At 38.9% G+C, this 230686-nt stretch carries 202 protein-coding genes, 4 tRNA genes, 2 pseudogenes and 1 riboswitch (1 of these 209 cut by a window edge); of the genes and pseudogenes, 78 read left to right on the top strand and 130 right to left on the bottom strand.

The features are described from left to right. The 45 genes and pseudogenes from BVH02_RS10930 to BVH02_RS10715 form a co-directional block, all read right to left on the bottom strand. A protein-coding gene (locus BVH02_RS10930; RefSeq protein ID WP_086501479.1) for a hypothetical protein crosses the window boundary here: on the bottom strand, positions 1 to 43 show its beginning. The gene continues 173 nt to the left of window position 1, outside the view; 43 of the gene's 216 nt are visible here — the first part of the coding sequence; the start codon lies at positions 41 to 43; its stop codon lies off the left edge, out of view. Positions 44 to 415: 372 nt separating this feature from the next. Beyond that, a pseudogene (locus BVH02_RS21760) lies at positions 416 to 568 on the bottom strand (Fic family protein); the annotation flags it as partial. Between the two features lie 24 nt (positions 569 to 592). Next, complete coding sequence (locus tag BVH02_RS10925; protein ID WP_223271757.1) at positions 593 to 1246, bottom strand: virulence RhuM family protein; 654 nt, start codon at positions 1244 to 1246, stop codon at positions 593 to 595. Positions 1247 to 1308: 62 nt separating this feature from the next. After that, positions 1309 to 1497, bottom strand: a pseudogene (locus BVH02_RS10920) (helix-turn-helix domain-containing protein); the annotation flags it as partial. A 267-nt stretch (positions 1498 to 1764) separates the two neighbouring features. Continuing rightward, on the bottom strand, positions 1765 to 2220 hold the full coding sequence (locus BVH02_RS10915) for a preprotein translocase subunit SecB (protein ID WP_086501477.1): 456 nt from the start codon (positions 2218 to 2220) through the stop codon (positions 1765 to 1767). Next, on the bottom strand, positions 2217 to 2699 hold the full coding sequence (locus BVH02_RS10910; protein ID WP_086501476.1) for a helix-turn-helix transcriptional regulator: 483 nt from the start codon (positions 2697 to 2699) through the stop codon (positions 2217 to 2219). Before BVH02_RS10910 ends, BVH02_RS10915 begins: the two co-directional genes overlap by 4 nt. Then, positions 2696 to 3247 carry a hypothetical protein gene (locus BVH02_RS10905; protein WP_086501475.1) on the bottom strand — a complete coding sequence of 184 codons (552 nt, stop codon included), beginning with the start codon at positions 3245 to 3247 and terminating at the stop codon, positions 2696 to 2698. The genes BVH02_RS10910 and BVH02_RS10905 overlap by 4 nt, the downstream gene beginning before the upstream one ends. Positions 3248 to 3304: 57 nt before the next feature. After that, positions 3305 to 3631 (bottom strand): hypothetical protein, encoded by a 327-nt coding sequence (locus tag BVH02_RS10900; protein WP_086501474.1) that lies wholly within the window; start codon positions 3629 to 3631, stop codon positions 3305 to 3307. 68 nt (positions 3632 to 3699) lie between these two features. Beyond that, entirely contained in the window at positions 3700 to 4797 is a 1098-nt protein-coding gene (locus tag BVH02_RS10895) for an AbiH family protein (RefSeq protein WP_158093882.1), read from the bottom strand. Between the two features lie 17 nt (positions 4798 to 4814). After that, complete coding sequence (locus tag BVH02_RS10890; RefSeq protein ID WP_158093881.1) at positions 4815 to 6530, bottom strand: restriction endonuclease subunit S; 1716 nt, start codon at positions 6528 to 6530, stop codon at positions 4815 to 4817. An 81-nt stretch (positions 6531 to 6611) separates the two neighbouring features. Beyond that, positions 6612 to 8051 carry a class I SAM-dependent DNA methyltransferase gene (locus tag BVH02_RS10885; RefSeq protein ID WP_086501471.1) on the bottom strand — a complete coding sequence of 480 codons (1440 nt, stop codon included), beginning with the start codon at positions 8049 to 8051 and terminating at the stop codon, positions 6612 to 6614. Between the two features lie 11 nt (positions 8052 to 8062). Next, entirely contained in the window at positions 8063 to 8455 is a 393-nt protein-coding gene (locus BVH02_RS10880; RefSeq protein ID WP_086501470.1) for a hypothetical protein, read from the bottom strand. 13 nt (positions 8456 to 8468) lie between these two features. After that, positions 8469 to 10841, bottom strand: coding sequence for an EcoAI/FtnUII family type I restriction enzme subunit R (gene hsdR / locus BVH02_RS10875; protein ID WP_086501469.1), 2373 nt, complete (start codon positions 10839 to 10841; stop codon positions 8469 to 8471). Positions 10842 to 11772: 931 nt separating this feature from the next. Beyond that, positions 11773 to 12990 (bottom strand): primase-helicase family protein, encoded by a 1218-nt coding sequence (locus BVH02_RS10865; RefSeq protein WP_086501467.1) that lies wholly within the window; start codon positions 12988 to 12990, stop codon positions 11773 to 11775. Then, the gene (locus BVH02_RS10860; protein ID WP_086501466.1) at positions 12987 to 13346 is read right to left on the bottom strand and encodes a helix-turn-helix domain-containing protein; all 360 of its coding nucleotides are present in this window, start codon (positions 13344 to 13346) and stop codon (positions 12987 to 12989) included. The genes BVH02_RS10865 and BVH02_RS10860 overlap by 4 nt, the downstream gene beginning before the upstream one ends. Positions 13347 to 13929: 583 nt before the next feature. Then, entirely contained in the window at positions 13930 to 15060 is a 1131-nt protein-coding gene (locus BVH02_RS10855; protein WP_086501465.1) for a site-specific integrase, read from the bottom strand. Between the two features lie 10 nt (positions 15061 to 15070). Continuing rightward, a complete protein-coding gene (locus tag BVH02_RS10850) occupies positions 15071 to 15424 on the bottom strand; it encodes a helix-turn-helix transcriptional regulator (protein WP_086501464.1) in 354 nt (117 codons plus the stop codon). A 438-nt stretch (positions 15425 to 15862) separates the two neighbouring features. Next, positions 15863 to 16135, bottom strand: coding sequence for a type II toxin-antitoxin system RelE/ParE family toxin (locus BVH02_RS22035; RefSeq protein WP_086501463.1), 273 nt, complete (start codon positions 16133 to 16135; stop codon positions 15863 to 15865). Then, on the bottom strand, positions 16135 to 16377 hold the full coding sequence (locus BVH02_RS10840; protein ID WP_086501462.1) for a ribbon-helix-helix domain-containing protein: 243 nt from the start codon (positions 16375 to 16377) through the stop codon (positions 16135 to 16137). The genes BVH02_RS22035 and BVH02_RS10840 overlap by 1 nt, the downstream gene beginning before the upstream one ends. Before the next feature lie 212 nt (positions 16378 to 16589). Then, on the bottom strand, positions 16590 to 16718 hold the full coding sequence (locus tag BVH02_RS21900) for a hypothetical protein (protein WP_262481340.1): 129 nt from the start codon (positions 16716 to 16718) through the stop codon (positions 16590 to 16592). Between the two features lie 41 nt (positions 16719 to 16759). Further along, positions 16760 to 17716, bottom strand: coding sequence for a RhuM family protein (gene rhuM / locus BVH02_RS10835; RefSeq protein ID WP_086501461.1), 957 nt, complete (start codon positions 17714 to 17716; stop codon positions 16760 to 16762). Between the two features lie 562 nt (positions 17717 to 18278). Further along, positions 18279 to 18494, bottom strand: a complete 216-nt coding sequence (locus tag BVH02_RS10830; protein ID WP_262481341.1) for an efflux RND transporter permease subunit — start codon at positions 18492 to 18494, stop codon at positions 18279 to 18281. Positions 18495 to 18506: 12 nt separating this feature from the next. Then, positions 18507 to 19130: a hypothetical protein gene (locus tag BVH02_RS10825; RefSeq protein WP_205635726.1), complete on the bottom strand. Its 624-nt coding sequence runs from the start codon at positions 19128 to 19130 to the stop codon at positions 18507 to 18509. A 21-nt stretch (positions 19131 to 19151) separates the two neighbouring features. Next, positions 19152 to 19841 (bottom strand): HupE/UreJ family protein, encoded by a 690-nt coding sequence (locus BVH02_RS10820; protein WP_086501550.1) that lies wholly within the window; start codon positions 19839 to 19841, stop codon positions 19152 to 19154. A 53-nt stretch (positions 19842 to 19894) separates the two neighbouring features. Continuing rightward, on the bottom strand, positions 19895 to 20107 hold the full coding sequence (locus tag BVH02_RS10815; protein WP_086501459.1) for a hypothetical protein: 213 nt from the start codon (positions 20105 to 20107) through the stop codon (positions 19895 to 19897). A 34-nt stretch (positions 20108 to 20141) separates the two neighbouring features. Next, entirely contained in the window at positions 20142 to 21980 is a 1839-nt protein-coding gene (locus BVH02_RS10810; protein WP_086501458.1) for a heavy metal translocating P-type ATPase, read from the bottom strand. 18 nt (positions 21981 to 21998) lie between these two features. Further along, entirely contained in the window at positions 21999 to 23186 is a 1188-nt protein-coding gene (locus BVH02_RS10805; RefSeq protein WP_086501457.1) for an efflux RND transporter periplasmic adaptor subunit, read from the bottom strand. Positions 23187 to 23217: 31 nt separating this feature from the next. Then, positions 23218 to 27612, bottom strand: coding sequence for a CusA/CzcA family heavy metal efflux RND transporter (locus BVH02_RS10800; protein WP_086501456.1), 4395 nt, complete (start codon positions 27610 to 27612; stop codon positions 23218 to 23220). A gap of 259 nt (positions 27613 to 27871) precedes the next feature. After that, positions 27872 to 28246: a hypothetical protein gene (locus BVH02_RS10795; protein WP_143244205.1), complete on the bottom strand. Its 375-nt coding sequence runs from the start codon at positions 28244 to 28246 to the stop codon at positions 27872 to 27874. 387 nt (positions 28247 to 28633) lie between these two features. Continuing rightward, positions 28634 to 28771, bottom strand: a complete 138-nt coding sequence (locus BVH02_RS21395) for a hypothetical protein (RefSeq protein ID WP_158093880.1) — start codon at positions 28769 to 28771, stop codon at positions 28634 to 28636. A gap of 542 nt (positions 28772 to 29313) precedes the next feature. Next, complete coding sequence (locus BVH02_RS10785; protein WP_086501453.1) at positions 29314 to 30498, bottom strand: relaxase/mobilization nuclease domain-containing protein; 1185 nt, start codon at positions 30496 to 30498, stop codon at positions 29314 to 29316. After that, positions 30488 to 30832 carry a plasmid mobilization protein gene (locus tag BVH02_RS10780; protein WP_111357132.1) on the bottom strand — a complete coding sequence of 115 codons (345 nt, stop codon included), beginning with the start codon at positions 30830 to 30832 and terminating at the stop codon, positions 30488 to 30490. Before BVH02_RS10780 ends, BVH02_RS10785 begins: the two co-directional genes overlap by 11 nt. Positions 30833 to 30927: 95 nt before the next feature. Then, entirely contained in the window at positions 30928 to 31800 is an 873-nt protein-coding gene (locus tag BVH02_RS10775) for a toprim domain-containing protein (RefSeq protein ID WP_086501452.1), read from the bottom strand. Between the two features lie 222 nt (positions 31801 to 32022). After that, entirely contained in the window at positions 32023 to 33225 is a 1203-nt protein-coding gene (locus tag BVH02_RS10770) for a VapE domain-containing protein (RefSeq protein WP_086501451.1), read from the bottom strand. A 106-nt stretch (positions 33226 to 33331) separates the two neighbouring features. Beyond that, the gene (locus tag BVH02_RS10765; RefSeq protein ID WP_086501450.1) at positions 33332 to 33610 is read right to left on the bottom strand and encodes a helix-turn-helix transcriptional regulator; all 279 of its coding nucleotides are present in this window, start codon (positions 33608 to 33610) and stop codon (positions 33332 to 33334) included. Positions 33611 to 33705: 95 nt separating this feature from the next. Continuing rightward, the gene (locus tag BVH02_RS10760; protein ID WP_143244204.1) at positions 33706 to 34509 is read right to left on the bottom strand and encodes a hypothetical protein; all 804 of its coding nucleotides are present in this window, start codon (positions 34507 to 34509) and stop codon (positions 33706 to 33708) included. A gap of 41 nt (positions 34510 to 34550) precedes the next feature. Continuing rightward, positions 34551 to 35693 carry a site-specific integrase gene (locus BVH02_RS10755; protein WP_086501448.1) on the bottom strand — a complete coding sequence of 381 codons (1143 nt, stop codon included), beginning with the start codon at positions 35691 to 35693 and terminating at the stop codon, positions 34551 to 34553. 159 nt (positions 35694 to 35852) lie between these two features. Further along, positions 35853 to 37235 (bottom strand): tRNA uridine-5-carboxymethylaminomethyl(34) synthesis GTPase MnmE, encoded by a 1383-nt coding sequence (mnmE, locus tag BVH02_RS10750; protein ID WP_086501447.1) that lies wholly within the window; start codon positions 37233 to 37235, stop codon positions 35853 to 35855. Then, entirely contained in the window at positions 37232 to 37684 is a 453-nt protein-coding gene (locus BVH02_RS10745) for a thioredoxin family protein (RefSeq protein WP_086501446.1), read from the bottom strand. Before BVH02_RS10745 ends, mnmE begins: the two co-directional genes overlap by 4 nt. Before the next feature lie 267 nt (positions 37685 to 37951). Then, the gene (locus BVH02_RS10740; RefSeq protein ID WP_086501445.1) at positions 37952 to 38848 is read right to left on the bottom strand and encodes a metal ABC transporter permease; all 897 of its coding nucleotides are present in this window, start codon (positions 38846 to 38848) and stop codon (positions 37952 to 37954) included. Beyond that, positions 38838 to 40130 carry a metal ABC transporter permease gene (locus BVH02_RS10735; RefSeq protein WP_086501444.1) on the bottom strand — a complete coding sequence of 431 codons (1293 nt, stop codon included), beginning with the start codon at positions 40128 to 40130 and terminating at the stop codon, positions 38838 to 38840. The genes BVH02_RS10740 and BVH02_RS10735 overlap by 11 nt, the downstream gene beginning before the upstream one ends. Continuing rightward, on the bottom strand, positions 40130 to 40918 hold the full coding sequence (locus tag BVH02_RS10730; protein WP_086501443.1) for a metal ABC transporter ATP-binding protein: 789 nt from the start codon (positions 40916 to 40918) through the stop codon (positions 40130 to 40132). The genes BVH02_RS10735 and BVH02_RS10730 overlap by 1 nt, the downstream gene beginning before the upstream one ends. Further along, positions 40915 to 41829 carry a metal ABC transporter solute-binding protein, Zn/Mn family gene (locus BVH02_RS10725; RefSeq protein ID WP_086501442.1) on the bottom strand — a complete coding sequence of 305 codons (915 nt, stop codon included), beginning with the start codon at positions 41827 to 41829 and terminating at the stop codon, positions 40915 to 40917. The genes BVH02_RS10730 and BVH02_RS10725 overlap by 4 nt, the downstream gene beginning before the upstream one ends. Next, on the bottom strand, positions 41826 to 42488 hold the full coding sequence (locus BVH02_RS10720; RefSeq protein ID WP_086501441.1) for a metal-dependent transcriptional regulator: 663 nt from the start codon (positions 42486 to 42488) through the stop codon (positions 41826 to 41828). Before BVH02_RS10720 ends, BVH02_RS10725 begins: the two co-directional genes overlap by 4 nt. A 314-nt stretch (positions 42489 to 42802) precedes the next feature. Beyond that, entirely contained in the window at positions 42803 to 43924 is a 1122-nt protein-coding gene (locus BVH02_RS10715; RefSeq protein ID WP_086501440.1) for a glycosyltransferase, read from the bottom strand. Between the two features lie 21 nt (positions 43925 to 43945). Here BVH02_RS10715 and BVH02_RS10710 point away from each other — a divergent pair, with 21 nt between their 5' ends. Next, positions 43946 to 44761, top strand: a complete 816-nt coding sequence (locus BVH02_RS10710) for a 2,3,4,5-tetrahydropyridine-2,6-dicarboxylate N-succinyltransferase (protein WP_086501439.1) — start codon at positions 43946 to 43948, stop codon at positions 44759 to 44761. Between the two features lie 10 nt (positions 44762 to 44771). After that, positions 44772 to 45374, top strand: a complete 603-nt coding sequence (locus BVH02_RS10705; protein WP_086501438.1) for a tetratricopeptide repeat protein — start codon at positions 44772 to 44774, stop codon at positions 45372 to 45374. A gap of 358 nt (positions 45375 to 45732) precedes the next feature. Here BVH02_RS10705 and BVH02_RS10700 read toward each other — a convergent pair whose 3' ends face one another. After that, positions 45733 to 47784 carry a glutamine--tRNA ligase/YqeY domain fusion protein gene (locus BVH02_RS10700; protein WP_086501437.1) on the bottom strand — a complete coding sequence of 684 codons (2052 nt, stop codon included), beginning with the start codon at positions 47782 to 47784 and terminating at the stop codon, positions 45733 to 45735. A 232-nt stretch (positions 47785 to 48016) separates the two neighbouring features. On the opposite strand from BVH02_RS10700, the gene BVH02_RS10690 reads away from it, so the two are divergent. From BVH02_RS10690 to BVH02_RS10680, 3 genes are all read left to right on the top strand, one after another. Beyond that, the gene (locus tag BVH02_RS10690) at positions 48017 to 49375 is read left to right on the top strand and encodes an NAD-dependent succinate-semialdehyde dehydrogenase (RefSeq protein WP_086501435.1); all 1359 of its coding nucleotides are present in this window, start codon (positions 48017 to 48019) and stop codon (positions 49373 to 49375) included. Positions 49376 to 49509: 134 nt separating this feature from the next. Further along, positions 49510 to 50328, top strand: a complete 819-nt coding sequence (locus tag BVH02_RS10685; protein ID WP_086501434.1) for an SDR family oxidoreductase — start codon at positions 49510 to 49512, stop codon at positions 50326 to 50328. Between the two features lie 11 nt (positions 50329 to 50339). After that, complete coding sequence (locus tag BVH02_RS10680; protein WP_086501433.1) at positions 50340 to 52982, top strand: MGH1-like glycoside hydrolase domain-containing protein; 2643 nt, start codon at positions 50340 to 50342, stop codon at positions 52980 to 52982. A 200-nt stretch (positions 52983 to 53182) separates the two neighbouring features. Here the strand turns inward: BVH02_RS10680 and BVH02_RS10675 are convergent. After that, positions 53183 to 53256, bottom strand: a tRNA-Met gene (locus tag BVH02_RS10675). 350 nt (positions 53257 to 53606) lie between these two features. Here BVH02_RS10675 and BVH02_RS10670 point away from each other — a divergent pair. From BVH02_RS10670 to bshB1, 8 genes are all read left to right on the top strand, one after another. Beyond that, the gene (locus tag BVH02_RS10670; protein WP_086501432.1) at positions 53607 to 54002 is read left to right on the top strand and encodes an START-like domain-containing protein; all 396 of its coding nucleotides are present in this window, start codon (positions 53607 to 53609) and stop codon (positions 54000 to 54002) included. Positions 54003 to 54073: 71 nt separating this feature from the next. Then, complete coding sequence (locus tag BVH02_RS10665; RefSeq protein WP_086501431.1) at positions 54074 to 55852, top strand: LptF/LptG family permease; 1779 nt, start codon at positions 54074 to 54076, stop codon at positions 55850 to 55852. Positions 55853 to 55912: 60 nt separating this feature from the next. After that, positions 55913 to 56188 carry a 30S ribosomal protein S15 gene (gene rpsO, locus BVH02_RS10660; protein ID WP_057936311.1) on the top strand — a complete coding sequence of 92 codons (276 nt, stop codon included), beginning with the start codon at positions 55913 to 55915 and terminating at the stop codon, positions 56186 to 56188. Between the two features lie 98 nt (positions 56189 to 56286). Next, a complete protein-coding gene (pnp, locus tag BVH02_RS10655; protein WP_086501430.1) occupies positions 56287 to 58407 on the top strand; it encodes a polyribonucleotide nucleotidyltransferase in 2121 nt (706 codons plus the stop codon). An 88-nt stretch (positions 58408 to 58495) separates the two neighbouring features. After that, on the top strand, positions 58496 to 59359 hold the full coding sequence (locus BVH02_RS10650) for a sigma-70 family RNA polymerase sigma factor (protein ID WP_057936313.1): 864 nt from the start codon (positions 58496 to 58498) through the stop codon (positions 59357 to 59359). Positions 59360 to 59537: 178 nt separating this feature from the next. After that, entirely contained in the window at positions 59538 to 60482 is a 945-nt protein-coding gene (gene trxB / locus BVH02_RS10645; RefSeq protein WP_086501429.1) for a thioredoxin-disulfide reductase, read from the top strand. A gap of 9 nt (positions 60483 to 60491) precedes the next feature. After that, the gene (locus BVH02_RS10640; RefSeq protein WP_086501428.1) at positions 60492 to 61550 is read left to right on the top strand and encodes a peptidoglycan DD-metalloendopeptidase family protein; all 1059 of its coding nucleotides are present in this window, start codon (positions 60492 to 60494) and stop codon (positions 61548 to 61550) included. Positions 61551 to 61571: 21 nt separating this feature from the next. Continuing rightward, the gene (gene bshB1 / locus BVH02_RS10635) at positions 61572 to 62288 is read left to right on the top strand and encodes a bacillithiol biosynthesis deacetylase BshB1 (RefSeq protein WP_086501427.1); all 717 of its coding nucleotides are present in this window, start codon (positions 61572 to 61574) and stop codon (positions 62286 to 62288) included. Here the strand turns inward: bshB1 and pdxH are convergent, their stop codons facing one another. Continuing rightward, positions 62289 to 62921: a pyridoxamine 5'-phosphate oxidase gene (gene pdxH / locus BVH02_RS10630; protein ID WP_086501548.1), complete on the bottom strand. Its 633-nt coding sequence runs from the start codon at positions 62919 to 62921 to the stop codon at positions 62289 to 62291. A gap of 96 nt (positions 62922 to 63017) precedes the next feature. Here pdxH and BVH02_RS10625 point away from each other — a divergent pair, with 96 nt between their 5' ends. The 5 genes from BVH02_RS10625 to BVH02_RS10605 all read left to right on the top strand — a co-directional run bounded on the left by BVH02_RS10625 (position 63018) and on the right by BVH02_RS10605 (position 66813). Further along, positions 63018 to 63587, top strand: coding sequence for a YqgE/AlgH family protein (locus BVH02_RS10625; protein ID WP_086501426.1), 570 nt, complete (start codon positions 63018 to 63020; stop codon positions 63585 to 63587). 48 nt (positions 63588 to 63635) lie between these two features. Beyond that, positions 63636 to 65801 (top strand): DUF349 domain-containing protein, encoded by a 2166-nt coding sequence (locus tag BVH02_RS10620; protein WP_086501425.1) that lies wholly within the window; start codon positions 63636 to 63638, stop codon positions 65799 to 65801. A gap of 99 nt (positions 65802 to 65900) precedes the next feature. Then, positions 65901 to 65973, top strand: a tRNA-Thr gene (locus tag BVH02_RS10615). A 59-nt stretch (positions 65974 to 66032) separates the two neighbouring features. Beyond that, entirely contained in the window at positions 66033 to 66218 is a 186-nt protein-coding gene (locus BVH02_RS22030; protein WP_086501424.1) for a GIY-YIG nuclease family protein, read from the top strand. Between the two features lie 214 nt (positions 66219 to 66432). Further along, complete coding sequence (locus tag BVH02_RS10605) at positions 66433 to 66813, top strand: hypothetical protein (protein WP_086501423.1); 381 nt, start codon at positions 66433 to 66435, stop codon at positions 66811 to 66813. A gap of 152 nt (positions 66814 to 66965) precedes the next feature. On the opposite strand, the gene BVH02_RS10600 is transcribed toward BVH02_RS10605, so the two are convergent. The 4 genes from BVH02_RS10600 to BVH02_RS10585 form a co-directional block, all read right to left on the bottom strand. Next, positions 66966 to 67733, bottom strand: a complete 768-nt coding sequence (locus tag BVH02_RS10600; protein WP_086501422.1) for a CDP-alcohol phosphatidyltransferase family protein — start codon at positions 67731 to 67733, stop codon at positions 66966 to 66968. A gap of 297 nt (positions 67734 to 68030) precedes the next feature. Continuing rightward, positions 68031 to 69146 carry a Gfo/Idh/MocA family protein gene (locus BVH02_RS10595; protein ID WP_086501421.1) on the bottom strand — a complete coding sequence of 372 codons (1116 nt, stop codon included), beginning with the start codon at positions 69144 to 69146 and terminating at the stop codon, positions 68031 to 68033. Positions 69147 to 69309: 163 nt separating this feature from the next. Then, on the bottom strand, positions 69310 to 70170 hold the full coding sequence (locus BVH02_RS10590) for a sugar phosphate isomerase/epimerase family protein (RefSeq protein ID WP_086501420.1): 861 nt from the start codon (positions 70168 to 70170) through the stop codon (positions 69310 to 69312). Between the two features lie 2 nt (positions 70171 to 70172). Further along, on the bottom strand, positions 70173 to 73697 hold the full coding sequence (locus BVH02_RS10585) for a PVC-type heme-binding CxxCH protein (protein ID WP_086501419.1): 3525 nt from the start codon (positions 73695 to 73697) through the stop codon (positions 70173 to 70175). A gap of 142 nt (positions 73698 to 73839) precedes the next feature. On the opposite strand from BVH02_RS10585, the gene BVH02_RS10580 reads away from it, so the two are divergent. Next, the gene (locus tag BVH02_RS10580; protein ID WP_086501418.1) at positions 73840 to 74712 is read left to right on the top strand and encodes an AraC family transcriptional regulator; all 873 of its coding nucleotides are present in this window, start codon (positions 73840 to 73842) and stop codon (positions 74710 to 74712) included. A 75-nt stretch (positions 74713 to 74787) separates the two neighbouring features. Here the strand turns inward: BVH02_RS10580 and BVH02_RS10575 are convergent, their stop codons facing one another. The 4 genes from BVH02_RS10575 to BVH02_RS10560 all read right to left on the bottom strand — a co-directional run bounded on the left by BVH02_RS10575 (position 74788) and on the right by BVH02_RS10560 (position 80823). Beyond that, entirely contained in the window at positions 74788 to 75468 is a 681-nt protein-coding gene (locus BVH02_RS10575) for a LytR/AlgR family response regulator transcription factor (protein WP_086501417.1), read from the bottom strand. 1 nt (position 75469) lies between these two features. Continuing rightward, on the bottom strand, positions 75470 to 76870 hold the full coding sequence (locus BVH02_RS10570) for a histidine kinase (protein ID WP_086501416.1): 1401 nt from the start codon (positions 76868 to 76870) through the stop codon (positions 75470 to 75472). 749 nt (positions 76871 to 77619) lie between these two features. Beyond that, positions 77620 to 79086: an SLC13 family permease gene (locus BVH02_RS10565; protein ID WP_086501415.1), complete on the bottom strand. Its 1467-nt coding sequence runs from the start codon at positions 79084 to 79086 to the stop codon at positions 77620 to 77622. Between the two features lie 891 nt (positions 79087 to 79977). After that, positions 79978 to 80823 (bottom strand): prohibitin family protein, encoded by an 846-nt coding sequence (locus BVH02_RS10560; RefSeq protein WP_086501414.1) that lies wholly within the window; start codon positions 80821 to 80823, stop codon positions 79978 to 79980. 292 nt (positions 80824 to 81115) lie between these two features. On the opposite strand from BVH02_RS10560, the gene BVH02_RS10555 reads away from it, so the two are divergent. Then, positions 81116 to 81781 (top strand): M48 family metalloprotease, encoded by a 666-nt coding sequence (locus tag BVH02_RS10555; RefSeq protein ID WP_086501413.1) that lies wholly within the window; start codon positions 81116 to 81118, stop codon positions 81779 to 81781. Here BVH02_RS10555 and BVH02_RS10550 read toward each other — a convergent pair. From BVH02_RS10550 to BVH02_RS10525, 6 genes are all read right to left on the bottom strand, one after another. Further along, a complete protein-coding gene (locus BVH02_RS10550; protein ID WP_086501547.1) occupies positions 81771 to 83285 on the bottom strand; it encodes a GH3 family domain-containing protein in 1515 nt (504 codons plus the stop codon). The two genes, BVH02_RS10555 and BVH02_RS10550, sit on opposite strands and share 11 nt — an antisense overlap. Positions 83286 to 83403: 118 nt before the next feature. Continuing rightward, complete coding sequence (locus tag BVH02_RS10545) at positions 83404 to 84393, bottom strand: Gfo/Idh/MocA family protein (RefSeq protein WP_086501412.1); 990 nt, start codon at positions 84391 to 84393, stop codon at positions 83404 to 83406. Between the two features lie 61 nt (positions 84394 to 84454). Further along, positions 84455 to 85792: a Gfo/Idh/MocA family protein gene (locus BVH02_RS10540; protein WP_086501411.1), complete on the bottom strand. Its 1338-nt coding sequence runs from the start codon at positions 85790 to 85792 to the stop codon at positions 84455 to 84457. A 36-nt stretch (positions 85793 to 85828) separates the two neighbouring features. Next, a complete protein-coding gene (locus BVH02_RS10535) occupies positions 85829 to 86974 on the bottom strand; it encodes an N-acetylglucosamine-6-phosphate deacetylase (RefSeq protein ID WP_086501410.1) in 1146 nt (381 codons plus the stop codon). Continuing rightward, on the bottom strand, positions 86971 to 88299 hold the full coding sequence (locus tag BVH02_RS10530) for a sugar MFS transporter (protein ID WP_086501409.1): 1329 nt from the start codon (positions 88297 to 88299) through the stop codon (positions 86971 to 86973). The genes BVH02_RS10535 and BVH02_RS10530 overlap by 4 nt, the downstream gene beginning before the upstream one ends. 228 nt (positions 88300 to 88527) lie before the next feature. Then, positions 88528 to 89268 (bottom strand): glucosamine-6-phosphate deaminase, encoded by a 741-nt coding sequence (locus tag BVH02_RS10525; RefSeq protein ID WP_086501408.1) that lies wholly within the window; start codon positions 89266 to 89268, stop codon positions 88528 to 88530. Between the two features lie 229 nt (positions 89269 to 89497). Here BVH02_RS10525 and BVH02_RS10520 point away from each other — a divergent pair, with 229 nt between their 5' ends. After that, the gene (locus tag BVH02_RS10520; protein WP_086501407.1) at positions 89498 to 90814 is read left to right on the top strand and encodes an Nramp family divalent metal transporter; all 1317 of its coding nucleotides are present in this window, start codon (positions 89498 to 89500) and stop codon (positions 90812 to 90814) included. A 116-nt stretch (positions 90815 to 90930) separates the two neighbouring features. Here BVH02_RS10520 and rplT read toward each other — a convergent pair whose 3' ends face one another. The 6 genes from rplT to BVH02_RS10490 all read right to left on the bottom strand — a co-directional run bounded on the left by rplT (position 90931) and on the right by BVH02_RS10490 (position 98148). Further along, entirely contained in the window at positions 90931 to 91275 is a 345-nt protein-coding gene (gene rplT, locus BVH02_RS10515) for a 50S ribosomal protein L20 (protein WP_086501406.1), read from the bottom strand. A 111-nt stretch (positions 91276 to 91386) separates the two neighbouring features. Then, positions 91387 to 91581 carry a 50S ribosomal protein L35 gene (gene rpmI / locus BVH02_RS10510; RefSeq protein WP_086501405.1) on the bottom strand — a complete coding sequence of 65 codons (195 nt, stop codon included), beginning with the start codon at positions 91579 to 91581 and terminating at the stop codon, positions 91387 to 91389. A 26-nt stretch (positions 91582 to 91607) separates the two neighbouring features. Then, a complete protein-coding gene (infC, locus tag BVH02_RS10505; RefSeq protein ID WP_086501404.1) occupies positions 91608 to 92162 on the bottom strand; it encodes a translation initiation factor IF-3 in 555 nt (184 codons plus the stop codon). Between the two features lie 87 nt (positions 92163 to 92249). Further along, positions 92250 to 94196, bottom strand: a complete 1947-nt coding sequence (thrS, locus tag BVH02_RS10500; RefSeq protein ID WP_086501403.1) for a threonine--tRNA ligase — start codon at positions 94194 to 94196, stop codon at positions 92250 to 92252. A gap of 292 nt (positions 94197 to 94488) precedes the next feature. Then, positions 94489 to 95703 (bottom strand): 6-bladed beta-propeller, encoded by a 1215-nt coding sequence (locus BVH02_RS10495; protein ID WP_086501402.1) that lies wholly within the window; start codon positions 95701 to 95703, stop codon positions 94489 to 94491. A gap of 30 nt (positions 95704 to 95733) precedes the next feature. Continuing rightward, positions 95734 to 98148, bottom strand: coding sequence for a DUF5686 and carboxypeptidase-like regulatory domain-containing protein (locus BVH02_RS10490; protein WP_223271756.1), 2415 nt, complete (start codon positions 98146 to 98148; stop codon positions 95734 to 95736). A gap of 228 nt (positions 98149 to 98376) precedes the next feature. Here BVH02_RS10490 and lhgO point away from each other — a divergent pair, with 228 nt between their 5' ends. Beyond that, positions 98377 to 99579: an L-2-hydroxyglutarate oxidase gene (gene lhgO / locus BVH02_RS10485; protein ID WP_086501400.1), complete on the top strand. Its 1203-nt coding sequence runs from the start codon at positions 98377 to 98379 to the stop codon at positions 99577 to 99579. A gap of 98 nt (positions 99580 to 99677) precedes the next feature. Here lhgO and BVH02_RS10480 read toward each other — a convergent pair whose 3' ends face one another. The 6 genes from BVH02_RS10480 to BVH02_RS10455 all read right to left on the bottom strand — a co-directional run bounded on the left by BVH02_RS10480 (position 99678) and on the right by BVH02_RS10455 (position 106240). Beyond that, the gene (locus tag BVH02_RS10480) at positions 99678 to 101195 is read right to left on the bottom strand and encodes an FMN-binding glutamate synthase family protein (protein WP_086501399.1); all 1518 of its coding nucleotides are present in this window, start codon (positions 101193 to 101195) and stop codon (positions 99678 to 99680) included. A gap of 49 nt (positions 101196 to 101244) precedes the next feature. Continuing rightward, positions 101245 to 102210: a YheT family hydrolase gene (locus BVH02_RS10475; protein ID WP_086501398.1), complete on the bottom strand. Its 966-nt coding sequence runs from the start codon at positions 102208 to 102210 to the stop codon at positions 101245 to 101247. 134 nt (positions 102211 to 102344) lie between these two features. After that, positions 102345 to 102698, bottom strand: coding sequence for a hypothetical protein (locus tag BVH02_RS10470; RefSeq protein ID WP_086501397.1), 354 nt, complete (start codon positions 102696 to 102698; stop codon positions 102345 to 102347). Further along, entirely contained in the window at positions 102695 to 103906 is a 1212-nt protein-coding gene (locus tag BVH02_RS10465) for a BaiN/RdsA family NAD(P)/FAD-dependent oxidoreductase (protein WP_086501396.1), read from the bottom strand. Before BVH02_RS10465 ends, BVH02_RS10470 begins: the two co-directional genes overlap by 4 nt. Before the next feature lie 37 nt (positions 103907 to 103943). After that, positions 103944 to 105482, bottom strand: coding sequence for a helicase HerA-like domain-containing protein (locus BVH02_RS10460; RefSeq protein WP_086501395.1), 1539 nt, complete (start codon positions 105480 to 105482; stop codon positions 103944 to 103946). 350 nt (positions 105483 to 105832) lie between these two features. Then, positions 105833 to 106240, bottom strand: coding sequence for a DUF4332 domain-containing protein (locus tag BVH02_RS10455; protein WP_086501394.1), 408 nt, complete (start codon positions 106238 to 106240; stop codon positions 105833 to 105835). Between the two features lie 219 nt (positions 106241 to 106459). Here BVH02_RS10455 and BVH02_RS10450 point away from each other — a divergent pair, with 219 nt between their 5' ends. Further along, the gene (locus BVH02_RS10450; protein WP_223271755.1) at positions 106460 to 107167 is read left to right on the top strand and encodes an outer membrane protein assembly factor BamD; all 708 of its coding nucleotides are present in this window, start codon (positions 106460 to 106462) and stop codon (positions 107165 to 107167) included. A 135-nt stretch (positions 107168 to 107302) separates the two neighbouring features. Here the strand turns inward: BVH02_RS10450 and BVH02_RS10445 are convergent, their stop codons facing one another. The 3 genes from BVH02_RS10445 to BVH02_RS10435 all read right to left on the bottom strand — a co-directional run bounded on the left by BVH02_RS10445 (position 107303) and on the right by BVH02_RS10435 (position 112673). Continuing rightward, entirely contained in the window at positions 107303 to 110146 is a 2844-nt protein-coding gene (locus BVH02_RS10445) for a M16 family metallopeptidase (protein WP_086501393.1), read from the bottom strand. A gap of 139 nt (positions 110147 to 110285) precedes the next feature. Next, positions 110286 to 110543 (bottom strand): hypothetical protein, encoded by a 258-nt coding sequence (locus BVH02_RS10440; RefSeq protein ID WP_086501392.1) that lies wholly within the window; start codon positions 110541 to 110543, stop codon positions 110286 to 110288. Positions 110544 to 110648: 105 nt separating this feature from the next. Then, positions 110649 to 112673 (bottom strand): M13 family metallopeptidase, encoded by a 2025-nt coding sequence (locus BVH02_RS10435; protein ID WP_086501391.1) that lies wholly within the window; start codon positions 112671 to 112673, stop codon positions 110649 to 110651. A gap of 345 nt (positions 112674 to 113018) precedes the next feature. Here BVH02_RS10435 and BVH02_RS10430 point away from each other — a divergent pair, with 345 nt between their 5' ends. Next, the gene (locus BVH02_RS10430; protein WP_086501390.1) at positions 113019 to 113930 is read left to right on the top strand and encodes an oxidoreductase; all 912 of its coding nucleotides are present in this window, start codon (positions 113019 to 113021) and stop codon (positions 113928 to 113930) included. Positions 113931 to 113973: 43 nt separating this feature from the next. Here BVH02_RS10430 and BVH02_RS10425 read toward each other — a convergent pair whose 3' ends face one another. From BVH02_RS10425 to BVH02_RS10410, 4 genes are all read right to left on the bottom strand, one after another. Next, the gene (locus tag BVH02_RS10425) at positions 113974 to 114825 is read right to left on the bottom strand and encodes a sugar phosphate isomerase/epimerase family protein (RefSeq protein ID WP_086501389.1); all 852 of its coding nucleotides are present in this window, start codon (positions 114823 to 114825) and stop codon (positions 113974 to 113976) included. Between the two features lie 114 nt (positions 114826 to 114939). Continuing rightward, complete coding sequence (locus tag BVH02_RS10420; protein ID WP_086501388.1) at positions 114940 to 116157, bottom strand: ChbG/HpnK family deacetylase; 1218 nt, start codon at positions 116155 to 116157, stop codon at positions 114940 to 114942. Then, positions 116157 to 117308, bottom strand: a complete 1152-nt coding sequence (locus BVH02_RS10415) for a hypothetical protein (RefSeq protein WP_086501387.1) — start codon at positions 117306 to 117308, stop codon at positions 116157 to 116159. Before BVH02_RS10415 ends, BVH02_RS10420 begins: the two co-directional genes overlap by 1 nt. Before the next feature lie 200 nt (positions 117309 to 117508). Further along, entirely contained in the window at positions 117509 to 117985 is a 477-nt protein-coding gene (locus BVH02_RS10410) for a hypothetical protein (RefSeq protein ID WP_086501386.1), read from the bottom strand. Positions 117986 to 118093: 108 nt separating this feature from the next. On the opposite strand from BVH02_RS10410, the gene BVH02_RS10405 reads away from it, so the two are divergent. Both BVH02_RS10405 and BVH02_RS10400 read left to right on the top strand, forming a co-directional pair. After that, entirely contained in the window at positions 118094 to 119212 is a 1119-nt protein-coding gene (locus tag BVH02_RS10405; protein WP_086501385.1) for an XdhC family protein, read from the top strand. Between the two features lie 45 nt (positions 119213 to 119257). Beyond that, complete coding sequence (locus tag BVH02_RS10400) at positions 119258 to 119881, top strand: nucleotidyltransferase family protein (protein WP_205635725.1); 624 nt, start codon at positions 119258 to 119260, stop codon at positions 119879 to 119881. A gap of 277 nt (positions 119882 to 120158) precedes the next feature. On the opposite strand, the gene BVH02_RS10395 is transcribed toward BVH02_RS10400, so the two are convergent. After that, the gene (locus BVH02_RS10395; protein WP_086501384.1) at positions 120159 to 121298 is read right to left on the bottom strand and encodes a cysteine desulfurase family protein; all 1140 of its coding nucleotides are present in this window, start codon (positions 121296 to 121298) and stop codon (positions 120159 to 120161) included. Positions 121299 to 121488: 190 nt separating this feature from the next. Between BVH02_RS10395 and BVH02_RS10390 the strand changes: the two genes are divergently transcribed. Next, positions 121489 to 121833 carry a hypothetical protein gene (locus tag BVH02_RS10390; RefSeq protein WP_086501383.1) on the top strand — a complete coding sequence of 115 codons (345 nt, stop codon included), beginning with the start codon at positions 121489 to 121491 and terminating at the stop codon, positions 121831 to 121833. A gap of 220 nt (positions 121834 to 122053) precedes the next feature. On the opposite strand, the gene BVH02_RS10385 is transcribed toward BVH02_RS10390, so the two are convergent. Continuing rightward, positions 122054 to 124219, bottom strand: coding sequence for a xanthine dehydrogenase family protein molybdopterin-binding subunit (locus tag BVH02_RS10385; RefSeq protein WP_086501382.1), 2166 nt, complete (start codon positions 124217 to 124219; stop codon positions 122054 to 122056). A gap of 2 nt (positions 124220 to 124221) precedes the next feature. Next, the gene (locus tag BVH02_RS10380) at positions 124222 to 124680 is read right to left on the bottom strand and encodes a (2Fe-2S)-binding protein (RefSeq protein WP_086501381.1); all 459 of its coding nucleotides are present in this window, start codon (positions 124678 to 124680) and stop codon (positions 124222 to 124224) included. A gap of 347 nt (positions 124681 to 125027) precedes the next feature. Between BVH02_RS10380 and BVH02_RS10375 the strand changes: the two genes are divergently transcribed. From BVH02_RS10375 to BVH02_RS21230, 4 genes are all read left to right on the top strand, one after another. Then, a complete protein-coding gene (locus tag BVH02_RS10375; RefSeq protein WP_240507408.1) occupies positions 125028 to 126200 on the top strand; it encodes an MBL fold metallo-hydrolase in 1173 nt (390 codons plus the stop codon). Between the two features lie 144 nt (positions 126201 to 126344). After that, positions 126345 to 127493, top strand: a complete 1149-nt coding sequence (locus BVH02_RS10370; RefSeq protein WP_086501380.1) for a Gfo/Idh/MocA family protein — start codon at positions 126345 to 126347, stop codon at positions 127491 to 127493. 146 nt (positions 127494 to 127639) lie between these two features. Continuing rightward, positions 127640 to 128146 (top strand): DUF2911 domain-containing protein, encoded by a 507-nt coding sequence (locus BVH02_RS10365; RefSeq protein WP_086501379.1) that lies wholly within the window; start codon positions 127640 to 127642, stop codon positions 128144 to 128146. A gap of 253 nt (positions 128147 to 128399) precedes the next feature. Next, on the top strand, positions 128400 to 128555 hold the full coding sequence (locus BVH02_RS21230) for a lmo0937 family membrane protein (RefSeq protein WP_111357127.1): 156 nt from the start codon (positions 128400 to 128402) through the stop codon (positions 128553 to 128555). 61 nt (positions 128556 to 128616) lie between these two features. On the opposite strand, the gene BVH02_RS21895 is transcribed toward BVH02_RS21230, so the two are convergent. Beyond that, the gene (locus BVH02_RS21895; RefSeq protein WP_262481339.1) at positions 128617 to 128742 is read right to left on the bottom strand and encodes a hypothetical protein; all 126 of its coding nucleotides are present in this window, start codon (positions 128740 to 128742) and stop codon (positions 128617 to 128619) included. An 81-nt stretch (positions 128743 to 128823) separates the two neighbouring features. Here BVH02_RS21895 and hrpB point away from each other — a divergent pair, with 81 nt between their 5' ends. Then, positions 128824 to 131310 carry an ATP-dependent helicase HrpB gene (hrpB, locus tag BVH02_RS10360; protein ID WP_086501378.1) on the top strand — a complete coding sequence of 829 codons (2487 nt, stop codon included), beginning with the start codon at positions 128824 to 128826 and terminating at the stop codon, positions 131308 to 131310. Here hrpB and BVH02_RS10355 read toward each other — a convergent pair. Together BVH02_RS10355 and BVH02_RS10350 are read right to left on the bottom strand one after the other, a co-directional pair. After that, a complete protein-coding gene (locus BVH02_RS10355; protein ID WP_143244203.1) occupies positions 131307 to 131939 on the bottom strand; it encodes a hypothetical protein in 633 nt (210 codons plus the stop codon). The genes hrpB and BVH02_RS10355 overlap by 4 nt on opposite strands. Before the next feature lie 54 nt (positions 131940 to 131993). Continuing rightward, complete coding sequence (locus BVH02_RS10350) at positions 131994 to 132521, bottom strand: hypothetical protein (RefSeq protein WP_086501376.1); 528 nt, start codon at positions 132519 to 132521, stop codon at positions 131994 to 131996. Positions 132522 to 132569: 48 nt separating this feature from the next. On the opposite strand from BVH02_RS10350, the gene BVH02_RS10345 reads away from it, so the two are divergent. Both BVH02_RS10345 and BVH02_RS10340 read left to right on the top strand, forming a co-directional pair. Next, entirely contained in the window at positions 132570 to 133280 is a 711-nt protein-coding gene (locus tag BVH02_RS10345; RefSeq protein WP_086501375.1) for a hypothetical protein, read from the top strand. Positions 133281 to 133412: 132 nt separating this feature from the next. Beyond that, positions 133413 to 134264, top strand: a complete 852-nt coding sequence (locus BVH02_RS10340; RefSeq protein WP_205635724.1) for an alpha/beta hydrolase — start codon at positions 133413 to 133415, stop codon at positions 134262 to 134264. 192 nt (positions 134265 to 134456) lie between these two features. On the opposite strand, the gene BVH02_RS10335 is transcribed toward BVH02_RS10340, so the two are convergent. The 3 genes from BVH02_RS10335 to BVH02_RS10325 all read right to left on the bottom strand — a co-directional run bounded on the left by BVH02_RS10335 (position 134457) and on the right by BVH02_RS10325 (position 136323). Further along, positions 134457 to 134837: a TM2 domain-containing protein gene (locus BVH02_RS10335; protein WP_086501374.1), complete on the bottom strand. Its 381-nt coding sequence runs from the start codon at positions 134835 to 134837 to the stop codon at positions 134457 to 134459. Continuing rightward, positions 134830 to 135135, bottom strand: a complete 306-nt coding sequence (locus tag BVH02_RS10330) for a DUF2752 domain-containing protein (protein ID WP_086501373.1) — start codon at positions 135133 to 135135, stop codon at positions 134830 to 134832. The genes BVH02_RS10335 and BVH02_RS10330 overlap by 8 nt, the downstream gene beginning before the upstream one ends. Positions 135136 to 135243: 108 nt before the next feature. Next, positions 135244 to 136323, bottom strand: a complete 1080-nt coding sequence (locus tag BVH02_RS10325) for an oxygenase MpaB family protein (protein WP_086501372.1) — start codon at positions 136321 to 136323, stop codon at positions 135244 to 135246. 51 nt (positions 136324 to 136374) lie between these two features. Between BVH02_RS10325 and BVH02_RS10320 the strand changes: the two genes are divergently transcribed. Then, on the top strand, positions 136375 to 137253 hold the full coding sequence (locus BVH02_RS10320; protein ID WP_086501371.1) for a hypothetical protein: 879 nt from the start codon (positions 136375 to 136377) through the stop codon (positions 137251 to 137253). Between the two features lie 7 nt (positions 137254 to 137260). Further along, the gene (locus tag BVH02_RS10315) at positions 137261 to 138175 is read left to right on the top strand and encodes an SMP-30/gluconolactonase/LRE family protein (RefSeq protein WP_086501370.1); all 915 of its coding nucleotides are present in this window, start codon (positions 137261 to 137263) and stop codon (positions 138173 to 138175) included. A 146-nt stretch (positions 138176 to 138321) separates the two neighbouring features. Here the strand turns inward: BVH02_RS10315 and BVH02_RS10310 are convergent, their stop codons facing one another. The 3 genes from BVH02_RS10310 to BVH02_RS10300 form a co-directional block, all read right to left on the bottom strand. Beyond that, positions 138322 to 139656, bottom strand: a complete 1335-nt coding sequence (locus BVH02_RS10310) for a hypothetical protein (protein ID WP_086501369.1) — start codon at positions 139654 to 139656, stop codon at positions 138322 to 138324. Between the two features lie 34 nt (positions 139657 to 139690). Continuing rightward, on the bottom strand, positions 139691 to 142114 hold the full coding sequence (locus BVH02_RS10305; RefSeq protein WP_086501368.1) for a TonB-dependent receptor: 2424 nt from the start codon (positions 142112 to 142114) through the stop codon (positions 139691 to 139693). A 238-nt stretch (positions 142115 to 142352) separates the two neighbouring features. After that, a complete protein-coding gene (locus BVH02_RS10300) occupies positions 142353 to 143060 on the bottom strand; it encodes a DsbA family oxidoreductase (protein ID WP_086501367.1) in 708 nt (235 codons plus the stop codon). Positions 143061 to 143516: 456 nt separating this feature from the next. On the opposite strand from BVH02_RS10300, the gene BVH02_RS10295 reads away from it, so the two are divergent. The 13 genes from BVH02_RS10295 to BVH02_RS10235 all read left to right on the top strand — a co-directional run bounded on the left by BVH02_RS10295 (position 143517) and on the right by BVH02_RS10235 (position 158829). Continuing rightward, entirely contained in the window at positions 143517 to 144776 is a 1260-nt protein-coding gene (locus tag BVH02_RS10295) for an aminotransferase class V-fold PLP-dependent enzyme (RefSeq protein WP_086501366.1), read from the top strand. Between the two features lie 416 nt (positions 144777 to 145192). Further along, positions 145193 to 145876 (top strand): GNAT family N-acetyltransferase, encoded by a 684-nt coding sequence (locus tag BVH02_RS10290; protein WP_086501542.1) that lies wholly within the window; start codon positions 145193 to 145195, stop codon positions 145874 to 145876. Positions 145877 to 146012: 136 nt separating this feature from the next. After that, positions 146013 to 147206, top strand: coding sequence for an argininosuccinate synthase (locus tag BVH02_RS10285; protein WP_086501365.1), 1194 nt, complete (start codon positions 146013 to 146015; stop codon positions 147204 to 147206). Next, positions 147199 to 148167, top strand: coding sequence for an N-acetyl-gamma-glutamyl-phosphate reductase (argC, locus tag BVH02_RS10280; RefSeq protein ID WP_086501364.1), 969 nt, complete (start codon positions 147199 to 147201; stop codon positions 148165 to 148167). The genes BVH02_RS10285 and argC overlap by 8 nt, the downstream gene beginning before the upstream one ends. Before the next feature lie 157 nt (positions 148168 to 148324). Next, positions 148325 to 149470 (top strand): aspartate aminotransferase family protein, encoded by a 1146-nt coding sequence (locus BVH02_RS10275; RefSeq protein WP_086501363.1) that lies wholly within the window; start codon positions 148325 to 148327, stop codon positions 149468 to 149470. Positions 149471 to 149473: 3 nt separating this feature from the next. After that, positions 149474 to 150445 carry a Rossmann-fold NAD(P)-binding domain-containing protein gene (locus BVH02_RS10270; protein WP_086501362.1) on the top strand — a complete coding sequence of 324 codons (972 nt, stop codon included), beginning with the start codon at positions 149474 to 149476 and terminating at the stop codon, positions 150443 to 150445. A 133-nt stretch (positions 150446 to 150578) separates the two neighbouring features. Next, the gene (argB, locus tag BVH02_RS10265; RefSeq protein ID WP_086501361.1) at positions 150579 to 151379 is read left to right on the top strand and encodes an acetylglutamate kinase; all 801 of its coding nucleotides are present in this window, start codon (positions 150579 to 150581) and stop codon (positions 151377 to 151379) included. An 18-nt stretch (positions 151380 to 151397) separates the two neighbouring features. Continuing rightward, positions 151398 to 152474 (top strand): M20 family metallo-hydrolase, encoded by a 1077-nt coding sequence (locus BVH02_RS10260; protein ID WP_086501360.1) that lies wholly within the window; start codon positions 151398 to 151400, stop codon positions 152472 to 152474. After that, entirely contained in the window at positions 152471 to 153805 is a 1335-nt protein-coding gene (gene argH / locus BVH02_RS10255; protein ID WP_086501359.1) for an argininosuccinate lyase, read from the top strand. The genes BVH02_RS10260 and argH overlap by 4 nt, the downstream gene beginning before the upstream one ends. 97 nt (positions 153806 to 153902) lie before the next feature. After that, positions 153903 to 155444, top strand: coding sequence for a SulP family inorganic anion transporter (locus tag BVH02_RS10250; protein ID WP_086501358.1), 1542 nt, complete (start codon positions 153903 to 153905; stop codon positions 155442 to 155444). Then, entirely contained in the window at positions 155441 to 156088 is a 648-nt protein-coding gene (locus BVH02_RS10245) for a carbonic anhydrase (RefSeq protein ID WP_086501357.1), read from the top strand. Before BVH02_RS10250 ends, BVH02_RS10245 begins: the two co-directional genes overlap by 4 nt. A gap of 90 nt (positions 156089 to 156178) precedes the next feature. Continuing rightward, a riboswitch (SAM riboswitch) is annotated at positions 156179 to 156287 on the top strand. 173 nt (positions 156288 to 156460) lie between these two features. Beyond that, positions 156461 to 157765 carry an O-acetylhomoserine aminocarboxypropyltransferase/cysteine synthase family protein gene (locus tag BVH02_RS10240; protein WP_086501356.1) on the top strand — a complete coding sequence of 435 codons (1305 nt, stop codon included), beginning with the start codon at positions 156461 to 156463 and terminating at the stop codon, positions 157763 to 157765. Positions 157766 to 157773: 8 nt separating this feature from the next. Then, a complete protein-coding gene (locus BVH02_RS10235; protein WP_086501355.1) occupies positions 157774 to 158829 on the top strand; it encodes a homoserine O-acetyltransferase family protein in 1056 nt (351 codons plus the stop codon). A gap of 119 nt (positions 158830 to 158948) precedes the next feature. On the opposite strand, the gene BVH02_RS10230 is transcribed toward BVH02_RS10235, so the two are convergent. Further along, a complete protein-coding gene (locus BVH02_RS10230) occupies positions 158949 to 159392 on the bottom strand; it encodes a DUF2147 domain-containing protein (RefSeq protein ID WP_086501354.1) in 444 nt (147 codons plus the stop codon). A gap of 316 nt (positions 159393 to 159708) precedes the next feature. Here BVH02_RS10230 and BVH02_RS10225 point away from each other — a divergent pair, with 316 nt between their 5' ends. From BVH02_RS10225 to BVH02_RS10185, 9 genes are all read left to right on the top strand, one after another. Beyond that, a complete protein-coding gene (locus tag BVH02_RS10225) occupies positions 159709 to 160599 on the top strand; it encodes a cell division protein FtsX (protein WP_086501353.1) in 891 nt (296 codons plus the stop codon). Between the two features lie 4 nt (positions 160600 to 160603). Beyond that, complete coding sequence (locus tag BVH02_RS10220; RefSeq protein WP_086501352.1) at positions 160604 to 160813, top strand: DUF3098 domain-containing protein; 210 nt, start codon at positions 160604 to 160606, stop codon at positions 160811 to 160813. Between the two features lie 2 nt (positions 160814 to 160815). Continuing rightward, positions 160816 to 161610, top strand: coding sequence for an undecaprenyl-diphosphate phosphatase (locus BVH02_RS10215; RefSeq protein ID WP_086501351.1), 795 nt, complete (start codon positions 160816 to 160818; stop codon positions 161608 to 161610). A 1-nt stretch (position 161611) separates the two neighbouring features. Then, on the top strand, positions 161612 to 162292 hold the full coding sequence (truB, locus tag BVH02_RS10210; RefSeq protein WP_086501350.1) for a tRNA pseudouridine(55) synthase TruB: 681 nt from the start codon (positions 161612 to 161614) through the stop codon (positions 162290 to 162292). Continuing rightward, positions 162279 to 163202 carry a bifunctional riboflavin kinase/FAD synthetase gene (locus BVH02_RS10205; RefSeq protein WP_086501349.1) on the top strand — a complete coding sequence of 308 codons (924 nt, stop codon included), beginning with the start codon at positions 162279 to 162281 and terminating at the stop codon, positions 163200 to 163202. The genes truB and BVH02_RS10205 overlap by 14 nt, the downstream gene beginning before the upstream one ends. 11 nt (positions 163203 to 163213) lie before the next feature. Continuing rightward, positions 163214 to 163909 carry a CoA transferase subunit A gene (locus BVH02_RS10200; RefSeq protein ID WP_086501348.1) on the top strand — a complete coding sequence of 232 codons (696 nt, stop codon included), beginning with the start codon at positions 163214 to 163216 and terminating at the stop codon, positions 163907 to 163909. Positions 163910 to 163969: 60 nt separating this feature from the next. After that, complete coding sequence (locus BVH02_RS10195) at positions 163970 to 164629, top strand: 3-oxoacid CoA-transferase subunit B (RefSeq protein ID WP_086501347.1); 660 nt, start codon at positions 163970 to 163972, stop codon at positions 164627 to 164629. A gap of 197 nt (positions 164630 to 164826) precedes the next feature. After that, positions 164827 to 165165, top strand: a complete 339-nt coding sequence (gene gldC / locus BVH02_RS10190; protein ID WP_086501346.1) for a gliding motility protein GldC — start codon at positions 164827 to 164829, stop codon at positions 165163 to 165165. 317 nt (positions 165166 to 165482) lie between these two features. Beyond that, entirely contained in the window at positions 165483 to 168542 is a 3060-nt protein-coding gene (locus BVH02_RS10185; protein ID WP_086501345.1) for a TonB-dependent receptor, read from the top strand. Between the two features lie 383 nt (positions 168543 to 168925). Here BVH02_RS10185 and BVH02_RS10180 read toward each other — a convergent pair whose 3' ends face one another. From BVH02_RS10180 to BVH02_RS10170, 3 genes are all read right to left on the bottom strand, one after another. Next, positions 168926 to 172345, bottom strand: a complete 3420-nt coding sequence (locus BVH02_RS10180; RefSeq protein WP_086501344.1) for a HEAT repeat domain-containing protein — start codon at positions 172343 to 172345, stop codon at positions 168926 to 168928. Positions 172346 to 172527: 182 nt separating this feature from the next. Further along, positions 172528 to 172602, bottom strand: a tRNA-Glu gene (locus BVH02_RS10175). A 51-nt stretch (positions 172603 to 172653) separates the two neighbouring features. Next, positions 172654 to 172725: transfer RNA gene (locus BVH02_RS10170), tRNA-Glu, on the bottom strand. A 190-nt stretch (positions 172726 to 172915) separates the two neighbouring features. Here BVH02_RS10170 and gap point away from each other — a divergent pair. After that, positions 172916 to 173926: a type I glyceraldehyde-3-phosphate dehydrogenase gene (gene gap, locus BVH02_RS10165; protein ID WP_086501343.1), complete on the top strand. Its 1011-nt coding sequence runs from the start codon at positions 172916 to 172918 to the stop codon at positions 173924 to 173926. 8 nt (positions 173927 to 173934) lie between these two features. Here the strand turns inward: gap and BVH02_RS10160 are convergent, their stop codons facing one another. The 6 genes from BVH02_RS10160 to BVH02_RS10135 all read right to left on the bottom strand — a co-directional run bounded on the left by BVH02_RS10160 (position 173935) and on the right by BVH02_RS10135 (position 178433). After that, on the bottom strand, positions 173935 to 174996 hold the full coding sequence (locus tag BVH02_RS10160; protein WP_086501342.1) for a VOC family protein: 1062 nt from the start codon (positions 174994 to 174996) through the stop codon (positions 173935 to 173937). Continuing rightward, positions 174993 to 175721 (bottom strand): TIGR04283 family arsenosugar biosynthesis glycosyltransferase, encoded by a 729-nt coding sequence (locus tag BVH02_RS10155; protein ID WP_086501341.1) that lies wholly within the window; start codon positions 175719 to 175721, stop codon positions 174993 to 174995. Before BVH02_RS10155 ends, BVH02_RS10160 begins: the two co-directional genes overlap by 4 nt. Further along, a complete protein-coding gene (locus tag BVH02_RS10150; protein ID WP_086501340.1) occupies positions 175714 to 176337 on the bottom strand; it encodes a DUF6134 family protein in 624 nt (207 codons plus the stop codon). The genes BVH02_RS10155 and BVH02_RS10150 overlap by 8 nt, the downstream gene beginning before the upstream one ends. 112 nt (positions 176338 to 176449) lie before the next feature. Continuing rightward, positions 176450 to 177043 (bottom strand): TIGR04282 family arsenosugar biosynthesis glycosyltransferase, encoded by a 594-nt coding sequence (locus BVH02_RS10145; protein WP_086501339.1) that lies wholly within the window; start codon positions 177041 to 177043, stop codon positions 176450 to 176452. Position 177044: 1 nt separating this feature from the next. Beyond that, positions 177045 to 178097, bottom strand: a complete 1053-nt coding sequence (gene arsS / locus BVH02_RS10140) for an arsenosugar biosynthesis radical SAM (seleno)protein ArsS (RefSeq protein WP_086501338.1) — start codon at positions 178095 to 178097, stop codon at positions 177045 to 177047. Positions 178098 to 178100: 3 nt separating this feature from the next. Then, entirely contained in the window at positions 178101 to 178433 is a 333-nt protein-coding gene (locus BVH02_RS10135) for an arsenosugar biosynthesis-associated peroxidase-like protein (protein ID WP_086501337.1), read from the bottom strand. Positions 178434 to 178613: 180 nt separating this feature from the next. Between BVH02_RS10135 and BVH02_RS10130 the strand changes: the two genes are divergently transcribed. Continuing rightward, a complete protein-coding gene (locus tag BVH02_RS10130) occupies positions 178614 to 179249 on the top strand; it encodes a peroxiredoxin (protein ID WP_086501336.1) in 636 nt (211 codons plus the stop codon). 69 nt (positions 179250 to 179318) lie between these two features. On the opposite strand, the gene BVH02_RS10125 is transcribed toward BVH02_RS10130, so the two are convergent. From BVH02_RS10125 to BVH02_RS10100, 6 genes are all read right to left on the bottom strand, one after another. Then, positions 179319 to 179603: a DUF1330 domain-containing protein gene (locus tag BVH02_RS10125; RefSeq protein ID WP_086501335.1), complete on the bottom strand. Its 285-nt coding sequence runs from the start codon at positions 179601 to 179603 to the stop codon at positions 179319 to 179321. Positions 179604 to 179648: 45 nt separating this feature from the next. Further along, complete coding sequence (locus BVH02_RS10120) at positions 179649 to 181037, bottom strand: TolC family protein (RefSeq protein ID WP_086501334.1); 1389 nt, start codon at positions 181035 to 181037, stop codon at positions 179649 to 179651. Continuing rightward, positions 181034 to 182389: an HlyD family secretion protein gene (locus BVH02_RS10115; RefSeq protein WP_086501333.1), complete on the bottom strand. Its 1356-nt coding sequence runs from the start codon at positions 182387 to 182389 to the stop codon at positions 181034 to 181036. Before BVH02_RS10115 ends, BVH02_RS10120 begins: the two co-directional genes overlap by 4 nt. A 4-nt stretch (positions 182390 to 182393) precedes the next feature. After that, entirely contained in the window at positions 182394 to 184103 is a 1710-nt protein-coding gene (locus BVH02_RS10110; protein ID WP_223271754.1) for a peptidase domain-containing ABC transporter, read from the bottom strand. Beyond that, positions 184096 to 184773 carry a TetR/AcrR family transcriptional regulator gene (locus BVH02_RS10105; RefSeq protein ID WP_086501332.1) on the bottom strand — a complete coding sequence of 226 codons (678 nt, stop codon included), beginning with the start codon at positions 184771 to 184773 and terminating at the stop codon, positions 184096 to 184098. Before BVH02_RS10105 ends, BVH02_RS10110 begins: the two co-directional genes overlap by 8 nt. Before the next feature lie 126 nt (positions 184774 to 184899). After that, on the bottom strand, positions 184900 to 185280 hold the full coding sequence (locus BVH02_RS10100; protein ID WP_086501331.1) for a DoxX family protein: 381 nt from the start codon (positions 185278 to 185280) through the stop codon (positions 184900 to 184902). Positions 185281 to 185362: 82 nt separating this feature from the next. Between BVH02_RS10100 and BVH02_RS10095 the strand changes: the two genes are divergently transcribed. Next, positions 185363 to 186901, top strand: a complete 1539-nt coding sequence (locus BVH02_RS10095; protein WP_086501330.1) for a BCCT family transporter — start codon at positions 185363 to 185365, stop codon at positions 186899 to 186901. Here the strand turns inward: BVH02_RS10095 and BVH02_RS10090 are convergent. The 3 genes from BVH02_RS10090 to BVH02_RS10080 all read right to left on the bottom strand — a co-directional run bounded on the left by BVH02_RS10090 (position 186895) and on the right by BVH02_RS10080 (position 188070). After that, the gene (locus BVH02_RS10090; protein ID WP_086501329.1) at positions 186895 to 187269 is read right to left on the bottom strand and encodes a DUF983 domain-containing protein; all 375 of its coding nucleotides are present in this window, start codon (positions 187267 to 187269) and stop codon (positions 186895 to 186897) included. The two genes, BVH02_RS10095 and BVH02_RS10090, sit on opposite strands and share 7 nt — an antisense overlap. Before the next feature lie 74 nt (positions 187270 to 187343). Further along, positions 187344 to 187550: a hypothetical protein gene (locus tag BVH02_RS10085; protein WP_086501328.1), complete on the bottom strand. Its 207-nt coding sequence runs from the start codon at positions 187548 to 187550 to the stop codon at positions 187344 to 187346. Position 187551: 1 nt separating this feature from the next. Continuing rightward, a complete protein-coding gene (locus BVH02_RS10080; protein WP_086501327.1) occupies positions 187552 to 188070 on the bottom strand; it encodes a DUF4920 domain-containing protein in 519 nt (172 codons plus the stop codon). Positions 188071 to 188294: 224 nt separating this feature from the next. On the opposite strand from BVH02_RS10080, the gene serA reads away from it, so the two are divergent. Then, on the top strand, positions 188295 to 190187 hold the full coding sequence (gene serA, locus BVH02_RS10075; RefSeq protein WP_086501326.1) for a phosphoglycerate dehydrogenase: 1893 nt from the start codon (positions 188295 to 188297) through the stop codon (positions 190185 to 190187). Between the two features lie 69 nt (positions 190188 to 190256). Here serA and BVH02_RS10070 read toward each other — a convergent pair whose 3' ends face one another. The 3 genes from BVH02_RS10070 to BVH02_RS10060 form a co-directional block, all read right to left on the bottom strand. Continuing rightward, positions 190257 to 190703, bottom strand: a complete 447-nt coding sequence (locus tag BVH02_RS10070; protein ID WP_086501325.1) for a DUF1572 family protein — start codon at positions 190701 to 190703, stop codon at positions 190257 to 190259. 4 nt (positions 190704 to 190707) lie between these two features. Continuing rightward, a complete protein-coding gene (locus BVH02_RS10065; RefSeq protein ID WP_086501324.1) occupies positions 190708 to 191535 on the bottom strand; it encodes an N-acetylmuramidase domain-containing protein in 828 nt (275 codons plus the stop codon). Positions 191536 to 191612: 77 nt separating this feature from the next. Beyond that, a complete protein-coding gene (locus BVH02_RS10060; protein ID WP_086501323.1) occupies positions 191613 to 193007 on the bottom strand; it encodes a DEAD/DEAH box helicase in 1395 nt (464 codons plus the stop codon). Positions 193008 to 193206: 199 nt separating this feature from the next. Between BVH02_RS10060 and BVH02_RS10055 the strand changes: the two genes are divergently transcribed. The 5 genes from BVH02_RS10055 (at position 193207) to BVH02_RS10035 (ending at position 199099) form a co-directional block, all read left to right on the top strand. Beyond that, positions 193207 to 194277, top strand: coding sequence for a carboxypeptidase-like regulatory domain-containing protein (locus BVH02_RS10055; RefSeq protein WP_086501322.1), 1071 nt, complete (start codon positions 193207 to 193209; stop codon positions 194275 to 194277). Positions 194278 to 194293: 16 nt separating this feature from the next. Continuing rightward, a complete protein-coding gene (locus BVH02_RS10050; protein ID WP_086501321.1) occupies positions 194294 to 196162 on the top strand; it encodes a gamma-glutamyltransferase family protein in 1869 nt (622 codons plus the stop codon). Between the two features lie 54 nt (positions 196163 to 196216). Next, positions 196217 to 197671, top strand: coding sequence for an amidohydrolase (locus BVH02_RS10045; RefSeq protein WP_086501320.1), 1455 nt, complete (start codon positions 196217 to 196219; stop codon positions 197669 to 197671). A gap of 252 nt (positions 197672 to 197923) precedes the next feature. Continuing rightward, positions 197924 to 198577 carry an SGNH/GDSL hydrolase family protein gene (locus BVH02_RS10040; RefSeq protein WP_086501319.1) on the top strand — a complete coding sequence of 218 codons (654 nt, stop codon included), beginning with the start codon at positions 197924 to 197926 and terminating at the stop codon, positions 198575 to 198577. A 33-nt stretch (positions 198578 to 198610) separates the two neighbouring features. Continuing rightward, complete coding sequence (locus tag BVH02_RS10035; RefSeq protein WP_086501318.1) at positions 198611 to 199099, top strand: GyrI-like domain-containing protein; 489 nt, start codon at positions 198611 to 198613, stop codon at positions 199097 to 199099. Between the two features lie 83 nt (positions 199100 to 199182). On the opposite strand, the gene BVH02_RS10030 is transcribed toward BVH02_RS10035, so the two are convergent. The 5 genes from BVH02_RS10030 to BVH02_RS10010 all read right to left on the bottom strand — a co-directional run bounded on the left by BVH02_RS10030 (position 199183) and on the right by BVH02_RS10010 (position 202953). Beyond that, on the bottom strand, positions 199183 to 199527 hold the full coding sequence (locus BVH02_RS10030) for a hypothetical protein (protein WP_086501317.1): 345 nt from the start codon (positions 199525 to 199527) through the stop codon (positions 199183 to 199185). 218 nt (positions 199528 to 199745) lie between these two features. Next, the gene (locus BVH02_RS10025; protein WP_086501316.1) at positions 199746 to 201413 is read right to left on the bottom strand and encodes a DUF6909 family protein; all 1668 of its coding nucleotides are present in this window, start codon (positions 201411 to 201413) and stop codon (positions 199746 to 199748) included. Between the two features lie 140 nt (positions 201414 to 201553). Beyond that, positions 201554 to 202132 carry a peptide-methionine (S)-S-oxide reductase MsrA gene (msrA, locus tag BVH02_RS10020; protein ID WP_086501315.1) on the bottom strand — a complete coding sequence of 193 codons (579 nt, stop codon included), beginning with the start codon at positions 202130 to 202132 and terminating at the stop codon, positions 201554 to 201556. 41 nt (positions 202133 to 202173) lie between these two features. Then, a complete protein-coding gene (locus BVH02_RS10015; protein ID WP_086501314.1) occupies positions 202174 to 202401 on the bottom strand; it encodes a DUF3253 domain-containing protein in 228 nt (75 codons plus the stop codon). Positions 202402 to 202410: 9 nt separating this feature from the next. Continuing rightward, positions 202411 to 202953 (bottom strand): class I SAM-dependent methyltransferase, encoded by a 543-nt coding sequence (locus BVH02_RS10010; protein WP_086501313.1) that lies wholly within the window; start codon positions 202951 to 202953, stop codon positions 202411 to 202413. A gap of 364 nt (positions 202954 to 203317) precedes the next feature. Between BVH02_RS10010 and BVH02_RS10005 the strand changes: the two genes are divergently transcribed. Then, a complete protein-coding gene (locus tag BVH02_RS10005) occupies positions 203318 to 205036 on the top strand; it encodes an LTA synthase family protein (RefSeq protein WP_158093879.1) in 1719 nt (572 codons plus the stop codon). A 198-nt stretch (positions 205037 to 205234) separates the two neighbouring features. Here BVH02_RS10005 and BVH02_RS10000 read toward each other — a convergent pair whose 3' ends face one another. Genes BVH02_RS10000 through BVH02_RS09980 form a run of 5 tightly spaced genes read right to left on the bottom strand, consistent with a single transcriptional unit; the run spans position 205235 to position 211029 of the window. After that, positions 205235 to 206425: a hypothetical protein gene (locus tag BVH02_RS10000; RefSeq protein WP_086501311.1), complete on the bottom strand. Its 1191-nt coding sequence runs from the start codon at positions 206423 to 206425 to the stop codon at positions 205235 to 205237. Continuing rightward, the gene (locus tag BVH02_RS09995; RefSeq protein WP_086501540.1) at positions 206425 to 207654 is read right to left on the bottom strand and encodes a YaiO family outer membrane beta-barrel protein; all 1230 of its coding nucleotides are present in this window, start codon (positions 207652 to 207654) and stop codon (positions 206425 to 206427) included. Before BVH02_RS09995 ends, BVH02_RS10000 begins: the two co-directional genes overlap by 1 nt. Before the next feature lie 2 nt (positions 207655 to 207656). Continuing rightward, positions 207657 to 209093: a glycosyltransferase family 2 protein gene (locus BVH02_RS09990; protein ID WP_223271753.1), complete on the bottom strand. Its 1437-nt coding sequence runs from the start codon at positions 209091 to 209093 to the stop codon at positions 207657 to 207659. A 19-nt stretch (positions 209094 to 209112) separates the two neighbouring features. Then, the gene (locus tag BVH02_RS09985; protein WP_086501309.1) at positions 209113 to 210663 is read right to left on the bottom strand and encodes a hypothetical protein; all 1551 of its coding nucleotides are present in this window, start codon (positions 210661 to 210663) and stop codon (positions 209113 to 209115) included. A gap of 3 nt (positions 210664 to 210666) precedes the next feature. Beyond that, positions 210667 to 211029: a response regulator transcription factor gene (locus tag BVH02_RS09980; protein ID WP_086501539.1), complete on the bottom strand. Its 363-nt coding sequence runs from the start codon at positions 211027 to 211029 to the stop codon at positions 210667 to 210669. A gap of 320 nt (positions 211030 to 211349) precedes the next feature. On the opposite strand from BVH02_RS09980, the gene BVH02_RS09975 reads away from it, so the two are divergent. The 8 genes from BVH02_RS09975 to BVH02_RS09940 all read left to right on the top strand — a co-directional run bounded on the left by BVH02_RS09975 (position 211350) and on the right by BVH02_RS09940 (position 220743). Continuing rightward, complete coding sequence (locus tag BVH02_RS09975) at positions 211350 to 213047, top strand: amidohydrolase family protein (RefSeq protein WP_223271752.1); 1698 nt, start codon at positions 211350 to 211352, stop codon at positions 213045 to 213047. A gap of 4 nt (positions 213048 to 213051) precedes the next feature. Continuing rightward, positions 213052 to 214437 (top strand): amidohydrolase family protein, encoded by a 1386-nt coding sequence (locus tag BVH02_RS09970; RefSeq protein WP_086501308.1) that lies wholly within the window; start codon positions 213052 to 213054, stop codon positions 214435 to 214437. A 21-nt stretch (positions 214438 to 214458) separates the two neighbouring features. Continuing rightward, entirely contained in the window at positions 214459 to 215760 is a 1302-nt protein-coding gene (locus BVH02_RS09965; protein WP_086501307.1) for an amidohydrolase family protein, read from the top strand. Between the two features lie 188 nt (positions 215761 to 215948). Beyond that, positions 215949 to 217118, top strand: a complete 1170-nt coding sequence (locus tag BVH02_RS09960; RefSeq protein ID WP_086501306.1) for a C40 family peptidase — start codon at positions 215949 to 215951, stop codon at positions 217116 to 217118. Positions 217119 to 217120: 2 nt separating this feature from the next. Beyond that, positions 217121 to 219226, top strand: a complete 2106-nt coding sequence (locus BVH02_RS09955; RefSeq protein WP_086501305.1) for a M28 family peptidase — start codon at positions 217121 to 217123, stop codon at positions 219224 to 219226. Positions 219227 to 219411: 185 nt separating this feature from the next. Further along, on the top strand, positions 219412 to 219711 hold the full coding sequence (locus tag BVH02_RS09950) for a DUF3784 domain-containing protein (protein ID WP_086501537.1): 300 nt from the start codon (positions 219412 to 219414) through the stop codon (positions 219709 to 219711). 279 nt (positions 219712 to 219990) lie between these two features. Continuing rightward, positions 219991 to 220392, top strand: coding sequence for a nucleotidyltransferase substrate binding protein (locus tag BVH02_RS09945; RefSeq protein ID WP_086501304.1), 402 nt, complete (start codon positions 219991 to 219993; stop codon positions 220390 to 220392). Positions 220393 to 220407: 15 nt separating this feature from the next. Next, the gene (locus tag BVH02_RS09940; protein WP_086501303.1) at positions 220408 to 220743 is read left to right on the top strand and encodes a nucleotidyltransferase domain-containing protein; all 336 of its coding nucleotides are present in this window, start codon (positions 220408 to 220410) and stop codon (positions 220741 to 220743) included. A gap of 35 nt (positions 220744 to 220778) precedes the next feature. Here BVH02_RS09940 and BVH02_RS09935 read toward each other — a convergent pair whose 3' ends face one another. Next, positions 220779 to 221693 (bottom strand): helix-turn-helix transcriptional regulator, encoded by a 915-nt coding sequence (locus BVH02_RS09935; protein WP_086501302.1) that lies wholly within the window; start codon positions 221691 to 221693, stop codon positions 220779 to 220781. A gap of 132 nt (positions 221694 to 221825) precedes the next feature. Here BVH02_RS09935 and BVH02_RS09930 point away from each other — a divergent pair, with 132 nt between their 5' ends. Beyond that, complete coding sequence (locus BVH02_RS09930; RefSeq protein WP_086501301.1) at positions 221826 to 223409, top strand: hypothetical protein; 1584 nt, start codon at positions 221826 to 221828, stop codon at positions 223407 to 223409. Positions 223410 to 223553: 144 nt separating this feature from the next. On the opposite strand, the gene BVH02_RS09925 is transcribed toward BVH02_RS09930, so the two are convergent. From BVH02_RS09925 to BVH02_RS09910, 4 genes are all read right to left on the bottom strand, one after another. Continuing rightward, on the bottom strand, positions 223554 to 224423 hold the full coding sequence (locus BVH02_RS09925) for a DUF5777 family beta-barrel protein (protein ID WP_086501300.1): 870 nt from the start codon (positions 224421 to 224423) through the stop codon (positions 223554 to 223556). Between the two features lie 2 nt (positions 224424 to 224425). Next, the gene (locus BVH02_RS09920; RefSeq protein ID WP_086501299.1) at positions 224426 to 224962 is read right to left on the bottom strand and encodes a YceI family protein; all 537 of its coding nucleotides are present in this window, start codon (positions 224960 to 224962) and stop codon (positions 224426 to 224428) included. Further along, positions 224962 to 225462, bottom strand: coding sequence for a QcrA and Rieske domain-containing protein (locus BVH02_RS09915; RefSeq protein WP_086501298.1), 501 nt, complete (start codon positions 225460 to 225462; stop codon positions 224962 to 224964). The genes BVH02_RS09920 and BVH02_RS09915 overlap by 1 nt, the downstream gene beginning before the upstream one ends. A gap of 276 nt (positions 225463 to 225738) precedes the next feature. Then, the gene (locus BVH02_RS09910; protein ID WP_086501297.1) at positions 225739 to 226293 is read right to left on the bottom strand and encodes a hypothetical protein; all 555 of its coding nucleotides are present in this window, start codon (positions 226291 to 226293) and stop codon (positions 225739 to 225741) included. A gap of 496 nt (positions 226294 to 226789) precedes the next feature. On the opposite strand from BVH02_RS09910, the gene smc reads away from it, so the two are divergent. Next, entirely contained in the window at positions 226790 to 230329 is a 3540-nt protein-coding gene (gene smc / locus BVH02_RS09905; protein ID WP_086501296.1) for a chromosome segregation protein SMC, read from the top strand. Positions 230330 to 230686: the final 357 nt, after the last annotated feature.

Here is a 230686-nt window from a genome sequence, read left to right as displayed (position 1 = left end):
ATTCACCAGAAACTGTTAGATGCCCTTTATTCTTCTGTGCCATAATTTTGGGTTTTAAGATCCTTTTCTCTATTTCTTTCGCAATCAAGTGCGGTTCCTGTTCAGTACACTAATCACCAATTTTTTCATCGTGTCCATTTCGTCTGGCTTGCAAGACGCTATAAATAGGGTCAAACTGGCAAGGGCATCATTGCTGATGATCGAGATTCCCTCGCTATTATGAAGTAAATCATTCGACTGCAAAAAGAAAAGAAATGCCCATTATAGAGCTTCTCACTCAGAGAGGTGATAATATAGGGCATTCCATCTGACCATTTAAAAACAAATTACAATCAGATGAAATCGAGCATGACCCAAAGCGACACACAGAGGAATGATTATAATGCTTGCGAAGATTCCATGTGGCCATTAAAAATCAAATTATAAACACATGAAAGCAAGCTGCAGCAATTCGTTTGTTGCCATCTACAAAACCATGATTCTTGACGATCAAGTATAGGAGAGTAGCTGCTTTTTCTTCCAGGGTAGGATAGAAGTCTTCTTCACCGAATCTTTTACTGATTTGTGCTACTGCACTTTCAAAGCTTCCATCTTATTCTTTTGCAAATACACCAGATTCAAAATCTGATCTCATTGATTCTATTACCTTTTGATAATCAGATAATTCAGGGTAAGTTGCTTTTCTCTTGCTTAATCCCTTATTGTCCAGGTTTTCATGATCATAATCATCAAGCAACTCTAAACCTTTTGCAAAGTAATTCAGCCATTCAAAATCCAAGTTGTGGTCTTCTTCCTTTTGCTGTATTGCTCTGCTTAAAATTCGAATGCCATCTTTAAGAGTTTTGACTTCCTGCTGTTTCTGCGCTAGTCTATTTTCATTGATTGCGTAGCCTTGGATAAGGTAGTCCTTTAATCGTTTGGTTGCCCAGATTCTGAATTGGGTTCCCTGTTTGGAATTAACTCTGTAACCAACTGAAATAATTGCATCTAGGTTATAGAATTTCACATTCCGCTTAACATTTCGTTTGCCTTCCTGTTGAACTACCGAGGATTCCTCGGTAGTTGAAGTTTCATCCAACTCTTCATCCTTGTAAATATTCTTTAAGTGGAGACTAATAGTGTCTGTATCTTTATCGAAAAGAGCCCCCATTTGCTTTTGATTTAGCCACACCGTTTCCTGCTCAAACTTTACCTCAATTCGAGTCTGGCCGTCACTTCCTTGATATATTTCGATTTGGTTGTCCATTTTCAAACTCTAGAATTTTCTACTACAGGTATGTCGGAATTCCCGACTCATCATCATCTTTTTTATTTAACCAACATACTATCTTTTTCACTAATGGGTGTCAATACATGACCAAACATGCTTAAAACCTGGTTTACCTTTGATAAGTTTAAATTTTCTTTGCCTTGCTCGATCTTTCTGATCACTGTTAGTGCTACTCCAGCTTTGTCCGCAAATTCTTCTTGGGTTAAGCCCAATTGTTTTCGTCTGGCTTTTACAAATTCACTCTATAGCTCAAAAATATTGCAAATCTGAGTTATAGAAATAGGTTTGATAGCTCATAAGATAGATTTGGACTGTTACGTCCGGCTATGAACTTTAAAAAAGTCTGCAAAAATTGAAGTACACCCAAATCTTCCGATGGCTGAAATCTCCCGTTGTGATTTTTTATTTCGCGTAAATTTCGTTGGCCTTATGGCTGAATTTTCAGGAATACTTTGATAGTATTTAAGGTTGTTAAACAGCGGTCAAAATAATAATTATTCCGTCTCTTGTTCTTCCGCCTTATCGCTGAGTAACTGGGTTATATCAATAGGAGGGAGTAAATACCCTCCCATAGGTCCAAGATTGGTGATTTGATAGATAATATTCCGGAGATTGTTGATCATCATATTCAGAGTAGAAAATTTGAGAAGGTTATTTTTTAAGCCTTCCTGAATTTCTTCTGATTCATCGAGTTTGAAAGTTCCACCACCTTCAACCATAATTTTATATCCAGCTTCAATACTTTCCCCACCTAAGTTAACTTCAATCGTGGTAATCAATTGAAGTTCTCCATTCTCATCTAATGGCCCCATATCAAAGTCTATTTCTACATGATAGGACGCAAATAATTCTCTTGGTTCCAACTTATCATTCTCTGGAATAAGAAAGTCATAGTGTGATTCCAAAAGCTTGAAATCCAACAACTGTAAAGGTGAAAATTTTGCTTTCATCCTGCTAGAGCATATTCATCCTCGGAGTTTGGCTCCACAGCCATCACCGTAAAAGGATTTGATTTTTGATTCTTTAATTCAAAATATTGTTGGGTAAGTAGCAATTTTCTATGGTAATCTGTAACTCCTTGATTTACTCTTTCTTCAATCATTTCCTCTGACATTACAACTTCACCTTCAGCTAAAATAGCCTGTAACTGGATATCTAATACTTTTTCCAACTGCGATACAGTTGAAAACTTAAAGTCACTTTGTCCTTTTACCAATTTACTTACCTGCTGACGGGTAACTCCCAATTCTCTAGCAAGATCAGCTTGACTCCAGTCTTTGTCATCCAAAGCATCCAAAATGCGCAAAGCAACTCTGGTGGACTTTTTGAGCCAAGCCTTATTTTCTTTTCTAAAAGCAACTTTTTCCTTCCAGTTGGAAGTTGGATTCTTGGCCGCTAAATTCTTTAATTTTTGTTCTGTATTGCTCATTGTCTTAAAATGTCTAAGTAAACGAACTCTCCTTCTTCACCTTTATCTTGAAGGTAATCTCTAACCAAATTAAGTTTATAGAGCTCTTTCTTCGTGTGATCTCTGTCCTTCATCTGATCTGTCAACTTGATAGCCCCACCTGTAATTACATAAGATGTGCCATACCGAATAGCATAAACGCGCAAAATTGAATTGCTGAGCGTCCCATAAGCTTTAAGCTGTTGTAGTTCGTAAGATTTTCCAACTTCTTTCTTGTGTAGAGGTTTAAAAATTTCGCTCAGATGTTTTCCTGATTCATCTTCAGCCAATTCAAATAAGGTTTCAAATAGTGTGTCTGCATCTTCAATTGTTTTCTCAACGATAGAACTGGTTCTTACTTTACCATAATAGGCTTCATAATCCTTTTTGTATTGTATGAAAAACTTGCGCAATTCTTCTGGATCTTCCCAGTACTTTTGCAGTATTTCCAGCGCATCCAATTCACCCTCATCATACTTTACAGCATAAAGACAGTCCTTTGAGCGCTCAAATATACTAACAATATTCATAGTGTCAACCTACAGGTTTACATATTGGTTCAATTACATTCCCTAAATCATCAAAGATTACTTTTCTTTCGGTAAAACGATAATTGCATCTTTAAAAATAGTGACATCGAATGTCTCTTTATAATTTTGAATTGAGCCATTATTTGCTTTGGCTGAAAATTCATGTACAATTACCCCAGTTAACCTTATTAATTCGCCATTTCCTGGATCAACTAGATTTTGGATTGTATCTAATTCACTAAATGAAATTGGACTATATTCCTTTGCTTCAGCAATTGAATAAAATTCAGCAATTTTATTCTTTATTTCTTGTTCATAATCTGGAGAGGAATTGCAGGAAATCAAAAAGATAAAAAAGATCGTAAAGAGTTGATGAGGCTTCATGTTTTTTGTATTAAAATTTAAATGTTGTTTCGAATTTTGAAAATTTTAAAAATAGGTTAAACTAGTAATTACACTTTTCTTGACAATTGTCCCATAGCCTCAGAAAATTCTTTATTAACCACTTTAGCTCTTAAAGATGCTTTACTTTTAAAGTGCCTAGAAATCGCGTAAGTTTTCTTTTCAAAATCATTTCCATTATCCCATTTATGATAAAATAATTTAATGGAAATGCAATTCTCGTTTTCAAAAATAGTATTGAGTAAAGTTCGGTCTGACAATCCGAGGGAATGTCCATAAATATGAACTTGGAATGGTTTGCTCTCTACAAAATCCAATAGATTCCTATAATTCTGGAACTGTAAATACTTGAAGGATTTAATGTGTTCAAAAAGATCGTCATTTTCTAAGTTTTCAAATTTCAGGTACTCTTCATCCAATTCATCTCCAAAACCAAAAACCAATCCTTGCGAATTAATGTCGTCTCCTTCTAGGCTTCCATGGATTTGAATATGGCTATTACCTATACTTAATTCCTTTAAATATAATTCAGGAGTTTTCGTATAGTTGAAATTCAATACGCAAATGGAGCTAATGTCCTTATCGTCTATTAATGTTTTGGGTTGAGCTTCACTTTTCATAAATTTTTGCTTGAACTGAGTCTCAATCCTAGAAATGGATTTTAACTTGGAAGCTTTGAATTCTTTTTCTAGGTATTCCTTGAGTAATCTTTTTAAAAAATCCATTTCAAGATTTAACTCTTTTATCTTGTCTTGCTTTTCAGGAGAGTCCTTTAGCAGTTTGAAAAAAATCACTTCTATATCTACCCAAGTTTTAACTTCAATCTCATTGTAGATGGTTTTTAATAACTTTGATTCTTTTTCAATTTTTAAATTTGGATTATCCATTAAAGATCTTAATTCTAAAAAAGCTTGAGAAGGGGTAAAAATTTTATCCAAATGTCTAAAAGAAACCTCTGCTCTAATTGATAATAATAGGTCCTTATGATAAAAATTAAGTTTTATATTTTCTAAAATCTTAGTAAAATAGTCCTCAATAAAATCCCTAAAACTAGTCTTTAATCCATGGGCTAAATCAAAGCCATTTCCGATTAATATTAAGCGATTGACTTCTTTGTACTTTATTTCCCGAGCTCTTTGGGCTCTCATTTGATCTGTAGCTAACATCATCCAACCACCTCCTTTTCCTTCCCTTCAAAAACCTCCCTCAAACAACTCTGCATCAAGTCTTCCAACTGCTTGGTGTTTTGTTCTATTTCGTTTTCTAGGCTATCACAGAAGCCCATTAAGGCATTGACATTTTCTACAATGGCTTTTTGTTCCGCTTCTGGTGGCAACCCAATAATCAAGTTTCTGAAAAATTTAAGTGATACAAAAGGTTGTGCTCCTCCTGCGGCTTCTCCCTGTAAACTCATAGCAATGAATTGACTAAAGAGTTTTAGAAACCCTGGAACGGGTAAACCATATCGATAATGTTTGAAAAGTGCCACATTTTTTATTGCAAACTCTGTTACTATTCCAACCTCAACTTGGTTACCAATATTTCCTCCTATCATTGAAAACAAAATATCACCTGAGTGAACTTGTGACCTTTGAATCACCTTTAAATAATCTTCTAAAGAAATCCTTCTCGCTGTCTCAAAATCGATTTCACCGTTATTGAAATTCTTACTTGTTACGAGTGGATAAGTATTCGGACCCAGTGCATCTTTTGGCGAGTCATGTGTACCATCTCTAATATCAAATATCTCTTGAAACCTACACCAAACCCATCCCTCCGGCAATTCATAAGGAATTTCCTCATCTGTAATTTCTGGAAGTGGTTTTTCCTTTTTGATTTTTCCTGCTTTGATCAGTTGGGCTTTCTCTGCTCTGATGCGATCTAGTAGGATAGAGGCATGTTCCACTTCGACTCCCTGCCCGTCCGGCAGGCGGGCGCTCAGTGTGACAGAAGAACGCCAATCTCGGGTCAATTTCCCTTGCACAGCCAATTGCAAAATGCTTTCTCGGAATTTTTTGATGCTGCTTTTCTCAGTAAAGAAGATGTGGAAATGCGGTTGTAAATACGCCCATTCGGTTGCAGTATCACCGTTTGCGAGTTGATTCAAGGCAGAAGTCACAAAGTCCTCTTTCAGTTGGATACGGGCTTTGGTTTCCCGCTCCAGTTCTTCTACTTCTTTAAACAGCTGGTTGACAATGCTGACAATGGCTTTTTGTTCTTCGAGCGGAGGGAGAGGAACAACAATAAGGTTCATTCTTTTCTGCGGCATCTTCGGTTGAGCCATTCCAGTTATGTAATCCTCTAGATTTATAGCATTTATATATTTTTCAAGGTATTCAAGAATTTCAAATTCAATTGAATCTATAACATGAGCATGGTTATTTACCCAATATTTACCCCTTGCAAAAAATGCAATAGGAGTGGATCGAGCTATAAGATTTGCTCCATCTTCACCAATTAAAAGTAGATCCTTATCAAAAAGATAATCTTCTACTTTATCTATAATTCCAGACGCTCCATAATAATCATATTTGCCATGTAATCGATCTGATTTCGTTATTGGCTTTCTTTCTCCGTCTCTATTTACTACGATTTCATCAAATCTTACCCATAACCATGTACTCGGTATGGAATTAGAGATTTCATCGCTACTAATTTCTGGCAGAATATTTATTTTTTTAATTTTCTTCTCCGCTAGCAACTTTTTCTTTTCAGCTTGAATTCGATCAAATAATTTAGAAGCGGGTTCCACATCAGAATTTTCCTCACGCCACTTTTTTGTAAGTTTTCCCTGTACCGCCAATTGCAGGATCAAGCCTTTGAGCTCTTGGGCATTTTTGGGATGTATCGTAAGTTCCTTGAAATGTTCTAGTAGTTTCATAGTTGTGTTCGTCATTGCGAGGAGGTATGACGAAGCAATCTGTTCAAGTGATAAGATTGCTTCGTTCCTCGCAATGACGATTTATTTTAAGGCTTCGGTTAGTACGTTTATAATCTCATCCTGTATGCTACTGATCTTTTTAGAAGTTGCATTATATTTCTCCAGAATCACATCTGGTGAAGCCAGATTATCTGCTTCCTGATGCGGGTTTTTGATATCCAGGTTATATCCTCTGGCCTTGATCTCTTCGGTAGACACCTTCCAGGCATAGGCACTGTATTGTTCATCTTCCCGGTTATTCCACCAGGCTTTTTCCAAGTCAAACTCCTTGATATGGATCGGCTTGCCCTTGTTATAGCTCTTTACACCATCAGGGTAAGGATGCTCAAAGTACCACACGTCTTTGGTGGGAGTTCCTTTCTCAAAAAACAGCACATTGGTTTTGATCCCTGTGTAGGGGTTAAAGACGCCATTGGGAAGGCGCACGATGGTATGCAGATTACAGCGTTCCATCAGTTCTTCTTTGATTCGGGTTTTCACACCTTCCCCAAAGAGCGTTCCGTCAGGTAACACCACCGCACATCTTCCGCCATCTTTCAGCAATCGAATAATCAGCGCCAAGAAAAGATCGGCAGTTTCCTTGGTTCGGAACTTCTGTGGGAAATTGGTTTCGGTACCGTCTTCTTCCACTCCGCCAAAAGGAGGGTTGGTGAGGATGATATCCACCTTATCTGTTGAACCCCAATCTGCATAAGGCTTGCTCAGTAGATTATCTCTACGCACCGCAGGCACATCAAAGCCATGCAGCATCAAGTTGGTCGTACAGAGCAAATGCGGCAAGGGCTTTTTCTCGATTCCCCGAATCGTAGCCTGTAGGTCCCGCTCGTCCTTGTTGTTTTGAACCAGTGCTTTTTTATGATCTATGGAGCAGGTCAGGAAGCCACCTGTACCACAAGCAGGGTCAAGAATAGTTTCTTTGAGCTGAGGATTGATGATATCCACCATAAACTGCGTGACCGCACGTGGCGTGTAATACTCCCCGGAAGATCCCGCCGATTGCAGTTCCTTTAGAATGGTTTCGTAGAGGTCATTGAATACATGCCTTTCGGTAGAGCTGTTAAAATCAATGCGGTTGATCTGGTTAATTACCTGACGGAAAAGCGTTCCGTTTTTCATGTAATTATAGGTGTCTTCAAATACCGATCGGATAATCTTCGCTTGAGGGCTGATCGTAATGTCAAGCTCTTTCAGGGCAGGAAACAGTTTGTTGTTGATAAAGTCCATCAAGTCATCGCCCGTCAAGCCTTCTTCATTTGCTGCCCAGGTTTGCCATTTGAGGTTGTCGGGAATCGGGCTTTCGTAGCCGTCAATGGTGATTTCCCATTCTTCTTCCTTATCTGCAAAAATCTTCATAAAGAGCATCCACACCATTTGGGAGATACGCTGTGCATCTCCGTCTACTCCTGTGTCTTTCCGCATGATAGCGCGGATGCCTTTGATGTTTGTGGTAATTTGGGACATTTATATTTTTTTTACTTAATAACTACTTTTCCATTAAATCTTCGTGTACCATGAATAAAAACACTACCCGCAAAATCAATTTTTTGATTTAAAAATACTTCTTGGAAACCACTGTCATTAAGAATAAACGATTGAATTTGGGGAGATTTACCCATTCCATGTTCCTTAGCAAGGACAGTAATTGAATAACCTTCATTTTTTTTATTCCAATTTTGCTCTTCAAAATTATAGACAAATACAGATGGAATGAAGATTGAGACAGTGGAACCAAGAGTTCCACAAATCACACTTATAAACCCATATATTGAAGTTCTTTCTTCCCAATTAGTATTTGGGAAAAGTAAAAAAACTCCGATTAGGAGAAATATTATTGCAATTATTTGAATGATTTTTTTTCTATTCATTTAGTAAGCTCTCTTAAGCGATTTTATAAATTTCGTTTTCTAATTCTTTGATGGCCACATCAAAATCCTTTCGCTTCCCAAAAGCCCGTACCAGCTCAACTGGTGAACCTAGCAGATTAAGCGGCCGTACTTTAAGGATTAATCCTTGCTCGATGGTGGTGATTCCTTCTTTCTCATATTTATCCAATAGGGTAGTCAACACCTCCTGAGCTTTTTCACTGTACTTGGAAAAGTAATTGCGCTTACGCACATTTTCGGCTCTTTCTTTACGGGTGAGGGGAGGTTGATCAAATGCGACATGACAAATTAAATCAAAAGCATCCATGTCTTTGCCCACTTCCTCACGTAAAGCTTCCAATAAAATTCCCTGCTCCGCCAGTTCCGTAAAAAGTGCTTCTTTCTTTTCAGATTCAGACCAACGAAGGATAAATGCATCTAATGAGCTGAAGTTCTTATCGATGTTTTTTCGGGTATAATCCTTCAGAGACTCTGTGATTAATCTCCCATCGGCGCCAAAATACTGAATCCGTTCATTGATCACCGTCACTGTTACATCATTGACGTAGTACTTTCGAGGTTCTGCATCAGGGTCTTCTTCAGAGATATCGATATTCGGAGGAGTTAGCGTGAATTCAGCTCTCTGGACATCAGACATCATATCAAGCTCATCTATAGGGATTTCATCAGGTGGCACTGGTGATTCGTCTATTCCTGGTTCATAAATCTGCACTGGATCGCCATCAAATTCAGGATCGGCAAAAAGATTGGTTGCTTTACGGAAATCCATTATAGTGAAAAACAATTTTCCTTCAGCTTCCCGAATTCTGGTGCCTCTTCCCACAATCTGTTTGAATTCGGTCATGGAGGCAATATTGGCTTCCAGTACAATTAGCTTCACCATTTTAGTATCGATGCCAGTAGTTAGCATTTTTGATGTAGTGGCTATCACAGGGAAACGCTCTTCCACATCGGTGAAATTGTCCAGTTCTCTTTTGCCTACTTCATCGTCGCCGGTGATCTTTACCACATAATATGGATGTGCAGAAACTAGATCAGCATTAGCATTGATCAATGCTTGCCGCATTCTCTGGGCATGCTCTATGTCAATGCAAAAGACAATTGTTTTGGCAAATCTATCTGTGGCTTTTAGGAATTCGGTAATCTTATCCGCGATCAATTGCGTCCGCTGATCAATGACCATTTTCCTGTCGTAATCCTTCAGATTGTAGATTCTATCCTTGATTTCGTTTCCATACCTATCTAGCATTCCCGCTGACGGTCGCCAACCTTCGTCTAGGTTGGTGGTGATTCTTACTACTTTATAAGGAGCCAAGAAGCCATCCATAATTCCTTGTTTCAGGGAATAGGTATAGACAGGTTCTCCATAATAATCCATGTTGGAAATATCCTTGGTCTCCTTTGGAGTCGCAGTCATTCCTATTTGTGTAGCTCCTGAAAAATAGTCCAGGACTTCTCTCCAAGCCGAAGCTTCTGAAGCAGATCCTCTGTGGCACTCATCCACGACGATCAGGTCAAAGAAGTCTTTGCTAAACTCTTTGTATGCGTTTTTCTCTTCTTCGTTACTCGTTAATCCTTGATAAAGAGCGAAGTATATCTGATATGATTTGTCAATTTTTCGGTTCTTGATGATATGCATGATATCATTTCCAAAAGGGGAGAAGTCCCCATTTTTGGTTTGAGTCAGTAGTGCATTTCTATCGGCAAGAAAGAGAATACGTTTTTTTATTCCTGTTTTCCATAAATGCCAAATGATATTAAATGCAGTGTAGGTTTTCCCTGTACCAGTTGCCATAACTAGCAGAATCCGATCTTGTCCTTTTGCAATTGCTTCAACGGTTCGGTTGACAGCATTAGCTTGGTAATAGCGGGGACTCATGCCGCTTTCATCAAGATGATAATCCTGCTCGACGATTTTACGCTTTTCGGGATCTTCCAGGCCTTTGTGTTTTAAATACTTTATCCAAAGGTCCTCAGGTGAGGGAAAGGAGTCTAGTCTAATTTCCTGCTCTCTAACCTGCTCATTTGTTTTGTCATGGAATACAAAAGAATCACCGTTGGAAGTAAAGACAAATGGAAGTTGAAGGATTTCAGAATATTCAATTGCTTGCTGCATTCCCGATCCAACCGGTTTTTTATTGTCCTTTGCTTCAATGATAGCAATCGGGACATTGTTCTTATAGTAAAGGATATAATCAGCTCTTTTGCGCTGACCTCTGGTATGAAGACTACCTTGAACTATCACCCGTCCATCAGTAAAGGAGACCTCTTCTCGAACTTGCTTTTTGATATTCCATCCCGCTTTTTCAATAGCTGGTGTAATCAATTTCGTGCAAACGTCACGTTCAGATAGGGTCTTTTTGTCCATTGGAAAAAATCAGAATAAAAATTTCATAGCTAAAGATATTAGTTTGAACCAGAATGAAAAATCCTTTCATATAAAGAGATATGTAATAATTATAAAAGAACTGGTATTTCCTGCTGAACGGTCAAGGATTCCTCGACAGTTGGAACTTGATCGAGTTCACAGTCATTAAACAGTTGTTATTGATCAAACTGATGATTTCCTAAATCCCAACTAACATATATGGATATACATTTATATATATACGTATATAGAACTCTCCAATCTTCAAATTCTTAAAGTCAATTTTCAGGCAGAAAGTGAACCGAGTTGCGAGGTTTTAACTCCTTTGGATTTACCGTATGCAATAGGTGAAGCCTGAGGCAAGTAAGTTTTGGTGGGGCAAATTCGGGAGAATTTGTGTCACAAAAACACAACTTGCAAGGAACACGCAAACGGATTTGGTTCTACTTCTTTTAACAGTTTCACGGGAGAATTTCGCAAGGTTTGTTAGCAGTTGGAAAAGTTATTCTGGAATTTTCCGGCCTCCTCAAAGGCCTGGGAAAATTTCGGAAATAACTTTGTTGCATAAGGTTATCTGGAAAGCCTGATTTAAGCCCTTTTCTCCTTTTGCTGTTTTTCACTTTTTCTAGTTGCCTTAGTCTTACATAAAATGAAACTACAGCAAAAAGAAAAAGATGGAATTTTAGATTGTCTATCTCCATCAACTTTAAGTTTCGGTTGAGAACCTTTACAACGTCCCAGTAAAATGTTGATCTGTTGACTTTTACCAATAAGGGCTTGATATATAGTAAATTATATGGTAAACATTTGGTCAACTTTGAGGTCAACATTCCAATTGGTAAGTTGATCAGCAGTCAACATATATTTCAATTGTTTACCAAATGTTGACTGATTGTTGACTTGTTAATCTATTGTTATTCAATTAATTAACTCAATTAGTCAACATTTCAGAGAAAATCTGCTCCAATTCCTGCTGGAAAATTTTGTAGTACCTGCCTTTTTCATCTCTTTCGAAAATACTTCCAGTCGAATCATATTGATATGCGGTGAAATTTGAAGCATTTGGATATTGCTTCAGCTTCCATACTTCTTCTAATATTTTCCGGACATGAGATCTGGATACGTTTAGGCCGGATCTTTCAAGTAACTTCTTGGCGTGGGTATTGGTCAGACAAAATTCTTTTAACTCGCGACTTTCCATAATCTCTTTGATCGTTTCGAACAGCTCCAGCTCAACCTTATTTACTGAATAGGATTTTACCCGTCGAAGTGCAGCTGTGTAGATCTGCTCTGGAGTAAACCACATTCTGGAACTCTTGCTCGTTGAAAGCTGACGATGAAGTAAGAAATGAAGCAAATGGGGGAGTTCCTCTTCCAAAATGTAAAGAAAGTCTGGGTCCAGCTTTTCTAATGTTGGGACTTTTCGAACCCAGTATCTGGTTTCCTGAACTCCAATGACCATGAAATTATCCTCGTTGTTGGAGCAGAGAATAATCTTTCCAAAAAACTCTACTTCGAATCGATCTTTGCCTTTAGCTTCAGCTTTATATGATTTGGCCGTACTGAGGTTTTTGATTTTTTCGCTATCCTCCTTACGGTCTAAGAGAACTTCGTCAATGGCAATAATCAATTTTGAAACCCAGTCAGAATTGAAATTACTTCTGAAATCAGCATTTGTATTGAAGGTCATGTTATTTCCATAAATCATCTTCAAGAGATTTAGAAACGTGGTTTTGCCTGTATTTCCTTCACTGCTGACCAGGCAAAGTACTGGAAGTCTCTGGCTTGGTTTGATAAATAGGAGCTGTAGGTAATCTAGTCCGATCTCATACTGATCTCCGAATATGTGCCGAACGAAATTGAAGATATTGGGACAATCACCCGCTAATGGGCTTAATGCTATAGGTTCATAGAGATTATAGAATCCTTGGTAATTTCTCTTGTAATCTAGATGCTTAGGAATGGTGCAGAATCCATTATATCGCTCCAATCCTTTGACCACATCCCTCCAGTTGGCATAATCTTGCTTGATCGTGTCTAGATTCCAGGATATCATCATTTCCTCGTCCTTTCCACTCATCATGGGTTTTTTGACTCGTTTGAAAAGGGAAGTTCCTACTCTAATGTATTTGTCTGCAATACTTTTCATATTCTTGATTTTCTTGACGACCGATTTTTTTGATTTTGAAGATAGTCTTGGGCTTCTTCTTCGATTTCCGCATTGGTCTTGATCTTTGCTTTCCTTATCCAATTGATCAAATCAACTTTAAAGAAATGGAGCTTCCTGCCTGATTTGTGATAAGGGATCTCTTTTCTGGAAGTCTTGGCATAAATGGAATAAATGCTCAAGTTTAAAAATTCTGCTGCTTCCTTTACTGTCAGAATTTCTTCGGATTTAGTTTTCTCGGATGCACTATGATTTGACTTTTTAATTTCATCTAGTAATAGAGAAAATCCTTCTTTGAGTTCTAAACTTAAACTTTCAAATGGGTTGTCTGATTTCATGATATTGTTGTTTTTGGTTCTCGAAATTTATAGAAAAAAAGTAATGTTAACCAAATCTATAAGTCTGCTTATTGAATGTGTAATAGTATGTTGTAAATTCTGTGTGTACAGAGTTGTACAGAGTTGTACAGATATGTACAATTATGTGAACATATGTCTACATATATGGATATATACGGGTGTTTTTGCCATAATACAGGTCAAAAAAATAAACGTTAATCAATTGAAAAATAGATTTTTATCTAAATTGTAATAAAGCTATAGTATACCTAACTAAAAGTCTGTTATTCACTTCTAAGAAGTTCAATTTAAAATTATAATCTCGTTCAAAAAATAAACTTATTCTGTTGTTCTTTCTAAAAATCAGTTTACATGTTAAAAAGTGTGATTCATTATTTCCGTATATATGAGGTATATGTCTTGTGTATAATTATATATGTACAGATTTGACCAAATTTGATTGTTTAAAAAATATCTTAAAAAAAATTATTTATTTTCTATAGGCATTCAAAACTTCAAAAAAATAAGGATTATCTCTGATGTCTATCGGAAATATAGTAGGGGTAATGGTCAGGAAAGTTGGTCAATAAAGTTTGATTTTATCTGCCGCTTCGACCTTCTTTTCGTTGGTGATTTTGGTATAGATCTCAGTAGTTTTGAGTTGGCTGTGTCCCAAATTTCCAGAAATCACATAGATGTCTGTTCCACCTGCTAACTGGAGTGTGGCGTATGTGTGTCTAAAACAATGGAAGGTAATATTCTTCAAAATTCCTGCATTGTGGACCCAGTTTTTCAAGATTGTATTATTGGTGGCCGAGTATTTCAACTTAGGGAAAACTCTTTCCTTCTGATTTTGTCTTTCCCCCAGTATTTCACGTGCTTGGTTGGAAATAGGTAAATACTCAAATCTGCCCGTTTTCCGCTGGCGGTATTTCAGCAAGGAAATAGTTGATTGATCTGGATCTTCAATTTCCTCCCAGGTTAACTTTTCTATATCAGACCATCTTAGGCCAGTCATGCAGGAAAAAAGTGAAGCCAAACGAAGTTCGGGTAGCTGGTGGCAAGGAGTCAGGTAGAGTTTTTTCACTTCGGATTGAGTCAGATAGACTCTATTACTTCCCTCAGCTCTGACGTTGGTGATAGAAATGCATGGATCAGAAGTGATTATTTTTTCTTTGAGCGCATCTTTCAGTGAGGCTCTTAATTTGGCAAAATAACTGAGCTGGGTGTTGGCAGAAAGTTTTTGATTTCTTCCGATGGATTTTGTTCTAGAGAGATAGTCTTTAAATCCCTCACAGAATTCTGCTGTTACTTCGGAAAAAGTGCAGCTTCCTCCTGAATAAATATTCAAATGCTCATAAGCACTTTTCCAGTTTCCATAATTTCCCATTGAACTGGAGCGGGATCTTCCTTTGTCCAAAAAGTATTGAAGGAAATCTCTCTTTTGATTGAACTTGTCGTAAAACCCAAAATTGTTGCTCAGGAACTCAATCTCTTTTTGATTCCGAATACTCTCTGCTTTCAAAAGGCAAATTCGATTGAATTCTTTTTCAGTAGGAGTCTTAGGGCTGGCGAAAATGTGGAGCCCTAAATAATCCCTTCGCTTTTTCTTTCCGGTGGACGGATCTTGGATAGGAGGATAGAAATCCAGGTAGAGACTGACTTTGTTATTTTCTAAAGAGCGCTTTCTTAAGGTGACTTTGATCGCTTTCATAATTTTGAATTTACTGATTCATAAATGAGTCGATGTCCGTTTTTCGAAAAATCCTTTTTCTTCCAATTTCTTTCACGCCTAGTGATTCATTTTTCACCAACCTCCAAAGTGTGGTTCTGCTTACCCCCATCAAAATACATGTTTCTTTTACATTCAGAAAACCTTTTTGATTGGCATTGTGCCAGGACTGATTTATTGCAAGCGCAGTTTCATGATGACTGTGAAGCACTTTCTCTTCTTTCTTCCTCAGCTTGTAAGCTTTTTTTGCACAGTTGTCACCACAGAATTTTGTGACAGTGGTTTTCGCTGTGAACGAATCGCCGCAATACTGGCATACTCTGGTAATTCTAATATTGGAGCTCATAGTTTATTTGGATAGGTGAGTTTGTTTCTGGTTGTTTCCTGTTGTTTCCAGTTGTTTCCCATTGTTTCCGGCTGTTTCATAATCTCCCCCAATTTAGCAAAAAATTTGTACCGCCAAAAAACGGTACAAATACGGTACAAAAATTCTATAAACTAAGGAAAACAGTGAAAACCACTTAAAAATGAAAAAGCCTCTAATTGATTCAATTAGAGGCTTTTATTAATATTTACTTAGAGTTGTTTAGAGCTATATATAGGCGTTTACTTCCCGATACAGGAAGTGTTAACTGTTTGATTTTCAGTATTTTTAAAGGTAGTAAGTTGTACAGGAGTTGTACATTATAGAACCTTTAAAGACCAATTAAGTCAATTCTTTAAAATTCTAGATTGACTTTTTAATAATCTCTCTAATTTCTCCAGTGTTCTCCCTTTATTTTTATTAAAGAAATCTCTGTTTTCCAATTATCCTGATGATCCTAACTTGATCTTCAATTGAAAAATAAATTGTGTGTGCACTATGTACGCAAAATCGATAACCGGGTCTAATTTCGGTAGCAGATGGATACATTTCAGGCCTTTGCGCAATTCTCTCAAAAGCATTTTCCAATGAGGAGAAGTACTTTTCCGCCTGTGATTCTCCAAAATTTGCTAATCCATACAAATAAATATGTATGAGGTCTTCTTCTGCTTCACGGGTGAGTAAAAATGTCATTAGGCTTTTCGAGCGCGTCTTTTAGCTTCTTCTAAAATCTCTGCCATGGATTTTTGAGATAGCCCACTTTCTTCCCCTTTAATTAGCTCATTTCTTAGCCAGATACGCTCTGATTCCTGTTCTCGCTGATGCCGGATCAAATCATTTATCAATTCGCTTTTACTGGCATATTCATTTTCCTGAACCTTTTGCTTCATCCAGCGGTCATTTGGTTCATTTACTGTTATAGTTTGTCTGCCCATTATTAAGTGTAAATTTGGTGTAATAATACACCAAATTAATGTAATTTTTGAATATATAGTTCCTAAATAGTTATGATGAATTTCTTTTGTACACTATGAGCACTCTATTGAGCACTTGATCCAGCGGCCAACTGTTCTAGAAACCTATCGAGTGGTTGTTTCAAATACTGTGATAGGCACTTCTTTCACCTATTCTTCAGAGTAATCCTTTCTTAACTCAGTTCGTACAAGTTCTTTTCCCGCATTTCTTTCACCTTTCCAAAATAGGTTTCTCTTACGCTTTCGTAGATGTTTGGCCCATTCACTGGAAACAGATAGATGCCCTTTTTTCTTATGTCCATTATTTTGGGTTTTAATATCCTTTTCTCTATTTCTTTCGCAATCAAGTGCGGTTCCTGTTGAGTACACTAATCACCAATTTCTTCACCGTGTACATTTCGTCTGGCTTGCTGGATGCTATGAAAAGCGTTAAGCTGGCCAGAGCGTCATTACTTATGATTGAAACTCCTTCACTATCATGAAGTAGCTTATTCGACTGCAAAAAGAGAAGAAAGCAAGCTGCAGCAATTCGTTTGTTGCCATCTACAAAACCATGATTCTTGACAATCAAGTAGAGTAGGGTTGCTGCTTTTTCTTCCAGAGTAGGATAGAAGTCTTCTTCACCGAAACCTTTGCTGATCTGTGCTATTGCGCTTTCAAAGCTTCCGTCTTTTTCTTTACCGAATACACCAGACTCGAAATCTGACCTCATGGATCCTATTACCTCTTGATATTCATTTAACTTAGGGTAAGTTGCTTCTCTCTTGCTTAAACCTTTTTTGTCTAAATTTTCATGATCGTAATCATCAAGTAATTCTAGTCCTTTTGCGAATTGATTCAGCCAATCCAAGTTTTGATCTTGTGCTTTTTGTTCAATGGCACGGCTTAATATGCGAATGCCATCTTTAAGGGTTTGGACTTCCTGTTGCTTCTGTGCAAGTCTATTTTCATTGATAGCATAACCTTGCAACAAATAGTCTTTGAGTCTTTGAGTGGCCCAAATTCGGAATTGGGTGCCTTGGTGTGATTTCACCCGGTAGCCAACGGAGATAATGACGTCCAGGTTATAAAAAGCTACGCGTTTATCAGAATTAGCAATATGCATTTTTTGCATATTGCTTTTTTCATCTAACTCACCTTCCTTAAAAATTTTCTTAAGATGCCTTGAGATAACTGACTGATCTCGTTGGAAAAGTTCGACGAGCTGCTCCTGTGAGAGCCAAACAGTATCCTCCTCAAATTTCACCTCAATTTGAGTCTGACCGTCGGTTCCCTGGTATATTTCAATTTGGTTTTCCATTGATTGGTATTCTTTTTCTTATTCAAAAATGACTTTTTTTTCTATCCAGATCCAAAAGTTACAAGTTTATGAGCCTTTGACTAATTAGGAAGAAGTTAAAATTTGAAAGTTTCGGAAATCTAAAACAGATGAACTACAGAGAAATATTCGCTAGGTGAAAACTAATTGAATTAGGGTCAAATGAATTAGTAGCTCTATCATTTTTTTGGAGAATCAACTTATTCCAAATTGGAAACGGCGGATTTTCAGTCCGATCTTAAAAGTAGATCTAATTTTTCGCCAAAAAGTTCACGTGAGGGATAGATAGTTGTTATATAACTCATTTGTATTGTGTTATTAAGTTATAGAAGTGATCTTACAGGATAAGGTTTTAGACCCTTCCTCTCTACAGATTAAAACCCTAATTATTTGAAATATTGATAGTTAGGGTTTTTTATTTTGAATCAGTAGCGAAAGCAGTAGCGATTTCGAGTTTTTAATTAATTTCATAATTTGAAATCATTGAGTTCAACTCGAATTGTTTCATTTGAATGATTCGAGAATTAGTTAGATCGTATCTAACTTAAAAAATGCCCCGTTGCATTTCCAACGGGGCATTTATTTTAGTTATTAATTGCCTGTCTTCCCTTTTCAGAACCAGTTCGTAAACACATGGAATTACGATCAAGTTTAGCAAAGCTGCAGTTAGCAATCCACCAAGGATGACCACCGCCATAAGGCTTTGGATTTCATTACCTAGTTCTCCACCTTTCAATGCTAATGGGATAAGGCCTAGAATGAATATTTAAGATTATAACTCATATTGACCTTTCAGTCTCAAATTTACTACTACGTCCTCATTACTACTATTTCTAAAGAACCATCCATGTTTTCCTTCATAAGGTGCTAAAAAAGTACCTACCATATTATTGGAATTGGCAATAGTATAGCTTTCAAAATAAACATCTTTAACTTCTTCTTTTTGTTTTACCTCTCCGTGAAAATCAAAGTATAGTACTTCATTGTTAGCAGTTGTCCATTCATATTTCACTGTTCCATATTTGAGCATATTTATTTTAAACTCTATTCCTTTTCCCGCTGGAACTATCACTTGGGTTTCGTCCTCACGATTACTTAATTGTTCATCGGGTGCGGGGAAATCCGCTTCTACAGGTCTAGCAACATCGGGCCCTGACCCAGCTTTTTCGAGTTTAATTAAAGGAAGGTTAACTGTTGCTACTATCGTACCCAAATCATTATCCTGATCGCTTTCGGGAACATATAATCTATTAAAGCCTAAAAGGTCGCCTGCACCAGTAGGATCCATTCCATATTCTGCTGGCATAACAGCGACCACCAATAATACAGCGCCTAAAATAAAAGAAATAATAGAAGCTTTAATAATTTGACTTTTTTCCAAAACTGGATGATTCATTTCTGACATGGTTATATTTTTTTAAGAAGTAAAGTAGCCTGTTAATTGAAAGCCGAGCAGTAAAAATCCTGCGGCCATGAGAGCTGTATTTGTAATTGTTGAAAACTTCATAAAACTTGGTTGTCTTCTCCAAATTGTTATAAGGATAAGCACTACCGCAAGAGCTATAAATTGTCCTATCTCTACACCTATATTGAAACCAATCAGGTTGGTAAATAACCCTTCTTTATCAAATTTAAACTCTTGCAATTTACTGGCAAGACCAAATCCGTGGAAGAGGCCGAAAATCAATACTGCCGCTTTCGTATTAGGTTGTTTGCCAAAGAAGCGTTTAAAACCACCTAAATTATCAAATCCTTTATAAACAATAGATAGCGCTATAATTGCATCAATTAAGTACGCATTTATATTTATGTCAGCTAAAACGCCTAACAGCAGCGTAGTACTATGTCCAATAGTGAAAAAGCTAACATATATAAGAACCTCTTTAGGTTTATACAGGAAGAAAATAACACCTACCAAAAACAGTAAGTGATCATAGCCTGTTATCATATGTTTGGCGCCTATATATAAGAATGGTCCGAATGCAACACCACTATTTCCTAATAGAAATGTTTGCGTATCTTCATCTACTCCGTGCGCAAAAGCTATAGAGGAAAGCGCGCATATAACAGTTACTACTAATAAGGATATTATCTTTTTTAAATTCATAGTAAGATTGATTAAATCCCATTGAACCATATGGTTCAATGGGATTGAAATTATTAATGAGCGTGACCGTGAGATTTAACCTGTTCTAAACTATCCAGCACTTTCTTTTCATGTAGCTGTATGCTGTCCTGTTTTCTCATCATCTCTGCATTGTTATCTTCAATAACATTTTCCTGGTCATTAGAGGTAGCTTCCTCCTTTTTTGGTTCCTTGCAAGAGACGAATAGTGTCATCACAATTGCTGTAATAATAAATAGATTTTTCATAATTTTTTCGTTTTGTAATTTGTGAATATTGATTTTAAATTTTTATTTTTAATAGTTTTATTGAGTTTATAAAGACTAATGTATCTGGTAATAAGTGAATTATAGCAGCTTCGACAGGCCCTAATATTTTCAATAGAACTAGGGTTATTCCGATAACGTGGACGACCCCGACACCTGCAATAATATTTTCTTTAATGGTACGGTACGCTCTTTTACTAATTGCTCTAGCTCTATCAATTTTTTCTAATTTATCCTGCATCAATACAATGTCTGCTGCTTCCATTGCTGCTTCTGTGCCAATTGCACCCATAGCTATTCCAATGTTTGCTTGAACTAAAGCAGGCGCATCGTTTATTCCATCACCAACCATTGCAATTCTTTCACCATTGCTTTGTAATTCCCTTACAATTCTAATTTTGTCTTCAGGAAGTAAATTTGCTCTATAGTCAGTAATACCTATTTGATCTGAAACATGTTTTGCAGTTACTTCATTATCGCCTGTTAGCATAACGATATTAGTAACACCACTTTTTCTTAAACCAGCTATCATCTCTTTTGCTCCTGGTCTTATAGAATCAGATATATATATAATTCCTGCAAGTATGTTATCTATAGCTAGAAATATTGCGGTATTAGTTTCATTCGAGATTTTCTCGGAAACTGCAATATCATTTTCTAACATAAAAACTTTATTACCAAGTAATAATTTTTTGCTTTCAAATAACGCTGAAACACCTCTTCCTTTTATCACATCAAATTGAGATGGCTCTCCAAAGACAATATTTTTTTCTTTAGCAAAATCCAAAATCGCTTTAGCTAATGGATGACTAGACCTTCTATCTGCGACTGCTGCCATTTGAAGTACTTCTTCTTCGGTGTAGTCATCATTAATAACTGAAATTAGATTGACTGATGGACTTCCTATTGTCAGCGTTCCTGTTTTATCAAATACGATTGTAGTAACTTTTGCAAGTTCTTCTAAAAAACGTCCTCCTTTAACAAGAATACCTTCTCTAGCCGCTCTTGCAATAGCCGCAATAGTTACCAATGGTGTTGCTAAACCGAGTTCAGCCGGAGATGTAAAAATGAGCAGTGCAATAACTAATTTCACATCCCTTGTAAAGAAATAAACAGCTCCAACAAAAATAAAAACCACTGGAATTAAATATGATGCAACTTTATCTGTCAGTTTCTCAATAGGTGCTTGTTGACTTTCCGCTTCTTCAACCAACGTAATAATGCGAGAAAAAACAGTATCTGTCCCTGCTTTAGTCATTTGGATATCTAGAGCTCCTAGTTCAATTATGGTACCTGCAAAGACATCACTTCCTGCTTCTTTTTCCTGAGGCACACTTTCTCCTGTTATTGGGGCTTGATTTACTGATCCAGAACCTTCTATTACAATACCGTCAACAGGTATTTTTTCACCTGCCCTCACTAGAACAATATCGCCAACTTTGAGATCTTTAATGTTGACCGTTTGTTCTTTTCCATCTTTTTTCAGGATTGCGGTATTTGGTACTGAGCCTATTAGCTCTTTAATCGATTGTCTTGCACGTTCACCACTGGCGCTGGCAATATATTCAGCAATTAAAATAATCATCAGAACTACAGCTCCGGCTAAATATTCCTGACCTATTACCGAAATTACAACTGCAATAGATATAAAAAGCTCAGTACCAATTTTACGGTCTTTTACAATATCAAGGATTGCTATTTTTACCAGGGAATACAATCCGAAAGCCATTGCTGCAAGCAGAATTGGCAATGAAATAACTTCTAGATGATATAGTAAGCTAGCTATCCCAACCGTTACAATCCGAACAATCTCCCAAAGAAATTGCCGAGAGAAAAATGTTTTTACAAATTTCATAAATTTGAGTTATATATATTATTCTTCTTCTACAGAATTTCTCAGTGCGGACAAGATGGAATAGGCATTCTTGGTTACAGGTTTAAAATTTTGAACGTTAGCACCATCAGCAAAAGTTATTGCGGTGTATCCTTCCTGCTCAATTCCTTTTTTGACCTGTTCCAATTTAAACGTGTAGCCACCTTCCGTTTCTTCGGTTTGAAGGACTACGAAATCCTTTCCTTCGTATTGAACGATAGCCTCAGACAGGATTGCATTTTGCTTATCAGTACCGCTCTCAATCCATGCTTTTACATACATGCCCGGTAAAAGGCCTTTATCACTTTCTAGTTTGATATGACAATGAACCGGGGTTATCCGGTCACTGCCTGTGGCTTTCCCAATTAAAAATACTTCAGCAGTTCTTTTAAATGTATTATCATCGGAAAGAGCAAACTTAACGGTCTGACCGACTTCGATCCTCTCTAAATCTCTTTCAAACGCATTTAATGCCAAATGTAAATCATCTACATTGACCAGCTCAAAGAGAACATCTTGCGGTGATACATAATCGCCAATATTGGTATTGCTGACTTTTACATAACCAGTTATGGGTGCATAGAGATTAGCAGTGCGGGAAATATTGCCATCCTGTACAGAACTTTTACCTATTCCTACCAGTGCGAGTTGTTGTTCGAATGCCTTAACCTGTCCTTGGATTATTTTATAATCAGATGAAACCTGTTGAAACGTTTTGGCAGAATTGATGTCTTCATCTCTCAATTGTTTTTGTCGGTTGAATTCTTCTTCAAGAAATTGCATCTTTCCTAGACTCTCTAGATATCCTTGCTGAATACGGATAAATTCAGGGTTCTCTATGGTGGCCAAAACTTGTCCCTTTTTCACAGCTTGTCCCGGCAATAGACCTGCTGTTTTTATATATCCTCCTAATGGCGCTGATACCGTGGCCATACTTTCAGGCTCTACATCTATGACTCCATTTATCTTTATGATGTTACTAAGATTTCTCATTTCAATCTTTCCAGTTTCAATACCAGCAAGAATGTATTGGTCTTTGGTGAAAGTGATTTGATTATCCCCATTAGCAGGTAGTTGTTCTTCAATCATAGTAGATTCCAATTTCTCAGAATCCTTGGCGCCACAAGCCACTATCAATAAAGTGGATAAAATGAGCATCGGGATATTTTTATTAAATAGAATTTTCATCTTTATATATTTTAGTATGTAAGCACTTATTTTATAAGCCCAATAAGGCTTCTATTACTATTATTGACTTATTATGTTGATAAAGAGTAGTTAAATAATCTGTTTGGATGGTGTTAGCCAAAGAAATATTTTGTAAATACTGAGTATAAGATACGTCCCCACTTTTGAAGCTTGTTTCAGAATTATCAATAATAAGTTTAGCTTGTGGCAGCGCTTCATTTTGATAGTATTCCAAAGTGCCCTGAAGTTTGTAGTACTCTTGCAATAAATTTTGCAAATCCCCTTCTAGTTGTGTTTTATTTAACTCAAGTTGAGATTGGACGATATTCTCCTCAATTTTAGCAGCCTTAATCTTAGAACTATGCCCACCTGGGAAAATTGGGATTGCCAGGCCTAACTGAAAGAATGAAAACCGATCACCAAGATCATACTGTCTATTTTGACCAGCTATATTTTGATTTCCTACAAAGGATTGATTATTGTAACTGAACATAATGTCAGGCAAAATTTTGTTCCTTTCAACATTCGTTTCTTTTTTCTTTACTTCTAATTGCTGTTGTATATAGACGTAAATCGGGCTTTTCTCCACAGAATTACTTTCTAAATCTATCTCGTAAGGAACTAGATTAGAGGCTGCAATACTTATATCATCGTTTGTGTTCAAAACTACCTGTAATCGTTTTATTGCAATTAATAAATCCGCTTTGTTCTGTTTAAGCTTGTTTTTAATTTGCATCGATTGTGTTGCAGATGTTACACTTTCCAATTTTGTGGATTCTCCTGTTTTATATCGCAAGGAGCTCGATCTATTAAGATTACTGTATAGACTGTCCTGACGCTGTAATAAGAGTTTGCTTTCCAATAAAAACTCGTATTCTAGATAAGCTGATCTTACATCTGCAACTAAGTCATTTTTCTCTATCGCCTTAAGATACTCACTGCTGGTGACCCTTGCCTTCGCAAGATTGGACTGACTGGTATAAACAGTAGGAAAATTAATCCGTTGAGAAATCCCAAACAGATTATCGTTTATGGTAGGCGTATTAAATTGACCATTAGAATAGAAAAATTCTGTTCTTGGAATGGTTATGGCTCCATATTTCCCTGTTCTTTCAACATCTATTTCATATTGGGCGATCTTAATACGGTTGTTATTTTGAATTGCAATTTCAATAGCCTGCTCTAATGAAAGTTCTTGTTTTGGAAGCGGACTGGTTACTTGTGCTTGAAGTTGCGAAGCCGAAAATAATAGACCTACAATCAAGATTAAAGTGGTGACTATTTTTTTTCTTCCAAAATTGAATTTGAATTTTCCTTCAGTAAAATAGATATACAATACAGGTAGTACAATTAGTGTTAATGCAGTTGCTGTAATCAAACCGCCAATAACTACTGTAGCCAAAGGTCTTTGTACTTCGGCACCAGAGGAATTTGACAAAGCCATAGGCAAGAAACCTAAAGCAGCAACGGTAGCGGTCATTAAGACAGGTCTCAGCCTAACGCCAGTACCTTTAATAACACGTTCATAAATATCGGTTATACCTTCTTTAGCAAGTCTGTTGAATTCCGCCACTAATACGATACCGTTTAAAACGGCCACACCGAATAATGCAATAAATCCGATTCCAGCCGAAATACTAAATGGCAAGTCTCGAATTACTAGGGCAAAAACACCTCCAATGGCAGATAAAGGGATAGCCGAAAAAATGAGCAAGCTTTGTTTCATCGAACCAAATGCAAAATAGAGTAATATTAAAATCAGTAATAATGCTATTGGTAAAGCGATCATTAACCGTTGATTGGCCTCTTGCAGGTTCTGAAATTGTCCTCCATAGGTTACATAATAACCTGCTGGCATATCAACCTTCGAAGACATAATTTGCTTTATATCTTCAATGATACTTTGTACATCCCTGTCACGTACATTGAAACCAACAATAATTCTACGTTTTGCATTATCACGTTGGATTTGAACTGGTCCTGGTTCAAATGAAACATTTGCTACTTCACCAAGTGGAATTTGGCTTCCCTCTGGTGTGCTGACATACAGATTCTGTACATCGGTAATATCGGTTCTGTAATTTTTGTCTAACCTCACAACGAGGTCAAATCTACGTTCTCCTTCATAAACAAGACCTGCCGAAGTACCCGCAAAAGCAGTTTCGATAGCATTGTTTATGTCTTCGATATTCATTCCATATTGAGAAATTTTATCACGATTCATTTGAATATTAATCTGTGGTAATCCTGTAACTTCCTCTACATACAAATCTTCAACACCTTCTACTGACTTTATTTTATTCCCCACATTACTGGCCAGATCAGAAAGAATATTGAGGTCTTCACCATAAATTTTGATTACAACATCCTGTTTTGCACCTGTCAAAAGTTCATTGAAACGCATTTGTATTGGTTGTTGAAAACTAAAAGTAGCATTAGGTATTATTGAAAGAGATTCCTGCATTTCTTCGACCAGTTCTTCCCTTCCTCCAGCTTTCGTCCAATCGTCTTTGGGACTTAGGATCACCATCATATCACCGGCCTCTATTGGCATAGGATCTGTTGGTATTTCCCCAGAACCAATCTTGTTCACGACTTGAGTTACTTCATCTGGATACTCATCCAATAATATGGTTTGTGCCTTTTGAGAAACATCAATCATCTGGTCGATGGAACTTCCAACAGGCACTCGTGTTTCAACTGCGAAATCACCTTCGTCCAATTGGGGAATGAATTCACCACCCATGTTGGCAAATACTATCAGGGTTATGATAAATAATCCTATTGCCAATCCAACTACCAAGAGTTTTGCGTGAAGGGCAGCTTCTAAAATAGGTTGATACATACGCTGAAAGAATTCCATCATTTTATCGGAAAAATTTCGTTTATGTTCAGTCTTACGACCCAGTACAAGCGAGGACATCATCGGAACATAGGTAAGCGATAAAATCAATGCTCCTAGAATAGCAAACATTACAGTTTGTGCCATTGGGTGAAACATTTTCCCAGCTACCCCAGTCAATGCTAAAATAGGCAGGTACACAATAAGTATGATTATTTGACCAAATGCTGCCGAATTCATCATTTTTCCAGCAGAACTTTTCACTTCAATATCCATCTGTTCAGAAGATAATTTTTCAACTCCTGCATACTTCTTTTTACTGGTATGAATACCAAACATGACAGATTCGACAATGATTACAGCCCCATCTACTATCAGACCAAAATCAATTGCTCCCAGACTCATAAGGTTTCCGGAAACCCCAAAGAGGTTCATCATTGAGATGGCAAAAAGCATGGAGAGCGGTATTACCGAAGCCACTATCAATCCACCTCTTAAATTTCCAAGAAAAAGGATTAATACAAAAATCACGATCAATGCGCCTTCAGTAAGGTTAGTAGTTACGGTTCCTATTGCTCGATCCACCAATTTTTTTCTATCCAAATAAGGCTCAATGGTTACTCCTTCGGGTAAAGTTTCTTTTATCTGTTCAATTTTATCCTTTACATCATTGATAACTGCGGATGAGTTTGCACCTTTTAGCATCATTACTATCCCTGTAACCACTTCGCCTTCTCCATTTCGGGTAGCAGCTCCATATCGCACACCGTGACCAAATTGTACTTTGGCAACGTCTCTTATAAGTACTGGTGTGCCATTATTTACTTTAACAGCAATCTTCTCGAGCTCCTGTAGATTGTTCACAAGGCCTTCACTGCGTATAAAATAGGCATTAGGACCTTTGTCAATATAGGCCCCCCCCGTGTTCTGATTGTTTTTTTGCAACGCGGTAAAAATCTCTTCAATTGTAACATCCATACTTTGAAGTTTATCGGGGTCTATAGCAATTTCATATTGTTTGACCAAGCCCCCAAAACCACTTACTTCTGCAACACCAGGTGTTCCCAAGAGTTGTCGTTTAATGATCCAGTCTTGTATGGTTCTTAATTCAGTGGCATCGTATTGATCTTCATAGCCTTCTTTTGGGTGTATTACATATTGATATATTTCTCCCAATCCTGTGGTCACAGGAGCCATTTCAGGCCTCCCAACTCCTTGAGGGATTTGGTCAGCTGCAGATGATAATCGCTCCTGAACTTGCTGTCTAGCCCAATAAAGATCGGTTTCTTCTTCAAAAACTATAGTTACAATAGAAAGTCCAAAGCGGGAAAAAGACCGCATATCCTTTATTCCAGGAATACTTACCATTGTTTGTTCAACTGGGAATGTAACAAGCTGTTCCACCTCTTGCGCAGCGAGCGTAGGGGAAATGGTGATAACCATTACCTGATTATCTGTAATATCCGGCACGGCATCGATGGGCAATTGTGTAAGGGAATAAGATCCCCAGCCAATTAGGAACAAGGTTAATATTCCAACGACAAGCTTGTTGGTAATTGAGAATTGAATGATTTTATCTAACATGATTTATAGTTCATATTAATGGGTTTTAATTAATATTTTGCTCGAAAGGAAGGATTGTGAAAAGAGGAGTAATCAAATCCCTACAGGAAAGAACAAGATGTAATCATTCCCTTAGAAGTATTGACATAGCTCTTTAAATGAAAATACGCATACGCACAAGGCGAATACACTATTTTAAACATGTAGAGTGAGTTAGAATAAATAAAATTCTATGGACAGAAATCCATCTGACTTTGATGAAGAATACATCAAGAATTTATTATCCTAAAGTAGGGGGGCCTCGTAAGGCTAGCGAAAAAAAGTAGGTATTTTTATATATCCCTAAAGATTCGGGGATAGGTTGTTTTAATATTAGAAATACCTCATCAATTGTTACTTGAAAAAGTGTAACTATCGTTTTCAGCTCTCTATTTTTATTATTATGATTCTCAGAAAGCTGTACCTGCGAAGGAGAATTATTAAGCAATTGTTGATAATGAGCGTGATTTGCAAAAAGCTTAGAAAAAAAATCTAATGAGCTCTCTTCATCGGAATGATGATCATGTGAAATCCCTTCATGTTCATCGGCTTGATAATCAGAAAGTGCATTTATTTCATGTTGGTGATGAGCATGAGGCGCTAATTGGTGCAGCATGATCAAGCAGAACATGCTGAGTAAAAAACGAGCTGTATTTGTGGCAAAATTATGCACTATCACAAAGGAAATTAAAATATCCCATTAATCAAGTGATGGATAAAAAAGATTTCTTTAATCTACTCAGATTTATCAGAGTCCTTCTTGAAATCCAAAATGTTGCTTTAAAAACCTTAAGCCTCCCCAAAGAAGGATACTATTTTAAAGATAGGTGTCTCAAAAAACGACCGTTTTATGAGACTATTTCTGATAAGGATATCTCTACTGAAAAAACCCAATTTTAAGTCTCATAAACTCATCTATTTAATCAAAGTCTCAAATATCCATTTTCTCACCTTTTATGAGACGGCTAATGTGCATTTCGGATACGCTAGAGTTTATGACCTTTCATCGGTGATCTTTAAGATCATCACCTTTTTCTGACTCCAAATCAGTTTCCTTCTCACTCAATGAACTGAAGGTTTTGTGTTTTTTTTCAATTTGAATCTCTAATGCTTCTTTGTATCCTTGGGCTATTCGTTTCAAAATTTTTCTCGTTTTTTCATAGTTTCTATTTTATCACACCTCCTGCAATATTAGCTCTAAATCTGATTGCCCATTCTTTCCTGAGTTTATCTAAAGTTTATTGATCGAGTGGAAAACCCTTCCTAATTCGTTCAAATACCTATTTCTGCGTAAAGTTTATCTAAAAGATATTTTAATCAGTTAGTTAGATAAACTTTTGTCCAAACTGGTTTTCTGTGTGTTCCTGTATTTTCAATGAGGTGTTCCTTCTTAGATAGAGCGTTCATTAGATTTCTGATTTCTTCGCGAAGGTCTAGAAAAGTTATTCTGGAATTTTTCGGCCCATCCAAAGGCCTGGAAAAATTACGGAAATTACTTTTTAGGTTACCTTAATTGCAAAGTTCTGTAGTAGTTTTTCCTGAGTCTATCCGCTTACGATCTTTATCTGTGGGAAAGAAGGTGTCTGTAGTGTTTAGGTAATCTCATTAAAGCGGGTTAAATATATATGCGTATATATCTATGGCCATATATCTATATATACCGATATATCAAAAGCAGGCTGATTAGCGCCCTAAGCCTATATTTTCGTCTTTCTTCCTCTTTTTCTTTTTGCTGTCGTCATTCATATTCGCAGTAGTCGGAATAGCAGCAAGCAACTCACCAAGGCTAGCAATGGCACTAGGAGCGTTAGAAATGTGATTTTCACCACCTTGATCAGCTGTCGGTAGGTTTTCCGGTTCTCGGCCATGCCCGAAATCAGCTTCTCTATCCGTGGATCTTGTTTCGAAGCTAACCTTTGATGGTTCGAATGGATTTGATCTTGAAGTATTTTTTGATTCTTCAGGATTTGATGCTGCTTGTTTCGCAGTTCCAATAGACATTCGATCAGCTGTTGATGCTCCACTTTGATGTTTATTGTCTCCTGCCGGGTATGCTGATCTTGTTCGATTGTTTGCTTCGTCAATTGATTGAAAGTCTTTAGTTTGTTCATAGTGTAATGATTTGGATACCTGTCCCCATTTGAATTGATTTCCCAATGCCTGGCCTTTAGCGATAAATCCTCCATAGCAATAAGAAATCCCCGAAACCCTACCAGTGCTGGCTTGATTGAAAAGTAGATTAACCCCGTTATTTTCCAAGGATTTGATAAATGAAGGAATACTGTTTGTTTTAATTAAAGCATCGCCCACCAATTCCTGAAGCATCATCCTTTTAGAAGCTTTTCCTGTTCTCAACGACATTTCTATTTCGTCTTTATTGGGTGCCTTTACCTGTGATTCTAAGCTGGACTTCACCTGTTCCAAACCATGTTTAATTTCCAACTCTCTGGCAATCTTGTCGCTTCGCTGGTAATTATTGCTGTCAGTGACCACTGAGCCGTCAAATCGATTCCGAAGTGCCAGTATATGGCAATGTGGATGGTCGGTGTCATGGTGGCGAAATATGAAATAGGCGTTGTTGTCAAAGCCCATTTTCTTCATGTATTCTTCAGCAATGTTCAGCATCTTTTCGTTTGATACGGATTCATCCTTGCCAAAATTCAGACTGGTATGAAAGGTGTTCCGCTTCAGTCTGGGGTTTATGCTTTGAATCAAGCGCAGTTCATTTTTGATAGTCTGCTGTTTCAGGCTTGCAAAATTGGTCGCCAGCAATTCAGCTTTTTGTGATTCATCCTTTGAGTAGAGCTTTTTCAAGTTGTAATTCAATGCTCCCATGAATGAACTTCCAATGGATACCTTAGTGATCATTGACTAGAAGTTTGATTAGTAGATTTAGTTTTTCTTGTAAAGCCTTAAATGCAATTAGCTTGTCAGAAGGTACGGGTTTGTTAGAATTGTAGTGTTTGGCGATTTGATTGATATTGGTTCCGATTTTTCTCAGCTCTATATAGGTCTGCTTTTCCAGAATCGGAATACGTGCTTTCGGCAGCCTGTTTTTAAACACACAGGATCGGATTACTTCGGAAGCGCTGAGGTCTGAGTATTCACACAGTTTTGCCAATTGCTCAAATTCCCCTTCATCCATTTTAAAGGAGAACTTAATGCTCTTTTTTTCTTTTTGCGGTAGCTTAGGTCTGGCCATATCGGAAAATGAACGGAGTGAGTTTGTGGTTAATGAGTGGAGCGAAGCAAGCGTTTCGGTCTGACCGAAACATAGCTTGCTTCGCAAAGCGACCCTTATCTTGTGTAGCTCTGATTATTCTCACTCACGAGCATTTCATTCAGATCTTTGAAAGGAGAATAAAGCGAACTTTTGTCGATGAAATTTTTCCTCGTATTGAGAAGATCTGCGGTTAATTCCTTACCTGCCTTATCGGTATCTAGATATAAATTGACACTATCGTACTGTTGACAAAAGTCCTCGACCTGCTTGATATTCACCAGAGAATTGAGGACAAGAAATGCACTTGATTGATGACTAAATTGATCCAATTTTATGAAACTCATTAAATCAAATATTCCTTCAAAAACAGATAGGTTTGAAAATTCCCTAGTGGTAAAATAGACACTGCCACCTTGCCCTGTGCACCCCTTCCAATACTTGTTTCGTATTGACCAGCCATTTGAATTTTCATTTCCTACCCCAAAATATCTCTTGCCATCCACCGAGTAATAAACCTCTTTGCAATATTTTCCAGCTATTTCAGGCTGGATCTCTCTAGAGATTAAATAGTCAGTGATTGCCTGATTTGTCCCAATGGGTTTAGTGTTTAATACTTTGATTTTAGAGTTCTCATAATCTGAGATCTTATCTTTTTGCTGGTGAAAAGAAAAAGAGTCAAACCCCAAATTTTCCACATGAGCTAACGCATCCTGAATTGAATAGGAGGGATTCAATTTCATGACTAAATCAATCAAAGTTCCTCCTGCATGACCTTCCCCAAAATCCACCCATAAGTTTAAATTGTGATCCACCTTGAATGAAGGTGTTTTTTCTATCCTTAATGGCGAGAGAAAGAATGAACAATCTGGCTTTGTGCTTTTTGGTGATATGCCTATTTGTGAAAGATATGCTATGATGCTGATTTGATTAGCTTGTTTACAGTTCATGTTATCTATGGTTTGTTTGTTAAAATTGCGCTAGTTGCTTACTACGTTACTACGTTGATTTAAAGTCTTTGATAATCAATGATATAAGTGTAGTCACCTTGCTCTATTATCGGTTTTTTAGGGTTACTACGCTTACTACAAACTCGATAATGTAGTAAGCGTAGTAACCTTTATTATATTAACCTTACTACAGTTAACTATCAGTATATCAATTATATAAACTTATTGTAGTAAGGTAGTAAGTGGATTATCTATTTTTACATAATAGCCTTTGACGGGATAAGACTTGTCGCTGTAGCCTCTTTTTGCAATTCGCTCAAAGCCGAGTCGTTTCAAAGCTTTTCCGATTTCTTCTCTGCTAATCTTCAGGTTGGAACCCTCAGCTTTACTCAGGTATTGGATCATATCTGAAGGAGTCATGAAATCATCCTCCTTGTTCCCTGGCTCAAAGTGTTTCTGTACTAGCTCAAACTCCATGGTGATGGTGCTGAATTGGGCATTGGCTAGCTCGTTTTCGATGATCTCCTCAGCTGTCATGTTATATTCAAAACCGCTTTTGTATAGATAGTATGCTTGAGCCCATACAAGATTGATATCAATATCTTTTTTGTATTCCCAATTGATTCCGAAAAGTGTAAAGCAAAGCCATCGGACGCTACCAGTATCATCCGTGAGGAATTCGGCTTTATTGGTGGAGCCTATGATGGATGCTCTTCTGGGCTCCATTGTTGGCTTCCTGTCATAGGGATGTCGGACTTTGATATACGAGCGACTCATCAGACTTTTCTGAGCATTGATCTCCTGTTTGTTCAGCGTAGATAATTCATCCTGGATGATCAGGAAGTTCTGACATAGTGCAATCAGACTATCTTTATCTATGGAGATGTTTTCGGTCTGGTATTCGGAAAGATCCGGTGGTGTCAAAAACCTTGTCAGCGTTGACTTTCCACTGTTTTGTTTGTCTTGGACTAAGATCAGTGCCTGTTTATTGAAATATTGATCATCTAGACTACAGGCGACACATCGAACGAGCCATTTTTTGAACTGAACTTGAAACCTTGCTTGATCCAAAACCTCGATATAGTTTGCAAATCGCTCAATATAGTCCCCATGTTCATCAGCGCTCCACAGCTTTTTATGATGTTCAAAATAGATTTCCAAGGGATTTACCTTTGGAATAAAATCACTGCTCAGGAAAGAGTTGATATCAGCTAAGGAAGTATTATGACCTGCAGATTTCGCCTCTATTAATAAGGTATGGGGATTGACCCTTAGGTAGTTGTTTTTTTCTTTTTCACTGGCAAAGACTTCATAGACCACCACATTATTAATAAAGTCATATTTGCTTATCAAGTAGCGAATCATCTTGACCATGGGGGAATTGGAGTCATCATCCAGTCGTTTGAAAGGATTTCTGTTTTTCATGATACTGCATTAAGAGTTTGAAAATGAATGCAGAACCAGTATCTTTACGCTGTCAGACGGAGATTCTGTTTCCACAAGAAAAAAGGCGAATTCGAAAGGATTCGCTTTATTTTTTTCTGGTGTATTGGAATGCTTCCTTTCTTATTTCAGCTTCCGATTTACTTGGATTTTGCAATAGCCAATCATCAATCTTTTTGCGATCGAAAAATAGTGCGCCATTATTAGGCTTGGAATATGGGATTTTGGATTGGCTAACTAGCTTATAAATATAAGATACTTTGAACCCAGTGTAATCGCTTAATTCTTCAGGATTCAGAATGTCCTTGAGGCCAAACATAAATTTCTCAATGCGATTGAGTTTGTGAAGGATTTGTTCGTTTTCCATTGCTATATTTTATTTGATGTTGTCCAGCAAAGGAGAAAAAAGGAAAAAAGGACTGGCATTAAACATTGACAATCGTCAATAATTTACACCTATTGTCAATGAATTTCTGAAAATATAGCATCTAAATGATGCTCAGTTTCAGATTTACTTCTAGTTTTTTTTGCATTGTGTTTTGAACTCCGAAGAGATCCAGATTTTATGGGCTCTCCCTTGATAAGAAAAATTTTTGCTAGCCTAGTATTTGTTAGACTATCGATCTTAAAGTTGAGTTGTGTAAAAAAGTAGACAGCATCAATTACTTGAATGTTTAAGTCGAATTGAGGGGCGGGTGGAACGATACCCTTTCTAAAAATTTCTACAAACTGCTCTCTGTGGAATTTTTGTTTTTCAAGATCCATATACTCAATGAGACCAAGATCCACCAAACCATCAAATATCTTTGCTAACTGTGCTGATGAATAATGTGTTTTAAATTCCTTTTGCCCTTGCTTTAAAGTTTTCTTTACCAAAGGAATGTACCTATTTTCAAAACTGGACTTCCAAGTTAAATCTAGAAACAAAACCCCGAAAATGAATAGAAAAACAAACGGGGCAAATAGGAAAACATCTTTCCAAAGGTCTCCTTTGGGAGGTGTAGTTACAACCACATAAATACATAGACCCATTATTGGCCAGAAAATGGAGTAGAAAAATATCCTTGGCTTTTCCACCTTTTTTCTAAGGCCTACCATTTTTTCATCAAACATATAATCCGCAAACCAGACTGGGTATCTTTTAATTAGCTTCCAAGTGTAAAACAATTGGACGGAAATCATAGTAATTCCAGTAGCCCAAATGAAATAGGTGGTATTGAAATACTGGATAATGGCAGTAAAGAAGATAACTGCAATCAAAAGCAATAAAGTAGGAATAAGAAGTTTAGCGTTTGGTTTTTCCATTATTAAAGTTTCAAATCCAAGTTAAGTTGAGGAATAATTTGGGCTGACTCTCGCATCTTTTGGTCAACAATTTTGGCATAAATCGCAGTCGTTTTTATCTCCTTATGGCCAAGCCTTTTTTGAACGGTGTATAGATCTGCTCCATTTTCCAGTAGTAATACAGCATTTGTATGCCTTGCACTATGGAAGGTAATATGCTTGAACACTCCGGCACGATTACACCAGCGTACTATTTCGTTATTGTAAACTGCGCTGTATTTGAGACCGATGAAGACTCTATCCTTTGGAGATTTTCTATCTCCTAGGAGATCTCTCGCTTGTTTCGATATATAAAGATATTCTACTCCATCAGTTTTTTCCTGCCTGAAATTTACTCGAAATAGATTTTCTCCTTCATCTCTGACTTCTGACCATATGAGAGTATTGATGTCAGACCATCTTAATCCTACAAGACAGGAGAAAATAAAAGCCGTCTTCAAAACTTCATATTTGCAGTCAGTATTTACTAAGGTTTGAAGTTCTTTGAAGGTCAAGTATTCTCTCTGACTTTCTCCCTGCTCGAAAGCTTTTACTTTGGAAGCATAGTTGACGAAAATGTATCCATCGTCAAAAGCGCTCCTCAGGCAGGCCTTGAACTTATTGAAGTAGGAATATTTTGAGTTTTGGGATAGAGGTAGATTACTCTTGGTTCGAGCTTCAGCATCATAATAGTGCTTTACCCTTTTTACAAAGTTTTCGTCAACCTCATCGAAAAGTAAATTTGGACTAACACAATTCTTAAGGTGGGAGTAGGCAGATTGCCAAACTCCATAATTCTTAACTGAACTGGATTTTTCTTCCATCTTTTCAGTGAAAAAATCTAAGAATTGCCTTTTGGACTTAGATAGGTTTTTGATTTCAAATTTTCCCTGAATGTAATTGCTCTGCCGTATCGATAGAATATCCTCAGCAAGTTTCCGGTTTTCTTTATTTTCTTTTCTTTCACTAGCATCCTTAGGACTTTGGTGAAGGTATATTTTCAAAAATTCGAAATCTCGGATATGGCTTCGCTTGCCATTCATGTCAGTGTTAGAACCTTTATAGTACTCGATATAAAGGCTTATCATACCATTTGATAGCTTTTTCTCTTTTAAAGTAATTTTCATTCCCCTTCGTTAAGTTGTACATCTGTACATCTTTCTAAATTAAAGTTGTACACCAGTTGTAACAAATGTACTATTAAACTCAAGCAAAGGAAAATGAAAATAGTATAAATAACTGACTATCAAGTAAAATCAAACAAAGTCAACTAAAGGAAAGTGGATTTACTTACCGATACAAAAATTCCTAAAGATATTCTCCAACAGATCATCGGTTGTAATCTCACCTGTGATCTCACCGAGGAAATGTAGGGAGCGACGGATGTCCATGGCTACAAAGTCATTGGTGATTTGGTTGTCCAAACCTGAAAGAATATCCAGCAAAGACTCACGGGTTTTCACCAAGGAATCGTAATGTCGCACGTTGGTCACGATGGTATTTCCGGTTCGGAATTTGTCGAGATTCACTAGGACAAGGATTCTTGCTTTGAGTTCTTCTAGGTTGTCTTTCTGCCCGGCAGAGATAAAAATAGTATCAGGATGTTGCTCTTTCAATTCATTAATCAATAGTGAATTAGCTTTATCTATCTTATTGGCAACTTTAAGAAAAGGAACGCCTTGGTTTTCCAGTTTATTGATGTCTCGATTGATCTCGAATAGGTCTGTATCACCCAAATCGAAGAGGTACAAAATCAAGGAAGCTGTCTTCATTTTCTCCTGAGTTCGGCTTACTCCGATAGCTTCGATCACATCGGTTGTTTCGCGCAAACCTGCCGTATCTATGAAGCGGAAGATTACTCCGCCTATATTGATTTCATCTTCGATGAAGTCACGGGTAGTTCCTGCGATCTCAGAAACGATTGCTTTTTCCTCGTTGAGTAAGGCATTGAGTAGGGTGGATTTTCCGGCATTAGGCTTTCCAGCGATGACGGTTGGAACACCATTTTTGATCACATTTCCCAGGTCAAAACTCAGGATCAATTCTTCCACCACACGAAGTAAGCGCTCTACCAGCGTTCGTAATTCCTCTCGACTGGCAAATTCCACATCTTCCTCACCGAAGTCCAGCTCCAATTCTATCATGGAAGCAAAATGGATCAGTCGAGATCTAAGTTCTTGAATTTCAGAGCTGAATCCACCACGCATCTGACTCAATGCTGCCTGATGTGAAGTTTCAGAATCGGCATGAATCAAATCTGCTACAGCTTCAGCTTGCGCTAAATCGAACTGCCCGTTCAGGAATGCACGCTGCGTGAATTCTCCTGGCTTTGCTGGTCGGGCTCCTTTGCGGATGAAAAGCTTGAGTACTTGATTAATAATATAGGAAGAGCCGTGTGTGGAGATTTCCACCACGTTTTCTTTTGTAAATGATTTGGGCGCTATGAAAAGCGAAACCAGCACTTCGTCGATGATCTTCTCACCGTCGCGAATAGTCCCAAAGTGAATGGTATGGGATTCTTGATTCGCTAGATTTTTACCAAAAAACACCTCATTGGTCAATTGGATGGCATCTTTGCCAGAAAGGCGAATTACCGCAATAGCTCCAACGCCCTGTGGGGTCGCCAGTGCTATAATCGTATCATTTTGATCGGAAAGGGAGAAACTCATTTTTTACCAAATCCTTTATCCACTAGTTCAGTTAAACCTTTCAAAAATGGAGCTGGTTCTCTATAGCCAGGCATTTGAGTAATGTTTTTTAAGGTAGGGTCGATGATGACAAAGTTAGGATAGGATTGCACACGCATGGCTCCGGCCATTTGCGCCTCGGTGTATTCTTTCCCTTTGAAATCAAATGAGCGTTTATTGTCTTCCGCATTCATTTTAACTGCATAAAACGTCGAATTTATATACTTGATCACTGCTGGATCGGTGAACGTATCCTTGTCCATTTTCTTACACCAACCGCACCAATCGGTGTACACATCCACCAAAATCATTTTTGGATTTGCTTCAGTAGCAGCTACTGCTTCTTCAAATTTCAACCATTCTATTTTCTCCTGTGCATGCGCAAAATTGGCAATAAATAGAAGAAGACCTATGAATACTAATTTTTTCATGTATTAAGTGTATGTTTTTGAAGCCATCATACTAGGTATCCTTAGAACCTAGTATGGGCTGAAATATTTCTAATGAGTGTATTTCTTTAACATTCAGACTTTATGCTTAACTGCTCGCAAAAGTGCTAAAAGCAAATTAAGAAATAGTAAACTTACAAATTGATGTGACTTCGGCCACCGCTCACCGTTCTTCTGTCTTCTGTCTTGTCAATCAAAGAAAATTAAGCTACTGGCATTAAAATGAATAATTATGTAAGATTTTAAGTTTCAAATCTCCAACGGCTTGCTAGGGGTAGAAGTTCCGAACAGCGAATTTGGCTTAATGCTTTTATATAAAGCGCTCCCCAAAAATATCACACCGCCAACAGCAACCATCATTCCTGCAATCGAGCTATCCACTAAATATGCCATATAATAACCCGCTATAGAAATGAAAATTCCCAAGGCGCAGGTAAGCTTTATTAAGGAGGTTAATTTTTTAGTCCATAGAAATGCGGTAGCAGGAGGTACAACCAACAAGGCAACAACCAGAATAGCTCCTACGGCTTCGAAACTACTTACGGTTGTATAAGATACCATACTCATCAATGCTAGGTTAATTGCACCAGCTGGAAGACCTATCACAAGTCCAAAGTTTTCATCAAAACTAGTTAGTGTCAACTCCTTGTACAGTAAGATTATAAAGCCTATTACCAAAACTAAATTCAGAACTGCCAGGTACATAATTCTAGGCCCCATACTAAAGCCTGCATTTGTGATCCAGAGATCAATAGGAAGGTAAGCGATCTCCCCATACAGCACACATTCCTGATCCAGATCTACCTTGTAAGCCAGCATATTAATTAGAATAATGCCTATAGCAAATAAGAGCGTAAACGTAATTCCTATCGATGCATCAAGTTGAACTTTGGCTTTGTTTTTAAGCCAGTTGATAATCAGTGTAGCCAAAATACCCAATAAGCCCGCTCCGATAATTACTTCGAGTCCACGCTGGCTTCCTGACACAAAGAATCCTATGACAATTCCGGGAAGCACCGCATGCGAGATGGCATCACCAGTCATGGACATTTTGCGCAGCATCATAAAAACCCCTAGGAGTCCGCAGGAAATCGATATGATCGAAGCGGTGATAATTATTAGAAATGCGTTTTGGTCAAAGCTCATCGTTGTCGCGGGGGATAGTCTCCTGGTGAGGGTCGAGTTTAGGATAATTAAGCCTGTTCTCCAGCAAGGCTTCGAGTTCAGGAGTGAGGATGTGCTCCAGCTTTTCGGCGGAATCATGCACGTGATCCGGAGCAATATTCATATACTCATTGAGGTAAAGTTCCCAAAGTCTATGCAGTCTCACAATTCGTTTTGCTTCAGATTTCCCCTTAGCAGAAAAGTTTATAAGTCCCTGATTATTAATTAACAAATCCGATTTGACTAAATCATCGATTGTCTGCTTAGTTTCCTTCTTTTTATACGGAAAGGACTCATAGATTTCCTCTATAGGGAAAGTGCTTTGACCTTTTTCTAAACCATGGAAGATAGCTTTCAGCAAGTGATCTTGATGCGTCTTTTTCAAATAATACTTCCTAGCGATGAAGCGTGAAAGCACACCCTTTTTGGGAGCAAAAAGAAAGGAAGCAAATGCAAATAGAGAGAGGAAAACTACCACCCAAGGACCAGTAGGCATCTGCGGAATCACAAAGGAAACGTAGGTTCCTAAGATTCCTGACACTGCCGAGAATGCTCCAGCAATCAGTAAAAGCTTACTGAGTTTATCTGTCCAGAATCTAGCTGCAGCACCAGGTGCTATTAGCAAAGCCGCCATCAATACCACTCCTATGGCTTGGATTCCAATCACCACAGCCAATATCATCAGCACATTGAAGATCATTCGAATTGCCCCCATCGGATATCCTATAGATGTCCCAAAGTCCGCATTGAAAACCAACATGGAAAATTCCTTTCGTAAAACTGAGAGTGTGATAATGATTAGGATTGCAAGACCACCATAGATATACAGGTCTTCTTCTAGAATGGCGATGGCATTACCGAAGATAAACTGATTGAGACCGGCCATTTCTGGATTCCCAGATTTTTGAATGACTGTGAGTAGCACTATTCCAAATCCAAAAAATATAGAGAGTATGGAAGCAATTATTGCATCGTCACTGAGTCTTGTTTTGCTTTTCAGCCAAGAAGTAAGAAAAGTTGCCAGTGCGCCAGACAGAAATGCCCCAGTCACTATATATAATGGATTTTTTTCTCCAGCCAGCATAAAACCTAAGCAAATCCCTGGAAGTACCGCATGGGAAATTGCATCTCCTAGCAGAGCTTTCTTGTCCAGAAAACTATAGGTGCCAACATATGCGGATCCTATCCCCAAGAGCGTTATCCCAATTACCACATAGGCAATCGAAGCATCTTGAAAAGTGAAGAAATAAACAAAATCACTCATCAGCTTTTCAATGGGTTAAAGTCCTTTTGACGAATGATATCGCTGACTTTGGTAAGTAGATTGAGTTTCCCACCGTAAGTTTTTCGAAGTAAATCTTCTGTGACCACTTCAGTTTTTGGACCAGAGGCTACCAAATGGAGATTCAGCATGATGATCCAGTCGAAGTAATTCATCGCCGAATGAATGTCGTGATGTACTACGATTACTGTTTTTCCAGCAGCTGTCATCTCTTGAAGCAGCTGAAAAATCGCCGTTTCCGTGGCCATGTCAACTCCTGCAAAAGGCTCATCCATCAAATATAAGTCAGCTTCCTGTGCCAAAGCTCGAGCAATGAAAACCCGCTGCTGCTGACCTCCGCTAAGCTCAGAGATTTGGCGATCCACAAACGACTGCATCCCAACTTTATCCAAGCAATCCATAGCGATTTGCTTTTCCTTTTTTCCAGGTCTGCGAAAAAGCCCAAGTTTACCATAAGTACCCATCATTACCACGTCCAATACTGAAGCTGGGAAATTCCAATCCACTGATTCTCGTTGAGGGACATAGCTGATACGGCTTCTCACATCATTTAACTCTCGATCAAAAATCTTAACATAACCTCCAGTTACTGGGACTAAACCCATGACGGCTTTGATCAAGGTGGATTTTCCAGCGCCATTGGGCCCTAGAATTCCTATGAGTTTTCCTGCAGGCAAGCTCAAGTCCACATTCCAAAGGACAGGACTTTGATCGTAGCTGACTGTGAGATCATGTATTTCTAAAATAGGGGATTCTACGTGTGTGATCATTTCGTTAGGCTTTCAAAAATTACTTGAACATTGGTTTTGACCATTCCTATATAAGTGCCAGCTGGAGAGTCTGGCGCGCCAAGACTATCCGTATAAAGTGGACCTGCTAGTTTTATTTTGTGATTTTGATTCTCGCAACCTGCAACTACAGCTTCGATAGCTTTTGGTGAAATAGTCTGCTCTGCGAAAACCGCATGAATGTCCCGCTCCACTATGAAGCTCACTAAACCAGTCAAATCTCTCAGTCCAGGTTCGCTCAAAGTGGATAATCCCTGAAGTCCGAGAACCTCTAGATTATAGGCTTTGCCGAAATAGGAGAAAGCATCATGTGCAGTAATCAGTGCCTGATTTGTTTTGCGCAGCTCAGCCACTTTACTTAGGTTGTCCTGATGCAAATCTGCTAGTTCATTGAGGTAAGCTTCTGTGTTTCTTTCTACAGATGATTTCCATTTGGGTTGCCATTTGATTATTTCATCCGATGCATATTCCATGGCCATGGACCATAGTGATACGTCAAACCAGATGTGTGGATCTACGGAGTGGGCTTCAGGTCCGGATCTTATCAACAAGTCGTTTGACAGTGTTTCAGAAACATTAATCAGATCTTTGCTAAAGGCGAGTTTCTCAAATATCTCTGTCATTTTCCCTTCTAAGAAAAGACCGTGATAAATGACTAAGTCAGCATTCTGAAGCAAATCTAAATCCCGAACAGATGCCTTGTACAAATGTGGATCAACACCAGCAGGCATCAGTGAAACCACATCGGCATTCTCACCAACTAGGTTGCGAATTCCATCTGCAAGGATACTCGTAGTGACTACGATTTGCGGTCTTGTTCTTTCCTCTGGATTGTCAAATTTGCAAGCAAATGAGAGGAGTAAAATTGGGAGTATTAATAGGAGTTTCCTCATGACTGAATTGCTAAAATATTTGCTGCTACATCCTTTGACATAAAGAGCGTTTTTTTCTGATCCACGAGAATCTCCATGGATCCATCAAACTCTACTTTGTCCAGGACTTTGATACGAGCACCAATGTATGCACCTACTTTGTCGAGGTATTTTAAGAAGGCTGCAGAGCTATCTTTTACTGCCACGATTTGGCCAGTTTGATTGATGTCCATTTCTATCAAGGCCACTCTCGGCCGGGCTCGCACATCTCCAAATTCATCAGGGATAGGGTCGCCATGTGGATCGAATTTCGGGTAGTTCAAAAACTCATCTAAGCGTTGAATAAGTAGTGGTGATTGGATGTGTTCAAGCTCCTCAGCTACCTCGTGAACTTCGTCCCAAGCGAACTGTAATTTGTCCACCAAAAAGACTTCCCAGAGTCTGTGTTTACGAATAGTTTGAAGCGCTCTTTTTTTACCTTCTTCTGTAATATTGACACCATAATACTTTCGGTATTCTATCACCTCTTTTTCACCCAATTTTCTCAGCATGTCTGATACAGACGCGGCTTTGGTTTTTATCTCTGCAGCGACATCATTGGTTGATACGCTTTTCGTCCCGCCGTCCGATAAGTGATAGATCGCTTTCAGGTAATTCTCTTCCGCTGTTGTCAAGGTCATGCTATTCCAATTAGTACTGTGACAAAGGTAAATATTTATTTAGATATAGCTAAAAATATTTTTACTAGAGACTAAATCGCTTGTGGATAAGTCATTTTCAAATGTGTTTATAGTTTTAGGTGTGACTAAAAATATGATTAGTCTTGGGTAAAGATTGGTTTAAACAATTGAACAACTGAATGTTAAAAATGGGTTGATTGCAGTTAAAATACTGTTTTAACAAAATAAAGGCAGTTTCCATTTTGTCAAATCGAGTGTTTAAAATAGGGCATAGGTGGATAAGTGTGGATAGTAATCCACATACCGTTTATAACTTAAAGGGAGTTGATCGCGGAGATGAAATCAGAATGCTGAGATTTCCACAGGATGGATTCCTCAGGACTTTGAGTGAAATATGTCTGATTTAGTGCAGCATTGAATTGCAGTGATGCGTGCTCAAAGTCGAAAAAGTCTATTGGGAACCCTCCAGAAAATGGAGCTAAAAAGTCTAGCCATTTTGGATTACCACCAATCAAAACAGGAACTCCGAGAGCCGCTGATTCGAAAAGTTTGGTTGGCATTTTATCCTTAATTGCGTCTCTGTTTTGATAGGGTAAAATTGCAAAGTCTATCCCAGAATATGCAATAATAATCTCCTCGTGCGGTACAGGCAAATTGGAAGCTTTTAGCTTAATTTGTGCGATGTTTTCACAAGCTTTATGTAGCTCGATCTTGAAAGAATCTAGAGAACAATGTCCTATTATTTTGAGGGTAGATTCCGGGAATTCTTTCAGAATTTCTTTAAACCAATTGATTGCTTCTAGTGTCCCAAAAGCTGGAGTAAGTGTACCGGAAATCAAAAATCTATAGCCTTTTTTTTTCTCAAATTGTATAGTCTTAACCGGTCTAATTATTCCTGCAAACGTATTTTCCAAGATTAAAAAAGGAGTCTTTTCTGGCATCTCTTCAGCATAACATTTCTCAGCTAGAAGAAATAAATCAACTCCATTTGTCCTTTCAAGCCAGTTAATAAGTCGGCTTAATTTCGATTTTTTACTTGGGCTTAGAGTAGGATTTAGCTCTAGGTTTTTGACATAATTTTCCTGAACATCATAGACCAACTTGTACTCTAAAATCCCTTTAAATATTGAAGCAATTGCAAGGTATTCGTAGGTGCAACAAATCAGAATTTTTGGTTTGACGATCAGTAAAATTTTTAGAAATTTAATCTGTGAGTAGATCCTTCCCCAACCTGAGTGAGCCTTTGAAATTGAAGTATAATACTTTTCATCTTCGTAATTTTCCAAGGCTTTTGGTGAAAATCCCATAAAACTTAATTCGAATTGACCTGTTTCTCGCAATGAAAGGCCAAGCTTTCCCCAAGCTCTCGTATCTTTGACGGGCTTAAGGCTTGACGTAATCAAGACAGGAATTCGGGAAGCTGATTTTTCACTCATTAAACGAAACTAACCAAAATAATGGAACTGAAGACAATCATTGAAAAAGCCTGGGACAACCGGGAATTGTTAAAGGAAGAAGTAACGCAACAAGCCATTAGAGCTGTCATAGCTGACCTAGATGCTGGTGCAATCCGTGTAGCAGAACCAACTGAAGACGGTAACTGGAAGGTAAATGACTGGGTGAAAAAAGCTGTGATTCTATATTTCCCAATTCAGAAGATGGAAACCATTGAGGTCGGACCATTCGAGTTTCATGATAAAATGGCGCTTAAAACTAACTACGCTGAGAAAGGCGTGCGCGTAGTTCCTCATGCAGTAGCCCGTTATGGAGCCTATTTAGCTAGTGGAGTAGTGATGATGCCAAGTTATGTTAATATTGGTGCATATGTGGACGGTGGCACGATGGTTGACACTTGGGCTACTGTCGGTTCATGTGCTCAAATCGGAAAAAACGTTCATTTGAGTGGTGGAGTTGGAATTGGAGGAGTTTTAGAACCAATTCAAGCAGCGCCGGTAATTATAGAAGAAGGTGCTTTTATCGGTTCCAGAGCTATCATTGTAGAAGGAGTCAGAATTGGTAAAGAAGCAGTAATAGGAGCTGGTGTTACGTTGACGGCAAGTTCGAAAATCATAGACGTGACAGGATCTGAACCAGTGGAATATAAAGGGTATGTGCCTGAGCGTTCCGTGGTAATTCCAGGTTCTATTTCGAAAAAATTTAACGCAGGTACATTCCAAGTTCCTTGTGCTTTGATCATCGGTCAAAGAAAAGCCTCTACCGACCTCAAAACATCTCTAAATGAGGCGCTCAGAGATAATAGTGTACCAGTATAAACAAACTATAATGAAAACGAGTACTCAAGCTATTTTAGCTCTATTTATATCAGTATCACTTTGGTCTTGTTCAGAAGAAAAGACCAGTTCTGGAGATGTACATTTCAAAAAAGGAAATTACGAAGAAGCAGCTAGTGAATATTCTGAAGAGTTAAAGTTCAATCCTAACGATGTTCGAATGCTATATAACAGAGGCAGGGCAAATGAGGAGCAGGGGAATTATGAAGAGGCAAAATCGGATTTTGAAAAGGCCTTGACTGTAGAGCCAAATAATTTCCAAGTGTTACTTAGTTTGGCGAATGTACATTACAACCAGAAGAACTATACAAATGCATTGCTGTATTCTGATCAAGCAGCCGAGATCTCAGGAGCGCCAGCAATGGCTTCATTTATGAAAGCACGAGCGCTACATCAACTTGGCAAACCAGATGAGGCTTTAAAGGCTTATGGAAATGCAATAGCAGTTGATAAAGACTTTGGACAAGCTTATTATAATAGAGGCTTGTTGAAGATAGCTATGAAAAAAGTAGGTTCATCATGTGAGGATTTTCAGCTTGCAAGAGCATTGGAGTATCCCGGGGCAGATGAAGCCTTTACCAAATATTGTAAATAAAATTAAACCGGCTTAGGCCGGTTTTTTTTTGCCAATTTTTCCGTTCTCAATGCATTTGTAGTTTTCCTACTTCTCCGAAAACTGGACATGCAATTCTTCCTTTATGGTATTGCCGAACTATTGATGAAATTTTTACTTGGAGGCCATCAACCGATGAAGTTTAAATTATCATAAGCTTTGGATATTGAGCATGTGAGTAGCAGTACTAGTCAGTTAAAAAAAAATGCCCGTCGAGCTATCTCAACGAGCAATTTTTGTATTCTTAAAATTTCAGCTTTATAAAGACTTTAAGAATTTCGATGTTTATAAAAAACTCTATAAATCAAAGTCAGAACTAAAAACTCTGATAGGACAAGTTTTAATTTTTAATTCCCTTAGCTTCATTAACCAATTCTTCATTTTCATCTGCTAATCCAGCAGAGATGAAGGCTTCAATCTCAGAATTTCTGTCTTGACCCTTGTTCAGCAAGACGCTCAACGCGATCATTGCGCCGATTCGGGTCCCAACTTTTTTGGCGGCAGTCTGAAATAGAGGTTCCAATTCCTCATAGCTAACTTCCTCCGCTAATTTCGCAATGTCAGCTCTTGCCCCTGCAAGTTTTTCACCTGATAAGTTGGTGTATTTCTTAGCTATTTTCTGGATTTCATTCAGTGCAGAGCGTTGGCCTTGTGGCAGTCCACCGCCTTGATTATTCTGCGGCTTAGGCTGATTGGCTTGCGGAGAAGGAGCCGGGTTTTGCTTAGCCCATGAATCCCTTAATCCTACAGTCTTATTGAAAACAAGATTTTCTGAAGTGGAATCTTTGTCCAACGTGAAGTACCCCAAACGCTGAAATTGAAACTTATCGCTCAAGCTTGCATCTTTCAGGAATGGCTCCATGTAGGCTTCTTTGATCACTTTTAGAGATTCAGGATTGATAAATTGCATGAAACTCTTCTCCTCATGACTATCGGGAGCTTCATCTAAGAAAAGTCTATCGTACTCACGAACTTCCGCTTTAATAGCATGCTGAATAGAAACCCAATGAAGTGTTCCTTTTACTTTTCTGGTGCTGGCTTCAGTTCCGCTTCCGGATCTAGACTCTAAATCCGCAGTACAGTGAATCTCAGTTATATTTCCAGAAGCATCTTTCACCACAGATTCTCCTTTGATGATATAAGCGCTTTTCAATCGCACCTCATTTCCCAAAGTCAGACGGAAGAACTTATTTCCCGCATCTTCTTTGAAATCTTCCCGCTCGATATACAATTCACCAGAAAATGGCAATTCATGTGTTCCTGAATTCGGATCTTCTGGATTGTTTTCTGCTTCGAGCATCTCAGTTTTTCCCGAAGGGTAATTAGTAATCACCAACTTCACGGGATCCAATACCGCCATCACACGTGTAGCGGATTTGTTCAAATCCTCTCGGATACAGTATTCTAATAAGGATACATCCGTCACAGAATCACGTTTTGATATCCCCGAAAGATCAGAGAATTTTCGTATCGAATCTGGTGTATAGCCACGTCTTCTCAATCCAGAGATTGTAGGCATGCGAGGATCATCCCAACCTGTTACCGTTTTCCCTTCAACCAATTCTAGCAATTTGCGCTTGCTCATTACAGTGTAGCTTAGATTTCTACGAGCAAATTCCCGCTGCTTTGGTCTAAGTAAGGCTGGATCATAAAGTTGATCTAGAAACCAATCGTACAATTCCCGGTGCATTTTGAACTCAAGCGTACATAGTGAATGAGAAATCTGCTCTATATAATCTGACTCTCCATGCGTCCAGTCGTACATAGGATAGATGCACCAATCGTTACCAGTTCGGTGATGTGCGCGCTTGACGATTCTGTATAAAATCGGATCACGCATTAGCATATTCGGTGAAGCCATGTCAATTTTGGCACGAAGTACATAGCTTCCCTGCTCAAACTCGCCGGCTTTCATTCTTGCAAATAGCGCTAGATTTTCATCCACAGAAGCGCCACGAAAGGGCCCAGCAACTCCAGGAGTCGAAGGTGTTCCTTTTTGTGATGCCATGACATCTGCTGATTGCCCATCTACGTAAGCCTTGCCATCCTTGATTAATTGGATTGCCCAGTCGTATAACTGCTGAAAATAGTCTGAGGAATAACATTCTGTAGCCCATTGAAAGCCCAGCCATTGGATATCATTTTTTATAGCGTCTACGTATTCCTGTTCTTCCTTAGCAGGATTCGTGTCGTCAAAACGAAGATTAACTGGCGCATTGTACATTTCTCCCAAGCCAAAATTTAAGCAAATGGAAGCAGCATGACCAATGTGTAAGTAGCCATTTGGCTCCGGAGGAAAACGAAAACGAAGTTTATCCGAGGAAAAGCCAGCGGCTAAATCGTCTACAATGATTTGCTCTATGAAATTATGTGAGTCTCTTTCTTCTATCATGGGTAAAAATTGAATCCCAAAATTAAGTCAAATGGGGGTATTTGCAACTGAAAAGGGAAATTGCTTGTGCTAGGATGTTCTAAGTTTATCCTTTCCATAAGTTTATAAACCATTCTTTTTGAATTATAGTTAATATGATTGTTCAAAAGTCTACACTTGAATTTACGGAGCTCAATCATCTTTTACCGATTGCAGTAAATTCTCAAAAGTTATTAATAAAAGCATCATACTCATGGAATATACAAGCACCAATCCCTACAATGGAAAACTAGTGGCCAAACATCGTGGTCATACTTCAGACGAAATCAACTCTTTACTAGCACTGTCACAAGTTGCATTTAAAGAATGGCGAAAAGTATCAATCACTGAGCGAGCCAAGTTAATGCGTAGGGCAGGGGAAGAGCTTCGTGAGAATGTAGAAGTATATGCTGAAATGATCACTTTGGAAATGGGCAAACCGATCTCCGAATCTAGAAGTGAAATAAAGAAATGCGCCTCAGTTTGTGACTATTATGCGGATAATACACAAGATTTTTTGGCTGATGAAATTATCAGTACTGAAGCAAGCAAAAGCTTTGTGAAACACGAACCTATAGGTACTGTGCTGGCCGTCATGCCTTGGAATTTCCCTTTTTGGCAAGTATTTAGGTTTGCAGCGCCAACGCTTATGGCTGGGAATGTTGGAGTTTTAAAACATGCTAGCAATGTTTTGGGCTGCGCGAAAATGATTGAAGAAGTCTTTAGTAATGCAGGTTTTCCATCAGGAGTTTTTCAAAATCTAATCTTTGATCATGAGCAAACAGAAAATGTTATAAAGCATGAGGCGATCAAAGCGGTCACGCTTACCGGAAGTGAAGGTGCAGGTGCTGCAATAGCAGCTTTGGCTGGGAAGTATCTAAAAAAATCACTTATGGAATTGGGTGGAAACAATGCTTTTATCGTATGGAAAGATGCTAATATTGATCAAGCGGTAGAAATTGCGGTTAAAGCCCGTATGCTGAATTGCGGTCAAAGCTGCATCGCTGCCAAACGATTCATTCTTATAGATGAGATTTATGAGGAATTTGTATCAAAATTTCTCTCTGCAGTAGCTAAGCTAAAGTCTGGAGATACCTTGGATGATGCTACCCAAATCGGTCCCTTAGCACGAAAAGATCTTGCAGATGATCTTCATGAACAAGTAAAAAAATCCATTGAAGCGGGTGCGGAACTGTTGGCCGGGGGCAATCAAAACGGATGCTTTTATGAACCTACTGTTCTTGGAAATGTAAAACCAGGTATGCCAGCATTTGATGAAGAAACTTTTGGACCATTAGCTGCGATGATCCGAGCCAAAGATATTGACGAGGCTTTTGAGCTTGCCGAAAATTCGAAATATGGTCTAGGAGTTACCGTTTGCACTACCAATATTGATCTTGCATTAGAGATGTCTGCACGTGTAAGTGATGGAGCCTATTTTGTTAATGAATTAGTGAAATCTGATCCCAGATTACCATTTGGCGGAACCAAAAAATCTGGCTACGGACGTGAATTAGCCAAAGATGGGATGATGGAGTTTATAAATCGGAAGACTATATATGTAAAGAAATAGACTGATTCAAAATTGGTTTACTTATATCTCTTGCCATTTTACAAAATTTCCTAAACCCATAACCATTCCGATCAGAGTCATACTTAGTCTGTGATTTCTAGAAAGAATTACTTCATAAAATTGATTTTAAATTCATGCAAAAAATAAATAAAAGACTTTTAGGTCAGACTGCAATTGTGACTGGAGCCAATTCTGGAATAGGAGAGGCCATAGCGTATTCTTTAGGGCGTGAAGGAGCCAATGTGATCATAAATTATATTTCTCATCCAGAAAAAGCAGAAGAGATCGCACATAATATCAGCAACGAGGATTGTTGTGGAACTGCGATCGCCATCAAATGTGACGTGAGTAAAGAAGATCAAGTGATCAATATGTTCAAACGTGCAATTGATCACTTTGGCACGGTAGATATCTGCGTGCCAAATGCAGGTTTGCAGAGAGATGCAAGTTTACATGAAATGAAACTCGAAGATTGGCAATTAGTATTAGATGTAAATTTGACTGGACAGTTTTTATGTGCCAGGGAAGCTATTCGAGAATTTTTGAGGCGTGGGATGCGGCCTGAGGTTTCTAGTTCTTTGGGAAAAATTATTCATACAAGTTCTGTTCACCAGATCATACCCTGGGCCGGTCATGCTAACTATGCAGCTACCAAGGGAGGAATAGTGATGTTAATGGAAAGCATCTGTCAAGAATACGCTCCATATAAGATTCGCTGTAACAGTATCGCGCCAGGAGCGATCAAGACCCCAATTAATAAGGAAGCTTGGGATACACAAGAGGCTATAGATAAGTTGAATAAACTTATACCCTACAAAAGAATTGGTATCCCTGAGGATGTTGGAAGCACAGCAGCATGGCTTGCTTCAGATGAATCAGAGTATATTAATGGGACGACGATTTTTGTGGATGGTGGGATGACTTGCTATCCGGGATTTACAGAAAACGGTTAAATAATCTACTTATGTTGAAACAGTCTGCAGAGCAGCTTAGAATTGAGGAAAAAGATGCCGGTAAAAATAATTGGTTAAAGTGGGGTCCATACCTAAGTGAAAGGCAGTGGGGTACTGTGAGAGAAGACTATAGTTCTGATGGATCTGCTTGGGATTATTTTCCGCACGATCATGCTCGCTCTCGAACCTATAGATGGGGAGAAGATGGATTGGCTGGCATTTCAGATCAATACTGCAATATGTGTTTTGGAATTGCCCTTTGGAATGGGAAAGATCCAATTTTAAAGGAGCGACTTTTTGGATTGACTGGCAATGAGGGTAATCATGCGGAGGACGTGAAGGAACTCTATTATTATTTAGATAACACCCCCACGCATTCCTACATGAAGCATCTTTATAAGTATTCACAGGTTGAATATCCTTATGTAAAACTTCTTGAAGAAAATAAGAAAAGGGGAAGAAATGAGTTGGAATATGAGCTCTTGGATACAGGAGTATTTGAAAATAATGCATATTTCGATGTGTGCACTGAGTATGCTAAAGAGGATTCCGAAGATTTATTAATTCGGATTACTATAACCAATCGATTCCATGAAGCTGCTCCGATTAGTCTTCTTCCTACCCTTTGGATTCGAAACTATTGGAGCTTTAAAGAAATGAAATCCAAGCCTGCGATCCAGAGCAGGTATGAATCTGGTAACGCATTTGTTTCGATAGCTCATAAATATGTAGGCAATTACAATTTTTACTTTGACACAGCAGATCAGTTACTTTTTACTGAGAATGAAACGAATACCGAAAAGGTATTTAATCAGCCTAATGACCACCCATACAAAAAGGATTTATTTCATGATGCGGTAATTAATGCTGATTTTTCAATAGCTACAGAAAAGCAAGAGGGGACAAAGTTCTCTCCACTGTATCAGATCACTCTTGATGCTGGAGAATCTCGCACATTTCGTATGCGATTGACTAAAAAAGAGCTAACAATACCATTTGACAATAATTTTGAGAATACGTTTGAATTAAGAAGATCAGAGTGTGCTGAATTCTATTCAACTATTTCTGAAAGAAATTCTATTGATCACTTGAATATTCAGCGTCAAGCATTTGCAGGCTTATTGTGGTCAAAGAAGTATTATAATTATGATGTGGAGACTTGGCTTGAAGGCGATCCTAAACAACCGACCCCACCAGCTTCTAGGCTGACGGGAAGGAATAGCAGTTGGAAAACACTGAGAAATCACGACATCATGCTGATGCCTGATGCATGGGAATATCCATGGTATGCTGCATGGGATACTGCATTTCATTGTACTACCATGGCTTTGATTGATCCTCACTTTGCCAAAAAGCAATTGTTACTGTTCACTAAAGAATGGTATATGGCTCCAGACGGTCAGATTCCAGCTTATGAATGGGCATTCAGTGATGTCAACCCGCCTGTACAAGCTTGGGCTGCCATACGCATTTACAATATAGAAAAAAGCAAAACAGGCAAAGGAGATATAGATTTCCTTAAAAGAGTTTTCAATAAGCTCAATTTGAATTTTACCTGGTGGGTAAATCGACTTGACCGAAGAGCTAACAATGTATTTGAGGGTGGATTTTTGGGATTGGATAATATTGGGGTTTTTGATCGAAGTAATGGAATCCCTGGTGATGGGATTTTAGAGCAAGTAGATGGGACTTCATGGATGACCTTATATTGTCAAAATATGATGGAAATCAGTCTCGAACTTGCATTAGAGGACAAAACGTATGAGGATATGGCGACGAAATATTTTGGTCACTTTGTCTTTATTGCAGAAGCTCTGAATAAAATAAGTAAGGAATTTGATGGGATTTGGGATGAGGAAGATGGCTTCTTTTATGACCAACTTATCAATCCGAAAGAGGGAACTTACACACCTATTAAAGTACGATCAATAGCGGGAATGCTTTCACTAGTTGCTGTGCTCACCATTAAGAAAGAGACGCTTGATCAACTTCCTGAATTTAGGAAAAGTGTGATTTGGTTTGTGAAATATCGTAGAGACAAATTAAAGTATGAAGTAATCCAAGATTTTACCGATGGGGGAGACTTGCTTTTGTCTCTAGTACCAAAGGATAGAATGCAAAAGCTCTTTCGAGTATTACTATCCGAAAATGAGTTTTTGAGTCCATATGGCATTAGATCTCTATCAAAAGTCTACACAGAGCCATATAACATCAACCTCCATGGCGAAGATTATAGCATCAGTTATGAGCCTGGAGAATCTTCCATTTCAATTTTTGGAGGTAATTCTAATTGGCGAGGTCCGGTATGGTTCCCGTTAAATTATTTATTCATCGATGCTTTGAAAGAATACTACAAATTTTGTGGTGATGAATTGAAGTTTGAATTTCCTACAGGATCATCAAATCTGATGGATTTAAATCAGATTAGTTTAGAATTAAGTAAGCGTTTGGTAGCAATATTTGAAAAAGACCAAGATGGTAATCGGGTAGTCAATCAGCTTCATCATAAATATTATAACGATAAGAATTTCGAAGATTTAATTCTATTCTATGAATATTTCCACGGAGACAATGGTAGGGGTTTAGGGGCTTCACATCAAACAGGATGGACAGCCCTAGTTGCTAATCTTATCCATGAAACGAAAGGAGAGTAAGGAAACAGCTCATTTTATCCAGTTTAAAAAATAGCTGTCATTTCTGAAAGCCTTTGAGTGTCCCAATTGTTTATCGAGAGGAGATGTGAACTCCCGTGCGGTAAGCTAATGTGCCATGGGATAGAGATTAAAAGTCTTTAGAGTCAATTCGATAAACTCTTGATAAAAGAAAAAGGCTTCCATTTCTGAAAGCCTTAGAGTAGCGAGAGGGAGATTTGAACTCCCGACCTCAGGGTTATGAATCCTGCGCTCTAACCAACTGAGCTACCTCGCCATTTATATATTCATCAAATAGAAAGAGATTTGAACTCCCATCCGCCTTAACGGATATGAATCCTGCTCCCGATAGCAATCGGGATACCTCGCCATATTTTATTTACTATTGATTCAAAAACTCTTAAATGTCACTAATAAATTAGAAACATATTTTAAGCAGTTATTTTTGAAATTAATGCCTATATTAAAGCACAATCATCATTCAAAACTCATAGTTGATAATCGTATATTATCATCCCAGAACAGCTCCCCTTCAGTTGGGAATGCAAATATGAGGTCTTGTATTGTTAAAAACAAGTTGACGTTCTTTAAAAAATTGATTTTTTACATCCTGTAAAATTGATTATTATGGTTAAAAACAAGTTTGTGGCTGATTATCAAATCAATGCCTCCAAGAAAATAGTTTTTCATTATTTGAGTACTGCGAGCGGACTAGAGGAGTGGTTTGCTGACGAAGTTAAAATAAATGAGGATAAGAATTATATTTTCAATTTTGACGGTGAAGATCACTATGCGCGTCTTGCTTCACAGAGAAGTAATTCTCATGTCAAATTTGAGTTTTACGATCCAAAAAAGCCTGATGAGCGTGATCATGCCTTTATAGAATTCAAATTGGAAGAAAACGATTTAACTCAAACATTATTTCTAAAGGTGATAGATTACTCTGATAGTTACGAAGATGATGAGCTTGTCGCTATATGGGAAGGAATGATTGGAAGATTGAAAGATATTATTGGTGGGTAATCTCGATTGATTTTACCAAATTTGAACTTCGACTCCAAGGCATCGTATTTGCCTTGTGAGAAGTTTGAATAATGAAGAAACTAGATAAACTTATACTTGGGTCTTTTTTAGGCCCATTTTTATTGACTTTTATTGTCGTGGATTTCATCCTGTTGACTGTCAACATGCTGAAATACTTCGATGAGATTTTTGGGAAAGGTCTGAGTTTTTGGATCTACGTGGAGCTGATTGGCTATTTTGTCATCAGTATATCTCCAATGGCTTTGCCATTGGCTGTCTTACTTTCCAGCTTAATGACTTTTGGGAATCTGGGAGAACATTTTGAACTCACAGCAATTAAAAGCAGCGGAATCTCTTTACTACGTGCATTGAGACCAATTGGGGTTTTTGTGATCGTGCTGTCTTTTGCTGCTTATCTATCGAACAATTATCTAGTGCCAAAGGTAAATTTAAAGACTTTTAGTTTGCTCTATGATATCAGAATGAAATCGCCAGCATTAGAAATCAAAGCTGGTGTCTTCTATAATGGTATCCCGGGATATAGTATTAAGGTCGATGAAAAAGTGGGGGAGTATGGTCTCAAGGGTATCTTGATATATAATCATGCAAATGGACAATCAGGTAATTTGGATGTGACTCTAGCAGATTCAGGCAGTATGGAGCCGTTTTTCAATGAAAATTACATGAAGCTATCCTTGTACAATGGCAAAAAATACAAAGAGGATAGACAGACTAGAGGAATTCTTGAAAAACCGGTAGAATTTACTCGGACCTCTTTTGATGCAAATGAGGTAGTTTTTGACCTCAACAATACCTTCAAACTCAACCGAACTGCAGAAGAGGCTTGGTCAACAAATAGGTCAATTAAAAATATTCATGAAATTAAGTTGGGTCTGGACTCAATAAAAACTTTGGTCAACGACCAACGCTACAGCAGTTATCGAGAGGCAGAAAGTATCTATCCATTTTTCACCAGAGAAAGAAAATTAAAGCCCGCTTCGGACATAATGGAGCGAAAGGCCTTGGATGATTCAATTAGGACATATAAAATCAGTTTGCAAAAAGCGCTTACAGATTCCTTGGATCGCGTAAAGATGCTAGCTCAAAAAGACAGTTCGTCCATTTTAATCGATAATCCAGAATCAATTAAGCTATCTACTTCTAAAGAGTTAGAGCTTTTGAATAACAATTCTGTGGCAGCTTCTAGTGAAATTTCATCTAGCGACTCAATTTTCAGAAAACGTAAAAGCTTGGATAGATCCAAAAATTTATCCTCTGTATTGGACTCAATCAATAGTGCTATTGGTGTAAAACAACTACGAACTGCACCATTGACAGACTATGAACGATCCCAAATAGATTCTTTAGCTACAAATAGAGGATATTATCAGAACGCCATTACCATGGCATTGAACAATTCTAGAAGCTTGAAAAATCAATTCTCTGTCAAACAGACTCAAATTGACAATTATGAAAGGGATTTTAGAAGATTTGAAATAGCTTGGTATCAAAAATATACACAAGCATTTGCCTGTTTTGCCTTGTTTTTAATAGGCGCACCCCTTGGAGCAATCATTAAAAAGGGCGGGTTGGGAATGCCTGTATTGATTTCTATTATCTTCTTTATCGTTTATTATATGCTCACGATGACTGGAGAGAAATGGGCTAAAGAAGGGATTGTGGACCCTTTGTTCGGCACTTTCTTTTCAAATATTTGTATGCTACCATTTGGTTTGTTTTTTATAAGACAGGCGAGAAAGGACGCTAGATTGTTTGAACCAGACTTTTATATAGGTGTATGGAAAAGTATTCAGAGAGGCTTTAAGGTTCTTCGATCAAAAGCGAATTAGGCTTTCGTTTTCTTAAAATAAATCCTACCTTTGTGGTTGTTTTACAAAATTTAGCTAAACATGTATTTATCCTCAGAGATTAAAGAAGAGTTATTTAAGAATCATGGACGGTTAAAATCTGCTACTGACACAGGATCTCCTGAGTCTCAGATTGCCCTCTTTACACACAGAATCAAGCATTTGACCGAACATTTGAAGTCAAATAAGAAGGATCACTCCTCAAGACTTGGTCTATTGAAGCTAGTAGGTAAAAGAAGAAGCCTATTAGATTACCTTCATAAGAAAGAAATCGAGCGATACAGATCAATCATCGCCGAGCTAGGAATCAGAAAATAACCAAATTAGTAAGGTTCTCTTGAGTGAGAACCTTACTTTTTTATTTTTACGGTTATACGAAGACTTTTATCACTAACGACGCAAACTAACAATCATTTATGTTACCGAACTTAATCACCAAGACCATCACATTAGAAGATGGCAGAGAAATAACAATAGAAACAGGTGCATTGGCTAAACAAGCTGATGGGTCTGTGGTAGTGAAGATGGGTAAAGCTATGCTTTTGGCTACAGTAGTATCCAAAAAAGAAGCAGGAGAAGGAGTGGATTTTTTACCTATGTCTGTTGACTATCAGGAGAAATTTGCTTCATCAGGAAAAATTCCTGGAGGATTTTTGAAGCGTGAGGGAAGACTATCTGATTACGAAATTTTGATTAGCCGAATCGTAGATAGAGCTATTCGTCCTATATTCCCAGATGATTACCATGCAGATACTCAGATCGCTATTTCTTTAATTAGTGGTGATGAGGATGTGCTTCCAGATGCTTTGGCTGGTTTAGCTGCTTCTGCAGCTTTGGCAGTTTCTGATATTCCTTTCAATGGACCTATCTCTGAAGTTCGCGTAGTGAAAATCGATGGTAAATTGATCATCAATCCAACTCCGACTCAGTTGGCAAAAGCTTCTTTAGAGTTTATTGTTGCAGGTTCGCTTGACTTTATCTTAATGGTAGAAGGCGAAGCTAATGAGATCCAGGAAGAGGAAATGCTAGAAGCAATGCAATATGCTCATGAGGAAATCAAGAGACATTGCCAGGCTCAGATCGAGCTTACCAAGCTTGTAGGTAAAGAAGTAAAAAGAGAATATTCTCACGAAAAGTCTGATCCAGCCCTTTTCGATAAAATGAAAGCCGATGTTTACGACAAGCTTTATGCTTCAGTTGGTAAACTAATAGCTAACAAATCTGAGCGTTCTGCTTTGATAAAAGAGATCAAAGAAGAATTCGTAGCAAGTTTAGGTGATGATCACGGATTTGAATCAAGCCTAATAGGTCCATATTTCAGCAAAATCCATAAAGAAGCTGCTAGAAACCTGACTTTGAACGAAAAGAAAAGATTGGATGGTAGAAAATTGGACGAAGTAAGACCTATTTGGTCTGTTGTTGATTATTTGCCTTCAGCTCACGGTTCTGCAGTCTTTACCAGAGGTGAAACTCAATCTCTGACTACTTGTACTTTAGGTACAAAGATGGACGAGATGATGGTAGATGGAGCGACTATTTCTGGATACAACAAATTCTACTTACACTACAATTTCCCAGGTTTCTCTACAGGTGAGGTTAAAATAAACAGAGGACCAGCTAGAAGAGAAGTAGGACATGGTAACCTCGCGATGCGAGCTCTTAGAAAGGTTCTTCCTCCAGTAGAAGAGAATCCATATACTATCCGTATCGTTTCTGATATTTTAGAATCAAACGGTTCATCTTCTATGGCTACCGTTTGTGCAGGTTCATTAGCACTAATGGATGCAGGTATTCCTATCACATCTGCTGTGACGGGTATCGCAATGGGTATGATCTCTGATGCTACTACAGGGAAATATTCTATTCTTTCTGATATTTTGGGAGATGAAGATCATCTAGGTGATATGGATTTCAAAGTGACGGGTACTGCTAAAGGTATCACGGCTTGTCAGATGGATTTGAAAGTAGAAGGATTAGATTATTCAGTATTGAAGGAAGCATTGCTTCAGGCTAAAGACGGTCGACTTCATATATTGAATGAAATCACTAAAACACTTGCAGCTCCTAAGTCAGAATTGAAGCCTCATACCCCAAGATCCTTCATCATGATGATTCCTAAGGAATTGATCGGTGCAGTGATCGGGCCTGGAGGTAAAGTTATTCAGGAGATCCAGAAAGATACTGGAGCGACTATTGTGATCGAAGAAGTGGATAATCAGGGAAAAATCAACATCTTCTCTGCTAATCAAGATAAACTTAATGCTGCGCTTTCTCGTATCAAAGCAATCGTAGCTCAGCCTGAAATAGGAGAGGTTTATACTGGTAAAGTTAAAAATATTCAACCTTTTGGCGCCTTTGTGGAATTTATGCCGGGTAAGGATGGTTTACTTCATATCTCCGAGATCAAGCATGAGCGTTTAGAGACTATGGACGGTGTACTTGAGCCAGGAGAAGAAATACAGGTTAAGTTAATCGATGTCGATAAAAAAACTGGCAAATTTAAGCTTTCAAGAAAGGCTTTATTGCCAAAACCATAAAAACCAGCACTGAGTGCATAAGGTTAATCGAAACATTTGATTAATTTGATTTTCTTAAATAATTAAATTTCACAAATCATATTCCTGAATGAGGCAGCTAAAGATTAGCAAACAGATTACCAACAGAGAAAGTCAATCCCTGGATAAATATCTTCAAGAGATTGGAAAAGTTGACCTGTTGACAGCAGATGAAGAGGTAGTTCTGGCCAAACGAATTAGAGAAGGTGACCAATTGGCACTGGAGAAATTAACTAAAGCCAACCTTCGATTTGTAGTATCAGTTGCCAAGCAGTATCAAAACCAAGGACTTTCTTTGGGGGATTTGATCAATGAGGGTAACCTTGGATTGATCAAAGCTGCACAGCGATTTGATGAAACTCGTGGTTTTAAATTCATATCATATGCTGTATGGTGGATTAGACAATCCATCCTTCAAGCATTAGCTGAGCAATCTAGAATTGTTCGTCTTCCTTTGAACAGAGTAGGTTCATTGAATAAGATCAGCAAAACTTTCAGTGAGCTGGAGCAGAAATTTGAGCGTGAGCCATCTCCTGAGGAATTGGCAGAAGTGCTTGAAGTGACTGCAAATGAGGTAGTGGATACCATGAAAATTTCTGGTCGCCACGTATCTATGGATGCTCCTTTCGTCCAAGGTGAAGAAAACAGCCTCTTGGATGTATTAGAAAATGATGGTGATGAGAAGCCAGATGATGGTTTGATGAATGACTCACTTCGTAAAGAAGTTCAACGTGCACTTTCTACCCTAACACAAAGAGAAGCTGATGTGATCACGCTTTACTTTGGACTAAATGGTGAGCACGCAATGACTTTGGAAGAAATCGGAGAAAAATTCAATCTTACCAGAGAGCGAGTGAGACAAATAAAAGAGAAGGCTATCCGCCGACTCAGACATACTTCCCGTAGTAAGACACTAAAACCTTACCTCGGATAAGCAAGCACAGTACAAGAAGGGGGTTAGCCCCCTTTTTTTTTTCGTTATATTTCTAATCAGTATCTGAGTTCAGATATTAAATATTCCTTAGGTCAAAAGCTTAGGGAATTTTAACAATATGCAACTTTGTTACTAAAGCAGAATTCATAAAATTTGCCAGATTTAATATTTTCTATTAATGCAACCAGAAATTGAAAAAGTAAAAGTTTTGATCATTGGGTCAGGACCAGCAGGTTATACTGCCGCGATATACGCTGCTAGAGCAGGATTTACGCCTGTATTATATACTGGACCTCAGCCAGGTGGCCAGTTGACCATAACCAATGATGTGGAAAATTATCCTGGATATCCGGATGGGGTCGTAGGCCCCGAGATGATGGAAGACTTCAGAAAACAAGCTGAAAGATTTGGTACTCAGGTGAGATATGGCTTAGCTACAAGTGTTGATTTCTCTACCAAACCCCATACCGTAGTCATAGATGAGCAGATTACTATTCACGCCGATACAGTATTGATTTCTACAGGAGCCTCCGCAAAATGGTTAGGTATTGAAAGCGAAACTAGATTGAATGGACAAGGTGTTTCTGCCTGTGCTGTGTGTGATGGATTCTTTTTTAAAGGACAGGTAGTAGCGATAGTTGGAGCAGGCGACACCGCGTGTGAAGAAGCTTCCTATTTATCAAATATTTGTAGTAAAATATACATGCTGATCCGTAAGGATGAAATGCGAGCTTCGCAGATTATGCAAAAGCGCGTTATGAATAATCCTAAAATCGAGATTCTTTGGAATACAGAGACGGATGAAATTTTAGGTGATAAAGAGGTAAATGGAGTCAGAATCCTGAATAATAAAACCGGAGAAAAATCAGAAATCGCTATTTCTGGCTTCTTTGTTGCTATTGGTCATCAACCAAACACTGGCATATTCAAAGACTTTATTCACATGGATGATGCTGGGTATATCAAAACAATTCCTGGAAGCACAAAAACAAATGTAGAAGGCGTTTTTGCTTGTGGTGACGCACAAGATAACATCTACAGACAAGCTGTAACAGCAGCCGGTACTGGCTGTATGGCTGCACTGGATGCAGAAAGATATTTGGCTGAGTTCGAGAATGATTAAACCCGATAAATGAGGTATTCGATCCTATTTGTAGTCTTTTGTATAAATCTGAGCATTGGCGCTTTAAACGTCAATGCTCAAATTTTTCCAAAGATTATCAAGAAAAATAACACGACACATTCCCCTGCTGCAAACCAAGAGAGGAAAAACATAGAGCTTAGGACATTCGATCAAGATTCCTATCTAAGGACGCTGACTTCTGTAACAGATTCTATAATTTTTGAGAATAATGTAAACTTAGGTAGAGTCAGATCAATCATTAGTGAAGATCGGAATATCATGATTTGGGCTCCTACGAATCAACTGATTAAAGTTTCTGAGCAAATTCAAATTGACAGTATATGGGTAACTGCATTTGAATATTATTCTTCCTGGGACTCGAATAAAATAGACATTTACGATTTTGATCCAAAGACTTTTGTAGACACTGTAAACATTAAACTTTACGACGAGTTTTTTGGATACAATTGGAAAATGCCTTTAGAGACAACTCCTGTAACTTCTCCATATGGGTACAGATGGAGAAGGTGGCATTATGGTACTGATTTAGATTTGAATACTGGAGATCCTGTTTATAGTGGATTTGATGGAATTGTTAGAATTAAATCATTTGATCGCTATGGTTACGGATTTTATATTGTAGTGCGCCACAAAAACGGACTTGAAACTTTGTATGGTCATTTGTCCAAACAGCTGGTAGATATAGGTCAAGAGGTAAAAGCAGGAGAATTGATTGCGCTAGGTGGAAATACAGGCAAAAGCACTGGTTCACATTTACATTATGAACTGCGATACAGGGGTTTACCTTTTGATGCAGAGAAAGTTTATGATTTTTCTGACAATAAAATACTAAATCAAAATTATCAAATTACTCCCTCTTTATTTGGGAATATCATTCAGGCTAAATCAGCTCCAGCTAGAACAACTGCTACCCATAAAGTGAAAAAAGGGGAGAATTTAGGTTCTATCGCTCGAAAATACGGTGTATCCGTCAGTTCGCTCACCAGATTAAATGGTATTTCTACGCGAACTGTTTTGCGAATAGGTCAAAACCTTCGCATTAAATAATCGAAAAAAATAGAAATACTTATGAAGCTCGATATTTTAGTATTTGCCGCACATCCTGATGACGCGGAACTTGGCTGCTCTGGAACTATAGCATCACATGTAGCAAAAGGACACACGGTAGGAGTGGTAGACTTAACCCGAGGTGAAATGGGAACTCGCGGAACACCGGTGTTGCGCCTACAAGAAGCAAATGCTTCAAGTAAAATTCTACAACTTTCAGCGAGAGAAAATCTAGGTTTCAAGGATGTTTATTTCCAAAATGATGAAGTGCATCAGTCGAAGCTTATCGAAATGATTCGCAAATATAGACCTGAGATCGTGTTAGCTAACGCAGTTACTGACAGGCATCCAGATCATGGGAAGGGCTCCAGTTTAGCCACAACCGCCTGTTTTATGAGTGGACTTCGTAAGATTGAAACTCAGATAGACGGTATACCCCAAGAAGCTTGGAGGCCAAAATTTGTCTATCATTATATTCAAAACAATTACATAGAGCCAGATTTTGTTATGGATATTACTCCGTTTTGGCAAACAAAAATTGACAGCATTCTAGCTTTTCAATCTCAATTCTATGATGCTTCAAGCGAGGAGCCACAGAGTTTTATTTCAGATCCTGAATTTCTTCCTTTCATTGAAGCTAGAGCACGCGAATTTGGACATAAGATCATGGCCAAATATGGAGAAGGATTCACCGTAGAGCGTATGATTGGGGCAGAAGATCTTTTTAACCTAAAGTAATCATGGGGCAAGTCTTACCATAGTCCACTTGCCACCCTGAAATTCGTATTTGATTCTATCGTGCAGTCTACTTGGTCTTCCTTGCCAGAATTCAATAATTGATGGTTGTAATCGGTAGCCTCCCCAATGTCTTGGACGAACCAATTCTTTGGAAGCAAACTCATTAATAATTTGTTCCTTTCTCTCATTGATTTCTTCTCTAGAGTGAATTTCCTGACTTTGAGGTGATACCCATGCTCCAATTTGCGAATCTATAGGTCTGGAGAAGAAATAGCTGTCAGATTCTTCCGAAGTCACTTTTCCCACTTTTCCCCTTACACGTACCTGACGTTCCAACTCAGGCCAGAAAAAAGTCAACGAAGCAGAATTATTTATTTCAAGTTCTTTACCTTTTTCACTGTGATAATTGGTGAAAAACACAAAACCGCTGTCTACACCTTTTAAAAGGAGGATTCTGGCATTGGGTGCGCCATCTAAACCTACAGTGGAGACTGTCATAGCGTTAACTTCTAGCACTTCCGCTTGAATAGCCTCCTCAAACCAATTTTCAAATTGTTTGAGAGGATCAACACTTACATCATTGATATCCAATGATTTAATTGAGTAATCTTTACGTATTGCTGAGATGTCCATAGGAAATTGATATATTCTTGAAGATAAAATTACAATTGGCATTGCATTTAAAAAATTATGATTTATATTTTTCAAGAATTTAGATTTTAAAGCAGAATGAGTGAACAAAAACTACATAATCCTAAAGCTGGTGATCTATTAATATCAGAGCCATTTTTGCAAGATGAAAATTTTGTGCGTTCTGTGGTTCTTCTATGTGAGCATTCAGATGAGGGCAGTTTTGGCCTAATTATTAATAAGCCATCCATTCTTAAACTGGGTGAGCTGGTAGAAGCCTTAGATTTTTTAGACTCAGAACTGTTTGTAGGTGGGCCTGTAGAGCAAAATACCTTACATTTTATTTATGTAGGTGATAAAGTATTGGATGGAAGTCTTTCCTTGGGAGAGAAAGTGTGGTGGGGTGGAGATTATGATTCTTTAATTGAAAAATTGAAGTTAGGCTTGCTTGACCCTGATTCAGTAAGGTTTTTTATAGGTTATAGTGGCTGGGGTTCAGAGCAACTAGAGGATGAATTATCTGATGAGACATGGATCATTTGTAGTGAAAAACTAGACGAGCAAACATTCAGTTTCACACCTGAAGAACTGTGGAAAAGCTTACTTAAAAATATGGGAGGGGAGTTCAAAGTAATAGCAAATTATCCCCTAGATCCAAGATTAAATTAGGCAAAATCCCTACTTTTGCTCATATTGCGCCCTAATAGTACTGTTTTTATGACTGAGAAAAGTAATGATTTGTCCGACAAGGACAAGGTGACTCAAGCCTCCAATTCTGGAGAAGCCAAGGGTATCGATAAGAATAATAATTCTGAAGCTAATGAAGAGATTGCATCAGATCAGATCAGTGACGCTGAATCTGATAGTGACAATTCTTCAGATGAAGCTACTAAAGTAGATTCTTCAAAAGTAGAGGATGAAGTAGATACTACCGTAGCTAGTGAGGAATTAATTAAAGAGGATACCTCTAACGATGATGTAGCAGAAGTGGTCGAATCAACAGAAACCACTGAGCCTGTCGCTACTGACGATACAGGAACTAAAGCTAATAGTGCTGTAGATGAAGGATTAGAAGAAAAAATTGAGGATAAGTCAAATTCTAATAAGCCTGTTGAAGCCATTGCTAATGAAGATGATGAGTCGGAAGATGAAAGCGAAGAAGAGCATCATGAAGAAGAGGTTGATATCACTTCTCTTTCTAAAATTGAGCTAGTTGCTTTTTTGAAGAGTAAAGTTAAGCAAGATAATATCTATAGAGTTGATAAAATTGTTCATGAAATTAAAGCGGCCTTCGACGACTTCACTCTTAAAGAGAAGGAAGAAGCATTGGTTAATTTCAAAGCCGAAGGAGGAGTAGAGGACGATTTTGACTTTCGTCCAAGTGACGAGGAGAAAGAATTTAACACCTATTATTTCGAATATCGTCATCAACTTGGAGCGCTTCGTAAAGAAGCTGAAAAGCAAAAAGAGACAAATTTTACTGCTAAGACTGAGTTGCTAAACAAGCTGCGTGAGTTGGTCGATGGTGAGGAGACTACACTTAGTATGTCTACTATCAAAGGTTTACAGGAAGAATGGAAAAGTATTGGTCCAGTTCCACCTTCACAAAACAGAAATCTTTGGGCTAGCTATAATGCTTTGATGGATCGCTTCTATGATAATAGAAGTATCTATTTTGAACTGAAAGAACTTGATCGAAAAAAGAATCTAGAAAGCAAATTAGAGCTAGTAGAGAAAGCTACAGCTTTAAAGGACGTGAAAGATTTGAAAGATGCGATCAAAGCGTTAAATGACCTTCATGAAGAATTTAAACATATTGGTCCAGTCCCAAGAGACGAACAAGAGGCTTTATGGCAAAAATTCAAAGGTGCTTCTGATGCCGTGTATGATAGAAGAAAGGATTTTTATGAAGGCCAGAAAGAAGTATATAAGGTAAATCAAGATCAGAAAGAAGCTTTAATTGAGATATTAAAACCATTTGCTGAATTTAAAGCTGATAGAATTAGAGATTGGAATAGCAAGACCAAAGAGATCTTGGATATTCAGAAAAAGTGGGAGAAAATAGGTCCAGTACCTAGAGAAACAGGGAAAGATATCAATAAGTTATTCTGGGCAGCATTTAAGCAATTCTTTCACAATAAGAATTTATTCTTTAAAGAACTTGATGAGATCCGCGCTACTAATCAGGGAAGAGCAGAAGAGTTGATCACAAAAGCGGAAGAGCTGAAAGACAATACCGATTGGCAAAATACCTCCAATGCTTTGGTGAAGCTTCAGCAAGATTGGAAAAAGCTTGGTCCAACACCTGAGAAAAATAGAGATAGTCTTTACAAGCGCTTTAAATTAGCTTGTGACACATTCTTTGACAATAGAAGAGATTCAAATAAGCAGTCAACTGCTGAATTCGAAGAAAACTTGGTAAGTAAGCAGGCGATTTGTACTCAACTTACTGATGCTGCTACAAGTGGAGAGGTTTCTGAAGAAGCCTTGACCAAATTGGTTGGAGAATTTAATGATCTTGGCTTTGTGCCAAGAAAAGCCATGAAAGAAATCCAGGCGAAATTCAAAACTGCTGTTGATTTGTACTTAGAGAAGTTGAGTCCAGAAGGAGCAGGTAGGGAGGACTTCTTGTTTAGATTAAACCTGAACAGATTACAGTCTGATCCTAATGCTGTGAAAACGCTGAATAAGAAAGAGCATGGTATTAGAAAGCAAGTTTCTGAATTGGAGAATAACATAACCTTGTGGAAAAATAACCTGGAATTCTTTGCTGCCTCTAAAACTGCGGATAAATTGAAAGATCAGTTTGATCTTAAGATCCAAAAAGCAGAAGAAGAAATCGAAAAATTGAAGAGTAAGCTCTCAATTTTGAAAGAGTTTTAAATTTTTCTCACTCAGAATAAGGAAGATAGGATTTTTCTTTTCATAGGGTTTGGAGTGTAAAAAGTGAACATCTATATTTGCATCACCATAACGGAATAAGCCTCCTTAGCTCAGCTGGTAGAGCAACTGACTTGTAATCAGTAGGTCATTGGTTCGATCCCGATAGGAGGCTCAAAAAGGGAAACAGAAATGTTTCCCTTTTTGTATTTTAGGGCTTGAAACACTCTGATTATGTTCGTGGTCTTTATTCTTTATTCAGCAAATCTCGATCCTTATTACGTGGGTCAAACCGAAGATTTAGCAAGAAGTGTTGAAGAACATAATTCACATGTTTTTCAATTTTCATCTACAAAAATCACCCGAGACTGGGCTGTGTACTTTTTTATCACCTGTGAATCTAGAGCTCAAGCCGTATGAATCGAACTACAAATTAAAAGATCCAATTCTCGCGTCTAAAGGACTTTCAATAAATCTCTAATACTTAGTTTATGTAGATATATGGAGACCAATATAATGACAACTCTCAGTGCGATTCAGTCAGATTTTGTTTCCAAAAATAATAGGTCACAAAATTTGAGAATATCAAGATTTTCAAGTTATTGTATCAATTTAAAACAATAACCACAAAATTATGAAATCAAAAATTACATTATTCTGCAGCCTAGTACTGCTAATCACCTTGAGCTTTGCATTCACACCTTTCAATCCGACTCCAGAATACTTTGAAGGTAAATGGAGTGTATTGATTAAAGGAACTCCTAGCGGAGATGCAACCATCCCTATGAGGTTCGAAACTAAAGATGGCAAGACTACTGGTTACTTCATGGAAGAAGGAGTAGCAGAAGAAAAAAAGATGAGTTCTGCTTCCATCTCAGGAGATGTCATCAATACTTCTTTCAATATCACCGGCTATGATGTTACGCTTACTCTTAAAAAAGTAGATAGCGATCATGCAAAAGGAGACCTTATGGGGATGTTTGACGTAGAAGGTACCCGAGTAACAAAAAAATAACTTTTTACTAAAGCAGCTACAGAATAAAGACAGCAATTACGGTTGCTGTCTTTTTTTGTGTTTGTGAGAAAGAATAACTTTAGTTTGTCAATTTTTATAATGTTTTCTACGCTTAATTATAGGCTTGATATACATCATTACAAGTTTTATAGTCAAAGCAACTTTTTTCGGATTTGACTGAAAACAACGAGAAATATGGAATAGCCTATAAAGAATGGAATTATATATGCCATGTATCCTAGCGAAAGCATCACAGCGATGATCAGCAGCTGAAAACCCAAACCATAAACAGAAACTATCGTCATAAACCAAGCGGGAAAAGTTCTGACTTTTGTCGCTTCAGGGTCTAATAGATAGATTCCTTTATCAAAGACTGAATACAAGAAATAGAAGATTGTAAAATAAATGTTAACTCTCTTTTGGCTTTCGTTTGGAAATGCCCGAGGTGCTTTGTTTTCAAAAATACGGCTGGTACCATCTCCTCCTTTACGTTTATTTCTTAAGATGACGTAATAGTAATTGTAAAGTGTCCCCTGAAATTGAATACATATAAATGCAAGTAAAGCAAATCCATAATTGATTTCACTGCTGTATGAGATAGCGATGAATATCAATAGATTAAGGATAATATCAAATATGCTATCAAGGTATCTACCCGTGTGTGAAGGAGTCTCTTTTATTCTAGAGAGCTCACCATCAGCTGCATCTAAAACGGATTTCAATAAGAGGAGTAAAGCAGAAAAAATATACCACTCATTTAACAGAGAAAAAATTGCTAGTAAGCCACTTATTCCAAAAAGAACAGTTAGGTGAATGGGAGTTACGAAGGTAAACTGTACAGCTCTAGCAATGATTTTGGCAGGAGCTCTTCCATAATCAGACAGATCTAGAAACCTGTCGTCTTCGGCTAGTTTTGACATTCTTGAAATTAAAAAAAGAAAGGATAAACCCTCTTTGTTCTATATATTATTTTGAACAACTATTAGGTAACACCCATTATCTGAGAATAGTTAATTTAACTAGTAAATAGCTTTTTCATGTTTAGCCGATTACCTAGCAAACCTGAAAATAAATTCTATTTTGAAAATGGACTTATTTTAATGGTAAGATCATTCCAACTATTTTATCCAACAAAAAAGCTGATAGAAAATTCTGCCAGCTTTTTTGTCTTGTAACCCAATCTATATATTATTCATAGTCCTTTACATCCTTATTCTCTAGCTTTTAAAAGTAAATTCAGGAAGCGAAATGATTTTTCCGCCATCCATAGCTGACTCATGAGCCAAAATCCCGACACAGGTAATATTTGCTGATTCCTGAGCATCTGGGTAAGGTGCTCTTTTTTCTGATAGTGCATTTAAGAACTCATTGACCAAGTGTGGATGTGATCCACCGTGGCCAGATCCTTGGATAAAGGATAAATGCTGATTATCATCGCTGTCATATACACCAGCGGTAGTGAATGGAGCAATTTCTGCCGGCAGCAAATGTCCATAATCAGGAATTTTAACTTTCTCCGGGCTTTCACCCGTATGAATCACAGAGTCCTCGTGCTCAATCAAAGTCCACTCAAAGGACTTTTTAGAGCCATACACATCAAAACTCTCTCTGTACTGTCTAGCAGTATTGAAAAGCGACCTCGTGACCTCAGCGGATAAATCAGAATCTTTGAATTTGATATGACAAGTTTCGATGGCGAAAGGAGAACCGTACTTAGGAATCAAATCCTCATCTATACGTCCTGAACCAAAACAGGACACATATTCAGCCTGTGCCTTCGGCAAAGCCAAAACGGGTCCTACACAATGCGTCGCATAATGCATAGGAGGGAGGCCTTCCCAGTAACCTGGCCAGCCTGCCATTTCCTGCTGATGAGACGCTCTTAGGAACTGGATTTTTCCCAATTCACCTTTCTCATACATTTCCTTTACAAAGAGGAATTCACGGCTATAAATCACCGTCTCCATCATCATATAGGTCAAGCCAGTCCGCTGAACTTCTTCCACGATTTTCTTACAGTCTTCTACAGAAGTAGCCATAGGAACAGTACAAGCCACGTGCTTGCCAGCTCTAAGTGCTTTTAGGGATTGCTCCGCATGATTTTGAATGGGAGTATTGATATGAACTGCATCGATATCCGGATCTTTCAGCAGCTCATCGTAATCCGTATATACTTTCTCGATTCCGAATGCTTTGGCGATTTCTTCAGCCTTTTCCTTATTTCTTTGGCAGATAGCATACATATTCGCCAGTGTATGCTTTTGATAGATTGGAATAAACTCGGCTCCAAATCCAAGGCCTATGATTGCAATATTGAATTGTTTCTTACTCATTATTTTTTATTTCAAGGGTAAAAAGGAGGTTATTAGTTATTTGTTGTGGGTTGTGGGTTTTTTGTTACTGAAATACTGATACAAATGTCAGAATTACAAATCTCACCTAGATAATCTTCATAATACGGAATGAGCTCGTAATTCATAAATCTTAAATCGTAATTCATTCGGAGGCCCATTTTCTCAAAAACTCTAGCCCTTCTTTGGCGAAGCCATCCTGAGATGGTACCAAAGGTTTCCAGATACAAACTGCTCCTGCGAGCTCTTTGACGTCTGGAGTGAAGCTTTCTATAGAAACTACACCTTGGTAATTGATCGCCTCTAAACCTCGCTTATAAGCTGCCCAAGGAGCTGTACCAGTCCCGGGAGTTCCACGATAATTCTCAGACACCTGGAAGTGAATCAATTTATCACCTGCAAGCTTGATTGCAGCTTCAGGATTTGGCTCCTCGATATTCATGTGAAAACCATCCAAGATCACCTTAGCTTCCGGCTCGTTGATATCCTCAATCAATTGCATCAACTCCTCACAGGTATTGATTAGATCAGTCTCAAATCTATTGAGTGTTTCCAAAGCAATGTCCAAACCGAACTTACGGGCAGTTTGACAAACGATTCGAAGGTTGGTCACTGCTCTATTCCACTCTACTTTTTTCTGTTCAGGAGAAACCAATCTGGCTTTGCCCACAGCTGAGTACATAGGTCCAGCTACGAATTTGGCATCCAAGCCCGCAGCTATCTCAAAACACTGATCCAAATACTCAAAGCTGGTTTTATGAAAGGAAGCATCTTCATTGGTGAAGTCTCTGCTTGTACCAAAAGCCCCGCAGATAACGGCCTCAAGGCCATTATCGTGAAGCGCTTGCCTTACTACAGGAATATCTATCAAGGCTGGATCTTCGACAGGAATCTCCACTACATCATAGCCATACTCCTTTATTTTAGGCAAAAGAGAAAGTGTACTTGTGTTGAATGGGGAAGTCCATAACCAGGTACTTACCCCGAATTTCACGTCTAATGCCATCCTTATACTACTATTATGATTCCGTTCATCAGTCTCCAGTGACCTGGAACTGTACAAACAAATGGGTATTCTCCTGGCTCATTTGGCACTGTGAATACTAGGGATTCTTTTCCGTTTGGATCCACTAATCTAGAAGCAACAATCACTTCAGGGATTTTAGGAACGAAATTCTGCTCGGCGCCTTTTGGATCACGTGCAAGTTCATCTGCCGCTTTACCTATAGCTTCCAAAGAGCCTTTTTTACCGATCACCATATTATGTTGCATGAAGTCAGGGTTTTCGAAATCAATCGTCACCTGAGTACCAGCCTTCACTTTGATGGATGTCTTATTGAATTTCATCTCGTGAGGAACTACAGCAATTTTGATCACCGTGCCACCAGCAGGAGTGGTAGTTGGTTTAGCCTCAGCAGTAGCAGTTTGCTGTGCGACTCCAATACCTGGCTTACGCAAAGCCAAACTGGATTTGTTGCTTAAGCGACCGTTGAACCACCAATCTCCTTCGTATTTACCAATTCTATTTTTACTGTCGTCTTGACCCACACGTACCCGAGTAGGAGTAAGGGACTCTGTAAACAATCCTTTGGTTTTGCCTTTGGCTACTTCTTCACCGTCAATTCTCAAACTCATACGTCCATCTTCTTTCAGTGAAGCATCGATGGTAAATTGCTCATCCGGTATATTTTTGCGGGAACTGATGATCTCTACTTTTCCATCCTGAGCTACAGCAAAATGAACAGCATTCTTAAAGATGTAGAGCTCGTAACCATTTGTAGCATTTCCTTGAGCAGCAAGAATTCCTCTCATCTCATCATCACCTTTGGAAACAATTATTTTGATATCAATCTCTTTTCCAACTGGATCTGGAGGGAAAAGAATCGTGTTTCTCTGATCCAAATTGTATTGCTCTGCGACTAAACTTCTGGAGATTCTATCCGCAAGGCTCAATTCCTGACCTTCTACATCCTGCATAGCGCTAGCACTTTCTCTCTCTGCAAAAGCAGTTGGGTGTGAAAGCACAGCCGCGAAAATGGCCTGAGGTAAATAAGCATCTTCCTGATTGTCCTCATCATTGGTAGCTTCCAAAAGCTTTTTGGCTACATCTTCAGAGAATGGCATCTCCGAAGCTGCCAAGAATGCATACTTTCTAGTGTGCAGATCCTGATCTTGAAGCAGATTACCAGCTAAAATAGCTGACATGGCTGAAGGATTTTTAGGAAGTACACGAAGTGCATTCTTACGAACAGCGGCAGATGGATGGCTTAACGCTTTCTCCACTACCTGCTGTGCAGTCGCATTATTTCCGTCCAATACTCCTAGCCCATGAAGTGCCCAAAGTGCATTGACAGCAGGTCCATTGATACCGATGGCATCTACTTTTTGATTGTTGATGATATCATACAAGCCTTCTACTACGTCCAAGTCCTTGGATTCTACAATCAATCGCTGAGCAGTCAATCTCCAGAACATGTTCTCACTTTGAATAGCAGCCAAAAGCTCATCAGATTCAGCATCTTTCAAATTGAAGATTTTGGATGGCTCACCACCTTTATAACTGACGCGGTAGATTCTACCATGCTCTCTGTCACGCAAAGGATTGATGTAGGCGTTTCCCTCACCATTTTCTCGCCCTCTTGGAGTAGGATTATGTTGGATGATAAAGTTGTACCAATCAGCCACCCAAAGCGATCCGTCAGGACCAACTTCTGCATGCACAGGGGAAAACCATTCGTCAGAACTCGCCAAGATGTTGAAGTTATTTTTCTCAGTATACCCAGAGCCCTTAGTAAGGATTTTAGCATTGTGAAGTACACGTCCCGTAGGCTCAGCTACGAACGCAATAGAGTTCCAGTATTTCTCAGGAAAGCTTCTTGCAGTATAGAAGTTATGTCCAGCAGCAGCTGTATAGCTTCCATGCCAATCCACTTGTCTCAAGAAAGGTGTAATGTGAGGCATGTCATAGTGCGTGTCAATACCGTGTACAGTATTCGCAGATCCCTGATAGATTGGTCTCTTCAGGAAGTTGTTCGCCATAGAGAAATACACCGAGTGCTGTCCGTTGGCAGTAGAGATGAAAGTTTCAAAATCCTCTGTGAAACCCAGTCCCCAAGTATTATTACTAGTACGTCCCAAATATTCAAGGTTAGTGCCGTCTGGATTAAATCGGTAAACTCCCTGAGAAAACGAGTGAGATACCCCACTTACTTCACCTTTGAAGCCTGAATATCCCAGAACTCCCCATACCTTATTATCAAAACCGTATTTCAGGTTTGATGGGCCTGCATGTGTATCGCTTTTGCCCCAGCCTGTGATCAAAACTTCTCTTACATCCGCGACATCATCGCCGTCCGTATCTTTTAAGAAAATAAAATCCGGTGCCATGGAGATCAGTACTCCTCCATTAATCATGGTCATACTGGTTGGGATATTTAGTCCTTCGGCAAAAACAGTCACCTTATCGGCTTTACCATCTCCATCAGTATCTTCCAATATTTTGATTTTATCATCTCCACCTTCTTTGCTGATCTCGTTTGGATAATCAGTCGTCTCGAAGACAAATAACCTTCCTCGCTCATCCCAGGCCATAGCCATAGGATTGATGATCATAGGTTCAGAGGCAAAAAGCTCCAATTCAAAGCCTACTGGTACCTGGATCAGCTTCATTGATTCCTCAGGAGAAAGTGGCAACTGGTAACGAGGTGCCGGATCTCTTTTCTCATAATTAGGAATATCTGCATCCTCAAACTGTGGAGTAGGAATATTGTATTCAGTTAAAAGCTTATTCACTTTATCACCTATAGCCCAAAGGATACCGTTTGCTATTAGATTTTGGAATTCTTTTTTCTCCCAAGTCTTCTCATTGTGACCATAGGCTGTATAGAATACACGGCCTTTTCCCTGCTCACGAACCCAAGTATAAGGTTCTTTCTTATCGCCTTCTACACGCTCCATGAGCACATGCATATCAGGATTCACCTGGCTGTGTACATATGTTTCATCCCAAGTTTCAAACTCAGATATGCCTTGCATTACCGGATGAGCTGCATCTACGATGGTTGAGGTGAAATCACCGGTACCATGTGTGCTGAACTGTCCGCCAACTGCCTCTATAAACCATGGAGAATTTTGGAAACAAAAAGAAGCGCTGTGAATAGGAATCAATGCTTTACCGCCTTCAATATAAGACTTCAGGGCAGCTTCCTGCTCTGGCGTAATTTGCTCATGATTGGCATAGATCATCAAGCCATCATAATTATTCAGCGTCGTTTCATTCAGATCATTTACATCGGTAGTGTACGTGAGGTTAATTCCTTTTTGGAAAAGAGGAGTTTCTAAGTACATCATCAATTTCTCTGAATTGTGATGCTCACTGTCGTGTCCAAGGACTAGAATTTCTACGCGTCTGGAATCGGTGGCCGAAAGGAAGCTTTTGTTGCTTTGGCCCCCGCACCCAGCGAGGAAGGCAAGCATTAAAATCATCAGAGTTATAACTGGTGACTTTAGTGATTTTTGGGTTTTGATATACATGACAATAATTGATCATTATTTAGATCACTAAATTCATGTTTTATTAGTACCGTTTCTTCCTGTTTTAGCTTGATAAATGACTGAATTTTGACAAATTACTTGTCCAAATAATACTATTTATATAGTAAACCAGCTAAAACCTATGAAAGCCCCCTTACAAAAATCTAGAATTCCAGAAAATAAAGCCTTTGTAATTAGAGAGATGAATGATCCATATTTTGACAAACAATGGCATGCACATCCCGAATATCAATTGGTGGCGATCCTTCGAGGCAGTGGCACTCGCTACATTGGAGATCATATCAAACCCTTCAAAGGTGGAGATACTGTGCTGACAGGACCGGGACTTCCTCATGTTTGGCGTAGTGATAATGCCTATTTCGATCCGGAAAATGGTCTGGATATTCATGGAATTGTGATTTATTTCCCCGATAATTTTTTGGGTGCTGGATCTTTACAAAAGGAAGAGTTTGAGGAAATTACTAATCTCTTGATACATGCAGCTAGAGGTTTGGAAATCACTGGAAAAACCAATGAAAAAGTGACCAAAATGATGAAAGAAATGGTAAGTATGAAAAGAATACCAAGCATCATTATGCTCCTGCATATTCTACAGGTGTTGGCCGAATCCACTGAATTAGTTCCTATTACTCAGGTCAACTATTCGTATAATCATCCTACTACAGAAAAGGATAAAATGGGAGATATTCTTGATTTCATTTTAAAGAATTTCAAAGAGAAAATTACGCTACACGAAGTTGCGTCTCTAGCGAATATGTCAGAAAGTGCATTTAGCCGCTATTTTAAGTCAAGAGTGAATAAGTCATTTTCAGATTTTCTTGGAGATGTACGAATCTCAAATGCGAGAAAATTACTTCAGGATGAGGATTTGAATATTAGTCAGGTATGTTTCGAAAGTGGTTTTCCAACGCTCTCTAATTTCAATAAGCAGTTCAAGGACCGACTCGGTAAGACCCCACTTAATTATAAAAAGGAGTTTAATGAGCATTTTTGATTACCCTTTTAAACATCGAATGATGAATATCCAATGTCGAATAATGAATTAAGAGTATTATCTATTAGCATACAATCAACTATTCCCAAACTTTTCCATTACCAACTCCATATAAGTACTACTTACAGGAAATGTGTGCGAATCAATCAGCAGTTGATGACGCTCAGCCTTATCTACCAATTTCAGATTGACAATGTATGATCGATGTGTTCTTAAAAAGAAGGAGGGAAGTGACTTTTCTATTTCGGCTAAAGTTAAGCGACTCATTATTTTCTCATTTTTCAGGTGAAAAGTCACGTAGTTTCCAGTGGCTTCGCAGCACATAAGGTCAGAAAATTTCACTTTCAGCTGCCCATCTACTGTTTTGACATACAAAAACTGCGGCTCATTCGTAGGCTGAAGTTCCAGCCATTCTTGAGCTTTTTGACAGGCTTTGAGAAATCTCATCAAGTTGAATGGCTTCAATAAATAATCCAAAGCATCCAGCTCAAAACCCTGAACAGCATAGTCTGAATAAGCAGTGGTGAAGATGACAAGTGTTTCTTTTGGCAAAAGTGCAGCCAGCTCCACACCCGATATGTCCGGCATATTTATATCCAGAAAGACCAACTGCACTGGATTGCTTTTGAGATACTCCAAACCTTCCACCGCATTGGTAAAAGTGGAAGTCAACTCTAAAAAAGGAACTTTGAAAGCGTGGGCTTTGATTACTTCTAAAGCCATGTTCTCATCGTCTATTGCAATGGCTTGAATCATATCAGGTTAATTGTACAGACAAATGAACAAAATGCTCGGTGTCATTGGCTACGATGGTCAAGTTATGTTTTTGTGGGTAAAAATGAGCCAATCTGCTTTTCACATTTTCCAAACCTATTCCAGATTCATCGCGGGGATCTTCAGTTTGCTTTTTAGGGTGAATGCTGTTCACCACATCCAGGTGCACTGAGCCCTGAAGACATCTCAAGTTGATCTTGATCCAAGATTTACTTTTCGTGCTGATACCGTGTTTAAAAGCATTTTCCACATAAGGAATCAATAGCATAGGAGCAATACTACCCTCACAGATTTCGTCAGAAAGCTTGATTTCTACCTCTAGATTTGACTCATTTTTGAAGCGAAGCATCTGCAGATCCAGGTAATTTCTCAAGTAATCAATTTCTCGGGTTAGCGGGATTTTGTCCATCTGATTTTCGTGAAGCATAAAGCGCATCATATCCCCAAGTTTCTGAATACCATCGGAAGTCTTCTCAGCATTTTCCATTAATGCAGCTCCATAAAGTGTATTAAGTGCGTTAAAAAGAAAATGTGGATTGATTTGCGAGCGGAGAAAACTGAGGTTGGCTGTGCTTTGATTTACTTGACTTGAAAGCGAATCTATCTTATAGACGTAGGAATCGAATTTTCTAAATATAGAATTTGAAATAGGAAAAATCACAAAGAAAAGCAGCCCTAAAGCGCCTAAGCCAAAAAATAATATCTCCGGTACATTGTCGGCAATAGCAATAATGATGGTGATGATCGAAATAATAGAAACGATTATCCACGTGTTCCAGCGATAGGCTTTGATATTACCTGCTTGCTTGTTTTTATATAAGAGCTGGTAATTGTAAAGAACCAGTAACAATAGTGCAGGGATTATCAGCGAGTAAATAATTGCAACACCAATGTGGGCTGTGGGCTGTGCTATGATCACAAATAAACTCGTAAAGAGAAAGATCATCACTAACCGAATACCATTGTAGAATTGATAATCCTGAACTTTGGGAGGAAGCAACATGCTTCGAATCATCACCACCGTAATCGAGTAACCTAGATATAAGGCGAGTGTATTGAAATAAAATCTGACAAAATCCTGAATCGAAGAGTGGTTTCCTGCGACCAGAAGTGCTCCTAGAAATCCAGCGATGATGGCAATGATAAGACTGAATAATATCAGAAACTGCACCTTTCCGTCACGCAGGTAATTAGGAATTACTTTTAAATGAATCAGATAGAAAGCAATATATAATACAATGGGCATCAAAATACTCTCGAAGAATTTGAAAATAGAGTAATGCCCCCATATGCTTCCTAAAATATTAAAGAGTATTATCATCAAAAATAAAAAGGTGACAACCCACCATTCTATATCTCTAAATACAAACCTTTTTGATTTCATAAATAACTGTTATTAAATAAGTTAAACTATCTTGATTCAATTAGATTCGTATCGATATTCAAGGTAGTCTTTACCGATTTCCGGTGCTCTTTTTCATGCGTGTACATCAGCATAAGATTGTAAATAACCGCCAAAAGGATCAGCAAATAAAAGACTTTCTTGGTATTCATTAATTCTCTTTCTAATTGATAGATCAAGATTAGCGGAAGGAGAAAAGCTTTACAAAAGTATGGGACGAAATGGGAGGATTAAGTGACGAATAAGGAATTGTGCTTCACGATTTCAGATTTACGAGATCAGTGAAGAGTTGTGGCTCTTTCGAAATCCTTAGTTAAAATCGATTTTGATGATGAATGTTAGATGATGAATTTAGAATAATGAAGTGGCCTAATCTCACAAGCATATGATAATAAAATACACATATGCCTTATATAAAGCCCAGTAGAAAGACTACGAAGTAGTCAAGCCATCAATAACCGCGGGTGCAACCCGTGGAAAGCATAATGACTTTGTGATTATCTCCCGCGCACAAACATCTAATGGAAACGAATGTTGGTGCGGGAGGATGGAAATGATTTAAAGTAGAATGATGAATTCCGATTGATGAACAATGAAGTCAGGAAAACCCACAAGGGCAGAGGTACAAATTGACCCACCTACCTTCGAAACGCTCGTAAATCGTCATTCGTAAATCGAAAATAATAATGAATGATGAACTCTGAATATCGAATGGTAAAGTAAAGAAGGTACTAGAAAGGATTGCTCAACAAATCAATCCCCCACATCCAAGGCAGCACGAAATACACCATCACAGTAACCAGGAATATAGAAATCACATTTAACCAAAAGCCGGCTTTCACCATGTCTTTCATTTGCAAGTAGCCTGAACCAAAAACAATCGCATTTGGTGGGGTAGCAACCGGTAGCATAAAGGCACAACTCGCAGCCATAGTAGCTCCAACCATTAGACCGAAAGGATGTAAATCAAGTTTCAAAGCCACTGAAGCCAGTATGGGAAGTAGCATTGAAGCAGTTGCCACATTTGAAGTAATCTCTGTTAGGAAGTTGACAGAGGCAACGATGATCATCAGCAGCAGGAAGAAAGATATTCCATCGATTAGGGTAAATCGTGTTCCAATCCATTCTGCGAGACCAGTTTCCTTAAATCCTGCTGCTAATGCTAAACCACCTCCAAAAAGAATCAATATACCCCAAGGAATTTTTTCGGCAGTCTTCCAGTCCAAAATTCGCTCTTCCTTGTTTGTGGCGGGGATAAGGAATAAGGCTATAACTCCAATTAAAACGATAATTGTATCATCCAATTCAGGAAAGAATTGCTGTAAAAGAAATGATCTGGTAATCCAGGAAAAGCAAACTAGACCGAACACGATCACAACCATAATCTCCTCATAAGATATTCTCCCTAAGTTATTTAACTGGGCTTTAATAATGTGATTTCCATTACTTAAACTAAAGCGAGTGGGTAGGGGGTTTGCGTAATTGACTAGGTAGTACCAACAGATAAACAGCATTGCGGATGAAAGTGGTAATCCAAACATCATCCATTCATTAAAACTGATTTCGTAGGCATATAAATCTGAAACTACAGATGCAAAAATTATATTAGTTGGCGACCCGATCAAAGTTGCCACGCCACCGATGGATGCACCATAAGCAATACCGAGCATAATTGCTTTACCAAGATTATCAGAAATAGCTAATCTGGCCGTTCCAAGCTGATCTTTAAACTGATTTACCACAGCTAATCCAATCGGAAGCATCATCAAAGTAGTAGCTGAGTTTGATATCCACATCGAAAGAATGCCAGTTGCCAGAATAAAACCCAAAACAATTTTTCGGAGATCTGAACCTACCAGATATATTATGTTAAGTGCAATCCTTCGGTGTAGATTCCATTTCTCTATTCCTGTAGCCAAGAGAAAGCCACCCATATACAACATCACCGTGGGATGCATATAATTTGAGGAAACATCCGTAATAGGTAGAATCCCCAGCAAAGGCATAAAAATCAAAGGAAGAAATGCTGTGGCTGCGATTGGAATGGCTTCAGTGATCCACCAAATTGCCATCCAAGCCGCCAAGGCCAACATAGACTGAGCAGCAGAATTCAAATCTGGAGAACTCACAAAAAAATAAATCAGAAGGAAGGCAGCAGGTCCTAGAAAAAGCCCCAGTCGGGGAAGATGTTTTAGCATAAAGCTGTGAAATCAGGGTAGGTTTGATTCTAAGGCTTTAAGGTAATAATTTATTGCAAAAGGAGAAGATGGAATAATCTATTTAACATAATATAAATTATGTAACAATTGTAGTGATTCCTGTAATTCGGACTATTCAGTACGATAACTGGTTTTGTTGCCTGTCTCGACCTTTTCGGGATTAAGGGAATCACGGTATTGGAATTCAATGTTCGCTTAAGTGCTCTTAGGGCTCGATCTTATTATGTTGAAGCAAAACAAAACCTGTAAAGTTTATCGCTCTATTTTCCAGTATTCCGCACTAAGCTCCACAAATTTTCAAATATTCAATTCTCAGGGCTTACAGAATTTCCATTCTCAGATACTTCTTAAAATTCTCAACCTGAATAAAAATCTCCTTATGCACCTGGTTTTGGCGTACTCGCAATTCTCAATTGGTTTTATTTCGGCCAAAACCCTAGAAGAATTAATTTCTCTTCAACCCTAGGTTAAAACCTAGGTCAATTAAATGCTTCGCTTCTAAAAGCCTATCCGATGAAAAATATCCTTTGAATATGTTCTTAGCGGAGTTTTTAACTATACTTTAAATTCATCTTTGCGTAATCCTTAACGGTCTTTACGGATTAGTGTTAAAAAAATCACAGTAACCTCCCTGGTTTAGGCGTACTCGAAATTCTCAATTGGCAGCATTTCGGCAAAAACACAAGAAAAACAAATTTCTCTCCAACGCTAAGTTAAAACCTAGGTCTATTAATAGCTTCGCTATAGCGCTCTCGCTACTTTTTGGTATAAATCACGCATATACAAATTGCATAAAAAAACTACCGACTGAAAACAGCCGGTAGTTTTAAAAAGGGTAAAGCTCTTTTAAGTTATTAATCTTTCACCTGCTTAATTCTTTCCTACTTCCCCAACACCTATAAATGGAATTGCACCAGCACCTGTCACTTCAGGCAAAATACCATTCCATTTTTCTATGGCTTTTAGATTAGCTTCGATCTTTCTCAGCTCAATCAAATCAGGAGAAATATTCATCTTCTGTAATCTCAACGCTTCTGCTTCGGCCGTGGCTGCAGCGATCGTTTGCTCTGCTTCTACTTTGATTCTGTCTAGGTCTCTCTTTGCTTTTAGTGCATTTTGCTCGGCTGTTTGCTTGGCTTCGATGGCATCAGTAAAGGTCTGAGAAAAACTAAAACTGATAATAGAAAAAGCGTCAACTCCTATATTAGACTCAAGTAATCGAGCTGTCAATTCATCTTTCATTTCGGAACTTACTGCTGGTCTTTTGGTAATCAATTCTTCGGCAGTATAGCGTGCAGATACCGCTTTCATCACTTCCTGAATAGCTGGATCGATGATCCGCTCTTTGAATTGTAATCCAATTCTTTGATAAACCAGATTTGCTTCATTAGGCATAATATGGTAATTAAGCGCCACCGACATATCCACATCCTGAAGATCTGAAGATGATGAAGCAGCGTCAGTCATAGCTTTTTGAATTTTCACATCCATTAAAATCACCGTCTGAACAATTGGCAACTTGAAGTGAATTCCCTCACTCAAGACCTTATCTTGTACTGCACCAAAATTCTGCACTATTCCTCTTTCTCCTGCGCCTACCTGAACCCATGGTTTAAGTATAAAAAGGACGATCACTAGCACGCCTACAATAATCAAATTCCTCATGGGAGCATTATCCCATACACTTTTGATGTCACTCATGTTTTGATCATTCATAGTTATTAGATTTTGCGCCAAAAGCGGGCTTACCACATTTGGTCGCATTGAAATGTATCAAACCAATCTTCACCTGCTTAGTTACACGTGTCAAGAATTGGCTTGCATAAACCCAAAGTTACGATTTTGATTAGGTTCCTCTGCCCCATTGGTAATTGATTCGCAATTTGATGGTTATATAAATGACAGTAAATCATACTACTAAACTTATAACTACTCTTGGATCACTCTCCAATCTCAAATCTCTATCCTCCAATCCCACCATGGTATGTTCTTTGCATCTTATCACCCAATGCTACATAAAAATAAAGTTTTAGCGGGAGCAGTTATCCTAATCGTACTCGGAGTGATTACCTTAAAATCACTCCAAACTCCAGCCACTTCAACAGTTTCACTCAACTTTTCTCCTGGCATTCAGGCCAATATAAGGACAGCATTTTTAGATGTTTGGGAGGAATACAAGGAGCTTCATAGTTACGGATTTGATGTAGTTCAAAGCAGCTTGAGTTCCTCGACTATGCAGGCACAGCCAGTGATTGATATTGGTAATATATTTAATAAAAACAGAAAATACAGATTAGATGTAGCAGAAAAAGTCTTGGGCTCCGATGACTTATATATTGCAGATCTACCAGATGACGTCTTAAGGGGATGGTTTGCGCATGAGTTGGGTCATATTGTGGATTATGAAAATCATTCAAATGCCGGCATGATTGCGTTTGGTGTTCGATACATTTTTTCTGATAAGTACAAACGAGAGCGAGAACATGAAGCTGATAGCATCGCTATTCGACATGGCTTTAGAAGCGACATTATAGTGGCCAAAAAATACCTGCTTGAAAACGAATTTATTTCCCCTGCTTACCAGATCCAGATCAAGAAATACTACATGTCAGTAAGTGGAGCAGAGCTATGTCCTGATGGAATTGTTCCAGTAGTTCCCAAGCTTAACCTATAATCTCGAGAAGCTCTTTCATTTTTTCTTCTTTCATGACTTTGGGTGTCTTCGTCTGTCCACCTTTTTTATTTGTTTGTGCCAAAAAAGCCGTGTACTGCTCCTTAGATATTACTTTCACAGATATACCTTTAAGGGCTTTAGACCTTGCAACTGCATAGTTTTTATTTGATGATTTAAGAAGTTCGTCAAGTTCTGAAGCTAAATCCTCCGACTTTACATCCGAAACAAGCACCCATTGATGAATATATTCTGATTCTGCATTCTTTACAGCAGCCACCATATATTCATTGATAGTGGTTGCATTTGCTTCCGCAAGTTCCAAAATAGCTTTGTCCATTTTCTCTTCAGAAAGCTGAGAACCTACAACATTTAAAAAGAATTTGGTCCTTCCTGTAATTTTTATCTGAGGTGGCGATAGACTTTCAAATCTGATCACATCACCGATTGCATAGCGCCAAGCACCTGCACATGAACTCAATATCAATACATATTCCTGACCTACTTCAACTTCATCAATTCCCAATACCATTGGGTCACTCAGTAAGTCTCCAGTATCGCTGACCCCGCGTGAATCAAAAGGAATAAACTCGAAAAAATATCCATGGCTCAAAGCTAGTTTCATTGCCATTGTATCGGGTCTGCAGGTGTAAGCAATAAAGCCTTCAGAAGCCAAGTAAGTATCCAAAATTGTGATAGGAGTTTTGCAGATCTTTTCGAAATCTTCCCGGTAGGTTTCATAGGCTACACCTCCGGAAGCAAAGACCTGTAAATTCGGCCAAATCTCATGAATGTTGTTCAATTGATGTCGTTCCATAACACGCTGAAGCATCAAAAGTACCCAAGAAGGAATCCCTGCTATAGCTCCAATATTCCACTCTGGAGCCTGCTCTGCTATCGCATTTACTCGCTCATCCCAGTCGTTGATGGCAGCAATCTCTTTTCCCGGCCTGTAGAATACGTCGTACCAATTGGGGAAATTACTCACGTTGATTCCCGAAATCTCTCCTTCCTTAAACCCCTGCTCATTTATATCCAAATTTGCAGAACTGCTTAACATTAAAACTTCAGATTCGAAAAGCGTTTCGGGAAAATCAAACTCATGAAGTGAATTAATCAGTGACGTTCCTACAGATCTCATTGAGCTCATAAACTCATCTGTAATAGGAATTCTTTTGCTTGTTTTACCGGTGGTACCACTGCTTCTCGCAAAGAAATCTGGTCTGCCTGGCCATGTAATATCTTCGAAGCGCTCCTGCCTAGACCACCATTGCTCATGCATTTGCTCATAATTGAAAATTGGAACTTCCTTTCTGTAAGCTGAGACCACATCGGCAGATTTTAAAATCTCTTCAAAACCATGATACTTTCCAAAAGCTGTGTTTTTGGCTTGCTTTAAAAGTTCTTTCAACTGATTTTCTTGGGCAGTAGATGGATTGTCTTCTGCTGATTGGAGTTTTGCGGTGATGTCAATTCCCACCTTAACAAGCTTACCTAGAATAGCCATATTTTTCTTTTTGGCTTCTCCTTGACAAAGGCCATGCCTTGAGAGGTAAAAAGAACAAATTGTCATCTATATTCCCCAATCTCTATTCTCTTATTCTCCAATCTCTAAATCCCCACTCTCACAAAGCTACCGCTTCTCCTCCCCTTCTTTTGCTTTCATCTGCAGCTTCCATGAAGGCATAGATCTCTAAAGTTTCTGCCGGATCCACAGGTGATTTGCCGGACTTAAAGAATTCAGCAATTTTTACAGCCAAGGGTTCATAACCCTCATATTTCCCAAGATTCAGATTTCCTTCAGAACCGAAAGCAGTTCCACCATATTCATGCTTTCCTGTTCTCGTTCCTCTAAAAGTCCCTATTCTTCCGTCTTTCCACTTCCCAAGCACAACATCAGTATCCGCCGTAGTTACTCTGCTCACTGATTCACATCCAGTTCCCATCACAGTAAAAAGTATTTCCACCCCATGGATTCCGTACCAAAACAAATCTGGATGTCCAGCTTCTATGACAGCTGGACTGAAGGCATCACAACCGAGCACTTGCCCGATTTTCGCTTCATGTCTTACTGCTTGCGCATTGCTCATATATCGCAGCGAGGAAGCCGAGAAGATGGGAACTCCCGCAGCTTTCGCTTCTTGGTAGATCAACTGGGTATCTGCAAAACTAGCTGCCACAGGTTTATCGATGAAAAAAGGCTTTTTAGCCTGTATCACTTTTCTGGCTTGGGCAAGTCTAGGTTTTCCGTCATTAGTTTCAATAAGGACTACATCGACTTTTTCCAGCATCGCTTCAACAGAATCCGTAATCTCCACACCTAATTCTTCGACTTGCGCGATGTAATCGGGAATCCTATCCATAGAGGATTTGATATCTCGGCTACCATAAGGATAAGCTGCGGTCACTTTAAAGCCCGCCAGTTCTGGCTTTGGATTATCCGAGTTAAAAAGCTTGGTAAAAGCAGGAGAATGGGAAGTATCCAATCCGATGATACCTATTTTTAAAACATTGGTTTTCGGATTTGCGAAGAGCGAAAAGGGCAAGGTGCTGAGACTTGCAGCAGCTCCTAGTGCTGATGATTTTTGTATAAAAGATCTACGGGATGATTTCATATTTGATGCTTAGCAAAGTTTTTTGATTCCTATAAAGTTTGATTTCGCGGCTGTCCTAAGATTAAATCTTTGGCTCCCACCCTTTTTCGTATTCTCTTCCCCATAGCTTCATCGCTTTTTTGTCATGTAGAATCCTACCTGAACTCTGGTCAATCTCCAAAGCTCTTTCCGTTCTGTAAGAAATATTTGCCAAATGGCATAGCATCACACTTTTCACAATTTCCTGATATGGAGAAATTTGCTTCTCACCTTTGGTAATCGCGTTGGTGAAATTAGTGAAATGCGCAATATCCATATCAAAGCCAGCACCTTGCTGATTCACCACGGTATTGCTTGTGGGTTCAGCGCTTTTTACAAGTTTGTTCGAGTTATCGTAGATTTTGTAGGAATTGTCCAGCAATTCCAGTGTTCCATTCTCCCCATGAAAGGAAACGCCTGAACCCATATCATTGATTCCTCTCCGGTTGCAGCTTCTTCCCTCCCAAAGAATACTTTTGTCGGCTTCGAAATCAAACGACGCAATTTGCGTATCAGGAGTCTGCCAATCGTCCTTAAAGTGATAACGACCACCACTAGAATATACTTTTTTTGCATAATCCACATTCAATCCCCATCTCGCCAAGTCCAGAAAGTGAACCCCGTTATTGACGATTTCACCCGTGCCCCAGTTCCAGAACCAGTGCCAGTTGTAGTGAATCAGATTATCCCTGAATGCTTCTCTCGGAGCGGGCCCTTGCCAAAGTTCGAAGTCTAGCCAATCAGGAACTTGGGTTTCTTTGCCAAAACCTATAGACTGCCTGGAATTCGTGTACCAAGCGCGGGCGTAATAAGCTTTGCCGATTACTCCACCGTGGAGTTCGGCGATTGCTTCCTGAACACGTGGCCATGACCTTCGCTGATTACCCATTTGGACAATTTTTCCATAGGTTGACGTTGCCTTCGCTATCAATTCCCCTTCTGCTGGGTTATGACTTCCCGGCTTCTCTACATAGACATGTTTACCGGCTTGTAGTGCCATTAAGGCCATTGGAGTATGCCAGTGATCTGGCAAAGCGATGGATATTGCATCCACATTTTTATCATCCAAAGCTCTTCGGAAGTCAGCTATACCTTGAGGGTTGTTACTAACTCCAGACTTTTCTGCTAACGTCAAACCGCTGGTTACCGCTCGGGAATCTACATCACATATGTGGGATATTTCAGCATTAGGGACTTTTGCAAATGCCTGAATATGTTGGGATCCTCGTCCATTCAAGCCCATGATCGCTACACGTACCTTATCTTGAACAGGATATTGGGACAAAATATTGAATGAATGTGCCGAACTCATCACTCCCAATCCCAGACTTCCAGTGGCTACGGTTTTGATGAAATTTCTTCGTTTGACGTTCTTTTGCATAGGTTGATGGTTTATGGGTTAATGATTCAGAGATGATCAGGCGGAAAATACTTCCCTCCCATGTTTGATAGTTTTGAGTACTTCGAGATCGCCGTCTTCAAGTTTTTTGCAAAGAATCAAATCGGCGATAGATCCTTCTTTGAAAAGGCGATGACCAGGATTTACAAGCCTTTCAGGGCGAACAGAAGCCATGTCCCAAGCTTCGGAAAGCGATGCAAGCTTATTTTTGATTAGGAAAGAAACTCCACTACGGATATTGGAAGCCGAACCAGCAAGAATCGAAGGATTCGATTTGAGGTGTAGCTTGCCTGCTGGAGTCAAAGTAACCTCTCCACCGATGTGAAGTGAATAATCTCCTGCAGGCATACCAGACAACGAAACTGAGTCGCTGACAAGCATGAGATTTTCTTTTTTCACTTGCTTAAAAACCTGTATCACTTCCTCCGGAAGATGAAATCCATCGGCAATAATCGATGCGCTCAACTCATTCTGGGACAATTGTGACCAGATGTAATTGGGATGCCGCGCAAGGATTGGATGTGCTCCATTTCCAAGGTGGGTAGACAAACTAGCACCAGCCTTGACTGCATCCAGTATTTGTTGGTGAGTTGCATTTGTATGACCGATTGAGACCAAAATCCCGTGTTCCACACATCTTTCGATAAAGGGAACGGCATTTTCCCATTCCGGTGAAAGCGTGATTATTTTGATGAGTCCTTTCGCTTCAAGCTGCCATTTTTGAACCAAACTCCAATCAGGAGCGCAGACAAATTTCTTAGGATGCGCACCTCTAGGACCATCCATTGGAGAGATAAACGGCCCTTCAATATGCAGTCCTTCGATGCTCATTCTGGAAAACTCATCACTTTTCCGAAGGGAAACTAGCTGAAGAATCAATCGACTGATTTGCTCAGGGTCGTTGGTGATGAGGGTCGGGAAATGTGTCGTCACTCCCTCCTTATATAGGAGTCTGGAAATCTCAGCCAGCTTAATCGGATCAGAATGAATCTCATTGTAATCGATTCCTCCGTAGCCGTTGACCTGAATATCTGTAAAGCCCGGCCCCAGAATCAGGTCTTGGCCTAAAGGAGTTTGTACAGGTGCTATGCTGTCAATGATTCCTTCATAAAAGGAAATCTCTATTGCTGATCCGTCTTGGTATGAATTGCCTTGAATGTTCATACTGAAAAAGCCCATTTCCTAACTTTATGTCCATATACCGCATAATATACCAAGTAGAGATAACATGGGAAAAGCACCCAATAGGCAAAGCGTACATCGTACAAATCAGCCAGATAGCCGTAGATCAAGGGCATGATTGCGTTTCCACAAAGTCCCATAATCATAATCGAAGCACCAAGTTTGGTGAACCGGCCAAGTCCATCCAGGGCCAAAGGCCAAATTCCTGCCCAAACCAATGAATTCGCCAAGCCAAGCAAGACTACAAACCAAATAGAAACATCCGTAGTGATCCCAAACAGCGTAACGTCTCCGGAAGTGAATAATATCAGGAGGGTGAAAAGAGTACCTAAAAGCGTACAAATCCTCAAAATATTAACCTGAGAAATCACTTTGGGAATCAGTGAAATCCCGATCAAATATCCAATAATTGTGAAAGCAAGCGTATAGGAAGGAAAAACTTTGGCTTCCATCAACCCGATACCAAAGGAATCGGCATAGCCAATAACCGTATCAATAGCAATCACTTGGGTGCCCACATGAAGGAAAATAGCGAAGGCTCCCAAAATCAAATGAGGGAACTGTAAGATGGAGGTTTTACTGGAATTTGACGCGGCTAGCTCTACACTTTCATGCTCGGTATCAATCTCTGGAAGTGGTGAAAAACGCACCAGAATTCCCAAGCTTAATAACACAGTTCCTACTACAGCGTAAGGAGTAATTACCCGTTGAATCAGCTCATCCAGCACGGCATTTTTCTCCATCTCTCCCATGGTTTCCAATTGTTGGAAAAGCTCCGTATCCCCAACTCTAAGCACCACCGCAGCAAAGATGATGGGTGCGAGAATTCCTGCACCTTTATTGAAAATACCCATGACACTGATCCGCTGAACTGCTTTATCCTTTGGTCCCAAAATAGTCACATAAGGATTTGCGGCAGTTTGAAGTACTGCGAGGCCTGTTCCCAAGGTGAAAAGCCCCAGCAAAAAGACCTCGTAAGTTCTTCCTATCGCCGCTGGAATAAAGATGTATGCACCTACTGCCATAATGAAAAATCCAAACATCATCCCCTTCTTAAAACCTACAGCTTTGAGGAGGTAACCGGCAGGAACTGACATCACCAGATAGGATATGTAAAACGCGAAAGCAACGAGGTAGGAATCAAAATTACTTAGCGTGAAAGCTATTTTAAAATAGGGAATTAGGATAGCATTGATCCAGGATACGAAGCCAAAAACGAAGAATAAAACGCCAATAATCCCAATTGAGATCCAGGTATCTTTTTGGCTTAATGACTCCGCTTTTACGGCCACTGATTTTGAAGACATAGTTCTTTTGGGATGAAAGCGATTAGAATTTTGGAATTATGTGTTTTCGTGAGTAAAGGCCCAATTTCTTCATATCTGAAACAGACAACCGAAACGCTAAATAATATATGTGACCCGAAATATATTTTTGCTTTTCCTACTTATAGATAAACACATAATACTCAAAATGTTCATTTGATTATTCCTATAAATACAAAACTTTTCTTCAGCTACACAAGACTTTTCCGATCAATGGCCGGAAAGCAGTGACGAGGAACCTTCGTCTAAAAATAAGTGGTAATTCGAGTGGCTTTTAAGAATTGAAGCTGGATGATCTCGGCTGATTGAACCTTCTATGCAATTTTTTATAGCCAATGCTTTTCGAGTATCTGGCACGGAGCAGATGATAGCTTTGGATTTCATGATTTGCCTAATAGACATGCTGATTGCCTGTTGTGGAACTGCCTCCAAACTGGGAAACCAGCCTTCACCGAATTGCTGCATTCGGCAGGCTTGATCGAGATCAACCACGATATAGGGATGATCCGTCTCAAAATCTGCCGGCGGATCATTGAAAGCAAGGTGGCCGTTTTCACCGATTCCCACAAACGCTACATCGATTGGATTATTTCTGATTAATTCTCCTAAGCGTGCGCATTCGACTGCAGGATTGACTTCCCCATTAATTAAAAAGTAGGCTTTTATTTGGGGTAAATGAATAAAAAAACGTTCCAGTAAATATTTCCTAAAACTTGCCGGATGGGTAATCGGCAAGCCTAAATATTCATCTAAATGAAAAACAGTCACCTTGGACCAGTCGATGTCTATTTCAGCCAAAAGTTGTTCTAAAGTCTCAAATTGACTGGTGCCAGTGGCTAAGATGATATTGGCAAAGCCTTTCTTTTGAATTGCGGCTTTGATCAGGGCAGCCCCTTCTTTTCCAGCTAACTCTCCTAATTCTGCGGGCTTTTGACAAATCGATAAATTCATAGAAATAGCTTTTTTAGGGGTGGTTTTTAATTTGACTCAAATTATCAAAATTAAATTGATAAAAAGGTCTGCAAATAATCAATCTAATCTCTATTCTCCAATCTCTTAATCTCTACTCTTAACGTTCTGCTCTCTATTCTTACTTTCCACTCTTCCCCATTCAACCTAACAGCAAGCTTCAATACAATATCCAATTAACTTGCGATAGTATATTTTTCTATTTTAGTAAATGATATCACCCGAAATAAAGAATCCACCAACCTCATTATTTCAAAAACTCAAGTTTCTCGGACCTGGATTTATACTTTCAGCTTCCATTGTTGGATCAGGGGAATTGATCGCTACGACAGTACTCGGAGCAGAAGGTGGATTTATCACGTTTTGGGTCATCCTGGTCAGTTGTTTGGTCAAAGTCGCCATTCAGCTGGAGTTTGGAAAAAATGCTATTGTAACTGGTAAGCCGCTGATGGGTTCATTTTCTAAGTTGCCAGGTCCAAAAAACTGGGCAGTTTGGACTACGTTTCTCTTAACACTTTTCAAAATTCTTCAGCTAGGTGGAATGATCGGTGGAGCCGCCATTGCACTTAGTATGCTTTTGCCCCAACTCTCCCCTATTTTACTTGCTTTCATTTTGGGGGCAGTTACTAGCTTATTGATTTACAGAAATTACTACAGCATTGTAGAGAAGACTTCTATGGTAATGGTGGTGGGTTTTACTGTTTTTACGCTTGCATCGGTTATTGCTGTAAGCTATAGTCCGTATGCATTTACATTTTCGGACGTGCTGAGTGGCTTAGCTTTTGAGTTGCCTTCCAACTTGGTTTTTGTAGCCATAGGTGCTTTTGGTATCACTGGAGTCGCAAGCGACGAGATTATAGCTTATACCTATTGGTGTTTGGAAAAAGGCTATGCTAAATATACTGGCGAAAATGATGGTACTGAAGAATGGAAAAATCGGGCGAATGGCTGGATAAAAATCATGTATCTGGATGCAATTGTGGCCATGATGATTTACACTGTAGTCACTGCAGCGTTCTATTTACTGGGAGCTTCCATACTCTATGGCAATGCGGATATCCCATCTGGCAACCAACTCATAGAAACCCTTGCCAATATTTACACACAAACCTTGGGCGAAAACGCTCGCTTGGCCTATATCTCCGGGGCTTTCTTTGTGCTTTTCTCTAGTGTATTTGCTACACTTGCTTACTGGACAAGATTGTTTCCAGACATCTTCGGTGAATTTGGTTGGATAGATTGGCAAAATTTGAAAACCAGAAAAAGATGGGTGGCGATCTTGGCCTGGGTATTACCAATTCTTTGGGCAATTGCCTTTGCTTTTGTAAAACTCCCAGCTTTTATGGTTTTATCTGGAGGCGTGGTAGGTTCTGTATTGCTACTATTGGTTGTTTATGCAGCCATTCAGTTTCGCATAAAGAATAATGCTTTAAATCTAGCTTCAGGGCTTTTCTCAAGCATACTATTCTGGCTAAGCGTATTTTCTATTGGGTTGGTTTCTATCTATGGTATTGTGAAGCTTTTCTAGAAAATTTTACTTTCAATTAACTTACTGATTATTTGGGTATAATGGCAGTTAAAAAACGCCATAATCAAAAAAGCCTCCCCGAAGGAAGGCTTTTAATAAAATAAGGCAGTGCGTCCTTATTTTACAGTTTCAACTACAGCTTTAAATGCTTCAGGATGATTCATGGCTAGATCTGCCAAAACCTTACGGTTAAGTTCGATTTCACCTTTCTTCAATAAACCCATTAATTGAGAATAGGATACGCCGTGCATTCTAGCACCTGCGTTGATACGCTGAATCCATAAAGCTCTGAATTCTCTTTTCTTTGCTTTACGATCTCTGTACGCATACTGAAGACCTTTCTCATACTTGTTTTTGGCTACTGTCCAAACGTTGCTACCTCTTCCGAAGTAACCTCTTGTGGCTTTTAGCACTTTTTTTCTTCTTGCTCTGGACGCAACCGCGTTTACCGATCTAGGCATAGTGTTTTGTTTTTTGACGCATGGTGTCCCGAATTATCGGGATCTTGGAAACCAGTGTGCCTGGTGAATAAATAAACCTTAATTAATTAATTTTTAAGCTACTGCAGAGAATCAGATTCTCAACATTGCTCTCACTCTACCTTCGTCAGATTCGTGAACTAGACCTGTTTTAGTCAAGTTTCTCTTTCTCTTGGTAGCTTTCTTGGTCAGGATGTGGCTTTTGAAAGCGTGTTTCCTTTTGATTTTGCCGGTTCCCGTTAAAGCGAACCTCTTCTTTGCACCGGATTTGGTTTTTACCTTTGGCATTTTGCTGTATTTATATTAGTTGAAATTTATTTCTTTCCTGCCTTCGGAGCGATGAAAATGTTCATTCTCTTTCCTTCCATTTTTGGAAGCTGCTCTACTGCACCGAATTCAGCTAGTGCCTGAGCAAATTTAAGAAGTAGCATCTCTCCTCTTTCTTTAAACACAATGCTACGACCTACGAAATGTACGTATGCTTTCACTTTAGCACCTTCCTTCAAGAAGTTGATTGCATGCTTCAATTTGAAATTGTAATCATGCTCATCCGTATTCGGTCCGAATCTGATTTCCTTCAAAACAATCTTCGCTGCATTGGATTTGATCTCCTTCTGCTTCTTTTTCTGCTCGTATTTAAACTTAGCGTAGTCAAGAATTTTACAAACTGGAGGATCGACAGTTGGAGAAATCTCTACAAGATCTAAGTCGTTGTCCTGAGCAAGTTTGATGGCTTTTTCAAGTGGAAGCAATGCGTTGCCGCCTTCTACGAAATCTCCCACCAGTCTCACTTCACGTGCTCTGATTTTGTGGTTTACTTTATAAGGCTCTTCCTGTCTACCTCTATAGGGTTGTCTTTGGTTTCTCAAGTTTGCGTTGATTGTTTTTATGAAATTGGATGCAAATATCGGAATTATTTCTAATTAAGAAAAACTGAATTAAATAATAACTTAGTATTACTTACTCAAAGATGCTGAAATAATGCCTTGAAAATAATTTATAAACTCCTCCGCTGAGAAGTTACCTAGATCTCCTTCACCATGTTTACGGACAGAAAGCTTTCGCTCTTCCTGCTCCTTTTCCCCCACTATTAGCATGAAAGGCACTTTTTTAACTTCAGAGTCACGGATTTTTCTTCCGATCTTCTCATCTCTGTTGTCTATAGAACCTGATATTCCTGCGTCCTCAAGAAGTATTTTTATCTCTTCAGCATATTCTACATATTTTTCAGAAATAGGTAAAATATTGATTTGCTCTGGAGAAAGCCATAGCGGGAAGTTGCCAGCACAGTGCTCAATAAGTACCGCGACGAAGCGTTCCAAAGAACCAAACGGTGCTCTGTGAATCATCACTGGTCTATGCTTCTGATTGTCCGAGCCAATATATTCCAACTCGAATCGTTCTGGTAAGTTATAATCCACTTGGATAGTTCCCAACTGCCATTTTCTTCCCAAAGCATCCTTCACCATGAAATCTAGCTTAGGGCCATAGAACGCCGCTTCACCGAGCTCAGTGACAGTAATTAATCCTTTTTCAGCCGCGGCTTCAATAATTGCAGCTTCTGCTTTGTTCCAGTTTTCATCACCACCAATGTACTTGGAAGCATTTTCTGGATCTCTCAAGGAAATTTGAGCCGTATAATCTTCAAAACCCAAAGCTTTGAACACATAAAGCACCAAATCAATTACTTTGATAAACTCCTCTTTCACCTGATCTGGGCGACAGAAGATGTGCGCATCATCCTGAGTAAAACCTCTCACACGGGTCAAACCGTGAAGCTCTCCACTTTGCTCGTAGCGATATACCGTTCCAAACTCTGCGTAGCGAATTGGTAATTCTTTGTAAGAATGTGGCTTGTTTTTATAGATCTCGCAGTGATGCGGGCAGTTCATAGGTTTCAGCAAAAACTCCTCGCCTTCATGTGGCGTAGCAATAGGCTGAAATGAATCTTTACCGTATTTCTCATAGTGACCAGAGGTTTCATATAAAACCTTATGGCCAATATGAGGCGTTATTACCTGCTGATAACCTGCTTTATCCTGTGCTTTTTTCAAGAAGTTAACTAAGCGCTCACGCAAAAGGGTGCCCTTTGGAAGCCAAAGCGGAAGACCCGCTCCTACTTTCTCAGAAAACATGAAAAGCTCTAATTCACGACCTAGCTTTCTATGATCGCGTTTTTTTGCCTCTTCTAACAAAGTCAGGTAATCAGTAAGCTCCTTAGCTTTGGGGAAAGTAACTCCGTAAATACGGGTAAGCATTTTGCGCTTCTCGTCTCCTCTCCAATACGCTCCAGCGATGTTGGTCAGTTTTACAGCTTTTACAAAACCTGTATTTGGAATATGTGGACCACGACAGAGATCTACGAAGTTTCCTTGCTGATAGAAAGTGATCGTGCCATCCTCAAGTCCTTCTAAAAGATCCAATTTATACTCATCCCCTTTATCCTGGAAATATGAAATCGCATCTTTCTTGGAAACGTCTGAACGTAGGTACTCATTTTTCTCACGAGCCAATTCGATGATTTTCTTCTCGATTGCTTCCAGTTCGGAGCCATCAAGCATTTTATCACCAAAATCTACATCGTAGTAGAAACCAGTCTCGATTGGAGGTCCTATACCAAATTTGATCCCTGGATAAAGCGCTTCCAATGCTTCTGCAAGCAAGTGAGCGGAAGAGTGCCAAAAGGTATTTTTGCCTTCTCCGTCATTCCAGGTCAATAATTGAATGGATGAATCTTCGTTGATTGATCTGGTAGCATCCCAAACTTGTCCGTTTACTTTGGCGGCTAGAACGTTTCTCGCTAAACCCTCGCTGATACTTGCAGCAATCTGTAGTCCGGTAGTTCCTTTTTCGTACTCCTTCACAGTGCCATCTGGAAGGGTAATTTTAATTTGTTCTGACATTTGTGTTTTTATTTCTGCCCATACAAACAGGCATCAAGATTAAGTTGCAAATATGCAAAAGTGCGCTGCAAACGAAAAATAAATAGGAAAGGAATATGGAAATGAGTGCCAATTTATTAATTATCTCCTATCATGCGTGTAACCTTATTTCTTTGCTTTGCTTTAGCTGGAAGACCGATGACGGATGACCGGAGTAGCCTCAATACTAGTGTTTAACTTACAATAAGTCGCTTTTTTGTCTTATACTGATCCGAATTGCAGAAACACCCACTTGCAACTGGATAAAGACACCTTATTTTTTCACTGTATAGACAATTAACACAGGATTTTCAGAGTTTTTGGCTGCAAATGCTACTTGCGCAAAGTTCTTCCCCTTGCCTTTCACGTATTTCTCGAAGCCCTCCTGACCGAGTTCTTCTTTCTTTTTCTGTAGTAAATTATAAAGGGTTTTACCTGGAATTGAATTCCCAGCCTTACTATCAGTAAACTGAAGGTAAATATTTGCAAATGGGTACAATTCATCCAAATCATTGACTAAAAGATTTTTAATCAAATTTGATTGCCGAGTTTCCGTATCGTAAATCATTAAAAAAGATTGTCCTTCATGCCTAAAGCTTGAAATGAGCAGATTTTCTACAATAAACCAGTTTTCCTGAAAATACAGTTTCGCCTCAGAATTTTGGAACCTTATATACGCCATACCATCCACTCCTACATCAAATTTCTTCATTTCCTGGATGTCCTGGCCATACTTACCAAAGTCCCAAACATACCTAGCTTTCAAGTGAGATTCATTTGCTTCATAGATCGTGTCTTGCAACGGCATTCCAAAAAAGATTTTTTCTCCTTGTTTTTGAAGGCTGGAAGCTCCACTATAGTATCCGTAAAAGGTATTCTCATCAAAAGGGATTGATCGTACCGTATCTTGAAATGCTTCATTCACAGATTCAAAAAAGAAGTCTCCTTTTTCTGAAGCATTCGTATAAAAATAATAGCTTTCCTCACTATCAGAATATGCTGCTGCCCCAATTTGTTGATCTACTTGTTGTTCTCTTAAAAACTTTCCCTCCAAATCAAACCACATCAACTTTTTAGGTACACCCAATAGCATTAATTCATTATCCTTGAAAACAGCAGAGTAAAACTGTACGTATTGCCCTGGCCCTTCACCATAGCCATTGATCTCATTGAGGTAATTTCCTGTTTCGTCAAAAATCTGAATGCATTTACAGCCTTGCGTATCGACAACATAAATTTTCTCATCATGAAAAAACATCTGATTTACACCTCTTCCTAACAATCCTTCATTTACATTTTCTTTTAGCCAGATATATTCTATCTCAGATTCAAAGAATTCTGAGAGCTTTCCTTCTCTAGCTTCAGAGAGGTCAACTTTGATGATTTCTAAATCATCGATGGTTTTTTCTGAATTGGCTTGGTCTCCAGATGAGCAGGCAGCAAAAAAGGCTGCTAGCAGGCAAAATAAAAATAGACGTAGTTTCTTCATTCACACAAAATAGTGAATAGAATCCGATAACTAAAGTATAATCTGTCCGGAGATTTTTACTGCAAATGGCTTGGCACCAGGATTATCCAGATAAGTCATTCTATGGAAGAAATCGACTCTCAAGAATTTGAAAATATTTTCGATTCCATAACCTAATTCCACGTAGGGTTTCCTTGGGTCAAGTCGCCCGAAGGTTTCTAATGGACTTCCCATAGGATCAGTAGTGGGTGCATTTGCTCTATTTTTATCGCTCACAGATCCAAACAGAATATTTGCATTTGCCACAGCACGCCACTTGAGTTTCTTAAGCAATGGAACTTTGTTGAGCAAAAAGCCTTCAAAATAATGTCTGTAGCGCAAGCTTGCATACTGATCTGAAGCAAATTCATTGAAATTCATCGTGTTGAACGCGGCTGATGTATAGAAAAAAGTCTCATTACCCAGATGATTTTTCAATACCGGATACGGAACTTCTCCAAACACTTTACCCGCGTCAAACTCATATCGCGATACTCCAAACATGCCCACGTTCAACCTCTGATAAATGTAAAAATTCAACTTGGAATAGGATATATCTCCGCCAAGCCAATCCATGCCTTTGGCATAGCTTAAGTCAAAAATAGGCCATCTCAATGGCCCCAAAGATTCTCGCTGGTTATCATTGATCAAGATCATTTCATCTCGACCATAACGTAGACCTATCTTCGCTTCTGTGGTTTCAAAAGTAGATTTGTAGTCCCCAGTCCCTTTTTCCAAATAATAAAAGTTGTATAGCGGACCAAAATTCATATACGTCAAATCTGAATACATTAGGAAACCTTTAAAAAACTCCCGCTGAAAATCTATTTGATGCTTCCTGCTGAAATAGGGTCTTCGCAAGGTGCCAAATCTACTTGCAGCTAGGAAGACACTGTTACCCTCCAAGCTTGAAATCTCCAAACCTACCTGATCAATTTCTTTTTGGGTATATAAGGATACAGAAGTCCAATGCGTTCTGTCCAATATTCGGGTAACTTTAGCAGTATATTTAAGTTCAGTATCTTTGAAACCATAGCCAGCGTATCCTGAGAGAGCCCATTTATTGCTGAACTTGATATTGGTTCGGAAACCCATTCCTAGCCTCACACCTTCTATGTCGTTGTAATTGAAAAAGCCTGGCCAAGGCCCAATATCCACTTTCCCAATCGGTAAATAACCTGTCCCAAAAAACTTAAGGCCTTCAGAATAGAAACGAATGATTGGGATTCTTTTCAAGGTATCCACCATTTTGAGGACAGCAATTTCCTCCTGAGTCAGGATATCCTGTCGATTATCTTTCCAAAACTCCTCACTTGCTTCGTCAAAGTCTGGCATCAGGATTACCGATTGGTTGAAGAAAGAGGTAGGACGAGGTTCCCCTACTTGGATGCTATCTGCCGATGTATAAAATTTGGCCAAAAGCCCTGCAGTTTTGGGAGTAATCTGCCCTATTTTAATTTGCACACGAGTTTTAGAAGGAATGAGAGGCCCTGCTGAAGTAGGAACCATCTCCTGCTGAATTTTAATTCGCTCTATAAAATTCAAGTTTGCTTCCTTTGGGATTGTCAAATCAACCTGTTTCAAGCCATACGTTTCCTTGTTTATCCAGATAGTACCAGTGAATGCCAAGTCTTGCTCTCGTAATGGATATACTTTCAATAAATAACAGGAATCATTTCCCACCAATACTGAATCGACTAAATCATAATCGTAAAACTGCTTCCACCCATCAGCAATCGGAGATACAAACTCTTTTCCTACGATTGATAGCCAATTTTTATAAAAGTTGTATTCCTGAAAAGCAGATCCAGTAATTTGTGAGGTAGTGGATCCATCGGTGATACCTACACCAGTCACTTTCGATTTCTCAACCACTTCTTTCCTCAGCTCAGGATTAGTTCTAAAGTAGAATTTGGAAAGTGTTTCAGAAAAGAATACAGGCAGTATTTTCTCCCCTTCATCGTTAGTCAGCTGCTTGATAGAGTCAAGTATGGCCGTTATTTTCTGGACGGATTTTCTATTTGAAAAGTCTTCTGAGACATGATCAATATCTATTTCAATCTTCGTATAATTCTTTGTTTGATAAGCTTTTAACTCTCTTTTATCAAAGTCCTTTTTTCTACCTACTGCTTGTCTAATTATTTCAAAGGCTGGGTTCTCTCCCGCAGTAAATACGAAGGTTTCCATTTCAAAATCTGAAGGTTTGAGCTGAAAGTTGATCGTTTGCTCTGTATCCTTTTGCAAAGCTTTGACCGCGCTGATGTACCCGAGGTAGCTCACCATGATACTATCTGTAAGCGTCCTTGCTTTTATACTGTAGTTTCCTTCAAAGTCTGTGGAAATCCCTACTGAAGTACCTTTCAGCAGAACAGAAGCAAATGGAATAGGATCACCAGTTGAGGAATCAGTCACTTTTCCCTTCACCATATATTGGGCGAAAGACTGGCTGCTAAAAAGGAGGAGGAAAAGTATAAGGTAATTACGCGTCATGTAAGATCAACAGCACTGGGAACAATTCCCTGCAAAATAAATTCATTAAATGTTCAAATCGTTACCTAGGCAACTAAAAATTACAAAAATTGATGATTGTGCTTATTTGAAGAAATCGAAAATTGAAAATTCAGCTAGTATATTTGAATCTGAAAACTGAGAATCATGATATACGATATAGTAATTATTGGTGGTGGAATAGTAGGATTAGGAACGGCTTTAAAAATCCAAAAATATCGTCCAGACCTAAAAATCGCCATTTTGGAGAAGGAAGATCAGCTGGCAAAACATCAAACGGGAAATAATAGTGGCGTGATTCACTCGGGTCTGTATTACAAGCCGGGCTCTCTCAAAGCGACCAATTGCATCGGCGGATATCATGAACTGATTCAGTTCTGCGAAGAAGAAAAGATTCCATTTGAAATCACTGGTAAAGTAGTAGTTGCAACCCGAGAAGAACAAAAGCCATTGCTGAACAACTTATATGAGAGAGGTATTCAAAACGGTTTGGAAGGGACGAAGTACATCACCATGGAGCAGTTGAAAGAATACGAACCTCATTGTGCCGGAGTGGCTGCCCTTCATGTTCCACAAACAGGAATTGTAGATTATTTCCAAGTTGCACTTGCCTATGGAAGGAAAATTATTCAGAGTGGTGGGGTGATTTTTTTGAACCATAAAGTATTAGAAATTAAGCAACAAGGAGGAATTAATTACATAGAAACTTCAAAGAAAACATTTGAATGCAAATTAGTGATTAACTGTGCTGGATTATATTCCGATAAGGTGGCTCAGATGAGTGAGGAAGATTCACTTGATGTGAAAATCATTCCGTTTAGAGGAGAGTATTTCAAGCTAAAAAAAGACAGAGAATTCTTGGTAAAGAACCTCATTTACCCAGTTCCAGATCCCAATTTCCCATTTCTCGGCGTTCACTTCACACGAATGATGAAAGGTGGCGTGGAAGCTGGACCAAATGCGGTTTTAGCTTTCCAAAGGGAAGGATACAAAAAATCTAAAATCAACCTAAAAGAGTTAGCTGAGACCCTGGCTTGGCCTGGCTTTCAGAAAGTCGCTGCTAAATATTGGCAAACAGGCTTTGGTGAGATGTATAGGTCCTTTTCCAAAGGAGCCTTTACCAAAGCGCTGCAGGAATTGATACCGGAAATTCAGGAGTCAGATCTAGTAGAAGGCGGAGCTGGTGTGAGAGCACAAGCCTGCGATCGTACAGGTGGACTTTTAGATGATTTCTCTATACGGGAATCAGCTCTTGCTATTAATGTGCTGAATGCCCCATCTCCTGCGGCAACAAGTTCTTTGGCTATCGGCGGAACAGTTGCGGAATTGGCTTTGAAGCGGTTCAAGTAACCTTGGAGGTTTTTTTTGTACACCCAAAGTTATGATGGAGAAAATCATTCATTATTGAATGAATGGAAGTGTTCGGAGACAAAACTTAAAAGGTTAACTTAAACCTGAGTATTCACAGAATCAGGCAGGTATCTATTAGCGAGCTTAATCATTTCATCACCTTTGACCAAATCACTCGCGCTGAGTTGTGAGGTATGTGTATGTCCAGAAGCACCCAAAAGCTCCTGAACGGCATGAACCGTATTTTTATGGAAATTATACACACGTTCAGATTTATCGGTTATCACCAATCCACCTACGAGATTCGCTCTTTGAGTAGCGACGCCTGTTGGACATTCGTTGGTATTACATCGCAATGCCTGAATACAGCCAATGCTAAACATAAATCCTCTAGCTGAATTACAAATATCAGCACCTAGCGCTATATTTTTAAGGATTGCGAATGCGCTAATTGCTTTTCCGGATGCGATAATTCTTATATGACTTCGAATTTGAAATTTCTCAAGCGTCATTCTAACAAATATAAGTGCTGGCTCAAGTGGTAATCCCACACTATCTGAGAACTCAAGAGGTGCTGCACCTGTTCCTCCCTCTGCCCCATCCACAGTTATAAAATCAGGATAAATATTCAGAGTTACCATTTCCTTGCAGATAGCTATAAATTCCTCCGTTCTACCAATGCAAAGTTTGAATCCTACTGGCTTTCCGCTGGATAATTCTCTTAGTTTTGATACGAATTCAAGTAGCTCTGTGGCATTGGTGAAAGCGCTGTGTGCTGGAGGTGAAAGTATTGTTGTTCCTGCTACAACACCGCGTATTTCTGCTATTTCTGCAGTATTTTTTACACCGGGTAAGACTCCACCATGGCCTGGTTTTGCTCCTTGAGATATCTTGATTTCTATCATTTTGACTTCCGGCCAATTTGCTTTTTCGGCAAATTTCTCTTCACTGAATTTACCATACTCATCGCGACAGCCAAAGTATCCAGTGCCTATCTGCCAAACCAAATCACCTCCTTCTCTGTGATGATTAGATATCCCTCCTTCTCCTGTATTGTGCGAAAACCCACCTTTTTTAGCACCTAGATTCAACGCTTTTATAGCATTGGAGCTTAATGAGCCAAAGCTCATAGCGGATATATTGAATATAGACGCTGGGTATGGTTGTTTGCAGGAATCGTTACCTATCATCACACGTGGATCCTCATCATGGGCGTGGACGGCATAGATGGAATGTCTCAATCCAATATAATCCTCGCCACTAATATCTCGCTGTGTACCAAAAGGATGCGTATCGTTCACATTTTTTGCTCTTCTGTAGACTAATGAACGAAGGTTTCTACTAAATGGCTTTCCATCTGTATTGGTTTCGATAAAATATTGCTGAATTTCTGGGCTTATTTTCTCAAGTAAATAACGAAAATGACCCAGAACAGGGAAATTTCTCAGAATAGCATGAGTTTTTTGATTTACATCATAAATACCTATAAATAAAAGTATTACAAGTATTCCGAGAATAAAATATCCAAATTTGAACTGTACAAATTGGAAATACCACATCAGAAAAAATGTCAATAATGAGAGTAGCACAAGGCTACCAAAAAACAGTTTACGCATAGTATATTGTTTCGGTGAATAGGCTTACAATATAGTAAAACCCCAAAGTCTAAACCTGATCTAGGAGGAATTGTTGAACTCTGAATTCTGACCAAGTAAACTCCTGTCCGCTCAGCATAAATCCAGTATGACCACCTCTTTTCGGCATTTCTAGCGTAAGTTCATGCATCTTTTCCGCCAGTTTTACTGGATAGCATTCAGGTCCAAGAAGTGGGTCATTAAGCGCATTTATTACTAATGTGGGAATGCTTATCTGAGGCATCCAATTATCTGCACTTACAGCTTTGTAGAAGTCAGCAGCATCTTTAAATCCATGCAACTTGGCTGTGAAATGTGTGTCAAAGGAATCAAAATCACTGATTAGCTCCAATAGGTCCAAGTCCAATAAGTCTGGATATTGCTCCGCTTTGGCTCGTATTTTTAATTTCAACTTTCCTAGAAATCTGTTTTTGTAGAAACTATTACTTCTCGATTTCAGTGTAATAGCACTCGAAAGTAAGTTACATGGCGTAGAATAAACTGCTGCCCGTTTGATCTCTCTTGGCAATTCATTTCCTTTTTCTCCAAGATATTTTAGTGTCTGAGCGCCTCCCATGCTTATACCAGTGAGAAAGATATCCTTGTAAGAATAGTTTTTAAGCACAAATGAAATTGTAGTGTCTAAATCATAACTAGCTCCATGATGATACAAAATTGGCTTAAGATTTATCTCTCCCCCACAAGATCTATTATTCCAAACTAGCACATCTACCTTTTTGGAATTGAATAGTTTCACCATTCCCTTGGCATAGTGCCGATCAGAATCCCCTTCCAATCCATGGGATAAAATCAGCAGCTTGGAGCTACCAACTTTAGACCAATCTAAATTCAAAAAATCACCGTCAGGTGTGTCTATTTTTTCCCTGACATAGGTGACGCCTGTCACTTTTCTAAAAATACTTGGAATAATTGTTTCCAGATGTCCATTAAATAAATAGGCTGGAGGACCTCCGTATGTTGAATTGATGATACTCATGAGGCGTCAAAAATAGAAAACTTTAAATGGAAAATATTTTCTCTCAGTCTTAGAAAAAATTCTTTATCCCTTTGTATTAATTTTCATCGGAGTCCATAATTTCAAAATTACAGCCTCATGAGCTAATAAATTTTCTACTTAGTAATGGCAAACACCCGCTCGATTGCTTGATCAAGCTTTTCCATCATATTCTTGTAATGCGTTGTGAAATTCGCTCCATCAAACCCATCACTTTCAATAATTGTTTTTCCTTCCTTAAGCTCTTCAATGAGATGAGTTAATTCGAACATACTCAATGTAGGCTTCATTTTATGGCGAATTTGCTGAAGTGTATGATCATTTTTTTGAAATGATCCCTCAATATATTTTTGTTTGAGCTCCAGTAGACCATTGTAAATTGCCAAAGTCAATTCCTTTTTAAAGTCTAAATCGCCCTCAGACATTTCGAGGATAAGCAACTCAAGTTCCGGATAAATTTGGTCCATCATAGTTTTGTAGATGTAGATGTTCCCGCAAGAAATCCTGTAGACCAGGCAGCTTGAAAATTAAAGCCACCAGTGATTCCATCAATATTCAGGACTTCCCCGGCAAAATAAAGGTTTGGATGAAACTTACTTTCCAAAGTTTCCGGATTTACCTCATCTAGTGCGATTCCTCCAGCTGTAACAAATTCTTCTTTAAAAGTCGTTTTACCTACAACTCTTAAAGTATAGCAAAAAAGATTCTGTACCAACTTATTGATTTGCTTTTTGGAAAGCGCTCCATATAATAAATCTGTTTCTATCTCTGAGCGTAAACAGAAATGGCCCCATAGTCTTGATGGAATTTCAAATAATGAATTACTCTCTACTTTTTTCTTCGGATGTGCAAGAGCAAAGCTTTTGATATGAGAATTGTAATGTTCCTCTCCAAAAGCTCCATTCCAATTGACTATGGCTGTGGCTACGTAGTTCTTTTCATTAAGCCATTGTGCTCCGAAAGCTGATAACTTCAATACTGCCGGCCCACTCACTCCCCAGTGAGTTACTAATACTGGGCCGCGATAAGTCAATTTGGTTCCTTCGATTTTGACGATTCCATCACTCGCCGAGACTCCCATCAATTCTCTTAGTGATTCTTTAGGAGTATTGAAAGTAAATAAAGAAGGAATTGGATCTAAAATCGTGTGATTTAACTTTTTAAGAAAGGAATAACTGTCCAATTTTGGATGTCCTCCCGTCGCAATTATTAACTTATCTACGTCGAAAATACCTGCATCCGTCTCAAGCTGGTACTTCTTTTCTAGTGGTGTTATAGACATTACACCACAAGATTTGCGAATCGAAATGTCGAGTTTCTGAGCTTCTTTTAACAATACATCAATTATAGATTGAGAGGAATCTGAAATAGGAAACATCCTTCCGTCTGCTTCTATTTTCAGTGGAACTCCTCTTCTTTCAAACCACTTTATAGTATCCTCTGATTTGTATTTTGAAAATACTTTTTTCAAAAACTTCTCACCTCTCGGATAGTTTTTAACCAATTTGGAGATCTCCATTGGTCGGTGTGTGACATTACACCTTCCGCCACCTGAGACCTTTACTTTGGACAAAAGCTTGGGCGATTTTTCAAAAATTGTAACTTCTCTCCCCTGTCCACTTGCATGAATTGCAGCAAAAAAACCTGCTGCTCCGCCACCAATAACTCCTATTTTCAAAATCTATAATCTATTGAAATACAACTAACTAACACGACTACCTTTTTCTGCTGAATGAACCTAAAATACCCCTAGTCAATTCTCTAAATATTGTTCTTCCAAGCTGTCTAATCATAGTATTTTTACTCAATTCCTCGATCATAGATTTTTCCTGGGTAGCTTTTTTAGAAGTTCGGGTTGTCGAATTAGGTCCTGGCAAAGTTGCTTTATTTTGAGCATCTTCTAGCGCTAGCATTTTCTTTTCTAGCATCTCATAAGCACTCTCTCTGTCTATATCCTGATTGTATTTTGACAGTAAATCTGAATTCCTTACTACCTCATCTATTTCTGAGGAAGTCAAAATATCCATTCTAGTAATAGGTGCTCTCACCAGAGTATGAGCTAGAGGTGTGGGAATTCCTTTTTCGTTCAAAGCTGTAATAAGCGCTTCGCCGATACCCATAGCTGTCAAAACCTCCGAAGTCTCGTAATAGGGAGAATCGGGATAGTTCTCGGCAGTTTTAGTGATAGCCTTTCTATCCTTTGCTGTAAATGCTCTCAAAGCATGCTGCACTTTCAAACCCAATTGTCCCAATATGCTATCAGGGACATCGGTAGGTGATTGAGTGCAAAAATAGACACCAACTCCTTTTGACCTGATTAACTTCACAATCGCTTCAATCTTATCCAAAAGGTCTTTTGAAGCATTGGAAAAGACTAAATGAGCTTCATCGATGAATAAGCAAAGCTTAGGTTGATCAGCATCTCCTTGCTCAGGAAATGTTTCATAGATCTCCGAAAGCAGGCTTAGCATAAAGGTAGAGAATAGCTTGGGCCGACTCTGAATGTCGGTCAGACGAATCACGGAAATCACTCCTTTTCCATTCTTAACCCTCAAAAAATCTTCTACATCAAATGATTTCTCTCCAAAGAATCGCTCTGCGCCTTGCTGTTCCAGCTCGATAATCTTACGCATGATTGTATTTACCGAGGCGCCAGAAACCTGACCGTATTCCTTCTGAATGGCCTCTTTACCTTCATTTGTAATAAATTGAAGCACGCGTTTCAAATCCTTCAAGTCAACCAAAGGCAAATGGTTTACGTCACAATAACGAAAGATCAAAGAGATCACGCCCTGCTGTGTATCATTTAGCTCAAGGATCTGAGCTATCAATACAGGCCCAAATTCTGAAACAGAAGCTTTTAGCCGAACTCCTTTTTCGTCAGAAATAGACATCAGCTCAATTGGCAATCCCATCGGCTCATAATCAACTCCTATTACCTCAGATCTATTTTTAATAAAATCGTTGGCAGTTCCTGGCTGAGCAAGACCGGAGAGATCACCTTTCAAGTCCATCAAAACAGAAGGAACACCTTTCAATGCCAATTGCTCAGCGATTACTTGCAAAGTTTTCGTTTTGCCAGTTCCTGTTGCTCCAGCGATAAGCCCATGTCTATTCATGGTTTTCAGCGCAATTTTTATTTGGGCACCAGTCACAGGTACACCATCAAGTACGCCAGTACCTAGAATAATGGAGTCTTTCTTGTATTTCTGGCCTTCGGCTAGATGGGTGATGAATTCTTCTGTCTTACTCATAGTGGAAATAATTGTGCAACCAAACTACAAAAAACAATTTTTATAAAGGACTTACCTACTAGGTTTGAAAAAATATAAGCGGCCAATTCTCCCTAATTGAGATTAGATTCTCCATATGAAGTCCCAGCAATTTGGAAGTGGAATGTAATAATTTATGCGTTGTTAGTGATTTTTGTGCTACCTATTGAAGGTCACTATTATATATAGCCGCGTCTAGGTATTTTACAATTGTGCGATCGATGTATGCCCATGGAGTGACACTGTGTACTAGCCGGCAACTATTTACTCAGGAAAAAAAACCTTAATGCCGAAGCAAAAAGGTTTTCAAAAATAGACTTATGGTAATTCGATTAATGTGTGACCATTGGCTCAAGCGCTTTCGCTTGTTCTATGAAGTCTATCACTTTAGAAGCTGCAGGAACTACTCTGGTCAATCCTTTTTCCTCTTGAGTTTTGACTAAGGCAGCGTGAAGATTCTCTGCATTTCTGGTTCTCAATTCTTTCACGGTATCTACACCAGCAGCTTTGAGAAGCTCTGCAAATTGACTTGCAATTCCATTTATTCTAAAAAGATCGGCCATATTTACCCAATCGAGTATTTTACCTTCGTCTAGGCCAGAGGCTGCAGCTATAGTTTTTCTCCCAGACTTAGAAGCTCCTTTCTCCAAAAGCCCTTCCACAGAAGTTACTCCAGCAGTAGAAAGTTTCTCTTTCATAGCAGGGCCTATGCTTTCGATCATCGTGATTGGTTTTCCCATTTTGTGATTTTTTAGAGTTAATTTAAAATAACTGAAAATCCAGTGTTGACCTAACAGAATAAATCCACGACCTCAACTAGATTTAACCCCAAAATAGGGACAATATTTAACTTCTAAAATTTATGAGGTAGATTAATGCTCGATCTCCTCTTTTATAAAAATTAACTTTAGGATAAAGAAACTTCTACCTTTATTGCCTCCTTGAAAAAACATATTCCTGTGAACTTTAGAATTCACCTTCCCCTACTCATCTTTAGTCTTATTATTTCCTTAGCCTTTTGCCAAGTTTCACTTGCGCAAATAGGACCAAATCTTGGTCAAACTGATCAGTGGATGAAAGCCGCTAAAGCTGCCATTGAAAGAAATGATTACGAAACTGCAAATTCAATTTTCAGAAACTTGATCGATTCTGGACAGCCACTTCCTGAAGAAATGCCTTATCTATTTGCTGAGACCCTTTTCGAACTTAAGCAATATGACAATTCAGCTAATTTTCTTAATAAATATCTTGAGTTAACCGGCTTTACAGGATCGCATTATAAAGGAGCTCAGGAGCTGCAGTTACGATTGGAAACACCCTTGTCAGAAATGCAGCAATGTCAGCTTTGCGACCGTAGAGGATACAGATATAAAACCTGCTTTACTTGTGAAGGCGAGCGTCAGATCGAGCAAGAATGCAACTATTGCAAAGCTAAAGGCGTGGTCGGCTGTAGTCGTTGCAGTGGATCTGGTATGGTCACACGGATGAATATATTCAAAATTGTAGAATATTTTGAATGCGATAGATGTGCTGGAAAAGGCAGATTAACCTGTCCGGTTTGCGAGGGTAGTTTAAAAGAAGTGAGCTCTTGTCAAACTTGTAATGGAAGCGGAAAATTGAGTTCAGAAGAAATCTGTAGTCATGAGGGCGAAATACACGAGCATTGATTTCAAGCAAAGTACTTAGAGGTTTTGACTAGCTAATTCCCTCTATGTGCTTTGCTTTTTAAATGACAAACAACCATCTTCTTAGTATTCATATTTCTAAGTAGGCTTTAAGTTTTTTTCGCAGAGTTCTAATAACTATCGATCAACTTCCAGTGAGATCTTTGGCTGGTTGATAAGCACTGGCTTACCAAAACCTAGTTTCTCAAGGCCATCCAATTGTGTCTTTGCGTCGCCAACTACAAGCCAGATCATCGTAGTAGGATCTAGATAGCTCCCCGCCAATTCCTGAATTCTTTCTACAGTCATCTCATTCACAATTTTTTCTCTATCCTTTACATAGTCAGCATCCCAGCCATAGGCACTGATATTTTCCAGCATATTGAGCTTTGCTCCAGCTGTTTCAAAAGCTCTAGCATTGCTCTTGATCATAAAACTCTGCGTGGTTTCCAAGTCTGCAGGAGTATAGGTGGATCCAAAATCAGCCAGAATATCTTTCACTAATTGAGCTGATTCATAGGTGACATTACTTCGTACTCCGCTACTTATCGTGAAAGGCTCAGCTATTTTTCCTCCAGAAAATGAAGATCTGATTCCATACGTATATCCTTTTCCCTCTCTCAATTCCTGAGTAAGACGAGATGCAAATCCTCCTCCACCCAAAATATAATTCATCACAGTAGCAGGATAAAAGTCTGCATCTGTAGAAGCTAGCGCTGGATAACCAAACTGCAACAAAGACTGCTTGGAGTCAGGAATATCATAAAAATATACTGTGGCTTGTTCTGGCCTTGAAGGTGATTTGTAAGCAGGGATAGTTACTACTTTGCTTTTCCAAGCAGTAGTCAAATCTTTAAGTGGAGCTAGAATCTCTGCTTGTCCCAGTGCACCGACTACATGCATTCTGGTGACAGATGGAGATATAAACTTCGCATAATAGGCTTTAAGATCATCAAGGGTAATGGCTTCTACGGACTTGAGGCTGCCCAAGATATTCTGAGATCGGATATTATCCTCTCCATAGATCAATTTGTTGAACTCATTTTGAGCCACCATATTCGGACTAGCAGCTAGTTGACTGATTCGAGCTACAGTTGATTGTTTTGCTAGCGCAAACTCTACAGAATCCCATCGTGGCTCTAAAAGAATTTCTTTGACTATAGCTATTACCTCGTCGTAATTTCTACTTAACGTAGTTACAGTTAAGTTCGTGCTTTCTGTAGTGGCAAAGACATTCACTGAAGCTCCCAATTGTTCTATTTCATCTTCCAGCTGAGCGGTAGTTTTGGTTTTAGTGCCTTTAGTCAAGAGCTGCGCCAGGAGATTTGCTACGCCCACTTTTGTAGGATCATCCAGCAACTGTCCTCCATCTATCACCATATTGGATTGAACCAAAGGCACTTCATGATTTTCGATACCAAACACATTCAGTCCATTACTAAGAGATTCTTTCCAGACTGTTGGTATTTTTACTTCAGGAGATTTCCCATAAGGAGGTTCTACAGACCTATCAAAGCTAGAAGGCGCTTTTTCATAACTGGCCTGTATTGAAGCATCAAAATTTTCCTCTGCACCCTGAACGATTTGTTCCTCAACTACATCCGCTTTTTCTGATCCTTCTAGTGCAGCACTCAGATTATTTCTTGGCACAAAGCTGGTAGCAATGTAATTTTTGCCTTTGATGTATTGCTCATAAACGCGATTGACGTCTGCAGCAGATACGGCCAACACATACTTAATCTCTTCATTAATAAATCCAGCATCATGCGCAAAAATGTTATACTGAGCCAGCTGAACGCCTTTTCCAAGAACGCTAGATAATGTATTGTAGAACATGGTTTCCTGTCCGGCTTTGATTCGAGCCAAATCTTTTTCAGATATTCCTTCTGCCTCAAATTTTGCAAATGCTTCTTCTACCGCGACAGCGACCTCATCTAGATCTTTATCTGCAAAAGCTCGAACTGATAACTGTGCCTGTCCGGCCAGCTCAGAGGTTCGATTGTACATCCTTACGTTTGATGTAAGCTTTTTCGCATCAACAAGCACCTGATTGAATGGAGCTTCTTTACCGCTAGAAAGGTATTCAGAGAGTACTTCAAGCGCATAAGAATCTGGGTGATATTGCTCCACAGTGGGCCAAGTCATGGTAAGTTCTGGCAGTCGCGCAAAATTATCCTCGTGATATAACTTCTTAATTGCCTCTACTTTCCCTGGTCTAGGAGCCATGGCATCAAGAGGTTCGCCTGTAGGAATCTCATCAAAATACTTTTTTACCCATGCCTTCGCTTGCTCTGGATCGAAATCTCCAACGATAGTAAGTGTTACATTATTAGGCACATACCAGCGTCTAAAAAACTCCTTCACATCTTCAAGTTTTGCATTTTGAAGATCCTCTAAGGAACCAATCACCTGCCAATTATAGGGATGATCTGCAGGATAAAGGTTTTTATCAATGACATAGGAAGTGTGGCCATAAGGTTGATTGTCCACTCCTTGACGCTTTTCATTTTTTACTACTTGCTTTTCTTTGGCTAAAACAGGGTCAGTTACTGTATTGATAAACCAGCCCAACTTATCCGCTTCCGCCCAGATCATTTTTTCTAGCGCATCATTGGGTACAGTTTGCAGGTAGTTTGTCCTGTCACGACTTGTAGATCCATTGGCTCCAGACCCTCCTATTCTAGCAGACATTTTGTCGAGACCACCTTTGCCGAGATTCTCGGATTCGAGGAAAAGTAAATGTTCAAAAAGGTGTGCGAAACCAGTTCTTCCCTCCTTCTCGCGAGCTGAACCTACGTGTGCTGTGAGCGCTACTGCTACCACGGGGTCTGAATTATCTATATGGAAAACAACTTCAAGACCATTTTCTAGCTCAAATTTTTCAAAGTCCACTTTAAAGTCCTGAGAAACCGTTTCAACTTTTTTATCGCAGCTAACTGCCAAAAGCACGATGAGTACTAACGAGGTGATCCTATAAAACATGTTTTGAGGTTTTGATTTTAAAATTCTGTAAAAATCCAGTTTAAATAATAGTAATGTTAACTGGTAGTTAAGTGCAAATATCTGCCCCTTTCTAATTAGAAAGGGTTTGCTATAGCCAAGTATTATAATTTCTTCGCGGTTAAAATACAGTTATGCGAGACTCAGAATACAGATCATATACTGCGATCAGAGCTTCGGAACCTTTGGCTGCTGGATATAACTCAAAGTTCCCTATCTCCTCCCTGCTTTCTACGTAGACAGGATTGTATTTCTCATCATAGACATTCCATACGATCAGTAGATACTGATAACTGATTTTACTTGCTCTTCCCTCCTCTAGCCAAGATTCAAATACTTGTTCTTTTACAGAATTGGGATAATCAGATCCTTCAAACATGTATTTTTTAGTGGATGGTTTTAAATAGTTTAAAGATATATAAAAGCTTGAAGTAAGGAGCATTTTTAGTTATGGCTCCTTACTATTATCAGATCTTCAGAAAGTCTACCAAATCTTAATTCTATCGGCTGGAGCTTTATAATTCACATCTCCTGGCTGAATATTAAATGCGGTGTAAAATGGATCAAAGTTCATCAAAGGTCCATTCACTCGCCAAACTGCTGGTGAATGTGAATTAGTATTCACGTACGTTCGCAAGAATTCATCGCGGGTCTTTACTCTCCAGATTCGTGCGATAGAAAGACAGAATCGTTGATCAGGTGTAAACCCATCAATTCTAGTAGTATCCTGACCTTGCTCAGTAAGTTTAAATGCCTCATAGGCTATGTATAGCGCTCCGTTGTCTGCAGTATTTTCACCTATAGTCATACCGCCTTTTACATGCACAGAATCAAGCACGGTGAAGCTGTCATATCGCTCTATTAATTGCTGGGTTTTGGCCGTAAACTTCTCATAATCTTCATCCGTCCACCAGTTTTTCACATTCCCATCTTTGTCGTATTGAGCTCCTTGATCATCAAATGCATGAGTCAACTCATGGCCGATAACCATGCCGATTCCGCCGTAATTGATCGCATCATCTGCATAAAGGTCAAAGTAAGGATATTGAAGGATTCCAGCTGGAAAAACGATCTCATTGGTGGAGGGATTATAATATGCAGTGACTGTAGACGGCGTAGTGTGCCACTCAGCCTTGTCAGGAGCTTTACCAAACTTATCCAACATGTATTTTGCATTGTCTTTTCGAAGTGCCACCACATTTTCAAAGTACTTATCCTTTGCAATCTCCACATCATAGGTTCTCCACTCATCAGGATAACCTATTTTCTTGGTAATGGCGTAAAGCTTCTCTTTTGCTTGAATTTTAGTACTATCACTCATCCAGTCCAGTTGGGTAATACGACTTTCAAATGCTTTTTGAAGGTTATTAACCAAATCCAATACGCGCTTTTTTGCATCCTCATTGAAATATCGCTTGACGTACAATTGCCCAAGAGCATAACCTAGCTGACGATCAACTTTCTGCACCATTTGTTGTGCTCTAGTCAATTGTGTTGATTGGCCTGATATTACTTTCTGGTAGGAAAAAGATGCGTCCTCAAAAGGCTTGCTTAATTCTTCAGCGTAAGATGAAAGCGTATGTGCTTTGACGTAGGTTTTCCAATCTGCAAGTGGAACTGATACTAGCATCTTGTTCAGTGCTTCATAATAGGCAGGCTGGCGTATGTCCAAAGAATCCGCTGCTAATCCCAACTGCTCGAGCATAGGAGACCAGCCTAGATTTGCTTGCTTTTGATTTATTTCCTCAAGAGCTATTTTGTTGTAATTTTCCTTTACTACTCTGCGCTCAATCCTTGTTTTGTGTGATTTCGCTAAATTCTCTTCTACAGCATAAACTTTTTCAGCATTAATTTTCGCCGCAGCTTCAGCACTTCCTGTAAGTTGGAAAAGAGTGGATAGATAATCCACGTAGGCTTTTTGAATGGCTAAGGTAGATGAGTCAGTTTTGAAATAGTAATCTCTATCTGGCAAACCTAAACCTGTTTGAGTAAAGTGAGCGATGTTGATGCTACTGTTTTCGTCATCTGGAGAAATACCAATGCTTATAAAAGACTGGTTACCGGATTTAATTTCTCCTGTCACAAAGCTCATCAATTCCTTGACAGAGTTGATCGCTTCTATTGTTGACAAAACAGGTTGTATAGGTTCAAAGCCTCGCTGATTTATTGCGTCCTCATCCATCCCTGAGGCGTAGAAGTCTCCTACTCTCTGCTCTATGCTTGCAGTCGTATTTTCAGCGCGGGAAACTTCTTCTAAGATATTTTCGAGAAGCTGTTTTTGAGGAATATTCAAGAAGGAATAAGATCCTACTCCAGACTGATCACTAGCTATTTGCGCAGAGTCATACCAAATACCGTTGACATGCATAAAGAAATTATCTCCCGGCTTGATCGAGGAGTCTATTCCTTCCACACTTACGAACTGCTTTTTAGGTTCTGAGATTTCATTTGAATTTTGCTGGCCACAAGAGGCCAAAAGAATGAGGGAAGCATAGAGTAGATTTCTCATATCGTTAGTGTTTGGGTCTTATGCAAAAGGTAAAAGAATAAATTGAGTTGACAAGCCATATTTACATGACTGTCAAATAGCTTTTATTAATGATTAGTTTAACAATAAATTGGTTTGTCCAGTTAACTAACCGTACTTCATAATCAGTAATATGTACATTCACTTTTTGGCCAGTAAAAGACTAAAAGCAACATTTTATTTAGTGAACACTAGTAGAGGCTACTTCTGTTAGCCCACTTACGATAGCTATTTGAAGGTCATCTCGCCAATCAAGCTATCATTTAAAGGTTAATGGCATGATTGCGGATAATTAAAATTGGAAATAATCTATCCCTTATAAAAAAAATGAAAGACTTCTCTCTAGATTCTATCTCTTCCCAAAAAGGCAAAATAGCCCTTGTCACAGGTGCCAATATTGGCCTAGGTTATGAAACTGCGCTTGCTTTGGCAAGGAAGAAAGCAACCGTGATTCTAGCCTGTCGCACACTTACCAAAGCACAGCAAGCCAAGAAGGATATCCTAAAAGAAGTTCCTGAAGCTGATCTGGAGATAATCCTGCTTGATTTGAATAGCTTAGATTCAGTGAGAGAGTTTGCAGTAGTATTTTCCAAAAGGTATGAGCGACTGGATTTATTAATAGCTAACGCAGGGATTATGATGCCGCCATTTCAAAAGACTGAAGACGGATTTGAAAGTCAATTTGGAGTCAATTATTTCGCTCATTTTCTCCTGGTAAATCTACTTTTTCCTGCTTTAAAGAATACTAATAACTCAAGAGTCGTAATGCTCAGCAGCATAGCTCATAAGGGTGGAAAAATAGAATTCGATAATCTTAATTCTGAGAAAACTTATTCTAGCTGGAAGGCCTATTCTCAAAGTAAATTGGCTTGCTTGATGTTTGCCTATGAGCTTCAGAGAAGGATAGAAAAGGCTAAAATTAATTCCAAAGCTTTAGCAGCGCACCCTGGTTTCTCAAACACTAATTTAGGACAGTTACTCCCAACATTCGCTGCGAAACTCTTTAGTCCTTTGGCATCTTTTATTGGCCAGAATGCTAAATCTGGAGCGTTGCCGACGCTAAGAGCAGCATTAGACCCCGAAGCTAAAGGCGGAACATATTATGGCCCAAATGGATTCAGAGAAGTGAAGGGTAAGCCAGTTATCGTAGGTTCTTCAAAAAAATCCCACAATCAAGAAGTAGCCGCTCAACTGTGGGAAATTTCCGAGAAATTAACTGGAGATAAATTCGTGATTTAAGCTCAATTTCAACGATTCATAGGTAAACCTAATTACAGCATACTTATTTTTTCAAACTGTGCAGGTATTCAATACTTTTCGGTACCTGTAGAAAGTAAATCGGGCTTTCATCTTCAAGGTAAAAGTGTTGAACTCCTGCTTTTTTTGCTGCTTTAAGAATAGCAGGTATATCAAGCTGGCCATCACCTAGTATCACATCATTTTCTTTCGGCGTTCCTCCAGACATGTTGCCTACTATTCCTTTTCGTAGGTCTTTCAAGTGCATCAATTTGAATCGATCTCCATATTTATTAAGTAATGAGGCTGGATCTGCGCCAGGAAAAAATGTCCATAGAATATCCATTTCAAAGCTTACATACTTAGGGTTTGTCTCTTGAATGATTAGGTCGAAGAGCGTTCCATCTCCATATGGTTCAAACTCAAAGCCGTGGTTGTGATAGCAAAAAGTCAAATTAAAATCTTCCTTCAGGACCTTTCCTACAGCATTGAAATCAGCGACAGTTTTTTGAGCGTCTTCCAGCGAAAATGGCGCATTGTGAGGTATTGAAGCAACGCGAACAAATTCTGCTCCTAATGCTTTAGCATTTTCAGCTACTGTTGCAGTCTTTTCCATCAAGTCTTTGTAGCTAACGCCAAAGGATGAACAGTGCATTCCACGTTTGTCAAGTTCTTTTTTAATATCAGAAGCAGTACGTCCAAAAAGGCTAGAAAATTCCATATCAGTAATTCCCATCGCCTGAAGTGTGTCGAGTGTGGATGGCAGATCTTTAGCAAAGCTATCTCTATAGGTATAGGACACCATCCCTGGCATTTCGGGGAAAAGTGCGTCTTGGGCAAAAAGACTAGTGCTAATTAGTAAATATGTGATTATTGAAGAAAATAGATTTTTGAACATAATTAAAATTTTGATTTGCTAAATTAAGTTTATGGGGTTTTGATGCACTTATTTCAAAAAAAAATTTTAATGAGAGGATATGTGTTGTTTTTTCTAAAAAGATCGGCTCTTGGCTTAAACTCTTCTTATATCCAAAGGAACAAAATCCATGGCTACTAGGTAGTTATTGCTTGTGTTTTGAGATGCTGATTTTCTGGTTTGAAGTGATAAATATTCCGCAACTCTTCCTGCAAAATACCTTGAATCCACACCTGGATATGCATCACAAAAAGGCTTATAGAATTGCTTAAACTCGTTCTTTTTTGTTAGGTCTGATTTGATAATGTGCACCATGATTTCCCGAGTTTGATCCGTACTTACCAAAAAGTCAAAAATTCCTGCATCTAATGTGTTTTGTTTCTTTTTAATCACACTCCTGTAGCTAATAAGTGGAAGAAATGGCGCAGGACCATAGTGCCCTACCATGGTGTGTTCTGCAGAAGATTTACAGCCAAGTTCTGTGGCCCAAGAATTCATCGTGTTAATCGATGGCAAATTCAGCTTTACCCCCAAATCATAAAATTCTCTTCGTAATGGCGGTAAAAAACTATGTGATCTGATGGGGATTTTATTGTGAATTGCCCAAGCATGGATGCTCTTGAAAAGAGGATAGGTGAATGTATGCACATCATGATGAGAAGTAAGATGTGCCGGTTCTCGTTTAAATACCCTTTTAAATTTGCTGTATTGAGCCTCCAATTCACGCATAGCTTGATGCACATAGCCTTCAGTTGTATAGTTGCTATCCAATCCCTTGTATTCTGGAAAAAAGCCATTTTGATCTACCAAGCTTTTTACATCATCTGCTGGCGATACTGGAATCCCCGAGGTAATTGTATAATGTAAGCCTACATGGGTAGAATGCGACAAAGGCGTGTTACTATCCATATAATTAGTGTTCTCAAGAAACTCATAAAGACTAGAAAGCTGTTCGTCCTCCTCATTGGCCTTTCTATTTACGAGCACAGCTATGGAGTTTATCCAGCCATTTTTCAAAGCGAGTTTTGCTCCTAAGTCAATCTCCTTTACCACGCCAATATCGTCGGCAGTAATAAGAAATTGTTTACTAAGTATTGGTACATTTTGACTAGTGAAAACAGCTCCACTCCACACAAATGTCCGATTTGTCAATACATACCAAATGTCTATTTCTCGATACATCTCGCCCCGGATTGCATGAGAGATTTCCACATCCCATTTGATTTGCAGCTCTTGAGATTTGGGCGCATTCACAGAAGGTTTAAAAATTCTAGTGTTCACTAATTGAGTTACTATACCTTTGTAAGTCTCCATTATCCTACTGCTTTAGTGTTATTTCTTACCGATGAGGTAGTTGTACTTGACGAAGCACTGCCTGATGGCTGCAAGGAATTCCTTACTCGCATCAACTTACTAAGCATATCAAACCAAAAAGGAGCGCCTAATGAAATCGCAAAAGCAGTAATCAAGAATCCAACCCAGTTCAGAAATTCTATAGTATTAAAGCTGATATCAGTAACAGAGAATACTAGGTTGTTTTCCTGTAATTTTTCATCAAAGTATTGCTTATTAGCCTCAAGCTTAACATTATCCAGATTGCTATTGTTTGCCATCATATCTTTGGCTCCTTCCACATAGATCGCTCTCATGTCCTCATTTTTGGATAGATCCATCGCCAACTGAATAGTATCAACTTTAAATGAGCAGGCGATAATGAACCCAAGTATAAATGTCAAAAGAGATAATTTCCTCTTGTACCAGCCCGATATCCTCTCCATTTGTTCATTATACCATTGCTCTATAAGCCCCTTGAATTTTTCAATATCATCCCCTGCTTCATTCCAAAGCAGATTAAACTGGTATTTAGTGTCTTTTCCCAAAGTGAAATTTTTCGGTAGAAAAGGATTCACCGATTTAAGCCTATTGTCTAACTCCATTTTGAGATAGGAAAGCTCCTGTTTGGCTGATTCTATTTCAAATTCGCTTATAGTCTCAATACTTCTCAACTCTTTAATATCTATCTCCAGGTCCTTGATACTTTCCTCAAGCTCTGACAGATCAAAAGTTGGAATTATGCCCAATGCAGCACTTATATTTTCTACCTGGTTACTATTGGTGCCTTTTTTCAATAAATCTACCAGAGTCGTACTGAAGCGATCAGGACTGATATAAGATGGTTTGCTATTAATCCCTTTTGGGCCTAGATACCTGATGGATGGATGCTGGTAAAATGCATTGGTGAGGAGACTATTCGATGATGCATAAAATAAATTGACAATGGTATGATTGGTTTTGTTGGATTCGCCTTCATCTGCCAACAATCGCTCAATTCCAGCCAACAAATTTTTAGCTCTAGAGCTAAAAATAGATGTGAGGGATTCGATCAAGGTCATCGTAAAAAGACTGTACAAGAGAAAGATGAACACCAAACTGATAAATGTATCCAATACTATAAGTCCTGTCATGGCTGAGGGATTAGGATGGAAAGAAAAATTATATAAAAAATGAATATACAACTAGTCAATTAAACTATTGATAGGTTGATACTTATGATTTCAAAATACAATTAATCCGATTCCACGGCATGACCACCTTAGACATATCACATGCTGTTACCTTCACCAAGTAAAAAAAACTACAATTTTCTAAAAGTTAGAGGCTCATTCTACTTAGACAAATCATCTACTCTTCCCTCATAATCAAATTGCAAATCTTCATGCAATACTGAAATTAACTTAACCGCTTTAGCCAACTGCATTTGATAAAGTTTGTCCAAAACCTGATTTCTATGCTTTAGGAAGCCATATTGCCTTAGCTTTTCGCAAAAAAATAAAAGTACTTCAATCTGATCAGTCTTGACTTTACTCAACTTTAGAAGTTTGTTCATTTTTCGACGGAGTTTCTGAGCAGCCTTTTTTGCATAGTAAGAATGGTCACCTCTAGCTACCTGAAAATCAGCTTCAAGCTCTTCTTGTACCATCTCCAAATAGAGTCCTGGATTGTCTTTTTCATTTAGCTTAAAAAATAAGTAGGATTTATTATCTCGGCTGAATTTGCTCAAGTCAATGAGTAAATCGATCAATTCCTTCTCATTGAGGTAGCTGAGTTCTTTCTTGAGTTGAGCGAGACTTGGAATTTTCATGCTGCAAGTTAAACCTTGCCTTATATTTTTGCTAAAATCCTTACCATCGAAATGAATCTTCTTGAATAAGTTGGAGAACTTCTACAAATTAGCCTATCCCTATTTTTTATGAAAGAAATCCAGTCCATCATCCATGCATATGAAACCTTTCAAAAAGACGGCAAGAAATCAGCTTTAGCAACGGTGGTACAAGTAGATGGCTCGGCTTACCGACGTCCTGGAGCAAGAATGCTGGTGTCAGAAGATGGGGAATTGACTGGAGCAATCTCTGGTGGTTGCTTGGAAGGTGACGCGCTACGCAAAGCTCAAACTGTAATCTTTCAACAAAAATCCATGCTTGTCACCTACGATACTACCGATGAGGATGATCAGAAATTCGGAGTTGGCCTGGGTTGCAATGGAATTATACATGTTTTATTAGAACCTATTGATTATCAAAACACTATAAACCCGATTGAATTACTTAAAACAGCCATTTCTGATCGATCATTTTGTAGGCTGATTTCTATATTTTCAGTCAAATATTCAAAGCAAGAACAAGTAGGAACAAAAGTTCTTTTAAAAGGCAATCAGATCTATGGAGACAAAGATTATTTAAATAATTCTCTTTGGACTCAGATACAAAATGAGATCGATTCTACCGAATCTATTGACCACATCATCCGAAAGTATAAGGCGTTTGATGACGTACAGGTTTTCATAGAATCCATCAAACCAGCTATTCGAATCTTATTATTTGGAGCTGGAAACGATACGATTCCAATTGCTAATATGGCTGTTATGCTAGGCCTGGAAGTAATAGTAATAGATGGTAGAAAGAATCTAGCGACGACCAGACGCTTTCCTTCTGCACTTAAGATCATAACAGGTTCTGGAGATGAAGTAGTAGCTCAGCTGGAATCAGATAAGTATACAGTGGCATTATTGATGACGCATAATTTCGAATATGAAGCTCAGATATTAGTAGATCTAGTAAAATTGGATTTGCCTTATATGGGAATTTTGGGACCGAAGAAAAAGTCTGAGAAACTTATTGAGCGACTTGAGCGGAAAGGAATCACTGTCAATCAGGAGAATATCTATTCTCCCATGGGTTTGGACATAGGCGCCGAGGGTTCGGAAGAGATTGCTTTGTCCATTTTGGCAGAGGTGAAAGCGGTTTTAGCAAAAAAACAAGGTACCTTTCTGCGGAATAAGAAAGGCCCCATACACGAAGAGAACCGATGAAATCGGGCATGTAGAAAATCTCACACCTTGAGATGATTATCAAACATGCCAAATTCCATAGATCGATTGAAAAACAATTATACTTATATGACAACAGGAATAATCATACTTGCAGCAGGAGAATCAAGCAGACTAGGCTACCCAAAGCAAATAGCTAAGTACAAAGAAAAAACCTTGTTACAGTTGGCAATAGATGCCGCAAATGACTGTAAAGCAGACAAGCGTGTATTGGTTCTTGGAGCAAATCGTGATGAGATCAAGAAGACTTTTCCGGGAGCAAGTATCCCGAATATTCCTAATCCGTACTTTGAAAAAGGCATGTCTTCCAGCATCAAGGTTGGACTAGAATACATGCTTAAATTCGACAAGCCGGATCAGGTGATTATCATGCTTTGTGATCAGCCATTTGTGGATGCAAAGATCCTGAATAAGTTGATCGCAACTCAGAAAAAGGAAGGAAAAGGCATTATTGCTTGCGAGTATTCTAAAACTATCGGTGTGCCTATTCTTTTCGGAGCAGCTTATTATAAGGAATTGATGGAGCTTACTGGTGATGAGGGTGCAAAACAATTAGCTCTTGACCATGAAGATGATATGGTGAGTGTTTCCTTTCCAAAAGGTAAAGTGGATATTGATACTGAAGAGGATTTGAGAGACTTGAATCTGTAGCCCCTTTAAAATATTTCTCGCCACGACGCAACGGCGCGACGTTTAGTTAAATCTCCCAAGAACGCACTAAGGTGATATGTAAGTCTCCCGCAAGGGCGCAAAGGCGCAGTTTTTCGATAGTTTAAATAGCTTTTAATCTAACACTATTCGAAGGTCTAGTTGTTTTCAGTTCTTCAGCTGTATTTTTCTTTACGCCGTTGGGCCGCTGCGAGAGAATAATTTGAAACGCTGTTTCTAGAGCACATTTCGCCGCACCGCTGCGTCGCCGCGAGAAATATCACCCTCTCAGCTCCAACACCACTTTCTCCACCCATTCCACAGCATCCATCACATCCTGCTCAGTGGTATTCCTACCTAAGCTAAATCGTATCGAAGCTCTTCCCAGATCGGAATCCAACCCCATTGCTTGGAGCACATGTGAAGGTTTTGGGGAAATGCTAGTGCAGGCAGAACCTGAATTCACAGCTATTTTCTGACATATTTTGCGAAGTAAGTCCACTCCTTCTACTCCGCTAAAAGCAATGTTTGTGACGTGCGTAAGTCTAGTCTGACTTCCATTCAAAGATGTATTGGATATCTGTAAAAGCTTGTTTTCCAGTATATCACGTAATTTTTCCAAGCGATTTGATTCCTTATCCATTGTAGACATTCTAAGTTCGGCAGCTTTTCCGAAACCTACGATTGCTGGGACATTGAGCGTTCCACTTCGGAATCCTTTCTCGTGTCCACCACCATGAATCTGAGGCATTGGTTTAGGAAGTGAGTGATTATGTCGGACGTATAGCGCGCCTATACCTTTTGGGCCATAAAGTTTGTGAGCTGAAATAGCCATTAAATGAATTCCAGATACGGAAACAGGGATTTTACCTACAGCTTGGACGGCATCTGTCAAAAAAATAATTTCACTATCCTCAGCTAGTTTTGAAATCTCATTAATTGGATGAATAATGCCCGTTTCATTATTTACCCACATCAGGCAGATCATTTTGGTATGTGGAAGGATACTTAATTTCAAGAAGTTTAAATCAATATCTCCTTTATTGTCAACTGGCAAATAAGTCACCTCTGCCCCATTTTCCTCAATGGCTTTAATAGTATCGAGCACTGCTTTATGTTCAGTTTGGCAGGTGATGTAATGTTGCTTTTCTCCTTTGTGAAGATCAAAAGTCCCCTTGATCGCAAGGTTGATTGCTTCAGTAGCTCCAGATGTAAAAATGATTTCTTTTGACTGAGCGCCTATCAAATTAGCCACATGTTCTCTTGCTGCCTCAACAGCATTTTCAGCCACCCATCCGTATGCATGTGACTTACTTGCTGCATTCCCATAGTGCTCTCCAAACCAAGGAATCATAGCAGCAATCACTTCTGGAGCGCAGGGCGTGGTAGCATTGTAATCAAGATAAATAGGGTAATTCATTATTGAAATTGTAAGACGATCCTATTATATAATTGAACGCCATTAGAAAATTTGACAATTCCCCCTTTACAAAGGGAGCAAGGGGGATTTTTACTAAGTTAGTAATAAGATATATGGCTGTAGATAATTTAAATTCAAAAATTGAAAAGTTTACAGCTGAAAAAGCACTTAAAAATTATCAACTTCAACCATGCAAGAAACCTGGATATTAAAACTCCCATCATTTGAAAAGCCAACTTCCAAAGAACTCAAACAAGTTTTGGCAGAAAATGAAAAGGACTTAGGGATATTCCTCTCTTACTACTTCAAGAAGGAAGGTGCCCTCGCAGAGAAGGTTAATTTGAATTCCGAGATTAATTTCAAAGATGAATGCTCAGGAAATTTTGAATTAGAATTTGATTTGGTTCACTACAATGCCTGCCTTGCTATTCATGATCAAAAGCGAGATCAGATAAAAATCACCTTTGAGATAGAAAATGATAGGCTGAACCTCAAAGGCCCTTATTGGCCTGAACGGGAGATGGATGAAATTTAGATACTAATATCAAGACATAAGTATTAAGTAGATAGACAATAGCATTTAGACTTGAGACACAAGAAGTGAGAGCCTATAATAAAGAGCCTAGATTAAAAACAAGAGATAAGAATTTCTATGATTTACGGGTTCTTATTGACTTTACCATTAAATAAAAAGCACTTCCATATTTTTGGAAGTGCTTTTTGCAATACTCTTATTATAAAATCTGGCAACTAAATCATGCCCTCTTTATTCCCAAATTAATATCCTGAAATTCCTTTTGATCTATAAAGGGCTGGCTTCTTAGTCTTCTTTCGGTTGCGCTGAAAATTGCATTGGCAATAGCTCCGCCTGTTGGTGGAAGGCAAGGTTCACCCAAACCTGTTGGATCAAAACCGCTGTCTACATAGTAGGTATCTACAGCTGGCACTTCTTTCATGCGTATCAATCGATACTTGTCGAAGTTAGTTTGCGTAGGTAATCCACCTTCAAAAGTTAGGTTTCCATACATTGCATGCCCCATACCATCGACCACGCCCCCTCGAACTTGATGATCTGCTCCAGTTGGATTCACGACCATTCCACAGTCAGTGATCACATGAATCTTCTTTAGAGATGGGGTACCATTTTCCATCTCAATATCAGCCACTTGTGCTACATAAGTTCTGTGAGAATAATATACTGAAAAACCCTGCTTCACATTAGGATTCTTTCCCCAATTGGATTTCTCAGCAGCCATCTTTGTCACCCCGATCATCCGATCTACGTCATACTGAAGATCACCTCCTACTGGATTTGCTTTCGCTTTATCCATTAATTCCAATCGGAAATCCACTGGATCTTTTTGGGCCGCTAAAGCTACTTCATCCAAAAATGACTGCTCTGCATAAGCCAAGAAATTGGTAATCGGGGCTCTCCAAGCATTGGTAGTAATAGATGATTCGTAATTCACATTGTCAATTAACAAATTGGCTACCGCCCCAGCTGGAAAATTATGTTCTCGTGTACTATTTCCGGTATTCATCCCTACTCCACGTAGTTTGTAACCCGTCATGTTTCCATCAGCATCCAATGCAGCTTCAAATTTATACCGAACCGCAGGTCTGTAAGCGCCGCCAGTCAGATCATCCTCTCGGCTCCAAGTTACCTTTACAGGTGCTTTCATGATTTTGGAAACATGAACCGCTTCCGCTACAAAATCTGCTCTAAGCCTACGTCCAAAACCTCCTCCTAATCGAGTGATTTCCATCGTGATATTCTCCGCAGCAATTCCTGATACCGCTGCAGCCTCACTTCTAGCTCTTTCTGGCGTTTGAGTTGGACCGACTAACTCTACAGAATCATCTTTCACGTGTGCAAAAAAATTCATAGGCTCCATCGGAGAATGTGATAAGAATGGACATTGATATTCAGCGGTGACTACTTGAGCTGCATTCTTGAAAGCATCAATTACATTACCATCCTCCCTTCTTATTTCTGCTTTTCCATTAGCCATTAGGTCCTTGAAAATCAGATCATGATCTGCTGAACTCTCTACTATTCCATCAGCTTCGTATTCTACTTTTAAAAGTTTTTTAGCTTTCATCAAAGGCCAAGTGGAAGTACCCACCACAGCAACACTATTTTCGAAAGTCACTACATCTTTTACTCCAACTACATTTCTCGCGGCAGTGTCGTTTATAGATTTGATTTTCATCCCAAAAGGAGGACGCTGAATCATTGCGTGGAGCATTCCTTCCCGGTAGAAATCCAAGCCAAAAAGCGGTTCACCTTTAAAAATCGCACCATTCTCTACGTTCTTTACGGGCGTACCAATAATCTTAAATTCCTTCTTGTCTTTTAAAGTGATCTCCTCAGGAGCGGTTAAAAGTGATGCGTCATTAGCGACTTCACCGTATCCAATCTTCTTGCCACTAGCTTTATGATAAATGATACTCTCTGAAGTGGTCAATTCCTCAGCGGGAACTTCCCATTGCTTAGCGGCAGCAGCGACCAAAAGGTATTTGGCCGTCGCTCCGGCTTTGCGCAAGCGCTCCCAAGAATGAGGCATCGCACCTGATCCTCCAGTCAGTTGACGCTCAAACTTGTCAGTATCCAAATTAGCTTGAAGTACTCTTACTTTGCTCCAATCTGCATCCAGTTCTTCAGCTACAACCATCGGGAAGGAAGTCTTAATATTTTGCCCTAGCTCCGGATTAGGTGAATAAATCACAATGTCACCGGTTGGCGAAATAGATAAGAATGCATTAAAGTTCTTGGCTTGTCCTAAGATTGCCTCCGTGCTGAGAACTTCCATTTTTGGCGAGTCACAACTCATCCAATTGAAGCCAATGAATAGTCCTCCAGCAGTAGTTCCAGCTATTTTGAGGAAATCTCTTCGATTCGTTTTAGTAAGTGTTGCCATGATTATTTGGATTTAGCAGCCATCGCAACGGCCTCTCTGATTTTATGATAAGTACCACAGCGACAAATGTTTCTATTCATTGCTTCATCTATTTCTTCCATAGATGGAGATGCATTTTTTTTAAGAAAAGCTGAAGCATTCATTATTTGACCTGCTTGGCAATAGCCACACTGGGCTACATCTACTTCTGCCCATGCCTTCTGGACTGGGTGATCTCCATTTTCTGAAAGTCCTTCAATCGTAGTGATTTTGTCTTCCGTCAGACTAGCTGCAGGTGTGACGCAAGAAAAGATGGCCTCACCATTCTTATGAACTGTGCAAGCTCCACACTGCGCTATTCCACAGGAATATTTTGTTCCGACCAGTCCAAGATGATCGCGAAGCACCCAAAGTAATGGAGTGTCTTCTTCCACATCTACCGAATGGGCCTTCCCATTGATTTTAAGATTTATAATTGCCATTGGATCTTAATTAAGTTTATGCTGTTAAGATATAGCAAATCAGGCGAGTAGAGAAACCGATTATAAAAAATTTAATGTAATTACTTTCCCAATATCTCCAGCAAAGGCGCAGATTATAAATGACATCGTTCAATTATGAATTTTTCATTCCATAGAAATAGGTTGAGCTATTTATCCACTTAAGCAATATGTTATAGGTTGAAAGTGGAATCGTTACCTTGGAATATGTGCATTCCTAATAGCACTCATCAAGGTCATTAGCAAAAAAATCTGTTATCCTCGCACCTTTTACAGGGCATAGGAGTTTAACCACCAATAGTTCGACAACCAGCTTTTACAGCACTCTTATGCTTACGATTTTATCAAAAACACTGAAATACCTAATGATCACCATCATTTCAATTATTGTCATCCTAATTATTATTATTACACTTTTTCTCACACTTAGCCCACAATTCGGAGGTAGTTCTTCCAAACAGAAACTTGCTCAATACGAAAAATTAGCCTATTTCGAAGATGGAAAATTCAGTAATCTAGTACCAACCAACATGGACATGGATTTTTCTGAAGCGATTAAGATGCTTCCTGAGTTTTTCAAAAATGATCCCAGCCGCAGACCAGATTTTGAATTGCCTCTTGAACGCAGAGATTCTTTGGAATTAGTAGGTAAAGACCTTCCTACGCGATTAGTTTGGTTTGGTCATTCTACATTTTTACTGCAGATCGAAGGAAAAAACATACTAATTGACCCGATGTTTAGCGAAATCCCATCTCCTACTCCACTATTTGGGAAGAAACGTTACAGTAAAGAATTGCCAATTACAATAGAAAAACTTCCACAGATTGACATGATTATTATGTCTCATGATCACTACGATCATTTGGATTATGAATCAATCAAGAAGTTGAAAGAAAAAACGAAAGCTTTCTACATGCCTCTCGGTATGGGCGCGCACTTCGAAGAATGGGGAGTAGATTCTTCAAGAATTCATGAATTAGGCTGGTGGGACGAGATTCAAACAGACGGACTGGTATTGGCACTTACTCCGGCAAGACATTTTTCTGGCCGAGGATTGAATAATCGATTTTCTACTCTGTGGGGATCTTGGGTGATCCGTGGTGAAAGCGACAATATATTCTTCAGCGGTGACAGTGGATATGGTCCACATTTTAAGGAAATCGGCGAGAAATACGGCCCATTCAACTTTGCGATGATGGAGTGTGGGCAATACAACGAGCGATGGACGGATATTCACATGGTACCTGAGGAAACAGCTCAGGCAGCGAAAGATATTAAAGCAGCAGTATTTATGCCGATACATTGGGCAGCATTTACGCTGGCTATGCATTCATGGACAGATCCCGTGGAGCGAGTAATTGTAAAGGCTAAGGAAATTAATCAGCCAATTTTTGTGCCTGAGATTGGACAATTTATTGAGTTGGATAAAAATCTTATTACAACCCGAAAATGGTGGCTTGAGCCTACAACTCCTTCTAACCAGATGATTTCCAAACAGTAGAAAATTGCTTTTTAAGAATTACTGCTACTTTTCTCAACTTGTAAAATAGATTCAAGTAAAATCACTTTTTAGTAATGGGAATGGTTTGAGGCATTTTCCCTAATTTAACAATCTAAATACAATATATAATAACCTAAAAAACCTATGGCTCAGACTATCAAAGCAGCTATCGTGGGAACTGGATTTATCGGACCAGCCCATTTAGAAGCCCTAAGAAGAATTCCTAATGTCCTAGTGACTGGTCTCGTAGAGGTCAATCAGCAAGTGGCAGATGCTAAAGCTGTTGAACTTGGAATCCCTAATGCCTACACTTTTGACAATATGCTGAAGGATGAGGAAATCGATGTAGTACACATTTGCACTCCTAATTTCCTTCACTTTCCGCAGGCAAAAGCTTGCTTGCTAGCTGGTAAGCATGTGGTGTGTGAAAAACCACTATCTATGACTGTGGAAGAAGCTGAAGAGCTAGTTAACCTAGCTAAAGAAAAAGGCTTAGTCAATGCTGTTCATTTTAATCTACGCTATTATCCAATGGTGCGCCAGATGAAGGTAATGCGAGAGAAAGGCGAATTGGGTGAAGTGTATTCTGTGATGGGATCATATCTACAGGATTGGCTTATCCACAAAACTGATTACAGTTGGAGATTGGATCCAAAGCAATCTGGCGGCTCAAGAGTTGTTGCAGATATCGGCTCACATCTATTGGATATGACCGAGTATGTGACTGGATTAAAAGTGACTGCTGTAATGGCTGATTTTTCAATCGTCCATCCAACTCGTTTGAAACCTTTAAAAGCTGTAGAGTCTTTCTCTGGAAAAACACTAGATCCTTCCGATTACGAGGAATACGAGGTGACTTCTGAGGATTATGCGACTATCATGCTTCGATTTGACAATGGTAGAATAGGTTCTATTGTAGTGAGTCAAGTAAATGCAGGTCGTAAAAATCGTCTGAATATTGAAATTTCAGGTTCTAAAGCCAATTTCGAATTCAACGCAGAGAAACCAAATGAACTTTGGATTGGTCACCGTGATTCGGCAAACTCGATTTTGATGAAAGATCCAGCTTTGGTAGATGAAGGAGCTCGTTCATTGGTTAGTTTCCCTGGAGGACATCAAGAAGGTTTTCCAGATACTTCCAAGCAACTTTTCAAAGAAGTATATGCAGCCGTGAGAGAAGGCAAGCAGCCAGAGAAACCTACTTACCCTACTTTCGCAGATGGTTGGAGAGAATTAATTATCGGTGATGCAATCGTAGAAAGTAATGCGAACGAAGCTTGGGTGAAGATCTAAGAAGAAATAGGATGCTAGATGTTTGTTGGCCGATGTTAAAATTTGCTAGACATGGGGGACATTTTACAACAATTATTATTCTCTTTCAAATGCAACCAGTTTAGATTATAAATCGTATTTTCAACTCTAACTAAAACAAGATAACAATGAATTTGAAAAAAAGCTTTTTAGCTATTGCCCTACTAGCATTTGTAGGCTTTGCCGCTAATGCACAAGAGAAAGCTAGCCCAGCCAAAACCGCAGAAGGAATGATTGGAGATGCTAAAGTAACTATTAACTATAGCAGCCCAGCTGTGAAAGGTCGTACGGTTTGGGGAGATTTAGTTCCTCTAGGAGAAGTATGGAGAGCAGGAGCGAATGATGCAACTACATTCACTACTACAAAGGATATTATGGTGGAAGGCAAGAAACTAACTGCTGGAACGTATAGTTTCTTTATCATTCCTGGTGAGTCTTCTTCCACTTTCATTTTCAACAAAACTGCTAAGCAGTGGGGAGCATTTGATTATGACAAAGCTCAAGACGCTTTGAGAGTAACTGTTCCTTCAGGACAAGGTTCTACAATGGAAGAGCGTTTAGTTTACCAAGTAAAACCTTCAAGCTTTGAAGTAAGATGGGAATATGGTGTAGCTACTGCCAAATTGAGCAAATAATTTAGAAGGAAAATTTCTTCGAAAGCCACAAGGATTTGATTCTTGTGGCTTTTTTTTAGATCTGCTTGGCTTAAAAAAGGAAATACTCGCGTACGCCAAAATCCCCATTCTGGGAGATTAATTCCTCCCAGAAGATTTTATTTAATGAAAAATATGCCCTTAATAACTAACAAAAACATAAACCCCACTTGGCATTAAGCTTGGATAATCACTAGTCAGAATTGAATATCTAACTAACCAAAACTCTTATACCATGAATTCTTTACTTTATATTATCGCAGTTATACTACTTATAGGATGGGCAATCGGAGTATTTATATATAGTGTTGCAGGTCTTATCCATATACTTTTAGTACTTGCTGTGATTGCGATCCTCTACAAACTTATCACTGGTAGAAGCGCAGTATAGCATTTCGAACTAATCAAAATACTAAAGTCCAAGCTTTCCTTATGGATCAAGCTTGGGCTTTTTACTTTTTACGTATTTCCTGAGAAACTACGATTTTTTCTGTAGAAATCGCTCGCGTCCCGATAGAACGCTGACCTGTACAGCATTCCTTTCTAAAAACCAGATGTCCCGCTTGTACTGGATTCACATTGAGGGTGATTAATCTTTCTATCCTACAACATCAATCTCAATGCCCTTACTACCTCAAAATCCCGTATTTTTGCCTTGCATGCTTAACAATTTCGATTTCAACATTTTCGACCTCCCGGTAGCGGAAATTATTCCTCAAGTAAAAACCCAACTTTCTACTTCTAATTCTTTGATTATTCAAGCTCCTCCGGGTGCGGGAAAGAGTACTTTGCTTCCTCTAGTATTGCTAGATGAACCTTGGCTGGTAGGCAAGAAGATCTTAATGCTTGAGCCTCGGCGATTGGCGACCAAGACAATTGCGCAGCGGATGGCATCGATGACGAATACTAAGTTAGGAGATCTGATTGGTTATAGAATTCGCTTCGAATCAGTTATCTCTGCCAATACAAGACTAGAGGTCATTACCGAGGGCATATTAACCCGCATGCTACATTCGGACAATGGGCTGGAAGATGTGGGATTGGTTATCTTCGATGAGTTTCACGAGCGAAACCTGCATTCTGAAGTTGCACTGGCACTTTGCCGTGAGGTGCAGCAAGTGCTGAGACCTGATCTGCGCATCTTGTTGATGTCTGCAACTATAGATGCAAATGTACTTTCTGGATTGCTTGGCTCAACCGTGATTGAGAGCAAGGGTCGGCAATATCCCGTAGAAGTTAATTACATGAATGAGGTGGACCAATATTCAATTGGAGAAGATACAGCGCGGCAGATTATTCCGTTGACCAAAGTTCATAATGGGGACTTTTTGGTTTTTCTGCCAGGTCAGGGCGAAATCAGAAAGGCTCAGGAAATACTGAAAAAAATGCTTCCTGATGATCTCGTTTTGCCACTTTACGGACAACTTTCACTGGGTGACCAGAATAGAGCTATCCTACCTCATCCTTCAGGGAAACGTAAAATTGTCCTTTCCACAGATATTGCAGAGACTTCCTTGACAATCGAAGGAGTTACGGTAGTGGTGGATTCGGGCTTCGCCAAATCATCCAGATTTGATGCAAGATCCGGTTTATCACGATTAGTTTTACATAGAATCAGCATAGATTCCGCAGACCAAAGATCTGGTCGTGCAGGTAGATTGACTGCTGGTCATAGCTATAGACTTTGGACAAAAGCCATTCAAAATCAATTGAATGAATACCGTACGCCTGAATTGATGGAGGCCGACTTAACAGGGTTGGTACTGGATATGAAAGCCTGGGGAAAGCAAGATATCCGATCTATGACTTGGCTTACTACTCCTCCAGCTGGGACATTGGCTTTAGCAGAAAAAACGCTAGAGTCTATAGAAGCTATCTTAGAAGGAGAACTTACTCCGCATGGTCGGGAAGTTCATAAGCTACCCACGCATCCAAGAATTGCACATATGTTGATCAATGCAGTAAAAATCGATCAACTTGGTTTGGCGACCGATATAGCTGCAATTTTGGATGAACGCGACCCTCTTGGACCTGACGCAGGTGTGGATATAAATCTGAGGATCGAAGCATTAAGAAGGTTTAGAAAATACGATGTCAGCATTTCAGGAATCAAAAAAATAGAAAAGTTGGCTGCTTCTTACCGCCGCATGTATTCTATCCTACCTGAAAACGGGCCTGTTGATCCTTGGCAAACAGGTCTACTCCTTGCCTATGCATATCCAGAGCGTATAGCAGCAGCTCGCCCGGGTAACAATGCTCAGTTTCAGTTAGCAAATGGTAAAATCGCCCAGATTGCACACAAAGATGATTTAGCACATGAGTCCTGGTTGGCCGTGGCACATGTTGATGCAAGAGAAGGCATGGGCAAAATCTGGATGGCTGCTCCTATCAATCCCAAGGATTTGGCTCCTATGCTAAAGACCAAGGAAGTGTTGAAATGGGATAGAAAAAAAGGAGGACTACAGGCGCATTCTGAAATTAGAATTGGATCGATTATCCTCGGTACTCGTCCCTTGTCAAAGTATGCCGCTGGAGATGTGACTGAAGCGATTTTGGAAGCTATTCGTGAGGATGGTGAGTATTTACTGGATTTCAGTGAGAATGTAGAGCAATTGATTTTGCGTGTTCATAATTTAAAAAATTGGCATCCAGACCAGAACTGGCCAGATTGGTCGATAGCCGGTCTATGTGAGAAACCAGAAACTTGGATAGCACCTTATTTACAAAACATCACTAAGAATGATGATTTTAAGAAGCTGAATTTAGTTCAGATACTTTCAAGTAGTTTAGATTTTACCCTTCAAAAGCAATTAGATCAATTTGCGCCTGCAACTATAGCAGTGCCTTCGGGAAGTAAAATCAAACTGGAATATCGAATAGATGAAATTCCGCTTCTTGCGGTTAGACTTCAGGAGCTTTTTGGCTTATTAGAAACTCCTAGAGTAAATAATGGAAAAATCCCTGTGTTAATAGAGATGCTTTCTCCAGGTTATAAGCCAGTACAGCTAACTCAAGACTTGAAGAGTTTTTGGAAAAATGGTTATTTCGAAGTGAAGAAGGAGCTGAAAAGACGCTATCCTAAACACGAATGGCCTGAGAATCCATTAGAAGCTCAAGCCATAAGCGGCGTTAAGAGACGATTTTAAGCGGCTACTTGATCTAGCTTATCCAAGTAATCCAGAAATTGCAGAAATGAAGCAATAGTAAATGGCGTGAATTCCTGAGAATGGATTGTCTCCAAGAATGCTTGACGAAGAATCGGATAATCTTGGCCATTATAAAGTTTACTAACAGCTGTGGAGCGGAAAGCCGATTCTACCAAGTTACAATCATGCATAAGGTTTTCCGATTGACGCAGAAACTCTTGCTCCAAATACTTAGGATCAATCATTTGGTCTAACCAAGCAAATCCCGTATTTAAAAAAAATTCTTCAACATCATTGATAATTTTTGAAAGATCAATTTCATCAGATACTGTAATTTTTTTTGGGTAGATATTCCCCAGTTTGTCAGGAGTTTGTGCAATTGTGATCGATTGTTCTGCGTAACTAAGGGGACTTGGAAGGAACTTCTGGACAAGTTCCTCTACAGCATTGATGCGTATTGCGAGGTGATATTCAATGTTTATGTCTTTTAACCCTTCTGTGAAATGCACGAAAATAACTTGTTTACCATGCGGAAAAACCTTCTCAAACAGCAAATGGGAATGAATTAATGCGAAACCATATTTTTTAAAAAACTCCGACTGTAAACCCACAACATCCATTTTCCTCATGACAAACGACTTTATTTTGTATAGGAACAAGCACAAGAATCGGGCGATTATAATTTAATCCTCAGAAAACAACTCTTTAATCTCTGTTAATATTGGTTCTACCTCTAGTTTTTTCAATTCCAAACTCCCCTCATCTTCTGGATTGTGTAGGTAGTGATTCCAGTGCTTCTCAGCTTTACGAAGTGTGCGGGGTGTCATGTCAAATTCCACTTCGTCCAAATACATTTTGGCTAAGGTTTGCGCTTTGAAATTACCGAAAAGAAATACTCTAAAAATATCTACAAAGCGCTGACTTAGATCGAATTCTTCCAAGATCTGAACAAAGGCACCCTGCTGAGGTCTATTCTTCTTATCATTGATAGCTTCGAAGATCGCATCTAGAGATTCTTCATTGAAAGATGATTGAGAAAGTGCTCGGCAAGCGAGGTAAGCAATTTCCCAACTGTCCCCTTTCACTAGTTCGATCACTTTATCTCTCCCACTTTCATCCAGATTTTTACCCAGTTTATCTGCAAAATAAAAAGCCTCCTTTTCACTGGGGTCACTCATGTGCTTGATTAAGCCTTGGATTTCCTCGTCCATGTTTTTTCGGTTTATTTGTGCAAATATAATTGAAAAGCCTCCCCCACTATGATTTCTGGTAACCCAAAGTTAATTTCTCTCGAAAAGTATCAGGCAATACTTCAGATCGCTGAAAAGCAAGGCTTGGAAGGGACGTACGATAAGACAAAACATCAATGGGTAATTTCAAACACTGAAACTTGGACTGCGCGAGTGTCAATACCTTGGAATGTGGCTCCCGATGAGAAAGGCGAGCTAACAATAAAAGACGATTTTCATCTGGCTTTGGTAATGATCCGAGCAGGTATCGCAGTCACAGGTTATTTTCATAATGGAGTTATGCTGGATCATAAGGTTTTCAGAGCTTATATGGTGAGACAGAAACAGGGGAAAAGTCAAATCAAATACCTTAAGACCAAAGGAAAATCCAGAGCTGGTTCTCGATTAAGGCTGGGAGAGAGTGAACAGTTTTTTGAGGAAATCAATGAACGACTGCAGCGGTATGATTCTGATTTCCCTATCACCACATGGGGAATCAGCTGTGGGATGACGCTATTCCCTTACTTTTTTGCAAGTGAGACTCCCCCTCCATTTTCTAAGAAACAGGATAACCTGATCAGCATTCCTTTCCATGTGCAGCAACCTGACTTTGAGACGCTACAGACAATACACAAGAAATTGAACGGAATTCATTTGTTGGTTTCAGAGGCAGGCGAAAGTATTTTTGATGATATTGAGGGAGCAAGTTTGCACGAGAGAAATGAGGAAGAGGATTGGTGAATAAATAATCAATGGACAAATTCCATGAGGACGGTTGAAGACTCGCTGCAAATGTCCATTACTGCTTCCACAAACTAACCTATCTACCTATGTTTTTATTAACTTAGCTTTCATCATACAGTTGTATTTACCATGACAAAATTTATCTTCCTTTTATTCGCTAGTGTCTTCCTCCTCCAGTTCTCGACCACTAGTTCGCTTGCTCAGGAGGTGTTTATTTATAAAACTGTTGACACCACTCAGCTTTTCATGGAAGTCAGATATCCAGAAAAAATGAACCCTGCGGAAGAATATCCAGCCTTGGTATTCTTTTTTGGCGGAGGATGGAATTCGGGCTCTAGAGCACAGTTTGAGCATCAAGCTAATTACTTTACCAAGAGAGGCTTGGTTTGCTTTCTGGTGGACTACAGAACCAAAATTCAGCATAAAACCTCTCCTTTTGAATCTGTGAAAGATGCCAAATCTGCGATAAGATACTTGAGAACTCATGCGGAAAATTTCTATATAGATCCGAATAAAATCATTGCTACAGGAGGTTCAGCAGGTGCACATTTAGCAGCTGCTACTGCTCTGATAGATGGCTATAATGAAAACACTGACGATCAGGATATCAGCCCTGTCCCAAATGCACTCGTGCTTTTCAATCCAGTTATAGACAATGGGCCGGGCGGATACGGTTACGAAAGAATTGGCGATGAGTTTAATGATTTTTCTCCTTTGCACAATATAAAAGCGGGGGCTCCTCCTACCCTGTTTTTACTTGGCACAAAAGACAATCTCGTGCCTGTGGTTACTGCACAATATTATCAGATGGTCATGGAAAAAGTGGGAAGTAGATGTGACTTGATCCTCTATGAAAATCAGCCCCACGGTTTCTTCAACTACCCAAATTTTGAATATTACCAAAAGACAGTTCAAGCAGCAGATGATTTTTTACAATCCTTGGGTTATTTGCAAAAGGAACCGGTGGTGAATATAGAATAGATGCAAGGACCTAGTCGATGATTAAAAATCAATTGATACGAGTTCAAGATTATCAATCTTGAACAGCATAGAGAAAGGACAAGATTTTTATGCTACGCTAAAAGACAAAATCTTTGAGATTTTAGAAACCAAAAAGAATGAAATAATAAAAGCCGAAGTTTCCTCCGGCTTTGGTACTCGTTAAGTTTTAAATTAATGCGAAGTATTGGTCACTTCACCAGGGTAATTAGCATTCAGCAAATTCATGGTCTCGTGAGCCACCTTAATGTTGTACTCATAGGCTAAGCTCTTATAGTTCACCAAATCGACTATTGTTCCAATGAAGCAAAGACCAAGAGTTAAGATATATAGGATACCAAGCCCAATTTGACCGAGGATAAATCTGTGTAGTCCTGCAAATCCAAAGAATCCTAGCAGGGTTAAAATCAAAATCATCTGAGAGTCCTTTCTTCTTGCACGGTAAACTTGTGCAAAAAGAGAAGCTTGATCCTCATCCATGCTTTTCATCAAACCCTGGATATAACCCAGTTCCATTCCTTCTAATTCAGGAAGATGTCTTAATACATTAGCCATAATTATGTGTTGTTTTTAAGTTTCTTAATAATTGCCAAATTCTATAGATAATAACTACGTAGGCTAGAGAAGCCAATGGATGCATGTCCCAGGAAGCTTGAAAATCTCCGCGTACAAGAAGACTCATAGACCTTCCAAGTCCACATCCAGGACACCATTCGAATCCCAATTGACTCAGTGGACAAAGACTTAAATGAGTGCCACCTTGAGAATCCAATAGAACCACTGCTACTAAACTTCCGATCCAAAAGATCAGCTCAAGCGGCAAGTTTGATATCCATCGGCTAACTACCTTCATGCTGGGATTAGTACGAAAAAGATGCCATACACCAAAAACATCCCAAAACGACGAGTATCGATGATTGAACAATATTTATGCAAAGGAAACGAACAACATTGTGTACGATTATGAACGTTTTAATTCAGGCAATTTGATTTCTAATCTTTCACCATAAAGCGCAAGTTGATTAGATATAAATTGTCGAGCAAAATTTGAATAACCTTTTTGGGCTCCGTAAGTTTTCCAGCCAGAAAATTTGAATACCAATCCAAGAAGTTCTCCACTAACAGGTAAGGATGATTTAATTCCCAATACTTTTGAAGCTTCTTTACCCAGAAAAAAATTTAAAATGGGTTCTACTTGAGTTGAAATTAATGCATCAGGAATCGTGGCTTTATAATAGCTGATAAGTGCTTGTATTAATTGATGCCCTGCATCTGATCGTTTTAAATGACGATTACGAATATGTTTCTCTAATTGAAATGCTTCTTTGGAATTCTCTGGCCAATATACTTCCTCAATCCCCATCATTTTTCCTACCCATTTCCAGTAGCGCATGATTGTATCGACATCTTCTGATTTTACATTAAACCCCATTTTCTTCCACCCGCGGATTACAATTAGACTAAAAGATAGATTCGTCCCAATAAGGTCTTCTTGATTAATGGGTTTGCCGAAACTAGTACTCCAATCCTTGGCGTAGTGCTCGATAAAGTATCTGCTAAATGAGTGAATGAGCCTAACCTTTGCACAGGTTAGTAAAGCTTTCTTTTTAGTAATGAATGCTCCTGGTTCAAAAATATCCATAATAAAACTGCTTGTTTCACCAAGTCTGCGTCCGATGTCGCTAAGTATTCTCTTAGACCTAACAAGCACTTCTGCTCCATCGCCAAAAGCGTAGGCGTAAGGAAGTGAATAAAATCCAAGCATTGCGAGGTAGAGGTCACCTTTTTGATCAAATATTTTTTGCCCTTTTACTAGAATTTCCTCTGGAATATCAGTCTGATTAAGGTAGAATTCGAAAAAATCTTTAAACTCCCGAGGATAAGATTTTTCAATTTCAGCAGGTATTTCGATCCAAGAATTTATTTGGGTAATTAAATCAGGATTTTTTATTAATTGGCTAACTAATTGATCTGCAAGTGGATCTTGTATCTGACGCAACAGGTCAAATTCATCATTCTGGTATAGTTTTATTTTGCTCACATCATTCTAACCTTGATTTTGTAATTTGGTTGGAACATTTTCAACAAACAAATGAAAAAGAGTATTTGCTTGACGTTAGTAACGTTTTTATTAGGTGTCCCTTCAATATTTGCCCAAACGGCAACTGATCTTTGGGTGATCAACACCAAAGGTAAAGGGGGGAAATTAGAACTTTTGACCGAAAGCGCGAGAACCCTTACGGATAGGCCACAATACGATAACCAACCTAATTTCATTAATGAATATCAATTAGCATTTTCTGCTGCCGATGAAAATGGAAATCACGATATTATAGTCTATAATTTCGAGTCTGACAAATTTACCAATTTTTCTAAGACTTCAGATCGAAATGAGTTTTCGCCTAGCATTACTGATTGTGGTATGTATATCGCAGCCTTAGTTATGGAAGAAGACAAGAAGCAGCGAATATGGCTTTACCCTACCAGTTTTGAACCTGCTGAGCTGCTATATGACGACATAGAGCCCGTTGGATATTACGATTGGTATGACAATAAAGCGGCGATGTTTATCCTCGGTGAGCCCACTAAATTAATTTATGCAAGAGGAAGGAATGATCTTATAGAAATTGATTCTATGATAGATCGTACCGTAAAAAAACGCCCTAACACATCTGAAATCACCTATATTTCGCAACCTGTAAATGGAAAAGCTGGCATTATTAAGAGCTATGATATAGAAAATGGAAATAGAGAAGTATATCTTGCCGGCGTTTTAGGATCAAAAGATTTCATTTGGTTAGACAAAAATCATCTTATGATGGCTTCAGGAAATGAAATTTTTATCAGAAAATATAACAGTTCGGAATGGAAATCACTTGGTGAGATCAGCTCCGGCACCCATGAAAATATTACCCGAATGGCCTATAGCGCAGATCTAAATGTGCTCGTGGTCACAATGAACAGAAAATAATAACACTATGAATCCTAGTAAATTAACACTTGTAATGGCTGCGCTACTAGTATGCTCACAAGCTTTTTCTCAAGAAATAGAAGACAAAAGAGGTATTGTTGCTAAGAATGCTGAATTGGTGAAAGTCCAAGATGGCTTTGAATTTACTGAAGGCCCTGCAGTAAATCGCTTTGGAGATGTATTCTTTACTGATCAGCCAAATAATCGCATCCATAAATGGAACGCTATATCCAATGAGGTGAGCGTTTTCAAAGAAGATGCAGGACGTTCAAACGGCATGTACTTTATGCTTGACGGTACATTAGTAGCTGCTGCAGACAATAAAAACGAACTTTGGGCATTTGATACAGATGGTAACCATACAATCTGGATCAAAGCTTTCAAAGGCAAAAAACTAAATGGACCAAATGACCTTTGGGTGCGTCCTAAAGGTGGGATTTATTTTACTGACCCACTTTATGTAAGACCTTATTGGGAAGATCGCGAAAAAGAATCTGAGCAAGCGGGACAGAATGTTTACTTTCTGTCTGCTGACAAGACGGAGTTGTTTACAGTAGCAGAAGACCTTACTCAGCCTAATGGGATAGTCGGTACTCCTGATGGTAAATTTCTTTATGTATCTGATATAGGGGCAAAAAAAACCTACAAATATGAAATGAGAGAAGATGGATATTTGATCAACAAGACATTATTTTGTGAATTGGGATCAGATGGAATGACCATAGACGATAGAGGAAATGTCTACCTAACAGGCGATGGAGTCACTGTTTTCAATCGTAATGGAGATCAAATCGCACATATCCCTGTGCCAGCAAAATGGACAGCAAACGTGGTGTTTGGCGCCTTAGATAGAAAAACACTTTTTATAACCGCAATGGATGCAGTCTATACCTTACAAATGAAAAATAGAGGTGTTTGGTAAACTAAGAACTGAAACTTAACTCGTTGATTAAAAAAAAATCCCGGAAAGTAAGCTTGTTAGCTTCTTCTCCGGGATTTTTCTTTTGTAGAATTCTGTCAAAATTTCGTTCCTATAAATGATCAAGAATTCTAAGCATAATCACGAATTTAGAAAATTCCGATGTAGTGATTTCCTGGCTGATTTACGAGAGTAGCTCCTTTTGTAGCGACTCCAGTGTTGCTATCCATTATATAGATGTTTCCATTTTTACCTACAGGTGTCACAGCGATGTATACGTTTTTCCCATCAACTACGAATCCTTGATACTGATTGAACTCTAGATCGACATCGTAAGGAATATCTACTATTGAAGCTGTTTTTGCATTCAAATCCATCCAAACTATAAAACCATTTACTGCAGCGTCATGAGAGATAAGTGCAAAAGCTTTACCTCCCTGTGCATACTGCCAAGCTTCGATAGTGACGCCGGTTAAACCAAGAGCCTGATTCAAACTGAATACATACGAGTTGTCATACTCATTGCTCTGATTGATTTTCAGAATATGAGAACCTGCAGGATCCCTTTCTGTGGCCTGATAGATATTTCCATCATCGCCCAGGTAGCTGTAGTGACTTCTATATCCACTATTATCACCATGTGAAACAGTCGAAGTAATCACTGTAGGATTAGCAAAAGAAGGATAATCTACTACTACTGATTTAGTACCTAATCTATCATAGTCGCCTTCTGTTTCACCTGTTACCGTATTATATTTTCTCATCCAAGTTCCGATAATCAATTTATCTTCTGCTTTATTCAAAACTGATCCGTCTAATCTAAAAATGGTATGACCTGCTGCTTCTTCCTCATTGGTAAGTGGAATTTCATATTGCTGGTAGCTTTTTATCAATGACTCCTGTAGATCCAGAGCCAATACCGTTGCAACTCCTCTGTAGTAAGCAAATGATGCGTTTGGAGTTGATCCAGCTGGAGCATTATTAGCTTTAATGTTTGCCACGTTAAGTGCAACTCCAGTCTTATCACCATCATATAGCTTCAACCAACGAGGAGAAGTTCCTGCATACTGTGAGATATTCACCGATACATCCGACTGTGCAAAAGATCCACCGCCGTTCACAGTATATCTGGAGAATTCACCACCATTATCGCCTGTGTATGCGATATTGAACAGGACAGATCCATCTTCAGAAGATTGAAGATGTGCAGTTCTGTTAGATTTCACACCAAATCCTTCGGTGTAAACACTGATCTGCGTATCTGGATTTTGAGCTTCTTCTTTAGTCACAGAATACACCATAGTTCCACCGTTTCCATCGCCTGGGTTATCCCCCATTAAAGCTCCAGCCACTGTGATAAATCGGTCTTCCTGTTCTTCAGGATCGGTGATTGGATCGCCTCCATTATCATCGCTACAGCTGCTGAGAACAACTGTTCCTAGCAATGCGCCAATTGTTAAAAAGTTTAATATTTCCTTTTTCATAGTTTACGTAGGTTAATTAAATTATATAGGTTGGTTAAAATTTGTTGATTGTATAGTTTACTTTTAAATAAAAGCCTCTTCCGGGTTTTTGCACTGCAAAATTATCGTATGACTGATGGTTGAAAATATTTCTTAAGTCAGCACTTATCACTAATTTCTCACTTGGGAAAATGTAATTGAGACCTATGTCTTGAATGAACTGTCTAGGGGTTCTGAAATCTTCAATCTCTAACCAAGTGGTATAAAACTGATCTACAAATCCAACACTGTAGTAGAGATTTAGAGCGGATTGTTTTTGCAACACATTTTTAAACCCATACTGAACGGTAGAATTGATAGTGAAAAATGGCTCGTTAGGAAGTTTCTGATTATAGTATGAATATTCTTTTCCATTAGGATCGTATTGCATGTTGAATACGGAATTAAACTTGGAGAAATTGAGTAATACACTCAGGTTATCTTTCCAGGAATAATTGATTTCTCCTTCAAAACCTATAGACTTTGTCTTCCCTAAATTCTCAAATGGATCTGTCTGCACTGCGTCGTTCAACCTTGGGTTGATTTTTCGCACAATTTTATCCTTAGTATCTCGTAAAAAACCTGATGCATACACGGTTAGTTTACTTTCAGTATTCAGCTGATAAGGCCCACCTCTTAAGCCTACATTTAGGTTGTTGCTGAGTTCTGGTCTGATCGCTAGGTTCTCTATGATATTCTCTCCTGGGCTTCCAAAAATTTCATTTTCGGAAGGCATTCTAACCGCTTTTTCTGCAGAGGCCAGAAGAATGAGATTTTGATTTAACTCATAAGATGTGGCAATTCCATATCCTGAGGTATAAGTACTACTTGATACACGATCCTCACTTTTTACTTGCTCCCCATTTACCTTTGTCAGAATTGGATCCATTCGATCGATCTTCTGCTGGTAATATTTTCCAAAAAGATTTGATTTAAACTTTGAATCAAAAAGAGTCACTTCATAAGCCAAAGCCGATATATTTTTCTCTAAATCCCGAGTACCTATAAATTCCCTTTCGGCAGCAGTTTTCATATCATCACGCTGAGTTCTATCGATCATATAATACATATGGCTAAATACCACACGGTGCTTCTCAGAAAAATCATAGGTAACGCCTACTCTATACGTAGCAATGTTTCTATTAATATGATTGATAGTTGGCGCACCCTGCTGAGCACCATTAGGTCTCAAAATAGGGTCTCCATTAAGTCCAATGCTTTGCTTACCAAACCAGTCATAATTCCACCGAACGGTATCATTAACAACTTCATTTCGGTCAGAAACCATCCCATTGAAGGTCACTTCAAGTCCTTGAGTAAGAAAGTTCTGTTTTGCGTAGCTTAAACTCAAGACATTAGCTTGAGACTCCGTAAAACGACCTTTGTATGGAATCGTCATGTAGGTTCCGTGCTGGATTTCGTTGTAATCATCCGACACATTGTATCCCACATAAAATTGATCAGCCCATTTCACATCAGTGAAACCAACCTGAATAGAAGCTCCTACGGATTTATAAGCATCATTGAATCGCTTCGCTCTCACATATTCATAGCGACCGTTTGGAAGAATATTTCGCACAAATTTGCCCCAAATCTCATAATCGTTGTCCGAGTAATTGTAAAACGCTGAACTTTTTACCGTAAAACCAGAATTAGAATTTCGATAGGATCCACTAATATTTGCCTGTTGCGTATTGAAAGATCCATAAGATATAGAAGTAGTCAGATTGTTCATGGCGCCCTTTTTCAGCACCACATTGATGGCCCCACCCAATGCATCATCAGCCAAATGCGCGGGTATTACGCCCTTGTATATCTCGATTCGTTCTATTAATGCAGGCGGAATACTATTGAGACTAAATGATGAACCATAAGTAGAGATAGGTACTCCGTCGACAAAAATCTTCACGGAATTTCCTGACATTCCATTTAGATTATAAGAGACTTGTGATCCTAAACCTCCATTTTGTCGAACTTTAACTCCTACAGATCTATTTAGGAGATCATTGGTTTGCAAAGATTGAAGAGAAGCTTTCTTTGTTTCAATTACATTAACTGCAAAACCTGTTGTTTCAATCTCGCTTTTGTAAGATTCTCCTTTAATTAGAACTTCAGATAGTTCACTATGGTCAGCATGCTGGACTGTAGTTGATAATTTTAAATTGGACTGGTTAAGATGAATTTTAAAATCTAACTGCTGAATTTCAATACTGCTCACTTCGACCGTATGATGTCCAAAAGGAATGGCTGTAAGCTCATATCTTCCTCTATCATCTGAAAGTGTATGTTTTTTTAAAGTTTGAATAAAAACGGACGCGTAAGATACTGGCGTGCCGTCCTCAAAACTTAATGTTCCTGAAACCTTCCCTGTTTGGGCAAAGCCTGTTTCAGAAATGAAAATGATCAAACTGAAAAACACAGTGGATAAAATTGTTCTCATATTTCTGCCTGCCTGAATTAATTGCAAGGCAAAAGTAATCCTTAATTGTAATTAATCTAAATAAGAATTAAAAAATACTGCGTTTGCTTACAAGAAATTTAGGTAAAATCTACCTATGTCATTGATTACTAGTAAATACCTTATTTATAAAAATTCTAAATAAAAATAGTTGAGATAAAAAATAGCTGCTGATCTTGAAATTCAGCAGCTATTTATGAAGGTTTGAAGGAGTTATCAATTAGCAATTTTTATCATTTACATCACAGGACTCTCCAGTTCCACTAGAGATTTCCAGTCCTGAATTAGATTTGGAAAATTCATTCCAGGCTTTCTCAAGTGTCTGATCAAACACCTCATCCGGTTGTGCTCCAGAGATCCCAAATTTTCTGTCCAAAACAAAGAAAGGAACTCCCTTCACTCCTATTGTTCTAGATTCATAGATATCCTGATCTACTTCGTTTTCAAATTTGTTAGAACTTATTACTTCTTGAATAGTATTTTCAGAAAGACAAATTTCTTTCCCCAATCCAAGTAAAACTGCATCATCATCAATGTTAAGCCCATCTGTAAAATAAGCTTTTAGCAAGCTCTCTTTCATCTCATCTCCTTTTCCTACGGTTTTAGCAAGATGCAAAACGCGATGAGCTTTCTTAGTATTTGCGACAACCGACTTGTCTAGATGATAATCCAAGCCTAGTTCTGAAGCCATATTAGTCACATTAGCAGTGATCTCCCTTGTTTGTTCTAGGCTCCAACCTTTTACCTCGGATAGGTATTCCTCAGAACTTTTATTTGGTTGCGTTACTTGATCTGGATTAAGCATAAAACTTTTCCATTCAACTTCTATTTTATCTTTGTGAGGAAATTTCGCTATCGCATTTTCTATTTTTCTTTTTCCGATATAGCAGAAAGGGCAAGCTACATCTGACCATATTTCAATTTTCATATACTTTTAATTTATTTTAATTTACCATCCCCTTGTCAACTTTCGGGGCTTTTAGAACGAAACTCGCATGATTGTGAATCCATCTTCAGTATGACGTTTTTATCTTGCACGATTTCATATTTAGATTCTTTAAGTATCTTATGATGAAATCGAGCTCAGCGCAAACGACAATCAATTATAGGATTTTCAGCTATGCAAGATCCCATGTTACCAATAAGTACCTATTAGTAACATATCAAATAAATTATAAGCTAAAAGAGTTCAGACAACGGTGAAAACTAAAGAATGCCCTTCATGCGCCATGGTAGTAGATAGTAAAGCTAAAATTTGTCCGATATGCAAATTCGAGTTTCCTCAAAGATCACCTTGGATCACTTGGGTTGCAGTATTTCTGCTACTAATCTGGATCCTATTTTACATCTTCTGATCCCACCCTCCAATTGAACATTTAATAAAATGGATAAGCGTAAATTTCTTAAATCTCTGACCTTTCTGGGAATTGGTTCCAGTTCGTTTTTCTCTTCCAAAGAAACTGTAGCAAAATCTATTGCTGACATAGATTTCAGCGCTCCAGACTTTTGGGATCAAATTCGATCCTGCTATAAACTCAAGCCGGAATACATCAATTTGGAAAATGGCTATTATTGTTTTTTGCCTGAAGAAACCCTTGAAAACTACATCACACATCTGAGAGAGGTCAATTATCAGGGATCTAGCTATATGCGCACGGTACAATGGGACAACAAAGCTAAAAGTGCTGCAGCTGTTGCACAATTGATTGGTGCAACACCTGAGGAAGTTGTCCTAACCAGAAACACGACCGAGTCAATTGATTTGATTATTTCTGGATACCCTTGGCAAAAGGGTGATGAAGCAATCGTTTCTAATCAAGATTATGAAAGTCTGCTCAATATGTTTGAATTAGCAGAAAGACGCTATGGTATTAAAGTCAAAAAAATAGACATCCCCATGCATCCTGAAATTGATTCAGATATAGTGACCGTATATGAAAAAGCTATTACGGCTAACACTAAGCTAATGATGGTGCCTCATATTGTGAACATTACAGGGCACATACTACCAGTTAGGAAAATTGCTGATATGGCGCATAAACATGGTGTGGAAGTTATGTTGGATGGTGCTCATGCAGTAGGTCATTTTGATTTTAATATTACAGAATTGGACTGTGATTACTATGGGTCTAGCCTTCACAAGTGGCTGAGTGTTCCTTTAGGATGTGGAATGCTCTATGTGAAAAAAGGAAAAAGTCAACAAATTCGACCCCTCTTAGCTCCCTATGAACTAGATCAGAAAACTTTATTGAACCTTAATCATATTGGCACACATGCTGTCTCCACTGATCTATCGGTCATAGATTCAATCAATTTTCTCAATAAAATGGGAATCAAGCGGAAGGAAGAAAGACTTCGATATATTCAGCGCTACTGGTCAGATCAGGTTCGTGATCTTCCCGGTATCAATGTCAATACGCCAAAAGATCCACATCGCTCATGCGGTATAGCCAACGTAGGATTAGATTCAATGAGCACAGCTGAAATGGCTAAAACCTTAATGGATAAATACAAAATATTCACTGTAGCAATCAATGGATCTGGCGGGGTGAACGGATGTCGCATCACTCCCAACGTTTACACTTCTGAGGAAGAAATGGATCAGTTTGTGCATGCATTGAAAGAAATGTCAGGCAATGCCTAAAATGTACTTCCAGATTCAATTATCAAATAGATAATTTTTCACGAAATAAACTTCTGCCAGGATCAATATTGACAAGATAGACTAGCACTTTTTTCGATATCCATAAAAATTCACACTCAACAGTATATTTTTTGCATAAACCCTTGCATTTTCTTTTCTATGGAATCAATTTTGCCTCCCTATTACGCATGATACAAGTAAATCACATAGCAACCACTTACACGCGCACTACTTCGGTAGAAGTGAAAGCTGATGCTATTGCTTTTTTCACTCCTCTAAGGACGTGTAGATTTTTCTATAGGGTTTAACCCTTCGATGAATAGTTGTACTCCTACGTGGAGTACGTGCCCGCCCTTTTATCTTTGATTTATTTACTAATCTTCCGATTTCATCGGAGTTAACACATGCAATCCCTAATGGATAACATTTCTTTCCAGATTATTGTAGCTAATCCTTCTCATAAGGTTTATTCCACTCAGATCACTGATGAGATGGAAAATTCCGCCAAAGCTCGTGGTACCGGTATAGCCAAACGTAGCCCAGGCTATGTGGAAACCAAAATGGATGAAGGGAAAGCGGTGATCGCATTGACCTCAGACGGTAAATGGGCAGGTTTCTGCTATATTGAAGCTTGGGGACATGGTAAATATGTTGCAAACTCTGGTTTGATCGTTTCTCCTGAATACAGAAAATACGGACTTGCCCGAAAAATCAAGAATGAAGTATTCAAACTGAGCCGTTTGAAGTATCCAGATTCAAACATATTCGGATTGACAACAGGTGCTGCAGTAATGAAAATCAACTCTGAACTAGGTTACATTCCTGTTTCTTACTCAGACCTTACAGATGATAATGAATTCTGGAAAGGCTGCCAAAGCTGTATTAACTACGAGATATTAATGAGTAAAAACAGGCAAAACTGTCTTTGCACAGCTATGCTCTATGATCCCAACTCAAAAAGAAATCACACACAAGAATTAGCACTTCGTGATGATTTCAAGAAAGATCTTAAATTATTTGATCGTTGGGTTAGATTAAAGAAATACGTGATGCTTAAATTGAATAAGTCGAAGGACACCCTTACAAGCATCTTTTTATAAATCATTTCTTCCTTTTCGGAAGCAAAATCCTATTCGATATAGAATCGAGCGAAATGAAGATCGACTGATTATGAGTTGTCCCGATGGCTATCGGGATCATCTAGCGAGATTACAATAGAAAGAAAATTAGACTCTTATGAAAAAAATAGTTTTAGCATACAGTGGAGGCTTGGATACCACATTTTGTGCCTTGCATCTATCCAAAGAACTAGGATATGAAGTGCATGCAGTTTTAGTTAACACAGGCGGATTTTCCGAGGAAGAATTGACAGACATAGAGGAAAGGGCGAAAGGCTTAGGCGTAGCTTCTTTCAAAACACTTCACGTAATGGACACTTATTACAATGAAGTGATCAAATACCTCGTGTTTGGAAATGTACTTAAAAACCAGACTTATCCACTTTCTGTATCTGCAGAGCGCATCCTACAGGCGAAATCATTAGCAGAGTACGCCAAGTCTATCGGTGCAAAAGCAGTAGCTCACGGTTCTACTGGAGCTGGAAATGATCAGGTTCGATTTGATATGATCTTCCAAACGATTGTGCCAGACATCGAGATCGTCACTCCTATTCGTGACTTGAAATTGAGTCGCGCTGAAGAAATCGAATACTTGAAAAAGCATGGCGTTTCGATGAATTTCGAGAAAGCTGCTTATTCTATCAATAAAGGAATCTGGGGAACTTCTGTAGGAGGAAAAGAGACGCTTACGTCTTCCGATTACCTTCCTGAAGAAGCTTGGCCGACTCAAGCAACAGAAACTGAGCCTTTGGAATTGATCCTTTCTTTCGAGCAAGGCGAACTTAAAGGAGTTGATGGTAAAAAATATGATGATTCAGTAGAAGCAATTCAAGCTCTTCAGGCTATGGCTGCGCCTTATGGTATCGGTCGTGACATCCACGTTGGTGATACTATTATCGGTATCAAAGGCCGAGTTGGTTTCGAAGCTGCTGCTCCATTGATCATCATCAAAGGCCATCAGTTGCTAGAGAAGCACACACTTACCAAATGGCAGCTTTTCTGGAAAAATCAATTGGCTGAATTCTACGGTAATCACCTGCACGAAGGGCATTACCTTGATCCTGTGATGAGAAACATGGAGGAATTCATGGCTAGCACACAGACTTATGTGACTGGAGAAGTTCGGGTTTTGCTTCAGCCATTCCGATTCACGTTACTTGGAATCACTTCTAACCATGATTTGATGTCCAACAAGTTTGGTAGCTATGGAGAAATGAACAAGGGCTATACAGCTGAAGACGTGAAAGGTTTCACCCGAATTTTGGGTAACCAAACCTCGATTTTCCATAAGGTAAACTCTGACAATGACTAAAATCAAGACAGCGATCATAGGTGCAGCGGGATATACTGGAGGCGAGTTACTTCGTTTACTAGTTCATCATCCTGCTTGCGAACTGGTCTACGTACATAGCAATAGCCAGAAAGGCAAAAAAGTATCAGAGGTTCATCCGGATCTGATCGGAGATTGTGATCTCATTTTTACTGACGAAGTACAGACAGAAGGAATAGAAGCTGTTTTCTTGGGATTGCCACATGGCCAAACCAAAGGTTTTTTGGATCAACACTCCTTCTCTCCTGAGACAGTTTTGATCGATTTGTCCACTGATTTCCGCGACGAGTCTAATGGCTTTACCTATGGTCTTCCTGAAGTGAATGCTGAGAAAATCAAAACTGCAAAGAAGATCGCAAATCCAGGTTGCTTTGCAACAGGCATTCAATTAGCACTACTTCCTGCTATCGCAAAAGGCTGGGTGAAAGACACGATCAATATCTCTGGAGTCACAGGAAGTACAGGGGCAGGTAAGAAACTAGCTGAGACATCACACTTCAGCTACAGATCTTCAAATATGTCTGTCTATAAGCTTTTTACACACCAGCATCTAAAGGAGATTAATCAGACTTTCAAGCAGCTAAATGCTAGCTTTTCATCTGAAATGCTCTTTGTTCCTTACCGTGGCAATTTCCCTAGAGGCATCTGGATTACAGCTTATTTCCCTTTCGATGGAACTCAAGAGGAGGCTGTAGCTGCCTACAAAGAATTCTATAAAGACGCAGCATTTACTTACGTTTCTGATATCGATATCGATATGAAGCAAGCAGTGAACACAAACAAGGGCATCGTTTACGTGCAGAAAGAAGCTGGTCAATTGGTGATTTACTCTGCTATTGACAACCTACTCAAAGGAGCGTCCGGACAGGCAGTTCAGAATTACAATTTGGCATTTGGACTTGACGAGAGGATGGGCTTGAATCTGAAAAGTTTAGGGTTTTAATTAGATATTAGACTTTAGACACAAGATTCAAGATTTGGTGAGTGCTATTTCGAAATTCAGTATTCATCATTTCTCATTCATAATTCTCCAACCTTGAAATTGATTTGCGAGGTTCATAAGAACTCCGTAAATCAAAAATCGTAATTCGTAAATCCTCATGAAATTATTTGATGTATATCCCCTGATCCCAGTCACCATCACAAAAGCTGAAGGCTGCAAACTATGGGACGATCAAGGACAAGAATATATAGACTTATACGGTGGTCACGCAGTGATTTCCATTGGTCATACACATCCACACTACGTAAAGCGTATCAAAGATCAATTGGATCAGATCGCTTTTTACTCCAATTCCATTCAGATTCCTATTCAACAGGAATATGCTGAAAAGCTTGGAGAGCTTTCAGGCTATCCTGAGTATGAGCTTTTCCTGTGTAACTCAGGGGCTGAAGCTAATGAGAATGCGATTAAGCTTGCTTCCTTCGCAACTGGAAAATCTGGCTTTATTGCTTTTTCTGGAGGTTTTCACGGTAGAACTTCAGGTGCAGTAGCTTTGACAGATAATCCAAAAATCGTTGCTCCCTGTAATGAGAGAGAGGATTTTCAGATTCTTCCATGGGGTGATTTGGAAGCTGTGGAGAAGCGTGTGAAAGATGGAAATATTGCCGGAATTATCATAGAAGGCATACAAGGGGTGAATGGAATTCAGGTTCCTTCTCCTGAGTTTCTAACAGGTTTGGCAGGTATTGCTAAATCTTATGGGGTCAAATTGATTCTTGATGAGGTGCAATCTGGTTTTGGACGCACAGGTAAATTCTTTGCCCATCAATTAGTAGATGGTGTGAAGCCAGATATAATCAGTATAGCAAAGGGAATGGGTAATGGATTTCCTATTGGTGGAATCTTGATCTCACCTGAGTTCAAAGCCACTTACGGACTACTCGGAACTACGTTTGGAGGAAATCATCTCGCATGTGCAGCCGGCCTAGCAGTATTGGAAGTTATTGAAAAAGAAAATCTTCTTGATAATGCCACAATCCTCGGAGAAAAGCTTTTGACCGAATTGAAAGAAATTCCTGGAATCACAAATATTCGTGGTACTGGCTTGATGATAGGTATTGATTTAGATCGGGAAGCTGGCCCTGTACGCACAGAATTGGTCAATAAATACCACATGTTCACGGGAAGTGCAGCAGGAAAGAATACGATTAGACTATTACCACCTTTAAATATCGAATGGATTCAATTAAATTCGTTTTTAACCGCATTAAAAGAAATCTTAAGTCAATCCCCTTCCAGTTAATCCATGGCCAATATTATCCAGCCGCTTCAGCATTTTACAAAATTTGAATCCCTCAATTTAGGCAATGAACTTATTGAGAAAGCGCTTCTTTACAAATCTAATCCTGCGCTAGATAAGGCAAAAGGTGCTGGTAAGCGCATTGGTTGCATTTTCTTGAATCCATCTCTCAGGACTAGGATTTCTACTCAGCTAGCAGCTATGAATCTGGGTATGGAGCCAATTGTATTGAATATGGATAAGGAAGGTTGGGCGCTGGAGATGCAAGATGGAGCAGTCATGAATCGTGGCACTGTAGAACACATCAAAGATGCTGCAGCAGTTTTGGGTTCCTATTTTGATATTCTTGCGATTCGTGCCTTTCCATCTTTGACAAATAAAGAAGAGGACACATCTGATTTTGTTTTTTCTCAGTTTGTTAAATATTCAGGAGTTCCTGTAGTGAGTTTGGAATCTGCCACTCGTCACCCACTTCAAAGTCTAGCGGATCAGATTACCATTCGTGAGAATTGGTCTGGAAAGAAAAAACCAAAAGTTGTCTTGACATGGGGACCACACATCAAATCGATTCCTCATGCGGTGGCCAATTCGTTTGCAGAATGGACGATTGGGATGGATCATGAGCTAACAATTACCCATCCAGCCGGTTATGAATTGGATGAACAATTTACAAATGGTGCTACCATAGAATATAATCAAAGTAAAGCTCTCGAAGATGCTGACTTTGTATATGTGAAGAATTGGTCATCTTTTAATGACTATGGCAAAATAATCTGCACAGACGCCTCATGGATGCTTACCGATAAACATTTACAGCATGCTGAAAACGCTAAAGTGATGCATTGCTTACCTGTACGCAGAAACTTAGAATTATCTGATGAAATATTAGACGGAAAGCGCTCATTAGTACAAATGCAAGCCAAAAATAGAATTTTCGCGGCTCAGGCAGTCATTAGTCACCTGCTGGAACAGCTATAAAGTTATCTCGATTTAGGAAATCGAGCACGACGAAAAATTTAACACTAAGGAATAACTTTCACCCATACGAGATTCCTCCCAATTTCCCCTTTAATTATCGGGGAAATGCCTTTAAAAATACTATTATACAAACATGAAAATCAGTATTATCAAAATCGGCGGGAATGTCATCGATTTTCCTGAAAAACTAGATGAATTTTTAGCACTATTCACCAAATTCCCCGGACACAAAATATTGGTTCACGGTGGAGGAGTTATGGCTTCACGATTTGGTGAATCACTTGGAGTAATGCCTGAAATGGTAGACGGGCGGAGGATTACTGATCAGGAAACTCTGGATGTAGTAACAATGGTCTATGCTGGTTTGATTAACAAAAACATTGTTGCTAAACTTCAAGCCCTGAAAGTAAACGCAATAGGAATGTGTGGTGCTGATGGTAATATCATCCGATCTATCAAACGCCCGGTTAAAGGAATTGATTATGGTTTTGTAGGTGATATTCAGGAAGTTAATACCCAGCTGATTGATCATTTACTTTTAGGTGATTTGCTCCCTGTGGTTAATGCGATCACTCACGATGCTAAAGGCCAATTATTAAACACAAATGCTGATAATATTGCCTCTGCCTTAGCCACCAGCCTTGCCAAAGAGCATCAAGTCAATCTTTATTTCTGTTTCAATAAGAGTGGTGTTTTGATTGATGAAAAGAATGAAAATTCTATTATTCCTATGATAAACGAGGACATTTATAAGGAACTGAAAAAAGAAAATGTTATTCACTCTGGAATGATTCCCAAGTTGGACAACGCATTTGAAGCTTTACAAAAAGGTGTCAATCACGTGTGGATTGGAAAAGCTGAGAACCTTCATTTGGCGGCAAAAGGCAAGATCTCAGGAACTACAATTGAGAGAAGTCGATATGACCTCTTTTAACTAATTAATTATATATCGATGACTCTATTTCATGATGCAGTTCAACTTCTCACCCAATTAATAGAAATCCCATCTTATTCTAAGGAAGAAAGCGCCACTGCTGAGCTTATAGAAGAATTTTTAACCACCAGAGATATAGAAGTTCATAAATCAGGTAATAACATCTGGGCTTTTGCATCTCAATTTGATAGAAATAAGCCAACTATTTGGCTTAACTCTCATCACGATACTGTAAAACCAAACGCTGGCTATACCAAGGATCCTTTTCAAGCAATCACAAAAGATGGAAAGCTTTATGGATTAGGAAGTAATGATGCTGGTGGGCCCTTAGTGAGTCTTTTGGCTGCTTTTACCCACTTCTATGACCAGGATCTTCCATTTAATCTTATTATGATTGCTTCTGCAGAAGAGGAGATTTCTGGCAAAAATGGTATTGCTTCAGTGATTGATCAGCTTCCTCCCTGTGAACTAGCGATTGTAGGTGAACCGACCTTGATGGATATGGCTGTTGCGGAAAAAGGCCTAATGGTGATAGATGCGAAAGTTTACGGAAAAGCAGGTCATGCAGCTAGAGAGGAAGGCGTAAATGCGATTTATGAAGCCTTAGAGGATTTGCAAAAGATTAGAGATTTTAGATTTGAAAAAGTTTCTAGATTCTTAGGCAAATCCAAAGTATCTGCAACAGTCATTCACTCAGGACAGCAACACAATGTGGTTCCTGATGTTTGCGAATTTGTATTAGATGTTCGCGTCACTGATTCTTATTCATTGGAAGAAGCTTTGTCGGAATTAAAAACATCTCTAAGTGCTGAGCTTTCGCCGCGCTCATTAAGACTTCAATCCTCGCAAGTCCCTGAAGGGCATTTGATTTTGAAGGTTGGCGAATACCTAGGGCTAAAGACTTATGGAAGTCCTACCCTTTCTGATCAGGCTTTGATTCCATATCCATCTGTAAAAATTGGTCCTGGGGACTCAGCACGGTCACATTCTGCAGATGAATACATTTACTTGAACGAAATTCAGAAAGGTATTGAAGGATATATCAGCATCCTTGATACCTACGCTGAGATGATTACTAAAAATATTTTAAAATGAAGCTTTGGCAAAAAGAAACTGGCAGTAAAAAGGAAGTAGAATTATTCACTATAGGTCGAGATCCAGATTTTGACATCCTATTGGCTCCATTTGATGTAATGGGATCCATGGCTCACGCCGAGATGCTTTCCACGATTGGGCTTTTGACTGCTGAGGAAAATGAGATTCTACAGATAGGTTTAAAGGATATTTATAAAGAGATTCAAGAAGGAAAGTTTGAAATTGCTCCAGGCGTGGAAGATGTTCATTCCCAAGTTGAGTTTTTGCTTACTGAGCGATTTGGTGATGTGGGCAAAAAACTACATAGTGGAAGAAGCAGAAACGATCAAGTTTTGGTGGATTTAAAGCTTTACTACAGAAATGAGATTGAGCAAATTGTTGAAGATTGCTCAGCACTTTTCACTATTCTTATTTCACTTTCTGAAAAGCATCAAAATGACCTCATGCCTGGCTATACACATACACAATTGGCTATGCCGTCTTCCTTTGGACTTTGGTTTAGCTCTTTTGCTGAAAGTTTAAGTGAGGATCTTGGTTTGCTGAAAGCTGCATTCGATCTCGCAAACAAAAATCCGTTAGGATCCGCCGCTGGATACGGTTCAAGTTTCCCATTGAACAGGACAATGACTACTGAGCTCTTAGGCTTTGCAGACTTACATCACAATGTCATCAATGCACAAAACAGTCGAGGTAAGACAGAAAGAACACTTGCGTTTGCTATGGCTGGAATAGCAGGCACTTTAAATAGAATGGCTTCCGATGTCTGTATTTTCATGAATCAGCATTTTGCTTTTATCAGTTTCCCAGATGATTTGACCACAGGAAGTAGCATTATGCCACATAAGAAGAATCCTGATGTTTTTGAATTGATCAGAGCAAAATCAAATCAAATACAATCAATACCAAATACAATTTCTCTTCTCTTATCAAATACTACAACAGGTTACCACCGAGATTTACAGCTACTAAAAGAAGAGATTTTCCCAGGAATTGAAACCTTGAAAAGCTGCCTTCAAATGACTGGATTCATGCTTAATTCAGTTACAGTCAAAGAAAACATCCTATCTGATTCCTTTTATAAGCATCTATTTTCTGTGGAAGTAGTCAATGATTTAGTACTGAGTGGTGTGCCATTTAGAGATGCTTACAAACAAGTTGGGTTAGATATTGAATCGGGTAATTTTGCACCGGATCAAACTAATCTCAAGCATACACATGAAGGAAGCATTGGTAATCTGAATCTTGATGCTATTGAGAAAAAAATGGATTTAGCGGTAAAAGAGTTTAATTTTCACACAGTTAATCAAGCAATTCAGCATCTAACAAAATAGAAATGACTTAGCTTTTTAAATATTTTGCTTAAATATTTTTAATTTAAGTCAGTTACAATTCGGTTTCTTATAACAAGTCAAGAATTAAACAATACGAATGACCACACTTTTAGGAAAGAATTTAAAATATGACCTAAACGCTAGTTTAGTGGTTTTTCTTGTTGCTTTGCCGCTGTGCTTGGGTATAGCTATTGCCAGTGGGGCACCCCCGATGTCGGGGCTTATAGCAGGGATTGTTGGAGGTATAGTAGTTGGTGCGCTATCCGGCTCACATGTAAGTGTCAGTGGTCCTGCGGCAGGCCTGACCGTGATAGTTCTCGATTCTATTAATAGCATGGGAACATTTCCTCTATTTCTAGCGACTATAGTAATTGCTGGATTGATTCAGCTTGCTCTTGGACTTGCGAAAGCTGGAGTGATTGGTTACTACTTTCCACATTCTGTTATTAAAGGAATGCTAACCGCCATCGGTTTAATCTTGATCCTCAAGCAGATTCCCCATGCTTTTGGTTATGATGTTGATTTGATGGGTGATCAAGCATTTATACAAGCTGACAACCATAATACTTTCTCGGCAATTTGGTATGCCATAAAATACCATAGTATTGGAGCCATCCCTATTGTCTTGGTTGCAATGGCAATTTTGATTCTCTTTGAAAATCCAAAAATTAAAAGTCATAAACTTTTGGGCATTGTTCCCGGAGCTCTATGGGCAGTGATTTCAGGTATTGTTATCAACTCCCTTTATGGTATTTGGAAGCCTGAATGGCAGCTTGGTGGAGACCATCTGGTAAACATTCCTGTTTTGGAGAATCTAGGTCAGATTGGTAATCTTATGACCTTCCCGGATTTCTCCATGATTGGCGAGGGTACTTTTTGGATAGTAGCGGCAACAATTGCCATAATTGGTAGTCTGGAAACATTGCTGAGTATTGACGCATCTGACAAACTTGACCCCTATAAAAGAACCAGCCCTCCAAGTAAAGAATTAGTAGCACAAGGAATTGGAAATACATTGTCTGGTTTGATAGGTGGGCTTCCAGTGACTGCAGTGATCGTAAGAAGCTCTGCAAATGTCGCATCGGGCGCTAAGACTAAAATGTCTGCAATTTTCCATGGTGTGTTATTGATGATTCTAGTCCTAGCCATTCCTAATGTATTAAATCTGATACCTCTTAGTTGTCTTGCGGCAGTTTTGTTTATCGTAGGATACAAATTAGCCAAGCCTTCGATCTTCATAAGTATTTATAAGAACGGTTGGGATCAGTTTATACCGTTCATCGTCACAGTAGTTGCGATTCTATTTACAGACCTTTTAGTCGGTATAGGAATAGGAATGGTTTTCGGATTATTCTTTGTTATAAAGACAAATTTTGTTCATGCCGTAACCTTAACAGAACTGAATGGAAATTACCTTGTTCAGCTACATAAAGATGTCTCATTTCTAAATAAGGCTTTATTAATGAAAAATCTAGAAAAGATTCCAGCTGAAAGTAAGGTAATCATCAATGCCCAAAAGGCTCAATTTATTGATCATGATATCCAAGAGGTTTTGAACGACTTTATCGCTTCAAGCCCAGATAAAAAGATTAAAGTAACAGTTATAGGTTTAAATTATAAAATACACCAAAAAATATGAGCCCTTACGAGAAATTACTGATACAAAACAAAGCGTGGTCAGTTGAACAACAGTTAACAGACGCTAATTTTTTTGGGAAATTAGAAAAGCAGCAATCACCAAAATTTCTTTGGATCGGATGTTCTGACAGTAGAGTTCCTGCTAATCAAATCACGGGTACAGATCCTGGTGAGATATTCGTTCACCGTAACATAGCCAATATGGTCGTTCACACAGATGTCAATTTGTTGAGCGTTTTGGAATATGCAGTAGTTGTATTGAAAGTAGAGCATATCATCGTGTGCGGACACTATGGCTGTGGAGGAATTGATGCTGCTTTGGGCAATAAAAGTTATGGAATAATTAATAAATGGCTCCTCAATATCAAAGAAATATATAATACCCATCAACAAGAAATTAATGCGTTAGAAGTTCATGAAGACAAAGTAAATCGACTTGTAGAGCTCAACGTGATTGAACAATGTCAACATTTAATTAAAACTTCTACGATTCAAAAAGCTTGGAAAAATAGAAACGCACCTACTATCCATGGTTGGGCTTACGGTCTGAAAAATGGTCTAGTTAATGAATTGGTCAATATTGAACCGAATTTCGAAAACATCAATCCTATCTTCAGATACGATCTAGATCAATTAAATAATTAATAGTAGTTTTTTGTATCGTGAGTGAAAAATCATTTTGTTTTATCACTCACGATTTCTTTCTTTGCATCATCCTTTCACTTTTAGTGCTCGGATTTATATAGAAGAGGCGAGAGACAGGCTCATCGACCCTCTGGCAACCTGGAAAGTCCAAGGTGCCAATTCCTGCCAAATGAGATAATCTTATTTGGAACTATAAGTTCATTCGCATATGCACCTAGGATTTCCTCTTTCTCTCTTATCTCTTCAGATTTCATTTTCGGTCAAGCTATTTGCTTACCTCTGGCAAGCTATGCCTTATATGGACTAGCCTATTTTATTAATAGCTAGCTTCTGTATTTTCTCACGTTTTTCAAACCATAAATCCTAAAAACCATGTCTAAAAATCTTCATTTCGACACACTACAAGTTCACGCAGGGCAAGAACCTGATCCAACGACAAATTCACGTGCTGTCCCACTATATCAAACTACATCCTATGTCTTCAATTCCGCAGAGCATGGCGCAAACCTTTTTGGACTAAAGGAATTTGGGAATATTTACACCCGTATTATGAATCCAACTACGGATGTTTTTGAGAAAAGACTTGCTGCGCTAGAAGGAGGAGTGGCAGCCGTAGCTACTAGCTCAGGCATGGCAGCACAATTTTTGGCTATTACGAATATCATGGAAGCTGGAGAGAATTTTGTTTCGAGCCCATACCTTTATGGTGGTACTTTCAACCAATTTAAGGTTTCATTTAAAAAAATAGGGATTGAAGCAAGGTTTGCAAAAGGTAAAAACCCTGCTGATTTCGAGGCACAAATAGATGATAAAACAAAAGCAATCTACTTGGAGACAATAGGAAACCCTGAATTTAATATTCCAGATTTTGAGGCAATTGCTGCCATTGCTAAAAAGCATGGCATTCCATTGATCGTTGATAATACCTTCGGAGCAGGTGGGTATTTATGTCAGCCTATCGCTCATGGAGCTAACGTAGTCACTTCATCCGCTACCAAATGGATCGGTGGTCATGGGACCTCCATCGGAGGAATCATCGTCGATGGAGGCAACTTTAACTGGGGAAATGGCAAGTTTAAGCAATTCTCAGAGCCTTCAGAAGGATATCATGGCTTGAATTTCTGGGAGGTATTTGGAGAAAACAACCCTTTAGGACTTCCTAATATTGCTTTTGCAATTCGTGCAAGAGTAGAGGGACTTCGGGATTTTGGACCTGCAATCAGTCCATTTAATTCATTCCTTTTACTACAGGGAATAGAGACTCTATCTCTTAGAGTAAAGAAAACAGTAGAAAATACACTGGCTTTAGCTCAATGGCTAGAAGCGCACCCTAAAGTGCAAAAAGTGAATTACCCAGGATTAGCATCCTCTCCATACCATGATTTGGCGAAGAAATACTTAACAAATGGCTTTGGTGGTGTCCTAAGTTTCGAGCTGAAAGGCGACAAAGAGCAAGCTTCAGCTCTGATCAATAATCTTGAGCTGATCTCTCACCTAGCCAATGTAGGTGATGCTAAGACACTGATTATCCAGCCTGCTGCCACTACCCACCAGCAACTATCTGATGCCGATCAAATCGCCGCTGGTGTCACTCCTACTCAGTTGAGAATCTCCTGTGGTATCGAACACATCGAGGACATCAAGTCGGATCTGCAACAAGCTTTCGATAAAATCTAATTCAAAAAATGAATCTTAAAAGTCAGTACGCTTCGATTACCATGACCCAGGACATATTTCATTCTAGCTTGCCTTTACACTTGGAATCAGGAGAAATTCTCCCTGAATTTGACTTAGGCTATACCACCTATGGTCAGCTCAATGCAGATAAATCAAATGTGATCTGGGTTATACATGCGCTTACAGGAGATTCCAATGCTCAAGAATGGTGGAATGGTTTGATAGGTGAGGATAAGTTTTTCGATCCATCAAATCATTTTATCATCTGTGCAAATCTTTTAGGTTCTTGCTACGGCTCTACTCAGCCTTTTAGTGAGAATCCCATAACTGGTAAGCCCTACTATTATAAATTCCCACAGATGACGACCAGAGACCTAGCTCAAGGGTTGGAGAGATTGAGGATTCATTTGAAAATAGAATACATTCATAGTCTTATCGGTGGATCACTAGGAGGTCAAGTTGGACTGGAATGGGCATACCTATTGGAGAACAAGCTGAAAAACGCAATCATTTTAGCATCTACGGCCAAAACAAAACCTTGGGTAATCGGCTTCAATGAAACCCAGCGAATGGCAATAGAGTCAGACTGCACCTGGGGTGAATTTCATGAGCGGGCTGGTCAAAAAGGCTTGGAAACTGCACGTGCTATTGCAATGCTCACTTATAGACATCCACTTGACCTGGAAACCAAACAATCAGATCAATCTAATAAGTTAGATGATTTTCGTGCTGCATCATATCTTAGATATCAAGGTCAAAAGTTAGCAAAACGGTTTAACGCGCTCTCCTACTGGACCCTTAGCAAGACTATGGATTGTCATGATTTGGGCAGAAACCGAGGTGGATCAGAGGAAGCTTTATCAAAAATTCTGGCAAATGTTTTAGCGATTGGAGTAAATTCAGATTTGCTTTTTCTTCCTTCAGAGTCACAATTTATTAGCCAACATGTGAGCAGAGGAACTTATAAAGAAATCAGCTCTAATGCTGGCCACGACGCCTTTCTGATTGAATTTGAGCAATTATCCTATATACTGAAGTCATTTTATTTGCAACAAAAAAATTAGTAAGTATTCAGAAAAAAAATAAAGAATTGCTTCGAATTTGGTCTTAGTGATGAATGGAGCTTTTTTTGGTTAAAAAGCTTTTAAGAGAAATGGAAATTAATAAGGCAGTATCCTCTGCCTTATTTTTTTACTCTATTCCATTCTACTGTGCGGCTCACCCATGACTCTCCTAAGAATCCTTTGATTTCAAGAATATCTTTCTTTTTGAGCTGCAGTTCGCATGCATAACTGATACCAGATTTCGGATCGTAGATCTTACCCTCTGACCAAATTCCATTATTAAATTCCAAACCTTCCAAAATCGTAAGTCCCATCAATGGACGATTTCTTAAGCTGGTATCTGAGTTCACCAAATCTAAATAAGTCTCGGGATCACCCTCTTCATACTTTATCCATATGATTTTCCCGATTAGCTGATCGTCTTTCTCAAGTATCTCAATTTGGGTAGTTTTTTGACTATTAAACCACACTCCCAAGATCTTAGAGTTGGATTGAGCTTGCGTAGGCTCCAAGCCTATACCTAGTGAAAAAAAGCATATTAAAGCGAATAGATAAGGTTTCATGGAGACTTGATTTTATTAAACTTACGACAAGGTAGCTTCATAGTAATGTCACTTAGTCCTAAAACCATACCAAAGCACTTTTTGATTTAAGCATTAACCTTCCATTCTATTTCCAAAAACTCCTCTCTATTTTACTTTAATTTATAGGTACAAAGAGTATTCAAAAATATTCATTCGACTAGTGAATTAGTATTCACTATATGCTTAAACTATCTGATTAATAAAAAAACTGAATAAATTATGCTTGAAATCCTTTCTTAGGAATAGATTGGCAATATCCTTGGAGTAGCTTACTTTTGAGCAGAAAACATAATCTATGGCCAATTATCCACGAAAGAAAAAGACACTTGGGCACTTCAAATTCGGAAGTGTTCTCTTCAGCACTACCTTATCACTTTTTATAGTAGGCCTTTTCGGAGTAATCTTAATTCAGGCGAGAACGCTTACAAGTATGATTCGAGAGAATATCGAGGTTCAAGTATTTTTAGAAAAAAATCTAGAGCAAAAAGAACTTGATATAATCCACGATAACCTTGGTGCACGCTCTTTTATTTTACAGAAAGGTGACACATTAAATCTCAAATTTGTTTCAGATGAAGAAGCGGCCGCAACTTTTATCGAAAGCACAGGAGAAGATTTCACTCAATTTCTGGAAGACAATCCATTACGTGATAGTTTCGTGTTGACAATTGCTGAAGAATTTCAAACCTCAGAGCAGCTAGAGGCTATCGTGAAAGAGATTGAGGCTATCCCAGGTGTATTTGAGGTGTCCTATATGACAGATTTAGTCGATTCTATCAATAAAAATTTGGTCAAAGTAAGTTTGGTACTGGGTGGATTTATATTGATTTTGATTATTACAGTTGTCATGTTGATTAACAATACGATCAGACTTGCTCTTTTCTCTCAGCGTTTCCTGATTCGCTCTATGCAATTAGTAGGAGCTACTAGAGGTTTTATCAGAAAGCCATTTCTGTCCAGAGCCTTTCTATTTGGGATGTTAGCAGGAGGTTTTGCCTCTGTTATACTATTTGCTTTAGTGAAATATACCCAAGCAAATATCGAAGGATTCGCAATGCTTCAAAATCAGCAACTGTTGCTTTTGCTTTTTGGAATATTGATTTCAGTGGGAGGAATTCTTTCTGTATTGAGTACCTTGCGCGCAGTGAATAAGTATTTAAATATGTCCTTGGACGAACTCTATTAAAATAATGAGCAAATCTTCATTCCCTTTTTCCAGAAAAAATTACAAGTTAATGTTCATCGGGATAGCTATGATCGTTCTTGGCTTTGTGGTCATAGGTCTAGACAGTGATCCACATGGTAACGGTGTATTAGGATTAACTATCGGCCCAATCCTTACACTGGGAGGATTTATTTTTCAGTTTTACGCCATTTTCTCCAAAACTGAAAGTAATTAAGCGTGGAAATTATTGATGCTATTATCCTTGGAATTATTCAAGGGTTGACGGAATTTTTACCAGTTTCTTCTAGTGGTCACTTAGAACTGGGTAAGGCTATTTTGGGAGAAAGCAAAATGCCTGCAGAAGGTTTAATGTTTACTGTAGTTGTTCATTTTGCAACCGCATTAAGTACTATTGTTGTTTTCCGAAAAGATATTGCAGAAATCTTTAGAGGTTTATTCAAATTTGAATGGAACAGCGAAACGCAATTTGCGTCTAAAATAGTGCTGTCAATGATTCCCGCAGCCATAGTAGGAATCATTTTTGAAGAGCAATTAGAGACATTATTTGGAGGACAGATCGTATTTGTGGGGTTTATGCTCATTTTGACCGCTGTTCTTCTTTATCTAGCTGACAAAGCAAAATTCACTAACCAACCAGTGACCTTCGGTCAAGCACTTATCATAGGTATAGCACAGGCTATTGCAATACTTCCTGGCATTTCACGCTCAGGAGCCACCATTTCCACGTCTGTTCTTCTAGGTATAGACAAGGAGAAAGCGGCAAGATTCTCTTTTCTGATGGTAGTACCATTAATCTTAGGCAAAATTGCCAAGGATATTTTGGGAGGCGATCTTTCTTTAGATACTGAGGGATTTGGATACTTAGCTGCTGGATTTATTGCTGCGTTTATTGCTGGTATTGCAGCATGTACTTGGATGATAAAACTCGTTAAAAACAGTAAGCTCAGCTATTTTTCCATCTACTGCTTGGTAGTTGGTGTGATTGCAATTGTAGCTGGACTATACTTATAAAATGGAAGAGCCTTACGGAGAAGTATTCTTGATAGATAAACCATTCGAATGGACATCTTTTGATGTAGTTAGAAAAGTTCGAAATGCACTCCGAATTAAGAAAGTGGGTCATGCTGGCACACTTGATCCCTTAGCAACAGGCCTTCTAATCGTTTGTGCTGGGAAAATGACCAAACAAATAGACTCTTTCATGGGTCAAGAGAAGGAATACACTGGCACTTTCGTAATCGGAGCGACTACAGATTCTTTTGATTTAGAGCAACCTATTGTACCAGTAGCAGATCCCTCCCAAATTACTTTGGAGCAGGTAAGTCAAGCCGTAGCTGAGCTAACTGGAGATATTTTGCAAATTCCACCTATGCATTCCGCTATTAAAGTAGATGGTAAGCGAGTGTATGAATCTGCTAGACAGGGCAAAGTGGTGAAGATGGACCCACGTCCTGTCACTGTGAGTGAATTCGAAATTACCAAATTTGAAAATCCAATTATAGAGTTCAGAATTGTTTGCTCCAAGGGAACCTACATCAGAAGCCTGGCAAGAGATCTAGGTGAAAAATTGAATGTTGGGGCGTACATGAGTTCGCTTTGCAGAACTAGAATTGGTAATTTCAAACTTTCTGATGCTCATGAGCTTTTGCATCTGGTAGAGGAAATCAAAGCAAGAACAAATGAAGATCTATGAAGGCTTAAGAGATTTCCCAAAGCTCTCCAACGCGGTAGTTACTAGCGGGACATTTGACGGAGTGCATCTGGGGCATCAAAAAATCCTTCATCGTATCCGTGAAATTGCTCGCTCAATCAATGGAGAGACAGTTTTAATCACTTATTGGCCACATCCCAGGCTTGTACTTTATCCAGATGAGCATAACCTGAGGCTTTTAAGCACTTTTGAGGAGAAAGCAAAGTTGCTTCGTGAGGCAGGTATTGACCATTTGGTCACGATTCCTTTTACCAAAGAGTTTTCACAACTTACATCCAAAGAATTTATTGAGTCCGTACTGGTAGACACCATTCAAACCAAGAAATTGGTCATAGGCTACGATCATAGATTTGGAAAAAACAGAGAGGGTAGCTTCGAATACCTTCAAGCTCATCATGCCAAATACGGATTTGATCTCGAAGAAATCTCCAGGCAAGATGTGGAAGATATCGGTGTATCTAGCACCAAAATTCGCCATGCATTAGCCACTAGCGATATAGCTAATGCTATTAATTACCTCGGTAGACCTTACGAATTAAATGGTTTGGTGATCAAAGGACAGCAAATTGGCAGATCTATTGGCTTCCCAACAGCAAATATTCACATACCCAATGATTACAAACTAATCCCCAAAGATGGCGTTTATGCTGTTGAGGCTTTAGTGCATGGATCTCTCTACAAAGCCATGCTTAATATAGGTAATAGACCAACAGTAAACGGGACTAAAAGAACTGTAGAAGCCAATTTATTTGACTTTCAAGGAGATTTGTACGACAAACAAATCACTATTTATATCAAAGCTTTCATACGAGAGGAGCAAAAGTTTGATGGATTAGAATCGTTGAAAGCACAACTATATTTAGATCAAAAGAATGCAAAGAATTTGCTATAAACCCAAAATATATGATTGACAAGACTGTAAAAAATGCCTTTGAAGCAGTAGCTGATATTCCCAGTAATTGCATGCTGATGATGGGAGGCTTTGGACTGACTGGAATACCCGAAAATTGCATTTCAGCAATATTAGAAAAGGACATTTCTGGATTGACTATCGTTTCCAACAATGCTGGTGTAGATGATTTCGGGATAGGTCTTTTGCTAAAAAAGCGAATGGTAAAAAAAATGATTTCAAGCTATGTAGGAGAAAATGCTGAGTTTGAAAGACAATTGCTAAGTGGAGAGCTAGAAGTAGATTTGATCCCACAAGGAACCCTTGCAGAGCGAGTAAGAGCAGGTGGTGCCGGTATTCCTGCATTCTTTACTCCAGCTGGAGTAGGAACAGAGGTTGCTGAAGGCAAAGAATCCCGAGAGTTTGATGGGAAAATGTATCTGCTAGAGAGTTGGTTGAAAGCTGATTTTTCTATAGTCAAAGCTTGGAAAGGTGATACAGCGGGTAATTTAATTTTTAAAGGAACAGCAAGGAATTTCAACCCATTAATGGCAGCAGCAGGTAAAATTTGCATTGCTGAAGTGGAAGAATTGGTGGAAGCTGGTGAACTCAATCCAAATGAGATTCATACTCCAGGTATCTATGTTCAACGGATTTTCCAAGGAAGCAATTACGAGAAGAGAATAGAACAAAGGACTGTCTCAAAATAACTTTTGAAAGTCTAAATTTTGAATTTCCTCATCCATCTCTGACTTTAAAACCAACCCAAAATGCTTACAAAAGATCAAATAGCTCAGCGAATCGCTAAAGAAGTGAAAAATGGGCAATACATAAATTTAGGAATTGGAATTCCAACCTTAGTTGCCAATTACATTCCGGCCAACTTAGAGGTAGTCCTTCAATCCGAGAATGGATTGCTCGGAATTGGCCCCTTCCCTACCGAAGATCAAATAGATCCAGACCTCATCAATGCAGGGAAGCAAACCGTGACTATGGCAAAAGGATCAGCACTATTCAATTCTGCAGAATCCTTTGGGATGATTCGTGGCGGGCATGTTCATCTGACCATTTTGGGAGCTATGGAAGTATCCGAAAACGGAGATATTGCCAACTGGAAAATTCCTGGAAAAATGGTTAAAGGAATGGGTGGAGCTATGGACTTAGTCGCTTCTGCAGACAATATTATAGTAGCAATGCAGCATTGTTCACGATCTGGAGAATCAAAACTGCTCTCCGAATGCTCACTTCCTATCACAGGAATCCGCTGTGTGAAGAAAATAGTAACAGATCTTGCCGTGCTTGAAATAGCTAAAGAAGGAGGATTTATACTTCTGGAAAGAGCACCTGGGATTTCAGTAGAAGAAATCAAATCCAAAACTGCTGGCAAACTGATTATTGATGGTGAAATTCCTGAAATGGTATTTGAGTAAATTCAGCATAAAGGAACTCAGGCAGCAGTCATTCAGTTACCCAGATTAATTTTGCTTGAAAAAGACATGGTTCCATTGCAATCAAACTATAATTCATGAGATCAAGCATGACTTATAAGGGCATACCTAGAGATGATTATTCAATGCAAGATTCCTCCCGATAGTTATCGGTATAATATTGAAAAACAAAACAACAGATGAAAAACTCAGAGATCAAATTCCAAGTCGACTTAGATGAAAACAGTTTCCCAAAATCAATCAAGTGGGATGCATCTGATAAAGAAGGTTCAGGACTAGAGGATACAAAAAGCATAAGTCTTAACGTATGGGACAATCAAAACCATAGCACACTCAGGATCGATCTATGGACTGAAGAAATGTCAGTGGTAGAAATGAAACGCTTTTACATAGATATCTTAGGCGGAATGGCACAAACTATTTTAAATAGCACTGCAGACGAATACATGTCAGAGGAGATAAAAGAGCTTTGTGATCGTATGGTAAAGCATGTAAACGAAGAAAATAAAGCAGGTTAATTCTGTCTAACTAAGCTCAAAAGTCCAGCAATGCTGGACTTTTTTGTTTTTAATTCAATTATTACTTTAAATTATAATTTTCGAATCTATAATGAAACTCTAGACTGGTTTGATGATTCATAATAAAAACATCTTTTAATTTTTGATTTTATTATGAATCATGCAGTTTCCAATTAAGGCAAAATTTCCGGTCATAACCTTAATATAATATTTTGACTATAAACTATTAATTATTGATTTTTTACGCTAATTTTTGAGATGTACTTAATGAATTTACACCCAAATTCAATTGATCTAACAATCCAAAAAACTAGCCTATGAGCAATTTTACAAACAAAATTAGGGCATCAGTGTTTTTACTAACACTCTTAGTTTCCCTTACAGCAGGAAAGCTTCTAGCCCAAACCAGCATTTCTGGAACAGTGACTGATGCAGAGACCAAAGAGACCTTAGTAGGTGTTAATATTTTGGTGAAAGGCAAAGTAATAGGAACCATCTCTGATTTGTCTGGGAAATACTCCTTAAATGTCAATCAAGCTCCTCCATTCACGTTGATCTTTTCTATGATTGGCTACACGCAACAGGAAGTGGTGATCAGCAGCGCACAAAGCAAAATTGATATTCAATTAGCTGAGTCGACCATAATAGGTCAAGAAGTAGTTGTATCTGCTTCGCGAGTTGAAGAAAGTGTAATGCAGTCACCTGTATCTGTGGAGAAAATGGACATCATTGCTATAAGAGATGCTCCTCAAGCAAGCTTCTACGATGCTATCAACAATATGAAAGGCGTGGAAATGAGCACCCAGTCTCTCCTATTCAAATCTTTCAACACCCGCGGATTCAATGCCAATGGTAATGTCAGAACTGTTCAGCTGATTGATGGGATGGATAATCAAGCTCCAGGCTTAAATTTCTCTGTGGGAAACATAGTTGGTATCTCAGAACTTGATCTAGAGAGTGTTGAACTACTTCCAGGCGCTTCATCAGCACTTTATGGACCAAATGCCATTAATGGTATTTTGTTGATGAATTCTAAAAGTCCATTCTTATACCAAGGACTTTCTGCAAGTATGAAAACGGGCATTATGGACCAAGGAGACAGGGTTGGTAGGGATAATAAATCTCAAGCAGCTACTGGTTTTTATAACTTCAGTGCTAGGTATGCAAAAGCAATCAGCGACAAATTTGCCTTTAAAGTAAATTTCGAATACTTAACAGCAGATGACTGGCAGGCAAATGATTTCCGAGATCAATCACTTTTAAATGGATCAACCATTGAAACAGGAACTACTTCCAATAATCCAGCTTACAATGGTGTAAATATTTACGGGGATGAAACGAATGTGAATATGCTTTCAGTTGCACAATCTATGGTTCGAGCTGGAGTTTTACCATCTGCAGCATTAGGGATTATTCCAAATATGGCAGTTTCTAGAACAGGGTATATGGAAAGAGATATTGCTGATTATGGCACCAAATCCGTAAAGTTTAATGCTGCACTCCACTATAGAATCAATGATAATATAGAGGCAGTGCTTCAAGGTAATCTCGGATTTGGCACTACAGTTTATACTGGAGCAGACAGGTATTCCCTTAAAGACTTCACTATGGGACAATACAAGGCTGAATTAAGAGCTTCCAATTGGTATGTAAGAGCATACACTACTCAGGAACGTTCAGGTGATGCATTCGCTGTGGGAACCGCAGCACAAGGAATCAATGAAGCATGGAAAGCTAGTACAAGATGGTTTCCAGAATATGTAGGGGCTTATGCACAAGCTGCTGGAGCTGGACTTCCTTCTGATCAAGCACACCAAGCAGCTAGAGCTTTTGCAGATCAGGGAAGATATATGCCGGGTTCTACAGAATTCAATAATTCACTGAGTGACGTGACATCAAGACCTATTCCAGGAAATGCAAGTGGAGTTGGAGCGAAATTCGTTGATAAAACAAATTTGTATCACTTCGAAGGATCTTATAATTTTTCAGAGCAAATCGAATTTGCAGAGTTCGTAATAGGAGCTAATTATAGGATTTATGATTTGAACTCCAACGGGACCTTATTTGCAATGGATGAAAACGGTGATGAATTTAATATCAATGAGTACGGTGGATATATCCAAGGTTCTAAGAAGCTTTTCAATGATAAATTTAAACTGACTGCATCTGCACGTTACGATAAAAATGAAAACTTTGAAGGGCAGTGGTCTCCAAGGGTATCTGGCGTTTTCACACAAGGAAATCACAATTTTAGAGCTTCCTACCAGACTGGGTTTAGAATTCCAACCAACCAAGATCAATACATTAATCTTAATACCCCTCAAGCTCGTCTGATCGGAGGATTACCTTTCCTTGCAAATCAATACAATTTGAATACAAATTCCGGCTATACTTTGGCGAATGTAACTAGTTATGGTGCTGCAGTTTCAGTGGATACAAAACCTGGCTCACCTGTGTACCAGCAGAGTATTCAGCAGGCTACTCAAATCGCTATAACTCAAGCAACTCAGACGGTAATACAGCAAGTTCAAGCAGGCTTAATTCCGGCAAGTGAAGCTCCTGCAGCTATTGCGGCCCTTGTTCCTTCACTTGTACCTGGAATTGCTGCACAACTTGTTCCAGTTAATGCTGCTGGAGCCAATGTAGATAAATTGCAACCATACGAGATCAAAGAATTCAAACCTGAAAGAGTAAAATCTTTTGAGGTAGGATACAAAGGTATCTGGGGCACCCGATTATTGGTAGATGCCTACGCTTACTTTAATAGATTCGAGAATTTCAACGGTAGTCAAGTACTTGTACAAGATGCTTCAGAAGCAGGACTTGCAGGTCCTAATGCGATCACAGGTCTAAACTTAATCGGAGTAGGTCCAGGAGGTAGAAATGTATACTCAATGCCTGTGAATAGAACAGAAATCATCAAATCTTGGGGATGGGCAGCAAGTATGGATTACAAACTTCCCAGGGGATATACTGTAGGAGGTAATGTTTCCTTCAATACCCTATCCAACTTAGATGAATTAGCTGAGACTGGTTTCCAGCCTAGCTTCAATACTCCTGAGTATCGTTATGTATTGAACTTTGCAAACAGAGAAGTAATTGACAACCTTGGATTTGCAGTGGCCTATAGATGGCAAGGAGAATTTGCTTGGCAATCCTCTTTTGTAAATCCAGCAGTGTCTAGTCAGCAATTAGCTGTAATTCCTGCATATGGAAGTTTTGATGCGCAAGTGAGTTACAAAATAAAGAGCATCAAGTCTATTCTTAAAGTTGGTGGATCTAACCTATTTAGTAAAGGATACACGCAAGCTTGGGGTAATCCAACTGTTGGAACTATGTACTTTGTCAGCTTGACTTTTGACGAGTTCTTAAATTAACAAGCAGAGTATCTTAATTTGTTTAAGAGCCATCTCGTACGATCGAGGTGGCTTTTTTTCATTTACCACATATTCGTAATATACATTTACTAATCATCCTGAAGTATTTTCATTTAAGTGATCTCTAGCTCTTAAATCTGAGCCACATTCCATATAAAAAGTAGAACTGGCAATGAAAGATATTCAGATTAATTATTGAGTCACCAAATCTCTTAGGACTAGGTACTATTGAGAAAGATTACCCCAAGCCTATCACATACTAGATAACAATCACTAAGGAGTATAGACGAATTTGCAAAAGACAAACACTTCTCGATGGAAAAAAAATCGGGATTACCACGCCTGTGATAATCCCGATATCTAGTAAGTTAAATACAAATCAATTATTCCCACTCCTTTTTCAAAGTACCTAGAAAACTTACCAAATCTCGAATTTCACGCTTGGTAAGCAATGCCTTCATATCAGGCATGCTGGAAGGAGAATATTTACGTTCCGCTATGCTAGTATTCATGATCAAGGTATCTGGCTTAGCTCCTACTTTTATTACTATTCCATCCGTTTTCTCTTCCATTAACGTCCCGTTTAAAGTCGTCCCATCTTTCAATTCAATCTGTACAATTCCATATCCCGGAGCCAAGTGCTTACTTGGATCTATCAAGGATTCAAGCAGTTCAGTGTTCGTTCTTCTATTAGCTATGCCATTCAAGTGTGGGCCTGCTACACCACCCATGTCATCATACCCATGGCATCGGATACATTGTGCGGTTTGATTTTGAAAGAAAATATTCCTACCAACTCTAACACTTCCACCTTCTAGGGCTCCACTATACAGCTCCACTAAATTCCCATGGGTACGCGTTTCTTGTATTTCGTCGTATTTAGCTCTCAATTCAGTTGATTGAGTCGCATCAATTGACTCCTCCAGCTCAATCATCACTTCATTAGGCAATTTATTTGCTGCCAAATCATCCAAGATCGTATTCCAGAGAGGAAGAGCTGCAGAGTTTTCAAGATTGCCGAGGCTAAGTAGGCCAGCTTGTTTTTCTGATGTTGACTTATTTTGTATCACGTCTTGCAATAAACTCACCATAAGCTCCTGTGAAATGTCTGTTTTGGTCAAAAGGTCCAATCCAACCACTCTAACAGCCATTGATTCGTCCTTCATTGCAATAGCAATAGGCTCAGAAATCCTACTTGGATTAGCTGAAGAAAGAGCCAAAATTGCTGCCACACGAATTTTTTCTGATTGATCATTTTTTAATAAAGAGACAAGCTTCGTCTCCGCGTCAGCTATTTTCAATTTGCCAATTGCTTTTACTCCAGCTTCTCGAATAGCCTCATTTTTATCATTTAAGGCACCTAAAAGAGCGGATTTTACTGATTCTTGGATAGGTCCAAGATCTCTTTCCACAACACCACGGTTTCTACCATCTACTCTATCAAGCACTGATGGTTTCGCCCATGTGCCTAAGGTGGCAATGGCTTCCGCTTTCAAAGTAGAATTTACTCCTGGCTTTGCAATGTAACTTTTTAAGTTGTCCATAGACTTCTGAGTACCAACTCTTAGATTAGCGCTAATGGCTCTTCTGATCAATGGTTCATTTTCGAAGCTTGTAGTCACCAGTAGATCACCTAAAGCTGGCAATGAACCCTCGATTGAGAAGTCATCGTTGATAGCTCTTGCAGCCTCTGTCACGATGTATTCATCCTTATCAGCAAGGAATGCTGTAATGCCCGGATCGGCCATTCTACGCAATGCTAAAACGGCGCCCAAGCGAACTGCATTGGAAGGATGTGATGATAAGGCGATAATCGGATCTTTCTTATTGATTCGTGCCAAAGCTAAACTTGCCGCATGACGTAAAAATGCATCTTCATCATTATTAGCTTCCAAAACTCCTATCAATCCGTTGATGGCAGGTTCAAAAGCAATTCTTCCCAAAGCTTCTGAAGCGAAAAATCTCACTCGGATCTCTTTATCTGTCAGTAATGGTAAAAGCGCATCCCCAGCTTTTGCATACTTAATATCTCCTAGCCACTTGGCTGCCTGAGCTCGAATCTCAGGATCTTGATCTTTCAATAATGGAATTAGAGCATCTGCGTAATCCTTTTTCACTATTCTTGCCAATTGGCTAATCCCAACTATAGCATGTATTCTAGCATATTGATTGGTTCTTTGAGCAATTGAAGCATGAAAAACTTTAGCTCCATCATCACCTCTTTTTGCTAATTCAAACTGCGCTTTTCTTCTAATTCGCATATCTTCATCACCTAGAAAACTACTTAATGCGTCATCAGTAAGGGTTTTGAAGTCAATTTTCATTGTTTGGGAAGTGATCTTTCTAGCTTCCCAATTAGCTCCCGCCTCATCCTCAATTTTCCAAATTCTACCTGAATTCTTTGTATTCCATCCATCTTTCCAATCAGCAAAAAATAAGTTTCCATCAGGGCCAAAATCAAGGCCTGTTGCCAATACGCCTGACATGATATTCTCTGTTTGAGACATCTTAAAAGATGCTCCATCGGGTTCTAATTTGAAAGCATGTATACCTGACCTACTTGGATTTCCTACGAATGAAGCTACAAAAAAAGTATTTTTCCACTTTTCAGCTAAAGCTGTTCCAGGGTTATAGACCATTCCAGTGGGTCCATTGATGTAGTTTTGTATAGGAGGAGTGATATAAGCCGCTTGACCTTCATGTCTCGGGATAAATAGCTTTTCATCCATCCAAACTTTGTAGGTGTTGTTATCTGGATCTCGATATTTACCAAATTGCCAGTTGGTTCTCCAGCCTGTATCTGAGCCATTGACTAGATATACTAATCTTTCGCTTTCTCCAGGATGATCACCATCATTATCTACAGAAATAAGGTTGTTGTAGGCATCAAAGGTGAATTCATGCGTATTTCTTACACCCATAGCAAATATTTCAAAATCACTTCCATCTGGATTTGCCCTTGCCACCACGCCTCTGTTTGGGTATTTCCATTCAGTGCCATCTGGTCCTACTCCATTGAAACCTATATCTCCAATTCCCCAGTAGATTCGACCATCAGGACCAACTTCTAAACCAGACATTCCATGTCCACCAAAACCAATATGAATTCCATAACCATGAGAAATAGACTCTTTCTCATCCATTATTCCATCGCCATTTTTATCAGTAAGTCTCCACACATCTGGACCTACTCCCACAAATAAATTATCTTCAAATTTCAATAACGCTCCTGCCACATCTGTGGTAACATCATTGAAATCCTGCACCATGATCTGAGAATAGTCTGCAAGACCATCCCGATCTCGATCTTCTAGTCTAAATAGTTCCTCTCTCTCCACAGTCATGTCTCGCCAGTCATGTGATCCGTCACCGTTCACATCTGCAAGCCAGGTGTTTTTATCTGACATCTCAGGCGAAAGCGTCTTTTGAAGAAATGCCCTTTTTTCTTCAATAGTCTGAAGACTGATGGATTCAATTTCCCAATCCTGATGCTGTCTAATGTCAAATTCAGAATTTTTTTGCCGATTGGTTCGGGTGTAATAAACACTACCATCATCCGTCACCTGTATAGAAATTGGGTCATAAACTAACGAGTCAACTGCCCATAGCGAAAGTTTTAAGCCTGGAATGAGTGTTGCATTGATTCCACCTTCGGCAGCTTCTACCATTGGTGCAATTTCTTCCTTAGTCAAGGTTCGTTCTCTTAGATCCACTTTTTCTTGCTTGCTACAAGAAATCATTAGAGGGATTGAAGCAGCCAAAATAATTTTGGCATAGTGTCTTGTTTTTTTGGGTTGAGGCATAGGTTACTTTTGTTTTTCTGGTCTTGAAATTAACAAAATTAACCATGGCTTTTGAGCCTTTGATTCGAAAACGCTGTAAAAACAAAAATCCCGATCAAGGATCGGGATTTTGTGCACTTTTAACCACTAACAACCATAAAACAAAAATAATTAAAGACTAAGCAATAATCAGCTTTATGTCTTGGTAGTCGGTACGGGAATCGAACCCGTGTTTCATCCGTGAAAGGGACGTGTCCTAACCCCTAGACGAACCGACCATTAATAACCTAAACAATACTTTTCACAACTTCCTGATAATCAGGCGACAGTAGTCGGTACGGGAATCGAACCCGTGTTTCATCCGTGAAAGGGACGTGTCCTAACCCCTAGACGAACCGACCATTAATACCCTTCGAAAACGTGCTTTTCTCAATGGTGATGCAAATATAGAGGGTTAAGTTTTTAAAACCAATTTGGCTTCGAAAATTTCTTTGGATATTGAGCTAAAAAGCTGAGACCAAAGGAATAAAATTTTCTTGAACAGGTTTGCGGTTGATTTTCCTATTTTTGAATCCAATTAGAAAACTAACAATGAAACCAGCCAACGAGATCAGAATAGCAATTAACGGATTTGGCCGAATAGGAAGATATACCGCAAAATTAATTTTAGAAAACAGTGGACTTAACCTTGTCGCTATTAATGATTTGGCTGATCAAGAAGCCATCTCACACTTGCTCAAATACGATTCAATTCATGGTAAATCGGAACATAAAATTGAGCTTCAGGGGACAATTCTGAAAGTAGGTAAACATGATATTCAACTTTTTGGAGAAGCTGATCCTGAAAAACTTCCATGGCTCGATTTAAATATTGACTTAGTCATCGAATGCACGGGAAGATTTACAGATAGATCGGGAGCTGAAAAACATCTCATAGCTGGCGCAAAAAAGGTAATAATCTCTGCTCCTTCACTAGATCCTACCATAAAGATGATAGTTCTAGGAGTAAACGATTCCATTCTTACCGGGAATGAAAGAATTGTTTCCAACGCATCCTGCACTACAAACTGTCTCGCTCCTATGGTCAAAGTGCTGGATGATAATTTTGGGGTTGTTAAAGGTTTTGCCTCTACCGTTCATTCCTATACCAATGACCAGAACTTGCATGATGCTCCGCATCGTGATCTTAGAAGAGCTCGAGCGGCTGCTTATTCCATTATCCCTACTTCCACCAATGCTGGCAAAGCATTGGATGTAGTCCTCCCCGAATTGGCTGGTAGGATCGAAGCCTCCGCCATGAGAGTTCCTGTACCTGACGGCTCACTAACTGACATGATTGTAGAACTGAAACAAGAAGTCACAGAAGATCAGATAAACTCTGCATTCCGTCAGGCAGGTGCTGGCTATTTGAAGGGATTAATTGAAGTAGAAGACTCTCCCATTGTCTCCATAGATATTATCGGAAATCCACATTCCTGTATCATCGATTCAGCACTAACCTCTGCTAAGGGAAAAATGATCAAGTTGGTAGGTTGGTATGATAACGAAGCGGGCTACGCTAACCGTTTGGTTGACCTAGCCCGCTTGATTTCTAAAAAGTAACTTATTAATTAGTCTTTTACACGGTTTAGGGCAAGGAGCTTCACTATAAAATTTGGCAAATTTTTGGTGTTATCTCGCTTGCTTAGATTCAAATACCAACCAATTTTCTCCATAATTGGTACTTTAAACGTCTCTACCATTTCGATAAGTGTTCCATCAGGATCTTCCAAATAGGAGAATCTACCCGCTGCTTTACCCATATCAAATTCGTTTCCACTATCTACAGTAAGATCCATCCCATCCTTTAAAAGATTATCCTTGATGTTAGCCATTCCATTAACATCAAAACAAACGTGTATAAAGCCGAGATCTCCCCAATTTCTATTTTCAAAAGCTCTATTTCTTGGCTTAGCATCAGTTTCTATCAATTCGATCTGAGACTGGCAAAATAGCTTACCAAAAGCTCCGGTCATCACAGATGAACTCTGGAGTATCGCTCTTCTATACGCTGTCTTCCCTTCTCCTACTTGTGCAAAATCATCCCAAACACCAGTTTCGTCACACAAAATTTCAGTCTGTTTCAAATGCTTTTGATAAACTGGAAGTGCAGCGTCAATTGAAGAAACTCCTACCACCACACCTAGAACACCACCTACATGATCTTTACTTTTATTGAACCAAGAGTCATTTTCAATCAGTTCGAATGTATTACCATCCGGATCTTTTACAAAAAAATGCCAGACTCCGATTGGGTTTTTAGTAGGTTTGCCAAGCATCACTGCCCCCACACTTTTTAAGTGGGAATACGTTTTTTCAATATCATGGCATCTCATTTTCACTGCCAAAATCCCTAAATCTTTCCAAGTCAGCTGTTTCTCCGCTGCAAGTGGGACTTTAGAGGTGTACTGCCAAATCTCAAATCCTCCGCCTCCCTGCATATTTAAAGCGAGAATGGCATGTCTGCTTTCTACTTTTCCTGAGGTATACCGAATCATTAGTTTGGCCTCTGCGCTATCCTGAAAAATTGGCACGTCCATACTGAATGCTTTCCTATACCAAGCCCAAGCTTGATTTGCATCTTTTACTCCTATCCCTACTTGCTGAATGCCATTAATTGTCGCTTGCTTCATTCCACTACCGTTATGCTTATACTTCTTTTGCTTAAAAAATTTAAATATAAACTTTTGATTTTGGCTGGCTTAACTTTTAACAAAAAAAGAGAGAAAGCCATGGAATTAGCTAATTGTACTTTTAACCAACTGTTCTCTTCATATTTCCGAGCTGAAACTCTCATTTCATTTGGAAGAACGTGAAAATCAGAATTTTGCTTGATACGCCTAACAAGTTCAAAATCCTCCATAATGCAAAAAGAGGTGTCAAATCCTCCTAAAGAATTAAAAAATGACTTTAAGATAAACAAAGACTGATCGCCACCTCCTGAAAAAACCCCGTTGAATCGAGTAAACCAAGAATTGCATTTGAGAAGTGAACTAGCACTATCAAATCTAAAACGCAAGCAGCCAACATTCTTACCCATAGCAATACTTTCTAAAATTACCCTAGCATATTTACTGCATGGCAAAGTATCAGCATGCACAAAGTAAAGTATTTCAGCAGTGGCATGCTTTGCTCCTAGGTTTAATTGAGCTGCTCTGTTGCGAATGGGTGATTGCAAAACCTGTACTCCAAATGAATTAGCTATAGCAATAGAGTTATCTGTAGAACCCCCATCTACTAAGATTATCTCTGAAATTAAATCATCGCCCTCTTTTAATAGAAAAGGAAGCAATTCATTTAAATTCACTGCCTCATTGAGACAAGGTATAATTAAAGAGATCTTTAGATTTTCAGTCAACTCTTCGCTTGATCGAGTAATTCTTGATATTATTTTCCAAGACCACTTTTTGAAGAATCCCGTTCTCGTAGTAAAAACGGTTCATGCTACCATTTACATCAATCTCATAGACACCCTTTTCTACCTCCCTGACGGTAGTAAGCATTCCAAAATTCTCAGACATTAATACATCTCCTGCTTTAGGCTCTTTGAAATACAACTTTGCAGGTGTGTCATATACAGCCTTATTGATCGACTCCTCATTATGGAATTTGTAAGAATTAGCATCTATATCATAGTGATCCTTATTCCACTTAATCGTTGTAACAAAGTTTCCTCGATTGGAATCAGATTTAGTGGTTGCCTTCATCAGTTGACCATTTGCAAAGTTTACATTCTGTAAAAATTCGACATGAATTTTCCCAAAAAACCAGAATTCTACCTTACTGTGAATTTGATAATCCTCCCCTGTAGCTGACGTAACTTTATCAGCCTGCATGCTCCCAATGGTGAAACCGGCCAGCACAATATCATAGTTATTGGTTTTCGTTTGACTGAATCCTTGTAAACTAGACCCAAAAAAAACTAGCAGAAATACTATAATTAAACTAACTGATTTATAGCTTTTTAATAACATATATCTTTATCAAGAATTTATGGATGAATACAAATTATTATCTCGACGAACTAATGTTGGAGTAAGTTGGGGGTTTCCTTTAATTTTACCAAAATATAAAGAAACATAACGATTAAAGTTTATCCTTAAAGTTATCCCAATCTTCTTCAATGTCGACATCTGATAGTACAGGAAGAATCGCAAAGGTAATCCCATTTGCTTTTAAATAATCTTTGGTTAAAGCTGTAACCCGATCTGTACTCCAAGGAATATTACTGAATAATCCCGGTACAAATTTTCGCATACCGAGCAAATAATATCCTCCATCATGCGCGGGCCCTATCACCACTTCCTGATCATTTAACGCTTCAAATGCTTCTGAAATGAGTTCTGGAGTAATCTCTGCACAATCCGTTCCTATTATAATCAAACGATCAAATTTTTCTTCGAAAAGTTGTGCAAATGAATTACACATCTTTTCTCCTAACTCTTCACCTGACTGCAATTCAAATCGGTAATCTGATGGATATTGCGTAAGATCATCTTCAAGATAATTTGAGAAAAATAGGATCTTCTCCGCAGGCGATTGAGAAACTATTTTATGTGTATAATTTACCAGCTGCTGATAAGCATTGAAAGCCCTTTCATCACCAATAGTTGCTGCAAGTCGAGTTTTAACTTTACCGAGTACTGAATTTTTTTGAAAAATAACTATTCCTTCTTTCATATTAAGCTGTAACACCTCCGCAACTAGATCCAGCACCTGCGGTGCAACCGAAGCAGTGATTTTTGACGATTATATTTCTTTTGATTAGTGATTGTTGATTCCAGTCTTTTAAATGCTGCGAATCTTGGGAAGTTACCTTCAATTCAAGCATTTGGTTGAAATCACAATCATACAAATATCCATCCCATCCCACGGAAATAGTATTTCTACACATCACACCAGCTGCTGCGGTCGGATTAAAACTGTCAATTAGCTTTTCCATATATCCCTCATAATTCCCACTTCTGATCAAGTATTCCAAAAATCTGCTAATCGGAAGATTGGTGATCGCGAAAAGTGAATTGAAAGAAATGTCAAACTTATCTGCTAAACGTTTCTTGAATTCGGCCTCCAAACCAGCCTGAGCAGCAGGCATAAATGCACCTGAAGGGTTATAGACCAAATTTAAAACCAAGCCAGTCCCTTCTATCCCGTACCCCTGTTCGTTTAGTAGCTTTAGTGCTTTAATGGATTTTTCAAAAACACCGTCTCCACGCTGAGAGTCAGTTTTCATAGCCGTAAAATATGGTAAAGAAGAAGCAACTTCAATTTTATGCTTTTTAAAGAACAGCGGTAAATCGTAGTATTTAGGATTAGCCAAGATGATCGTAAGATTACATCGTACAATTATAGTTACTTCAGAATCTATTGCTCGGATAGCTTCTACAAACCAACGGAAATCCGGATTCATCTCTGGTGCTCCTCCAGTAAGATCTATGGATGTGATTGAATTATTTTTCAATACTTCCAGGCATTGCTGCATGGTTTCACGCAACATAATTTCTTTGCGATCAGGGCCAGCATCGACATGACAATGCAGGCAAACTTGATTACACATTTTTCCCAGATTGATTTGTAAGACTTCTATCTGGGTGGGTTTGAGTGGAAATAAATTAATTTTCTTCAGTTCTGAAGCAAAACGATCTCCAGAAAAATTTGGCATGTCCCTTTCCAGGTAGTGTATTTCGGTTTCTGAGCTCGATAATGGATGATCTTGTGCTTTGAGAGATTTCATTGATTACATGGAGATTTCTTTCACCTTATTCATCATTTGCGTGGCATGCACCAGAGATGCGCCAGCTCTTATAGCAGAAGCTACATGGACAGCCTCCATCATCTGTTCCTCATCGCAGCCTTTTTCCATCGTGTCAGTGGTATATGCATCGATGCAATAAGGACATTGAATCGTATGAGCCACAGCAAGGGCAATCAAAGATTTTTCCCGGGCTGTGAGAGCGCCTTCAGCAAAGACTTCACCATAATAGTCGAAGAATTTATCAGCCAGAGGCTTCTGAAATTCACCGATTTTACCAAAATTCTTGAGATCGTCTGGATTGTAGTATGTTTTCATTGCCTGTAGTTTTTTGTCTATTTACGAGGTAAAAGCATTAGATGGACTAACAACCCGTTTTTTATAGAATGGGTTTAAGTTCTGAGCATTTTTCATAAAGATTCTAAAAACAAGAACTGAAAAGCTTTGTAGATGTTATATTAGTTGTATTGAATACAGAACTTTTAAACAAAAAACGACATGGGATTACGATTAGGCGACATGGCCCCAAATTTTACGGCCGAGACTACAGAGGGAAAAATTGACTTTTACGAGTATTTAGGTGATGGATGGGGAGTTTTATTTTCTCACCCTGCTGATTACACTCCAGTTTGTACTACGGAGCTAGGAGCTGTAGCTAAGCTTCAAGCTGAGTTTGCTAAGAGAAATACCAAAGTATTAGCATTAAGTGTTGATGATTTGGAAAACCATAAAGGTTGGATTTCAGACATCAATGAAACTCAGAACACCACTGTCAATTTCCCTATTATTGGCGATAAGGACAGAAAAGTGTCAGAATTGTACGATATGATTCATCCTAATGCAAGTGAAAACTTCACCATTCGCTCCGTTTTCGTTATTGGAAATGATAAGAAAGTAAAACTCATTATCTCTTACCCAGCGAGCACTGGCAGAAACTTTGATGAATTACTCCGCGTGATAGATTCTCTACAACTCACTGCTAATTATTCTGTGGCTACTCCGGCAGATTGGAAGCAAGGTGAAGACGTGGTAGTATCTCCAGCGATCAAAACTGAGGATATTGCTGCCAAATTTCCGAAAGGACATAAAGTTATCAAACCTTACTTAAGAATGACTCCTCAACCAGACTTATAAACAACTGGTATTCAATTAAAAAAGGCTTCCAAATGGAAGCCTTTTTGTTGATATGTATTTTAAAATACCTTAGGATTCAATCATTAGAAAATTTGCTTTTGCAGCATCTTTCCGTATTGATTTGGCATGTTGATAGCCATCAGAATTATACCAAGCTTCTGCTTTTTCTTTTGAAGGAAACTGGAGCATCACCAATCGCTCATGATTCCAATCTCCCTCTAGAATTTTCACTGGATTACCTCTCAGCACGAACTTACCGCCATAAGCTGAAACTGTCGCAGGAGTCAGTTCCTTGTAAGCGTTATACTTTTCCTGATCTGTGATATCTACTTCTATTATTACAAAAGCTGGCATACAATCTAATTTTGGTTACAGATAAATTTACATCAAATATTAAGATCAGTCAAACCCAACTCCGGCTGCAAATCTCGTTTTGGCAAAGGATACCTTTCTCTTTGAAAGCAATTCATTCAAAGTGATTTTGGAACTGAAGACAGAAACCTCTCTACTGTTGACTAAAAACAAACTACTTTCTCCTATTTCAAATTTCCTTATTTCCCCTTGTAGCAACATTTCCAATGCGGCTACATTTCGTGTATACGTATTGATCTGAGAATTTAACGCACTCCAGCCATTTAATTCATTTTCGAGCTTAGTGCGAAGCTGAAGTTCCTTCAAATCTCTGGAATTCTGCTTAAAATCAATTTTGGCTTCAGCCAAACGCATCCCTCCTCTGGCTTTTCTCCACATCAGTGGAGTATAAACGGTAAGCCCCCATTTGTAATTATTCTCAAAGAAGCCTGCCTGATCAAATTGGTTAAGATTCTCAGTTAGGAAATTATACTTGAGTTTTACGACAGGAATAATCTGCTGAGCCTTGAGCCTCCTGTCTACATTAAGACTGGCCAATTCATAATCTGCCAGCATTAACTCAGGATGATCCCCCACCAATACCCTCAATTCTTCCTCATTCAATATCAATGCTTGTTCAGTGTATAACTTTTCAGGAATAGTCTCCTGATTCAAAGCAATAGGATTGCCTGACTCATCCCAGAGAAAATTTTTGAGATTCTGAGTTCTAATAAACAACTCATTTTCGGCTTTTTGAAGATTGTATTCCCTATTCAACAGTTGTGAAGCTGCTTCCACCGTGTCAATAGCTGGAAAATCTCCTTGCTCGTAACTGGTTTTCACTCCTTGAAATCTCATTTTTGCCAGGATTACGCCTTCGATTAAAAGTGACCTGTTTTCATAAGCTAGGGACCAATTCCAATAAGCGTCAGTTGCCTGTAGATACAATTCATTCAGCATGCTTTTTCGCTCCGATTCCGTGGACTGCTGATAAATTTGTGCTTTACGTAGACCTGCTCTTCTATCATCCAAAATCAGTCCTTGCCCCAGATTCACGGATGCTCCTGCTGACAATAAACCTCCCGATGGTACTGAGTTTTCAGGATTTAGATATTGTCCTGAGTTCTGCTCAAATGATCCATTAAGTTCGATTCCAGCCCATGTTGGGATAGAGATTCCAGCTTCCCGCTTATCGTAATACGTCTTTTCGTCGTAGCTTTTCTTGTCCAAATTCCCATAAAGCAAGGGATCAAAACCACCTCGTGCCGTGTGAACTTCCATTTCACCCATGGTAAGCATAATGTCTGCCTGCGCAGAAAGTGGATGATAAGCGTTCACCCATTCAAGATATGTATCAAATGATAAGGTATCAGGCACCTGAGCCTGAAGGCTGAGGCCGCTCGCAATTAATAAGAGTGTAAAGAGAGTCCTTTTCATTTCTTACTTTTTGCTATGTCTTCTTTCTGAATCCTAGTGTAGTAATCTGCAGGGAATCCATTCAGCTGACGCCAGATTTCATACCAAACAGGAACGTCATTCAGCAAGGCTATTCCATCAGCTCCAGATCCTACACGCAAAACCTCTGGCCAGGCTGCCTCTTCTGGATCCTCAGCCACTAAAACTCTGAATTGATTGCTCTTTCCAGCGAATTGATCGATCGCGACAATAACTCCACCAAATGTACCATTGGATAGCTTTGGCCAACCTGAGAATACAATTGCAGGCCATCCATCAAAGATGAATCGAACCTTCTTGCCAACTTCCATCAAAGGCAGATCTACTGGTGAGATATACATCTCTACAGCCAGTTCACCATTGGACGGAACGATATTTACGATTTGATCACCTTCCTTGATAGTCTCTCCCAATCCTACTTGAATTGCTTCAGCTATGTATCCATCCTGTGGAGCCAAAATATGCCTAAATCCAGTTCGTGCTTCATAGTTGGAGTATTGATTCTCAAGTTTCGAAGCAGAACCTTCCGCATCGTATTGGCTGGATTGAGCCGTGTACATGTCCGATTCGGCTTTAGCCAACTTATCTTTGAAATCATTATCTATCGCATCTAACTCCAATTGAGCAGATACGAAGGAATTTTTACTACTCAACAAACTATTCTCCACTCCAATTACACTGGCCTGAACCTCTTGAAACTTTAGCCTTCTTGTTTCCAAATCGGTGAGCGATCGTAAGCCTTCTTCGTAGAGCTTTTCTGCTCTTCCGAGTTGCTTGATACCAATTTCATAATTGACTTTAGCTTGCTCGAAGCGTATACTATCAGACTGAACCTGCAGTTCAGCCATTTGGAGTTTGTTTCTAGCTTGCTCCTTCCGAAGGATATTATTTCGTTTCAGCGCTGCTATCTGACTATCCAATGCTTTTACTTTTTCCTTATAAGAAAGCGCAGAAAGATTCTTTGCGTCTACTTGAAGCTGAGTTCTTGGAAGCAGTAATGAATCAAAGTATTCATCTTTCACTTCTGTTATACTGACAATAGTGTCTCCCTTGCTTACGAAAGCTCCTTCATTCACATACCATTTATCTATCCTTCCTGCTATTACTGAATGAATAGTCTGGGCTCTGTGCTGAGGCTGAAGCATAGTGACATAACCTTGGGATCGTATATACTGAGTCCAAGGCAGAAAAAGCATAAGAAAAACAACGCAACACGACACAAACAAAATTCTAACCCTTGTTTTCTTATGCGCACATGCAAGAGTCATCTTGAGGCTTACAGATTGCTCAAATGGCCTAATATCTTTAATTTTATTTTCAGAGATGTTTAACATAGTCTTATGAGTTAAGCGTCAAAAAATTCTGATATCCGGCTTGATTTCCTTGGAAAATAAGCTCACCGTTATCCATCACAATTACCTGACTAGCTTGCATGATTACTTCTATATCTTGAGTAACCATCACCAGTGTCCACTTTCCATTAAACAAATAATCCTTTACGCGGTTTTTTATCTCCTTATCAAGATGTTGAAGCGAATTCTCTAGAATCATTGCCTGAGGTTCACCCACAAGTGCTCTTGCTAGCATAATCGCCTGAGCCATCTTTCTTGAAAGTCCTCTGCCTTCTGGCAGAAGTACCGTTTGCAAATCCTCTGGCAATTGATACACAAAGTCCTTTAGTCCTACCAATTCAAGGAGAAACTCCATTTGTTTTGGTTCTATGTCTCTACCTACGAGTATATTCTCACCAATAGTTCCATGGAAAATCTGTTGCAGCTCCATGCAATTTCCTATAGAACTTCTGTACTTGTCCAGATGTATCATCTCCAATGAGAGATCATTGATCTTTACCTTGCCCTGATAGGTTTCATATAATCCTGAAAAAAGGGCAAGAATTGCGCTTTTCCCACTTCCACTTTTCCCAGTGATTACTGCCTTGGAACCAGGCTCAATAGTTAGAGTCACTCCTTTCAAAATAGGCTTAATTACATCCCTTGGCTGAAAAAGGACATCTTCCATAGCCAATTTGATTCCCTTGTATTGATTAGTGATATCCTTTTCGGATATATTGTGATCCTCAAGCTCCATGTCCATGATCTGTCCAAGTTTCTCAGAAGCCACAAGCGTGTCATAAACAGTCTCCAGAGAAATGATCAATTTTTCCACAGCATTCACTACCATTACGATAATTACTTCTGCAGCTACAAATTGACCTATACTGATTTGTCCATTGATCAAAAGCAAACTACCGGCAATCAAAAGACTAGTCACAATTAATACCTTAAATCCAATCAAAATTTTATACTGAAAAACTAATACTGAAAAGTGATGTGTTCTAAATTCCACATAACGTGCGAGAAGCTTGTCCACCCGAAGAATCGGGAGCTTTGAATTCCCTCCCACCAGTTTAAATGTATTTAGGGTACGTCCAATCTCTTCCAACCAATATGCTGTCTCATATTTATGCGTGGATTCCTTCATCGCAGTGGACATACCTTTGGGGCTGGTGAAATAGAATATCGTCACTAGTATAAGTACCAGAACTATCCCAAACAGAATAAAAGTCGCATGATAAAACGACAAAAGAATTAAACCGAAAATTACCTGAATCAGTGCAGTGGAGTACTCCACCAAAATCTTTGAAACCCCCTTTTGAAGATTTACAGTATCAAAAAATCTATTGACAATCTCAGGAGCATAGGTACCGTGAAATAGCTCAGATTTAATTTTCGGAAGTCTGTATGCTAAAGAAAGTCCAGCCTTGGCAAATATTCTTTGCTGTAGTTTTTCTGTGATTTGCAATTGGGAGATCTGTAGAAAACCACCAAAAGCAATACCTGCAGCGACAATAATAACTAATACCACCCAAGAAGTGGTAATCCTACCTCCTAGGACGAAATTCAAAATAGCCTGTATTCCAAGAGGTAGTGACAACGCTACCAAACCATTTAAAATGGCATAAAAGTAGATCGAATACACCTGATCCTTTTCCTCTTTCAGCAGATTGAAAAATCGCTTCATAGGAGTAATTGTCTTGGAATTATTCATTTGAGATTGCCTTTATTATTAAATCTTCAAAAAAAACGAGACGGTTTGACGAGTTTAGTGATTGCTCAGTCATGTTTGGTAAATGCTTTGCATTAAACGCATGAAGTAAACTGGACTCCATGATCGTGTAGGCCAGGGTTTTTGGATAGGGATAAGCAGGGTTTATTTCAAATATCAATTCAGAAATCCGCTCTCCAAAACTATATACTTGAGCAAAAATCCCATTTTCATGTTCTTCATCTACGGTTTTGGTCAGGTATCCTTTTAGTGATTCATTGACTACGATGTTACGCAAATCAGCAGGATTTATATGGACATTCTTGGTGAACACCGGCCCATTAACGATGAGTCTCATGGCAATAGATAAGCGAGCTTTGCTGCTTTCAAGATTTGCGGTAGAATAAACATAATTTACTTCCATCCATGCCCAATACCAAGCTGTAAGGTAAAGCAATAGCATATGCTTATTTTCAAAGTAGCGGTAAACTGCCGCTTCAGTCACGCCCACGCTGACTGCAAGCTTTTTAAAGGTAAAGCTCTCCATACCTAAATCCTGTATAAGCACAGCTCCGTTCTGGACTATGGATACACCCAATTCTGAGCTAAATGGTTCTTTTAGATAGAGATTGTCATGCACCTCCATCTTCATATTATTCACTAAGTTTTCCATAAAAGAGTCTTCTAACCTGTTCTAAAACGCATAAGTAATAGAAAAGTTAATAAATCTTCCAAAAAGTTAGTCTTACTAACAATAAGCGGGGAATCTATGATTCGGAGCTATATCAGTATTCTATAATTAAAGTTTACGGGTATAAAGGTAAGCCCAAGCAATCAGTATTGGGTGAATGACAAGCAACCGAAACCATCCTGTCCACGGAGGCAAACAAATTCCATTTTCAATGCAGGAATTAAGCTGGATGAAGTAAATATGGGCTGGGATAAAAGCTAATAACATCAGTATAATTCCCCAGGCAGCCCAACCTCTTGTCTTTGGGAACAGCAAGGCAATTCCAAAGACTACTTCACTAATTCCTGCCAAAATATTTATCAGCTCATGAAATGGTAAGTATTCTGGAATTAAGCGGAGATAACCATCTGGGCTTATGAAATGATTTATACCAGCAAGAATGTATAATGCTGACATAACGTAAAGCCCAACTATTTTAAGTTTTTTCATCACTTGGTCGTATAAGTCATATTTTGAAAGAGTTTCAATGCTACTTTTGAAGAACTTTAAATTCCGGTATCTTACTCATTCCATGGCAAAAAACACTGTATTCTTCAGATTTAATGTTCGCCCCTGGGTATTCTGGCCACCATTTATACTTCTAATTTTAGCTGTATTTAGCAGTATTTTCTTTCCTGATTCATTTATAAATTTTATCAGAGAGATACAGCAGAGCATACTAATCAACTTTTCACTTGGGTTTAGTTGGGTTTCATTTGCGATGACATTGCTTACTATTGCAGTTTTCTTTTCTCCATTAGGTAACTATAAAATCGGTGGCGAATCAGCTATCCCAAGATTAAATAGAATTAGCTGGTTTGCCATTGTTCTTTGTACAACTATCGCAGTTGGAATCTTGTTTTGGGGAAGTGCTGAGCCACTCTCCCATTTTCTATTCCCACCAGAATTCAAGGGTTTTGAATCCAATTCAGAGCAGGCAAAGTCCTTTGCTTTGGGAGCCCTATATTTTCATTGGGGATTTACACCTTATGCGATTTATGCCGTTCCAGGTTTAGTTTTCGCCTTGATGTATTATTCTGGCAAAAGCCAATTTAGCCTTGCGATAATGCTTAGACCGCTTATTGGAACTTCACCTCATCGATTTTGGGAAATAGGCTTAGACATGTTTAGTCTGTTCGCTTTGGTTACTGGAATGGCCGCAGCTCTAGGAGCAGGAATTCTCAGCCTTTCAGGTGGATTCTTAGCATTTTTCCCCTCACTAAATCCAACAATACTTACAGCATCCATTACATTTTGTATTTTGATAACTTTTATTATTTCGGCTTCTACAGGTATTGAAAAAGGAATAAAAAATCTCTCACTTTTCAATCTAGGCTTCTTCTTTCTGATTGCATTTCTATTTGTGTTACTAGGAGAAAAAGCGAAAATATTCGACTCTATACTGACTGGTTTCAATCAATACTTTTCGAATTTCTCAGATCTTAGCCTGCAACAAAGTGGTGCAGGTAACAGCTGGACTTACGATTGGTCTACCTTCAATTTCGCGATGTGGATGGCGTGGGCGCCAATGACGGCCTTGTTTCTTGGCAAAATTGCTGTGGGCAGAACAGTACGGGAATTTCTCTTGGTAAACTGGTTCTTACCTGCACTTTTTTGTCTGGTTTGGATGGGGATTTTTGGTGGAACTACATTAGATTTTGCCTCGGTTAATCCTGATAGCTACAAAGACCTTTTTCTAAATTCAGGCCCAGAATCTATTATTTACAAGGTTTTTGATGATATGGGATACTTCAAGGTATTTGCTCAGCTATTCATTCTTGGCATTTTCTTATCCTACGTGACAGCAGCAGATTCCAGCACAGATGCGCTGGCAAGCATTAGTATGAAAAAGCAGGATGGGGATCCATTTCGTTCTGACACCAATTTGAAAGTAATATGGGGAGTGCTGATCGGTTTTCTTTCTTGGATAATGATCACTTACTCAGGCATCGATGGCGTCAGAATTCTGTCAGTTATTGGCGGATTACCAGCCTTGTTTTTCCTCCAACTAGTTTCAGTTTGTTTGCTGATGATTCTGATTTCGCCCAAAAAATACCTAGGTAATCAATGACCCCTATACTTCAATTTACCGAAGTTATAAAGATAAAGAACTTTAGAATAACGTAGCATCAAAGGCAATAGAAGGATATTTGCTACCACTACGGTGGTGAGATACATCCAAAGCTCTGGCCTTTCCATCAGCACGTTCAAGGCAACCAAAGTAGTAATGACAATCGCAACTGAAAACGCATAACTTACATACATAGCTCCATAAAAAAAATCAGGTTCTGCGTGAAAGTTTGCTCCACATTCAGAACAAGACTTATTGACATCGGATAATTTTCGATAGCTATTTACAGGAACTGAAAATAAATCTCCTTCATGACACTGAGGACATTTTGCTCCAAGAATAGCCTTAACTGTACTTTTATTACTCATTTCGTCTAGTTTATAGGAATAAATTCTAGGATACAACGGCACCTAAAAAAATGAAAATTGCAGGCGTTTAACTTCTAGCGAAAAATTTCATCGATATCATAATCCTTGCCTATACCCCATTGGAGTAACTCCTCAATTGTGTAGAGTTCTAAAGTATCAAGATCTTTGACTTGGAAGTTTGTTCCGCGTAAGCGAGCGACAATCACGACTTGTCTGATTTCCCCCATGTTGACCAACTGATATTTTCTCCCTATCCGAAGATTGTCAAGCGCTATCGGCATATTAGGCTTTTTCTTTAATGACCACACCAACTGCTTCAAAAGTAATCTCACGCTTAGATTCCGTGATTTTAGCAACTTCCTCTTTGCTCATTCCACCGTCTTCAGCATAATGTCTTTGGGTGTCAACGTCCGTTTCAGTCATGATAGCTTCACCTTCCAATACTATCGGGTAGCCCTGAGATGTAGTAGGTACAAAAAATCCATAATCTTTGAACGTAACTCTCATGCTCTTTCCATTTGGAAGATCCATTGTAAGCCAGCATCCTTTCTTAGTACAAACTTCTTTTATCTCACCAGAAATTTTACCTTCGAAGTTTCCCTCTTTTTCGACAATAGCTATCATTTCAGCTGGTGAAACTACTCCTAGTAAGTCTAATTCAGCACCATATTTACCAGGAATGGTACCTGTAGAAGATAAAGTTTCTTCCACATCTTCAAGAATATTTTCAGAATTTTGATTTTGACAGGCTGTACTTAATACCAGACCTAATACGATTATAACTAAACGAGTATTATTCATATCTTATTCAGATTTAGGCTCAAAAATACGTTTAAGAATTGGAGAGAAAAAGGAATGCGTAAATGTTTGGCAAACTTATACAAATTCGAAATTCCTGCCTAATTCATCTATTTTTTGCGAAAAAATCGATTGCGAAAAAGATTTTAAACAATTTTTTCAATAAAACTTCTATTTTTTTAACAATCCTGTAATTTTACAGACTTATTAACCTATTGACCTTACTCATGCCCCATCCTACTAAGTTTATTATAGATTTTGACAGTACATTCACCCAAGTAGAAGCACTCGATATTCTGGGTGAAATCAGTCTTCTTAATGACCCAGACAGAGAAATAAAGCTCAAAGCGATCAAGGATATCACAGACAAAGGAATGGAAGGAACTGTGACATTTCGGGATAGTCTTATTCAGCGAATCGATATTCTTAAAGCTACCAAGTCACAAATTGCCGATCTGATCCTGGAATTAAAGCAAAAGGTTTCCAAATCATTTGAGCGAAACAAAGAGTTTTTACAAGACAATGCTGCAAACATCTATATTGTATCCAATGGCTTCAGGGATTTCATCATACCTATCGTTGGCGATTATGGTATTCATGAGGATAATGTGTTTGCTAATGAATTTGTCTATGATGAAGCGGATAATATTGTAGATTTCAACCGTGAAAACCCACTTTCTCAAAATAACGGTAAGGCGGAAACAATTAGAAAAATCAATCTTGAAGGCGAGATCTATGTAATCGGAGACGGCTACACTGATTACGAAATCAAAAAGTCTGGGTTAGCTAATAAGTTTTATGCGTTTACCGAAAATGTTAACCGTCCTAAAGTGACCAGAGAGGCAGATCATATTGCGCCTAGTTTGGATGAAATCTTATACGTCAATAATTTGAACACGAAATTCTCTTACCCGAAAAGCAGAATCAAGGTATTGCTCCTTGAAAACGTCCACCAAATCGGTGTAGATCTACTCAATGCAGAAGGTTACGAAGTAGAAGTCGTAAGCTCTGCCATGTCAGAAGAAGAACTCTGCGAGAAAATTAAAACTGTTTCTATTCTAGGAATTCGTTCGAAAACTAATGTTACCAAGAAGGTATTGGAGAATGCTAATAGACTGATCGCTGTAGGTGCATTTTGTATAGGTACAAACCAGATCGATCTGGAGACTTGCCAAGAAAAAGGAATCGCAGTTTTCAATGCCCCTTTCAGCAACACCCGCTCTGTGGTGGAAATGGCCATAGCAGAAATCATTTTCTTGATGCGAAATTTTGTAGATAAGACGGCTTCCATGCATCAGGGAAATTGGGATAAATCTGCTACAGGTAGTTTCGAAATCAGAGGCAAAAAACTTGGTATCGTAGGTTACGGAAATATTGGAGCTCAGCTTTCAGTTCTAGCAGAAAACATGGGATTGAATGTTTTCTATTATGACGTGATCGAGAAGCTCGCACTTGGTAATGCTACCAAAGTAAATTCCCTGGATGAATTGATGAGCACCTGTGATATCATCTCACTACATGTGGATGGTAGAAAAGACAATGAAAATGTAATCAACAGAAAGAAAATCGAATTGATGAAGCCTGGCTCCTACTTGTTGAATCTTAGCCGAGGACATGTAGTAGATATACCTGCTGTCCGTGACGCGATCCTTTCTGGTAGATTGGCAGGTTGTGCATTCGATGTTTTTCCTGAGGAACCAAAGAATAATAAGGAGCCATTCGTTTCTGAATTGATTGGCTTGCCAAACACAATCTTAACTCCACATATCGGAGGAAGTACGCTTGAGGCGCAAGAAAACATTGCTCGATTTGTTCCAGGAAAAATAATGGAATACATCAACACAGGTAATACTTACAACTCAGTAAACTTCCCTAATATACAATTGCCATTTTTACAAAACGCACATAGACTTATTCATATTCACATGAATGAGCCAGGGGTATTGGCAAAAATCAATCAGATCCTTGCAAACTTCGAGATCAACATTGTAGGCCAGTACTTAAAGACAAATGAGAAAATTGGATACGTAATTACAGATATCGATAAGGCTTATTCTAATGAGGCGCTAGATGCCCTGAAACACATTCCCGGAACCATCCGCTTTAGAGTACTTTATTAGGAATTAAAAATTCCTAGAACCAAAAAAGTCCCGCGAGAGCGAGACTTTTTTTTGCTTGAATGTAAATCTTTATTTATCCAGCAATCTCCTGTGGTAATTAATTTGACCTAAATGGTAGCTGAAGTGACCAAAGAGATGGATTAGAAAGTAATTGTGAGACATCATGCTACCAAAAACCTCTAAAGGATAATCTTTTTTAAGCATACCCTCATCTAACCCTTCCAAACTAGCTGTGATCACATTTTCCAGCTTTTCTATCATTGCTATCAGTTCTGATTTGGGTACATTTTTGCCAGCAAATTCCATCTCTCGATCTCTGATGTAATCAAACCCTCCAATTTCTTTTCCTACATAATGAGACATATTCCCTATTAAATGAAGACATAGGTTACCAGCTGAATTGGTGATATTTTGATCTACTTTCCACAAATTCTCTTCCTTCAAATATGCGCTGATTTCCAATTTCATACGCTTAATATCTCTTTCAAATAGACTAATAAATTCCTCAAGTATCATACTCTTATTGGGTTGAAAACTTCATATAGGCCTTAGCCATTTTCTCATCATACTTATTTTGAGCATATGCGGGACCATTATAACAGCCAGCAAATTTCGCCCAATTCTTAGCCTGCAAATATGCCAAGCAGCCATTTTTTAAAATATATCTACCAAATACTTCCAGATGATTTCTCTCATCCTTGTACATCTCGTCTACAAATTGTTGGACGGAAGGATAGCCTAATGGAAGTGCATGAAAGCCCATTACCTGGTAACTTCCCCAGGAAGCAGAGCAAAGCGCAGCTTCTCTGAATCTGGGATCTGTAGAGATAGAAGCGGCTTGCTGCAAACGATCATATTCTCTAGTCCCACCTAAATAGTGCTTTCTACTGAATTGCTTGTATAAAATAGTTTCATTAGAAGGATTGGAAAAATCCTCAGGATTGATCCCTCTTGCTTTTAATTGTCTCCAAAAAACATGGCCCTCAAACAAAATCTTTGGTTTCCCATCGATCAAGAATCCTTTGCCAGAGCTCTCAACTTCATTCACAGCTTTTACCCCTGACAGATCCACTTGGTATCTTTTCGCAAAATCAATGAGATCATTCTCTGCAAGAAATATATCTCCAAATACATCAGCTGGCTTCGTTCTGTCAAATAGTAAAGTCCAAGTTTTAATTCCTACCTCGCCATCTACTACAAGCTGATTTTTCGATTGGAAGTCTTTAACTGCCACATCGGTTTCAACTCCAAAATAGCCTGAAGACGGAGTTTCGTAGCCTAGTTTGCCAAGAAGTTCCTGTAAAAATGAAACAGATGAACCTCTAGATCTGAGTTTTATGTATTGCATTGCTAAAAAGGTTTAAAAATAAAAAGTACTTCAATGTAATTGAAGTACTTCGTAATAGCAATTTCTTAGTTGATCAATTAATCAGGATCAACGACATTTTTTCGCATACTATATTTGCTAGGCTTAACCTCCCTAGGCTCAGACTGAGCTTTAACCTCATTAGGTTTCTTAACTTCAACTGGCTTTTGTTGAACCTCTTTAGGAGCTTCATTTCCAGAATTCTCTCTTTTAGGGAAAGGCTTTCTATTACCACCAGAACTTGATTTCTTGTTCTTATTAGAGGCTGGCTTTTTCTTTGACCCGTAGTCAGACTTGCCTTTCTCTGCGGTTCCAGTGTAAGTAGGACCTGTTTCAAAACCTTCTGGAAGTGTATTCTGGGTGATTTTCATCCCAATCAACTTCTCTATGTTATCAAACTTATACTGATCCTTAGGATTCACGAAAGTAATCGCTTCGCCCTTTGCATCTGCACGAGCTGTACGACCAACTCTGTGTACATAATCTTCAGGATCAGATGGCGTGTCATAATTGATAACCAATTCTATCCCTACTACATCTATTCCACGAGAGATAATATCCGTACCAATCAGGATTTTTACTGACTTATTTTTGAAAGCAGACATAATCTTCTCACGCTCTACTTGCTCTAGGTCTGAGTGAAAAGCTTCAATATCGAATTGCTTTCTCAGCACCTTGAAAAGTGATTTCACTTTGTCCTTGGTAGAAGCGAAAATGATAACAGCCTCGTAAGCTTTCTGAGAAAGTATATTTCTAACCAATTCTTCCTTCTGCGTATCGTACACAGAGTACATGGCTTGAGTTACTCCTTTAGCTGTCTTACCCAAAGCGATGGATATTTCAGCTGGGTTATTGAGAAACTTCATGCTAAACTGCCTGATTTTAGGAGGCATAGTAGCAGAGAAAAGTACGGTTTGACGATTCTTAGGAAGGTAATTGACAATTTTCAGAATGTCATCTGAAAATCCCATATCCATCATTCGATCCGCTTCATCGAGAATCAAATGCTCAAGTGTTGATAGGTCGATTTTCCCGCCAGCAAGTAAGGCAATCAATCTACCAGGTGTAGCTACAATAATTTCAGCGCCAGTTTCCAGCGCTTTTTTCTGTTGCTCCCACACGATGCCGTCTCCGCCACCATAAATAGGAATTGAGCTTATACCTAAGAAATAGGCAAAACCCTGGATTTGTTGATCGATTTGAATAGCTAGTTCACGGGTGGGCGCAAGAATAAGAGTATTCAAGGTCGTTGTCCCGTCCTTGCTTATTTTATTAAGAATAGGAAGTATAAATGCAGCAGTCTTACCTGTTCCCGTCTGGGCACATGCGATAAGATCTCTATTTTCCATGATGACCGGAATGGCCTTTTCTTGGATTGGAGTTGGTTTTTCAAATCCCATTGCGTCCAGTCCTTCCTGAAGCGAGGTTTCGAAATTAAATGATGAGAAGTCCAAATTGAGGTAAGTGAAGTAGAATAAAAAGACGACGTTAACTTTTACGTCCTCTCAAATATAGCCCCTAATTGTACAGAAACACAAATAGTTGGGTTTTAGAAGGTAGTAAAATTCATATTCAAATCAATTGAAAGTCTTCGAATTGGTTTCAATGTATCATTTACACTATATTTCATTCCAATCGAAATTGTCCCTAATTATGAAGCGTAGAAACCTAAAAAACCTTCCTTCCTGCTGCCTCTTCCTTTTTTTCATACTTTCTCCTATTTTTCTATTAGCTCAAACTTCTGATTTAAAAGGTCGAATCTTAGATTCTGGTTCTCAGAAATTTTTGGATGAAGCAATTGTCACTTTGTCTGGCACAAGTCTAAGAAATATTTCTACAGGTGGTGGATATTTTAACTTTGTAGATTTAAAAGAAGGCAAATACACCTTGGTCATAAACTTGGAAGGATATGAAAGATACGAGCAAGCAATTGACTTGAAAAAGAAATTAAACTTAGGAGAAATCTCTCTTGTGAAATATGGAGCTGGAGGAACAGGTGCCGCTCTACAGCATTCCATACGAGCTACTAACATTATTGCACTATATAACGAACGTCCAAATTTCTCTGGAGGCAATATGATATATGGACTTGCCCCGCAGCCTGCACAAGTAGAAGGTGATGATTACCTGGACTCCAAATGGAACACAGCTACACTTCTTCTCTATAAGGATCAAAAACTTCTAGAAGGCTACAAAATCCGCTATAACATTACCTCCAACACATTTGAACTTATTGCTCCTGAATCTACCCTTTTAACTGCTTTGCCCGGCCTTAGAATTCAAAATTTAGTCTGGGTAGATTCTGCTAGAATGGTTCCTAGGTATTTCGTGAATGGAATGGACTTTCTAGAAGAAGGGACACCAATTTCAGGTTTTTTTGAAGTGCTGGTAGATGGTGAACTTCCATTGATGAGAAGAACGATGGCGATTTTCAAAGAATCCAATTACAATGCGGCTCTAATGGTGGGGAATAGAAATCATCAAATAGTTAAAAGAAACATCTACTACTTCCTAGAGGGCAAAAATGTAATCGAAGTACCCTCTAATCGCAAAAAACTTTTTGCAGTTTTTGGAGAAAATGCAGATGAGATGAAAGAATACATGAATGTAAATGAACTCTCTATCCAAGACCCTAACACCTTGTTTAAGATGTTTACTTATTTTAATTCTAAATTCCCTGACTTCAAACCAATTACGAGTGAGTTATTCGAAGACAAAAACTGAAACTAACCCGATATCCATGAGAAAAATTTACTTCATTGCCCTTCTTCTTTTGTGTGGGAACCTATATGGCCAAGGCCTTCCTGGCTTAGGTGCAGGAACTACGCCTAATAATAAACCAATACTCCACGGCAAAAACTGGGTTGCAATTACTGGAAAGCCACTTGGTGCTACTGCCGGAGCTGCAATATTCCATCAAGGCGGAAACGCCGTAGATGCGGCATGTGCCATGATCGCAGCTACTTCCACTATGTGGGATGTACTTTCTTGGGGAGGAGAAACCCAAGCTTTAATCTATAATCCACACACTAAAAAAGTGATCGCAATCAATGCATTGGGTTATGCTCCTACGGGTGCCACAGTGGACTTTTTCAAATCTCAGGGAATGAACAATCCACCCCAGTACGGCCCACTGGCTGCAACTACTCCGGGAACTCCTGGTGGTATCATGACCATGCTAGCGGAATATGGCACCATGAGTTTAGAGCAGATACTTAAGCCGTCCATGGAGCTAGCGAAAGGCTATCCCATAGAAGCTCAAACCGCAAATGCAATCGAAGCTCAAAAAGCTAAAATCAAAGATTGGCCTTATTCTAAAAAGATTTTCTTGCCGCACTTAGGGAAAGAAAGAGAAGCTCCAGAGGCCGGAGAAATATTTGTGCAAGAAGATTTATACCAGATGCTTTCGAAGTTGGTCGAAGCAGAAAGGAACGCACTTAAGGGGAGTAAATCAAGGAAAGAAGCGATCTATGCTGCGTATGATAGATTCTATAAAGGAGATATCGCAAAAGAAATAGTCAGAGGTACTCGAGAGCAAGGCGGACTTTTTACAGAAGCTGATCTTGCAAACTGGAAGGTGAAAATCGAAGAGCCCTTACATGTTAATTACAAAGGGATTGATGTGTACAAATTACAAGAATGGACACAAGGTCCAGCTCTACTTCAGTCTCTGAATATTTTGGAAAATTTTGACCTTAAGACTATGGGATATAATTCAGCTAATTACATCCATACCTTGTATCAGGCAATGAACCTTGCTTTTGCAGATCGTGACTTTTATTATGGAGATCCAGCTTATGTCAAATCCCCAATGAAAGGCTTGTTGTCTAAAGAATATGCGAAGGCACGCGCTAAACTGATCGGCGATATGAACGATCCTAAAATCACCGCAGGTGATCCTTACCCATATCAGGGAGGTACCAATCCGTATTTGGATATTTTGAAAAAGAATCAAACGAAAGTGGCATCTCTTAGTCCAGGCCAAATTAATAGCACATTGGATGAGCAGTTTATTTCAGACTTCCAAAGTGGCACCACTTCGATGGAAACTGCGGATGCAGAAGGCTGGGTAGTATCTGTCACCCCAAGTGGTGGATGGATTCCTGCTGTCGTTGCTGGCAACACGGGTGTTGGATTATCTCAGCGCATGCAAAGTTTTGTCCTTGATGAAAACTTAAGTCCTTATAACCTTCCCGAGCCAGGCAAAAGGCCAAGAGTAACTCTAACCCCTAGTCTAGCTTTAAAAGATGGAAAGCCACTTTTGGCATTTGCAGTACAGGGTGGAGATTCTCAGGATCAGAACCTACTGCAATTTTTCTTAAACATTGTAGAGTTCGAAATGGATGTGCAAGAAGGAACGGAAGCTCCTAATTTCAATTCCTATCAGATGCAAAGCTCCTTTGGCGACCATGAGATCCGTCCTGGAGCTATTGTCCTAAGAAAAGACACACCTGAATGGATAAGCAAGGAATTGGCAAAGAAAGGCTATTCACTGGAATTTTGGAACAAAACATCTGGACCAATTAATGCCATCTGGTTTGACTGGAAACACAGTACTTTTTGGGGAGGATCTAGCGATTATGGAGACGACTATGGCATTGCCTGGTAGGATCAACTAACTCAAATTAACCTATATGAACATCAACAATTAAAACCTAACCAAATGACAAAGAATTACTTATATATTTTGCTATTCCCAGCACTATTAGTAAATGGAAGTGCTTTTGCTCAGAAAAAGGCAAAGCCTGATCCACTCAAAGCAGAAGTGATCAAATCGGTTGACACCCGTTTTGATGTATTAACAGATCTAAGTGATAAGATCTGGGCATTTGAAGAAATTGCCTTTCAGGAAACCCAATCTGCAGCTGCTCTGGCAGATTATGCTGAGCAATTAGGATTTAAAGTAACCCGAGGTGTTGCCGAAATTCCTACAGCTTTTGTAGCTGAGTATGGATCTGGATCACCAATAATTGGTATCCTTGGAGAATTTGACGCCTTACCTGGTCTTTCCCAAAACAAAGTGCCAACAAAAAGCCCACTCAATGATAATGCTCCTGGACATGGCTGCGGTCACAACTTATTTGGAGTAGCCTCCTTAGGTGCTGCGGCAGCTATCAAAGATTTGATAGCAGAAGGTAAATTGAAAGGCACTGTGCGCTTCTATGGCACTCCGGCGGAAGAGAAGTTTTTCGGTAAACTTTGGATGATTCGTGCAGGACTATTTGATGATGTGGATGTAGTAATGGACTGGCATCCAGCTGCCGAAACCAAAGCGGCAGTACAAAAAGGTTTAGCATTAGTTGATTTTCAGGTAGAGTTCTTTGGTCAGGCCGCTCATGCTTCTGCTGATCCTTGGAACGGCAGAAGTGCAAGTGATGCACTTGAGCTTTATACGAATGGGATAAATTACTACCGGGAGCATATCAAGCCTACGGTGAGAATCCACTACCATATTCAAGATGCAGGACAGGTAGTCAATGTTGTCCCTGATTACAGTAGAATTTGGGTTAGAGTTCGCGATTCGAGTAGAGATGGTTTAGAACCAGTTTGGAAGCAGGTAGAGAAAATGGCCAGTGGAGCGGCTATTTTGGCCAATGTAGATTACAAAGTGAGTCTAATATCAGGGATTCATGAAGTATTGGTTAACCGAACAGGGTCATATGCATTGCAAAAAAACTTGGAAGCTTTAGGTCCAATTAGCTATACAGAGGACGAGCAGGTTTTTTCTAAAAAGATTCAGGAAAGTACTGACAAACCACAAATCGGGTTGGTGTCTATTATCGAGCCTATGGAAGAAACGGATGAGCATTCCATGGGAGGTTCTACCGATGTAGGAGATGTCAGCTATGTAGTTCCTACAATTCGATTAAGTGCGACGACTGCACCAAATGGCACGCCATGGCACTCTTGGGCAGTGGTAGCTGCCGGAGGAATGTCTATTGGACATAAAGGAATGGGGTATGCAGCCAAAGCCTTATCCATGACCATGGTAGATTTATTTCAAAATCCTGAATTAGTTAACCAGATAAAAGCAGAATTCAAGGAATCAAAAGGTGACTATGTGTACAAAGGGATAATTCCTGATGGCCCACCTCCTATTCACTCAAATTTGCAATAATTGATCATCAATTTTTAACTATGCCATCCTAACCATTCTAGGATGGCATTTTCTTTTTATAGAAGGCCCGTTTCGCTGATAGTCAAATGATGAAACAATCCAAACTCTTCTAGCGAACATACCAATCAAATTTCGGAATCAAATGAGTTTTTAAAATTCACAAAACTACATTTCTGTGATGAAAATTTTTTCCATGAAATTCAAGTATTAAGAACCATTGGGAAAGACGAGCAAACCTAATTATCTTGAACAATGAATAAATATTTGCTAGTCTCATTTCTCATATTTCTAGTTTTTTTAAGTGCATTCAGTATTCGAAAACCTGCAATTTTAATCATTGGGGATTCGATTTCTATAGGCTACACACCTTTTGTGAAAAAGCATTTTGAAGGAAAAGCAATAATCACGCATAATCCAGGAAATGCTCAACATACAGGAACTGGCTTAGATAAAATAGAGGAATGGCTTGGTGATGAGGATTGGGACATTATCCAGTTCAATTGGGGTCTCTGGGATTTGGCTTATCGACATCCAGATGCAAAAGCTTACGGAAATCGAGATAAAATAAATGGGACGGTGACTTATTCGGTAGCTGAATACGCCGCAAATCTTGATTCCCTAATCACTAGTATTAAGTCAAAAACCGATGCGAAATTAATCTTTGTAACCACTTCTTATGTACCTGGAGAAGAAGCAGGTAGAATCACTTCAGATGTGAAAAATTATAATAAGGCCGCAAAGTTAGTCATGAAAAAACATGGAGTGGAAGTGAATGACATCTATAAGAAATCAGTCAAAATTCACCAGAAATATGGCGTCGGGAATGATGACGTGCACTATACTGCTGATGGATATGAGAAGCTAAGTAAGTTGATTAGTAGTTATTTAGAGAAAGAACTAAAGTGAAATAGTTAAGTTATATCCGAGAAAATCAAATTAATGATCCCAACTATCCAGCTTCTTCCAGCGACCAGACTTGTCGGTATGAGAATTCAGATGAACTTCATAACAAATAAAACTCAAAAGCTCTGGAAACGATTTATGCCCAGGAAATTAGAGATTGAAAATAGTGTTGGATCCGAGCTGTATTCAGTAGAGAACTACCCAGACTTGACCTTCTTCGAGCAATTCAACCCAGCAACAGAGTTTGAAAAATGGGCTGCGGTGAAAGTGGAAGATTTTGAGAATATCCCAGAGGGAATGGAAAAGCTCATTATCCCAACTGGACTTTATGCCGTTTTCCCTTTCAAGGGAACTGACAATGAAGCTCCCCCAATGTATCAGTATATAATGGAAAGCTGGATTCCAAGCTCCGCTTATGAACTTGACCTTAGGCCCCATTTTGCTTTAATGGGAGAAAAGTATAAAAACAATGACCCGGATTCTGAAGAGAATTTTTGGGTTCCCATTAAACCTAAAAGTGCTTAGTTCTAGAGATTAGTTTTAATTTTTTTCAAAAAATTGAAAGATGTATATTAAGACAGCTTATACAAAATATCTCATTATAGAAATCATTTAACTTCCTTAAAGCCCAGTGCAAGCATTTTACTTTTTTGATTGAGAGGGACTGTCACATATATCCTTTTTCCTGTGGTGCAAAAACATGCTAAGCAAATTTGCTGGACACCGTCTCCAGTGATCGATAAGACTTTTGCTCCCATTACTCCTTCATTTCTTAAGTAATCCTCAACAGCTTCTTTTGTTTCATCATTAGAGCTATTGTTACTAGTGCTCCATGGATCAGCACAGCCGGTTTGATCCCAGTAGAATTCTAACTGATTTAATGGAGTATTATCATCTTGACAACTTTGGAGAGAAAGTAAAAGTAAGATTGTAAAGGCTAAATAATATTTCATATTCTATCTTTTTGGAAAGACGAAATAATAGAAAGGTATGCTACTATTTAATCCGATTTTTATTCCATAAGCAAATCCGCTTTTCATACAGTCAGAGATAAAAGCAATGAAGAATCCGGGTAACCCTAGCGAATTCGCTACTTCGGTCACTCGTCATCAGTCTTCCAGCCACCAAGTCTAAAAAATTGAGCTTGATAACATCATTGCAGATGAGCATATTATTTAAATAGCTTCTCCAAAATCTTATAGGTAATCAAGTAAGTTGGCCTCACTCCTTCCATTCCTAAAGCTCCTGAAGCCAAGGTGCTTCCTGTTTCCAGTGGATTATCAGAAGCGTAGTAAGCGTAAAGTACTTTCACATTGGATCGAATGGATTTACGGATTTTTGAGGCCGATTGTATGGCTTTTTGATAGTGCGCACCTTCCATTTCCAGCCCTATGGCCTGCCAAGACGAGTCCATAAAGTAGGTAAGTATGTCTTTATTTTGCAGTGATGTTCCCAATACAGAGATCATGGTCCCAGTATAAACTCCTAAGCCATAGCCTTCAAAGTCGGATTTTTTCAACTCATTCTTAAATGGGTAATTATCTGCTGTTCCTTCAAACACGTGAGCACTCGGGATCATCAGATCACCTTTGCCTCCATATAAGATTCCGGCTTTTCCCATGATCGAGGTGGAAACCACATCCAAAGGGATAGCTTTACCATCCTTCTCGTAGGGCTTTAGTAGCTCGTCAAAGCACTCATACGCTTGCTCTCCAAAGGCATAATCCATAACCACAAATACTGGTCTTTTCTCCTTCTCTTTTGGCAACACAACTCCAGGAATCAACTCGTCTTTTTCTAAAAGCGCTGTATCTATGATCTGAGCACCGATATTTGTACCTGATTCATCTGGGAGATTAATAAAGCCATGCTTTGCAGCATACTTATCAATTGCTTCACCCTTATGATTTTTGGCTTTGACAGAAATATCCATCACCACACTTTCTAATTCTTCATAACTTTTCAAACCAAGCGACTGAACTCCGTAAATTGTGTTGGCTATCGAATGAAGATTTGCGGAAATTATATGAATTGGACGCTTAAGCAGATCATGCTCATCCAGTGCAATTTTTATTCTTCGTGCCCACATTTCTCCATATACGTGATGGCCGATCCGCTCTCTAAGTGTTGTAGAAAAAGAGATCTCTCGATCCAAGTTCTTTACAACTTCGTCCTGAGCCAATTTGCCCATGTGGTATACGATGGAAAAAAGACTGTTGGAATTACTGCTTTTTTCAAACTTGTCAACTGCCTGTAGCGTCTCTTCGTAAGTTCTACCTATCAAATGGCTGAGGTAAGCGCTTGCTGCTTCTTTCTCAAAATCCTCACCAGCAGCTTCTTTCTGCACAAATTCTTCCAACATCAGCCAATTCGTGGAAATTTTACCTTTTGGATCGGTGCTGTTATTGTAGATTTTGTTTGACTCCATATACAAAAATGTCAGGTGAGTCAGAATATCATAGATATCCGAGCGCCCTCTAGTCATTTCCACATACATTATATGCTCATCCAAACGATAACAGTTTCGCTTTCTTTTGGCTGGTACCAACGCATCCAGTTTAGATGTTTCATAACCTTCACGACTGATCAAACGAACAAATCGACATTCTTCAATACCTCTTGGCAATCGCTCCATCACATATAGCAAGCCGTCCAATTCGATTTTCTCATGGTCTGTAACCAAACCATAGATCTCAGGACTCAATACACGCAGAGCATCTACTAGGCTTTCGCCCGAAATCCCCATTGGTTTGTAGCTACCTCTGGTAAAGAGATGCCTCATCGTGATGTATAATCGCTCTATTGCAGCTCTGGATTCGTGTGCTCTAGTTCTTTTCATCTGTATCTAATTTTATTATGAAGTCATCCTAAGTTAAAGTGACAAATCTCGCCTGGTGCAATGTCATTACACACTGTATAGCCTTCAATATCCTCGATTTTATGAATGAAATTGGTTTTGCTAAACAAAAATAGCGAATACTATTTTAAGCGCTCCGCAAAGAATTTCTTTAGTTTATCTACTTTGGGCTTAATTACAAATTGGCAATAAGGCTGTCCAGCATGCTGATTGTAATAATCCTGGTGTTTATCCTCCGCTGCATAAAAATTCGAAAAAGTAGAAATTTCAGTCACGATTGGCGAGTCAAAAACCTGAGAATCATCCAATTGCTTTTTGAGGCTGGTAGCAAGTTTTTTCTGGTCCAAGCTGTCATAGAATATAGAAGATCGGTATTGTGGACCAGCATCTCCTCCTTGCTTATTGAGCGAGGTAGGGTCATGAGTAGCCCAGAAGATTTCTAGCAATTCTGTCAAACTTATGATAACAGGATTATAGTAAATCTGAATTACTTCAGCATGTCCAGTCGTTCCTGAACTTATCGCACTGTAGCTTGGATCTTCTACAAAGCCTCCCGAATAGCCTGACACTATTTTTTGTACACCTTGAATGCGTTGAAATACTGCTTCTATGCACCAAAAGCATCCTGCTCCAAGCGTGATCCTATTCAAGCCATCAGGAACCGGCATTTCTGTTGTTGGGAGTTTCAACTGATTATCCATAGATCAAATTTTGGATGGCATTTCATATTGAAACCTAACAATTAGAGATTTTTAGGAGAAGATATTTTAAGAGAATCTTCGGTATCCGTTTTAGCTATCTGAATAGTAATGAGACCTTCTCGATACAATTCCATCGCTTCAGCATTTACTTCTTCTAGAAACTGTTCCCAATCCTCAGGATACATCTGCTGTACTACGTCAGATGAGGTAAAACACTCGTCCTTCTTTCGTCGAAGCATATCTAGAATGGCTGATCGGAGAACTTCCATAGTTATGATTTATTTACAAACCATCACAAAAGCGGGGGGAATATTCTTTAGTGTAAAGCTGGTGTTTACATTTTGGAAGTGTTTTTTGAACTGATTCTTCAATAAATAGGAATAGCAACCCTGGATAAAAAAACCGTTAGCAGTCAGTGCTGTTTTACTTTGAAATATAATTTGATCTCGCAATTCAGGAGAAAAAAAGCTAAAAGGTAAGCTAGAAACGACATAATCAGCGTTTCTTCCTTCTAGATATTTATAAATATTTTCAGCTGAATCATTTATGATTTTGACATTATCTTGAGGGAAAAGGATTTCCATTGAGCTACAAAATGACTTGCTGATTTCAAAAACTAGAAGTTCAGCTCCAGGTTCCAATTTATCAACTATTCCTTTTGTAATACTTCCGTCTCCCCCACCTAATTCTATAATTAATTTAGCACCTTTAAAATTTACATTGTTAAGCATCTTTCTTACCAATGTTTTAGAACTGAATGTTAAAGCCCCAGTAGTGCCCAAATTGGAGTATAATTCCAATAACAAATTTGATTTACCCATACAATATTTAATTCTCTTCTTGAAGATACCTTATTTTGCCCTATCTTTTGGACCTTCACCCAAAAAGTAACGCGTAAATATGGCCCAAAAGGCTGAAATTCGATCTAACCTACCAGCAAAAATTCAAACTACTCTTAGTAATTTTTGGAGTATGTCGCTGATATTCTCTGTTTTAATGTTTTTATTGCGAGCTGTTGAATTGGTACTTATATTCAATTCTCACTCCATTCGAGTCACTTTTCAAGATATAATTGGTTTTAGTTTATTCGAGGATTTTAATTGGATTCTCTATTTCCTTGGCTTGTTATTTATTATTCATGTAATAATTAGTCTAGTTTCGATTGCATTAGCAAAATGGTTTACTATGCTATGGTTGACCATAGCACTTTTGTCTCAAGCTACCTTGATCTCCTATTTTCTCAAAACTCTATTACCACTAGGAAAAGATCTTTATGCCTATAATATAGAAGATATAATTCTTACCGTACAATCGTCCGGTCAGCTCAATTTTTTGACAATTGGAGGCGGAATCGTACTTTGTGTACTTCTGTTTTTCATCTTTAATTTGGCCAATAAGTACCTAGTATTCAGCTCAAAAATGGGTTTAATCTTTACTATAACTATGTACTGGTTTTTGATTCTTTTGTATTTTATCCCTATCAGAGATTCCAACAAACTAGATGATGTCAAAACCAATATTCAGCTGAACAAGTCTAAATACCTTTCCGAACAATCGTTCGACTATTTCATGTTCAATAATGAGTATTACTTCGATTTCTACCTGAGATCTCTAAGTGATATCCTATTTGTCAAAAAAGAGCTTGTAGACCCTTCTTATCCTTTTTTGCACAAAGCCGACTATCCAGATGTGCTAAGTCCTTATTTTGATAGTCTTTCAGCACCGCCAGATATTGTCTTCGTGCTGATAGAAAGTCTAGGAAAGGCCTATTCTGGCAAAGCTGCCTACCTAGGCAGCTTCACACCTTTTCTTGATTCTCTTGAATCTCATAGCTTGGTTTGGACTAATGCAATCTCCTCTACAGGAAGAACCTTTGGAATTATGCCTGGCCTCCTGGCTGGGCTTCCTTTTGGGGAAAGAGGATTTCAGGAGTTGTATCAGGATTTCCCTCATCATGAGACTTTTTTGAGTGTATTACATGATAATGGCTATGAGTCTAGTTTTTTCATTGGTAGTGACGTCAATTTTGACCACGAAAAGGAATTCTTGGAATATGCCGACGTATCACAAATAATTGATATCAACCGTTTTGATCCAAAATATAAAAAAATGCCCGCGACTAATGGTTTTACCTGGGGTTATGGCGACAAAGAAATTTTCAATAATGGGTTATCCTTATTTCCAAAAAGTAATGAAAAACCTCAGCTTGGAATTTTTCAAACAGTGACCTCCCACGATCCCTATTTAGTGCCTGAGCGGGATTACTATTTAAGGAAATTTGAAGAACACCTCGACACCTACTTAAATCTTACTGAAGCGAAAAAACCTGAATATAGAGCATATCAAGATATCTATATGACTATTCTCTATGCTGATGACGCTGTAAAAGATTTTATCACCTCCTATAGCCAAAGGCCAGAATTTGCCAATACCATTTTTGTGTTCACAGGTGATCACCGCTTGCCCGATATTCCTATGGCTTCTAGACTTGATAGATTCCATGTTCCTTTGATTATTTATTCTTCCTTGATTAACAAGCCTACTTATTTTAAGGGAATGACTAGTCATTTTGAAGTTACCCCTTCCCTTCTAGCCTTTTTACAAGCCCAGATAGGAATTCAACTTCCAGAACAGACGATATGGATGGGACAGGTTCTAGACACTTCACGTGTGTTTCAATCGAACATAGCTATGCCACTGATGCGAAATAAGAATCAACTGATGGAATACATTAATAGAGACTATTTTCTATCGGACAATCAACTTTTCGTTATCTCTGACGGTCTGAATATTGATCCAGTCGAAGATGAAGACATGAAAAATAAGTTGATTGGGGAGTTTGAAGATTTTAAAAACAAAAATAATTACACGATTCAAACACGTAAGCTATTACCCTTAGATTAATACGTCACTTGTATAAACGCTTGTCTTCCAATGCATGGCTATCACAATTACTGTTTAAGCTTTAGGGAAACTCAGTAACTAAAGATTAGTTATTCTCTCGTTAAATCAAGTCAGCTTGCTTCCATCTCTCTTCAGTCTGCGTACAGATTAACAAAGAAAAACAGGTTACTGACATCGTTGCGGATATTTATATTAATATTAATCCTTTTGTTTTTCGCGAGCTGCTTTTTCTAAAATCTGAGAAAGTAAGGGATAAAAGTAATTCCAATAAAAGCTCTTTCTATCCTTATAATCTGACACGAGGTGAAATCCTCTCCAAAGCATAGGTAGGCCCGTAAAATGCACCGAACCAATGGAGCTCCGCAAATCTGAAAAATCACCAGCGAAATAGTAAAATTGCCCTTCTCCTACATTTTTGAAGACAGCAGCAGGAAAGAAGCGAGGTAGTCCCATGTCTCTTAGCTTTTCCTTGCCTTTCGTAGATGGGTCAATATCATAAAAAGATATTACCTGATAGTCACGTTCTATCAATACTATATCAAACCACTCTGGATATGGAACTAACTCTGGAAGCTTAAAACCCTGCTGATTGATTCGCTGAGTTCGGATTTTGGGTATTTCTCCAAAGTAATCTAAACCATCCGAAAAGGCTTCTACTCTCCCTTTTTCATGCACGAAAACAATTCCAGGCCCAGCAGGTACCCAATTATTTTCATGCTGTTCTAGGTATTGACTGATGAACCATTTGGGCAAGTCAGTATTGATGGTAGAATCCATTTCTTCAAAATAACGAGCAATCCAGCCTGTCCATTTAAGACCCATCAAATTTTCAAACTCCGTTCTGATTCCTACAGGTGTTGGCGAGGCCATGGTATTGAACTCTGCAATGATGGTTTTCTTTTGAGCAACTGCTTCGCGTAATAAGTTGATATCACCTCGATTCAAGCCGCCATAAATCTTTTTTGAAACCTCATCAGAATTATGTTCTTTAAAATCCTCTTCAAATACACCATAAGTATCCGCAAAATAAAGTACATCAAGATTTGTAGCAGTCTCTATTATCTCATTTTCATCAAGTTGCAAAAGGTCATTTGAAGTCCCAAAAGAAGGTGTATTATCAGGGAAGAATCCAAAGTAATCTGTTTCTTCGTCATAAAAATCATTATTCTTGTTCTGAATCTTCAAATGCTTAAGTGTCCAAAACAGTGCATGATGCTCCTGGTAGGTATCAGTAGGAACTGTTTTATCAATCACTACAATCTCCAACTGCTTGGCTGGGTAAAAAAGCCATATCAAATAACTGATCAATGGTATAAATACTACTATCAACAAGAAAGGTATAACTCCTCCAAAGGAAATTCTAAGCTCTTCTGTAACTAATTTTTTCATCAAAATCGGTATTCAACGCCTAGAGATAAATTCAAATTATTTCTAAATCGATCAAGACTAAGTTCATCACGACTGTAACCAGTATATCCAAAGAGCATAAAACGGTTGGTTACCAATTGCTGGTAGCCTATTTTAACCCGATATGAGTTTAGAAGCTGCGTAGGATCTCTAGTTTCCTCATCGGGAGATACACCTGTACTCAGCTGAATAGAGAAGAAATCCTCTCCCGTCTTAAAGTAATATCTTGCCTGCAAATTGGCAGAAGTTCCCAGACTATTTCCAGTTCCAGGAATCAAATTTCCACGTAAATTTAGCCACCAATTGCCCACATATTTTCCGAGAGAGGCAGTAAAGATGGTAGTAGATTCGGAAAACTGCAGGTATCTAAATCCAGCATCAACTTCCCAAGCTTTGGGCAAATTATAATAGATGGAAGCGCCAAAACGAAACTCAGGAAAGAAACTAGCACCAGATCCACCAATGTTGACATAGGCATATGCATTTTTACCTAGTGAAGGATAAGCGTCCAATTCAAACAATGTACCAGTACTCTCAAATCGTGAAGATTCCGTCACTCTGGCGATCAAAGCTCCAGTTAGTTTGGTTCTTGTCCTAGCATAGAGAGAAAATGTATTCCATGGCGCTATATCTCCTTGAAAATTATCGTAATCGTAGGTTAGGCCAACAGCATTATCTCGTCTTAATCGCCTCAAAGTCTGCATGTAATCAAGGAGGCTTTCGCTTTTAAATTTTTTCTCAAAAAGTTCCTCTGCAATATCATAGGCAGCATTATATTCTTCCTGATAATAAAGCAATCTAGATTCCACATACCGAATACCATTAGGAAGTGGCATCCCTAGATTCTCTCGAGCCTTGGCCAAAACTACAGCTGCTTGTTCGTACTGTTCTGACCAAGACAAATTATCCAAATACGCTGCATAAGCGTCTTCATAATTTGGTGAAGCAATAATCGCCCGCTCTAGATAGATAGAAGACGAATCATTTTTCCCTTCCCAAGCATAGCTTCTGCCTACCAAAATCAATATATCAGCGTATTCAGGATAGTTGGCCAATGCACGGAAAGCAACCTTTCTGCCTGCATCATATTTCCCATCCAAAATCAAGGTTCTGGCTTCCTCCAGCAAAACATCTGGATCAAATGAATCTTGGGCATTTAAACCCATAGAAAAACCCATAAAATAAATCAGAAGAATAAATGCTTTTTTCACGATCAAGAATTCAAAGTGTCATGGTCCATATTTTTTTTGTCATCTGATTTCTTAAAACCAGTACGGATCATTTGGCCCCAACCTCCTTTACCTTTTATAAAGTCCCAGTGACCCCCAAGACCCCAATAGACTATCTTGGGATGAATTAAAATCGGTTCAAGTAAAATAGTTAGTATAAGCTTATTCAGATCCTTTTTGTCTTTGTAACTATTGTAAGAAACCTGCTCAAACAAGATGCTAAAGGAGGATACCAGAATAGAAAGTAAATAAAAAACTATAAAGATAGCTATGAAATAGAATGCCGAAAAATCACCAATAATAACAATAACCATCGTGTAAATTAAACCCAGCAATTCAAGTACCGGAGCCATTTTCTCAAAAACACTCCAATAGGGATAAGATACCATACCCATGATGCCATAGTTTGGATTTAGACGAGTCGCTCGATGTAGCTGAAGAGATTCTATAGTACCACGCATCCATCGATTTCTCTGTCTAGAAAGAACAGCTTCTTGTTCTGGCACCTCTGTCCAACATAAAGGATCAGGCACGAAACTTACTTTATACGGAATTTTTCGCTCCTCCATATAGCGTCGCATACGGACTACAAGCTCCATATCTTCCCCTACTGTCTTTGGAAAATAACCTCCTACTTCTACTACTAACTCCCTGTTAAAAAATCCAAATGCACCTGAAATCAGCATTAGTCCATTTAAACGCTTCCAAGCCATTCTTCCCATCAGAAAAGCTCTACAGTATTCGATTACTTGAAATCTACCTAAAAGCGTGGATGGCACGCGGTACTTAGTTACCGTACCATCTTGCACATCGCAATTATTAGCAATACCGATCACACCTCCCACGGCGATGACTTTTCTGTGCGTCTCCTCCATAAATGGCCGAACCATCCGGGTGATAGATTCATGTGAAAGAATACAATCCACATCTATACAGGCCAAAATCTCCTTTGAAGAGACATTAATCCCTGCGTTCAATGCATCAGCTTTACCCCCGTTTTCCTTATCGATTACAATGAGTCTATTATAAGAGCGGTTTTTTGACTTATAAATACCTCGTACAGGTTGCGCTGGGATTTCTGCATAGTAAGCGAAATCGGTGATCTCCAATTCGAAGGAATTGATCATCTTAGCTAAGGTTTCGTCTTTGGAACCGTCATTTATTACCACTACTTCAAACTTTCCATAGTGTAGTGAAAGCAGACTCTTTACATTTTGAACAATAGATTCCCCTTCATTGTAGGCTGGTGCCAAAATAGAAACCCCAGGAGCGATAGGTGATGTGATAATATCTTGATAGTCTGCAAACCGATTTTTTCTTCGATGATCTCGCATTTCCAATGTGCTTAGAATCATGATGAGTAGGTAAATAACGATCACAGAAAAACTCAGGAATAAGAATGCTATTCCTAAAACCTCCATAATAAAATGAAAAAGAAAACTATACATCTTGAAGCAATGGGTCTAGTAAGTGCGCATTGATTCTTTGTAGATCAGAGTCTGAATCTTTGGTAATGAATTGATTATACAGCCCTGCATTTAGATTCTGAAGACTCCTTAGCAAAACCAGCTGTAATCCGAAGACTGGAGAAGTTTCTAATATTTCATAAATAATTTTGGCATTGCTATCGTCACCAATCGCTCCCGCTGCCTTTCCTGCAATAGTTACCAACTTGACATTGTCAGATCTCATACTATCATTGAGCATGCTGGATTGTGCGGGAACGCCTAGGTATTCGAAGGCTTTAATAATCTCTATTTTCTCTTCGTCCGAAACTGCAGCAAATTTTTCTTCCAATTCTTCCAGAAGATCCACAAGTCCAAGCACACGAACCAACTTATAACCAAACAGACGAATGCTCTGATTTTCAGAACTAAATAAGGTATTAATATGGAGTTCTCGAGAAGAATTTAAGAATTTGATTATGCGTAAGTAATTCATTTGTTGCCAGCGAGAAAGTGGAAAAGTCTGGTCCCTGAGAAAAGAAAGATCGACACTATCAGATAGATTTAATGTAGTAGCAACTGCCTGAGATCTTATATGAAAATTAGGAGAATTTACATGCTTCTTTACTTCACTAAGCCCCTCAGTCAAATCCATTTCATTGATTTCCACCAGTCCAATTACCACATTGGCCCATTTGGAACTATTCAGTTTTTTTATAGAAACTGTGTGAAGATCCAATCTTTTGTAAAGTGCTTTTAGCTTCAGCTTAAAGTCACCTTTCATTTTCTTGTTCAAAGCTATTATCCGTTCCACAAGTACCTGTTCAAAAACTGCCTTCTTAAGCTGTTTTTCAGGAAAATTTTTAAAGAGCTCCTCATCACTCAGAGACTCGAGTTCTTCTAGCGTTTTTTCGAATAAAATCTCGGACAATGGACCTACAATATATTGGTCATACAAGGCCTTCAACTTTTCGTTGTGATTTCTCCTCGCTTTGAATACCAACATGAAAACGATCATTAATACAGCAAAGACTAAGAAGAGAGAAATAGTCAGTGCGACTATAAAAATCTTTAAATCAGCAAAGTATGAAAAATAATTCCCGGAGAGTAAGGGTGTATAAATTTCTTTACTTGCCAGAGAAATCAAATCCTTCCCATTCCAAATTTCATTTCCAAGTAGCTCTATGTCGCCATTTCTAAGAAGATTTGAAACATACTCTTGCGTCGCTTCAAAAGTATAGGGCTCAGAAAATATAAGATATTGGATAGTTGAAGTGACGGAATCAGGCTGATAGATTGTATTCTTCAATGTATGAGCTGCAGAGAACTCTGCTAAACTTCCTGTTTCCCCAGTACTGTCGATCAATAATTGACCGGAAGAGTTCACTAGTTGAAATTGCAAACCTGGGATTTCTCCCTGACTAATTAAAAAATCCACAAAGGATGTAGAATCAGGGAAAATCTTTTCATCCTGACCTAAAACAATACTTGCTTTGCTCAACAAAAACAGCAAGAACACAAATACAACTATGGTTCTAACTGCCATCAATTAAGACTTAAAGATTCGTTTTACACGAATCGCCAATTCATTAGGATTAAATGGTTTTGGGATAAAATCTGAAACGCCCAGATTAAAAGCTTCTAACACAATTTTTTCTTCTTCTCCAAGCGAACTCAGTACAATTATGGGAATCTCAGGCTTGGTGTTTCTAGCATGATGAATTATTTCTATCCCGTTTTTATATGGAATCATCACATCTGTAATGATCATATCAAGATACTCAGTGTTTATTGCATCGATTCCTGCATTCCCATCTTGTGCTAATAAAGTTTCATATCCATCCTTTTTTAGACGGAATTGAACAAGACTAGAAATCAGCAAATCATCCTCAATTATCAGGATTCTTTTCATTCTTTGTGGGGTAACTATAGAACCAAAGATAGTAGCTAAAGCATAGAACCAAACACTATTTACCAGCCAAATAAATTTAGATTTAGCACTGATAATCTTGTAGAATTGAAACCGCATTTCATATCCATTTTCCTGCCATTGATCAAATAATGGGTTGTAAAAAATAATTCCAAATGGATTCCAAAATCACTTTGATTAGCTTGCTTTCTAAAATATCACCATCTATTGAGCGGAATATTGACACTTGAGAAAATGAGAAAAGATTATTTTCATATCATAGTATCAATAAGAACTCACTACTTTAAAACCATTTAAATCATATGAAAAAAGAACTACTGAATGCAGGAGTCTTTTGCATGCTGGTGGCAGGATGGCTTTCTTCTTCATTGGCTATTGCACAAAGCGACCCATCTGGAAAGAAACGAATCACAAACACCTATGCAATCACGAATGCAACTGTCTTTACTGCCCCAGGTCAAGCTGGCATAAAAGCAACAGTCCTAGTCAAAGACGGCTTGATCCAAGGAGTGGGTAGCAACCTAAGCCTACCTGCCAATGCAAAAGTGATAGCTGGCGACTCTCTATACATTTACCCAGGATTTATTGCTGGAGCAAGTGATGTAGGAATTACAAGACCAAAGGATGTAGAACGTCCAGATGACTTTGTCTCCTCAAACCCTTCAGATGAAATAGCAGGAATCACTCCATGGAGATCTGCAGTACAACAGTTTTCTTACAAGGATAGTAAGGTCGATGATTTACGGAAAGTCGGATTTACAATAGCCCAGATTTTACCAGAAGGCGGTATGATTGCGGGTAAAGCTGCAGTAATACTTTTAGGCTCTGATAACTCTACCAATTTAATCGCTGATAATACTGCTCTGGTAGCAAGTTTCAGAGGTTCTAGAGGAATGTATCCAGGCACGGCAATAGGCGTGATGGCCAAATTCCGTGAGATATATGACAACACCAAGCTTACTTCACAGCGCTCCCAGAAATACAGCACTGTAGCTGGCCTGAAGCGTCCCGAGATCACTCCTACTTATAGCGCTATGCATGATGTGGTCAATGGCAGCATTCCTGTTTTATTTTCCACTTCTTCAGAATTGGAGATCAGAAGAGCTATTGGACTTCAGAAAGAAAAAGGCTTCAAATTAGTCTTGACGGATTTGGATGAGTATGAAAGCATAATAGATGTAATCAAAGCTTCTAATGCAGGTGTCCTTATAAAACTGGAATTGCCAGATGACAAAGCTATCAAAGCTCAAAAAGAGGATGCTAAGGATGAAGTAAAAGCATTGAATGCTAGAGTGAAAAAATCCTATGACGAAGCACTGGCTCAGGCTAGTAAATTGGAAGCAGCGGGTATTCCTTTCGCATTTTCAACTACTGGAGTTAAATCTGGAGATATTATGAAAGCACTTCAGACAATGATCGCTAATGGTCTTTCTGAAAAAGCCGCTCTTGCAGCCTTGACTACCAACCCAGCTTCAATCTTAGGATTGAGTAAAGTAGCCGGATCGATTGAAAAGGGCAAAATGGCTAATTTGATTTTGAGTACTGATTCACTGTTCGCAGAGGACTCTCAAATCAAACACATGGTTATTGATGGATTTATATTCGACTATGAAACTAAAGCAAAGAAGAAAGAATCGAAGGATGATAAAAGCGATGCTACTGTAAAGATCGAAGGAACCTGGGATTATACTTCAGAAAGTCCAGCTGGTTCTTCTGGCGGCACACTGATTATCAGTAAAGACGGTGCAGATTATGCAGGATCTATCACCTACGATGATCCAGCTGGTTCTGGCAAGGCCACTTCAGACATCAAGAATGTGGTTTTAAGCGGAAGCACTTTGTCTTTCTCCTTTAATGTCTCTGCCAGTGGTATGGATATCCTTGTAGAAGTCTCTGGAGAAGTTGACACAGGAAGCTTTAAAGGTAGCATGACAGTGGGCGAATTTGGATCATTTCCATTCGAAGGCACACTCAATCCAACACTAATCGCAAACAAGTAAAGACATGAAAAAAGTAAATTATTTTCTTGCCGCTCTGTTGGGTTTGAGTATTCAGTTTGCTGAAGCCCAAGTAAAAAAAGGCAGTGTATTAATTAAGAACGCGACAGTTCTTACGGTTACAAATGGAACTCTAGAGAACTCTGACGTTCTCGTTCAAGATGGAATTATCAAAAAAGTAGGTCAAAATATCAGTGCTCCCAATGGAGTAACTACTATTGATGCTACTGGGAAATTTGTGATGCCGGGCATTATTGATGCTCACTCTCACTTAGGCTTAGATGTGGTCAACGAATCTTCTGCTCCTATTGTAGCTGAAGTACGTATGAAAGACGTCGTTAATCCTTATGAAGTAGGACTCTACCGCGCATTAGCGGGTGGTGTGACTATTTCACATGCGATGCACGGATCTGCCAACGTAATCGGTGGACAAAATGCTACGTTGAAGCATCGATATGGATCTACAGATCCTGCAGATATCATCATGCAAGATGCTCCTCGCACGATCAAATTTGCCTTGGGTGAGAATCCAACACGAGTTCATGGTAGAGGCAATAACATTCAGCCTCGTACGAGAATGGGTGTAGAAGCAATTATTAGAAACGGATTCAATGAAGCTATTCAATACCAGAAAGCTTGGGACACGTACAACGCAGCATCCTCCAAAAAAGGAAGTACTGCCATGCCTCCTGTTCATAATGAAAGACTTCAGATCCTTTCAGATATATTGAATGACAAGATCATCATCCATTGCCACTCCTACCGCGCAGATGAGATCTACATGCTGATTAATGTGGCTAGGGATTTTGGAATCACAAAGCTTGTATTCCAACATACAAACGAAGGATTCAAAGTAGCTCCAGAAATTGCTGAATACACCATGGGAGCTTCTGTCTTTGCAGATTGGTGGTCTTACAAGTTCGAAGTGTACTACTCCACTGCTTACAACGCAGCTATCTTGACCGAAAACGGCGCACTAACTTCTATTAATTCGGATGATGCTGAGCTGATCCGTCACCTGTATCATGAGGCTGCAAAAACGCAGCGTTATGGCGGAATGACTGACGAGCAAGCTTTAGCTATGATCACTATCAATCCTGCTAAGCAATTAGGAATAGCGGATAAAGTTGGTTCAATCGAAGAAGGAAAAGATGGTGATTTGGTGATTTTCGATGGCCATCCACTTTCTTCCTATACTGTTCCTCAGATGACTTTTGTAGATGGGGTAAAGTATTTTGATATCAAAGAAGATGCAGATGATCAGCGTATCAAAGTCAGCCCTACTCAAATGGTAGAGCCAATCATGTTGTACGGTGGACATGAAAGCAACTGTATGCAGGATACGGAGCATTTATTTGAGACTACCAATTCACTTTTCCATACCAATTACTAATCACCCGAAATCAAAGAAGATATGAAAAGATTAAATAAAACCTTTTTCGCCTTCCTCTTTGCCCTATTGCCTATGATGGCGATGGCACAGATCGACGGGGAAGTAATCAAACCAAGAGCGGGTAAGTTCTTATTGAAAAATGCGACGGTAGTAACCATTACCAAAGGCGTTCTCAACAATACTTCTGTATTGGTGGAAGATGGCAAAATCAAGGAAATCGGAGCTAATATCAGTGCCGATGGTGCTGAAGTGATAGACTGTAGTGGGAAATTCATCTACCCAGGCATGATCGATGGTGGCACTAAGCTTGGCTTGGCTGAAATCAATTCCGTTCCAGAAACAGTTGATTATGCAGAGATAGGAAACTTCTCTCCTAATATGCAGGCTTTGACGGCAGTAAATCCTAATTCAGTAGCCATTCCAGTCACAAGAGTTTCTGGCGTTACTACTGTCCTAGCTGTTCCAACTGGAGGATTATTTCCAGGTACTGCTGCGCTAATTAATCTGAATGGCTACACACCAGATCAGATGTATGCTGGATTCAAAGGTATCGTCATGAACTTCCCAAGCTCTGGACGTAGAGGCAGATTTGATCGTCGCTCTGATGACGACATCAAAAAGGCAAACGAAAAAGCACTTAAAGAAGCAAACGAACTATGGGATAATGCGAAGAGCTACGGTTCTCTAGTTTCAAATGGCGCAGAATTAGACTATTACCCAGAGATGGAGCAAATGGCTAAAGCGACAACGGGCGAACTACCACTTTTGATCGAAGTAAATACTGCTTCAGATATTCAGGAAGCTATCAAATGGGTACAAGGAAAAGGAGCGAAAGTGATCTTCACCGGAGTCTCTGAAGGTTGGAGAGTTGCAGATGAAATCGCCAAAGCGGGAATCCCAGTGATTACTGGACCTGTTCAGGCACTTCCTACTCGAGATTCGGATCGCTATGACGCGCCTTATGCAAATGCAGGTAAAATGGCAAAAGCAGGTGTGAAAGTTGCAATCAGAACTGATGATCAAGAGAATGTAAGAAACTTGCCATTCTTCGCAGCATTTGCCGCAGCTTATGGCATGGGAAAAGAAGAAGCTTGGAAAGCTGTTACGATCAATCCTGCTGAAATTTTCGGCTTGGATGACAAATATGGTTCAGTAGAAGCTGGTAAAGTAGCCAACTTAATCATTGCTGATGGAGATCCATTCGAAACTAGAACCAATGTACTTCACGTGTTTATAGATGGCTATAGAATGCCACTTTCTAACCGTCAAATCAGACTTTACCAAGAGTTCTTGGATCGCTCACCTGGATTGAAAATGAATTAATTTTCAAATCAATCTTAATTAAAACCACACGGAGAGTTCATATTTTGGGCTTTTCATGTGGTTTTCTTTTATTTTGCCTGAGCTATGAAATCTACCAGTAAGTAAGCATCACACAGAAAGATGATTATTTACTTCTCTAGATTCATCCTTATAGAAATGAGGAGAACCATTGAAATCGAAAAAATCAAATGAAAAAAATCTATATACCAATTTTTGTATCGCTTATCTCCGCATCATTTTCTTGTAATAATAAGGAGAGCAGCGAGGAAGTGAGCAACTTGATTGAAGCAAAAAGAGCTGAAGTGGCACCAGATAAACGTGTGGCGCTTTGGGATCTGACTTTTGAAAATGACTCATTAAAAGGTGAGACTAATCAGCCTGAAGCTTTAAAAGCTTTGATCGAGAGCCTGAATTCCAAGCAAATCAAATATACAGATGCAGTCAATCGGCTGCCCGATGCTGGTCTGGGTGAAAAGACAAAGGGTTTGGTTACCATCTCTGTGGCAAATATCCGTAGTAACCCAAAACATTCAGCCGAGTTAGCTACTCAGGCACTGATGGGAACTCCGCTCAATGTCCTCAAAGAAGACGATGGTTGGTACCTAGTTCAAACGCCTGACGGATATCTTTCCTGGGTGGACAGAGCAGGAATTCATTTGATGACAGAGGCAGAACTTGAGCATTGGTTCAAAGAACCAAAAGTGGTAATCACCGCCCTTACAGGCTACGTATGGAAAGATGAAGCTAAAACAGAAATGGTTTCTGATTTGGTCGCTGGAGATATATTAACGATCCAGAGTGAAACAAAAGATCAGCTTAAAATCTCACTTCCGGATGGCCGAGAAGGCTTTATTTCAGCAGATGAAGCCCAAGAATGGAATAGTTGGATTGCTTCTAGAAATACCAATCCAGAGACTTTGATATCTACTGCCAAGCAAATGATGGGCGCTCCATACTTGTGGGGTGGCACCTCGATCAAAGGAGTAGATTGCAGTGGTTTCACCAAAACTATTTTCTACCTCAATGGTCAGATTATCCCTCGCGACGCCTCTCAGCAAATCAATGAAGGAGATTTAGTAGATGCTGACAAAAATTGGGACAAACTTCAGGTGGGCGATTTGCTGTTTTTCGGAACCAAAGGAACAGATGAGAAAAAAGAGCGGGTAGTTCACGTAGGAATGTGGATTGGAAATGGTGAATTTATCCATTCCAGAGGTCTAGTTAGAATTTCTAGCTTTGACCCAGAAAACCCAAATTACGATGAATATGAACTAAATAGATACCTGAGAACAAAGCGCATTGTTAATGTACCTTCAGAAAACGTTTTATCAGTATCAGAGCTTTTAACCAATAATTAATTATGTCTATAAACAAAATCTCTCTGGGTATCGCACTCACTTTTGGGGTAGGTCTTTCTGTCAACGCACAGCAAGTCACAGGTTTTTTCCCGCAGGATAAAAACAAAGAAGCTACCCTCGAGCAGGAATACCTAAAAGCAGTCAAGTTCGATCAGTTCAAAGTACACTTGAAAGAACTCACCAAAGCGCCACACATAGCGGGTACTCCTGAAAATGAAAAAGTAGCGGCTTACATGACTAAAGTGATGTCGGAAGCTGGAATGGAAGTGACCTCCTACCCTTACGATGTTTATCTTCCAAATCATCCAGGAGAATCGGTTTTGGAGATTATTACACCAGATAAGATGACTTTGTCTCAGCAGGAAGGTCCGATCGATGGTGATCCTTTTTCTACTGATCCAAGGCTTCACAAAGGATTCAATGCCTACTCTGGATCTGGCGATGTCACAGCGGAGGTAGTGTATGTAAATTATGGTGTAAAAGCAGATTTTGAGAAACTTGCTGAAATGGGCGTTGATCTCAAAGGAAAAGTAGCAATCGCTCGCTACGGCGGAAACTTCCGTGGGTATAAGGCTAAATTTGCTGAGCAGTATGGTGCAGCGGCTTTGATCATCTTTACTGACCCAAAAGATTCGGGATTTGGAAAAGGTGAAGTGTATCCAGATGGTCCATTTTTTAATGAAACTACTATTCAGCGTGGTTCCTTATTGACTTTGGACTACACAGGTGATCCATTAACTCCTTTTGAGCCTGCACTTCCATTGGATGGAGACAAGAAGGTGAAGAGACTAGATCCTAAGGATGTGGCATTCCACACGATTCCTGTTTCACCGATTGGATACGGAGCTGCCAAAGAAATTTTGAGTAGAATGAAAGGCTCAAATGTACCTGAAGGATGGCAAGGTGGTTTACCTTTTGAGTATAAAATTACGGGTGGTTCAGATCTGAAAGTACGCGTGAAAGTTGATCAACCGGTTGACTACATCCGTGCAAATAACATTGTTGGCAAATTTGTAGGTAGTGAATACCCTGACGAATGGATTATCCTTGGAAGTCATTATGATGCATGGAGTTTTGGAGCAACTGACCCGAATTCAGGTACGTCCATGATGTTGACCTTAGCCGAGGCTATTGGTGAGTTGGTGAAAAATGGTGAGGCTCCAAAACGCTCGATACTAATCGGACATTGGGATGCTGAAGAGCAGGGTGTCATCGGTTCTACGGAATGGGTAGAGCATTTTGTAGATGAGCTAGGCGCAAAAGCTGTAATTTACATGAATTTTGATGGGGCTGTTTCGGGCAGAAACTTTGGTATTTCTTCTGCTCCAACACTGAAAAACTTGATTATCGAAGCTTCCAAGGAAGTAGCTTTTCCTGACTCCGCAAAGACTGTATTTGAAGTATGGGCTGGTAAAAATGATGAGCCAAGAATCGGGAATCTAGGCGGTGGATCAGATCACATTGCTTTCTATATGTATGCTGGGGTACCAAGTATGAGCGGTGGTTCTGGCGGAACTTCTGCCTATCACTCCAACTATGATAACTTTCATTACTACAGCAAATTTGTAGATCCAACCTTCAAAATGGGTGGCACTGTAGCTTCTGTGATTGGTGTACTTACACTTCGCTTGGCAAATGCTACCATCATCCCTTACGACGTGCCGAGATATGCACAGGATCTGAGGTTGCATTTTGATGATGCTGTGAAATCAGTAAAAGAAATGGATCCATCCTTTACCACATTTGGCAAAGTGGATGCCGCTATCGCTAAGCTAAAATCGAGTTCTGCTGCTTATGAATCTGCCATGAATGCTGGGATTGCCTCTGGCGACTTATCTGACAAGCAAGTAGCATCATTGAACAAGGATTTAATCTCTCTAGAAAAAAGCTGGCTAGATCCAAAAGGAATGTATTTCGGAAGCTGGTATAGATCACTTTATGTGAGTAACGACCCATTCTCTGGCTATGCATCCTGGATACTTCCAGGCATCAAGTATGAAGTGGAAACCAAGTCTAGCAAGCGTTTGAAAGAATGGGATTCTCGCTACGCAAAAGCTATTTTAGACTTGAGCAAAAAAGTGAAGAAAATGACGAAGAGTTTGAAATGAGACATTAGACGTTAGATTTTAGATTCAAGACATTAGATATAAGACTTTAGAAAAGGGTTTGGATTGATTTCCATGCCCTTTTTTGATGCAGCAAGAAATGCCACAGTCCTAAACTAATCTTCTGGTATTTATTAGGTTTAGAGACATAAATTGATAGAATATTTCCTTACGAACAAACCATGATAATGGAAACTATCTTCATCGGATTATTTTATATAGCAATAGGTGTATTGACTAAATTCTTCCCAAATCTAATAGCGGGTTACAGTCACTTATCGCAACGAGAAAAAGAAAATGCTGTAATTAATGGCTTTCACAAATTTGTTATGAGTGTATTCATAGCTATGGGAGTTCTGGTTGTTGCAGGATATTCTATTTCAATTTGGTTAAATAACCCACCTTTAGGGACCGGTGTTTTCGTTGCTGTTACCTTACTAGGCGCTGTAATAATAATTGTATTTGGAAGTAGATTTACTAGTAAGTAGCTAATCAGAAATGATTCTCTTATCTGAAATTCTAAAAGTTTTAAAAACAGCAATAAGATCAACGCTTAGTATAAGGATTGATTTCCGCAATTCCATAAAAGTGAAATAATAGCACCTAAGATCCATAGGAACTGCACATACTTATAGTCTGAAGGGTTAAGCTTTTATGTTTTCTAAGATGCTGCAATTTATGCTGTTGTTATATGGCCATTATTTTACTTTCTTTAAAATCTGAGGGTGAAATTTTCTCACTTGGATTTATAATTTATAAATTCCATTATGGAAAATCTGGATGTGCGATGGAAACAGCGTTTTGATAATTTTAAGAAAGCTTTTGCACAATTAGATAAGGCAGTCCTCCAAGGAGACTTCAATGAATTAGAAAGACAAGGTCTCATCAAATCTTTTGAATACACCTATGAACTAGCATGGAATACCATGAGAGATTTTCTTATTCAAAAATGGAACGTGGATTTGATGGGTTCTAAGGATACGATTCGCCTAGCTTTTAATTTAAGTTTGATTGATGATGGAGAAGTTTGGATGGAAATGGTAAAAAGCAGAAATCTTACTAGTCACACTTATAATATGGAAACGGCTAGTTTCGTCGAGAATGACATTGAAAGAAAATACCATCTCGCTTTCAAAAAACTGATTGCTCGATTCGATTCGGAAGAATAATCAAATTTTATGAACATGGATTTATTAGCCCAAGATATAGGTATCTCTAATACACATTTACAAGAGATTAGGGATTATGCTAAAAAGTATTCAAACATTGAAAAGGTCATTATTTACGGTTCTCGAGCAAAAGGAAATTATAAACCTGGATCTGATTTGGACTTAGTTCTTATCGGTGATCATCTTGAGTTTAGAGATCAATTGAACTTCTCTGGTGATCTTGATGATAGCTATCAGCCATACTTTTTTGATGTAGCTATTGAAGGCCATATCAGAAATGAATCACTGCTTGATCATGTCAGAAGAGTGGGCAAGGTAATTTATGATAAATCGGATTCACAAAGCTGGTAAAAACCAATTCTTAATTTTTAATCCTAGTAAGCAACTTAACAGAAGGTTGTTTTTTCCAATTGCTCACTCAAGTAAGCCTTCATCTCCTCTCCTTCTTCCACTTTAATCTCACCCGGCAATCCCAAAATAAACCTTGCCAAACCTGGAAGTTGAGGAATCTCTCCATTGAAGAAATATTGATTTCTATTTTTAATTAACATAAATGGACGTGCATTAGGATGCTCCTCCATCATGAGTTGGTAAGCTTTTTTGCTAAGTTTCAATTTTACCAGAAACTTATTTTTTCCAGTAAAACCAAAAAGCTGAGTACCTGGAAGCTGATGCTTTGCCTCAAATTTCCATACACCCTGACTCAAGACCACTTCGCCGATACGCTCAATTTTAAACACCTTCATACTTTTACTTGCTGGTTCGAAAGCATGAATAGTCTCGTAATTCGATGAAAAGGCAACTGGCTCCACCAAGCGATCACTTGTCGTATCAGAACTCAACGAATAATAGTCCTTCAGCCAAACCTGTGTCTTCTGTTGGATCCCAAGGCCTATTTCATCTACCAATCTACTCAAGTTGGCTTTGAAAAGCTGCTCGGTTCCCTGCTTCACTTCAGAGCGTACAGCCAGTTTTTTCAGAATAGAGTCATGAAGCAAATTACCTTTACCCTGACTTTCTATCAGACCTCTTAGCCATTGATTTTCCTCCTGAGAAAAAGTACTGAAATTCAAGGTTTGATCTGTTCCCGGTCTATGCTGAATCTTGTATTTGCTGAATTCTTTAATTACCTCAAAACCCAAGGCTTCTAGCAATTTGAAATACCGATAAATCGTACGCTCATCCGTTTCCAGTATTTCCGCCAGTCTATGGACTGGTTTCCCAATAGTGCTTTGAAGCAAGTTGATCAATTTGAAAACACGTAGAATTTTTTGCTGTTCAATTTTTCCGGCCTGACTCATAGTAGCTTGTGGTTATAGAAAGCTAAAAGTAAGCAATGGCGTCAAGCTATTTATACAATTGACGTGTATTGTCAATAAATCTATCTTATAAATTTCCTCCTGAAGAATAAAATTAATTTTACTTTTAACGCAATGAATAGCCTTCAACCTAATCCATTTTTATCCAAAGCACAATTTTCAACTTTCGCAGTAGGTGTCCTATTTCTTCTTTGCTATTGGTTCTTCGGATATGACGGAATCACCTTTAGTGACGACGTCTATTATTTGCTGGCGGGGGAAAATTTCTGGAAAGGCAAAATGGAGGTAAGCGACTATCACTTCTCCAGTCGCTGGGGAGCTTATGTGCCTTCAGGATTGATTGGGCACTTATTCGGTTTTAAACCACATAGGATTTCCCTTATCTCATTATTGAGTTATGGAGTATGCCTCCTAATACTAGTCAAAGTTCTACCCAAATCAGCTCCAGCATGGGTTCTTGTTTTATGGTTTTGCACCCAAGTTTATTTCCTTCATTTCCTGACCAAAGTTTATCCAGATAGTCTTTTGGCACTTTGGACTTGTCTGATCCCTGCTGCAGCTGTTTATAGAAAAAATAGTCCAATTCTAGCTGGAATTCTGTTGGTTTCAGCACTTTTTATAGGTTTTCTAACTAAAGAAACCATCATCTTTTTAGCTCCATTTCCTCTCCTACTATTTTACTACGATTGGAAAAAGCAGGCTTTAAACCCTACTTTTTATTTCACACTGGTGCTTACAGGAATGGCACTGGCAGCGCTTTATTTGGGGTATTTCTGGATATCCTTCGGTGATCCACTTCATCGCATTAGCTCCATCAATGCCGGACACTACATCTCTGAGTATACCTATGCCGATAAAGGCTTTTGGTCTATGCTGAAAAGGCTAACAATAGTACCCATCATCACTTTTGTAGAGCGCTCATACTGGGCTTGGATCGTATTTGCAATACCTGGAATAGCGCTGGGCTTGAAGTCAAGGTTGACACCTGCTATCGAGTTTTCACTCGCATTTCTTTGCTTGTTCATAGGTTTTTGGTTTATGAGTTCTACTCTGGATTTTTACAATCCAATCTACCTCAACCCTCGGCATCTAATCATCCTAGTTCCCATCTTAAGTATCCTCATTGCATTAGGTTGGAATGATTGGAAAAAATCCAAAAAGTGGAAGATATATCTGATAGGACTTTTATTGCTGGGAACTGGAATTAGCCTAATTCAATTGGATCTAAAAATGGCTGTTTTCCATCTAGCTTTAACGATGGGAGTTCGATTTGCCAACTTGAAATTCTATCCGATTTTTGTCGCGCTAGTTCTAATTGCTCCGGCCTTAATAGCAATTCCTTTTCAGCAGAAATTGAAGCAGTACGACACCTTAATTGAAACACTTAATAATGAAGCACAAAACACTGATTCAAAGGGACCTATATACACCCATAGTTTCCTTGATTTCAGTAAAGAAGTTTTGCTCGTAGGAGACATTTCAGAGCAGAATAGTTTAATCCCACTTTACAAATTCCCAGAAGATAAAGCTCAATTTCCTGACAAATTAAGGTTGTTGATTTACGATTATTATAAGCATGCCTATCCTGAAGAACAAGTGGATATAAATGCGATTAATGATTGGCTAAATCAATATTATAACCTTACTGAAACACGTGAAAATGGAAATATTAGCTTAAAGGAGTTTGTGAAAAAATAAGTTTTGATTTACAACTTACGATTTAGAATTGTGGTAGAATTTAGCCTTTGATCTTAATAAGCAACGTCCATATCCTATCGCATAACGTTACACTTCATCTCCGATTAATAGACTTTTACTTGCTAAAAATTACCTGTCAATGGCCTATTTATTCTTCTTTTTTCCAGTTGAGAAAATCCTGTTTACATTAAATCCCAACCTAAATTCATCCCCAATAGTACCATTTCCTCCTGCCAAAAGATACTGCTCATTTAGTGCCTGCGATGTCACGAAATACATCTGAAAAACATGACCACCAGCTTCTACATCCCAACCTATTCCAAAATTGCTTCGGAGATCAGTATTAAGATTTGGAATGAATTGCAAAGCAAGTGAGGAGCGATCCGTTATTTTTAATTTACCACTAAAGCCTAGCGAAAGATATAAATTCTCGGTTCCTTCAATCTGATATATTTCCCTTGGATCAGTAAAATATGCCAGCATAGGTGTCAGTTGAAAGCTGAATTTTGGCGTAAATTTTCTCGCTAACATCACTTGTCCAAAATAGCTCATCCGCTCCGAGAAATTTGGTGCTCCTTCAGGTAGAAAATTATATTTCGAAGTATTCACTCCTCCGCCACCAGCCAAACTTAGAGAAAAGGGTTTGTCTCCATTTTGTGTTTGCTGAAAGATATGATAGCGACCGAATACGCTGTAAACCTTATCCTGACTGCTTCGGGAAGCCGCAAGAGAAAATTTATCACTCAAAGCAAATTCAAAACTAAACTGAATATTTGCACCATTGTCTAGTCCAAACAGATTCTGAATGCCACCGTCCAAGGTTCCGAATGTATGCATAATTGCAAAATGCAGAGTCTTCTTACTCAAAGGCTCAACGGTCAATAAGTTGATATGTCGAGGAGAATGAAAAACCAATTCTACAGCTTGATTTTCATTTTCAAGCTTGCGTTCAAGCTGCGCATATAGCGATAATGGAAATATGGCCAAGAGGCTTATCAGTATCAGTCTATTCATAATTACTTGGGTTTTAAAATTGCTTTGATACTTATAACTTGTTTCTCAGCAAGCTCATAAAAGACAAGCTTTGGCACAGGAATATCGTAATCTGAAAGAAGTATCTCGAAGTCAGCGACTAATTCTAATTCGCCACTTGATATTTTGGAAAGCGTTCCTCTTACTTCAATTTCTTTATCTACTCCATGCATTTTGAACTTCCCAACAGCCACAACAATGCTTTTTGAACCTGTAGTTAATGATGGAATTGAAGTCATTTTCCCAGTAAGCTCAGCAAAAGGATATTTCTTTGTCTCCAAATAATTATCCCGCATGTGTTTATCTCTGAGGCCTATTCCTGTTTCTAGGGTATTTAGATCAATATAGAAATCGAGAACATTTTGAGATAGATCAATTAGGCCATGAAGCTTGTTAGAGACTCCATTGAATTCACTTAAAGGGGCTTTAGAAAGAAAATTTACATTTCCTGACTCAGTCTGAAAAGTTTGGGCCGCACCGACTCTGGTAAAAAAAACGAAGAATAGGATAAGCCATTTCATCACTTAGTTACAGAAAGGGTTGTACCACTCAATGCCGTAGCATATGATTTTAAAGCTAGCGTAGCAGGGCCTTTGAGGACATTGCCAGAAGTATCAAATTCAGAACCGTGACAAGTACAGGTGAATTTGCTATTCGTGAAAGTCCAATTACGATCACAAGCCGAATGCGTGCATACTGAAGTCATGGCGAAATAACTACCTCCTACATTAACTACTAGAGTTTGAGCATTGATAATCAATAACCAGCCTCCAGCTGCAGCCAACCCAGCTTGGGAAGCCAAATCAATTCGAATGTTATTTCCAGAGACCGTTACGCCATTAGAACTCGTTGGAGGCGGAGTTGGATTGGGTGGAGTACCAGGAGTTTGATCTTCAGAATCAGAACAACTGGTGAAAAATGCAAGACCAAATGCAGACATTACGGCGGTCATTCCTGCGCGCTCCACAAATTCTCTTCTGGATTGGCTTAGGTTTCCTGTTTTAGATTTGATCTGGTCCATGAGTCTCGTTTTTTATAATTAACGAGTTTGGTACCTAGATTGGATGGACTGGGCAAAAGAAAAGATATTGGATAAATCCGATAGTTTCTTCTGGTGCTATTAGCTGAATTTATTCAACTTGCAGACTAGAAAACCAAAGTTGACTGAAACCAATAAGTTGAAAATTTCTAGGGTGAGTTCTACTTTATAGTAAATGATAAATATCTTGAAAAATAGTTGGTAAGCTTGTTGACAAAAATTCCACAAATTAGATTTTTGCTCGCTACTAAATAAGGCTTAAAACTGTTTTTTATCTAAAATCTCTTTCAACACAAAAGCATCTTTGATGGATTGAGGATCTTTCAGCATGCGAGCGTATCGACTCTTTCCAGTGTAAGAAGACTCTACTGCTATTTCCTTGAAGGAGGGGATGTCAGGTATTCCTTTAGAAGTTCTAGTCAGATCCGACTTCGTATTTTCAAACGCTCCTTGGTAATGCTCTATTTCATCATCATCTTCTTCCCACTTTTTAGTTGGAAATCTCTTTACAGCTGGTGGTGGATCAGCTCTCCACTCTGGACGATTTTGTATGTCACCAGCGCGCTCATATACTACAGGTTCAACTTGCTGCACAGGAGCAGGTTGCATTTTAGGTCTTTCTGGTTCGGCTTGCTTAGGTTTTTGAGCATCGCGTATTTCACGCATCAAATCCTCAAATGAAACTGGTTTCTGCTGAGGTTCATCAGACATTTCTGGCTGATCCTCAGACTGATTCTTTTTTTTGCCTTTGGTAGCCTGATAGATAAAATAGGCCAAAACTGCGACGATATAAACTATATTTCCTAAATCCACAGGTGTAAGTTAATCGATTAGATTAAGTAAAACAGATTAGTGGTTGATAAAAAAAGTTTAACCGCAGTGGACACAGAGTTTTTCGCAGAGGAAACAGAAGAATTTAAAAGGTAGAGTTTTAGAGAGATAAATCCGTTCATGTGACACGAGCGGTGGTGTACATTAAAAAATAAATGTAACCGTCAAGTTCGCGGAGATTTTCGAAGACAGCACAAGAAGTAATGGAAAATGTGGTGGCCAATCGTGTGATACTAACGATGGAGACGAAACTTTCATAAATCACTGAACACTCGATCTATTTACTGGGTCAGAAAACTCATCACTGAAACTTATAACGAGCATTTAATTTTAAATTCAAGAATTTTTAAATTTTAAATTGCTTGAGACTAGTACTCGTAACCAAACTTATTACTTTTCTATCTACCAACCATCCAATTCCTTGGACAATGGCTCAAATGACCTTATTTTGTTTAATTAATTATTCAAATTAGAAAGAATGCTGCTTAGTAAGCTGGAGATCAAGGGGTTCAAGAGTTTTGGGGATAAAATGGTGATTAACTTTGACAAAGGAATCACTGGCGTTGTTGGGCCAAATGGATGCGGTAAATCTAATGTGGTAGATGCCATCCGATGGGTACTAGGTGAGCAAAAAACTCGATTACTCCGCTCTGACAAGATGGAAAACGTGATTTTTAACGGCACCAAAAACCGTAAACCTTCCAACCTGGCTGAAGTATCACTCACCTTTGAAAATACCAAAAACTTACTTCCTACCGAATATACCCATGTCACCATCACGCGTCGCTACTACAGATCAGGCGATAGTGAATATCAAATCAATGGGGTTACCTGTCGTCTAAAGGATATTACAAACCTTTTCATGGACACAGGAATTAACTCAAATAGCTATGCGATCATCGAGTTGAAAATGATCGATGAACTCCTTAATGATAAGAATAACTCTCGCAGAGAGCTGTTCGAAGAGGCTGCAGGAATATCCAAGTTCAAAAACAGAAAGAAAGAAACGCTACGAAAACTTCAGGACACGGACGATGATTTGGCTCGTGTGGAAGATGTGCTTTTTGAAATAGAGAAGAATCTGAAAAGCTTGGAAAAGCAGGCAAAACAGGCTTCCAACTATTTCGCCATCAAAAAAGATTACCGAATAGCAAGCATCAATCTAGCTAAAAAAAGCATAGAGAAATACAGCATGTCGCTGATCGATGCAAACCATAAAATCCAAGAAGAAGGTGATAAAAAGCTTCTTCTTCAAACTCAAGTTGCGGATAAAGAAGCACTTTTAAGTCAATTGAAGGCTGATCTAATTCAGAAAGAGAAGTTGCTGGCCAGTCGCCAAAAAGCGCTGAACGAACATGTAAATAAGATCCGAACTTTTGAATCGGAGAAAAAAATTAAGAATGAACGCTTGAGATTCTTGGAAGACAGATCTCAAAAATTGCGTGAGCAGATTGACGCTGACCGCAAGTCAAATGATCGTGCTGGATTCAGTATTCGCTCCCTAGAGCACGAAAAAGAGTCAGCAGAGAAGATGCTTGCAGAGAAAGAAATGATTGTATCCGAATTGCGAGAGGCTTACGAAGGTCAGAAATTAATCCAAGCAGAAAAGCAGCTCGCCCAAAAGACGATCAATCTTAACTTCGAGACACTCAAGGAGAAAGTCTATCAGCTAAGCAAGGACATTGAGATCAAGCAAATACAGCTTTCTACGCTGAAGCAAGAGCTTGAGCGAACTTCTTCAGATGACTCTTCGCAGGAAGCCAATTTGATGGATTTTGAAGATAAAATACTTACCCTAAAAGCTGAACTCGACGAGTCAACGCTAGGCTATCAGGAACTGAAAGCAAAGCAGGAAGATCTGGACCAAAAGATCGAAGAAACAAATCGGGTGATCGAAATGATCCGCGAGGAGCTAACAACTTCCTCCCGTAAACTCGATTCGAAAACCAACGAATACAACCTCACCAAATCACTGGTGGAGAATCTGGAAGGATTTCCGGAAGCCATCAAATTCTTAAAGAAAAACCCGAGCTGGGGAAAGGACATCCCACTCCTCTCCGATCTTTTGACCACTTCTGAAAAGTATCGAGTGACCATTGAAAATTACTTGGATAGCTACATGAATTATTATGTAGTGGACACAGAGTCACAGGCGATTTCTGCCATTCAACTGCTGAGTGATTCTGCCAGAGGAAAAGCAAATTTCTTTGTTTTGGAGCATTTTGAACGCTTTAAACCAAGCCAAAACAAGCTTTTCGCGAACGCAATCGCTGCAACAGAAATCATAGAATTTGATGTCAAGTATTCCCGATTGATCAACTTTATCCTTGACAATACCTATATCGTGCAAGGTGAGCATAGAGATTTTCCGCAGGATACTGAAGCCGTTTTCATCTCAGAAAATGGAAAATACACCAAGCGGAAATTCAGTATCTCAGGTGGATCTGTAGGTCTTTTCGAAGGAAAAAGAATAGGCAGAGCCAAGAACCTAGAGAAGCTCGATAAGGAAATCAAGGAACTGAATAAGAAAGTCAGCAGCACCAGAAACAACCTCGACAACAAGCTCTCTGAGCTAATGAAGTTGAAGGAAATAAGCTATAAAAAGACGCTGGAGGACTGGCAGAATAAAATTAGCATTATCAACCAAGATTTTGTTTCTGTTCGAACTAAGAAAGAGCAGTTAGCAGAATTGCTGAGCTCAAATGCAAACAAGCGCGAGGATATCTTGGAGAGAATCGCATCGATTGAGGAGAGTTTAACTGAAATTCAGCCACAACTTTTTGATGAAAGGGCAGAATTCGAAGCACTTCAGGATGAGCTGGAAGAACTGAATGAATCATACGAAAAAGAATCTGAACTGCTGACTGATAAATCTCAGTCATTCAACGCAGAAAACATACTTTATCACCAGCATTTGAACCGTGTGACAAGCTTGGAGCAGGAAATAGAATTTAAACAAACTGCCTATGTAGGTTCGAAAGAGCGAATAGGCAAATCTCAGGCAGAGCTATCGCAACTTGACACGGAAGTGAGATCGCTACTTGACAACAATGAAGTCAAAGATGATGAGTTGATTGAATTGTACGCTGAGAAAGAAGGGATAGAAAAGGGTGTGCAGGAAGCTGAAAAGGACTATTATGCTTCAAGAGGTGAGATCGATGATACAGATCAACAAATAAGAAGTATTCAAAAAGCCAAGGAAAGTTACGACCATTTGATCCATGAGCTAGAAAATGCCGTGAATGAGATCAAGTTGAAAATGACTGGAATGAAAGAAAGGCTAAGTGTAGAATTTGAGCTGGATCTGGATGTAGTGATGGAAGAAAACCCTGAAATTGAAGAAGAATTCAGGGAGTTTGCAGAGGATAAGCTGCGTGAGCTGGTCGGAAAGCAAAAAGAAAAACTGGATAGAATAGGTCCGATCAATCCGATGGCCATGGAAGCCTACGATGAGATTAAGGTTCGTTTTGATTTTATCACCGAGCAAAAAGCTGATTTGGTCAAAGCCAAGGAATCTCTGCTCTCCACGATCAAGGAGATAGACTTGGTCGCGAGAGCAACTTTTTTGGATGCTTTTGTTAAAATCAAGGAGAACTTCGTGAAGGTCTTTCGCTCACTTTTTACCGAGCAGGATGATTGCGATTTGACCTTGGTAGATCCTAGCAATCCACTGGAATCGGCCATTGAGATAATTGCCAAACCTAAAGGAAAGCGGCCACTAACTATTAATCAGCTTTCAGGGGGAGAGAAAACCCTCACCGCCACTTCCCTACTCTTCTCTATCTACCTGCTAAAGCCTGCACCGTTCTGTATTTTCGATGAGGTGGATGCTCCGCTAGATGATGCCAATATTGACAAGTTCAACCAAATCATCCAGCAATTCAGCGGCGAGTCACAATTTATCATCGTGACGCATAATAAGCGAACGATGGCTAGCACGGATATTATTTATGGGATTACGATGATCGAGGCGGGAGTTTCGAAGGTTGTTCCGGTAGATTTGAGGGAGTTGGTTTAGTACGTCATTGCGATGGAGGAACGACAGAAGCAATCTGTTTGATTAAGATTGTGGCTTTAGCCCATTAGTAAAGATGGATTGGGCTAAAGCCCGGCATGGATTGCAATCATTTCTGTGCCTCCAGCTAAAGCAGGAGGCTATTCAATTATCAAATCATATTGATTTTTTTGAATAGGAATGCGATTATAATCCATTCATGAAAACAATTCTCATTTAGATAAAATTGAATAGGAATGCGGCTTTAGCCCATTCGTAAAGCAATCCAATTGAATAGGAATGTGGCTTTAGCCCATTCTAAAAAGATTTGAAAAGTAACAATGGGGGCTTTAGCCAAATTATTTTAAATCAGAAAAAGAT

Origin of the sequence: Algoriphagus ratkowskyi (assembly GCF_002150505.1) — a bacterium.
GTDB lineage: Bacteria > Bacteroidota > Bacteroidia > Cytophagales > Cyclobacteriaceae > Algoriphagus > Algoriphagus ratkowskyi.
The sequence above is the reverse complement of the archived record's forward strand: the minus strand, read 5'-3'. Positions and strand labels throughout refer to the sequence as shown.

What these genes read in the sequence shown, in the direction of transcription:
- BVH02_RS10260 (WP_086501360.1), top strand. Translation starts at nt 151,398, where the DNA reads ATGACTCTATTTCATGATGCAGTTCAACTTCTCACCCAATTAATAGAA.
- thrS (WP_086501403.1), bottom strand. Translation starts at nt 94,196, where the DNA reads ATGTCAGAACAAATTAAAATTACCCTTCCAGATGGCACTGTGAAGGAG.
- trxB (WP_086501429.1), top strand. Translation starts at nt 59,538, where the DNA reads ATGCAACCAGAAATTGAAAAAGTAAAAGTTTTGATCATTGGGTCAGGA.
- BVH02_RS09975 (WP_223271752.1), top strand. Translation starts at nt 211,350, where the DNA reads ATGAAAAAAGAACTACTGAATGCAGGAGTCTTTTGCATGCTGGTGGCA.
- BVH02_RS10065 (WP_086501324.1), bottom strand. Translation starts at nt 191,535, where the DNA reads ATGCAATACATAAAACTCAGATCTAGAGGTTCATCTGTTTCATTTTTA.
- BVH02_RS10570 (WP_086501416.1), bottom strand. Translation starts at nt 76,870, where the DNA reads ATGAAATCAAAAAGGTTTGTATTTAGAGATATAGAATGGTGGGTTGTC.
- BVH02_RS10135 (WP_086501337.1), bottom strand. Translation starts at nt 178,433, where the DNA reads ATGAAAACATACTACAATCCAGACGATCTCAAGAATTTTGGTAAAATC.
- BVH02_RS10910 (WP_086501476.1), bottom strand. Translation starts at nt 2,699, where the DNA reads ATGAGCAATACAGAACAAAAATTAAAGAATTTAGCGGCCAAGAATCCA.
- smc (WP_086501296.1), top strand. Translation starts at nt 226,790, where the DNA reads ATGCTGCTTAGTAAGCTGGAGATCAAGGGGTTCAAGAGTTTTGGGGAT.
- lhgO (WP_086501400.1), top strand. Translation starts at nt 98,377, where the DNA reads ATGATATACGATATAGTAATTATTGGTGGTGGAATAGTAGGATTAGGA.
- BVH02_RS10440 (WP_086501392.1), bottom strand. Translation starts at nt 110,543, where the DNA reads ATGTTTGAAGGATCTGATTATCCCAATTCTGTAAAAGAACAAGTATTT.
- BVH02_RS10080 (WP_086501327.1), bottom strand. Translation starts at nt 188,070, where the DNA reads ATGAATAATACTCGTTTAGTTATAATCGTATTAGGTCTGGTATTAAGT.
- BVH02_RS10300 (WP_086501367.1), bottom strand. Translation starts at nt 143,060, where the DNA reads ATGAAAATTGAAATATGGTCAGATGTAGCTTGCCCTTTCTGCTATATC.
- BVH02_RS10120 (WP_086501334.1), bottom strand. Translation starts at nt 181,037, where the DNA reads ATGAAAAGGACTCTCTTTACACTCTTATTAATTGCGAGCGGCCTCAGC.
- BVH02_RS10410 (WP_086501386.1), bottom strand. Translation starts at nt 117,985, where the DNA reads ATGAAAATTCCAAGTCTCGCTCAACTCAAGAAAGAACTCAGCTACCTC.
- hsdR (WP_086501469.1), bottom strand. Translation starts at nt 10,841, where the DNA reads ATGGACAAAAAGACCCTATCTGAACGTGACGTTTGCACGAAATTGATT.
- BVH02_RS10350 (WP_086501376.1), bottom strand. Translation starts at nt 132,521, where the DNA reads ATGGACGAGGAAATCCAAGGCTTAATCAAGCACATGAGTGACCCCAGT.
- BVH02_RS10000 (WP_086501311.1), bottom strand. Translation starts at nt 206,425, where the DNA reads ATGAAAAAATTAGTTACAGAAGAGCTTAGAATTTCCTTTGGAGGAGTT.
- BVH02_RS10795 (WP_143244205.1), bottom strand. Translation starts at nt 28,246, where the DNA reads ATGCTGCACCAATTAGCGCCTCATGCTCATCACCAACATGAAATAAAT.
- BVH02_RS10050 (WP_086501321.1), top strand. Translation starts at nt 194,294, where the DNA reads ATGAGAAAAATTTACTTCATTGCCCTTCTTCTTTTGTGTGGGAACCTA.
- BVH02_RS09955 (WP_086501305.1), top strand. Translation starts at nt 217,121, where the DNA reads ATGTCTATAAACAAAATCTCTCTGGGTATCGCACTCACTTTTGGGGTA.
- hrpB (WP_086501378.1), top strand. Translation starts at nt 128,824, where the DNA reads ATGCTTAACAATTTCGATTTCAACATTTTCGACCTCCCGGTAGCGGAA.
- BVH02_RS10490 (WP_223271756.1), bottom strand. Translation starts at nt 98,148, where the DNA reads ATGGTGAAGGGAAAAGTGACTGATTCCTCAACTGGTGATCCTATTCCA.
- BVH02_RS09925 (WP_086501300.1), bottom strand. Translation starts at nt 224,423, where the DNA reads ATGAATAGACTGATACTGATAAGCCTCTTGGCCATATTTCCATTATCG.
- BVH02_RS10640 (WP_086501428.1), top strand. Translation starts at nt 60,492, where the DNA reads ATGAGGTATTCGATCCTATTTGTAGTCTTTTGTATAAATCTGAGCATT.
- BVH02_RS10380 (WP_086501381.1), bottom strand. Translation starts at nt 124,680, where the DNA reads ATGGCAATTATAAATCTTAAAATCAATGGGAAGGCCCATTCGGTAGAT.
- BVH02_RS10270 (WP_086501362.1), top strand. Translation starts at nt 149,474, where the DNA reads ATGGCCAATATTATCCAGCCGCTTCAGCATTTTACAAAATTTGAATCC.
- BVH02_RS10435 (WP_086501391.1), bottom strand. Translation starts at nt 112,673, where the DNA reads ATGAGAAATCTACTCTATGCTTCCCTCATTCTTTTGGCCTCTTGTGGC.
- BVH02_RS10085 (WP_086501328.1), bottom strand. Translation starts at nt 187,550, where the DNA reads ATGCCGATAGCGCTTGACAATCTTCGGATAGGGAGAAAATATCAGTTG.
- BVH02_RS10290 (WP_086501542.1), top strand. Translation starts at nt 145,193, where the DNA reads ATGGATAACATTTCTTTCCAGATTATTGTAGCTAATCCTTCTCATAAG.
- BVH02_RS10650 (WP_057936313.1), top strand. Translation starts at nt 58,496, where the DNA reads ATGAGGCAGCTAAAGATTAGCAAACAGATTACCAACAGAGAAAGTCAA.
- argH (WP_086501359.1), top strand. Translation starts at nt 152,471, where the DNA reads ATGAAGCTTTGGCAAAAAGAAACTGGCAGTAAAAAGGAAGTAGAATTA.
- BVH02_RS10915 (WP_086501477.1), bottom strand. Translation starts at nt 2,220, where the DNA reads ATGAAAGCAAAATTTTCACCTTTACAGTTGTTGGATTTCAAGCTTTTG.
- BVH02_RS09985 (WP_086501309.1), bottom strand. Translation starts at nt 210,663, where the DNA reads ATGGCAGTTAGAACCATAGTTGTATTTGTGTTCTTGCTGTTTTTGTTG.
- BVH02_RS10495 (WP_086501402.1), bottom strand. Translation starts at nt 95,703, where the DNA reads ATGAAGAAACTACGTCTATTTTTATTTTGCCTGCTAGCAGCCTTTTTT.
- BVH02_RS09970 (WP_086501308.1), top strand. Translation starts at nt 213,052, where the DNA reads ATGAAAAAAGTAAATTATTTTCTTGCCGCTCTGTTGGGTTTGAGTATT.
- BVH02_RS10220 (WP_086501352.1), top strand. Translation starts at nt 160,604, where the DNA reads ATGAGCAAATCTTCATTCCCTTTTTCCAGAAAAAATTACAAGTTAATG.
- BVH02_RS10405 (WP_086501385.1), top strand. Translation starts at nt 118,094, where the DNA reads ATGAAAGAAATCCAGTCCATCATCCATGCATATGAAACCTTTCAAAAA.
- rpsO (WP_057936311.1), top strand. Translation starts at nt 55,913, where the DNA reads ATGTATTTATCCTCAGAGATTAAAGAAGAGTTATTTAAGAATCATGGA.
- BVH02_RS09945 (WP_086501304.1), top strand. Translation starts at nt 219,991, where the DNA reads ATGGAAAATCTGGATGTGCGATGGAAACAGCGTTTTGATAATTTTAAG.
- BVH02_RS10195 (WP_086501347.1), top strand. Translation starts at nt 163,970, where the DNA reads ATGCTTACAAAAGATCAAATAGCTCAGCGAATCGCTAAAGAAGTGAAA.
- BVH02_RS10590 (WP_086501420.1), bottom strand. Translation starts at nt 70,170, where the DNA reads ATGGCATTAGACGTGAAATTCGGGGTAAGTACCTGGTTATGGACTTCC.
- BVH02_RS10250 (WP_086501358.1), top strand. Translation starts at nt 153,903, where the DNA reads ATGACCACACTTTTAGGAAAGAATTTAAAATATGACCTAAACGCTAGT.
- BVH02_RS10200 (WP_086501348.1), top strand. Translation starts at nt 163,214, where the DNA reads ATGATTGACAAGACTGTAAAAAATGCCTTTGAAGCAGTAGCTGATATT.
- BVH02_RS10550 (WP_086501547.1), bottom strand. Translation starts at nt 83,285, where the DNA reads ATGGCTATTCTAGGTAAGCTTGTTAAGGTGGGAATTGACATCACCGCA.
- BVH02_RS10115 (WP_086501333.1), bottom strand. Translation starts at nt 182,389, where the DNA reads ATGTTAAACATCTCTGAAAATAAAATTAAAGATATTAGGCCATTTGAG.
- BVH02_RS10735 (WP_086501444.1), bottom strand. Translation starts at nt 40,130, where the DNA reads ATGAGTGATTTTGTTTATTTCTTCACTTTTCAAGATGCTTCGATTGCC.
- BVH02_RS10295 (WP_086501366.1), top strand. Translation starts at nt 143,517, where the DNA reads ATGGATAAGCGTAAATTTCTTAAATCTCTGACCTTTCTGGGAATTGGT.
- rhuM (WP_086501461.1), bottom strand. Translation starts at nt 17,716, where the DNA reads ATGGAAAACCAAATTGAAATATACCAGGGAACCGACGGTCAGACTCAA.
- BVH02_RS10815 (WP_086501459.1), bottom strand. Translation starts at nt 20,107, where the DNA reads ATGAAAAATCTATTTATTATTACAGCAATTGTGATGACACTATTCGTC.
- BVH02_RS10425 (WP_086501389.1), bottom strand. Translation starts at nt 114,825, where the DNA reads ATGTTCAAAAATCTATTTTCTTCAATAATCACATATTTACTAATTAGC.
- BVH02_RS10475 (WP_086501398.1), bottom strand. Translation starts at nt 102,210, where the DNA reads ATGAGTATCATCAATTCAACATACGGAGGTCCTCCAGCCTATTTATTT.
- msrA (WP_086501315.1), bottom strand. Translation starts at nt 202,132, where the DNA reads ATGGATAATCAGTTGAAACTCCCAACAACAGAAATGCCGGTTCCTGAT.
- BVH02_RS10600 (WP_086501422.1), bottom strand. Translation starts at nt 67,733, where the DNA reads ATGTCAAAACTAGCCGAAGACGACAGGTTTCTAGATCTGTCTGATTAT.
- BVH02_RS10240 (WP_086501356.1), top strand. Translation starts at nt 156,461, where the DNA reads ATGTCTAAAAATCTTCATTTCGACACACTACAAGTTCACGCAGGGCAA.
- BVH02_RS10775 (WP_086501452.1), bottom strand. Translation starts at nt 31,800, where the DNA reads ATGAACTGTAAACAAGCTAATCAAATCAGCATCATAGCATATCTTTCA.
- BVH02_RS09940 (WP_086501303.1), top strand. Translation starts at nt 220,408, where the DNA reads ATGGATTTATTAGCCCAAGATATAGGTATCTCTAATACACATTTACAA.
- BVH02_RS10015 (WP_086501314.1), bottom strand. Translation starts at nt 202,401, where the DNA reads ATGGAAGTTCTCCGATCAGCCATTCTAGATATGCTTCGACGAAAGAAG.
- BVH02_RS10565 (WP_086501415.1), bottom strand. Translation starts at nt 79,086, where the DNA reads ATGCTAAAACATCTTCCCCGACTGGGGCTTTTTCTAGGACCTGCTGCC.
- BVH02_RS10840 (WP_086501462.1), bottom strand. Translation starts at nt 16,377, where the DNA reads ATGGGCAGACAAACTATAACAGTAAATGAACCAAATGACCGCTGGATG.
- BVH02_RS10235 (WP_086501355.1), top strand. Translation starts at nt 157,774, where the DNA reads ATGAATCTTAAAAGTCAGTACGCTTCGATTACCATGACCCAGGACATA.
- BVH02_RS22035 (WP_086501463.1), bottom strand. Translation starts at nt 16,135, where the DNA reads ATGACATTTTTACTCACCCGTGAAGCAGAAGAAGACCTCATACATATT.
- BVH02_RS10780 (WP_111357132.1), bottom strand. Translation starts at nt 30,832, where the DNA reads ATGGCCAGACCTAAGCTACCGCAAAAAGAAAAAAAGAGCATTAAGTTC.
- BVH02_RS09980 (WP_086501539.1), bottom strand. Translation starts at nt 211,029, where the DNA reads ATGAAAAGAATCCTGATAATTGAGGATGATTTGCTGATTTCTAGTCTT.
- BVH02_RS10150 (WP_086501340.1), bottom strand. Translation starts at nt 176,337, where the DNA reads ATGTTATTAAAAAGCTATAAATCAGTTAGTTTAATTATAGTATTTCTG.
- BVH02_RS10030 (WP_086501317.1), bottom strand. Translation starts at nt 199,527, where the DNA reads ATGAAATATTATTTAGCCTTTACAATCTTACTTTTACTTTCTCTCCAA.
- BVH02_RS10125 (WP_086501335.1), bottom strand. Translation starts at nt 179,603, where the DNA reads ATGCCAGCTTTTGTAATAATAGAAGTAGATATCACAGATCAGGAAAAG.
- bshB1 (WP_086501427.1), top strand. Translation starts at nt 61,572, where the DNA reads ATGAAGCTCGATATTTTAGTATTTGCCGCACATCCTGATGACGCGGAA.
- serA (WP_086501326.1), top strand. Translation starts at nt 188,295, where the DNA reads ATGCCCCATCCTACTAAGTTTATTATAGATTTTGACAGTACATTCACC.
- BVH02_RS10285 (WP_086501365.1), top strand. Translation starts at nt 146,013, where the DNA reads ATGAAAAAAATAGTTTTAGCATACAGTGGAGGCTTGGATACCACATTT.
- gldC (WP_086501346.1), top strand. Translation starts at nt 164,827, where the DNA reads ATGAAAAACTCAGAGATCAAATTCCAAGTCGACTTAGATGAAAACAGT.
- BVH02_RS10670 (WP_086501432.1), top strand. Translation starts at nt 53,607, where the DNA reads ATGGTTAAAAACAAGTTTGTGGCTGATTATCAAATCAATGCCTCCAAG.
- BVH02_RS10040 (WP_086501319.1), top strand. Translation starts at nt 197,924, where the DNA reads ATGAATAAATATTTGCTAGTCTCATTTCTCATATTTCTAGTTTTTTTA.
- argC (WP_086501364.1), top strand. Translation starts at nt 147,199, where the DNA reads ATGACTAAAATCAAGACAGCGATCATAGGTGCAGCGGGATATACTGGA.
- BVH02_RS10180 (WP_086501344.1), bottom strand. Translation starts at nt 172,345, where the DNA reads ATGCCTCAACCCAAAAAAACAAGACACTATGCCAAAATTATTTTGGCT.
- BVH02_RS10555 (WP_086501413.1), top strand. Translation starts at nt 81,116, where the DNA reads ATGCTACATAAAAATAAAGTTTTAGCGGGAGCAGTTATCCTAATCGTA.
- BVH02_RS10185 (WP_086501345.1), top strand. Translation starts at nt 165,483, where the DNA reads ATGAGCAATTTTACAAACAAAATTAGGGCATCAGTGTTTTTACTAACA.
- BVH02_RS09920 (WP_086501299.1), bottom strand. Translation starts at nt 224,962, where the DNA reads ATGAAATGGCTTATCCTATTCTTCGTTTTTTTTACCAGAGTCGGTGCG.
- BVH02_RS10575 (WP_086501417.1), bottom strand. Translation starts at nt 75,468, where the DNA reads ATGATTCAAGCCATTGCAATAGACGATGAGAACATGGCTTTAGAAGTA.
- BVH02_RS10530 (WP_086501409.1), bottom strand. Translation starts at nt 88,299, where the DNA reads ATGTCTTCAAAATCAGTGGCCGTAAAAGCGGAGTCATTAAGCCAAAAA.
- BVH02_RS10160 (WP_086501342.1), bottom strand. Translation starts at nt 174,996, where the DNA reads ATGAAGCAAGCGACAATTAATGGCATTCAGCAAGTAGGGATAGGAGTA.
- BVH02_RS10525 (WP_086501408.1), bottom strand. Translation starts at nt 89,268, where the DNA reads ATGAATTTATCGATTTGTCAAAAGCCCGCAGAATTAGGAGAGTTAGCT.
- BVH02_RS10245 (WP_086501357.1), top strand. Translation starts at nt 155,441, where the DNA reads ATGAGCCCTTACGAGAAATTACTGATACAAAACAAAGCGTGGTCAGTT.
- BVH02_RS10420 (WP_086501388.1), bottom strand. Translation starts at nt 116,157, where the DNA reads ATGGAGACTTACAAAGGTATAGTAACTCAATTAGTGAACACTAGAATT.
- rplT (WP_086501406.1), bottom strand. Translation starts at nt 91,275, where the DNA reads ATGCCTAGATCGGTAAACGCGGTTGCGTCCAGAGCAAGAAGAAAAAAA.
- BVH02_RS10900 (WP_086501474.1), bottom strand. Translation starts at nt 3,631, where the DNA reads ATGAAGCCTCATCAACTCTTTACGATCTTTTTTATCTTTTTGATTTCC.
- BVH02_RS10800 (WP_086501456.1), bottom strand. Translation starts at nt 27,612, where the DNA reads ATGTTAGATAAAATCATTCAATTCTCAATTACCAACAAGCTTGTCGTT.
- BVH02_RS10905 (WP_086501475.1), bottom strand. Translation starts at nt 3,247, where the DNA reads ATGAATATTGTTAGTATATTTGAGCGCTCAAAGGACTGTCTTTATGCT.
- BVH02_RS10480 (WP_086501399.1), bottom strand. Translation starts at nt 101,195, where the DNA reads ATGCGTAAACTGTTTTTTGGTAGCCTTGTGCTACTCTCATTATTGACA.
- arsS (WP_086501338.1), bottom strand. Translation starts at nt 178,097, where the DNA reads ATGAAATCTCTCAAAGCACAAGATCATCCATTATCGAGCTCAGAAACC.
- BVH02_RS10700 (WP_086501437.1), bottom strand. Translation starts at nt 47,784, where the DNA reads ATGATAGAAGAAAGAGACTCACATAATTTCATAGAGCAAATCATTGTA.
- BVH02_RS10070 (WP_086501325.1), bottom strand. Translation starts at nt 190,703, where the DNA reads ATGATACTTGAGGAATTTATTAGTCTATTTGAAAGAGATATTAAGCGT.
- BVH02_RS10825 (WP_205635726.1), bottom strand. Translation starts at nt 19,130, where the DNA reads ATGAATCATCCAGTTTTGGAAAAAAGTCAAATTATTAAAGCTTCTATT.
- BVH02_RS10690 (WP_086501435.1), top strand. Translation starts at nt 48,017, where the DNA reads ATGGAATATACAAGCACCAATCCCTACAATGGAAAACTAGTGGCCAAA.
- BVH02_RS10330 (WP_086501373.1), bottom strand. Translation starts at nt 135,135, where the DNA reads ATGAAGGTAGTTAGCCGATGGATATCAAACTTGCCGCTTGAGCTGATC.
- BVH02_RS10560 (WP_086501414.1), bottom strand. Translation starts at nt 80,823, where the DNA reads ATGAATGATCAAAACATGAGTGACATCAAAAGTGTATGGGATAATGCT.
- BVH02_RS21900 (WP_262481340.1), bottom strand. Translation starts at nt 16,718, where the DNA reads ATGGACATAAGAAAAAAGGGCATCTATCTGTTTCCAGTGAATGGGCCA.
- BVH02_RS10385 (WP_086501382.1), bottom strand. Translation starts at nt 124,219, where the DNA reads ATGGCAACACTTACTAAAACGAATCGAAGAGATTTCCTCAAAATAGCT.
- BVH02_RS10885 (WP_086501471.1), bottom strand. Translation starts at nt 8,051, where the DNA reads ATGTCCCAAATTACCACAAACATCAAAGGCATCCGCGCTATCATGCGG.
- BVH02_RS10005 (WP_158093879.1), top strand. Translation starts at nt 203,318, where the DNA reads ATGCTATGGTTGACCATAGCACTTTTGTCTCAAGCTACCTTGATCTCC.
- BVH02_RS10705 (WP_086501438.1), top strand. Translation starts at nt 44,772, where the DNA reads ATGAAAACGAGTACTCAAGCTATTTTAGCTCTATTTATATCAGTATCA.
- BVH02_RS10365 (WP_086501379.1), top strand. Translation starts at nt 127,640, where the DNA reads ATGAATTTGAAAAAAAGCTTTTTAGCTATTGCCCTACTAGCATTTGTA.
- BVH02_RS10230 (WP_086501354.1), bottom strand. Translation starts at nt 159,392, where the DNA reads ATGAAACCTTATCTATTCGCTTTAATATGCTTTTTTTCACTAGGTATA.
- BVH02_RS10340 (WP_205635724.1), top strand. Translation starts at nt 133,413, where the DNA reads ATGACAAAATTTATCTTCCTTTTATTCGCTAGTGTCTTCCTCCTCCAG.
- BVH02_RS10090 (WP_086501329.1), bottom strand. Translation starts at nt 187,269, where the DNA reads ATGAGTAATAAAAGTACAGTTAAGGCTATTCTTGGAGCAAAATGTCCT.
- BVH02_RS10320 (WP_086501371.1), top strand. Translation starts at nt 136,375, where the DNA reads ATGAAAAAGAGTATTTGCTTGACGTTAGTAACGTTTTTATTAGGTGTC.
- BVH02_RS10730 (WP_086501443.1), bottom strand. Translation starts at nt 40,918, where the DNA reads ATGATCACACACGTAGAATCCCCTATTTTAGAAATACATGATCTCACA.
- BVH02_RS10025 (WP_086501316.1), bottom strand. Translation starts at nt 201,413, where the DNA reads ATGAAAAGAACTAGAGCACACGAATCCAGAGCTGCAATAGAGCGATTA.
- BVH02_RS10375 (WP_240507408.1), top strand. Translation starts at nt 125,028, where the DNA reads ATGCTTACGATTTTATCAAAAACACTGAAATACCTAATGATCACCATC.
- gap (WP_086501343.1), top strand. Translation starts at nt 172,916, where the DNA reads ATGAAACCAGCCAACGAGATCAGAATAGCAATTAACGGATTTGGCCGA.
- BVH02_RS10595 (WP_086501421.1), bottom strand. Translation starts at nt 69,146, where the DNA reads ATGAGTAAGAAACAATTCAATATTGCAATCATAGGCCTTGGATTTGGA.
- BVH02_RS10535 (WP_086501410.1), bottom strand. Translation starts at nt 86,974, where the DNA reads ATGAACATTCAAGGCAATTCATACCAAGACGGATCAGCAATAGAGATT.
- BVH02_RS10315 (WP_086501370.1), top strand. Translation starts at nt 137,261, where the DNA reads ATGAATCCTAGTAAATTAACACTTGTAATGGCTGCGCTACTAGTATGC.
- BVH02_RS10045 (WP_086501320.1), top strand. Translation starts at nt 196,217, where the DNA reads ATGACAAAGAATTACTTATATATTTTGCTATTCCCAGCACTATTAGTA.
- BVH02_RS10890 (WP_158093881.1), bottom strand. Translation starts at nt 6,530, where the DNA reads ATGAAACTACTAGAACATTTCAAGGAACTTACGATACATCCCAAAAAT.
- BVH02_RS10580 (WP_086501418.1), top strand. Translation starts at nt 73,840, where the DNA reads ATGAAAGCCCCCTTACAAAAATCTAGAATTCCAGAAAATAAAGCCTTT.
- BVH02_RS10685 (WP_086501434.1), top strand. Translation starts at nt 49,510, where the DNA reads ATGCAAAAAATAAATAAAAGACTTTTAGGTCAGACTGCAATTGTGACT.
- BVH02_RS10105 (WP_086501332.1), bottom strand. Translation starts at nt 184,773, where the DNA reads ATGGAAAACTTAGTGAATAATATGAAGATGGAGGTGCATGACAATCTC.
- BVH02_RS10745 (WP_086501446.1), bottom strand. Translation starts at nt 37,684, where the DNA reads ATGAAAAAATTAGTATTCATAGGTCTTCTTCTATTTATTGCCAATTTT.
- BVH02_RS10010 (WP_086501313.1), bottom strand. Translation starts at nt 202,953, where the DNA reads ATGGGTAAATCAAATTTGTTATTGGAATTATACTCCAATTTGGGCACT.
- BVH02_RS10810 (WP_086501458.1), bottom strand. Translation starts at nt 21,980, where the DNA reads ATGAAATTTGTAAAAACATTTTTCTCTCGGCAATTTCTTTGGGAGATT.
- BVH02_RS10470 (WP_086501397.1), bottom strand. Translation starts at nt 102,698, where the DNA reads ATGATGGACCAAATTTATCCGGAACTTGAGTTGCTTATCCTCGAAATG.
- BVH02_RS09990 (WP_223271753.1), bottom strand. Translation starts at nt 209,093, where the DNA reads ATGGAGGTTTTAGGAATAGCATTCTTATTCCTGAGTTTTTCTGTGATC.
- BVH02_RS10545 (WP_086501412.1), bottom strand. Translation starts at nt 84,393, where the DNA reads ATGAAATCATCCCGTAGATCTTTTATACAAAAATCATCAGCACTAGGA.
- BVH02_RS10710 (WP_086501439.1), top strand. Translation starts at nt 43,946, where the DNA reads ATGGAACTGAAGACAATCATTGAAAAAGCCTGGGACAACCGGGAATTG.
- BVH02_RS10895 (WP_158093882.1), bottom strand. Translation starts at nt 4,797, where the DNA reads ATGAGAGCCCAAAGAGCTCGGGAAATAAAGTACAAAGAAGTCAATCGC.
- pdxH (WP_086501548.1), bottom strand. Translation starts at nt 62,921, where the DNA reads ATGGACATCTCAGCAATACGTAAAGATTACTCAATTAAATCATTGGAT.
- BVH02_RS10880 (WP_086501470.1), bottom strand. Translation starts at nt 8,455, where the DNA reads ATGAATAGAAAAAAAATCATTCAAATAATTGCAATAATATTTCTCCTA.
- BVH02_RS10720 (WP_086501441.1), bottom strand. Translation starts at nt 42,488, where the DNA reads ATGACCTTGACAACAGCGGAAGAGAATTACCTGAAAGCGATCTATCAC.
- BVH02_RS21230 (WP_111357127.1), top strand. Translation starts at nt 128,400, where the DNA reads ATGAATTCTTTACTTTATATTATCGCAGTTATACTACTTATAGGATGG.
- argB (WP_086501361.1), top strand. Translation starts at nt 150,579, where the DNA reads ATGAAAATCAGTATTATCAAAATCGGCGGGAATGTCATCGATTTTCCT.
- BVH02_RS10770 (WP_086501451.1), bottom strand. Translation starts at nt 33,225, where the DNA reads ATGAAAAACAGAAATCCTTTCAAACGACTGGATGATGACTCCAATTCC.
- pnp (WP_086501430.1), top strand. Translation starts at nt 56,287, where the DNA reads ATGTTACCGAACTTAATCACCAAGACCATCACATTAGAAGATGGCAGA.
- BVH02_RS10455 (WP_086501394.1), bottom strand. Translation starts at nt 106,240, where the DNA reads ATGGGAAAACCAATCACGATGATCGAAAGCATAGGCCCTGCTATGAAA.
- BVH02_RS10740 (WP_086501445.1), bottom strand. Translation starts at nt 38,848, where the DNA reads ATGAGCTTTGACCAAAACGCATTTCTAATAATTATCACCGCTTCGATC.
- BVH02_RS10865 (WP_086501467.1), bottom strand. Translation starts at nt 12,990, where the DNA reads ATGAAAAGTATTGCAGACAAATACATTAGAGTAGGAACTTCCCTTTTC.
- BVH02_RS10540 (WP_086501411.1), bottom strand. Translation starts at nt 85,792, where the DNA reads ATGCAAAAGAACGTCAAACGAAGAAATTTCATCAAAACCGTAGCCACT.
- BVH02_RS10225 (WP_086501353.1), top strand. Translation starts at nt 159,709, where the DNA reads ATGGCCAATTATCCACGAAAGAAAAAGACACTTGGGCACTTCAAATTC.
- BVH02_RS10625 (WP_086501426.1), top strand. Translation starts at nt 63,018, where the DNA reads ATGAGTGAACAAAAACTACATAATCCTAAAGCTGGTGATCTATTAATA.
- BVH02_RS10860 (WP_086501466.1), bottom strand. Translation starts at nt 13,346, where the DNA reads ATGAAATCAGACAACCCATTTGAAAGTTTAAGTTTAGAACTCAAAGAA.
- BVH02_RS10520 (WP_086501407.1), top strand. Translation starts at nt 89,498, where the DNA reads ATGATATCACCCGAAATAAAGAATCCACCAACCTCATTATTTCAAAAA.
- BVH02_RS10850 (WP_086501464.1), bottom strand. Translation starts at nt 15,424, where the DNA reads ATGAGCTCCAATATTAGAATTACCAGAGTATGCCAGTATTGCGGCGAT.
- BVH02_RS10820 (WP_086501550.1), bottom strand. Translation starts at nt 19,841, where the DNA reads ATGAATTTAAAAAAGATAATATCCTTATTAGTAGTAACTGTTATATGC.
- BVH02_RS10370 (WP_086501380.1), top strand. Translation starts at nt 126,345, where the DNA reads ATGGCTCAGACTATCAAAGCAGCTATCGTGGGAACTGGATTTATCGGA.
- BVH02_RS10415 (WP_086501387.1), bottom strand. Translation starts at nt 117,308, where the DNA reads ATGACAGGACTTATAGTATTGGATACATTTATCAGTTTGGTGTTCATC.
- BVH02_RS10110 (WP_223271754.1), bottom strand. Translation starts at nt 184,103, where the DNA reads ATGAATAATTCCAAGACAATTACTCCTATGAAGCGATTTTTCAATCTG.
- BVH02_RS22030 (WP_086501424.1), top strand. Translation starts at nt 66,033, where the DNA reads ATGTTCGTGGTCTTTATTCTTTATTCAGCAAATCTCGATCCTTATTAC.
- BVH02_RS10275 (WP_086501363.1), top strand. Translation starts at nt 148,325, where the DNA reads ATGAAATTATTTGATGTATATCCCCTGATCCCAGTCACCATCACAAAA.
- BVH02_RS10460 (WP_086501395.1), bottom strand. Translation starts at nt 105,482, where the DNA reads ATGAGTAAGACAGAAGAATTCATCACCCATCTAGCCGAAGGCCAGAAA.
- BVH02_RS10335 (WP_086501374.1), bottom strand. Translation starts at nt 134,837, where the DNA reads ATGGCTAATGTATTAAGACATCTTCCTGAATTAGAAGGAATGGAACTG.
- BVH02_RS10390 (WP_086501383.1), top strand. Translation starts at nt 121,489, where the DNA reads ATGCAAGAAACCTGGATATTAAAACTCCCATCATTTGAAAAGCCAACT.
- BVH02_RS10620 (WP_086501425.1), top strand. Translation starts at nt 63,636, where the DNA reads ATGACTGAGAAAAGTAATGATTTGTCCGACAAGGACAAGGTGACTCAA.
- BVH02_RS10345 (WP_086501375.1), top strand. Translation starts at nt 132,570, where the DNA reads ATGATTTCTGGTAACCCAAAGTTAATTTCTCTCGAAAAGTATCAGGCA.
- BVH02_RS10805 (WP_086501457.1), bottom strand. Translation starts at nt 23,186, where the DNA reads ATGAAAATTCTATTTAATAAAAATATCCCGATGCTCATTTTATCCACT.
- BVH02_RS10055 (WP_086501322.1), top strand. Translation starts at nt 193,207, where the DNA reads ATGAAGCGTAGAAACCTAAAAAACCTTCCTTCCTGCTGCCTCTTCCTT.
- BVH02_RS09935 (WP_086501302.1), bottom strand. Translation starts at nt 221,693, where the DNA reads ATGAGTCAGGCCGGAAAAATTGAACAGCAAAAAATTCTACGTGTTTTC.
- BVH02_RS10445 (WP_086501393.1), bottom strand. Translation starts at nt 110,146, where the DNA reads ATGTTTTATAGGATCACCTCGTTAGTACTCATCGTGCTTTTGGCAGTT.
- BVH02_RS10035 (WP_086501318.1), top strand. Translation starts at nt 198,611, where the DNA reads ATGATCCCAACTATCCAGCTTCTTCCAGCGACCAGACTTGTCGGTATG.
- mnmE (WP_086501447.1), bottom strand. Translation starts at nt 37,235, where the DNA reads ATGAGTTTCTCCCTTTCCGATCAAAATGATACGATTATAGCACTGGCG.
- BVH02_RS10925 (WP_223271757.1), bottom strand. Translation starts at nt 1,246, where the DNA reads ATGGACAACCAAATCGAAATATATCAAGGAAGTGACGGCCAGACTCGA.
- BVH02_RS09965 (WP_086501307.1), top strand. Translation starts at nt 214,459, where the DNA reads ATGAAAAGATTAAATAAAACCTTTTTCGCCTTCCTCTTTGCCCTATTG.
- BVH02_RS10095 (WP_086501330.1), top strand. Translation starts at nt 185,363, where the DNA reads ATGGCAAAAAACACTGTATTCTTCAGATTTAATGTTCGCCCCTGGGTA.
- BVH02_RS10305 (WP_086501368.1), bottom strand. Translation starts at nt 142,114, where the DNA reads ATGAGAACAATTTTATCCACTGTGTTTTTCAGTTTGATCATTTTCATT.
- BVH02_RS10355 (WP_143244203.1), bottom strand. Translation starts at nt 131,939, where the DNA reads ATGAGGAAAATGGATGTTGTGGGTTTACAGTCGGAGTTTTTTAAAAAA.
- BVH02_RS10755 (WP_086501448.1), bottom strand. Translation starts at nt 35,693, where the DNA reads ATGAAAATTACTTTAAAAGAGAAAAAGCTATCAAATGGTATGATAAGC.
- BVH02_RS09950 (WP_086501537.1), top strand. Translation starts at nt 219,412, where the DNA reads ATGGAAACTATCTTCATCGGATTATTTTATATAGCAATAGGTGTATTG.
- BVH02_RS10680 (WP_086501433.1), top strand. Translation starts at nt 50,340, where the DNA reads ATGTTGAAACAGTCTGCAGAGCAGCTTAGAATTGAGGAAAAAGATGCC.
- BVH02_RS10130 (WP_086501336.1), top strand. Translation starts at nt 178,614, where the DNA reads ATGGGATTACGATTAGGCGACATGGCCCCAAATTTTACGGCCGAGACT.
- BVH02_RS10395 (WP_086501384.1), bottom strand. Translation starts at nt 121,298, where the DNA reads ATGAATTACCCTATTTATCTTGATTACAATGCTACCACGCCCTGCGCT.
- truB (WP_086501350.1), top strand. Translation starts at nt 161,612, where the DNA reads ATGGAAGAGCCTTACGGAGAAGTATTCTTGATAGATAAACCATTCGAA.
- BVH02_RS10765 (WP_086501450.1), bottom strand. Translation starts at nt 33,610, where the DNA reads ATGGAAAACGAACAAATCCTTCACAAACTCAATCGCATTGAGAAATTT.
- BVH02_RS10605 (WP_086501423.1), top strand. Translation starts at nt 66,433, where the DNA reads ATGAAATCAAAAATTACATTATTCTGCAGCCTAGTACTGCTAATCACC.
- BVH02_RS10205 (WP_086501349.1), top strand. Translation starts at nt 162,279, where the DNA reads ATGAAGATCTATGAAGGCTTAAGAGATTTCCCAAAGCTCTCCAACGCG.
- BVH02_RS10785 (WP_086501453.1), bottom strand. Translation starts at nt 30,498, where the DNA reads ATGATCACTAAGGTATCCATTGGAAGTTCATTCATGGGAGCATTGAAT.
- BVH02_RS10715 (WP_086501440.1), bottom strand. Translation starts at nt 43,924, where the DNA reads ATGAGTGAAAAATCAGCTTCCCGAATTCCTGTCTTGATTACGTCAAGC.
- BVH02_RS10725 (WP_086501442.1), bottom strand. Translation starts at nt 41,829, where the DNA reads ATGAGGAAACTCCTATTAATACTCCCAATTTTACTCCTCTCATTTGCT.
- BVH02_RS10855 (WP_086501465.1), bottom strand. Translation starts at nt 15,060, where the DNA reads ATGAAAGCGATCAAAGTCACCTTAAGAAAGCGCTCTTTAGAAAATAAC.
- BVH02_RS09930 (WP_086501301.1), top strand. Translation starts at nt 221,826, where the DNA reads ATGAATAGCCTTCAACCTAATCCATTTTTATCCAAAGCACAATTTTCA.
- BVH02_RS10100 (WP_086501331.1), bottom strand. Translation starts at nt 185,280, where the DNA reads ATGAAAAAACTTAAAATAGTTGGGCTTTACGTTATGTCAGCATTATAC.
- BVH02_RS10665 (WP_086501431.1), top strand. Translation starts at nt 54,074, where the DNA reads ATGAAGAAACTAGATAAACTTATACTTGGGTCTTTTTTAGGCCCATTT.
- BVH02_RS10585 (WP_086501419.1), bottom strand. Translation starts at nt 73,697, where the DNA reads ATGTATATCAAAACCCAAAAATCACTAAAGTCACCAGTTATAACTCTG.
- BVH02_RS10430 (WP_086501390.1), top strand. Translation starts at nt 113,019, where the DNA reads ATGAAAGACTTCTCTCTAGATTCTATCTCTTCCCAAAAAGGCAAAATA.
- rpmI (WP_086501405.1), bottom strand. Translation starts at nt 91,581, where the DNA reads ATGCCAAAGGTAAAAACCAAATCCGGTGCAAAGAAGAGGTTCGCTTTA.
- BVH02_RS10145 (WP_086501339.1), bottom strand. Translation starts at nt 177,043, where the DNA reads ATGAAAGAAGGAATAGTTATTTTTCAAAAAAATTCAGTACTCGGTAAA.
- BVH02_RS09915 (WP_086501298.1), bottom strand. Translation starts at nt 225,462, where the DNA reads ATGGACCAGATCAAATCTAAAACAGGAAACCTAAGCCAATCCAGAAGA.
- BVH02_RS10400 (WP_205635725.1), top strand. Translation starts at nt 119,258, where the DNA reads ATGCCAAATTCCATAGATCGATTGAAAAACAATTATACTTATATGACA.
- BVH02_RS10310 (WP_086501369.1), bottom strand. Translation starts at nt 139,656, where the DNA reads ATGAAAAAGGAAATATTAAACTTTTTAACAATTGGCGCATTGCTAGGA.
- BVH02_RS09960 (WP_086501306.1), top strand. Translation starts at nt 215,949, where the DNA reads ATGAAAAAAATCTATATACCAATTTTTGTATCGCTTATCTCCGCATCA.